Raw genomic sequence first — 230,686 nt, 5'->3', positions numbered from 1 at the left:
CACTTGTCGCCATTTTCGGAAAAATAGGCCTGCAAAATATCGATGCCAATTCAGCAACGGCCATTCGCTCTGTCATCATGGCACTGTTTCTGTTGGGGGTCGTGGGGGTCCAGGGCAAATTCTCAGAACTCGGTGACATTCTGGTTCAGAAGAAAGCATTAAGCTTCATTGTGCTCAGCGGCATTGCGGGGGCATTATCCTGGCTGTTTTATTTTCTCGCACTCAAATATGGCAAAGTATCGCAGGTCGGACCTATCGATAAATTAAGCGTTGTCATCGCGGTCATTCTGGCCTTTGTCTTTCTTGGAGAAAAGATATCCTGGATTAACGCAGCAGGCGTTGCACTCATTGCCGTTGGCGCTCTTCTTGTTGCCGTTAAATAATGTTCTACATAAAACCGCTGCTCAGCGGCTTTTTGTTCGCTCATTTATTGCTAAAACCTATCAGTATTATCGAGTTTATATATTTCTAATTATAAGCTAAACATGTCACAATGAAGATAATTCATGGGTGAAGGAGTGTTGTTATGTCAGAGCAAGTATGGAAAGCTTACGATTATGATCGACAGTTATCGTTTGTCTCGGCTTACGGAAAAGGAGTCGTAGAGCTTCTTGCGCCTCAACCCGGAGAACGGATTCTTGATCTCGGCTGCGGAACCGGTGATTTGGCTTATGAAATATCCGCTTCGGGTGCACATGTAACCGGCATGGATGATTCGGCCGAGATGATGGAGCGCGCCAAAAGCAAATATCCTGAACTGACGTTTATGACCGGAGACGGAGAGAACTTCGAAACCGAAACGCCGTATGATGCCGTCTTCTCGAATGCCGCCCTGCACTGGATGAAGGATGCTGCCGGTGTGGTACGCTCCGTCCATGGCGCACTCAAGCCCGGTGGTCGATTCGTCGCGGAGTTTGGAGGCAAGGGAAATATCGACGGAATTTACGAAGCCTTGAAAACGGTGTTCGCCGATGATTATGGAATTGATGCCGACAGCCGAAATCCGTGGTATTTTCCAAGTCTTGGCCAGTATACCGCCTTGCTTGAATCCCAAGGGTTCCGGGTGCATATCGCCCATCACTTCGACCGGCCCACAAAGCTGCCTGAAGGCAAGAACGGCGTGAAATATTGGCTGCTGCATTTTGGCGATCGTTTCTTCACTGGATTTTCGGCTGAAGAGAAGGACGAAGCAATTGCCCGCATCAGCCGAGCTGCCCAAGCGACACTCTGGCATGAGGATGCATTTTACGGAGATTATAGGCGCCTGCGTGTCTTTGCAGAGAAGGTTTTGTAATTTTAGGGTTGATTTTCTAAATAGAATGGTTAATAATATGAAAAAAACTTGAACATGTGATTTTCGTTGATTGGGAGAGTAACTGCACTTGACTTTAGTCCAAGCGAGCCGGGAGGGTGGAAACCGGTACAAAGTCGGCTGTGAAACGGACCCATGAGATGGTCTTCCGAAGTGAAATACTGTAGGAAGCCCCGGCTTACACCGTTATCGTATAAAGGTGGTTAAACCCTTCGGTTTAACAACAAGAGTGGTACCGCGAGCACAAGTCCTCGTCTCTTTAGGAGATGAGGGCTTTTTTGATTTTTCTGACGTGTTTTTTTCAAAAGGGGGATTTAATGTGTTGAGTCATTTGATTACTTCAAGCCTTCAACAGGCTGTAAACCAGGTGTGTGAAGCTCTGGGCGCCAAACTGCCGGATTCCACTCCAATCCGGATTGAGCAGCCTGCCAGCATGGAGCATGGGGATTATGCCACCAACATTGCGATGCAGCTTGCGAAGCTGCTTCGTAAGGCTCCGCTGCACATTGCTGAGCTGATTCAAGCCGAGCTTGAGCAGGACGCGTCGTATAAACAGCTGGTCTATTCCACGGAGATTGTTGCCCCAGGCTTTATGAATCTGCGTATCGATTGGGCATATTGGGCTGGACATCATTTTGAATTGCCTCCGGCAACTAACGAAAAGATTGTCATTGAGCACACTTCCATTAATCCGAACAAATCCGCCCATATCGGCCATCTAAGAAACTCCTGTATCGGGGATACGCTGGTCAGGCTGATGAGGAAGCTTGGTTACGAGGTAGAGGTTCATAATTATATCGACGACCTTGGCAATCAACTGGCAGATACGGTGGTTGGGATGCTCCATACGCCGCTATCGAAGGAACATGCCAGATTCGGCGATTACTGCTGGGACGTGTATTCAAGCACCAATAAGGCCTACGAAAGGGAGCCTGGGCTGGTTCAGCATCGGATCGAGGTTCTGCACGCACTGGAAGAGGGTAACCAGAATTTATCCTGGATCGGACTGCTCGTTGCGGAAAGAATCGTCAAAGAGCATCTTGAAGAAATGAAGCAGTTCGGCATTGACTATGATCTGCTTGTATGGGAGAGCAGCATTGTCAGAGAGGGGTTCTGGGCGTCCGCTTTCGAGTTGTTGAAGAATACGCCGCTCTTCCATCAGGAAACTGAGGGTAAACTTGCAGGCTGCTGGGTGCTCAAGCAAACAGGAATGGAAGCCGTGGACGATCCGGAGTCCGACCACAGTATGGATAAAGTGCTCGTGCGCTCCAATGGCATACTGACTTACACGGCTAAAGACATCGCCTACCACTTGTGGAAATACGGTGTGCTCTCCAACGATTTTGTATATAAAAAATTCACCGATGAGGTTTGGACGACGAGTACCCATGGCGAGCAGCTCTCTTTCGGCAAAGCAGACATGGTTATCAACGTCATCGATTACAGACAGCAGTACCCGCAGGCGATGGTAAAGCAGGCGCTGGAAAGCTTGGGATTCCATAAAGAGGCCGAGAAACTTCGTCATGTCAGCTACGGCGTAGTCTCGCTAAGCCCTTCCGCTGCAGCGGATCTCGGAATCGATACTTCCGACGGAAAGGCGTCCTATGCGATGTCCGGACGTCAGGGAATCGGCATCAAAATTACCGAACTTATCGAGCAAGTAGCCAAGGTCATAGAAGACACCCGTTCCGATAAAAGCGGTTTGTCCAGCCATACGATCGCAGCCGCCTCCATCCGTTACTATCTGCTTCGCTTTGCGCTGCAAACCGAGGTGGTGTTCGATCTGAAGCAGGCCACTGAAATATCAGGGAATACAGGGGTATATCTGCTCTATTCCTACGCGCGTGCACTCAGCGTTCTTAATAAAGCTCAAGATGCCGGTGTTTTGCCGTCTGTGCCCGCCCATTTCCCTGCCATGGAAAAAGCGGAGCATGCTCTGCTTAGGCATATCAGCACCTGGCATGATACCCTATATGCCGCCGGACGGGATCTATCCCCAAGCGCCATCTGCAACTTCACCTATGAGCTGTGCTCCTTGTTCAACAATTTTTACTCGGGATGTCCAATTCTGAAGGCAGCGGATGATGTGCTCCAGTTCCGTGTATGGCTCACTTCCTTATTCAAGAACACGCTTCGCGAAGCGTTGGAAGTGCTGGGACTGCCCACGCCAAGTCGCATGTAAACTAAAGAGATCAATGAATCACGCTATAAGAAATCCATAACGATGCCGGCCGTTTCTTCAATGGCTTTGTCCGTGACATCAATGACAGGGCAGCCCAACCGGTCGAATAGCGAACGGGCATGTTCCAATTCTTCCACAATGCGTTCCAAAGAAGCATATCTTGCCAGTACCGGAAGTCCCATCGTTTTTAGTCTTTCCGAGCGAATTTTTAACAGATGCTCTGCATTCATCGTCAACCCGATAATTTTACGAGGTGATATGCTGTATAAATGATCAGGCGGACTAATCTCAGGCACAACCGGATAATTGACCACCTTCTTCCCTTTATGGGCCAGAACGATGCTTAACGGCGTTTTAGAGGTCCGGGACACGCCTAGCAAAACGATATCCGCCTTCAGGATGGCGTTCAAATCCTTTCCGTCATCGCATTTCACGGCAAACTCCACTGCCTCCACCCGCTTAAAATAATCATCGTCCAGACGGTGAAGCAGCCCCGGCATTCGCTTCGGCTGGTCGGCAAATGTATCGATAAACGCCTGAATCATCGGTCCCATCACGTCCACTGCGCGAACATGCAAGCGTATAGCGTGCTCCCTGATTGCTTCTCTTAATTCGGGCTGGACAAGCGTATACGCAACAAAGCCTCCTGATTCGGAGGCTTCCTCCAACAGGAGTTGAAGCTCCTCCTCATTACGCACATTCATGTAACGTTTAATTTTGATTTGCGGGGTTTCGAACTGGCGAACTGCGGCTTTTACCACCGCTTCGGCCGTCTCCCCGACCGAGTCTGAACATACGGTTATCGTGTATGACGGTTTACCCATACGATTACAGTCCCCCTGATTAATCCTGCTCGATTTGATCGAGCAGCAGCTTAATGATCGTTGTCTTCGTGATTCGCCCGACGATACGGCATTCCGAATCAGAAGAAATATCAGAACACGAGACGACCGGAAGGCTGTCCACCTGATGATGGATCATTTTGCGCGCGGCCTCCAAGACCGATTCCTCCGGCGTGATCGTCACGATATTTGGCTGCCTCGTCATGACCATGCTGACAGGCATGGATGACGCATTCGGATTCCCCAACGTCACCTTAAGCAGATCTTTGCGCGATATGACTCCAGCCAGTTTCCCCTCTTCGTCGATCACGATCAAACTGCCGATGTTCTCCAGAAACAACGTAACAACCGCATCTTGTACCGTTGTTTTTACGTCTACCACTACTGGCATGCCTTGAACTTCTTCAACCTTTATGTCCCCAAGGATGTAAGAATTCGCCCCCTTCTTCTCCTTCTCCCCAAGAAAATAGCCCACTTTGGGCTTAGCGGCTATATAATCCAACATAACGAGCAAGGACAGGTCAGAACGGATCGTCGGTCTGCTGACGTTAAGCATCTCGGCTATTTGTTCTCCCGTTATGGGGGCATGCTTTTTCACGATATTTATAATCTCCAATTGCCTTGCTGTCAGTTCGATGGCACATCCCTCCGCTTCATCCGGTCTATATAAGGTTGTTCAAAAAGTCCGCTTTTGATAAGAAAACCTTTAATCGAGGTCACTACAAGGATGAGCGACCGCGATGCATAGGTAGGTTTTCTTGCGATATAGAATTTCATCAGCTCCTCTGATAACTTATAAATTCCATATCTAACACGAAGTGAATCAGGAAGCGGGCGCGGCATCGAATCTTGAATTCGGCCGGGCCAAAGCTTATGCTTACGACGTATGTTTCCTTCGGAAACATTTCAGGTGCTCACGTACCTAAACGTACGCTCCGCTCTGATATCCAACTTAAGCGTTTTGAAAAAAACGCACATCGGAAGCATAAGCCTCGGTGCTGAAAACCGACCTTTTTGAACACGCATTATATGGAGTAGATTATAGCATTTTCGGGCGGTATGCACGCCCCCCCCCCCTTCTAAGAGAGGGCTATGTACATTCCGCCCGGCTGTTTAACTGTTTCAGACAGCGGCCTCCTGAAGCTGGCGTTCCCATTGCATACGGATATGGGCCTGTGCCGCCGCAATCCGCGTCACCGGGAGTCTATATGGCGAGCAGCTGAGATAATCAAGACCGATACGCTGGCAGAACATAATGGACTCCAGATCCCCTCCGTGTTCGCCACAAATGCTCGTTGTCAGCATCGGATTTCTAGAACGTCCCTGGATCACGGCCATTTCGATCAGTTTGCCTACCCCGTCGGTGTCCAACACTTGGAACGGGTTGTTTGGCAGCAGTTTGTTCTCGATATAATGCGTTAAGAACTTGCCTTCGGCATCATCTCTGCTATATCCAAACGTCATTTGGGTTAAATCATTCGTACCAAAAGAGAAGAAATCAGCAGAGCGCGCAATATCTCCGGCCGTTAACGCGGCACGCGGCACCTCGATCATGGTCCCTACCTTGTAAGGACAATTCCTTCTTTCTTCACCCAGCACCTGCTCAGCCACCTCATCGACGAGTTTGCGAAGCAGATGCAGTTCATTCACATGACCAACCAGTGGAATCATCACATGAGGCAGCACGGTTACTCCTTTACGAATGCAGCAGAGAGCAGCCTTGAATATGGCCTCGATTTGCATTTCATATATTTCAGGGAACATAATCCCAAGCCTGCATCCCCGCTGACCCAGCATCGGGTTAGTCTCTTGCAGTTCCCGTACCCTTCGTATCATGCGTTCAAGTTCCTGACGATCCGTGTCCGCCGCTTCATCCGAATGCAGCGAATTCTGACGCTCCGCCAGTTCCTCCGCGTTGGGGAGAAATTCATGCAGTGGCGGATCAAGCAAACGGATCGTGACCGGACAGCCATCCATTTCTTCAAACATCTCTTCGAAATCGCAGCGCTGCATCGGAAGCAGCCGATCTAACGCTAACTGCCGGTCCGTCTCCTTATCGGCCAAAATCATTTGCTGCACGATGGGGACTCGCGTCGGTGACAGAAACATATGCTCCGTTCGGCACAGCCCGATGCCTTCTGCTCCGAATTCTCTGGCCTTGCGTGCGTCAAGAGGAGAATCCGCATTTGCCATGACCTTCATTGAACGAATCTCATCTGCCCATTGCAAAATGAGCAGGAGCTCAGGCGAGATATCCGCTTCTTTAAGCTCCATTTTACCGGGGTAAGCCTTTCCGCTGCCGCCGTCAATCGTCAACCAATCTCCTTCCTGGATAACGATATTTCCGGATATTAACTGCTCCTGTTCTTCATCCAGGTTCAAAACCTCACAGCCACATATACACGGTTTGCCCATCCCCCTGGCAACGACCGCGGCATGGCTTGTCATGCCACCCCTCAGCGTTAGTATTCCTTCCGCGGCAATAACGCCATGAATGTCTTCCGGAGTCGTCTCCATCCGTACCAGTATCACCTGTTTTCCGGCACGTTTCCATTCATCAGCTTTATCGGCTTCAAACACAACCTGACCGCAGGCTGCGCCCGGAGAAGCTGGAAGCCCGGCTGCCAAAACAACATGGTCGTCATCCACCTGAAGAGAACGGTGCAGGAGATGATTCAGATGCTGCACATCAATTCGCATCAAGGCTTCTTCCTTGGTAATCAAGCCTTCGTTTACGAAATCGGCGGCCACTTTCAAAGCGGCTTTTGCATTCCGCTTCGCATTGCGGGTCTGTAGCAGAAATAATTTGCCGTTTTCAATCGTAAATTCAATATCTTGCATGTCCTTATAATGCTGTTCAAGCTGTATGGCACTCAAAGAGAGCTCTTCATAGACATGCGGCATGGCTCTTTCCAACTCCGCGATCGGACTCGGCGTCCTGGTTCCGCCGACGACATCCTCTCCCTGCGCATTCATTAAATACTCGCCAAACATGACGCGCTCACCCGTGGAAGGATTACGGGTAAATAATACGCCGGTCCCGCTTGTCTCTCCCATATTGCCAAAGACCATGGCCTGCACATTCACCGCCGTGCCTTGATGATCCGGAATATGGTGGACCTGCCGGTATATTTTCGCTCTGGGACTCGACCAGGATAAGAATACCGCTTCGATAGCTCTTTGCAACTGCTCCCTCACATCCTGCGGAAACGGTTTCCCTGTTTTCTGTTCAAACATTCGTTTGAAATGCTGAACGATCGCTGCAAGCGACTCTTCGGACAATTGCCCGTCATCCGCGTATGCGGACTGATTTTTTTCCTTCTGCAATATGCGTTCAAAGTGAATGTTTTCGATATGGCATACTACAGATCCGTACATTTGAATAAAACGCCGATAACAATCGTAGGCAAACCGCCGGTTATTTGTCAGTTGTGCCAATCCTTCCACGGTCTCGTCATTCAACCCCAGATTCAGTACCGTATCCATCATTCCCGGCATTGATGTTACAGATCCAGATCTAACCGAGACAAGCAGCGGATGCTGTGGACTGCCGAATGTCCGTCTCTGTTCTTTTTCCAACTCTGTTAGCGCCTTCATTGCCTCATCCATCAGTCCTGCCGGCAACTGGCAGCCGGTGCTGTAAAAGCTCCTGCAAACATCCGTGGTGATGGTGAATCCTGGAGGAACAGGAAGTCCTGTCTTGGTCATTTCGGCAAGGTGCGCACCTTTGCCTCCCAGAAGTTCAAGATGTTCTTTCCCGCCATTCCGGAATAAATTCACTCTCTGCACTGTCAAACCGATGCACTCCCCTCTTGTTTGCGGCACGATTCCCGATCACAAACCATATACTTTATTTTCACGCCGTTCGTTGGCAATGTATCAATAATGCTGTTGCAATGACGGCATATAATCGTTCCGAGGTCATTCGGCTGTACTGACACATGAATTAATTCATGGACTTGGCTCCGCATAATAACTCCTCCTTTTCGGATTGGACTAACATCTGCCTTACGAAATCTCTCACCCGGCAGGCATATGCCCACTCATTGTCGTACCATGCCAACAGCTTGACCTGCTGGCCCATGGTTTGAATGGATAACCCGTCGATAATGGCTGATTTGCTGTTACCGATATAATCAGAAGATACTAAAGGTTCTTCGTTATACTCCATAAACGGTTCCAATCCTCGATCAACCGCGGTTTTAAATGCACGGCTAACATCCTCTTTAGTTGCTTGGGAACGCAATTGCACAGTTAAGTCGACTAAAGAAACATTTTGTACAGGTACGCGCAAGGAGATGCCCTGAACGCTTTCCGCCAAATGCGGAAGGATCTCTTTCAGTGCCTTTCCAACCCCGGTTGAGGTCGGTATGATGGAACTGCCGCACGCTCTGGCTCTGCGCCAATCGGAATGGGCGTTGTCCAGATGCTTTTGGTCATTCGTATAAGCGTGGACCGTCGTCATCCACCCGCAATTAACACCGAAAGCCTGATCCAGCACGTGCAGGATGGGAGCCAGACAGTTCGTCGTACAAGATGCGGTCGATACAAGGTCATGCCGCTTGGGATCATACATATGCTCATTGACGCCCATCACAATCGTGCAATCCAGTTCTTTGCCCGGTGCAGTGACGACAACCTTGCTCGCCCCCGCTTTGAGATGACGAGAAGCCTCTAATCGGCTTTTGAATTTCCCGGTCGCATCCACCACCACATCAATTCCATATTCTCCCCAGGGCAAAAACTCTGGATTTCGTTCATTCACAACAGGGATAAGGTGCCCACGGATAATGAGGCTTTTCTCTTCTGCCTGAATCTGCTCATCCCAGCGCCCATGAACCGTATCGTATTTAAGGAGATGTGCCAATTGATCCGGTGAACATGTGGAATTTATAAGACCAATAGAAGGACCCTCCCCGCTCATAAACATACTGCGAATAACCAACCTGCCGATTCTTCCCATACCGCTGATACCGAGTCGTTTATACATTTGTCACAAGCACCTCCTGTTCTCGCTTATATAATACGTCATATATAATCCAAAATCAATAATTAATACGCACAAATAACATATATTTTAGACATTATTTATTTATTAGTGTTATTTATAGGGTTTGTCGCTTTATATAGTACGTACTATATACCGTTAGAAATGAAAAACCGCTTCCGGCATTTAAGCCGAGAGCGGTTCTCTCATAAGTATGACGTAATTTTTCCTTGAGATATATTCATGTAAAAAGCCACCATCCTTATTCTTGTAGAATAAGGATGGTGGCTATCCCATGTTATTGCAGACCTCTGACGGTCAGTCTGACCCGGACGCCATCTGTTGCCGGTTCTTCTTGCAGGGTCCAATTGACGGCCAACGCTTCCTTCAAGCGTGCGACCTGCTCCTCCTGGAGCTTCAGCTCTTCAATAATGCCTTCACCTACACTAAAATCGGATTCCGAGCTGATGCGGAAGGCTTCCTCCAGCCAGATCTTCAACCCGTTGCGGGTGTTAAACGTAATTTTGTATCCCTCGCTAACGGCCTTCTCCAAATCTTCCCCATGCTCTCCGGCATAAGAAAACAATTCCTCGTAGTGAAAATGACCATTGTTCGCGACTTGGAATCTTTCTACCTCACCCGAGCGCACAGCCTCCAGCAGTTCGGAGGAAGTCAGCCCCGATTTTCTGGCATGCTCCAATAAAATGGCGGTATTTTGTGATATTTTAGTAAGCTGCATGCTCGATGCCTCCTCAATATGGTTCGTAAGAATACTTTTTTCTTCTATTATAAGACGAAACCGCTAGGATGTCAGACACTTCTCAAAACATAAACTATATTCGCTTACCAAACGGTTCGATCGGGGCAAACCCCAGCTCGACTGGGATGTAATCCTAACGAAGCTTATGCTCCGACGAACCCCACTTGGGGTTCATCACCCTCACGGGACGTTTTGTCCCAGTCGGGGTACGGCCCTTCGGGCCGACTGCGATGTAATCCTAACGAAGTTTACGCTCCGACGAACCCCACTTGGGGTTCATCACCCTCACGGGACGTTTTGTCCCAGTCGGGATACGGCCCTTCGGGCCGACTGCGATGTAATCCTAACGAAGTTTACGCTCCGACGAACCCCACTTGGGGTTCATCACCCTTCTGGAATACGCAAAGAAGCTGCCAGGATTGGCAGCTTCTTTCTTTTACGTCCCAGAAGGGATTCGAACCCCTGACCGACGGCTTAGAAGGCCGTTGCTCTATCCAGCTGAGCTACTGGGACATATATGTAGGGAAATCCTTTAAACAGTAACGAAGTATATTATATCGCATCTTTTGTATTTTTCAAAGAACTTTTTTTCGGATTGGTTCAGAGCCGAATCAGGAGTGGGCTTACTGGGTAATATGTATATCATGAAAATGACTTCAGGAGCGTGATATCATGAGACAGCTTTTATCCTCTTTATCGTATTTCAGTATCTTCTTTGCCCCCTTCCTCCTTCCTCTCCTCGTATGGATTTTCTCCCCGGACGCCTATGTTGCCAAGCACGCCCGTCGCGCCCTGTTCTCGCACGTATTCCCCGTCATAGCAGCGATACCGCTGATTTACATGGCTGTTACGTCAGGTTCCTTCGGTTCCATCATTGGATACCTTATCCTGTTCGGCATCCTCTACTTCGGGGCGTTTGTTTATAACGTGATCATGGGCATTCAAGTGCTGAGGGAGTATGCTTATTGAACATCTTATCCTAAAAGGACCATGCGCTTAACCGCATGGTCCTTCTTGTGTTATTTTGTTGTAATCCGTACCATTTTCTCATTGCCGTTCCACTTCACTTCACACCCAGCGCTCGGATGCCGTAAAAACGCGGCGGTGCCATCGCGGTTCCTTTCACCATCCGTGGCGCCGAATCCAGTGCTGCATTATGTTCGTTAACGACCACTTGCTTGGAGCCCATTTTCAGCGTGATCTGGGTAGACCCTTGCGGTCACTTGCAATCAGGGCAGTCAGGTATCCCCTATTCTCGAAGTGCTTCGAAGATTTTGCGAAAGCCATGAGGCACTATCGCCAAAATGGCACCTGCGCATACAAAAAGAGATCTGCCGATGGTGCCGGACAGATCTCTTCATTCATCAAGGCGCTAGAAATATCGGGGTCCTTCACTGAGCCTATGATTCAGCTGCTCATATAGCTGGCCTGTAGAAAGCAGCTGCTGCTTGAATGCATCTCGGTCTTCCTCCGCGGTGGATTGAACGTTGTTCTCGAAAGCTTCGTCCGTGGCGTCAACAAATGCATCATGCATGCTGTTGTCGAACCAATCCACCTCCGTGCTGGCATTGCTGCGGACGATTTTCACCAGCTCATAGCCTCCCAGCGGGGAAGATGGCGTCAGATAAGCCAGCAATGCACTTTCTCCTTCCACTGCTGGATAAACCTCAACCTCAGCACAAGGGGCGCCGTTCACTTCCGTAATGCGGCGGATTTTTGCATCTCTGATTGCATACATCATACATTCTCCTTCATCAAGATGTGCAGGGACTGCACAATCCTTATTATGTTCATGTCAAATCGGAGAGCAATCGCAGCTCTTCCATTTGCTGGCGCGTGGCCGGCGTACCCAATTGATAAATCGTTCGATACACCTTGTCCAGGGAGGATTGAAACAGGGCATTGGTGCTTTGTTGCGGCGTATCCGCCCAAGGAAACATGTATCCTATCGCTTCTTCGTCCTTCTCCTGCATCATGTCCAGCTCAATCCGAACTTGATCCGCCTCTTCCGGCGTTGCTTCGATCTCCCATTCATAAGCGCTCGCTCCCTGTTCAGTCAACACAGAGCGGCTCTGTACGGAAACATAGTAGGTCGACTTATTCATGGACGCATCTCTCCTTCTCTTTGAATATTCGTCCTCTTTCTTAGTTTTCGTAAAAGGACAGACATTTTATGCCTTCCTTCGGCATATATCTGTATCACTTTGGCGACGTAGGATTAAAAAGATGGGACAGCGTATGACAAAGACAAAGAGAGGATGAACCGTCATGTGCGGAATAACCGGTTTTATACAATGGAGCGGCGATTTGACGCAGGATTCGCAGCTGCTGGTAAAAATGACAGAAAGTTTGGCTCACCGCGGACCTGACGGATCCGGCACTTGGATTTCCAACCCGTGCGCATTCGGTCACCGAAGACTCAGCGTGATCGACCCCGAAAATGGCGCTCAGCCGATGATCATTCATCAGGAAGAGGAAGTCTATGCCATTGTATATAACGGGGAATTATATAACGCTGCGGAGCTTAAAGACGAATTGGTACGACGTGGTCATCGTTTCAATACCAAATGCGACACGGAAGTTTTGTTAGTATCCTATATCGAATGGGGCCCCGATTGTTTGGAACGCCTCAATGGAATATTTGCATTCGCCATTTGGGACAGCGTACGGGAACAGGTATTTCTGGCACGGGACCGGGTTGGGGTAAAACCCCTGTTCTACAGTTACATTGACGGAACGCTCGTATTCGGATCGGAACCGAAAGCATTGCTTCAGCATCCGAAAGTGGAGCCTGTGGTCGGGGCTGAGGGGCTTGCGGAAGTATTTATTATCGGTCCGGCACGAACCCCGGGACACGGTGTCTACAAGGATATCGCAGAGCTTCGTCCGGGTATGGCCATGATCTTTAACCGGGAAGGATTGCGCAAATATACTTACTGGAAGTTGGAAAGCAAGCCCCATGAAGATGATGTGGATCAGACGGCAAGTTTCTTGCACGATCTGCTGCGCGACACCGTTGAACGCCAGCTGGTATCCGATGTACCGGTCTGCTCGCTATTATCCGGCGGGCTCGATTCCAGCGCGCTTTCCTCGCTGGCCGTCGATTACTACAAGCGGACGGGCCAAGGACAAGTGCACACCTACTCCGTCGATTATGTAGACAACAACAAACATTTTAAATCCCATTCCTTCCAGCCGGGTGCGGATGCGCCATGGATCAAACGGATGCATGAGGAGCTCAGCACAAACCACCATTGGATCGAATTCGACACCCCCGAACTGGTCGAAGCGCTGGATGTCTCTACGCAGAAGCGGGACCTCCCGGGAATGGCTGACGTTGACGCCTCCTTGCTCCTCTTCTGCCGTGAGATTAAAAAAGGCGCAACCGTCGCCATATCCGGTGAAGCCGCTGATGAAATATTCGGCGGTTACCCTTGGTTTCACCGGGAAGAAATGCTGAATTCCGGTACTTTCCCATGGTCTGTTGCCCCAGATATGAGAGCCGGGCTGTTGTCTGCCGAGATCCGGGACTGGATCAAGCCGCTGGATTACCTTGGAGACCGCTATACCGATGCGGTAGCCGAAGTGCCGAAGCTGGCCGGGGAGACCGGGCAGCAGGCCAAAATGCGGGTCATGTCCTATCTCAATATTACCCGTTTCATGCCCACGCTCCTCGATCGCAAGGACCGAATGAGCATGGGCGTTGGACTCGAGGTCCGCGTACCTTATACTGATCATCGATTGATCGACTATGTGTGGAATATTCCTTGGAGCATCAAAACGACAGGCGACCGTGAAAAAGGCATTCTGCGCAAGGCGCTTGAAGGTGTGCTTCCGGACGATGTCCTGTACCGCAAAAAAAGCCCTTATCCCAAAACTCACAATCCGAACTATCTGACTGCCGTCAAAGCGCAGGTGCTGTCCATTCTGGACGATCCTTCTTCACCGCTGCTGCCGCTCATCGATACGGCGCGGATCCGGGAGCTGGCTTCTTCGCCGGATGCCTCCTCCAATCTCCCTTGGTTCGGTCAATTGATGTCCGGTCCGCAGCTGTTCGCCTACCTGGCCCAGGTGCATTTCTGGCTCAAAGAGTATAACGTATCCATACGTTAAGTCCTCATTGTTCTAAAAAAACAAAGAAACCATACCAGCAGTAGGCCGGTATGGTTTCTTTTTATAGCATCTTATTCGGTTATCGTGCCTGCAGGTCCGCTACAAGCTTACGCAGTGCTTTTCCCCGATGGCTGATCTCCTGCTTCTCTTCCAGGGAAAGCTCGGCCATCGTCTTCTCATGGCTTGGCAGGTAGAACAGCGGGTCATATCCAAATCCGCCCTTTCCGGACGGATCCGACGTGATCCAGCCTTCAACGCTCCCTTCAGCCTCGAGCTTTTCTCCCGAGACCGGATCATACAGCACCAGCACACAAACAAATCGGGCCGGACTTAGCAAGGGCTGCTCTGTATCCTCACCGAGCCTTAATTGTTCCAGCTCCCCAAGCAGCTTCTCGTTATTGTCCTCGTCCGCGCCGTGCTCGCCGGCATACCTGGCGGAATAAACGCCGGGCGCGCCATTCAGCGCATCCACGCATAATCCGGAATCATCAGCCAGGACAGGCAATCCCAGCGCGTCGCCTACCGCCTTGGCTTTTTTAAATGCATTGGCTGCGAACGTTGCTCCATCCTCAACGACATCCGGCAGATCAGGGTAATCGTACATGCTCTTGACCTCCGTACCGAAAGCAGCAAAAGCATGCGCAAATTCCTTGACTTTCCCCTGATTGCGGGTAGCTACAATTAGCGTGTCTCCAAGTGTCAATGTCATGGGACTATACTCCAGTACCCGCATTCACGGAACCGATTTTAGCTGCGATGGGGCCAAGTGCCTCCTGCTGACGCTCGATGAGCTCGCGGATTCCCTGTTCCCCAAGCTCCAGGATCTGATCCAGCTCCTCACGAGAAAACGGGCTCTCTTCGCCAGTCCCCTGAACCTCAACGAATTTGCCGCTTCCGGTCATGACCAGATTCATATCTACCTTCGCTTTGGAATCCTCTTCATAGTTCAGATCCAGCAGCGCCTGTCCGCCAGCAATGCCCACGCTAATGGAGGCCAGGTAGTCCGTTATCGGAAATACCGCTAGTTTATGTTGTTCTGCAATTTTATTTACCGCTATGGCTAAAGCTACAAATGCTCCTGTAATGGAGGTGGTCCGCGTTCCGCCATCCGCCTGGATTACATCGCAGTCCAGCGTAATTGTCCGCTCGCCAAGAGCATGCAGATTCACAACAGACCTAAGCGCTCTGCCGATCAGCCGCTGAATTTCCATCGTCCGGCCACTGAGTTTACCGCGATTGGCTTCCCGTTGGTTGCGGGATTGTGTTGCGCGCGGCAGCATGGAGTATTCAGCCGTCACCCAGCCCTTTCCTTGTCCTTTCAGAAACGGGGGAACCTTCTCATCCACGGTCGCCGTAATCAGCACCTTGGTGTCTCCCATCTCGATGTACACGGAGCCTTCCGCATATTTATTCACATGGGTCGATAAATTCATCGGTCGAAGCTCATCGCTCTTACGTCCGTTAGATCTCATGTTTTCTGCCTCCTACTTCTTATCGCAATCCTGATTAGCATTCCCTATTCTACCAAAGTGCAGGCACAAAAGCACCTTTTCCGGCGCATATTTCAAAGATAGCGGTGAAGCGTCAAATCGAAATTTCGTTAATGAACTCCGGACGGCCGACAGGTTCGCTATAATTGCGGCTATCCGTTCCAACCACCTCAGAGAGATCGTTCATCCGAATTTTCACCTTCGCATCATCCGAATTCTCGGCTACGGTTAGCACGACGGCCTGCAGCAATTCGGTTGGAACCTGCTCTCCCTGCTCAAACATGCTGTCCTGAAGCGATACGGTAACAGCGCCGTCCTCACCTTTTTCGACCGATGCAACGGTGGTATCGTCCGGAATGACCTCGACAAGCCCATCACCGTAATGCGGTCCCCGGATCAGTTCGTTCAAGGCAGCCTTAACGGCATCCTGTCCTGTCGGAACAAGTCTTGTAACAGGTACATAATACTGAATGCCCTCAGGCGTCACGGAAGAGAAATAGACGGTAACCGGCGAAGAGGAAGTGTACAATGCGTCATCCGCCTTTTGAAGGTTAATTCCCATCGCACGAGAAAGTGGACGGTCCAGCGGCGTGTGGTTGACTGGCATTTCCGTCAGTTTGACTCCGTCCACCCATACCTGCATCGACTCGATGCCTTCGTGTCCCGTCAGCGTCCACGTCAACGCCTCCAAGATTCTTCGTTCATCTGCCGCTTGATACTCTGTAAATGATTTATTGAATTCAACAACGGCCAATTTGCTCTCCGGATCGACCGTTACATTATGGATCTGCGTACCGGCAGGCAATACCGCCTGGAAGCCCTGCGGAACATAGCCAGCATAGCGGCCTCCGTTCACAAGCACTTCAAGAGATTCTTTCACGGCGCTTGCGCCTTCTACCTTCGGAATACCCAGGGTTACAGGTGCCAGCATTCCCCGCGCATCCGAAAGATAAACCGTTGTCTGCATGCCAATGTCTCCTTGTGCCGCTGTGGATCCGGCCGTGTTCAGCATCTGCTTCTCCACTTGCGCAGGCGGCGGGTCAATCCCCTCCGATTGCTTCCCGGAAAACACGCCGCAGCCGGACAACACGATCGGAACAGCAAGCAGCCCGGCGGCGGAAAGCCTGCGAAGATTACGATTACTACGTTTCATGTATTGTTCCTCCCTAACATTTTTTTGTACAGGTTGTACTCCTATGTATACGAGCCCTTTCCAAAAAAATAACTCGCAGTTTTGTCCTTTCTGGACAAAGGGGGGGTGGAAAAAGTACAATCGTCGTAAGCATCTTCATCAACCACGAAAATGAGGTGAGTTCCATCATGGCAGAAAACGATTCAAACATTCCATACAGTCTGAACAGCAAGAAGGTAGCGGAAGCGACACGGAGCCTGCTGCATAAGCGTGGAATCAAGTTGGAGGAAATCGCTGAACTGGTGATGATCCTTCAGAAAAAATACTACCCGAATTTGACCATGGAAGAATGCATGGAGAATGTGGATGCCGTACTTAGCAAACGCGAAGTCCAAAACGCGGTGTTAACCGGAATTCAATTAGATATTTTGGCGGAGGAAGGCAATCTCATATCCCCGCTTCAAGAAATGCTGGCCAATGACGAAGGGTTATACGGCGTGGATGAAATCCTGGCATTTTCCATCGTTAACGTATATGGAAGCATCGGCTTCACGAACTACGGGTATATTGACAAGCTCAAACCCGGCATTCTCGAGCAATTGAATGATAAATCAAGCGGCCGTGTACATACCTTCCTCGACGATATCGTCGGCGCGGTTGCCGCGGCCGCCAGCAGCCGGATCGCCCATCGCAAGCAAGCGGAGCGGGAGATCGAACTGTTCGGAACGACCGAAGAGCTTCCCAAAGAATAAACCACTCTCCAAAAAAGGAGATTCGCACAGTATGCGAATCTCCTTTTTTCCTGCCTATCAGAAGGAAGGAACTCACCGAACCCATTCCAATCCGAACTGGGTGATTTCCAAAAATGATAGACGATTGCAGTAGAAAGCATTTTAGCATTTCGGACCAGAACGATGAGTTTCTTCTATAAATAAGCAGGCTCTGCTAACCAATAAGAAGGCTCCTCTCACCTATGAAAAAACGGGCTGTCCATTCACGTAAATCGGTAAATCTATCTAGTCATTTTTGCAAGCATCCATCATATGCTATCATGAAGAACATTCCAATAGAGCACCTATGGAAACCCCGCCAAACCTATGGCGGGGTTCTTTTTTTTTGAGTTTGCGATAGAGATAGATTATCTATTCACACCGACCTTAACTGGAGAAACCTTCCAGATGTCGGATGCATAACGGTGAATCGTGTTATCACTGGAGAAATGTCCCGAGTGTGCGATATTAACAATGGACTTCTCGGTCCAGGATCCACTATTCAAATAAGCATCATCGATATCCGACTGGGTTGCCACATAACTGGCAAAGTCCGCCAATACAAAAAACTCATCGTTATGATCCAGCAGGGACTGAAGAATCTGACCAAACTCCAACTCGTGATAGCAGAACGGTCCTGAGGATATCAACTGATTCAGAACGCGGGCGATTCTCGGGTCCTGCTCATACCGTTCCCTGGATACATAAGCTCCCGTCCTGTAATACTCGAGCACTTCCTCCAGCTTCAAACCGAACAGGAACATATTCTCATTGCCGAGCAGCTCGAACATCTCCACGTTAGCCCCATCCAGCGTGCCGATGGTCAACGCACCGTTCATCATGAACTTCATGTTTCCCGTGCCGGATGCCTCCTTGCCAGCCGTGGAAATCTGCTCGCTCACATCGGCTGCGGGAATAATCTTCTCCGCCAGAGACACCGAATAATTTTCCAGAAACAGCACCTGGAGTTTGTTATTGACCTGCGGATCCTTATTCACGACTTCGGCAACGACATTAATGAGTTTGATGATGCTTTTGGCCAGATAGTAACCCGGTGCTGCCTTCGCCCCAAAAATGACGGTGCGGGGAACACGATCCGCGCTTGGTTGATCCTTAATCTCGTTATATACGTGCATGACGCGTAAAATATTCAGCAATTGCCGCTTATAACCATGCAGCCGCTTTACATGGACATCGAATATGGAATCGGGATTGATCACGATCCCTTGCTTATTCGCAATGTATTCGGCAAGCCGTTCTTTATTGCTCCGTTTGATCCGCTGAATCCCCTGCTGAAAGGCGGTGTCGGTCTTGAGTGACTTGAGCTCGATCAATTGATGAGGATCCGTGATCCATGAAGTGCCGATACCATCGCAGATCCATTGACTCAGGCCGGGGTTGCTGTGCATCAGCCAGCGCCGGTGGGTAATCCCGTTGGTTTTATTACTGAATCGCTCCGGATACAGCTCATAATGCGGCTTCATGACCTGTGTCTTCAGCAGTTCCGTGTGCAGCGCAGCTACGCCGTTCACATGATAGCTACCCACAATCGCCAGATTGGCCATGCGGATCTGGTCGCTTTCGATGATGGCGAGCTGCGATATGCGCTCATGGTCCCCTGGATAGCGTTCCAGCAGCATGCCGCAGAAGCGTTTATTGATCTCTTCAATCATCATGTAAATGCGCGGCAGCAGCTCACGAACCATGCCGACAGGCCATTTCTCCAACGCTTCGCTAAGCAGGGTGTGGTTCGTGTAGGATACGGTTCGGCTCACGATGTCCCAGGCCTCATCCCAGCCGAAGCCCTTGTCATCGATCAGAATCCGCATCAGCTCCGGAATCACCAGCGTCGGGTGGGTATCATTGATATGAATGGCAACGTGCTCGGGAAGCTCATGATAGGTCCGTCCCAGCTTGTCGAACGTTCTGAGAATGCTTTGAACGCCTGCGGAACAGAGGAAGTACTGCTGCTTCAGCCGAAGTAGCTTGCCTTCGTATGCCGAATCATCCGGGTACAAAAATTCCGATATCGATTCGACCGAACGGTTATATTCCAAAAATTTATAATAGCTGTTGTGCTGATGGGCCGAACGGATTCTAGATATATCCGAAGCGGACTCGGCGCTCCACAGCCGCAGCGTGTTCACCTGCCACTCGCCATACCCGATCACCGGCACATCGTATGGTACAGCCTGAACACGCTCATAATCCACCGTGTGAAATACGGTTCGCCCCTCCTGCACATCCACTTCCACGCGACCCCAGAAATGGACTTCCACCGCCTTGTCAGCCCGCCGCTCTTCCCAGACGTTACCCCGCTGGAGCCAGTTGTCCGGCAGCTCGACTTGATGGCCGTCAATAATCTTCTGTTCAAACAATCCGTACTTATAACGGATGCCGCATCCATGACCTGCATAGCTAAGCGATGCCAATGAATCGAGAAAACATGCCGCAAGGCGTCCAAGCCCCCCGTTGCCGAGCCCCGCGTCCGGTTCCTGCTCCTCAATCTCTTCCAAATTCCATCCCAGGTCCTGGAGGCCGCTGCGGACCATATCCAGTACACCCAGGTTTAGTAGATTGTTTCCCAGCAGTCGCCCGATCAAAAATTCAAGCGAGAAATAATACACCTGCCTCTGACCGGTATCCCGGTATATCCGATTGGCTGCCGCCCATTCCCGTCCGACATACTCTCGGATCATGCCACCGAGTATTTTGTATACATCCTCAGCCGTCGCTTCCTCAAGTCCCTTCCCCAACCGACTCACCAACTGCTCCGTAAAGACCTGCTTGAATGTTTCCTTGTTGTTAAACAAAAGAAAGTTCCTCCTGACGGATTCGTATTATTTTGCGATTAAATCGAGATGTCCTTGGCTATGACAAAAGGTTTGCGAAAATCGCCTTGGAGCTTATGATCCCTCGAGATCATCACATCTTTATCGAGTATGACGTTCTCCAGCCTCACGTTCTCGCCAATGATGCATTTTTGCATGATGATGGAGTTATGGATGCTTGCGCCTCGTTTTACCTGTACTCCGCGAAACAGAATACTGTTCTTTACTTCCCCGTCGATTTGGCAACCGTTGGCGACCAGCGCGTTGCTTACATCGGCAGAATTCAAATATTTGGCGGGAACCTCATACTTGATCTTGGTGTGGACCGCCTGCTTGCGGAACAAGCTGTTGTATGCCTTCGGATTCAGTAGATTCATGCTGGTACGGTAATAGCTTTCAAGCGAGTTGATCACCGCATGATACCCAACGTATTCGTATCCGGCAATGATCAGCTTGTGCCGGTTACGCATAATCGAATCCCGGAAGAAGTGATTGCCCCCATGGGCGATGCAATGATCGACCATCTCCAGAAACAACGCTTTCTCCATCACGAACATCTCCATGTAAACCGCATCTTGCTTATGATCGTAATGAATATCCGTGACCATGCCGTCCCCATCGACATCGAGCCGGGTGCAGGAACGATGCTCTTCCCTCGGCGCATTTACCCTTGTATAAACAAGTGTCACGTCGGCGCCCTGCTCCAGATGGTATTCGTACACCTCGTTCAAATCGACCGTGCTGATATGCTGGCTGCCGGAGTGCACGATATGCTTTGCAGCTCCCCGCTCAAAAAAATCGAGATTGTTATAAATATGCCGCAGCTCACCGGCGGACACATCCGCTTCATCATTCCAATCCGGCGGAAGTATGAATAGGCCGCCCCGCTTGCGGTGCATATCCCATGGCCTGCCTTCACCCAGATGATCCATCAGGGATCGGTATTTCCTGCGAACGAACAGCGCAATATCCTCAATGCCCGCATGCATCATATTGGACATTACAAAGTCGATCAGGCGATACCTTCCCGCGAATGGCACAGCAGCCCCGCACCGGTAATACGTCAATTCACTCAGCACATCCCGTTCATGCTCCAAATTAATGATACCCATGAGTTCTCTCATCTGCGAATCCCGTCCTAACCTTGATTATTATGGGACGAAGACGACGATTGAAGCTGCTTCAGGACGTCTTCATCTTGATAGCTTACAAGCACAATCCGGGATGGATCTTCCTCAGGCGGGCCGATAACGGCATGATCTTGAATAACCATGTCCTCGGTCACAATCGCCCGGTGTATGCGTACTTGACTGCCGATGCGCACCTTGGGCATGATGACGGAATCGGTAATGACGCTGCCTTCCCCTACCTCCACCCCATAAAAGAGGACCGAATGCTCTACCTCGCCGCACACGGTGCAGCCCTCGTTAATCATGCTGTTCCGGACGACGCCGGTTGGAGAAATATACTCTGCGGGCTGATTGGGGTTCCGGGTGTAAATGCGCCACAACGGATCGTTCAAGTCCAGCTTGGGGTGCTTGCTCAGCAGATCCATGTTAGCTTCCCATAGACTCTCGATGGTGCCGACGTCCTTCCAGTACCCTTCGAACGGATAAGCGTACAACGTTCTTCCGTCCTCCAGCATGCTCGGCAGAATGTCTTTGCCAAAATCATGGCTTGTATCCGGAAGCTCCGCATGCCGCATTAAATAGGATCGCAGCAGCTTCCAGCGAAACAGATAAACGCCCATGGATGCCGTCGTACTCCTCGGGTGCGCAGGCTTCTCCTCGAACTCGAAAATCCGGTAGTTCTCATCCGTATTCACCATGCCGAACCGCTTCGCTTCATCCAGGCTCACCTCAATGACGGAGATGGTGCAATCGGCATCCTTCTCCTTGTGATAAGTCAGCATCTGGTCGTAATCCATCTTATAGATGTGATCTCCTGACAAAATCAAAACGTGCTCGGGATCGTACTGATCAATAAACTTGAGATTCCGATAAATCGCATCCGCTGTCCCGCGGTACCAGGTCGTCCCGTCCTCGCGTTCATGGGGAGGGAGCACGAATACGCCCCCATTCAACCGGTCCATATCCCAATCGCTTCCTACGCCAATGTAAGAATGCAGGACCAGAGGTTCGTACTGGGTTAACACCCCGACCGTGTCGATTCCCGAATGGGAGCAGTTGCTCAGCGGAAAATCAATGATCCGGTATGTACCCCCAAAATAAACAGCCGGCTTGGCCAGCGTCTTCGTCAGACCTTTCAGCCGTTTGCCTTGACCTCCTGCGAGCAGCATGGCGACCACATCTTTTTTCTTCATGACAGATTCTCCTTTAAGGGGCTTTATAAGATACGAATCCTATAACATGAAAATTGCAGAACCAAGGGAACGCTTCGATGCGAATATGGTGGAGTGGATCATGGTGATGAGTGATTAAGAAAAAAAGCTTGAGGGAATGCCCTGCTTAAACAGCAAGATATATCAACTATATGCGGGGTAGAGAGAAACTCTGACTCTAATCAGGGGAACGCCCCTTCTCAGGTATGAAGGCGCCTTCTCTTCTCTAGAAAAAGGGCCGTGGTGACGCTTGCCAAGCATCCTGATTGCGGCGGTTATGCGGGTTACGATCTGGTCAGCATCAGATAACGGATGCTCCACATTGTAACCCTCTGAATCTATTAAACAAAAAACCGTCCTTTCTACGCATGATGGAAGTCAACGTACAAGCAGACGGTTTTATTCATGTCTTGATTATATCAGGAATGCGGCTGTTTCCGTACAGAAAAATAGCACATTCGATCCTCGTTTTCGATCATCTTGGCTTCCCCGCGGCGGGTCAGCTCAGCGAGGTGGGCCAGCGCTTCGCACATGGCGAAGCGCAGCTGGTGGATGCCGAGCTTCTCGCCGAAGAGGGCGGTGCAGACCTCGAAGGCGGTTAGCCGACCGGCAGCGCTCAGCATGCCGGCGATGGTGGCCAGGCGCTCCTCGTGATGGAGGAGGAGCGCATCGATCCGTTCACGGAAATGCGTGAACGGGTAGCGGTGTCCGGGATACGCCGTCCGGACATGCAGTTCGCGCAGGCGGCGCAGCCCTGCGAGGAAAAGCGCCAGCGGCTCAGCGTCGCTGCCGGGCAGCAGGCTCACGTTGGGCGAGATTTGCGGCAGCACGGCATCGCCGCATAACAGAACGCCGCTCTCCGCATGGAAGAACGACAGATGTCCCGGAGCATGGCCGGCCGTTTGCACCGGTACCCAAATCCGGTTGCCCATCCGGAACGGCAGGTCCTCCCCGATAAACGATACATCCGGCTGCGGCGTGACTTGGGGGAAGAAGCCATTCAGATGCTCCGGCAGCAGGGCAAGCTTGGTTTCCGGCATGCCATGCTGCCGGAAGAACGCCGGGAGCTCGTGATCCATCGTGGAATCCGTTCCCCACATGAGCATCGCTTCCCGATACGCCCGCTCTGACATCCACACCTTGGCGCCCGACCGCTCCTGAAACCACCCGGCAAGCCCATAGTGGTCCGGGTGATGATGAGTCAGCACGATCGAGGCGATGTCGCTGAAACCGAACCCGAGCTGCTCCATCGCCGCCAGCCATTCCCGCTCCGAGGCAGCCGTACGCGGCCCCGGATCGATGACGGTCATACCGTCATCTCCGCGCAGCACATAGCTGTTCACCCATCTTAAGGGATTGGACAATGTAATCTTCACCTGACTGAGCTGATGTTCTTCTATATAATGAATGTCCGGGCTTGGTCCCTTCTCTTCCTGATTCATTGTAGATGCAACCTCCATCCGCATTATGACTTCAAATCCGACTCTTTCATCATAAGCTTGTAATCGGGATAAGTATAGCAGGCTGGGATGGTTTGTTTCCTAGATTTGCCGGAGTGTTAAAGTTTTATAAGAGAGTAGATGCTCGATTTTATGAGTGTTGAAGTATTCAAATAAGTATCCAAAAGTGGGAGTACACTTTGTTCGCCTCGACGCTGCGCGTACGTATCGTTCCTTCAATCGCTGTTGCCCTCGGATTTTCCTTACTGTATTTATCCATTGTAAAAATCCGATGGCAAAGGCGACCGCTGCCGCTTTTCCGGAATCGATTCGTCCGCTCCGCTGCTTCGTGCTTGTCCACGATTAGTTGAAAACCTTTGAATTGGCTCCTCACACGCCTATCTTTCATTAAACAACTCTCGTTTCCCCAAAATGGAAGGCGCCCCTAAAGGCTGTATATCCAGGAATTTCCTTCCTAAGTCCCTTAAAGGGACTTGCACAGTTCCTACGTTCCGTTCCATATCACAAAGCCCTTCCCAGGAAAATGCTGCGCGTTCATTCCTAAAAACCTGCAGGGTGTAAACAAGTCGACCCATACAATGCTTTCTTCCTTCCGCAACTCAATGGATGCTCGACTTATACTGCGAAGGGGTAACGCCGGTCCATTTCTTGAACGTGGAGCTGAAATGCCGCTCCTCCTGATAGCCGACCAGACGGGCGACGGCGTAGATTTTGAGATCCTGCTGAAGCAGATTCTTGGACTTCTCGATTCGGTACTGATGTAAATAATCAAGGAAATTGACGCCGAGCTCCTGCTTGAACAAGGAGCTTAAATACGTGTTGGAAATGTAGGCCTCGCGGGCGACCGCCTCCAACGTCAGGTTGGTATTGTATTTCTCCTTGATCAGCTTCAGCACGGACTGCACCGTACGGTGCAAGGTTCGGTTGGAAGAACAGGCTTCCACGAGATGCTGCATGATTTTTTTCACGATGGTTGCCAGTTCCTCCAATGTCTCCACTTGCGGAAGCTGCTCCATGGAATTCACCAGCCGGTTCTTCCATTCAAACGCCCCGATCCGATGCTCCTTGGCGATTCTCTGCAGGCTGATCATAAACGTTGTCGCCCGCAGGTTCACCTCCTGCTTGCTGTAACCGGACTGCGTCTTGAACATATCGAGCCACACATCTAGATGATCCAGAGCCTGCTCAAAGCTTCCATGCCGCAAATCATCCAGCATCTCCCGTTCGCATGCCTCGAATCGCTCGTTATCCAATATGGATGAAGACGCTGGTCCGCTCTCTTGTCCGGTACTTTCTCTGCGCAGCTTGTCAGAGTAAAAGAACACGCCTCCTCTGCCTTGGAAGAAACGGGACTCCATCGCTTGAACCGCTTCCTGATACGAGTCATGGGCCTGATTGATGGATCCCTTCCAAGACCCGAGGGCAATGCTGACCGTCATCTTCAAATACTTCTCCAGATTCCCCTGCAATGCCCGGATATGCGGCTCAAGTCTTTCTTGTGATGGCGCCGAGCCGGACGTCAGTTTAGCTCCGCCTCGCCCGCCCTTCTCGGCCATACTGGCTACCCACAACAGGTCGTCCCCTTCCTGGAACGCTTCGATGCGGCCGCCGTAGACGCTGTCCAGCGTTTCCTTCACAATGTTGACAGCGGCATAACGCAGGAGTACTACATCCCGTTCATCCAGCGGAATTTGAGACGTATCCACACGAATCAACCCAACTTGTACGCCGATATTCCGAATATCCATCTGCAGCTCCAACATGAGACGCCGCCTGTCTTCAAGCGGGACGGCCGGATATCGCGTCCATTGTGATAGAACATGGCTCTTCATTAATGGAATGTTGCGGTTCCAGGACAGGTCAATCTCCTTCAGCCTGGATTCGCGAGCCTCCTGAAACTCCGCTGCCTTCTTGGCTTCCAGCACGGTCCTGAGAATCTCCTCCGGCCGGCAAGGCTTCAGGATGAAATCCGCCGCTCCAAGCCGGATCGCTTGCTTCGCATAATTGAACTCGTTATAACCGCTAAGAATGATGGGCTGGAACGTCATCCCGCGGGCCTTGGCAACTTCAATCAGCTCCAATCCATCCATATGGGGCATCCTAATATCCGTCAGCAAAATATCCGGACGGCAGCTTTCCATGATCGACAAGGCCTCGCTGCCGCTTCCCGCTTCGCCGCATATGACGATCCCGTGGGATTCCCAATCAATTAACTGGACCATTCCTTCTCTCACCGATATTTCATCTTCCGCTATAAGCAGTTTCATATTCAGGTTAATCCCCTTTCCTCTCTAGATGGATGACAGCCCGGGTGCCTTTGCCTTCCTTGCTGTCCAGTTCAAGATAAGCCCCGGTTTGAAACAATCGCAGGCGCTCTTGAATATTCAGCAGCGCAAAACCGGTCCGCAACTCGTCCTCCCTGGCCTCAAGGCTTCGATTCTCTACCCGCTGCAAGCCAGAGGTCAGCTTGTGCAGCTTCGCCTCAGGTATCCCGATCCCGTTATCCAGCACCTCCAGCACGACGGAATCCTCCAGCCCGTATGCCCGCAGGGTGATGAAGCCGCTCCCGTTCATCGGCTCGATTCCGTGGATGATGGCATTCTCAGCCAGAGGCTGCAGGATCAGCTTGGGGATCATAAAGGAAGCTACCTCCGCTTCAATCTCAATCGAGAAATCAAACCGGTCCATGAAGCGGCTTTTCTGCAAAAACAAATAGTTCCGTACCAGCTCCATCTCCTGGTGAATCGTAAAAAAGTCCTTGCCGTCATTCAGGCTGAGCCGGAATACCTGCGACAAGGAGTACACCATGTCCGCTATATCCTTCTCCCCCTTCTTCTCTGCCGTCCAACTGATCGTATTCAATGTGTTGTACAGAAAATGAGGGGATATCTGCGCCTGCAATGTTTTCAACTCCGCTTTCTTCTGCTTCAGCTGCGTAGCATACACATCATCGATCAGCACCTTGATGCGCTTGACCATCGCATTATAGCCGCTCCCGAGCTCTCCGATCTCATCCTCTCCGGTAAAATGCACCCGCTGCGTGAAGTCGCCCGTCTGGAGCTTGCGCATGGAGCGGGAAAGCTTCATGAGCGGCTTCGTAATCATGTTGGAGAGCAGCCAGGTGACGACAAGGCTGATGATGAAGCATACAACGGCTACAGCCACCGTCAATTGTCCGATCCGTCCCAGCTCTCTCACCAGCTTCTCCCTAGTATTGACCACGACAACATGCCAGCCCGTGCTAGGCGAAACCGTCTGGGTTATTATCCAATCCGGTGATTCCTTCCAGAGCCCAAGCCTCTCTTCCGTTGAGAATCCGGCATGGGCACCATTCGCTCCATTATAGGGAAGCTCCGTATCATATTTTCCGATCCAGTGCTGGTCCGTGGCCGTGATGATGAGCCCGTCTTCGCTAATGACAAACATCTCGGTCGCGAGCGAAGGCTGGCCCAGATACAATCGGCCGATCCGGGCCGCATCCACGCCGATCATGATCAAGCCTGCCGGCTTCAAGTCGTAGATATTGCCGATGACGCGCGACAGCACGATTTTATGGTAATGATCCCCGACAAAAATGCCGTCCGACGGCTTGACTAGACCATAGATGGGACTGCCCTTGGCCTTGAGCGCGGCATCGAAGTAAGGACCCTCCATGAAGCGGGATAAGGTCATCGCGCTCGTGATACCCGCCTGATTCGCTGCGAACGGTTCCAAATGCTCGTAGCCCGGCTTGAGTGTGTATAATATCATCGATTGGATGGAATCGCTGGCAACCATCATATTCGAGACGGTTTTGAAAGCCTTTTGCCTTTCCGCAGGCTGATACCCCGATTCCAGCAATCTCTGGATTTCATCGTCCAGAAAGAGGTTGTTGGAGAAAAACAGCATTTCTTTGGCAATGCTGTCAATCTGATCGGCCGTTTTTTGCGTGAGTTGATTCTGGGTCTGCTTCATCTTGTCCATCACTTCATTGGACGATATTTCATAGGCGATCCACCCCATGGCAACAATGGTTGCCATCAGCAGCGGAACAAACCAGAACAGAAGCTTGAATCGAATCGGCATGCCGGTGTACCACCGCTTATATCGTGGTGCTCCATTCATGAATGCATTCACCTGTTTTCAGAAGAAGATGTGAAGGTTTGAAATTACTGTTATTATAGCGGATTCTTTCTGCAAAAAGATCGGCTCCGTCCCAACACCTGAAAAATGCATACATCCATCTGAAATTTCCGGCATGTTGCCCGCTTCCCTGACCCGGTATGATGAATCTTGCAAACTGAAAAATATCAATAAAGGTGGGTTAACCAAATGAAACCTATGAGATTATGGCTGCTGACGGTGATCATGGCCGTCATTCTGGCAGGCTGCGGTGGTTCCGGCGGAACAACCGCAACGGACGGCGGATCGAACCCGAAGCCGGATGAATCCGGGACAGATCCAGGCACGAAAACGGAAGAAGCGGTAACATTGAAGATGTTCACGGCTTATGCCGACCGCGCGAACGGCCCAGGTAAAATAGAGCAGGAAATCATCGATGCCTACATGCAGGAGAACCCGAATGTCAAAATCGAGGTTGAAGCTCTGCAGGATGAGCCTTACAAAGCAAAAATCAAAGTGTATGCGTCCACCAACCAGCTGCCGGACATCATTCAGGCATGGGGACAGCCTTCTTTCCTCTCCCCGCTGCTGGACAACGACATGCTGCTCGAATTGAATCCGGATGACTTTAGCGGCAGCAATTTCGTGGCGGGCTCGGTTGACGGCTTCAGCAAGGACGGAAAAATGTACGGAATTCCCCGGAATACGGACTATGCCGTCCTATATTACAACAAGAAGATTTTTGACGATAACGGCTTGAAGGTGCCGGCGACGGTGGCGGAACTACTGGATGTCGTGAAACAGCTGCGCGCCAAGAATATTAATCCTGTTGCGATTAACGGAATGGAAGGCTGGACGCTGCCGATCATGTTCGATTATTACGCACAGCGTGCAAGCGGCGACTTTACGCTGATGGACAAAGCGTTTAACGGTGAAATCTCTTTCACGGACCCCGGTCTGGTTCAAGGCGCAGCGGATATGCTCGCTTTTGCCGATGCCAAGGGCTTTGCGGACGGCTGGTTGACAGCCGATTACGGCACGGCGCGAAACCTATTTGGACAAGGTCAGGCAGCGATGTTCTTCATGGGGAACTGGGAAGCCAGCCTGGCTACCGATGAGAACTTTTCCGAGGAATTCCGCCAGAGCGTCGGCGCGATCTCTTTCCCGGCATCCGAGAAGGGTGCGCAAACGGACATTGCGGCATGGTATGGCGGCGGTTACGCCATCTCCAAAAGCACCAAGCATGCAGACGCCGCCATTGCGTTCATGAAATACTTCTTCGCGCCGGACAACTGGCCGAAAAAAGTATGGCAATCGGGCGCAGGCACGCCGGCGCAAAAATTCGACCAGTACTTAACGGGTGAAGAAACGGAGCTGCAAAAGCAGCTGATCGATATTTTCACCAATATGACTTCGTCCTCTGGCACGCCGCTTCAGGACATATCCAGCGACGAGTTCAAGCAAAAATCGATGGAGATCCATCAGCAGCTGCTGTCTGGCAAAATCACACCGGAGCAATTCGCGAAGGAACTGGATGCCGCGGCTGCTAAGGCCAACGCCAAATAACATGGAAATTCAAGGAGCATCCCGATAGGGTCTACATGGACCGTGGGATGCTCTTTTTACATGCCGAAATCATCGAGATTTTACGGCACGTTTCCCTAACATGAATGAACAACCTCGAAAAAATGAATACGCTCATCGTAAATTTTCGGCATGTTCCTGTCATCAGCGCTCGGATACGATAGCTTTAGTCGGAGTTTCGGGACCAGCGCAGGCGCTTGGCCCCATCCAGTTTATGAAGGACGGAGATGTTGAACACCATGCACAAAGTACTTAGCGACAAAAAAGCCATTTTTCTGCTCATTGCTCCGGGCTTGATCTTGTTTGTATTCATGATCTGCGTCCCCATCATCATGAGCGCTTATTACGGCTCGACCGATTGGGGCGGCATCGGCAAATACAACTTTGTTGGCCTGAGTAATTATAAGGAGATTCTGTTCGAGGACCCCGTATTTTGGAATTCGCTCCGGAATGCGCTGCTGCTCACGGCCGCTACCCTAGTGATCCAGCATCCGATCGCCGTTCTGCTCGCCATCTTCCTTACCCATTGCGGGAGATATGAAAAAGTATTCCGTACCATCTTTTTCATTCCAGCTGTCATCTCCATCGTGGTGACCGCCAAACTGTGGAGCGGGATTTTCCATCCCAATTACGGGCTGCTCAACAAATTTCTGGAGGGCATCGGACTGAGCATGCTGAAGCATGACTGGCTAGGCGATCCCCACACCGCCATCTGGTGCATTATCGTGGTTGTCATGTGGCAAGGCTTCGGCTATGCGCTGCTGCTGTACTACTCGGGTCTTCAGGGGATTCCCAAGGATTTGGGCGAAGCGGCCAAAATCGACGGCGCCACCCATACACAGCTGTACACCCGGATCATGATTCCGCTGCTGGCTCCCATGATGCGGGTGGCTATCATCATTGCCGTCACCACCTGTCTGAAACAGATGGAAACCGTGTTTCTCATGACCAACGGCGGACCCGCCAACAGCACGCAGTTTCTGGGCAATTACATTTACAAGGTCGCGTTCTCCTCATCCCTCTACGGATACGGAAATGCCATTTCGGTGCTGTTCATTGTATTCTGTCTGATTTTAACGGTCGTGCTGAATAAAGCTTTGAAAAAAGACGTCGGAGAGTTTTAAGCATAAAAAGGAGGGTTTTACCTTTGTCATTACCGATATCGCCGCCAGGCCGCAATCCACAAGCCGTTCCCGCTTCAAGCCGGCTCGTCCGGCGAAGCTTCTGGCCTAAAATCGCGCTGTTTGCTTTTATGATCATCGTTGCCCTAATCCAGCTCTTCCCTTTGATCTGGCTGATGGATTACTCTTTGCTGAAAAGCGGGGATTTTTTTGGAAAAAACTTTCTGGTGTGGCCGGACCCGCCGCAGTGGGAAAATTACAAAAATGCGTTTACCTATGGCCGCGTGCCTCTGTTCTTCTTTAACAGCCTGCTAGTCACCGTCATCACGGTTGCGGCTTCTGCCGTGCTGTCACTGATGATGGGTTATGCCTTTACGCGCATGCGATGGAAGCTGAGCGGTTTCTTCCTGGCATTCGTCATGCTCGGCATGATCATTCCGATTCATGCCACGCTGCTGCCGAACTTCATCCTATTCCACAAGCTGGACATGCTGAACAACCTGTTCACCTTGATTCTTCCGTACACGGCCATCGTCATTCCGATCAGCATGTTCATTTTGACCGGGTTTCTGGAGACCATCCCGAGGGCGATCGAGGAATCTGCCGTTATAGACGGTGCCGGTATATTCGACGTCATCTTCAAAATTATTTTCCCGATCACTAAGCCGGCGATCGCCACGATCTGCGTGCTCAATTTTATCAGCACTTGGAATGAATTCATTATGGCCAACACCTTCCTCACCAGCGAGGACATCAAGACCATCCCCTTCTCCATCATGAAGTTTGCAGGGGAATATTCCTCCAATTACGGAGCGCAATTTGCTGTTATGACCATCATCGCCCTGCCCACCATCCTGATTTATCTCCTGTTCACCGAGCAGATGACCAAGGGCATAACGGCTGGAGCGGTAAAAGGATAGCCTCGCCGATGCTAAAAAACACCCCTGAATGATAGGAAAGAGCCGAACCTTTGGGATTCGCTTTCCTTCTATTACAGGGGTGTTCATTATTTACAGTTGTTCATTCGAACGTATCGTTTCCTCACAGAAATCGTTCATTTCAGAGATGTTTGGCAACAGTTCCCCGGGCTTCTCGGATTTCATCCATTCCACTGCCGGGCTGCCTCCTCGCGTGAGCGCTGGATAGCTTCCTCGGCAGGCAGGTTGATCTTGATTCCGTCCTCGCCCATCCATTCGACCTCTCCGGAAGCCGCTCCGCGGCCAACGATCAGACGCAGCGGAGCGCCGGCAAGGTCGGCATCCTTGAACTTGACGCCGGCCCGTTCGTCCCGGTCATCCAACAGCGGCTCCAGGCCAGCTTTGTTTAGCTCGCTGTAGATATGTTCAGCCAGTTTCATCTGGGCCTCATCCTTAACCGCAACCGGGAGAATGTGCACCTTGAACGGAGCGACGGACATCGGCCAGACCAATCGCTCATCCGAGATGCACTGCTCGGCGATGGCGGCCATGACGCGGGAGACGCCAATACCGTAGCAGCCCATGATCAGCGGTTTCTCCCGTCCATCGGAATCCAGGAACATACTGTTCATGGCGTCACTGTATTTCGTACCCAGCTTGAACACATGTCCAAGCTCAATCCCGCGATGAAATTCGAGCGGCGCTCCGCAGCGCGGGCAAGGTTCTCCTTTGATTACATTCCGGAAATCACCGGTATAGTCCAGCGGAAAATCATGTCCTGGACGGACTCCCTTCAGATGCATATCCCCCTGGTTGGCACCGGTGATCCCCTCTGCCATAGCCGCTACTTCGTAATCGACTAATACCTTTAGGGTTAGGCCTACCGGTCCCGCAAACCCGACTGGGGCTCCCGTCGCCTGCATCACCTCTTCGGCACTCGCTAATTCCGCGAGCTCTGCTTCTAGGTAAGACTTCACCTTTGCCTCGTTGGCTTCACGGTCTCCCCGGACAAGCACCGCAACCTGTTCTCCGTCCACTTGGTAAATCAGTGTCTTGATCAATTGCTCCGGGCCGACTTGGAGGAATTTAGTCAATTCCTGAATACTCTTCACATTCGGCGTCAATATCTGCTCTATGGCAGAATGACCGTCAGCCGCCGCAGACTTCCTATCAGCCTGCTCAGCCGGAACCGCAGACTCCGCACGCTCCAGATTTGCTGCATAACTGCAATCGCTGCACGAAACAACGGTATCCTCGCCTATATCCGCCAACGCCATAAACTCATGGGTCTCCCCTTGCCCACCAATGGCACCCGCATCAGCTTCCACCGCCCGGAACGTCAGACCGCAGCGCCTAAAGATTCGTTCATACGTTTCATACATGTTCCGGTAGGACGCATCCAGCCCCTCCCAGTCCCGGTCGAAGGAATACGCATCCTTCATCAGGAATTCACGACCCCGCAGCATACCGAAACGCGGACGCCGCTCATCCCGGTATTTGCTCTGAATTTGGTACAGGTTCACCGGCAGCTTTCGGTAGGAAGAAATCTCTTGGCGAACGATAGACGTAATCACTTCTTCATGGGTTGGCCCAAGCACGAACTCCCGGTTATGGCGGTCATGCAGCCTGATGAGTTCCGATCCGTAAACATCGTACCGGCCCGATTCCTTCCACAGCTCGGCGGGCTGGGCAGCGGGCATGAGCATCTCCTGCCCGCCAGAGGCATCCATTTCCTCCCGAATAATGGCCTCGATCTTCCGCAAGACCCGCCAGCCCAGCGGCAGATACGAATAGATTCCTGCCGCCGTTTGACGGATGTAGCCGCCACGGAGCATCCATTGATGGCTTAGTGCCTCCGCCTCGGAAGGCACATCACGCATCGTTGTCATCAATAATTGGCTTTGCCGCATCTTCCTCATACTCCTTCTTATATCCATGAATGAACCTGCCTGAGCGCAAAAAGAGCACATTCGCTCCTAGGGACGAATGTGCTCGTGGTACCACCCTGATTCCATCTTTGCGGGACGCAAAAGACGCTCCTTGCAAGATGCTTTATCAGGCGGTAACGGACCGAACCGGCTCCGCTTGTTCACAGCGGGCAACTACAAGGTAGGAAGGACGCAGCCTAGCGGGTTGAAGCCTTTCAGCCGGGGGCTTCTTTTCTGTCACGCCGAATCTTGCATCCTCATGTCCTTGATGATCGTTATTCACGGGAAATTCATTTTCCAATACATTACAGCCGGACGTTCAGAATGTCAAGCATGAAAAGAACAGGCATACTTAATGAGCGATATGATCCAGCACTTGCCGCAAGATCCCGATGACATGATCATCTTCATACGTATAAAAATAGGTATTCCCGTCCCTGCGGAATTTGACCAGTCTTAAACTTCGCAAATAGCCAAGCTGGTGGGATACCGCCGACTGACTCATGCCAAGCACCTCGGCAATATGGCCGACGGGGCATTCTTCTTGCGAGAGCAAATGAAGAATGCGGATCCGCGTCGGATCCGAAATGGCCTTCAGCAGTCGTGACGCTTCCATGGCCTGGTCTTCGTGCAGCAGCTCATGGTGCTCTTTTTCCATAAACTAATCCCCTCTTCTCCATAATGGCTTGAACGATTTCGCGGGCATCCCGTGAAACTCCTGCCAAGAGTGCGGAGCCCCGGTGCGTCTGCCAAGGCAAACCTACATAATAGAGCCCCTTCACCGGACTGATACCGCGTGTATGAATAACAGCCTTCTTATGATCCAGCGCTTGATCCACACAAAGCCAATCATAACTGGAAACAAAGCCGGTTGCCCAGATGATATTCCGAACCTTGAGCTCCGTTCCATCCTCGAATCGCATTCCGCAAGCGCTGGCATCAACGGCTCTCTTTTTCAACACCACTTTACCGCACTTGACCGCTTGTTTCAATTCATATCCAAAAATCGGGTCTCCCCGGCGCTTCAGTTTACGTCCCAGCCATGAGGAACCGCTGGCAGATAAAATGCCGAGTTTGTCCAACCACCAGAACATGCCCTTTCCCCCAAGTGTCATGGGTAAATACCGCGGCTGCTGTCCGAGGGCCAAATACGTTTCCCGGCCACCCGACAGTTCGACCGCGATCTGTGCCCCGCTGTTCCCGCCGCCAACGACAAGAACGCCGCCCTCCTGAAGCTGGGAAGGTCGCCTGTAATCGGATGAGTGCAGTTGGAGAATGTCCCCTGTAACCGATGCGGCAAACGCCGGAATTTGAGGCTCTCGGAACGGCCCTGTAGCGATGATTAGTGTCTTCGCATGATATTCTCCCTGAGGCGTATCGATTATAAAACGGTCTTCTTCCTTGCGGACACACTTCACATCCGTCTCAAACTGAATGGGCAGCTCAAACCGTGCTGCATAGGATTTCAGATAGGAAGCCATCTCATCTTTATCCGGGAAGCCGTCCGGATCCCCCTCTATCCTCAATCCATGCAATGCACTATGAGTCCTCGGCGTAAACAACTTCAAGGAATCATATCTAGTCTTCCATGCATCACCTGCCTCCGTCCCTCGGTCCAACATCAGAAATTTCATCCCCGCCTGCTGCAGCCAATAGCCGGCTGCCAATCCTGCTTGCCCCGCCCCGATAACGATTACATCCCACATCATATAGATATCACTCCAATTATATGAATAATTGCTCATATATACATATAACATGAATCTTGCTCTCACTTCAAGCCTAAAATGGTGATAGCATCGTCAAACGTTGCATGAAACTCGAATAAATATCTGATGATTCAGTTGACAACACACACATTCAGTCATACTATAGGCATAAAGTTGCTTCGAGGAAACATTATATGCTCGGCCCAATTTAGTAGGGAGAGGTTAAACTTTATGGATGAGACAAAGAATAGGCAGCATTTGCATCAGGCAGCGCTCGGCGAGCGGTTTCTGATTGAACAGGTGGATATCCGCGGAGAGCATAAACGGCGGCTTCTTGACCTCGGATTCGTTCCGGGCTCCGTTATCGAAGTGCTGAAAGCCAGCCCGCTCGGTGACCCCACCTCTTATAGAGTAGCAGGTACCGTCATTGCATTAAGAAAAGAAGAAAGTCAGTTAATCTGGGGTAAGGTGATGTCATCATGAGAACTTTTACGGTCGCACTGGCTGGCAACCCGAACACGGGCAAAAGCACGCTTTTTAATGCCCTCACCGGCCTAAAGCAGCACACCGGCAACTGGTCCGGCAAAACGGTCAGTCTCGCAAGCGGCAATTACGAATACAAAGACACCCGCTTCCAATTTATCGATCTGCCCGGGACGTACTCCTTGTTCTCCAACTCGGCCGATGAAGAAGTGGCGCGCGATTATATTATTTTTGAGAAACCGGACGTTACCCTGCTGGTTCTGGATTCTACGGCGCTGGAAAGAAGTCTTAACCTTGCGCTTCAAGTGCTGGAAATGACTGACCGGGTCATCGTCTGCCTCAATCTGATGGATGAAGCGAAGAAAAAAGGAATCAAGATTAACGCACGCAAGCTAACGGATCAACTCGGTGTTCCCGTCATTCCGATATCGGCCAGAAATAACGATGGGCTGGATACCCTGTCCGAGCAGCTGCTTCTGATGTGCACAGGGCAGACTTCGACTACGCCTTACCGGATGAAATATAACGAACAACTGGAATCGCAGATTTCCGGCCTGGAGTCCGAATTACGAGACATTTTCGGCGATGAATATCCAGCCAGATGGCTGGCCATCCGCTTTCTGGATGGAGACCGGAAGCTGATTGCGACGCTGAAAGACCGATTAAAGGCTTCGGATAAAGGGGGGATTTCAATTGGAACAGCTAAAACGCTTGGAAGCTCTAACAGCCATCATTCCTGCTGAGCAGGTAGAGGATGTTCGGGAAGACATCGTGGGCGAGTTATTCAAAAAATCCCGCGAGCTGTGCAGTGACGCCGTCACCGTGACCAACCGGGAGCTTCTGTACCGTTCCGAGCGTCTGGACCGCATCTTCACCTCCAAGCTGTGGGGATTTCCAATCATGCTGGCCATGCTCGGCGTTATTTTTTACTTAACGATCGCAGGGGCTAACGTGCCTTCTTCCATGCTGGCAAGTTTCTTTGGCTGGATCGAAGGATACCTGACAATGGCCTTTCAAGCCCTCCATGCTCCCGATTGGCTCTATGGCGTGCTGATACTCGGATTGTTCCGGGGTACCTCCTGGGTCGTCAGTGTCATGCTGCCTCCCATGGCCATCTTCTTTCCGGCCTTTGCGCTGCTTGAGAACTATGGCTACTTGCCTCGGGTAGCCTTTAACTTGGACCGCCTGTTCAAAAAAACGGGAGCGCACGGCAAGCAGTCCCTTACCATGGCGATGGGATTCGGCTGCAATGCGGCGGCCATTATGTCGACCCGGATTATCGAGTCGCCGCGGGAGCGAATGCTCGCCATTCTGACCAACAACTTCGTACCCTGCAACGGTCGCTGGCCGACCCTGATCCTGCTGGCCTCCTTGTTTATGGCTGCAGGTTTTTCGGGGGGAGCCCAGACGCTCGTGACGGCTTCCGTTGTTATGGGCATGGTGCTGATCGGTGTCGTTGTCACGCTCGCGGTATCATGGGGATTATCCAAAACCGCCTTGAAAGGCATTCCTTCCCACTACACACTGGAGCTGCCGCCATACCGTAAACCGAAGATTCTGAATACGATTCTCCGGTCAACCCTGGATAAAACCATCTATGTCCTGCGCAGAGCCATTATCGTAGCGGCGCCTGCAGGCGTGCTTACCTGGGTACTTGCCAACATCTATATTGGCGATGCCAGCATTCTGGTTCATTTCGTTGAATTCCTTGATCCGTTTGCGCGGGCGCTCGGACTCGACGGCTTCATTCTGATGGCCTTCATCATCGGACTTCCCGCAAATGAAATCGTGCTGCCAATCCTGCTGATGGGATATTTGGCTACTGGCTCCCTGACCGAGGTTACCGATATGTTTGCCCTCAAGCAAATCTTCCTGGATCAAGGCTGGACCTGGCTGACCGCGTTAAACATGATGCTGTTCTCGCTGCTCCACTATCCTTGCGGAACCACGCTCGTCAATATCTGGAAGGAAACCAAAAGTGCGAAGTGGACATTTCTGTCCTTTGCCATCCCGACGGCTATCGCAATTGGCGTTACCTTCCTTGTTACTCAGGTGGCCCGGGCATTGGGATGGGTTTAACCACCTCTTCTTTCTGATAGCCATGCTGCAGATAGAAATGTATATAAAACAAACGAGCCACTTTAAGAAGTCTCTTAAAGCGGCTCGATATTTTTTTATGCGGAAATGGATGAGTTCTACTTAACCTTTCACCGACCCTGCAGCGATGCCTTCCACGATACGATCGCTGAGGAAAAGGAACATCAACAGAATTGGCAAAATACTGATCATCAACGTTGCTCCAATAGCACCCCAATCGGTCGTATATTGTCCGATAAAGTTTTGCACGCCGACGGTAAGCGTCTTGAACATATCCGAGCTGATGAACGTATTCACGAAAATAAACTCGTTCCAGTTGTAGATCATGTTAATGATGGCTGTTGTCGCCAGCACCGAGCCTGTCATCGGAAGCACAATCCGGAAGAAAACCCGGTGAACCGAGCAGCCGTCCATCACCGCCGCTTCTTCCACTTCCTTCGGCAGCGTGTAATAAAACCCAAGCAGAATCATAATCGTAATCGGCATATTGAATGCCACGTACGACAATATCAAAGAAACCGGGTGATCCGTCAAACCGACCTTGTTAAACATGCTGAACAGCGGGATCAAGGTGGAATGAACCGGGATCATCATGGCAACCATGAACAAGCCGAGGACAAAGGAACTGCCCTTCCACTTCATTCTTGTAATCGCAAAGGTTACGAGACTCCCTAATATGACCGTTAGCGCTGTTGCTACGACGGTGATCCAGACGCTATTCAGAAAATAAACGCTGATGTTCCCGGCACTCCATACCTTCTCGTAATTCTCCCAGCGCGGATTCATCGGAAGGGACAGCGGAGGAAGATCGAATACCTCCTGATTGTTTTTTAATGAGAACAGCAGCAGCCATACGAGCGGAAACAGCTGGAATACGGCTACGCCGATCAGCACGATATACAGCAGCGTGTAACCCAACTTGCCTCCCACTCCGTTTCCGGACCGGGCGCGCCCGTCTTGGAGCTGTCCTGTGGCTCCGGATATCATGAAGTTTCCCTCCTTATGAATATTGGATCGTTTCTTTTGATGCCGTTAATTTCCGGATGACCCACGTTACAATCAGACAGATCACCAGCAGGAAGAACCCGATCGCGCTGCCGTAACCGAAATCATAAGCGCGGAAAGCCGTATGATACATGTAGGATGCCATCACTTCGCTCGCGCCGTTAGGCCCCCCGTCCGTCATAACAAAGATGAGGTCGAAATATTTCAAGGAACCTACCACCGCCAGCACGATCGTAACCTTAATCACTTCCATGATGAGTGGAAGCTTGATCCGGAACGCAATTTGCAGAGAGGTTGCCCCGTCAATCTTGGCAGCTTCAACCAGCGATGCCGGGATGTTCTTCAGAGCTGCATAATAGATCAAAATATAAAAACCGGCATACTGCCACAGAATCGGAATAAACAAAGCGAACAAGACAAGCGACGACTCAGCGAGCCATGCCGGCGGGTTCATGATCCCGATGGACTCCAGGAAGCTGTTCACAATCCCGTTTGTCGGGTGGTAAATGCGGAGCCACAGCTGTGCAATCGCAACGGAGGACAGCAGCATGGGTATGAGATAGATTTTGCGGAACAGGTTGGCGCCTTTGATCTTGGAGGCCAGCACCATCGCCACGGCCAGATAGATCACAAGGCTTGCAGCCGAGAATACGGCTAACAGCAGGGAGTGCCATGCACTATCCCAGAACTTGCCGTCCGAGAGCAGTGCCTGGTAATTATCGAATCCGATAAAGGTCATTGCACCGATGCCGTTCCATTCGTTCAGTCCGTAATAAGCGGTCAATAGAATTGGAATATAGACGACGGCCATAATCACAAGCAGTGCAGGCAGCACGTACAGCGCGATGATTTTTTTGTTGGACATCACTTTATCCAAAGTGTCCGACTCCTTTCTCCATGTGGTCTAGAGGAAAGATTTATCCGGCATCACTGCCGGATAAACCAGGGTCCCGTTTCTTTGTTGTCCTAAAGAGTCTTAGTTCCCTTTGGAGATCGCTGCATCATGCTCTTCGGAGAATTTGTCCGGTGTCACGGCTTTGCCGAAGAGCGCCTGGATCATGTTCAGATGCGTCTCGGCGGCATTCGCCTCCATCTGCACATCCGCGAACAAGGTGATACTGCTTGCCTGATTCATTTCATCAAACAGATCGATGTACAGCTGCGGAAGCTCAAGCGTTGAGGTATCCACCTTCGTTGCCGGGATGACACCGGCACCTGTAACGGACTGCTCGCCCCACTTGGTTACGAAATACTCAACAAACTTCTTGGATTCATCTTTCACCTTGGAATTCTCGCCGATGAACAAGCCAACACCAGGTCCGCCTACCCAGCTGTTAATATCGCCTTTGCCGCCTTCAACCGTCGGGAATTTGAAGAAACCGACGCTGTCGCGGAATTCTTGCGGAATCTCTTCATTGGTCGTAAAGTTAGGCAGTTCCCAGGTACCCATCATGTACATAGCCGCTTTGCCGTTCAGAAATTCGGATTTTGCTTCCTCGTTGGATAAGCCGTTGAACCCTTTGACAAACGCATTGCTATCCACCAGTGATTGAACCTCGGCGGCTGCCTTTACAAGCGACTCATCCTTGAAGGAACCCGAACCGCTAATTGCACTGGCAAGCGTTTCTTGTCCGCCGATTCGATCTGCCAAGTACATGTACCAGAGCGAACCGGTCCAGCGATCCTTGTTGCCAAGTGCGATCGGAGCAATCCCGTTCTCGGACAGCGTTTTCACAACATTCTTGAATTCTTCGTAAGTTTGCGGCACTTCCAAGTTAAGCTGTTCGAATATCGATTTGTTGTAATATACCGGCGCGATATTGAACTCGAGTGGAAGCGCATACGTTTTGCCGTCAATGGCATAAGCCTCGGTCGTGCCGGCTACGAATTTGCCATTAAGCTGACCACCCAGCAAATCATCTACCGGTGCAAACAAGCCGCCTTCTACATATGGCTTCAGGAATCCGGCTGCCCAGGTCACCCCTACGTCCGGAAGCTCGTTCGACGCGGAAAGCACTTTCAATTTATTTTTGTATTGCTCATTATCCAGCACTTCCTGTTTGATCGTCACGTTCGGATTCTCTTTTTGATATTCTTCGATGATCTGATTCACAATTTTGTTCTGTCCTGCAGAAACGCCTGCCGGCCATAAGTGCATGAAGTTCACCGTAACTTTCTCGCCTTCGCTGCCGCTGCTGCTTGAATCCCCCGTACTGTTGCTCGATCCACAACCAGCCGCAACCAGAGCGAGACACAATGTTAAAAGCAGAACCGTCCATTTTTTGTTGAACACGTTTACAACCCCTTTTCTAGTATGCTGTTCGCGTATTGAAACCGCTTTAATCAAATTTTATCAGTGAGGGGATGATTGTATAAGGTCATAATGATTGGGACTAATTCCACTTTTATTAGATTTCCGCTCCGCTATCGGATACGCTATGGCGGTATTGACTCGGGCTTACATCCTCAAGGTCACGGAACACCTTCACAAAATATTTTGCCGTTTGGTATCCTACCTTCTCTGCAATTTCCGCGACAGGCAGCGATGTGCCCGCCAGCAGCTCCTTGGCCCGCTGCACCCTGCGGCGCGTCAGATATTCGCTGAAGGTGACCCCCGTCTGCTCTTTGAATAATACGCTGAAATAACTGGAATTCAGATGAAGCACTTCTGCCACTTCCTTAAGCGATACCGACTCCTGAAGATGCTGATCCACGAACTTCAGCGCTTCCTGTACCTGGATGCTGTAGCGCCTATCCTGCTGCGACGCCTCCAGCAGTTTGGGATCCACCAGCTTCTCCATCCGCTCAATCCGATCTATTTTTTCCCGGCGTTCCAGGGCCGATTCGACCGCAGCTACCAGCTTCCGCTTATCCAGCGGCTTCAGGAGGTAATCCACGACGCCGTATTGCAGCGCTTTACGTGCATAGTCGAATTCCGAATAACCGGATATGACAATAATAACCGGCGGATGATCTAATTCATGCAATCTCTCCATGAGCTCGAGTCCCCCGATTTCCGGCATGCGGATGTCCGTCACCACCAGATGAGCCACCTGGCCCTGCAGCCACTCCAGCGCCTCTACGCCGCTTGAAGCCGTCACGATTCTGCATCGGCCCGACGACCATGCCTCCAGTGTCTTTCTTACTCCTTCCCTCGTTCTCGGTTCATCATCCACGATCAGTATCGTTTTCATGCTTCTCCCCCTCGGCATCGTTAGCCTGAACATTATTCGGAATTTGAAATGAGACCGTCGTTCCCTGACCCACCACACTGTGAATACGTAGGCCCGCTCGCCCCGAAGCGTAATACAACCGGATTCGTTGTTCTACATTGGCAATGCCGACACCGCTTTTTTTGGAAGATTCCGCGTATCCTTTTTCCATGGAGGAATAAAGAGAGGCCACCGTCTCCTCGTCCATACCGGGGCCGTCGTCGGTAACCGAGATGATCGTAAATCCAGAGCGATCGGAGGCATTCGCCCGTACAATGACGGTGCCTGGCCCCAATCGCTGCTCAACCCCGTGCAGGATCGCATTTTCCACGATCGGCTGAATCAGCAGCTTCGGAATCGGCACGCTTTTGCTGGCTTCATCCGCCTCGATTTTCCAAGATAACCGGTCCAGCATCCGCATTTTCATAATCATCAAATACCGTTCAGCATGATCCAGCTCGTCCCTGACCGTTACCCACTCATCCTCGTCTTTGCGGTTAATGACGTAACGGAATAAGCCGGACATCGCAACCACGATTTGGGCCAGCTCTTCTTCGCCCTGATCATCCAGCGCCCAGTAAAACGCTTCCAATGTGTTAAAAAGAAAGTGCGGATTGATCTGTGCCTGCAGCGCTTTAAGTTCTGTGCGGCTCTGAATAATCTCCTTCTGGTACACAACCTCGATTAATTCGTTCAGCGAATCTACCATCTGGTTATACGAGTTGTTAAGCTCGTTGATCTCCATCGTCTTCGAGGTGACAGCAATGGGTCTCAGCGTCCCCAGCCTCACGCCTCGCATGGCTTTGATCAGATTCAAAATCGGCCGGATGATCATCGTGGTCAGAATAAAGCTTAAAATCAGAAACAGCAGCGCACCAACGCCCCCAGATACGATAATCGCGGTTCGCAGCACCGATATCCCCTCAGTCGTATAATCGACAGGTGTCAAGATGACCAAGTTCCAGCCCGTGGCCTCAGACTGTTTCTGTACGGCAATGTAATTTTCATGACCGAGCGTAACCGTCTCCCCTTCGCGGTGCAAAACTTCCTTCGAATCCACCGGGGTAACAAAATCCGACGAGATTTCATTTCCCGCCTGATCGAACAGTCCCATCGTTTCACGCGAATCGCTGCCCATGCCGCCAGCCGAATCCGCCAGCGCAAAATAGTCCTTCTCCAGCTTCACGAGCAAGTACCCGCCGTGGGCAAAGGAATGATCAATCAGCCGGATTCTCCGTACCGCTACCACCACATCCGGATCCCGGGGATCCTGACCGAACCATACCAGCTTCCCCATGCCCTGGTCTGCCGCAGCAATCCAATCGCCCCTAACCCGGCTGGTCAGACTGCCTTCATCCAGCGGAAACAGCCGCCGATAGTCCTTCGTATATAATTCCAGCGACCGAATGCCCGTAGCATAGGCTTCATATTTACGAACCTCCTGTTGAAGGGACTGCCGTTCTCCGAATGTAATCGGCTTACCCGCGGTCTCCTGAGCCAGAAAGCGCTGAACCGTCGCGTTTGTCGAGACTTGAGCCGTCAATGTATCCACCTGCTTAAGCAGCGCATCCAGCTTACCGGTGGCCTGCACGGCCGTCTGCTGAATATGCTTCTCTGCACTGTTGCGCAGCAAGGCCGAAACCTGATCATATACAAACACCCCGACCAATGCCAATACGATAACCATCACCAGCATAAATCCAAGGAAAATTTGATTCCGCAGTGTATTCAGCCTGCCAAACCTGTTCAAGGCCTGCACTCCCTTTCGATTAGAACTATTATTCACTATAGGGGGTATAATTCCTGATGCCGTTCAAGCTCTCTTTTGCAATCGGAGCACAGCCCTCTTACAGCGCCTGCGTCATCCGCGTAAAAGATTAATTGACGCTTGCGGCGGCATTTACTGCACGCTTGTCCATCCTGTCCGCTGCGGGTTCGCGTTTTTGTTTTCAAATGAATGACATTACGCTCACTTCTGCTGCTGTTCTTGCGCCTGAACCCTACAAATACAAGAAAAACAAAAACCACTCCGGCCATCATCCCGATCATCCATCCCATGTTTATTTCACCTCCGACATGTAAAGGCTATTTGTACAAAATAGCTACTAAACGATTAGCAGATTCGCACCCCATGATCACGTATAAACGACGTCGCTACATCTAATACCAGCTGCGAACATTTTAACATATCTCTATTTGTAATGGCGGTGCGGGCACATTCCCAATCACAAAATACAACCGGGTTCCCGGAATGAAAACACAAAAAAGCCTTCTCACTCCCGTTGCTACGGGAAGGAAGGCTTTCGCTGTGCTTTCGTTCATGCAACCGGCATGGTGTCAGATCTTCAACTCACCGAGTTTTATCAACTCAACGACAGCTTGCGAACGGCCCTTGACGTTTAACTTCTGCATGACATTGGAGATGTGGTTACGCACCGTCTTTTCGCTAATAAACAACTGCCCGGCGATATCGCGAGTCGTTTTATCCTGTACTAGCAATTCAAATACTTCGCGTTCACGGTGGGTCAACAAGAACTTGCTGTTATGGTCGGTCCCCTTCAATGGTGTCACCCCTCCTTGCCCGGGTATGTGTGGTCTAACAAGGGTAAGGGATACAGTCAACTCATCTTATGTCAGACCAGGGGGGAAGGTGCGAAAGAGGCGAACAATTTGGGCGATTAGCCCGTATTGGCGATTTTTGTCCTTGCTTCCCACCGCATGTTGGTCTATGATGGGGGTGTAAAAATTATTTTCTTTATTTTTTCATTTTTTTAAAAATTATTTTCAAAACTGGAATCCCATTCGTTATGCCCAACAATAAGCTCACCCGGGAACCTTGAAGGAGGCTTTTGATGACACCAATCTTGCATATTATTTCTGTCGAAAAGGAAAGTCTGCCCCGTCAGGAACGACGACTCGCAGAGTTTATTTTGACAGCTCCATCCGAGATTGTGCATATGGGCATTAAAGATCTTGCAGAGCAGTGTGAGGTCAGCGCTGCCACTGTAACCCGTTTTTGTAAGAACTTTCAGTGTAAGGGGTATCCTGATTTTAAGCTCAAGCTCGCCGCCGAAATCGCTCATGCTGAAATGGCTTCGCGCACGGGAAATACGCGCTACCAGGATATCGTTGCCGGCAACCCGCTTGCCGGCATCGTCGAGGCGATTGAATCCAATCATCTGACTTCGATACGGGATACGACAGAACTGCTCGATTTGGGACAGCTGGAGCGTGCCGTGGATGCCCTATGCCGCGCGAAGCGCATTGATCTGTACGGAGTGGCTACCTCTTCCATTGTGGCACAGGACTTCTACCAGAAGCTGATCCGGATCGGAAAAAACTGCACGGCTTTTGCAGATTCGCATATGCAGATCACATCAGCCTCCACACTGACTTCAAGCGATGTTGCCGTGGCTGTTTCATACTCAGGCGAAACGCCGGAGACCATCGATGCGTTGAATTGTGCCAAAGACGCCGGCGCCTTCACGGTCAGCATCACGTCGTACCGAAGCAGTGCCATCTCCGCTCTGGCAGACATCACACTGTATTCCTCCTCATTAGAAGAAGGAATGCGCCGGGGAGACATGGCTTCGCGTATCGCCCAGCTTCACATTATTGACATCCTGTTCATGGGTATGGCCAGTCGGGACTTCTCTACGTATGTTCCCCGTCTGGAGCAATCATATCTTAATGTTCAAAACTATCGCAAAAGCCGAGGAGGACAATAACCAATGAATATTTACACATTCCGCGATGAAGAACAATTTGTGCAAACAGGCGCTAACCTGATCTCAAGCCTGCTCCATACGAATCCGCGCGCCACACTGGGACTGGCTACAGGAAGCACGCCGGTCGGACTCTATAACAAGCTGATTGAAATGAACCGTCAAGGCCTGGTCAGCTTCGCCCAAACCACAACCTATAATCTGGATGAATATGTAGGCCTTCCCGAGAATCATCCGGAGAGCTACCGCACCTTCATGAATGAGAAGTTCTTCAATCATGTGGACATCCAGATCGAACGGACCCATGTACCAAACGGCAATGCCGCCAATCCGGAAGAAGAATGCTTGAATTACGATAAAATGCTGGAAGAATTCGGCCCGGTTGATCTCCAGCTTCTAGGCCTTGGACATAACGGACATATCGGTTTCAACGAGCCTGGCGAGTCCTTAAGCGGGGGTACGCATGTGGTTGAGCTGCAGGAGAAAACACGTAACGCCAACGCCCGATTCTTCCCTACCCTGGATGATGTGCCAACCCATGCGATTACGATGGGTGTTGCTACGATCCTGAAAGCACGTCAAATCCTTCTCCTTGTCCGCGGTGAGGATAAAGCGGAAGCTGTTCACCGCGCATTGCAAGGACCGATTACCACAGAGTGTCCGGCATCGCTGCTTCAATGTCATCCGAACGTGGTTGTCCTTCTGGATCAAGGCGCAGGGAGACTTCTGGTATGAGTGGCGAACGAAAAGAATCTGTCCAACTGCTGTATGGTCAAGTCCTGACGCCAAACGGCATCTGCAAAGACGGCGTGCTGGCCATTCAAGGAGAGGTCATTTCATACGCCGGTGATGCTTCCGGACTCCCTGTCGATCTGAAGCAGGCAGCAGCGGAAGTGATCAATCAACCGGATGGCTACATTATTCCCGGTTTTATTGATATCCACGTACATGGGGGTAACGGTGAAGATTTCATGGATGCCACCAAGGATGTCCTGGATAAAATCACGTCGTTTCACAGCTCTCAGGGCACGACGGCCATGCTTGCTACCACGATGACGGCCCCTAAGGCAGCCATCGACCATGTATTGCAAGAAGTTAACGACTACCGTACACAAGACATGCCTTACACAAGACTGGTAGGCGTACATCTGGAGGGCCCTTTTATCAGTCCAAAATGGCCTGGCGCACAAAATCCGGAGCATATCGTTCATGCTAATATCGATTGGTTGGAAGAGTGGGTATCCACTTACCCTGACCTGGTTCGCCAGGTGACGCTGGCACCAGAGCGTGAGGGAGCGCTAGAGGCCATCTCTTGGCTGAACAACCACGGGATCATAGCCGCTCTGGGGCATACGGATGCCACCTACGAGGAAGTCGAGGCCGCCGTGGAAGCAGGTCTTAGCCATGGCGTGCATACGTTTAATGCGATGACAGGATTGCATCACCGCAAGCCTGGCGTGGTGGGCGCAATGCTGAGTGATGATCGCTTAAGCTGCGAGATTATTGCTGATGGTATCCATGTTCACCCCGCTGCCATTCGGATTCTAGCCCGCATGAAGCAAGACGGAAATCTGATTCTGATTACCGATGCGATGTCCGCTACCGGTATGGCTGACGGCGAATATACGCTGGGTGACCTGCCGGTCGTTGTGGAGAACGGCATCGCTACGCTCAAGAGCAACAGAGACAGTCTGGCTGGCAGTACGCTGACGATGATCAAAGGCTTTCAGCTGTTGGTCCGAGAGGTTGGATTGAGCATTGAACAGGCTTCCCGCGTCGGAAGCCTTAATCCCGCCACAAAAATCGGCATCGCTGATCTTACAGGTTCTCTTGAAGTCGGCAAACTTGCCGACGTGCTAATCCTTTCAAGTGATCTAGAGCTTCAAGGCGTTTGGATTCAAGGACGACGCAAACATTAATCTATTGATTATTGCCTATAACAAGCAAAGCAAAGGAGCTGCCTTTTTAGGATGATTTCATTCCTAAAGAGCAGCTCCTTTTGTATAGAGGTTTTACCGGCTGTTACGATTACCGCCAAACCAACCGTCATCCGTATCATTCTTTATCAGGTTGCCGCGGGTATCATTCATACCGTCACGACCGCTAACATGAAGTGGGAACACGCGGTTAATCCATGTGCCGAAATCGCGCGAAAGCGTTCCAACCGTGTTCGCCGCATGACCATCCGTTCCAAAACGACGGGCATGCTGATAAAATCCCTCATCTGTGGAAACATATACTTGACTGATATGTGGAGCGGTTTTGCGAATCTTGTTCGTAACTTCATGACGAACATGCTGAGGAACCTCTTCACGAGTGCTCATCGTACCCATGTTGTTGTAAGTTCCATAAGGAACGCCATTGATGCCTGTTCCCATATAAGTGTTATTAGTCGTTCCCCTAGTTCCTGTAAGGCTGTTGGTTCGTATACCGTCGGTACCCATAAGTCCATCCGTGCGTGTTCCCGTAAGTCCATCCGTGCGTGTTCCCGTAAGTCCATCAGTACGTGTTCCCATTAGTCCATCAGTGCGTGTGCCGTTAGTACCCATAAGTCCATTCGTGCGTGTTCCGTTTAACGTATTATAATTGCTGCCGCCAAATCCGCCATGGGTGGTCGTTCCGTTTACACCGAAGCCGCGGTTATCAGCAGTGCGACCAAGGCCTGTTGTGTTTTCTACAGCACGTGTGGTTTTTCCCACGACACGTTCTGTACCCCTAGCCATGTTGTTCAGAAGGCCAACGCTGCCCGTGCTTGAAGTTCCGAACGTACGGTTCCTAACATTTGTTCTGTTCATGCCTGTCGTCGTCCGGCCGTCTGTATAACGGTTTGGAGTGCTCATACCCGTCACATGACCGTCAATGTTATTGGTGTGCGCGCCATCCTTGGACAGTGAAACGTAGGCGTTGTGGTTGGTCACAAATACATGTGCTGTACCAACGCCAAGATCAGACACCTTTTTGGACAACGTTTTGCTGTACTTAAGGTTCGTCAGGTCATGCTGTTGCGTGCTTCGCACGTGCAGGTTATTATTCCGCACGGATTTCACACCGACACGGCCACCGTCCACACTTTGGGTACGCGTCGTTTTGCCGTCAGTAGTGTTACCGCACCCTGCTACCGCAGCCATACTAAGCAGCAATGCTGTGGAGACGGTCAGGTTGAGGGCTTTGGACTTAATCATGATTCATCCTCCATCTCTATAGTGAGTGTGTTAACATCGTATAGGATGACCTTGCAGCAGAGCCGGTATGCTGAAAGGTTTTAACATGGAAGATAAATGCTGACTAGACCTTTTATGCACCAAAAACGCCGATTAAAGCATTCAGCATCGGTGTTTCATTCCATTATAATGTCCTGGTTTATTCAGTTAAACGAAATCAGGGCAAGCCCTGTTAATCACCCTCTTCAAGCGGTGTTCGCACTTGTTCAAGCCAAGCTATGTTGTCCTGATACCATCGGATCGTCGCACGAATGCCGCTTTCATAATTATATTGGGGAGTCCAACCAAGCTCCTTCCTTATCTTATCAGCATTAATCGCATAACGACGATCATGTCCTAGGCGATCTTCAATGTGCTGAATCAATGATTCAGGTTTGTTCAGTTCAGTCAAGATCGTACGGATGACCTGCAAATTATTCCTTTCATTGTGTCCTCCAATATTATATATTTCTCCATCAACGCCGCGGCGCAAAACCAGATCGATTGCCCGGCAATGATCTTCTACGTACAGCCAATCGCGAACGTTCAAACCGTCGCCATATACCGGAAGGGGCTTGTTATGCAAAGCATTGTAAATGATAAGCGGTATTAGCTTTTCAGGATACTGATATGGGCCGTAATTATTTGAACAGCGCGTGATATTGATCGGTAATCCAAACGTCTCATAATAAGCTCGAACAAGCAAATCAGCGCCTGCTTTGCTTGCAGAATAAGGACTGTTGGGTTGAAGCGGTGATTCTTCGGTAAATAATCCATTGGCTCCAAGCGTTCCGTAAACTTCATCCGTAGAAACCTGAACAAACTTGCAGACACCATATTGCCTGGACAAATCGAGGAGCGTCTGAGTTCCAATCACATTCGTCATGAAAAATAATTCAGGCTGCACTATGCTTCGATCGACATGAGACTCAGCTGCAAAATTTACTACCGCATCGACCCCCTCCTTAAAGAGGGGGTCTAAAGCTGCTCGGTCTCTGATATCCGCTTTCACAAAACGATATTTAGGATTCGTCCGCACTTCGCTCAGATTTTCTGAATTGCCGGCATACGTTAGTTTATCCACATTAATAAATTCGTCATGCGGATGTTGAGACAGCATATATCGTATAAAGTTACTGCCTATAAATCCCGCACCGCCTGTAACAACGATCTTCATGCCACCTCACCCCTCGTATATATAGTTATTTTCTGCCATAGCCAATCGAGGATGCTTTGAATCTTTGTTTGAGAGAACAGGTTTGTTCACGGGCCAATCGATATTAAGATCCGGATCGTTCCAGGCTATACCTCGATCATGCTCTGGCGAATAGTAGGCATCGACCTTGTATATGACCTCCGTCTCGTGAACAAGGGTACAAAAACCATGGGCAAATCCTTTGGGAACGAGAAGTTGAAGGCAATTGGCTGCGGATAAGATAAAACCTTGCCATTGTCCATAGGTAGGAGAGCCCGACCGAATATCAACGACCACATCATAGATCGCCCCGCTTACAACGCGGATCAATTTCGTCTGTCCCTCGGGAGACAGTTGGTAATGCAGTCCTCTAATAACACCCGCCTCACGTGACATCGAGTGATTGTCCTGAATAAAATGGTCGTTAATGCCGCATCCTTTAAGAACTCGATCATTGAAACTTTCCATAAAAAATCCCCGATGGTCTTGGTGAACGGCCGGTTCAATCCGTTTCACGCCTTGGAGCTTTGTATCCGTGATTTTCATCTGCTGCCTCCGGTACATGGATTAGAGAGAGCTTCACCGAAAACGTCGGTTGCCGCTCTCTCAATTATTTATATGTCTAATCCCAAATTAGGATATAGGCAATGCGCTCCCCCATGCAAAAATCCCGATCGCCGCTGCAGATCGAGATTTCGATACGATATATATGAGATCTATCCTAAGTCGATTCTTATCTTCTCTTTAACTTCTTCCAGCAGGCTCAGCACTTCTTCCAAGCGGTCCCCTTTCACGATGATCTGGCCGATTCGGTCTGTGCCGACCCTGAATTTATTTACCTTCTCGCCTATATGATAATCAAATGATATTTGAATAATATTCTCATGCTGATCATTTCCGTTCTCAAGTCCAGTAATATCCCCATCTTTATCGGAGATCAGTAATTCACACGCACAAGGCTGTGAAGAATGAGAGGGAAAAGACGGATTCATACGAAGAGCAGCCTTGATGATCTGCTCATAGTAATCGAATCCATAGAAAGTGGATACCAGTTCGGGTAAGCATGTAGCTCCTGCTCTGCCTCCGATTTCAAGAACATACACATGCCCGTCTTTCAAAATAAAATCCGCATTGATTGCGCAATGATTTAATTCCAGCGCTTCGATACTTTGTTTCAACTGGAAAAACAGATCTTGCTGCACTTCTTCGGGCAATTCATATGGGACATAATGACCGATGGGAACACCGGTATCCCCATAAAAGACGAAATCCCCGTGCGGCATGATGAATTGAATTTGGTTATCGTAGACGAATGCCTGTGCGCCGAACTCGGTTCCTTCAATGAACTCTTCAACGATGAAAAAATCCAGTTTCGTATCCTTGCGCACGGTTTCAAATGCGTATTCCACATGGGCGATATCCGAAACCTTCACAATGCCCTTGCTTGCTCCCCCGTCCACTGCCTTAAAGATAAGCGGCGGCGACAATACTTCGAAAGCGCTGTAAGCTTCCTCTAAAGTTGTGACCTTTAGAAACCGGGCTGTTCTTACGCCATGTTTCATAAAGGCCTGTTTCATCTTCCATTTATTTGAGGAGAGTTGAGCGGACTCATAACTCAATCCGCTAACTCCCAATTCATCCACGACTTTGCCAACCGACTTGACGGCCACGTCCGTACCCGTTGTACAGATTCCATGAATTCCTTCATGCCGGGCGATTTCGACAATCTCATCCATATGGGTCGTATCCTCGTAGTAAACCTTGTCTGCCTTGGCAAACCCGGGATAGTTTCCTTGGCGGCTCACAACAATGACGTACAACCCCATTCTTTTCGCAGTTTCGATTAATGGAAGCTGAGAGATTCCTGCACCTAGAACCAACAGTTTTCTCATGGCTTAAACTCCCTTATACGGGTTATGATCCGATCCATATCCTCTTCTGTGATATTCGGATGAATGGGAAGAGTTAGAATTCTTTTCCAGATCTCTGAGGATAGCGGCACGATGGCTTTTAAATGCAGGTAGCTAGGATGCAGGTGACATGGATAGTAATGAACACCCGTCGCGATATTGTGTTCCTGCAAGTGGACAATCATGCGATCTCTCGAGTTTTCTTTGCTGAATTTAACTTGGAACAAATGCCAGGAGCTATGAGCATACATTTGTTCCTGAGGAAGTTCCAGCCATTCCAAGTCATTTAATTCGGATTGGTAGTGAGCCGCTATTTCCTTTCGTCTTCCGTTCAATTGGTGCAGCTTTTTTAACTGAACGAGCCCGATGGCAGCCTGCATATCATTCATATGATATTTATACCCTACGTTATCAACGAAATACTGCCATGCATACACCTTTTCATGCGACGATCGTATCCACGTATCCCGGGAGATACCAACCCACCGCTTCTCACGCAGCTTACGATTCATCCACTCTGTATTGCAGGTGATCGCCCCGCCTTCACCACTCGTCAAATTTTTGACGGCGTGAAAACTGAAGCAGGTGATATCGCTGATGGAGCCAATCTTTTTGCCTTTATATTCCGCGCCGCACGCATGCGCAGCATCTTCCACTACCTTGATGCCTCTGGAATTCGCCAACTCATGGATCGTATCCATGTCGCAGGGATGCCCGCCCATGTGAACAACGATAATTGCCTTTGTTTTATCCGTAATCTTCCGCTTGATATCTGCCGGAGATATGTTCATCGTATCGGGTTCAATATCCGCAAAAACCGGCGTTGCTCCCACATAACTAACGGCATGGACAGTGGATATGAACGTGATGGAAGGAACGATTACCTCGTCACCGGGCCCAATCCCTAAAATGTCCATGGCTAGATGGAGCGCAGCCGTACCGGAGTTAAGAGCAACCGCAAAACGACTGCCGACATACTTGGCAAATTCTTGCTCAAACTGTTCCGTTCTAGGGCCAAGACCAAGCCATCCGGACCGTAAAACATCCGACACAGCGTCAATTTCCTCTTGACCTATACTCGGTTGAAGAACAGGTATCAGCTTATGGTCCAAGTGAACCTCCCCTTTCGTTTATCCCTCGTTATTCCGACATTAGAATTTGTGAGCGCCATCGTTCGGCGCAAGCTTCCACTGAAAAATTTGCCCATGCTACTTGTTCGGCATGGTCTGCAATGCTCTGGCGCAGTTCCGGTTGCTCTATCAGTTGGACCATAGCTTCATACCAATCATCACCAGTACTGGAAACAATCAGACCATTTTCGTTTCCGGTCACCCATTCTTCGTAAGCTGGAGAGGAAGTATAAATGCCCGGAATCCTACAGGCGGAATACTCACGGAATTTATTGTTGCTTTTGCAATCATGCAGCAGCGTTCGTTCCAACGGCGCCAACCCGATATCCCAGTTGGACCGGTAGAGACGCTTTAGAAAGTTTTTATAGTTCTCGTCGTAGGATTCCGCAAAGACCTGTGGCTTCTCTCTGAGTTCATCAGGAACATACCCGCAGAACTCCATTTTGATTTTATCCCCATATTTCTCGATGATTTTAATCAATGCACTGGTAACCGGTTCAAAAGCCGCCTGTTTTTTTCCGCCTTCATACCCGATCACAACTTTACCTTCTTCCTTGCGTTTCTTTCTCAACCCGGAGATAGCAGCGAAATCAACGCTTCCCGGAAAATAGACTAATTTCTGGGGACTAAAATGCGTATCAAGATGTTTGGCAAAAAAACCGGAAGCTACCTTTACGATTTGGGCGTTTTTCAGAAATTTAACATACGTCTTTCTTCGTGAGGAATCATGATAGTATCTTCCCATATCCGACCCCGGAGACATCGCGATAAAATGGTCGTCGATAACATACACCGTTTTTTTTCCCATCTCCCGGGCCATCTCCAGAAACTTATATGCTTCAGGCTGAACCGTTCGGAAGAAGAGCACGATATCCGCATCAACCAGCCTTGATCTGTCCATCTCATTATCGGATCTGACGTCAAATTCGCAGACTCCCATCTTCTGCAGATGGCGAAGCGGCTGCTCAATGCCGATTTTATAGGAAGCGATTTTATCCGATCCGATGATGAGAACGTTTATATCCCCTCTTTTCCCCATGTTCCCGCTCTCTCCCCCGATTTTACGTTTTGAATATAAATTTCTTCCAGTTATCGATGCATGTCTGAAGTGCAAAATGCTGCCGGGCTGCCCTTTGCGCATTCTCCTTGATTCGCTGCCGCATCGCTGGATCTTCTATCATGGCCTTGATTCCCTCATACCAATGCTCCTCGTTATGCTCGACCAGGTAGCCTGTTTCGCCCTGCTCGACCCAATGCATATAAACAGGAGACTTCGAGTATATACCCGGAATACCGCAGGCGCCGTATTCACGGAATTTGGTATTCGTTTTCCCCTTGTTAAATGAATTGTTGGCAAGCGGCGCAATCCCGATGTTCCAGTTGCTTTGATTTAATTTCTTCATAAATTCCTTGTATTCCATCCCCCCACCTTCATACTTAACGCTTGGATGTTCCGCAAGTGAAGGCGGCAGGTAGCCGAAAAATTCCAGTCTCACAAATCCCCCGTAGTAATCCAGAATTTTGTTCAGTGCGGAAATGACGGGAACGAAATCTTCCTCTTTGTCCCCTCCTGCATAACCGATGACAACTTGCTCCTGACTCTTATCTCCCCTGTCGTGCTGATCCAGCCATTCAAAATCAATGCTGGCAGGAAAATAAATGACATGTCTATTGTATCGCTCATGAATATAGGTGCCGAGATCAGGCGCATCTACTTTAATGATTTGCGTGTTTTTCAAAAACTTAATAAACGTCTCTCTTCGGATCGGATCGTTATAATATTCCCCCACTGAAGTCGTCGGCTGAATCTCCAAGAAATTATCATCAATAACATATACCGTCCTTTTTTTCAGCTGATGGGCCATCTCCAGTAATGCATAAGCGGCTGGCTCAACATTACGAACAAATACGATCGTGTTTGCGGCAGCAACCATTTCATGGGTCACATCGGTTTCCAATTTCACGTCGAATTGCAGATTCTCTTGTTTTTTCAGTGCGCTAAGGGGCTGAATAACGCCGATTTCAAGCGAAGGTATCATGCCTGCCGCGATAACGAGAACATCCATCTTTGGCAGCTCCGACTCGATAACGGCCACAGCGTTATGAGACCTTTTCTGGGCTTCCGCACGCCCTTGTGCAAAACCTTCCTCTTTTCCTCGCTGAAAACCATCCATACTCCCTATTTGATATGCGCTAAGACGAACAGGTTGGCGTTTTCCTTTTCCAACTCGCTTTCGAGGCCTTGTTTTTTTTCTTAAAGCCATCTTATCCTTCTCCTTTATAAGCTTCTTGATGACCGGCCTCCATACCCTCCGCATAACCAACGTTAAATCCTTCGTTATACGCTTTATCAAACCCCGCATCATAAGATTGGTTATAGTCGACTGCATTTTGAACCGGAGCTATTCTTCCCAGCCCCCTCCTTCTCTTTCCTCCGGAAGTTCTATTTATCCCCTTGCCTCTTAAACCTCTTCCACGGATACCTTTTCTTTTCAATCTCAGCGATACACCGCCACTTTTTCTCCGTGCTTTCATTCATCTCATCCTTTGCTCTTTATTAAATGTTATCTGCCTTAATTACCGGAGGAGAAATGATCGGAGCTTCCTCCTCATAGTTCTGAACCTCTTGCTCGTTCACTAGCAATAGCTCGTAAGAATCAAGGTGCCAAGCGGCCACTGCGAGCCGATTCATGAATCGGTGCAGTCTCTTCCCCTTGTACTGATAAACACTGCCATTCTTAAGTTTGATCAGCCTGCCTTCTTGCTCCCATGAATCCGATGAGAAATATACAGTCTTCATACGTCCAATGGCGTCCTCCGCAGAAATACCATCCCCAAGCGGCCAGCAACGCAGATCAACCTGTGAAACTCGGACTGGCTGAATTCCGCTGGCACCATGAACCGGATACCTGAACCCATTCTCTATCCAATACGTTTTCGAATTGGCGCCTCTCACGAAGATACATGTCGGATACAAATCAATGGTACGCAGCTTCATACCGCTGTTCTTGTTTTGCTGCCACTTCAGGAACAACATTTCATGGGGATCTCCCCATTTACTGGAGTAGAACGTAAGATTATTTGCATACACTTGTTCGAATTTGGAATTTAACGTCTTCATACTGACGCTGCCGTAATGATGGATAAACGTATCCTTTGCTATAACTAGCTGCATGCCAAGAAGCCGGGCACGCAGCCCATAATCGTCGTCTTCACAGTTTCCAATCTCAAAACCTTCGTCAAAAAAACCCAACCGGTTAAAGTCATCTCGCCGCATCAACATGCAAAAACCCGTCAATCGTTCTGTCACGATCCAGCTGTTCGCATTAGATTGATTGTATGATTTGGAGAATTGCTGCATCTCAGCTATATCTTGGTAGCTTACATGGATCAGTTGATCTCCGCTGATATAATTTGTCACCGGTCCTACAATTCCGAACCGTGAGTCGCTTTGCAAACAGTTGAGCAAATTCGAGAGCCAGTTGGTCGTTACTACGGAATCATTATTTAAGATCATCAACGTTGTTCCTTTTGCCATCATAAGTCCCTGATTGACAGCACCTGCAAAGCCTAAATTTTCTTCATTAATTTGAAAGCGGAGTCCTTGGGAGGATTTGAGAAATTCTGCTGTACCGTCATCAGATGCATTATCAATAATAATGAGTTCATACGGCGCATCCGTATAGTGGAGGATACTTTCAATGCATTCTTTTAAATAGTCAAGCTGATTATAGGTCGGCACAATGATACTTGTACCTTCGAAGACATTTGTGAATTGGGTTATTCCCACATGCCGTCCACGGGTGTATCCAGCCTTGTAGCCGGAATTGAATCCTTTGTTAGCTCCGTCGTTGTAACCGTTTCTTTTATGTTTGCTAATGTGGCTCATAAGGTTGATTCTCCACTGGACAAGGAATCAGCCAAATGCCCGAAATCCATAGCGACTTTCCCGAGCTCGGAAGCTATGCGCTCTGTAATCACGACAGCCGGAATGCCGGCACCCACAAGTGCGATGTCGAATGGACGACCTCGAATTTCATCCATTGTTCTGGGAATATCGTTCATTCCTTCAACGGGAGCAACCGTGCCAGTCACCTTGATTCCATGATCTAACAACACCCGTGAAAGACCAGGGGCAGAATTGCCCACAACGAGAACTCGACGTCCTGCTAGGATCCCAGGCAACAAACCTTCCAAATGTAATGCATAGTTGACTGTCGATAACGTTAGCTGTAACTTTCGATAATCAATGCCGTGAGCTCTAAACACGGAAAAGCACAGAGGTTGAAAGTTTGACAATCTTAATTTGGGAATTCCGACAATATCTGCATTTCTCACAGAGGCTGCCAGCATATCCCTTGCTTTTAGATCAGGTAAACTAACACCGGCATAGCTTAAAAAATGGCCTTCTTTTCGCACCTCATCCTCGTTCAAAACCATTTCTTGCGCAAGCGTAAGCAGTTCTCCATCCCCTAATCGGATTACAGACAGCGGGGAACTTGAATCTAAGGCTTCTTTAATCCTTTCCGCAACTTCCGCCGCGCTCATCAGACGATAATACTGAGAACTCAGTTGCTTCATCCCTTCTTCAATAACCTGGCGAACCGAAATTTCGGGGAGAACCTCGAGCTCCGGGAGAATCGAGTCCACAATCCCTTCTCCTCCATCATAGTATCCCTTAGCGTACCCCTCTCCCGAGCTTGGTTTGACCTTTGTTTCGGGTACGGAATGCTGCGACCGCATCATGGCTTCGTCATAACCGGTATCAAAGCCTTCATTAAAAGAAGCTGCAGCTTGCTCCAGCAATTTTTGGGTGCACTCGTTTTGTGCATGGACTTTTGTTCTTTGAAGAGTTAACTTCCGCTTAGGTCGCCTCTTTACCAACCTTTTTCTTTTTTTTTCCAAGTGCTGTCGTATGATAATCACCCCGTCTTACGCACAATATATTCTTTAGAATTCATTAGGAAACGGGTATAACAATCCATTTTGACCCGACAACTAGGGGAAAATAGTATGAAGCATCAAACCCAAACGTTTATGATAGGTATGATCCTTTCTTGTTCTCATCAAGCCGTTCAACGCAATTCGCTGTCTCTCTTCCTCATGACGCAAATAATAGTCGATTTTATCCATCAATTCACCATAAGAACCATAGGTCTCTATCTCCGATCCAGGGGAATATAACTGGCTCATATCATGGCGGATATCCGATAACTGAAGTGTGCCACAGCCGGATATTTCAAAAGTGCGGGGATTAACGGAAAGCGCCTGTACTTTTCTACTGTTGGCATTGATCGTATCATCATCGGATGAACGGTGCTGGTTGATCACAATTTTGGCACCATTATAATAGGTGGCCGTATCCTCTGGCGTCATCCAATCTCCGAGTTTGATCTTGTCAGACAGCTGGGCGTAATGCTGCATCCGGTCCCACCACCATCCGGAGATAACCACTTTTTTATTTTTCAGAATCGGGGCGAGATGATCCATTAACTCCACTCTGTTCCAATACGCTGTTCCAATAAAACAGATATCGGTTTGATATGAGGTGGGTACATGCTTCGGGTAAAATACATTAGGATTAACTGCAAAAGGCAAATGATAGACGTGTTCACAACCTAAATCTCGATAAAAAGATACGCAGTTTGATTCAAGCGTAAAAATGTAATCGTAACGGGGAGCGATCGATACCGTCCAGTCCGTATAGTACGGGTCGTCAGTAAACCAAATGGCCGTTTTAAATCCGCTATCCCGCAGCTCCTTGAGCGTATCAGCTTCCAAAACAACTCCGTTTAACGCTAGTACTAGATCCGGCTGAAATTTCTTAGCCAAAAGAACGATATCATCTGAAGGATTTGCAACCGAAAGACTTCGAACCAGTACCTTTAAAGCATCAGCCACCGCTTGATCAAGCGCAGGATACGGAACGCCAATGCCTGTGGTGACATAGAGAATTCGGAGATCCCGGATCGGCTCCTCTTCCTTGGGTAAAGATCGTATAACTGCATCGGAAAAACCAATCCGGTACCCCTCTCTCCGCCCCTCTGTAAAACCGTTTCTGTATCCTTCCATGTGAGCCGATTGTTCCTCTCCCTGAAGGAACAAATGATCATTCATTATTCTCATGCAGTCATGCCTCCGGACTTATTCATTCCAAATATTGAGTTCTCTACAATCGGCCACTGGCTTGGTATAAGGACTGGAAGGTTCCTGCATCCGTCCACCATCCCTCTAAAATGTCATAGGCAAGTTTCCCCTTCGACGCGTACACATTGTTAACGTCTGTTATTTCCAATTCACCTCGTGCCGATGGTTTAATGGCTCGGATCGTTTCAAACACAGTCGAATCATACATATAAATACCGGTTACACAATAATCAGATTGGGGTTCCTCCGGTTTTTCTTCAATCATTACGATGTTGTCTTTCTCCAAGACTGGAACTCCGTATCGCTTTGGATCATGAACTTTCTTCAGAAGTACACGCGCTCCATCGGCTTGTTTTTCAAAATCTTGAACATAAGTGGTTAGATGATCTTCAAACAGATTATCCCCAAGAAGTACAACGAACTTTTCGCCTGGTATTACGAACGGTTCGGCAAGGTATAAAGCTTGGGCAATCCCCCCGGCTTCTTCCTGGATTTTAAACGTGGCATTTACTCCCCACTCTTTTCCACTGCCGATCAGGTCTATATATAAACCCGCAGATTGCTTGCCGATCACAATGAGAATATCTTCAATACCCGCTTTTTTGAATTTCTCTATTCCGTGACATATCATCGGTACTTTCCCGACAGGCAGCAGATGTTTATTTATGACTTTGGTCAATGGATAAAGACGGGTGCCCGTACCTCCTGCCAGAATGACGCCTTTCATATAACCCTTCCTTTCGCAAACTATATAATTATACATAGATCGTTGGATCGACGCCCCATTTATCAATAAACTTCTGTCTGTTTATATCAACAAGATGCTTCACTTTACTCATGTCCTGCTTGGCAAAGCTGGCACTCCCATGATGAAAAACAAAGACATCGCCAGCTATCCTGAACGTATATCCCGCATTCCTGGCCCGGTGACAATAATCATCGTCCTCAAAATGACCCGGGGAATAACGTTCGTCCAGCAGTCCGATGCGGTCCATTAACTCCCGTTTAAACAGGAAGCACATTCCGACGATTCGTTCCACCTGTAGCCACTTTTTCGCATCCGGCTCATTCAGCTGGCTCGACATCTCTTCTAAACTGGTATAAGGCATATCGATCTGTTGCTTGCCGCTCGCATAGTTGGTAAGCGGTCCGACGATGCCGATATTCGTTTCGCTGTTCAAACAATTCAACATATTCTGTAACCAGTTGCGGGTGACAATGACATCATTATTCAGCAGAAGTATCGTATCGCCGGTTGCGATTTTTAATCCCTTGTTGCATGCTGCCGGAAAGCCAACGTTACTTGCCAATGAAATGAAGGTAATCCCCTCCTGACGGCAAATATCAACGGTACCGTCGGAAGAACCATTATCGACAACAATGATCTCATAGGGCTCTTTCGTATGAAGTTTAATGGAATAAATACAATCTTTTAGCAGATCCTTTCCATTGAACGTTGGAATAATGATACTTGTTTTTTGCATAGCTTCCACCTTCTAAACCTTGGTTAGCTGCCTTTGTCTAATCTGATCCGAAAAAGATAGCCGTGATCCCTTTAAATCGAATGCTGTTTTTAGAGCTTCGATATGATCTCCAATGATCAAATCGGAAACGGCATTCTGTAGTCCGACATTTCGAGCCCGGAGTCGATTTTTTGTAATAACGTCTACACTGGCCGGTGCATTTATTTTTAAACCCTTTTCAAGGGCGATGACTTGCGCTTTCGGTGGGACGGATAAATTGGCGTACCCAATGATCTGCGCTGCTTCTTTCTTGATCGCGTGAGGCACCGCCGTAAGCGAATTCGCTTCGAGGTCCGCCCTGCCCATGGATCGGTTAATAAACTCCTTAACTATGGTTACGTAGTCCCTTTTGGAAAACATCCCGATCCATGGAGAAATATCATTTAAGGCAATATCGCTACCCTGTTCAATGGCATCGATGAACGGTACGAGATGCTCGGCTAATATCGGAACATCTCCATCAAGGAACAGCAGAATATCAGAATCGGCCAACTTCGCCCCAACAGCTCTGCCAACATCGTGTCCCAACGCTTGTTTATAGTGCACAATAATCGCTTTCGATTGGTTACGGATCATTTCAAAGCTTTCATCGGTTGATCCGTTCACCACAAAAATGATCTCATGTAGTGGCAGCCGATGAAGCTGTTCCAGCAATTGTAAAATCGTATCTTTCTCGTTCATCACCAAGACAATTGCCGCTACTCTTTTGTCCGTTGGCAGGAGTACTGCATTTCCTGGATAGATTCCAGAATGCTTACGGTGTCCTTCCACAAATTTAGAGGCCGCCGCGTGGTAAATCGCCCATGGTAGCGGCCTAACTGAATGGTACCAGCGGTTCCAACTCTCATTCAATTTGATATGGGGGTCAGTATCTTCACGCTCAATATCTTCATGGACTGCTTGTTGATAACCGACAGTGTATGCTTTCTCTTTCCAATAGTCGATAACTCCGTTTGAACTCAGACGATTCTTGAACATCCGAGCCCCTAATTTATGGCGGCTGCGTTTGTTCTTAGCACTTGTTCTTTTACTTATTGGCTTCATTGCTCTACGAAATGAATATGAGGCTGGCATCATAACTCGTCTCTGCTTTCTTCGCACCATCCCATCACCACACGCTTTCTCTTTTTCGTGTGAGATCCGACCGATTTCCCCGCATGCCGGATTTAGAGATTAACCAATCTATCGCCTCCAAATGATCCCCAACGATCAAGGTTTCAAGGGGATCATTTCCTCTGGTTCTACCCCTTCTGGGGTTTCTTCTTCCCACATCCACGTAATGGACCCCTCGTACCTTCAAACCATTATAAATGGCCATTGCTTGAGCTTTCGGGGGGACAGCCAAATTGTCGATGCCAATCAGATTTACGGCTTTACGGCTCATTGCATGTGGAATCGTTGTTAAAGAAGCTCCTTTCAATTCGGGATTGGAAACCAAAATGTTTAACGTATGCTTGGCGAGGATCACGCTGTGAACGTGATGCTTGTCGGTTGGACCCAAGTACTTGTTCAAAGCTACATCCACACCTTCTTCCACAGCTTTCGTCAAAGGCGTCAAATCACTTGCTTGAATAACAATGTCTGCATCGGTAAACAGCAAGATGTCTCCTCTAGCCGATGCAGCGCCGATACTTCGTCCCACATCATGACCGAGCGGAAAGGGCAGGTGAATCACCCTCGCTCCGATGCTTTGAGCAATTTCGGCTGTACCGTCCGTTGAACCATTGGCAACAACGATAACCTCCGTGTTGGGGTGCACTTGATAGGCTTGCCGAATGACTGCCGCAATGGTCTTCGATTCGTTCATAGCAGGAATGATGACGGATACCTTCGGAAGCTCCGCATTTTTGATCGAGGACAGGGATCTTCTCCTCTTTGTTCTGTTAACGGGACTCGAAGGACTTCGTTTCTTCATGTTTCTCACCTGCCAAGTTTGGATTAAGAAGACTTCCCCCTCATTTTATGTATAGGTTTTTTTACTGTAACGGCATTCGTACCTGAGGCGAAATAAATTGGGTTGAGCTATAGACCAATAAACATACCAACTCTATCTACATTGAATAAACTAGAACATTAAAAAGAAAGAAGGTGAAGACCTATCAGAACATTCCAGGCTTTATTATTAGGAAGAAACGAGGTACCGCCTGTTCACACGATCCAAAATCCGGATGAGGAAATTCGCGGCCAGGTTCACCGATAGAAGCACATCATCAAATGGAATAACAACTTCGTTCGAGAACGATCCACGTCTTGGCAGTAGGAACGTAGGCTTTAACCTATCTGTCCTTTCAACCTCTCAAAAATGTGCATTTTATCTCATTCATCTGCCTTAACATAACTTTCTTCCATTGCATTAACTGTTACTAGATTAAGAATACAAAACCTTAATCAATTCTATATAAGGAGGTAGACGTGATGGCCATTATTTCGGTCTTCCCTTCACCTACAGGGACGCCAATTGCAACTGCGGTAGCTTCAGCTGTCGCTGGTGATGTCGTATTGGTTAATGATGGAACGTATCCAGAGCCGGCGGTGACTGTAGCGACTTCCAACGTAAAAGTTATAGCTAAAAATGAAGGTTCGGCGATACGCCAAGGACTCAACGCTGCGGCAAGTGCGTTCATTGTCACGGCAGCTACGGGGGTTGAAATTAACGGATTTAAGATTCAAAACTACACGGCCGATGCGATTGATGTTACCGCTGGTACCAATCACCGCATTATTGGCAATACCATTAACAACACGCTTGGTATTGGCATTGATTTAGCTGCCGGTACCGGTCATGTAGCGTGGAGAAACAGTGTTCAAGACGCAGGCGGCGCTGCAGGAATCAACGTAGTAAGCACCGACAGCTGGATCGTGCAGAATGTATCCTTCAGCAATACAAGTGTGGGTATTTTGTTGGCCGGCGCCAATAATGCGGCTATCGGTAATACTGTCTCGCAAAACGGCACGATCGGCATCTCGAGCACCGCAGCGAACAATCTGTTATTCGGCAACACGGTCTCGCAAAACGGAACAAGCGGAATCACCGTTGCAGCAGCAAACAACGTACTGATACGCAACAACGTGGAAAATAATACAGGGATCGGCGTTTCGATCACAACCGGGGATAACGGATATCTTGGAGCCAACGATTCCGATGGTAACACTCAAACCGGTATCGCAATTGCCACGGATTTTAACAGTGTGGAATTCAACGAGATGGAGCTCAATAAGAATTTTGGACTCCTCATTTCTGGCGATGAAAACACCGCATTCGGAAATCGGTTCACCGGTAACACTCCAACTCAAATCTCCGTAACAGGTACAGATAATAACTTGTTCTAAATTCCTTGTTTCACGTATGGCTTTTACGCTTGCTCTCCTCGTGAGGGCAAGCACTATTTTTCAACTGAGTTACCCGCAAGGGCATCCAGTAATCATTGTTGATTGGGGGTCACTAAATGAGAAGAATTCTTGTGGTCGGCTCAGAGGGAACCGCATCGTACCAAATCATTCTTCTCCCACCTCTCCGTTATCTGGAAGGACAAGGATACTGCAGTTTTAAGATCCTTCCTCATAAACAGGTAACCCGATCTATCATTTCTTCATACGATATTATTTTGTTTCTAAGAAGCATTGAGCCAGCAGCGCTCCAATGTTTAGAATGGGCACACCGTGAGGGAAAGAAGACCGTATACGTCATTGACGACCACTTTCTCGCGATCCCTCAAACCACTCGTCTTGGCCAGATATACGCAAAACCCGCTTATAAAAAAACCTATACTTACTTTCTAAGAAATGTACACATGGTCAAAGTAGAATCACCCGTCTTTCGCGAAGTGATTAAGAAGCAATTCACTCCTAAAGTGATCTATTTTCCAGGGAGTATCGATCTTTCATTTACAAAATTGTCCAGAGGTCCGAGAAAGGAAGATCGACTCGTGATCGGATACGAAGGTGCAAAAAAAGAGAGTTCTTTCCGACCCGTTATTCCCGCGTTGAAGCGTATACTTAAGGAATACGGAGATTTTGTCAGACTGGAGTTCTATGGGTACTGTCCTGAAGAATTGAAGGGTCATCCTAATGTCTCGCATTGTAAACATAATGAAAATTACAGCCAGTTCATGCAGCGGCTGTATCGGGCCAATTGGGATATCGGTCTTGCACCCATGGATGATGATCTGTTCTACCACTGCAAAAGTAATGTGAAATTCCGCGACTACGCATCCTGCCGCATTCCCGGCATTTATTCATTATCCCCCATATACCGTGATTGGGTATTCCACAAAAAAACGGGTTATTTTGTTCCTCAAACAGAGCAAGGTTGGTACGTCGGGATTCGAGAAATGATCGAAAATCCCAAACTTCGGAAAAAAATTTCACAAAAGGCCGCAAAGGCCGTGACCAAGAACTTTACGGTCAAACAGAATGCGGAAAATTGGAGGGCTCTTTTTCAAGGCCTGCTCGACGTACCATAGAACCTCTAATAGATTAGATGATGATCTTGTCCTATGATCTCGATGGAGAGGTGATGGCATGCCTACAATTCAAGATGCAATGTTGGTTCTTAACCAGTATTATGATATCAAAAAGCCGAAAATCGAATGGATTCAGAACGAGCCGGATAAAGCGGTGTGGAAGGTAATCAATAACAACGAAACCTATATCCTTAAGTCGGACTATAGATCAAGTAAAACGTTCACCCCTTCAATCACTCTACAATACGCGCTATCCCAACAGGGGTTAAAGGTTCCTGAGGTAATCGCCACGAATCAACGGAAACTATGTACGAAACAAGGTGAGCATCGTTATTATTTGTCTAAATATATCTCCGGCGGTCCTGCATCGATAATTGACCGCGTAAGGGTAATCGGAGATTTTCATCAACACGCCAGGTTTCCAAGTTCACTCACACCCAAACAAAATCCGGACGACTTGAAGGTCGGAATAAACAGGTGGATATCTGAATATCAACTAAAATTAAAAGAATTGTTGAAATGGAAAGGTCAGTACTCCTTGAAGCATATTCAACCATGTATACAATTAGCTGAGAAATGTATAAGAGTTTCTTCCCGGAGAGCGCCCCTCCTCGCTGACCATCTCAAAGCCGTGAGCAAAAGAAGATGGGTCGTACATGGGGATCTAACCCATCTAAACGCAATAAAAACAACATCAGGAGATATATGGATTATTGACCTGGAGCATTCAAGAATTGACTCTCCCATCAAGGATATCCGTTATTTATTACCGAGGATTGTGTTGTCTTCATATAATAAAGAGTATTTTGCGAGATTTCCTGAAGGGAAGTCCTTTGAAGAACTCTACTATATAGACGCGATTTTTCCTTACAGCCTCTACTACTACCTCGGCGGATCGATCAGGCAAATGAAACTCCCCCTGAAGAGTTCCCGGGTACAGGAGATTGTATTAGACGAACTGAAGAAGGATGATATCGTAAGCAGGCATTTGGGTGGCGTTAAATAAAACATTTTTCCTTCCACCACACTAACCACCGCCATTTTTAAAGACATGACGAAGGGGCCGTTGTACGATAACAGCCCCTAAGATACATATTAGCGTTTCAATCTTTTCATAATCGGCTTATTGTGATGCTTGCTCCAATTAAAAAATTCATTATTACGGATATTACCATTGATCGCGGTAAATGGAACGTTATTCTTCCAGGCAACATAATTAAAGCTGATTTGGTCTCTTTTACTATAACTTATGATTTGTCTCCACCATGTGGTCATTGCCCCCGTAACGATAGGATCATTATGGCGTCTTAGGATCACGCCGGACTCAATTAGTCCGTTATCCCTCGGATATCCCGCATTCTTATACAAGGCTACTTGTTTTAATATGACTTCTTTGTTATCCTTCCCCAAGGCAATACAAGCTTCAGCTTCTTTATAAATACAATTCCGATGTGAATGTTTGTAGAACACGAGCGGTGAGGCGCTATATTTTTCAATAAACCGATCGATATCTCCGACAATTCGGATATTCCCGTCAACCCAAACACTGTGTTTGTAGGTCGGGAATAATAAATGTGGCATAACTTTTACCCATCTAGCTTGACGCGCCGTATCAGCGAATATTTTATCTAACTTAATCATTTTCCAGGTTCCGGACTTTAATTTCGGATTATCCGTGAAACAATAGTAATCACAATGCTTGCTCGTTTGTAAAGGATCCTGTAGCTTATCGTAATTACCGGTTATCGCTGTGTATATTACGTTTTTTCGTTGATTACTTGTGATGATTTGTCGTCTGCAAGCTAATAGCCATTTTAATTTTGCCCTTGTTTCTTTGAGCAATCGATGATCGACCATTTTTTGTATCGATTGCTTAATCCTTTCCACGCCGTGTTTGCGAATGAGGGCAGCTTTCCCATTCTGTGCTAATCGCTTCCTTCTATTCTTTCCAAAGCTTGCCGACTTTTGATGATAAATATAACAATGAGTGGCAACCTTTAATTTAAAGTTGGCCGCACGGGCACGAAGACAATAATCATCTTCTTCCCCGTAACCTATCGGAAAGTTCTTTTCATCGAAATACCCGATTTTGTCTATGACTTCCTTCTTGATCATTAAACAGAAGCCGTTCAAAAACATGACTCTCGGAAAATTCTTATCGGAGGATTGATAGACAAGCTCGGCCATTTGTTCGATCGTCAAGTTGGGCTCCAATCCATTACGGTTCCAGTCCCGATGGGGAATGGATTGCCAACTGGCTGCATTAGACAGCGGACCGACGATACCGATCCTGTGATCGGATTCCATGGTTTCCGTCAGCCTTTCCAACCACTGACTGGTTACGATCGTGTCGCTGTTGAGAAGGATGCAGTATCGCGATGTTGACTGCTTTAACCCTTCATTCGCAGAAGCCGTATAGCCTTGCGGTTTATCGTGTCTAATTAATTTATAGTGAAATCTCCGTGTATGCTGCTCCAAATATTGCTTTGTGGTTTGATCGCTTCCATCATCTATGATAATTACATTCATTTTTTGTGTCGTATTATTTTGAATGGAGTTCAAACATTGTTTTACCGCATTCAAACCGTTATGCACACAAATGACAACATCAATCAATCCCTTCCCTCCCTTCCCCGTTATCTTTGATCGACACAACCGGGGATAAACTTTTCTCCAATCGCTTATGTCCGCCGAGCAATACGATGTTTCCTTTAATCGACCGAGTCACATTTTTCGTGTCATACAGCAAAGCGGCATGCTCAGCAATAAACTGGTAATCGATCGTACTATGATCGGTCGTAATAACGACCAGGTCGGCGGAGGCAATCAGATCCGGCAAAAGTTCTATGGAGGATATCCTGTGGCCATTGTCTATAAACCATGGAATGAGCGGGTCATAATAGGTTACAGCAGCCCCCTTCTGCTGTAGAAGCCTGAACACTTCGAGTGCAGGCGATTCCCGCATATCGTTGACATCCTTTTTATAAGCCATCCCAATGCATATAATATTTGAGTTTTTTAGCGGCTTTTCATTGTCATTGAGTATGTCCGTAATCTGCGATATGACATATCGGGGCATATTGCTGTTGATATCGCTGGTCAATTCAATAAATTTGTTATAGAAGCCGAACTTTTTAGCTCTCCATGACAGATAGGTCGGATCGATCGGGATGCAGTGGCCGCCGATCCCCGGCCCTGGAAAAAAGGGGATGTAACCAAACGGCTTGGTCGAAGCAGCGTCGATCACTTCCCAGATGTTAATCCCCATTCGATCACACATGAGCGTCAGCTCGTTCACAAGCGCAATGTTAACACTTCGAAACGTGTTCTCGAGCAACTTAACCATTTCGGCCGCGGCCGTTGAGCTTACTGGTATCACGTTATCCAAAAAAGAACGGTAAAATTGAAGGCCGAGATGGGTACATTCCTCCGTGATTCCACCTAAGATTTTAGGTGTGTTTTTTACATTGAATTTACGGTTTCCAGGGTCCACTCTTTCCGGAGAATAACATACAAAAACATCCTTACCCGCTTCCCATTCCGTATTGGCTTCAATCACATTCTTAATTAATTCTTCGGTCGTTCCGGGATAGGTGGTGCTTTCCAAAATAATGAGCGTATCTCTCGAAGCATACCGGATGATGGAATCAACCGCTGACCGAATCATGGAAACGTCAGGGTCTTTGTTGATGTTAAGCGGAGTGGGCAAGCAAATAACGATGATATCTGCCTCAGCCAGCACTGAAAACTCATGAATGGCATACAGGCGCTGATGGATCAAAGAATCGATATCTTCATCCTTTATATCCGTAACATACGATTTTCCGCGTTGTAGCTGTTCCGTTTTATTCTTATCGATGTCAATTCCGTACACCCTGTAATTGGCTCTTGCCGCCTCCACTGCCACAGATAGTCCGACGTAACCAAGACCGATCACGGCCACCGTTGCCGTCTTGGTTTCTATTTTATGCAAGATTTCGCTCATCCTGGTTGTCCATCCTTTCTTGAAGAGTAAGTCATTGTTCAACAAACACCCATGATGAAATTACCGGGCCATCATAAATTTCCTTCTCCTGATAAAATATGAAATACGCCTGAGAGAAGCAACGGCGAATTCACCAGACATATTACCCATGTCATTCTTTTCGTTTGATATATACAGAAAAGACAGCGAGTTGTTTCGCTGTCGTCAGTAAACAAGTCATATTTTCTTTCATTCCGTAAAGTATGTTAATTATTCTTCCGGATTCTCCCTCAGCAGACGCTCCGCCAATATGGCAGGCTTCTCTAATCTTTGTTGAATCATGGGCCAGTTCTCCTTCGTAGCCGTATGAATAACCATGTCATAGGAAACGCCTCTAATGGTAAGGCCATTACGTTCAATGCCGGTCCGGGGCAAACCGCAGTTATCATGAAAAGAAACGACACTCGCATTATCAATAACCGTATTGGAGAACACACTGGACAAACCCAGAATATCAAACGCAACGTGAAAAATAAGCCATACGCTGGCAGGAGCGGCAGGGATCGAATCGGAAATAATCCATCTTCCCCAATTCCCGGCTTGACCATCAATATCATAGATCGCTATGGTTCCGATAGGTACGCCCGAGAGAAGCTCAATGCAGAAGTAATAGTCGCCTTCTCTGTGAAAATATTGTTTCAACCATGATTCATGAGTAGAATAACGAGAGTCGATTTCTCCAATATACCTGGATAAATCAGGGGATCTTCTTAGTTTAAAAATAAAATCAGCGTCGTCCATCGTAATGGGTCTTAATCGAATCCCGAAGCGTTCAACTTTGATGTTGTGCTTCACGACTTCACCTCAATGATCTTGGCGATGTCATCCAAGCTTTGAATTCCCGCTACTTCCCTAATGGAGAAGCGAACATCAAATTGTTCTTCAAGACGAAGAATGAGTTCCATATGTTTTAAAGAATCCCAATTCGCCAGCTCTTCCCGCTTTGGATTATCATGAGGCGGTAATGCAGTGTTTAATACCTCGGATAAGATCGACCCGATTTGTTTGCGTAATTCTGTAGTCATCGATTTACCTCCACTCTAGCAGGATGACTTCCGCAAGCAGCTTTTACACGTGCATAGAGATCTTTAAGCGCCAGTTGTTCAGGCGAGCCCGTAACAAAACGCTTTATCCAGTCCAAGGCGGGAGCATTTCGCGGCCCCTGAGCCATTTCGATATGGATACGCTGCACCCCTCGATCCATTAATTTCTCCAAGATCCAGGCAAAGGCTACCGTTTCAATCTCACGGCCAAGCGCCCTGCAGCTAAAAAGCGTTTCGATTAAATGCGCTTGCTCACCATCCAACCGGCATATAAAAGCGCCGATAATTCCACTGTCTGACAGTATATCCGATAGGCCAACCGTAATCGTAACGTATTTCGAGGCGTCCATAACGTCATTCGCCTCCACTTCTGTCATCCGCCTTAATGCCAGGTTAAACTGATTCGTTTTATGACTTAATTCATGCAGCCGCGTGACATGGGAAGCTTCGTTTTCATAGATGGTTACAACCATGTTCAAGCTGTCTAAATAGGAACGATAGTCCGATGCTGATTGTCTAATCTTCTCCCTTGTCTGATTGGCCTGAATATCGGTTGTTCTGGATACGGCCATGTTATCCTGGTGAAGTTGATATAATCCGGGAAAATGACATAATCCAAACATCGTTTCTTCACCGTTTTGCTTTGCTCGAAGAAGACGAACCTCTGGCAGAACAGCTGCCATCTTCACCAACTCTGCCGGATTGTCATCCACAAACACGAAAGCAGACGGGTCGATATTCAGTATTCGAGCCAAGCGATTCAGATTTTCTGCTTTTGTCTGCCAATTCGCGCAGACAGCGGCAAAATCGTCCCATCTCAGCGGGAAATCGCTCCGGGTATCAAACAGAGCCTTAACATCTTCTTCTTCATTACGGCTGCATAACGTGAGCAGCACTCCTGATTGTTTCAGTTTGAGTAGAAGCTTTTGCAACCGATGATGACCTTCCGTTAACGTTACCCCTTCAGCCCCTTCCTCTCCCAATACCCCGTTATAAAGCGTATCATCAAGATCAAGAGCAATCGCTTTAAGTCTCGGAACACAGGAAGCAGGTAGGAGATGTACACCAAGGTGACGGGAGATAATTATCGTTGCCTGATTGGAAAATGGATAGTTGCTGATTTCCTCGTTCCGATAATCATAGAAGGACCCGGTACCCTCATGGGCCAATTCGGCTAAATCGATCAGAACACATCCGGTGTTGTTCTCAACGGACTCCAACAAATACGAATTTAACTTTCGGAACCATCCACGGTCACTGGCCCGGAAGCTAAGCACCCTATTTGCGTCTTCCAGGGATTCCGGCCAGTTATTTATCCAGATCGGTTTATCCGTTACCATACGCAGTTTAACGATCCGTTCATTCAGCCAATGTGCAGCTTCCTGTGCGCTCATGGAGCTGGCGTAGATCCGCCAATCTAACCAGATGATATATACATCCGCTTGAGTTCCCCCTCCAATACCCGACAGAGCGCTATCATAATCAGAGTAATCAAAACAGACATCAGCCTCCCATAATCCGCAAAATGGAGGCATCAAATTGGCAACAAACTCAAAGGGCATCGTTCTGTCGACTCGTATTCGGAAGGTTCGATTGCACGGGAGCTTAGGGCTTCCTACAATCCGAGCTCTGGAGGGAAGGGAGCACAGCAGAGAATCCGCTAAATCTAGATAGGTTAACACATGATTCATTCCTATACCTCCCTCCTGTTGTTAGAGCATTGACCTGCCCATTCTTCCAATGATTCTGATACTCCTAGATCCTATCCTGCTAAAATCATTGGCATTAATATAACCCGAGCTCCTTGCCCCACACATTGATTCTCTCTAAATAATGATCCAATAAATAAACCGACTTCAGGTCTTCCACTCCCCAAATAAGCTGCTGGAGCAAGCTGCGTTCCAAAACGCGCTGCAAATAAGCCATTTTGTATAACGTAACCGGGTCCGTATCGAACCGGATTCCATATTTGAGCATTTCTGCGGCATACAAAGGCGCACAGCGCTCAATCACGGCATTTTCGTCACCTCTCCAGTCCTTTCGGTATGCAAAAAACACACCCATTAAATTAAACATATCGAACCAGCATGGTGAGAAACGTGCTCCTTCCCAATCGATAAATTTAATATTCCAGGTCTCTTCAGCTACATTGTGGCAGCCGATATTCGGAGTTTGAAGATCATTGTGAATGATACTTTTACCGGCCTGGAGAAGTTCGGGAAAATAAATAGGTCCCTTTTGTAACATGGTACGGACATTAGCGTAGCTAGACTCCAGTCTCTGCTTTAATTCAGGACGTTCCATTGCCTTATCCAGATATTCCATCGTTTTTTGATGGTTCTTCCGGCGTTCTTGCGTTGTGGTTTCGGAGTCGTAAAGCGGAAGCCATTCCTCGAATGTTTCCCAATGATTATAAAAATTGTCGTTATAGGTTAGTGCATGAAGCTTCGCCAACGAAGGGATAATCCGGTCGAAATAATCGGGTGTAAAGATAACCTGACCCTTTACTTGAGGGACGAACTCCATGAATACCCATACGTCCTCACCATTCATACCTTCCACGATCAAATATATGGTAGGTATCAAATCCGGTAGAATACTGGTTGCTTTCCGGTACATGTTTAACTCGATTAATTTCTGTTCGTTCACAGGTGCTTTGAATATCTTTAAAATCATCGGATAATTTTGTCCGTTTGCCGTAATTTCGAGTTTCCAGATTGCACTCTTGAATGTTTCTTTCAAACATTCCATATTTCTGTCGTTTAAAACAACAGAAGATCCGAAATGGCTTGCCATCTGGTCAGCACATCGAAGCTCTCGCCATTTCAGACTGATATCATTAAGAGGTGGGTTTACCAATAAGGCTTGTGCATCCTCAAGCCCTTTATTATATCCATCTTCTTTTCCCTTTCTAAATCCATCCGTACGACCTTGCTCGAATCCTTCCGAACTACCCATTTTTGTCATATCCGCGTTCCTCCACTCCGTATTCCTTTTATATCCTATGTGGAGGACCTCCGACATGACATTAAAAAAATGCGATTTAACATTCCACACACATGATTTAACATTCCTCGAATAATTGGATAACGATTAGCCAAGAATTTCTGCTGCGATTGTGAGATAGATTCATCAAAAACAACGCAGAACAACCCGCTGAACACGCGGGTTATCCGAGTAGTACTCAACTTAATATCCATTGAATCGAATAAGTACTACTAAAGTTCCAATTTTTTTCCTAAAACTTTGATTTTTTCTAAATACACCGGCAGTAGCTTCGCCTCTTTTTTACCGGTAACAGCCCAATTCAGCTGCAGATACAGCCCCTTCTCAAGTATTCGTTTTAGGAATGCCATCTGATACAGTTTGAATGGATCGGTTTTAAAGATAACTCCATGCCTTCTCATCTCATTCGAATATAACTGAACACAACGGCGGGTTATAACCTCCTCCTGATCTTCCCACTCTCGGCGGTATGCCAAGAAAACCCCGATCAAATTGACGAGATCAAACCAGCACGGAGCATATTTTGCGCCTTCCCAATCAATAAACTTGATTTTCCACGATTTCTCCTTAACATTGTAGGCCGCTATGTTTGCAGTGTGAAGATCTCCGTGGATAATGCTGCAGCCTTCATCAACTACCTCCGGGAAATAATCTGGCCCTCTCTGCAGCAGTTCCTTCACGAGTGAGTAATATGGATTTATCATTTCTTTTAAATGGTTCTTTTTCATCGCTTCATCTAAATAATACAAGGTTAACTTATTTATGCATTTTCTTTCTTCTCTCATAACATTAGAGCTAAATTGAGGCAGCCAATCACCGAATAATCGCTCATGTTGTTTAAAGCGTTCATTCATCGTAGAGGAGTGAAGCTTCGCTAACGTGGGAATGATTTTGTCAAAGTGATCCGGATTATACTGCACCCGTCCTCTAAGAGGTTCGATGTATTCCATGAATACCCACAAATCGCGTCCGTTTACATTTCTTTTGGTTTTATAAACTAGTGGCATGAACGGCTGAAGTACTTTTTTTCCTTTACGGTATATATTTTTCTCAACCGTGCTTTCCGGCCGGTCTTTTTCGAGCGGTTTCGAAATTTTAAGAATGATGGGAATACACTTTTTTTCATGTTTGATTTCAAGTTTCCATATACTGCTTTTGTATGAGTCTTTTAAACATTCCATGGTTTGATCATCTAATCTCACTTCGGTGCTAAAGAACTTGAATGATTTGGAAAACTCCATCTTACGCCATGTTTTTCGAATGAATCGCTTGTCTATTCTGCTGGTTGGACTCATTAGTCCTCACTCCATTTTTCGCTTTTAAAGCATTGTATGTCGAACATAGAGATGCGCATCCATTCATTTGCCTAACAAACGGAGGTGTGCTGTGCTCGTTCTCCAATTAGCCACGGTAGATTCTTCAATAATTTTGATTCTATATAAGATAGAGCGTTCTTCAGCTCAAGTTACATAGAATGCCACCAGAGTCGTTATGGAGAGGCATCCGCCTGTCTGCCATCCTCATAACCTTTCGCAAATCCAGCTTTAAAGTCTTCCATGTAGGAATGATCATACCCATGGTCATGGACTTGAGATAAAGGCCGGGATCTGCCGACCCCAGGCCTGGAGCTGTAACGGCCATCGGCTCGATGGCGCTTGCCTTTCTTGCCATGACGGCGTTTACTGCCTGATGACTTCAGGCTACGCAGCCCCTTTGCGAATGATTTCTTCCGTGCCATTTCTGAAGTCTTTCGATGATTCCTAACGGATAATGCCATGTTCATGCCGAATCCTCCTACAAGGTTCAGTTCGTAGCTTCTAACCCGGCCTCGTTGTAAGATAGCTGGCACTCGGATGTTATCCAGGGCGATGCCGGACTGCCTAATTTGTACCGATTTAACGGAATGCCTGTCAACATTTCAGCCATCACGGATTGATAGCCGACAAGCAGCCGAATATTCTCCGCGAGAGTGCGCGTGGTTATTTCAGAATGTGCCGTAACCTCTGCGATACTTTCCAAAATACTTGCCAGCGCTTGCTGACTTCTAGCAATGGATGATACCATAGCAATCTTGGCTTCATGTTCCCGCTGTATGCGCGCGATCATGAGTCCGTGTCTCCGAAATCGAATGCATCAAATCCCATGGCGTCATCTTGTTCAGCTTCCGTTCCGAGGATAATTCGCAGATTCCGGCACAGACCGGAGCCTATTTTCGTCAAGCCCTCGATTTGCTCAACAATTTGCTCGTGAATGGATAACGAATCCTTCAACTCTCCCTTGGAACGAGGATATTGAGTCAGGACCCATTGACAAACCTTTTCGGCTTCTACCGCTTTCCCTTGAAGAATGAGATAGGTATTATATTGAATAGTAACGGATGCTTCGAGAATCCGCATGAACGATTCCTCTTTACTCACATACATTCCCCCTTAGCCAACGAAGTCGGATCCCATTATTCTTCACCTTGCTCGGTCGCTTTAAGCTCTTTCATTACGATTTCCAAACTGTCTGCCGATGTTTGTTGTAGGTCGGCCATGGCGTTCAAATAAGCAGTAATGCTGCTATTGACTTGTTCCACCTGGGATCCTGACGATCGGCTTCCTAATAATTGTCCCCCTAACGATGGTCCTTCTCGTGAATTTGGTTCTTCGGAGGTTTGGATTTCATGATTGGGTAATGAATGTATAATTTGAGCCATGCGGACTGCTGCATGACGCTGAGCTTCTAGAATGCGCGCTAACTGCCGCTGGGAGTGCGAAAGGTGTTCGACCATATCATCAATTTTTTTCTCCACGACATAACTCTCCTTCGCTCATCATATTTTTCAACATATGCTTCGACAAGCTTTCTGGTGCCATGAATAATGCCGTCTTTCGAATCAGGTGAATAGATCCTTAGCCTGCAGCATCGTTCTATATTGCTGTGGAACACGTCCTAACCATTCGCTTATGCTTTCCTGTAATGATGGACTCCCTTCATCTAGTCCTCCAACATCCGATAACAGCTCCGGGCGGAACAGAGCACAGCACGCATTTAACCGATTATGAGTATCCACTTCATCCCTAGGCAGTATGGGGGTTCCTGACTGTGCAAAACTCACACAAACCGTTTTGATAGCGGGGGCATGTTCCAACTCATCCGTCAGACCGCCAATCCAGTTATCCATAACAGGTGTACAGCCATATAGAATAACTAACTTCTTCCCGTGTGCAGCACGAAGAGCCTTATTAAGAACAACCCCTATGCCTTGATCACTTCTCCCGACAATGTGTCGTACCGCTCCGATACGGCCGCGTACATATTGCCTTGTTCCTTCCGAGGATCCGGCATCAGCGATGAGCAGCTCATATGGATGCGGCGTTAAGGCTTCGATTCTTCTGATCTTGCCAATGGCATCTTCATTTTGATCATGAATGGGGATAATGATGCTGATTCCGTCAAATGAGCAATCTCCGTTATTTTGTCCGTGTTGAACGCCATAAGAATAGCCAACGATAAATCCATCCTTCCGTCCTTCAACCGGATCAGCTTTGGGAAGAGTCGCCGATAAAGATGTCCGTAAGCGAGCGCCTCGTCTCCTCATCGTAAAAAGTCCTTCATATAAATTCCGCCTCCCGTTTCTCATCACTGCGTGAGGACCGAATAATCTTTTGGCAATTCATTTCTATTGTATGTTGACATTCTCGCTCCGTGACGGCATCCGCAGGGACCATTCTATCCTCTAGACACATCATAATCTGTAATTATGTATACAACTTGATTGGAGCAGCATTACGCGAATACTGAGAGTAATGCGGGGAACTCCTTAAAAATCACTTCCGCGGATGATTGGCACTTGAATCTCCGGGATGGCATCTTCAGCATGTTTACGATTTTGATCCTCCCTGCTTACTAAAAAGGATGGGTGGAATCTCGCTTCCCCCATCCTTCTACTCCCTTATGTTTCCATCCGGCCTATTGAAATCCAGTACAACCAGCCTTCTGAGATCAATGTACCTGCTGGTCGTGTAATTCCGATGGCCACCTCCTTATGCTGCCGTTTTCGAATGCCAGCTTGAAACACTGGATCACTGCACGATGCCACCACTACGTAATGTTCATCTTGATAAGAGGTCTGAAGTGGTACTGTAATTTCGATCGCTTCATGTTCATCGGGAAAGGTAAAGGGGATATATCCAAACTGCTGAAGTAAAGGTGTGTCAGGTATCCCTTGGACCGGATTAAATGAGAGATGACTCGGTTGAACCGACTCAAGTGCTAGTTTGGAAGAAATGATGGATTCGGATGACAAATGAATACTGTGTATGGCATAATCCTCAATTGCCTCACTTCTTACACTACGATGCTGCAGATGGGAAGCACTGATTACATCATCAGTCAAGGCGTGATCCATCACATCCTTCTCTAAATCTGACCAGTTGGCGGAAGTTCCTCTGATGGCCATCTTCTTATAATAGCCATCGTACCGCCGAAAGGGCCTTCCCCTTCTTATCCTGGTGATCCTTCTGGCTTTGTTCACTGTCGGCTCTCTCCTCTGCTTCTAATCGTTACATTCATCCTATTCAAGAGATAGGGCTACTGCCACTGTCGGTTAGATGGTTTGCATCAGGTTAGCCCATCGTTCTGCTGTATGATCCCACCTGAAACGTTGACGTACCGTTTCACGACCGGCCATTCCGATTTGTGTACGCAGATTCTCGTCTTGAAGCAATCCGTTAATCCGTTCAGCGAGTCCGCCAGGAAAATCATCTCTTTGAACCAGATAACCCGTCACACCGTTCTCCACGATCTCCGGGATACCGCCTGCGTTCGCAGCGATGACAGGAACCCCAGCTGCCATTGCTTCAACATTTACGAGTCCAAAGGCCTCCCTCGGCGCTGAGGGGACAGCCACAATATCAGCAAGCGAGTACCAGTCTGCAATCGCTGGATAAGGGATAAAGGGTCGAAAGTATATCCAATGCAAATAAGGTCCGGCAGCTTTTTTCAGTTCCCGGACATAGGCGGTTTCCCGATCGGATCCGTAACCTGCACTTCCGATAATAAGCAATAAAACCTCTGGGTGCTTGTCAATAATATGTGGCATTACGTCAATCAGATGGTGAACCCCTTTGTCAGGGATAAGCCGTCCCGCAAACAGGATGATACGGCGTCCACTCCATCCGTAATGAGCAAGCTTTGCCTCTTTTAGTGCCTTGGCAGCAGGGCTGAATGCCGGAGTAAAATGATCAAGACTAACACCAAGATGATTAATCGTGATCTTCTCCAAAAGCCAAGCATGTCTTGAAGTAATATCCTCCAGTAGAAAACGGCTGTTTACTACAATGCCGTCCATCCAGCGGGCAATGTTCCCAAAGCGCTTCTCGCTCATATATGGAGGCATAATAAATGTATTGGAATGGAGATTAAGTACGACTTTCACATGCGGCAGATGCATTTTGAGGCGCTGGGCCAGCAGCGGCCGATTGTGAACTTCAATAATATCCGGTCTCCATTTCTGGAGTCTCCGCAGCAAGGAAGGATAATAATTCGTACCAGATGGCAGGCGGTAGCACGGAACGCCGTTAATCGCGTCTTTTGAAGGGAGCCCTTTTCCCAGCACTCCGAATATGCGCACATCCATGGTATCCTGTGCCAATGGAATGGTCTGCTCCACTACCCGCTCGACGGAGCTGCTCCTCCCCGATGGAATAACAAATGATCCCGGCGTCACAACCGCCACCTTCCGCAAACCCATAACTCCACATCCTTCTCACATCATATCTATATGAAAAACACCTGCTGATATATCAAAGGTATCAATCCCCTTGTACCAGTAGCGTTTCGTTGCCTTATTCAAAATAAACGCATACCTGTCATTTGTATGGTCTGATACCTTAACATATACCGGATCAGGGTCTATTGGTGACTATTATCTAGTAAAGAATAGGCCAACCACGGGCGACACCCGTCCATCCGGGACAATCTCCTGCATGCATACGATGTGGTACAAAGACTACATGATCTGTGGTAACAAGGAGGATGACCATGCATCTGGAATATGTCGGCATTCTACTCAACAACAATACGTATCGCAGAATTTCCAGCGGGGAAACCGGCACTGAATCACTGACCAATTATGAAGAAGCTGCTGCCGTGAACGGGTTGATTCCTTGTTTTTTTACCATTCATCATATTTCACTAGAGACTGGAAAGGTGACTGGTTATATTCCGGCTCCAGTTGGATATTCACGAGTGCATATCCCCCTCCCGCGTGTTGTTCATATGCGAGCTATTTATCATAAAAAACAGGAGCTGGCGCTGATTGATCAACTAATCAATCGCGGGATGTTTATTTATAACGGGCGTACACGCTACGGTAAAAACGTCATTCATCATATGCTGGAGCAGGACCAGGGGATATCACCATCCCTGCCTCATACGGTTAAAGCTACCCCCGCCTCGATTCACTCCATGCTTAGTCAGCACGGGGATCTCGTTCTAAAGCCATGCAATGGAAGCATCGGGGTTGGTATTATGCGATTGAAAGGTAACTCCCTACGCAGTCAATTCACTTACTCCCGCTCATTACCATCGGCTAAGGGGTGGAGAACGGTTACCCTGCCGCCCGGAAAGCTCCATCCCCTGATCTATCAGCGGATCAGGAAAGCTCCATTCCTTGTACAGCAGCGCATTCCGCTTGCCGAATATGATGACCGCCCCTTTGATATCAGAGTTACCGTTCAGCGCGGGGGAAGCGGGCGCTGGGAGGTCGCCGGCATGTTTGCAAAAACATCGGCCCCACGAACGTTCGTCTCCAACATTGCTCAAGGCGGCTCAGCTTATCGGGTACCGGACATATTATCCAGCTGTTTGCCTGGTGTGCCTGTCGGGCCAACCATAGAAAGAATCGCTGAGTTTTCCCTCCACATCGCCAAAACGCTATCCTTGTTTATTCCGTTTGCCGCTGATTTTGGAATGGATATTGGCATTACTGAGGATGGAAAGCTCTATTTCATTGAATGCAATGGCTGCGATCAACGTTATGGTTTTTTGGAGGCTGGGATGGCAGATGCATGGAAATGCTCATACCACAATCCAATGGCCTTTGCCCGTTATCTCTATGATAACGGTGTCTGGCCGCATTATTGAATTGCAAAAACCAGCTTCTCCCTAAAGATCAGGGAGAAGCTGGTTTTTCACGATTTTAATGAGGCACCTGGGATTTAAAATCTCCTTTACTGGATTTATCGGCATGATAAAATACGACGTCCCCGTCCATAAGAGAAAACCGCTTACCATACGGATCGTTATACGTGCGGCTGTACCCTTCAAGCTGCCATTGATTCATGAGCGGACCATGAATGTATTGCAGATGGGGTTTGGCCGTATTGCCCTCCCGGATCGTCTCGATGTTGAAATTGACCACGATATACCCTTTTTTGAGAAGAATCGAGGATTTCTCGTCCAGTCGGTTCGTCCGTCCATAAGCGGCCAGGTCGGTCCCTTTCTTCACCACATACACATCGGCAGGAAGACTGTATTCACCATACCAGCGCTGTACAGCCGCGTTGGCCCGCTCCGTATCAACGGAGGCAGGCAATCCTGACTTCGGGCCGATCAGTGTGCGTATTTCGAATGGCAGCAGCATCCAGTCGAGCCGCCCTACCCAGGTCTTGCCCTTGCTGATCTTCTCCAAGTACTGCTTCATGTAGGCTGGTGCGGACATCCCCGCCGGGGCTCCGCCGCGGTTGTACAAATACGATGCGGTATCCAGCAGCTCGCCTTGCGGAACATTGCGCAGCCTGTCATTCAGAATGACATATCGCTTCTCCGTGTCCTGCGGGGAACCGATCCGAATGAACTTCCGGTTTCCGCTGTGGTAATACAGATCAACGGGCTGCCGTCCGCTGCCGTCTGGATTAACGAAATAAAAACTCGGTGTAATTGAAATGCCGTCTTGTACACCAAACATATTGCCCTTCGTCTTCAAATCGAATTTGAAGTGGTAGCCTGTCTTTACGGCCGCATTCTTATATCCCTGTGCCGGATGTTTACCCGGTGCGATGGGAAGTGTGTACGGCAGCGAGTTCCCGCGTGCTCCACCGTCAATATCCCGAAGTCCTGTCCAATAGGACGCACCGCTTGGTGTCGCATTCCCTTTTTGTTTGCGGAAGACCGTCTCCCAGTTATAATCGGCAATATCTGTGATATGGAAATCATATACGCGCCCGATCACTTCAACCGGTTCTATATCCGTAGCCACATGGTTAGCCAAATCCAGATTCGCGCCTGGCTGTGTCGTAAAGTCGGATGGAGCGTTCTCCGCAATCGTACGGAAGTATACCTGATAATCGCCCTCATCCACCCATACCGGCAGGAAAAACTCCGTGTCCAGCTGAGCCGTCGGGATTGTGATCCAGGTGTCTTTGGGATAAAAGGTGCTCCTGTCGCTGCTGTAGACATCAAATGGAAAATAGACCTGCTTCGATCTTACATATTTTGCATAGTCTCGATCTCCGTATCCCTGGATATTCCGATGCTGACCCGAGGTAGGAATACGTACCGTAAACGGCCGATCCAAGATGAATGCAGACCGGTTCGGGTTCGGGGTCGTCTTCTGATTGTGGGCCTGATCATCCGTTACCGAGGAATAATTGACTACCGGCGTATGGACGGTGACGGTGTTAATGGCATTGACCGGAAATGATTGATTAGACCCGCCATTAATGTTGCCGGGTATGAGATCATAATCAATCGTCCCTGTGCTCGTCGTATTCGCTTTATTCAATAACGTATTGCTAATGAGATAGTTTCTGCCGTATAGGACGTCTCTTTGAATCGTCGCTGCCGGAGGAATGATCCCTGGTGTGGGTGCCGTCCCTTGCGCCCAGCTGTCACTCATTACGGTAGATCCGTTAAACAGGACTCTATCGTTTTTCACTTGGTTTTGACCTACAGCCGACTCTGCTACGGATGTAAAATCCGTTGTCGGTACTGCTGGCCTACTCGAGCCGCCTGAAACGGTTTCTGTCCCTAAATCCACTTCTTCGCATGATGCAGGCTCCACATGATCGTCAACGTTCGCGCTATGATCGGATGTAAGGACAGGAGGGGTGTAACCGGTTGGAGTAAGGCTCACTGAACCGCCAGGTAATGCATAATTGCTAACGGTTGTTTTGGCTAACTTATAAACCTCCAGGTTATCGATTTGCCAGTAGGAATACGGCCTCGTTATCGTAACTTGTTCTTCTACCTGAACCTCTTCTTCCATGGGTTCATCAGGCGTGCCGGGATCATCCGGACCCGAGCTTGGTTCACCCGGTATCGTCCAAGTGAGAATGTACGTCTTTTTGACGGGAACGGTGTAGGTAACGTCCCCCAACATGTTCGCCCATTGGTTCTTGTACAGATAATTGAGTCCGAACACATTGACGTACAGGGATTCCGAAGTCGGTATCCCGTCCAGAACATCAAACTTTTCAGAGTCTCGATTGTCCGCCTTAATTACGCCCGTTGCTACGGGGTCCATAACCGTATGCGATGTGACAGTTCCCTTTCTCGCCGCACCGATTTGGATTCCGCATGTGTTGGGTAAGCCACCCGGATCCCCTCCACCGGTATTCCCGCAAGACGAGCCGGTCCCAACCTGAATTGAGGTATCGTCGGTTTCATCCAGTGCCTGGGCTGTATCTTTAAAATGAGCCGTAATCGTCGCTTGCCCCGTCGTTGCTACGGCTGTCACTACTCCTGAAGCATTGATAGTCATGACACTGCTATCCGAGCTTCGCCAGGTCAACTTGTCGTGTCTTTGCAGATTGTATGTACTTCCGTCCACCTTCGTTAATTTCGCTGTGAGCTGAATGGTACCCGACGGTGGCACGCACGTCGCGCCTGTGATTTCTAAGCCTGATGTTCCATCTGCAAAGGTGGCTCGAAGGAGTTTGTCTTTGTACATATAAGTGTAAGAATCAAAATCGACGAAAAACTTCGAGAAGTACCAAACTTGCTTCGCACCAGGATTTGCCCAGTATCGATTGTAGGTGTCGTTATTGAATGTCTGGGAGAAATTAATAATTATCACATCTAGGTCGCTATTATTATTTTCTACTTTTGCAACTTCTCCACCAACAGTACTTGGATCTGTTCTTCCAGTTGTACCATGAACGTCAGGAATCTCAGTTGTAAAGTCAATTCGCGTATTGGAAGCCGATACTTCATTGGATATAGCTCCACTACGAATCCAGGTCCTATGCAAAGAGTTTCCTGGTTCCTCTATTAGAAATGCTTCTGTACGATTAATTTTTGCTTCCAATTTTGGATCAGTACATCCTGGATATTTCGGCAATTGACGCCCCTGAATGGTTTCTTTTTCAACGACGACATTACATCTCGGGTCATTATTATCCATAATTAATCCTGTTGTACTTGATGCTTTCCAAATCTGCCCATAGCCATTCCCCGCATCGTTTACAGACCATCTATCCCAATAATATACTCCTCCATAATTTGAGTTATCTCTTGAGCGTACCTTTAATTTTGTCCCACTTAACTTATCCTTCCCAGTCCATGTTGTTGAGCCCGGCGTAAAACCTTTTATAGATCTAATAGGCGTATTTGTTGATTTGTTGACCCATTCAATTTTCTTAATAACTTTTCCTGCAGGTGCATTCACAGTAATATTTTTGGTTTCTAATTCCTTCTTAGCAGAAAATATGTAACCGCTGTACTCATAATCTTTAGAATCAGTATTGAAATCATAGATTATTTCCTGTGTAATATCATTAGCTGCATTGACTACTACTAATTCAATAGGAATATACCATGATAACAGAGATATCAATATTAATACGATTAGCATCTTTATTTTCTTCATAGTTGTGGTCCTTAGCGGATAAGAATTGAACTAGAAAGAGTACTTTGATATAAGGGAGCACCAGCTGAAATGGTTGATACTAATAAATTTAATGATCCCGCTGTACTGAACCCTGACTTAGGAATTACAAGACCATAAATTTGTTTCCTATGGTCCTTTGATTCTATTGGATAAGCCATATTAAGTTCTGTAAAATTGGGTTTACCGTTATAACCGGTTATTGATAGACTTAATCGGTCAAACGGATATAATTTAGGTTTCTTATTAACAACATAATGTGATTTTAAAAGGATAACATAGGCTTGGAGATCACTGCTGAATACATTTTCTTTCGCTCCAAATACCCAAACCAGCTTCTCTTTACTAGGAAGAAGATTACGATTTGGATCTTTCGGGTCGTTCCAATCAATAGCTATTAGTTCATCTACTTGCGCTACAACGGACCCATCCGGTGCACCGAATTGCAGCTTCGAAAGCTTCCAAGAATCGATACCTACATTTTTGTTATTGTTATCCGGCCCATTAAAAATCTCTGGTGCCACCGAGAAAATATTCGTCTTATGCCAATACACTTCAGCCGCAGCTACGGCATATTTATCAACGGGGAGCTCCTTGCCGCTTTTTACCTGAAGCAAGCGCTCTATAACCGCAATGGCCTGAGCCCTTGTCGTAGTGCCCGTAGGCGATATTACGCCAGGCGCGGTCCCCGATATGATGCCATCCTTGGATGCAAGATACATCCACTGCTTGTCCTCCACATTCTTATATCCCAGCGCTTTTACCGCTAGCTTAGCCATCTCTTCACGCGTCATTCGTTCCGTCAAGTTACTGTTTCCGAAATCGCCGGCCTTATAGATTCCTGCCGATTCTGCGGCAGCCACGTAAGGAGCATACCAGGAACCTGAACTTAAGGAAGCCACCTCAATATCCATGGCCGAAACCGCCATTTTCATAAATTCCGCTCGAGTTACCTGTTTGTTAGGCAGGAATCTTTTATCCGGATAACCATCGACATAACCTCGTTGTATTGCATCTTGAATAGCCGTCTGGGCCCAGTGGCCTTGAATATCCGTAAAATGGCTCATCTTCGTCTCAGGAGACTCCGCGATTTTGTCTGCTTTGCTCTCTTGCGCTGCCTCCACCGTGTTCAGATAGAAGCTTCCGACAAATAGGGACAATACCGTTAATACACTGATCGAGATCTTCTTCATGAATATCCTCCTATACAAGTTGTGGAATAAAACCTATGCCATTGCTCCATATCTCCTTCCTACGCCCTTGCTTAGGGACATCTACCGCCGTCTCTCATAATTGCACATCAATTACATTTTTGGATGGATGAGAGAAATTATAGTTATATTATCATATAATCATCTATTTTGGTATAATATTCCTATCCTGATTCTAATTCACTATTACATTTGCATCTCCACATGACAGTGGTTATTTCCTCTTAGACTGATAAAAACCTCGACGATAGTCACATGAAAATGTGCCCCTTCGTTCGAGGTTTAATTGTTACATGTAGTGGAACCGTTATAAACCAGTGGAGGATTCATCCCGGTCCCCGGCCTGAATTTCAGCTTTTTCAGCGCTTTGCTTATATACAGCAGCCAATACCTTCTCATAAGCGCTTTCAAATTCATCGGGCAGCATCGGCTTAATTTGTTCCAATATGGTCAACAGTTTAAATAACGCCTGTACCTCCTCTTCCGTTAAACCAAGCGGGTACATTGCAAAATGACCGATAAAAGTGTAGCCTCGGCCTCGGCCTTGGTGAGTGATGGGAATATGCATGGCACTGAGGGCATCCATATCCCGATAAATGGTTCTTTCGCTGGTTCCACAACGTTCGGCTAGCTCGCGAGCCAGTATGCCTGGTCTTGCTTGTACAAGGGTAATGATTCTCATTAGTCGGATCAGTCGGTCTGTCATATGGCATTCTCCCTATCTTTCTAGTAAATTAGACATATTTTTCTTGACTGCTAAATAGTACATTCGACCCTGAAATCATTTTTCCTTTTTTATATACAGATTCTTCATTCCTAGTTAATTTTTAAGTCTAAAGTCCCTCTTCCTATTCGCATTTCCAGAAGATAATTGCTGATATGTATCCAGATACAAACCAATTAGTTGATAAAGGGTCTCTGCCTCCTCCAAATATTCCGCGTCTCGAAATCGGATTGCGTATAAAAGCATCTCATCTGCCTGTCTACGAATCATTTCTTCCCCTCGAGCCAGCTTTCCCCGTTCCATCTCTCCTCTAGCCTGCTCCAGAATGGAAGCATTCTGGTATAATTTCAGCACCTTCTCCACACGATGATCTGCCCTTCGGTATTTCAATGCCGTATGATTGCTGAATTGGAGCGGAATCGTTCGGGACGGCTGCAAAACCACCTTCCGCTTCTGGACATCCATATATGTCCATAGAGCGGTAATAATGGGATACACCCCCGATTGCCTAGCTCCGACACTTAGCTCAAGAACCAACTGTTTGGATCTTCCTTCCGACAAAGAGCCTAAAGACAACGAAATGTTACGATCATTCAATATCTCACCATGGCATCCATACATATGCTCCACTTGAACGCGTTCCCCTAATTGAAGGTGTAGCTGGACATCTTCAGCCATGCACTGATTAAAGCCATGGAACTGCGTTTTTTGCTTTAACACACCAGCCCTCCACTCGATCAGCAGAAAGACCTGACTAGTGCCCCCAGCAAATACATGGCTGTGACTCCATGTAAAATCCGAAAACAAGCCAGACTGCAATACATCCACCTCTTTCCTCTTCTTCTAATAATGTACCAATACAGATGGACACCTTACTGTCACGGAACATATGTTCCCGTTATGAATTCGACAAAAAAAGACCACAGCCCTAGCAGCTGTGGTCTTTTAGATATGCAGATTATGGTCAGATGTCGGATAAGGAAGCCATTTACTACCTCGAAATTGACTTATTCCTACAATAAAACGGTCTGTACAATGGCAAGGATTAAAACATAAATGCCTAAAGAAATCCCTATAAATTTAATCAATTGGCTTGATCCAATGCGGTACAATTCGATAACGGCTGCGCAGTTCGCTGCCAAGCCCGTCATTAAAGCAAATACAAGGATGAGAGATGCCAGCTTTAACGACATGAAACTGATCAATCCGCTTAGGATAAGCGCCGCTCCAAACGGCAGCTGAAAAGAGCCGATCTTCGCTATGAATTCCTTTATGTCAAGCTTCTGCTTCGTAACCATATTGCCCGTAAACCAGAAGGAACCCAATAAAATAACGGTTGAGAATAACCCCATTAAAAGTGCACGGTTTCCCATGCCGAAATTACTTAACACAGCCGACATCATGCCCAAGCCGGAATAGATAAGCTGCTTAAATCCAAGGCCGAACAACCAAAAGCCGATGATGCTGGAAGCCATCCCGATGAGACCGTAGATTAAACCAGCCTGATCTCCCCGCATGTTCAAAGCACTCATCGGATTTTTCAATAAGTTCTTCAGGACCTGGCCATCGACTTGAATGGTTGAGGCAGTCTTGGCATCTGAAGCTCCAAATGATGAGGACGCTGTACGCTCTTGTCCCGGCTCCGCCGCTGACGCCGTGTATTTCATAGAATTCGCTGCGATGTCGTCAATGCATTGATGTGCGACGCCTTCCGTTAATTTCTTGCCGCAATGTGTACAAAATACCATTTCTTCAAAACCCCTTCTCACATATTATGGTTTATGTATATTGGTTCATGTTACAACCTAGTATAAAGGAAAATTGTATGAATTTGTAATGAAATCTTCCATAAACCGTCATATTCAGACGAATTCTCTGTTTTTTAACGCAAAAAAACCGGAGGCGTTCTCCGGATTTTAAAGGCTTTGTTTTCATACAAAGGGTCTATTAACCTATTTCTGCTGCCGAAACGGGCTTCGTATTCCCCATATGTCTTGGTGTACATTGAATGGGAGCGTACGTTACTTTATCAATTAATAATCCGTTACCCACGGGTTTTCCATTCACTGTAACCATAATTTTCTTCACGTTATTATCTTTCATCATGATCGAAATCTCCTTTTATCTACTAGTTCATTTATGATCATTTGTAGGGGATGGCTTTATGGGCGCTTACTTACATACATTACCCTTTACATGAGCAAGTTAAACAACTTGCCCTGCTAATAGATTCACTTCCACCGCAAATGTGGGTAATATATATTAATAGGAACCTGTCGGAATCTAATTCGTATTTACTATAAATAATCGAATGGTGGTGATCCCTCTTGCATAAGCCGACAAAATCCAAGCTAATTCAACTTTCTCTCATATTGCTAGTGGCGGGGATCGCGCTGCCGGCCGGTGGACGGACCGCTAGCGCCAATTACTTTAACAATATGTATGATGATATCCAGCAGTTCTCCGGACTGCCCGATGAAATAAACCAACTCAAGAACAACTATAACCAAGCCCTGCAGGAACTTGATAAAGCCATGATCGCTTCCGAACGGCTGCAGCAGCAAAATCTAACCCTGGCGGAACAGAACTCCAATCTCGCGGAACAGAACCAGCAATTAACCCAAATGGTAAGCCAGCTTCAAGAGGCTGAAGCCGCACGAAATCGCGGGGCGGAACGTTTAAAGACCGTGGCGATCACCGCCGTGGCATTGGCTGCCGGATACTTTGTCATCATTCGCGCCCTGCGATTCGGCATGCGCCGAACGAACCGATCTAAATAGGACAAGCTCTGATCCAGATCCCCACCATTCAACCCAGGCAAAAGGAGGCGCGGCCATGATTATTCGAATGGAAGATGCAGCCGGCAGCGGAGCGGGACAAGCGGTCACGTTCTCCCTGACTGAAGGGGACACAGCCCACGTCCTTCATCCTGAGCAAATCGTTGCCTATCGGGGTCCCTCCTCCGGACGCAGCGACCGTCTCATGAACGTAAAAGGCATATACCGCAAGAAAAAACTAATTCGTGCCGATATTACGGGGCCCAGTCAATTTACGACTGCGCTCCCCCCAGGCTTCAATATGCATGAAATTCAGCTGGAAGGCGAACAGGACATGCTCTATGATTTTCGGCATGTTTTCTTTTATACTAAACATGTTACGATGCAGACACGAATCCTTAAGATCAAAAACATGCTGGTCACGCGAGACGCCATTAAGATGAAGTTTTCGGGAAACGGCAGTATCGGCATTTTGACCCAGGGTCCCGTATGTAAAGCCAAGCTGCATCCTACCGAGCCATTGTATGTGGACGCCGGGAGTATCGTCGCCTATCCCGAAGCGGCCAAGCTGGACCTGACCGTATATGGCAATCATCTCGCCAGCCAGCATATGAACTATCACTGGAAGCTGACCGGTGACGGTTATGTGTTGTTTCAAGCAGGACGCCAAAATCAGCGGCTCGTGGACGAATTAAATGACGAGGGCATCATCAAGCGTTTTCTGCGGGAAGCAATTCCCTTTGGCGGAGTGTTTATCAAATAATCGGGCCGTGTTATAATGGAGGGCGTGATCAGACTGTATGCTGGGTCTAACACCCACAACGGTCATAAGGACAAACAGAAGACAATCCATACGCCTATCGCGGTGTGTGGGAGAGGTTCGTGAACTCCCTCTATAAAAAACTATCGTGTCTTATTTGGTGTTACACCTAAGAATAAGGCTTGTTTTTTTACGGATTCAGTTCAATGAACTTCTCTTTCTTCTACAGGTTCAGCCCTTTCGGCTGTTCTTAATTTATGAAGGATGAGAGGTTTTTTTATGCTTAAAAATGAAAAAGCGGTCGTTGTTTTCAGCGGTGGTCAAGACAGCACCACCTGCCTGTTCTGGGCGAAGGAACGCTTCGCCGAAGTCGAAACCGTAACCTTCGATTATGGCCAACGCCATAAGCTTGAAATAGAATGCGCGGCACAGATCGCCAAGGAACAGGGCGTGAAGCAAACCGTGCTCGATATGAGCCTGCTTAATCAGCTGGCGCCGAATGCGTTAACGCGCAGCGATATCGACATTGCCGAAGGCGACGGTTTGCCTACTACGTTTGTGGAGGGACGGAACCTGCTGTTCCTCAGCTTTGCTGCTGTACTGGCCAAGGGCATCGGCGCAAAACATCTGATCACGGGCGTATGCGAAACGGATTTCAGCGGTTATCCCGATTGCCGGGACAGCTTCATCAAATCGCTCAACGTTACGCTGAATCTGGCCATGGATTATCCGTTCGTCATTCACACGCCGCTCATGTGGCTCGACAAGTCGGAAACCTGGGAGCTCGCCGACCAGATGAATGCACTCGAATACATTCGCGACCATACGCTAACCTGCTACAACGGCATCAAGGGAGACGGCTGCGGGGAATGTCCTGCATGCAAGCTGAGAAAAGCGGGGCTCGACAACTATATGCAGCGCCGTAACCGTGTATCTGAAGGGGGGCGCCTGGTATGAGCCGCGAGCCCGGAGCTTTCCGCATTGTAGAGCAGTTGCAGAAGCTTGGCGAAGACATCGATGCCGGAAGCCTGCGTTACCACCGGAAACGGGTACTTGTCTCCAAAGAGTTTACCTTTGATGCTGCCCATCATCTGCATTGCTATGAGGGAAAATGCAAGAACCTGCACGGCCATACGTACAAAGTGGTCTTTGGTATCAGCGGTTTTCCCAATGAAGTCGGCATTACCGTGGATTTTGGCGACATTAAAGATTGCTGGAAAACAGATATCGAACCTTATCTGGATCACCGTTACTTAAACGAGACCCTACCGCCAATGAACACAACAGCGGAAAACATGGTGGTCTGGCTGTATGAAAAAATGGAGGAAGCCCTCCGCAGCAAAGAGTCGCACGAGCAACAAGGCACACGAACCGAATTCGTTCGCCTGTTCGAGACGCCGACCAGCTACGCTGAGGTCAGACGGGAGTGGATGATCGATGAATAATGTGCATGTAAAGCCTGGGAACGATTTAAATGCCTCCTCCCCTGTCATCGCGGTGGACCGTCCGATTCCCGTGATGGAGATTTTCGGTCCTACCGTTCAAGGTGAAGGCATGGTCGTTGGCCGCAAGACGATGTTCGTTCGTACGGCGGGCTGCGACTATCGCTGCTCCTGGTGCGATTCCGCATTTACGTGGGACGGGTCCGCCAAGGACACCATTTCGCTCATGAGTGCAGACGAGATTTGGCAAGAGCTGTACCGGCTGGGCGGAGAACGCTTCGATCATGTCACGCTGTCCGGCGGGAATCCCGCTCTTCTCTCCCAGCTCGGCACGCTGGTGGATGAGCTGCACCGGCACGGAATTACCGTTGCCGTGGAGACCCAAGGCTCACGCTGGCAGGATTGGCTGAATGATATCGATGAAGTCACCATCTCCCCCAAGCCGCCAAGCTCAGGTATGGATACGGACTGGGGCAAGCTCGATGATATCGTCTCCCGGCTGTCCGCTCGGGCGCCCGGAAGATCCTTCAGCCTCAAGGTTGTCGTGTTTGACGATAAGGACTTGAGCTATGCGGAAACGGTTCATGAGCGATACCCGAATGTGCCGTTTTACTTGCAGACCGGTAATCCCGATGTAGGTACTGGTGATACTACTTCGCTGGTCTCCCATCTACTGGATCGGTATGAGTTGCTTGTCGATGCCGTCATGCAATCCGACCGGTTGAACGATGTGCGTGTCTTGCCGCAATTGCACACGCTCGTCTGGGGCAATAAACGCGGAGTGTGACGGTTGTCCTAAAAAATGCGCTACACCTGATTGAGCATTTATTAATATATTAAAGGAGCTATCCTATTATGGCTGGAAGACAAAAAGAAGAAATGGAAGACGTTACCCTGCTCGGCAACCAAGGCACGAAATACACGTTTGAATATGATCCCGGCATTCTGGAGAGCTTTGACAACAAGCATCCCTACCGGGATTACTTCGTTAAATTCAATTGTCCCGAATTTACAAGCTTGTGTCCGATTACAGGCCAGCCGGACTTTGCGACCATCTATATCAGCTACATTCCGGATATTAAGATGGTGGAGAGCAAATCCTTGAAGCTGTACCTGTTCAGCTTCCGCAATCACGGGGATTTTCATGAGGACTGCGTCAATATCATCATGAATGACCTTATCAAACTGATGGATCCAAGATATATCGAGGTATGGGGCAAATTCACCCCGCGGGGTGGCATTTCCATCGATCCGTATTGCAATTACGGTCGTCCGGGAACCAAATACGAGGAGATCGCCGCGAACCGTCTGATGAACCATGACCTGTATCCGGAAAAGGTGGACAACCGATAGGAAGCTGAAGCCTATTTCCAGAATACGTCAGTTCCATTTTCCGAAATGATTATAAAAAGGGTTGCCCGTCTATGGTGGGCAACCCTTTTTTCGCCATTTCAACAGGAGGAATAAACGATTACATAGGGTATTCCGTATTCCGAAGTCGGTAATTTAGACGCCGCTTCTTGTACAGCATTTTCCCCGCTTCGGCCACATCGCTGATCGTCCCTTTATTGCTGATTGAACCGAATACAATCCCGGCAATCGGAATCAGTTGAAACAACTTCTTCATCCCGAAGTTATCGGTATACGACTGAACGACTTCACGCCAGCCCTGCAGCTGTGAGAATACCTGCTCCGTCATTTGTTCATCATCAAAACTGGCGAGCTCCTCAAGCACCGCTTTTTTTCCCACAATATCGGCTGATGCAAACTGCAAGCACTTCACGATAAATACCCGCTCCCGGGGATCGTTCGGATCATACCCGTAACAGAGCGCCATCTCCTGCAGCACCTTGAGCGATTGACCAAGCACCATCGGCAGATCGGCCGCAATCGTAAATATACCCCCGATTCCCGTTGCGGCTCCTTGCGCTGCAGCGAATTTAACGCGTTTTACCGTCAGCGTATCCGCTGCGGTATCCATGACTTGGAGCGGCAACTTCGCGGCAGATGCCAATGTAAGCCCGGAAGCCGTCGCCTCCTCTCCGTTCTCATCTTCCATGTATTCCTCCTGAGCGGACTTGACGGAAGGGCCGGAAACCGCATTCGGACCGTCCAATCCCGCTGTCTGTGCCAGAACGTTCATAACCGACTTCTCGCGAACCAGGTGCTTCCCGCCGCTCTGAATAAATCCGCCTACCTCATTCAAGGCGCTTCCGATTTTCTCTTGAACAGCCTTCGGCGTGAGGCGATCCAGCAGCATGAAGGGAATTCTTCCAAGCTTCTCCCAGAACATGACGTCCTTCTGCTCTTTCTCCCATGTCAAAATCTCTTGAAGCTGCGACTCCAGTTGTTGTCGTGATTCCATCTCGGTCATCCTCACTACTCCTATCTGCAAATAAAAATAACTATAAACTGTATACGCAGGGCCTGGAAGAAAGACGCAATAAATTTCAAATTCAATCTTATAACATCACTCATAAGGTTAACAAAAAAAGAGACCAACCCCCTTTGAGGTCGATCTCTCTCTTCTATTTTCACAATCCGTCATGAGACGGCAAGCATACCGATGTGAAATTTATTTTCCCAAGAAGGCATTAAGCATCCAGGTATGCTTCTGTACATTGCTGACCATCCCGGTCAACAGATCGGATGTAGCGTCGTCCCCTTCTTGATCCGCGGCTTCGATGCCCGCCTTCAGTTCGCTGGCAAGCTGCTCGAAATCCGCAGCCAGCTGTCCGACCATCTGTTCAGCCGTGTTCTCATTGGAAACCTCTTGCAGCGAAGCCAGCTTCAGATATTCAGCCATGCTGGCTGCCGGTTTACCGCCAATGGCCAGCATCCGCTCTGCTAGTTCATCCACATAACCTGCTGCTGTGTTGTACAGTTCCTCGAATTTCTCGTGCAGCACGTAGAACTGAGGACCTTTTACATACCAGTGATAGTGGTGAAGCTTCACGCCAAGCAAACTCCAGTTAGCTACCTGCGTGTTCAAAATTTCTTGAAGCTCATCGGCTGACGTTCCGTGTGCTTGTTGGGTTAAGTTACTCATTTATATCGTCTCCTTCATTATTATATTTAGACTTATTCTAAATCCTTGTATTAATCATAACAGATTCTTGTCTCTTTTGCAAAGGAAATCGAAACTTATCAGATGAAGATAGGATGAAGAAATTACCTCTCATTTATACCTATGCTAATTTATTTTTAAGATCCACTGCAATGACAGGCATCATATCTCTGCAGCCGCGAGGAACTCTAAGACAACCCCAAGATCGTTTTCATTTCCTTCCGCTTTTGCTTTGAATTCATTACATATAAAGTATCCCCTGCTTCAATGACCGTACTCCCCTTAGGCGTAATGATCCGCTTCTCCCGTATAATAGCCGTAAAGAGGATATCATCTGGCAGATTCAGCTGCTGAATCTCCTTGCCGACGATGGGCAAATCCCCATCCACCAGAATGTGGTTGATTTCGGAATCCACTTGTCCAAGAGCCATTAACTCTAATAAAGTCGGCGCTTTGGCTCTATCCTTCTCTAGCAGCGAAAGCTTTTGCGTGAGGGGAGAGATCGTGGTACCTTGGATCACCGCTGAGGTCAACACAACAAAGAATACGACATTAAAAAATAATTCTCCATGCCTAATGCCGGCCAGAACGGGATATGTAGCCAGGACGATCGGTACGGCCCCGCGAAGGCCCGCCCATGAAATTAATATTTTCTCCCGCATGGCAAATTTGGTGAACAACAGGCTGCTGAACACGCCGATCGGCCTGGCAATTAATATGAGAATCAAAGACAATAACAGTCCTTGCCATACGACCTCCGACAGCTCGTTCGGGAAAACTAGAAGCCCGAGCAGCACAAACATGACGATCTGCATCATCCATGCAAAACCTTGGTTAAATGCTTGAATTGTCTTGCGATACGTCAGCTCGGTGTTGCCGAGCAGCAAAGCCATGACGTATACGGCCAGTAAACCGCTGGCACCAAGCCATGCGGCAGCGGCATAAGTCAGCACGGCGAATCCCAATGCCGTCACGGGATATAAACCCGAGGAATCGAAATTGATGCGATTGATCACATATACAGCCAGCATTCCAATAAGAACACCGACAACCAAGCCCAATCCCATCTCCTTCACGAAGGAAAAAATAAGACCGATCAAATGTAGTTCCGGGTGTTCGATCCATTCGATTAAGGACACGGTTAGAAACACCGCCATCGGATCATTGCTTCCGGATTCAGCCTCCAGCGTCATTCGAATCCGTTTCTTCAGATTCGTTCCGCCGAGAACCGAAAAAACGGCCGCCGCGTCCGTCGAACCAACAATCGCACCAATTAACAGCCCCTCTTGTAACGAAATATCCAGAATGAATGCGGCGCATATTCCGACGACAACCGTTGTCAACAAGACACCCAGCGTGGCAAGTGAAATGGCCGTCCCCAGAACCGGCTTAATTTCTTTGAAATCGGTCTGCATCCCGCCTTGAAACAATATAACAATCAGCGCAAATATCCCGACCAGTTGGGTGAGCTCCGCGTTATCGTAATAAATGAAGCGGCTGAGAATCATCCCGATGGCAATAAACAGCACCAGGGCGGGCATGCCGAAGCGAGAAGAAAACTTGGTTGTCAGTACGCCTGTGAGCAGCAAAGCGCCGCATAATAAAATCATGGAATCAACAAAACTTGGCAAGCTCATCCCTCCGGAGTCAGATTCGTACATTATATTACCCGAAAATCATCCCTTCCTCGCACAAACCAAGTGACTCATCGAGCACATGGTAACGAGGCAGCCGGACAGACAAAGAAGTTGCAAACGTTTACTGGAAATTCTACACCCAATGACTTTATACTGGTAACAAGCGACATACATAGGGGAGGCGTCAATCGAGTGAACATTTCTATTATGAAAAGCGATCAACTACATCAAGCTGTCGAGCTGTCCGACCGTATTTTTCTGAAGCAGCCGGAACAGCCTTCTATGGGGATATCTTTTCCTCCGATATTCTCGCCGGGAATCAGCCATTCTTACGGCGCCTGGGATCAAGACAAACTCGTCTCATTCATGGGATTCGTACCATTTACCATTCAAACTCGCGGTGCAAGGTTAAATGTCTATTCCATCGGCTCCGTCTGCACGGATCCGGATTACCGGGGTCAGCGACTCGCAGGCAGTCTCCTGGAACAGTGTATCCGTCATGGGGAAGCGTCCGGGGCATCCTTAATCCTCATTTCCGGCGGCAGATCCCTGTACACCCGGGCAGGAAGCCGTTTGTTCGGCCGTGCATTCCGGTTCCGACTTGACCAGGGCGCCATTGAACCCTTACGGACGGTGACGGGAAAACAAGTGCGCATTCGGGCGATGCAGCCGCAGGATCTATTCCACCTCCAAAGACTAATGGAGCAGCGGGAAGCCGGTTATGTTACCACGGCTTCGGAGCTTAACAAGCTGCTGGATGCAAGCGCCTACTCCAACGTGATCCGCCTTGAGCAGCAGGTGCTTGTCGCCGAAGAAGACGGCGTGCTGACCGCATTTGCCATCATCGCCGTACCCGGAGCCGTGATGACTCCTTCGAGAGAGTCTACCCTTGTAGAATGGGGGGGCAGCCCTGAAGCGGCGGCACTGGTCATAGCCGAGGCGATCTCGTCCTTCAACCTTTCAGAGCTAACGGTTCCGCTGCCTTGGCAGGATAAAGAGCTGGCAGCATTAATCCAATCTACCGGCGTCACGCCTGAATATATTCAGAATGAGGGGACCGTTTATTTGGTTAGCGGCCCGGAACTGCTCCGTCAGCTGGCTCCTGTGCTGCCTGAGGGGGTCATTCAGGCAGATAGCGAACATGGTCCTTACCGTATAACCCTGAACAATGAAGTATTGGAACTGGATGATGAGGGGTTGCTCTCGCTCCTGTTTGATCCGGAATCATCTTATCGGGCAAACGGCAGCGTAACCTTTGATCCTATTCCTCTCCCATACACAGCAGGTCTTCAGTATATTTGACTTTAGGTGGACACTGAAGGTGCATTTGATCCTTCCCCTTAGCGGGGAGGTCATTTGCACCTTTTTATTTGCTAGGTTTTAATCTGAATCGTTCTACCAGGCTGCACAGCGCTGATATTCATAACCAACGATGGCCGTCCGCCTATTTTTGACAGGATATGTGCCCTCCATCTCCGCTTTCACATAGGATGAAATAACCTATCTGATAGAAAGAGGTGCATGGCTTGAGTCATCATCCTAAAAGAGGCCTTCAATCCCTAACAAGCCTTGGTATTCCAGGTTTCTTCCCTGGATACCCGTTCTATCCTTATCCATACTATCCACCTTATTATCCGGTCTAGCCGTACCCTCCGTTTTATCCGGGATATCCCGGTGGCCACGGATTTCCTGGACACGGGCACGGACATAGCGATCCCGGTTACGGGCCGAGGGGAACGCAGAGACAGCGCAGTAAGCGGTACACACTCGAAAACTGCGCGACCCGGATGCTCGCGCACAAACAAACCGCCCGGAACCGGGCGGTTTGTTCGCGCTGCATACATTTGTAGAATAACCTTTACCGTCTCTTCGAAATCTCATCCCGATCCGGACTTATGGCACCGCCATTACCATCACCATAACCATGATACAGGTTAGGGTCTGGAACTGCATCCTCGGTAGCAGCCGCGGCTTCAGAGCGTGAGTCTACCGGCGCACCGGTATCGCTATAAGTGCCTTCCTCACGGTAATGATGTTCATTAATGGCGCTATTGCTGCGGAATATATCATACACCCGGCCACCATTCGTTTCATCTGCATCCACCATGACCAGAATATGGCCTTCATCCACATAGCCCCCATATTCCTCTGCTTGCTCTTCCGGAATTCCGAGGCCGATCAAACCACCTACCAATCCGCCCGCCCCAGCGCCTACAGCTGCTCCTGTAAGTGTTGCCGCAATCGGACCTGCCGCGATGATCGGACCAATGCCCGGAATGGCCAATGCACCTAAGCCGGCCAGCAATCCGGTTACACCGCCTAACACACCGCCTGTGGCCGCTCCGGATGCCAAGCCCTCAGGTGCCTTGGTGCCGGTCTCGTCCTGAATATGAGAAGATTCACCGCGATCCTTGGCAATAACCGAGATTTCATCAGCTCTGAAACCTTGCCGCTTTAGTTCCTCAATGGCCCGGGTTGCTTCCTGCTCCGTCCGAAAAGCTCCTACAATTTTCTGAGTCATATGAATTCCTCCTCATGGTCATTTTCGAATTATCGCTGTACATCCCTAACTTAAACGTCAGTCGCCATAATCAAACAAGAAAACCGATGTACCGTCTGCAAAAGAACCCACCACAACATCAAAAATTCCCATAATTACCCATTGAATTTAGCTGGTAATATTTAACTCTATGATGATTCATGTTAATATAGCAAGTAAGCACTTGGTTCCTTAAAAATAGAATAGGTTGGTGATTCCATGAACTGGTTCAAGCCATTCGAGGTCGATCTTGCTGCCGCATTCTCAGCCTGCGAAGCAAGGCTATCCGAGCTCCCTGCTCCCTTGAATGAAATCGGTCTTTCATACTTGAGAAAGTTTGACGTGTTCGAGCAGGACAGTTCCAAAAATTACATATGTTATCTGCTTCCCTTCTGGATGAAAGAACTGACCTCACTCCCCGCCGATGTATACCGTCACCTCTCAGCAGCCAACATTATCGGCATGTTGTACTACTTCATTCAAGATGACATCATGGACTCGCCCTATGACAGTCAGTCTCCCATAGATCCGAAACACCATCTCGCACTTGCCAACCTGCTGTATTACGAATTTCTCACATCCTATCAGCCCTACTTTCCAGCGAATTCCGACTTCTGGTCTTATTTCAAAAACTACACGCATGAATGGTCTGAAGGCGTCCTCCACGAAACCCGGGACGATTACTTCAAGCACAACAGAGCCATGATTGCCAAAAAAGCAGCTCCCGTAAAGCTGGGTAGCACTGCCGCACTACTGTTATCTGATCAAGCTGGCCTCATTCCACGAACGAATGATGTGATGAACCATGTTCTGCTCACGTTGCAGATGATGGACGATTGGACCGATTGGAGGCAGGATCTTGCGGATGGCAGCTACAACTGCCTGCTGTCTCTCATAAAATCGGAATTGGGGCGACCACATGGCGCGAATCTGACGCTGCCCGAAATTCAAGAAGCCATCTATATCAACAATATGATGAAGCCCTATGCCGACATTGCTGCAGCGACCCACACCCATCTCTTATCGATAGATATAGATGCCCCCCATCTCATCTCCTTTCATCAAACGATGGTGGATGAGCTTCAAACCGAAGCGAATCATATCGAAAACAGCAAAAAAACCCTTTCTTATGGCGGGTTAAACTATTATTTGTCTATTCTAAGCAAAAAATAATAGATTTTATATTTGTTCCATGGTATTCTTTAAGAGTAAAAAATAACCAATTTATTTGAAAGGGTGATTCTTATGACGACAGAAGCCATCTTTCAAACACAATTGATTCAGAAAGCTTGGGAGGATCCTAGCTTTAAGGCAAAATTGCTCAGCGATCCGAAATCCGCCATCAAGGAAGTTCTTGGGGTACGGATTCCCGACCACATCGAGATACGAACGCTTGAAGAGAACCCTAACGAGCTGTATCTGGTCATTCCTCCGAATCCATCAGGCGTGATCAAGTCAGAAGCCAAAGAAAGAGCCATCTGGTAAAGACTACATAACAGCGTGGACATTTCATAAATAGAAGTACTCGGTACAAAGAGTGGGGACGATAACCGTCATCGCTGCCGCAGCTTAGCGAATTATTCGCCAGCTGCGGGAAGCGTAATGACGGCATCCGTCCCCACTCCTTTTTTACTCGTAAAATAAATGTCTCCATCCATCGCCTCGATAATGCGGAAGGTCACCATCAGGCCAAGCCCCGTCCCCTTTGTTTTGTTGGAGAAATAAGGCTCTCCCAGCCGTGCCAACGCATCCGGCCCCATCCCTTCTCCATTATCCACAACATGAATATATACCTGGTCTTGCTGGCGATAGCAGCGGATATGGACCAATCCCTCTTCGCCCAGCGCCTCGATGCTATTCTTAACAATGTTGATGAAAGCCTGCTTGAATTTCGAGGAATTCCCCCGAATCGTAATATCCTCCGGAATATCTACGGTGATCTTGCCTCCTTGGAGGTGGGCAAGCGGGCCAAGTATGCCCTCGATATGCTTAAACTCCTCCGAAACCCGAAGCACGGTGTCTTTGCCGAATTCCGGTTTGGCAAAGGTTAAGAAATCCGTAATAATGCCGGAAGCACGGTCCAGCTCCACCAGAGCCAAATCCAAATATTCGCGTTCCGTGGCTTGGGCTTTTCCGGTGAGAAGCTGTAGGAAACCCCGCGTTACTTGCAGCGGGTTACGAACCTCGTGCGCAACCGATGCTGCAAGCTCACTGATGATCTCCATTTTCTCCGAACGCTGCAGTTCATTGTTGAACATCTCAAGCTCCTTGGAGTATTGAAGGATCCGTTCGTGGTTTTTGGCAAAATGCCGCCCGAGAATGACAATCAGGGCAATAATGAAGCTGACAATCCCCCATTTCCAAAGGAAGAGATTGTAGCTGCCCCGGGTGAGGAAAAATTGCAGCAGCTCACTTAAGCCCACAACGGCGAATACCGCAAAGCCTGCATTAAAAATAACAGCGTCCTTATTTCCCTTAACGGCATAATACATGGAGCTTCCGACCAGCAATACAAATTGAACGATCATCACAACACCCATGACATGCACGGAGAAGAAATAATACAGGTCGAACCATTGATTCGAACCCCACTGATTAGCAATCAGAAACAGCCCGCAAAAGAGCGAGTAGACGATCTGGAACTTGCGGAGTTTACGCAGCGAACCCTTCCAGCCGGGCCCGAAGATTTTTTCAAAAAAGAGACTGAACGAAGGAAGTAAGATAAATAATGAGATATCATATAATTGAGTGTACATATTGCCATATTGATTAAAAATCGTATAAAGAAACGGGGAGTATGTAAACACCAGGATGCCTACAGATAAAATTATTAAAGATAGGGATAATACAGCGACCAAATATTTCCTGTTCAGAAAAACAGCGCAGATCAACATCACCAATGCGATAAATATAAAGGCGCTCCCGAGAATGATGTCCATCAAATTCGACTGAACAAACCGATTAAACATGTCCTGATAATCGCCGACAAGGATTTTCCCTTCAATCGTCACATGATCCCTAGCGGTCTCCAGCCAGATGTGAAGATCCTTGCCGAGCATATCCTGATGCAGAGGAAGCAAAATGTAATTAAGCTCATAATTGTACGTTCGGGTAGATTCGTAAATCTTCTCATGGTCCGCATAAACCGCAACCTTCTGCCCGTGGAGCTTATCAATCAAGATACCAGGGGATGTGGAGGCGATCTCGGGAATCCTCATATGAATCCACGCGGATGTCTTGGTATGCGGCTTAAAAGGCTTCGAATCACCGGCCGAAGTTTCCATCCAGTCATTGATGTGGACGGGCACACTCTCCGGAATCCCTCGGGATTCCGACCAGAGGATTCTCCACTCCTTAATCGCTGCACGAGCTGCCGTTTCTTCGGTGGCAAAGACAAACCTGGGAAACCCCTGGCTTAAAGTAAAAACGATGATCAGGAACACAGCGATTCTCCATCCAGACCTCATTGACGCACCTCAAACATTATAATGAGTGAAACTCTTACTGTGTTATTCGATGCAACAAAACCTTCCACCTTCTAATATTCGGAAAAATGATAAAATTTTCTATTAAAAATATAACAAAGAGAGATACCGTTATGGCATCCCTCTTAAATTTGTACTTCCCCCTCCTGCAAAGCAGGTACGGCCGGAAAGCGGATAATAGCCTCGGTCCCGCTCCCTTTTTCACTAACAAAATGAATGGTGCCATGCATCGCTTCGATGATTCGAAAGGTAACCATCAAGCCGAGCCCCGTCCCTTTGGATTTATTGGAGAAGTATGCCTCACCCAGTCTCTCAAGATCCGCAGCATCCATTCCGATGCCGTTATCTTTGATGTGAATGAACACATCTTCGTTCTTGGCATAGGCCCATATGCGAATAACACCTTCTCCATCCAGTGCCTCTATACTGTTCTTGACGATATTTATCATCGCTTGTTTGAGTTTGGAAGAATTACCGGTCATGTATAATTCCTTCGCGACATCCAGCTCGATCGTGCCCCCGCTAAGATTGGCCAGTGGCAGCAGGATGCCTTTCACATGCTTCAGCTCTTCATACACATTCAGCTTGACCTCATTCTCCAATTCAGGCTTAGCAAACGTGAGGAAATCCGTGATGATGCCCGAAGCCCGGTCCAGCTCCTTCAGCGCCAGTCCAAAATACTCCTTCTCCGCCTGCTTGGAGTTCTGTGCCAGAAGCTGCATGAAGCCGCGTGTCACTTGCAGCGGATTGCGAACCTCGTGTGCAACCGAGGCGGCCAGCTCGCTGATAATCTCCATTTTCTCCGATCGCTGAAGTTCATTATTAAACATCTCCAGCTTCCTGGAATACTGCAGCACTTGCTCATGGCTGCGGACGAATTTACGGCCCAGCATGACGATCAGGGAGACAATCAGTCCGATGATGCCCCATTTCCATAGAAAGAAATGATACTGCCCGTCATGGTAATAAAAGGCCAGCAGGTCTCCGAGCGCCGCTAACGCCATCATCCCGAAACCAACAGAAAAGATATAAGCGTCTTTATTTCGCTTGGAAGCATACAGAATCGTGGTACCGACCAGCAGCAGCATCTGCAGGATAATGAGAATACCTAGGATCTTCACCGAAACCAGATAGTAAATCTCGTAAAATGAATGATGGCTGACCACGTGCACAACTAGAAATATCAAGCACATTATGGAGTAGGCTATTTGAAATCTTCGGCAGTAGCGAATGACTCGATAGGGCCCGGGACCATATATTTTCTCAAAATAGTAATACAGCGCCGGCAGCACGGCAAAGAGTGAAATATCAAACACCGCGACCCACACCTCGCCTAGGTCTCCATAGAAGGTGTATAGGAACGGCGAATACGTAATAAGCATAGCCCCGCTTGCCAGAATAATCACGCTAAGCGACAGCCAGCTGGATACCGTATGTTTCGGAAGGAACAAGCAACAGAAGAACATGACCACCGCAATAAACAGAAACGAGCTGCCCAATATGAAATCTTCCAGGTCATTCTTAATAAAGCTTCCACGCAGATGCTCATATTCGCCAAGTATAATATCGCCATCGATGCCTAACGTCATATCCCTGACGCCGTTTGTCCATATATAAACAGTCTTGCCAGCATCATCCGAATGGATCGGAAGCAGAAGAGAATGACTCGTATACATATAGTCTCGCTTGGCTTCATACACCTGTTCATCATCCAAAAAAGCCAAAACATCCTGACCCTTAATGCGGTCAATCATGATGGCCGAATGCTTCCAAGGGAGAGCGGGCAAAGTAAAACGATTCCATGCTGAATACACCCCATCTGACTTTGGGGGTCCCTTCTTGTCTGGTATTCCCGCCAACCAACTTCTTCCCTGCAGGTTGATCGGCGAAACAACATCCTGTTGTTCGTCATCCCACATAAACTGCCAATCGGGTATCACGGTTTGAGCATTCTTTGCGTCCGATTTTCCCGGTGATAGGATCGATATAAGCAGCAGCAGCGGCACTACCAGCAGAAGCAGGAATATGTATTTGGGCATATCCTTCATCTAGTCAGCACCTCTAACCGTCTATAGTCAATAAAAGTCCGCATCTTCACCGTCCGGCTGATTCGACAAACTTCGTGTTCATTTACAATCAATATAACATGAAACGTCTGTTCCGTTTGTAAAATTTTTATTACATAAAGGCAAAATAAAAAGGGATAGCCCTTAACCCTAAGGCTAAAAAGCAATCCCTTTTCGTTTCTAGTGTGTGGAGCTTGAAGCAAGGCCAACTTTATCAACCATCCGCTGACTTTCGTCGTTCAACCCCACGAGCGTAATGGCTTTACCCGCTTCCTTGTACTTATTCAATACCTTGGAAATGGCATTCGTGGCTGACTGATCCCATACATGGGATTTGGAAAAATCAATCACGACATGCTCAGGGTCTTCATTCACGTCAAACAGGTGTGTAAAATACATCATTGTTCCGAAAAATAACGGCCCCCGGATTTCATATACCTTCGTACCGTTTGGCTGCACATGCGGTACGGCCTGGATTTTTGCCATTTTCCAGCCGAAATTCAGCGCGCTTAACATAATACCGGTCATGACCCCGATGGCCAGATTATGCGTTGCCACCACGATGATCACCGTTGCCAGCATGACAATGGCATCACCTAGCGGAACACGGTGAAGTGTGCGAAGCGATCCCCATTCAAACGTACCGATGGAAACCATAAACATCACCCCGACAAGCGCTGCCATCGGAATTTGTTTCACGACGTCGCCGAGCACAATGATGAGAAACAGCAGGAACACACCGGACACCAGCGTTGATAACCGGGTGCGACCGCCCGACTTCACATTAATCACCGTCTGTCCGATCATAGCGCAACCGGCCATGCCGCCGAAGAATCCAGTGATCACGTTGGAAACACCCTGACCGCGGATTTCGCGGTTCTTGTCGCTGCCGGTATCCGTCAGCTCATCCACTAGCGACGCCGTCAGCAGCGATTCCGTCATCCCGACGACAGCAAGAGCTAGAGAAATAGGCAATATCGTCATGATCATATCCAAACTGATGGCTACATTCGGAATGTGGAAGAACGGAAGAGCCTGCGTAATGTTGCCCATGTCTCCCACCGTGTGCACAGGGGCCCCGAACCACACCGCTATGATCGTCATCACGATGATGGCAACAAGCGCCGAGGGAATCGCCTTGGTAACCAGCGGCAGCAAATAGATAATAAGCAGCGTTCCGACGACCATCAAGTACATCGGCCACGATTCACCCTTGAAATTCGGAAGCTGGGCCAGAAAAATAATGATGGCCAGCGAGTTCACAAATCCGGTGATGACCGGCTGGGGAACAAACGTAATAAACCGCCCGAATTTGAGCGCCCCCATCGACCATTGCAATATTCCTGTAAGAATGGTTGCCGCATACAAATACTCAATCCCGTGCATCGCCACAAGCGGTCCCATTAATGATGCCATGGCCCCTGTCGCTGCGGAGATCATCCCGGGACGGCCACCGAAGAATGAAATACTGACAGCAATCACAAAAGAAGCATAGAGTCCTACCATGGGATCGACACCCGCCATGATGGAGAATGCGATCGCTTCCGGTATGAGAGCGAACGCTACCGTCAATCCTGACAAAATATCTCTGCGTGAGTTGCCAAAGAAGCCTTGTTTAATCCGTTGAAACAAAGTTCTAATCACTTCCTGTCCTATTGTAGTAGATTGACAATCCACTCTCAGGATTGTCCCGGTCCGATAGTCACTTTTTCGATTATAACGGGATCATTTCAAAATTTCATTATTTATTTAGCGGACTATTCCACGAAATCATTTCCTTTTCTCCCGTTTGTTTTGGATTTCGTCCGTTTTTCTTATTTTAGAATTTTCATAATGCGGCAAGTGACAGGGAAAGATAGAACTTGTTTGGTTCATCCTAGCCTGAAGGTACCCGGGATTCATTCTTGATTCAGCGGGTAAAGTCGAAGTATAGAAACCTGTTGTATTTTGAAATGTATTTGAAATCATAGAAGGAGATGGGCAATATGCGAGACGAAAACAATCGGAATACGCTGGCGGACTTGACATATTTGGAATTCGAAGCCAAACGGAGAGTTGAGGATACCGAGCTGATTCCGCAAGATGATCTAAGAGACGTCAACACCTACACGGAGCAAAGCTTAAGCAGCGAAGATGCGGACCATATCGCGTACGATCAGAATGAATCAGCGCCTGCGGATGCAAAACCGGAAGAACGTATGAACCCGGATCACAGCGCCATTGAGGCATGGGAAGCTACCGGTGCCGATCCCGAACAGCTGACCATTGCTGACGAGAGAACCTTTTCTTCCTCACCCTCAGGGCAGGCAGAAGCAGACCGGATAGAGCGGGATCGACCAGTCGATGAAACCTTCATTGGCGATGTCGCAGATGATGTAACGGATCGGGAATGGCGAGCCGTCGAAGGTGAACCCCCTTCTCGCCCCGGAGACGAAATTATCGGTCAATACGCCGGCGATACGGAGCGGCGGCTTGCAGCTGATGCTTCATTAACCGGCAGCGGGACTGCATTTTTAAACCAGGATATTTTTAAAGATTACCCGTCCGGAGAAGATGAGTACCAGCCGCTGGAAGATGTACCGGATGCGGACGCTATTGCGGCCAATAGCCCGGTGGACCCCGCTGCCCCGCCGACGGAACAGATGCACGGTATCGATCTACTAAACGGCAGCCATGGTGGAGACGACTAAACCTGCAAAACCCGCCTCTCCAATAGGAAGGCGGGTCTTATACTTATATAGGTTCGATCCTCTATTTTCCGAATATGATATCCAGCCAGCCGAGAAATGACATCCACAGCAGGATGCCGATCAAGGTACCCCATATGAGTGCTGTTAATATGTTTCCCTTTCTTTCCATGCCTATGCCTCCCATACAACATCTTTATAGTAAAACAGTATGGGTCGAGCTATCAGTTCTTATACTAGCCAACCATTTCAAAGACTAGATTCACTAGGAGGAACCGCCGATGAAGAAGCATTCTGACGAGAATCAACGTTTAGTGAGCGAACGCGATATTGACGAGGATTTTGGGCTCTTTGTCGAGGATTCATATCCTGACAGTATCCCGATACCAAGGCAGCATTAAACACGAGAAACCGGATGGCAGTGAAACGAGCAACCGTGGAAACTCTTCATCTTCTTTAATCCTTCACGCCGGAAATGTGAACCTCTACGTTCACCCATGTCATACCTTCCAACATACACTACACTATACGACCCTGGAAGGATGATGTTGGATATGAAAGGATTGCCGCTCCATCCCTGCGGACATAAAATCACGCTGCAGCAGCGACTGGCCTCTTTAACGGGTCATCTGGTTGAAGTCAACGCACCGAACACCGGTTTAGAACCCGGACGTTTACAGCGGGTATTTCCGAAAAATTTCATCAAGGTACATGGCGAGCTCTTTGTATCGTCCAGTCTCAACTCGGTTCGGGTATTTGATGTCAAGCCGCCGGGCAAAACGGTGCTGGTAGGTGTGCGTACCACCTTCCCTACCCGTGGTGCCTTTAAGCGGATCCGTCTGGTCAGAATCGGAGCCGATTTTATTGAATTGCTTGCCAAGGATAAGAACCGTTCCCGGATTCTGCTCCCTCTAAACAAAGTGGAGGGCATATTTCCGGCGAAGTAGAATCAGTTCAAAGTTTTCTTTCCCTTAAGCTTCCAGACTTGCGACAAGTCCGGAAGCTTATTTTTTGATATAGTGCAGGAAGCTGAACCGACTCGATCATCGCAAGGAAAACATCCTCTATATGTGGTCTGGTTTCTGTGACATTTCATCGATGAAAGCTTTAGTTATGTATACTCCGCTATTTCAATTTTCAGTACTTGTCCAACCTGTGATAAAATATGATACAGATTAAATACTTAAGGCTTGATAAGGAATAACACAGGAGGAATCGATGATGTTGAAACGCAGAACACGCTGGATGCCCGCCCTATTTGTCATTCTTGGGCTGCTGCTCGTCATGACGGCATGCGGTCAGAATGACAAGGGAGCCGAAAGCGGCTCAGGCGGCGGAACGGGCTCGACAAACGGGGCAACAGCACCCGAAGCGGAACCCCCGAAGGAGCCCGAGGTTAAGCAGAACGTACCGGACCCGAACGCCAGCCACCCTATTGTCACGATTGAGATGGAAAACGGCAAAACGATAAAGCTGGAGCTTTACCCGGAGGTTGCGCCGAATACGGTGAACAATTTCATCTCCCTCGTGGAACAAGGATTCTACGATGGGACAGGCTTTCACCGCGTCATCCCCGGCTTCATGATTCAGGGAGGCGACCCTGACGGTAACGGAACGGGGGGACCCGGCTACGCTATTCCCGGCGAATTTACGTCCAACGGCTTTCAGAATGACCTAAAGCATACGACAGGCGTATTATCGATGGCCCGGGCACAGGATCCAAACTCCGCCGGATCGCAATTCTTCATCATGGTTGCGGATGCGCCTTCCCTGGATGCCCAGTACGCATCCTTCGGAAAGGTGATCGAGGGGATGGAAACGGCTGAGGAGATCGTGGGCTTGGAGCGGGACCAGATGGACAAACCGCTTGAGGTGCCCGTCATGAAGAAAGTGACGGTTGATACACTCGGCAAGGATTATCCGGACCCCAAGAAGCAGGAATAGCATCTTTTGGGACTAGGACGGCGTCGCAAATTCTAGCAACGAAACACATGCCGGACCACTTGTGTACACAGTGACCATGGCAGATTAAACAAACACCAACGAACAAGGACCGGCACGCTATAACGAGCGTGCCGGTCCTCTTTTTTTACGTACAGCCTGTTATTGTCTCTTCTGGGTATGGGCCGGCTTCTCGATGACGTACAAGCAAGTGCTGTCAGGCAGCGTCACCGGCTTCCCATCATCATCCATGAATTCGATGCGATCAGCCAATGCCTCGGCGTATCCTTCCTGCAGATAATGCCGCTGCACGCCGATGATCGCTTCAGGACCTAACGTCCTGCGTATACATTCCGCATACTGCGTAGGCGTAAAGTAGCCAAACTGCTCCTGCACCTCATGAACAAAAGCCTCGGCCCCCCAAGTATAGGTATACAGGAACTCCATTGCATCGTTTATAGGCATGCGCACTTCCGTTTCGGACAGCTGCTCGTATGTTATGACCCGGCCCTTGAAATCGGAGGCATACCGGGTCAGCCATTCCAGCCCATCCGCCTCCAGAAAGCGAATCCTTCTCCAGATGTCCCCGGGCTCGGTCATAATCCCGTCACGGATAATGATGCGGCCGCCGGGTGCGAGTACTTCGTAGGCACTGGTCAGCGCGGCCTCCACAGTGGCCCTATTGAAGCGGGATCCGTCCATCTCGATATAAGAATACAACTCATGCAAGATCGAGGAGAAGATGACCGTATCGACACTTCCCGGCTTCACGTAGTCCCTGAGATTCAGCGCATCCCCCTTCATCACTTCCCATGCTTTGTGCTCTAAACGTTTGCGTTTCTCCAGCGCTTCAATCACGTTCGAGGAGATATCGATCCCGACCGGACGCACATGCGGCAGCCGTTCCTCGATCAGGTCAAGCAGCACGCCGCCCCCGGGACCGATATCCAGCACCGCCGTTCCCGTAATATAATCCAGAATCACTTTTTTGTAATCCCCCGTGCTGTTCATATCACTCAAATAACTCTCTTCATTATGAAACCTGTCGTAGGCGTCCCGGCGGAGACCGAACAGGTCAAACAAGAGCAGGACCGCTTTCTCATAGAGCGGCGACTTCTCCGCTTCGATGCAAAATTCAATTAATTTCTCCGCAGCTTGCGAGAATTCGAAGGTAAAGAATACCGTATCCGGCAGCTCCGGCTTCCGTTCGATCCGATGGCTCAGATGCGGGTTGGCCATCACCGGCCCGTGAAGGCAAGCCGTCCAATCCGTTTGGCGCAAATATTGCTCAATCATTCTCTTCTTATATACGTTCAGCTTCTTGACACCTTTATAATCGTAATACATATCATTCATCAGCGGCTCAAAGCTTAAGTGACTCACCGAATCCGGTAGCAGCTGATCTCGCTGCCCCTCCGCAACTTGCTGATCCGGGCTCTGCTTCTCCGAATGGAGAGCAAGCAGAAGAACCTTCACGAACTCCTCCAACGAGAAATCCTGCAGGGCAGCTTCCACATACCAGAGCGTCATATCCTGAAATCCATGCAGGGCAGCTGACAGATCACTCTGCTCACGAATCCCTTGAAGCTGCTTATCGAAGTCTTCTCCCCGGGCAATCGAAACGGACCGAAGACGGCGCAGCCTCTCCTCGTAAGTCCAATGATCCGGTACGGTCCCTTCAGCAAGATTGCGAATAAGCTGGGTTATTTCTTCCTGAACGGAATGCCAAAGCTCCTCCGATACGCCACCGATGATGCAGTGATTCAAAGGGATCAGCAGCCGGATCAACTCATCTGCGGTCAGCCGTCCTTCCTCCGTAAGCTTATGCAGCGGCAAATTTTCCTCGAAAGCGACTTCCCCTCGAATGTGTTGCCCAAGCAGTCCATGGGTAAGTATGAGTGTGTGTACCATCTCTTCATGCGGAGACAGGGTTTCATTACCGTCCCGAATATGTCTCTCGTATAGCTGGGCGGACCCGATATTATGAAGGAACAAGTTGATACCCGACTGCTGCCAGTGGAGACGCTCCCGCATCGTTCCGCCCTTGGCCGTTTCTGCCCATACCAGTACTTCCTCCAGCAGTTCTTTGATCCAATAGGAGACAGGGAGCGAATCCAGTATTTTCAACGTGCGTTCTACATAATCCAACACGGGGTTGGCATGGGCCAATTGGCCGATGGACGTAATCCGTTCCAGATTCACGATTCGTTCTTCGGCCGATACCAGTTTCATTAACCATGGATGTCTCTTGGCAGCCGCTTCATCCCCCTGCCGAAAAGCGGTTATGATGTCCAGCGCGTGCAGCATAGATTGTTCCTCCACTTCTCGAAATAATAATGAACACGCTTATGTTTTTTTCGCTGCTACGATTATAACAAATTCCTGTCGATGGATCGCAAGCATTTGGTAATAGCCGATGCTACAGGGTATACTGGTCAACGAAACCATATTTTTTTATTGATGTGAAGGAGTGAGTGTACATGAGCCTGAAAAATAAAACAGCCCTCATCACGGGTGCAGGTAAAGGGATTGGACGTGCCCTGGCGATCGCGCTTGCCAAGGAAGGTGTGCACGTCGGGCTTGTCGCCCGTACGGCTGCTGATCTAGAGCCGCTGAGCGCCCTGGTCGCTGAACAATATGGTGTCAGAGCCGTGGCCGCAGTTGCCGATGTTTCCGTACAGAGCGAGGCAGAGGCTGCTTTTGCAGCGGTAAACATGGAGCTGGGCTCGGTGGACATTCTGATTAACAATGCGGGCATTGCCCAATTCGGCAATCTGCTGGAGATGGAACCTGAAGCCTGGAAACGTATCGTCGACGTGAACCTGATGGGGACGTACTACATGACGCGCGCGGCACTGCCGGGCATGATCGAGCATAACAAGGGCGATATCATCAACATCTCTTCTACGGCCGGAGAGCGCGGATTCGCCACAGGCTCTGCCTATAACGCTTCTAAATTTGCCGTTATGGGACTGACCGAAGCCGTGCTGCAGGAGGTTCGCAAACACAACATTCGCGTGACCGCTCTGACCCCAAGCACCGTGAATACGGATCTTGCCGTCAATGCCGGCCTGAAGATCGGGGACGAGGACCGGATGCTGCAGCCGGAAGACGTAGCTGAACTTGTGCTCGCTGCACTGAAGCTGCCGCAGCGTGTATTTGTCAAAACGGCCGGAATTTGGACAACCAACCCGCAATAATGACTCGTTGACAGACGCTCCTATTGCTATAACCATTCAAGGGTGTTCCCTGGGCGTCGGCCAAGGGAACACCCTTTTTGCGTGCAGCCCGGGTGTAAAGCGATTGATTGTGGCCAGCGACAATTGTTCTTTTTTCCATACGGAATCAAGTGTCAACTATCCTTTGTCATGATATAATGACATGACGTCATACGACAGCCAGATATTTACCTTAAGCTACACTCATGGAAAGAAGATGACAACAGCATGATCGCCGACATTTTACTCGAAGTGGTACTTCCCATCTTTGTCCTGATAGGCTTTGGCATTATTATGCAATATGCCTTTAAACTCGATTTGTACACACTCGCCAAAATTAACTTTTACTACATTACGCCTGCAGCCGTATTTATGAGTATGTACGAGTCCAAAATGTCACCGCAGCTGCTGGGCATGGTGGCCTTATTCTATGCGCTCTATATCGGCGTCCTCTACCTGATCAGCATGCTGGTTGCCAAGCAGCGCAAGTTCAATCGGGGGATGAAAGCAGCTTTTACCAACAGCCTTCTGCTCGATAATTCGGGAAACTACGGCCTTCCGATCAATGATCTGGCCTTCAAGGGTGATCCGATGGCCGGCTCGGTACAAGCGCTCATCATGTCTTTTCAGAGCCTCCTTACGTTCACGTACGGAGTTATTTCCATTCAGGGAGCCAAGACCGAAGGATTATACAAACAGGCCATCATCGGATTCCTGAAAATGCCCGTTCCCTATGCCCTCGTCATCGGCATTGTGCTGCATGCCCTGGCGCTGCCGCTTCCGGTCTTTATCTCGCAGCCGCTGATGTATGCGGACCAGTCCATGGTGGCGATCGCCCTGCTGACGCTCGGCGCACAGATCATTAAATATCCGCTCCGCCTGCGCCGGCTTGATGTTTACCTCAGCGTGCTGCTGCGTCTCCTGGTCGCGCCGGCCATCGGCATTCTGATCGTGCTGCTGCTCGGCTTAAAAGGCATCCCGGCTCAAGCGCTCATCATTGCTTCAGGCATGCCGGTTGGCGTAAATTCATCCATCCTGGCGGAAGAATATCAGAATGAGCCTGATTTTGCTGCACAAACTGTCCTTATATCGACCATACTAAACGTAATTACGATTACCGGCTTAATCACATTAGCTAAATTTGTAGCTTAGCGCTAACTCATCTCTACAAGGAGGAATTTACATATGAATTTTGATCTTGCGATAGACCGAAGCTGTACCGACTGTCAGAAGTGGGACAATGTTCCCACCATCTTCGGCGTGCCCGACGCGCTTCCGATGTGGGTGGCTGACATGGATTTTGCCGCGCCGCCCGCCGTGGTAAAGGCGCTCCATCAACGGGTGGAGCATGGTGTATTCGGATATACGTTCCCGTCCGACGCTTACCGTGAAGCGATTTGCGACTGGATGAACAAACGCCACAGCTGGAGTATTCAGCAGGAGTGGATTCAATTCTGTCCGGGTGTCGTTCCGGCACTCAGCCTGATCGTGGATGCATTCACAGAGCCAGGAGATCAAGTTGTCATCCAGACACCGGTCTATCCGCCGTTCTATAGCGTCGTTCAGGACCATGGCCGTGAGCTGGTGCATAATCCGCTGCTTCGAAGTGAGGATGGCGATTACTCGATGGATTTCGAGGACTTGGAGAAGAGTTTTTCTACCGGTAAAGTCAAAATGATTATTCTGTGCAGTCCGCACAACCCGGTAGGCCGGGTGTGGACCAGAACGGAATTGGATCGTCTGGCTTCCCTCTGCCAGCAATACGATGTGCTTGTTGTATCCGATGAAATCCATGCAGATCTGGTGTTTGAATCCGGTACGCATACGCCATTCGCCGCTCTGTCCGAGGATGCTGCCGAGCGTTCCATCATCTGCACCGCCCCAAGCAAGACCTTTAATATCGCCGGTCTGAACACGGCGAACATCATCATCTCGAATGCGCAGCTGCGCAGCAAGTTCCGCAAAATACTGAACCGTTACGCCATCGGCTCCATTACACCGATGGGCGCCGCCGCTACCGAGGCCGCTTACCGTGAGGGCGGACCATGGCTGGATGAACTTCTGATTTACATCCGCGAGAACATGGAGCTGGTTTCGAATTACGCCCAGGAGCATCTGCCCGAGCTGAAGGTGGTTATACCGGAAGCGACTTACCTGCTGTGGATTGATTTCCGCGGAATGGGCATGTCCCACGAAGAGTTGAACCGCTTCCTCGTTCATGAAGCGAAGCTGGGATTAAACAGCGGTGCCGCCTTTGGCAAGGAAGGCGAAGGTTTCATGCGCATGAACCTGGCCTGCACGCGCGCCACTGTTCAGGAGGCGTTGTCTCGCCTGCATAAAGCTGTCGAGAAATTGCGGAAAGCATAAAAATTCACAAGATCGGGAATGAAATGATAAATGGAGTCACGCCTTAGGCTGACTCCATTTATTTATTTTTGATAACGGCCGCCTTTTGTTAGATTCACATCTAATATTATTACTACCGAGCATTCGTTACCGGGATTTATTGTCCGAAACAGAGAAGTGGTTAACCAGATCATATCCGACGAGTGAATTTTATAATTTATTATATTTATAATTGATGGAGGAATAATCCTCTTAAATTACATGCTGCGTAGAAGTTATCTCACCGTAACGCCACACTTGGGCAGCTGCGCCGATGACACCTGCATCACTGCCAAAGTTAGCAGGCATAATCCGGCAGCAGCTTCTCATATACGAAGAAGTCCTGACATCGACCTCCTGGTCAAGCGCCTGCAAAAAACGAGGACCCGATTCCGCCACGCCGCCGCCGATCACGACAACCTCCGGATTAAATGCATGAATATAACCGGCGACAGCCGCTCCCAGTGCTCGGATGACAACCCGCATCACCTCCGTGGCCGACGGATCATCCCGGTGCCAGGCCTCAATAATATCCCGGGCATTAGGTTTCCATTCATATGAAACGCTTTCATTCTTCTGCATCTCAAGCCCTAATCTGGCAATGCCGCTGCCTGAAGCATACAGCTCAATGCAGCCGTTATTTCCGCAGCTGCAGCGAGGACCGTTAATGTCAATACTGACATGGCCAAGCTCCGCTGCCCCGCCAAAAACGCCTCGAAGAAGACGTCCTGATTCGATAACGGCACCACCAATCCCCGTGCCAAGCGCAAGACATACAAAGTTATCGCAATCCTTGCCAACACCGTACATTTTCTCGGCAATCGCTATAACATTAACATCATTGTCAACATGCACCCGGGTATCGTAACGATCGGATACCTGTCGTCTAATCTCCATCCCCGTCCAACCCGGCAACGTATCTCCCGCGTATAGAACGGTCCCTTCCCGAAAATCAATTTGGCCTGCGCTGCCGATGCCGATCCCCTGCACCTCTTCCTCTGAACCGACGGATTCCATCATCATGTCGATGCCAAGCAGGACTTTGTTCATAAGCTGCTCCGGCCCTTTGCCGGCCTCGGTAGGCATCAAATGCCGGTTTATGATCTTTCCTTCTCTATCAATGACTGCAAACTGGACTTTCGTTCCCCCAATATCAACGCCGATCGCGTAACTCATGGTATGAAAACACTCCCTTCAGTGATCAATAAAACGGATGATAGATTCATCCCGTGCTCCGCCCGAAGATGAAATCGATTCCCAAGGATCGATTCCCTAATACAGCTTATCCACAACGGACCTCGCGGTTTTCTCCAACGACTTCGAGGCATCCTCTTTTTTCATCGTTAAGAGCGTTGTAAGAATGTTCAACATATATGTCTGCATGAACTTTGTTGCCAGTGCTCCGCCCTCTGTCGGCATTTCCCTGGAAGATACAAGAAGAACCGTATCCGCGTATGTAGCAATCGGGGAACGGAGATGTCCGGTCAAACAGATGACGTCCGCTCCATTCTGCTTCGCTTCCTTCACCGGATCCACCAGGTCACGCGTGCTGCCGGAAGTGGAAATGGCGAATACGAGATCGCCCTTCTTGACCAAGGAAGCGGACATGGCAATAATATGCGAATCCCGGTGCGCCTCCACATTAAGCCCCAGTCTCATCAGCTGGTAATGCAAATCCAGTGCCGTTATGCCTGAAGAACCCACGCCATAGACATACACTTTGTTTGCGGCCAGCAGCTTATCCACCGCCATCTTTAGATTGTCGGTGTTAACCAGATCCAGCGTATTCTTAAGTAAAATTTCATGCTGCATGGTCAGCTTGCGCGCCACCGTCATCATGTCATCCTGCTCATCGATGGCAGTATCCACTACAGATGGAGGACGGTCCACCAAATCCTGTGCAACGGACAGCTTGAATTCATGAAATCCCCGAAACCCCAGCTTGCGGCAGAATCGAATGACGGATGTCTCGCCGACCCCTGCCTTCTCAGACAAATCCGTTACGGTGGCGAGCACGGTTTCCTCAGGGTAACTTTTCACGTAATCAGCCACTTTTTTCTCCGTCTTGGTCAGGGAAGAATAAATGCTTGATATCATTAGCAGCGAGTTGGATTGATTCAGTCTTGGGCCAACTCTTCCCATTCCACATCCCTCATTTCTCTCTAACTGGCAAAAAAAGAATATTTTCTCCTTAATTATATATTAAAAAGGAGTTTTCTTTCAATCACGAAAAACCGGCTTTTGACGCACTTTCTCTAAAGACAGACACATATAGCAGAAGGTTTCCTTACGAGATAAGGAAGGTAAGCTCTTGGAATTTATACGTTCTTATCTCTTAAAAAAGAAGCTGTCAGCATCCTGTGAATCGGATCTGCAGCTTCGATCATCGTTGTTAACTGTTATCCTCTTCCGATCCTCCGATCGAGCAGTCTTACATCATGCTTCCAGTGTCGTCTGTACCTGAAGTCAGCCCTTCAATCGTTACCGCTCCATTCAGACTGTCGCCGGTCACCTGTCCCCGCTCCATCTGATAACCTGCATCCAGCATCGAACCATCCAACTGATGAAGCTGCTGGCTGACTTGGTCCATCTGCTGGAACAGCTGACGATGTTGATAAGCTTCGGCGTACTCGCTCTGCTGCGCAGTCTCGTCCATTTGCTCGAATGCCGTTTTGTTCTCGCCCAGCACTTGGCGGTACTGCTCCGCCGTAGCGGTTCGGATATCCTGCACCGCGTTCATCATCCCATGCAAAACCATCCGGCAATTCACCAGTTCCTGGCGGACGGCAGCAGAAGTTTCAGGCGTAACCGCAGCCTGGGCGCTTTGAAGCTCGGCTTGGATCTGGCTGAGCTGGCTTACGATCATCCCAACTTCGTTCATTCCCCCGCTTTGCGCTGCCGTAGTCAATTGGCCCGATAGCTGGTTGAGTCTCATCGACATATTTTGAATATCGCTCATTGCAATCCCCCCTTTTTTCGGATAGCGACCATTTTAATGATTAGGATGCGATAAACCATGGATTGCTATTCATGTCGATATCTGGTCAGGAGGCCCCCGTCTGTTGGAATACAGGGCGGGATGCCGATATAATAGAGTAAGCCATTATATGAAAGTAGGTAGATTAAAGAATTCGCATGATCAAACGCAAAAAAACGACACTTTTCCTAATTGCTGCCTTATTACTCGCCATATTTTATATGCAGCTGCAAACCTCCATACCGGGATTCATCAACGATCTTGATTTTAATAGCAAAGAAACCCCTGAAGTCTCCCAACTCCACCCGTATGTATTGCAGCAAAAGAACGAGCTTGTCCGTCTCACCAAGAAAAAAGGAATACCGATCATCATAACGGATGGTTACCGCAGCCATGAAGAGCAGACCCGCATCTACAATCAGGGCCGCAGCACCGAGGGAGATATCGTGACGAATGCCAAGGCAGGAGAATCCCTCCACAACTATGGACTTGCGATTGATTTTGCGCTAAGACTAAAGGATGGAAGCATCATCTGGGATATGGAATATGACGGGAACGGAAACGGCAAGGCCGACTGGATGGAGGTTGTGGAGATTGCCAAAGATTTAGGCTTCCAGTGGGGCGGGGATTGGGCCAACTTCCCGGATTATCCGCATCTACAGATCGATTTTGGACTGACGATCCGTGATTTGAAACGGGGAAAGCTCCCTCCCATGGACGCTTCCGAGACTTTGGAAGCAAAGTGAACGGCTATAGCAATTTGAAGAACTCGATAGGTACGGTATGTCCAGATAAGCACAGCCGGATCCTATATCTAGAATATTAACGGACACCATCGACGTTATTTACGTTTTTATGCCGTATTCTCAGAATAGAACGGACACCAAAGTCGCTATTCTACTAAAAATATAGTTTATCTCCGCCTTTAATCGTAAATAAGAGCTCCCATGTCCGTTACGGTGAGAACAGAGTCTGTTTCTAACGAAATAACGTATTCTGAGTCCGTAAGAATTAGTGGAATTTTGGTATTAGGCATCATCTTTTATTGAGCATCAAGGTTCGCATTCTTTAGTTATACGCAAGATAATGACTTACGCATCAGCGTTTAGATCAAGGTCGACCAGATCCTCTGGTCGGCCTTTTTGACGTTGTTCTCTGGAAAAGCGTCTTAATGGATTTGTGACATCCAACCAAATGCTTGACATTCGATTCACCTTTTGGTTATATAGTTATATATATGAGTATATAACCTTAACAGGACATGAAGATAAGGCGGTGATTCTTATTGAGCGGTACCGTGCATCCAGATAATAAGCCCCTGTTCATCCAGATCAAGGAGAAGATCGAGGACCAGATCGTAAATGATCTACTGCTTGAAGGTGAGCAGGTTCCCTCCACGACGCAGCTCTCCCAATTTTACAAAATCAATCACATCACGGTGTTAAAGGGCATCAACCTGCTGGTTGATTCCGGACTTATCTATAAAAAGCGAGGTGTCGGCATGTTTGTTGCAGAGGGGGCCAAGGAAATGCTGCTCCAGACCCGAAAGAGTGCATTTGCGGAACATTATGTGATGCCTATGGTACAGGAAGCAGACAAACTCGGCTTGTCCACGGATGAGCTTTTTCAAATCATAACCCAGTTAAAAGGAAGTGACCTCCATGAATCTTGATGTTCAGTTTGACCGTCTTTCGGTGGTATACGGTGACCTCGAAGCCGTCCGCAATGTTTCGCTTCATCTCCCGGCCGGCAAAATTTATGGTCTCCTGGGGCGTAACGGAGCAGGCAAAACCTCACTACTGTCTGTTCTTGCTTCATTTCGTGAACCCTCATCGGGATCGGTTACGATTGGCGGCGAGCAGCCGTTCGAAAATGCCAAAATCATGAGAGAAGTCTCCTTCATCTACGATGTCGACTATAAAGACGAGACGGATAAGATCAAGGTAGCGATTGAATCCGTAGCCCGGCACCGGCCCCATTTTGATACCGGGTACGCCCTTGAGCTCGCACGCAAATTCAATTTACCCTTGGGTAAACAGCTGAAGCAGCTTTCCAAAGGGATGCAATCCGCTTTTAACGTATGCATCGGACTTGCCAGCCGCTCGCCAGTTACCATATTGGATGAAGTTTATCTCGGCATGGATGCGCCGTCACGCGAAATTTTTTACCGGGAACTGCTGGAAGACCAGGAGCGCCATCCCCGTACGTTCATTCTCTCCACCCACCTGGTTTCGGAGATGGATTATCTGTTTGAAGAAGTCATTATCATTCACAAAGGCCAGTTCGTGCTGCAAGACGATTATGAAAGCCTCACATCCCGAGGCGTTTCCGTTACGGGCCCGGCGGCAAAGGTAGATGAATTCATCCAGGGGATGAAGGTGCTCAACGTGCAGCAGCTCGGTTCTACCAAAGCCGTCATGGTCTATGGGGAATTAAACGAGGCATCCCAGCTAGCCGCACATCGGGCAGGCCTTGAGATCGGGCCGATCTCGCTCCAGGACTTGTTTATCCATCTGACGGGGGAGGAATATTCCGCATGAAAAAGACGTCATCGGCCGTAACCAGAGTATCGACGGACATGTTTATTCAGCAAGGCAGCTGGGCCTTGGGATTTCTAGCGATTGTGCTGCTGATCTATTTTGGAGTCGGCATCGGCAACAGCATTGGTGTCAATGTTCGCGAAGGAATCGCAGAGAAGGACTTCTTCTCCATCGCTTACCGCTCAACCAAAGGATTTATGCTTGTCATCGGCATCATTTCGGCCTACGGCTTTCTAAGCTATTATGTAAGACACGGGATTACGCGCAAAGATTTCTTCAATGGAGCCGCTGTGGCTGCCGTCTATCTGTCATTGGCCTTTCCCGTCGTGGTGGGTCTAATCAATTGGATCATCGGGATGGTTACCTCCCATGATGCCGGCAACACCTCGCTGCTGCAGGAGTTTGATAACAACTGGCTGCTGACACTTGTCTCCTATGGCGTCCAAATCTTTACCTATTATCTGATGGGATGGATGATTGGCTCCGGATTTTACCGGTTTGGCTGGATTCCGGGCTTGGGGTGGATCGCCGTAGCCCTCGTGTTGATCGGCTTCATGGATGCATTGTGGCAATTCGAGCTGGCTTCCATATGGGAACAGTGGCTACCGGTCACAACAGCCTTTTCCGTCACGCTGCCGGTTTCTCTTGCAGGCTCCGTGGCCATCATCCTGATTGCACTGATTCTGATTCGACTGATCACCCGAAGAGTTACAATTAAAATTAGATAAGCAACAAAGAAAAATGGCTGATCCAAGGGGAGCAACAGATCTACCCCGGAGTCAGCCATTTATCATGTACATTGTTTTAAATTAAGCAGCACTGCTCTTCTTTTTATTGTAAATATCGAAGGCTACCGCTGCGAGGAGAACCAGGCCCTTGATTCCTTGCTGCCAGTCGATGCCAAGACCTACAAGCGACATCCCGTTATTGAGCACACCCATGACGAGACCGCCGATGATGGCGCCAAAGACCGTACCGATCCCACCGGTAGCCGAAGCGCCGCCGATGAAGCTCGCCGCGATGGCATCCAGCTCAAAGTTCGTGCCGGCTCTTGGCGTCGCCGCGTTCAAGCGGGCGGCAAAGATCAACCCGGAGATCGCTGCCATCACGCCCATGTTGACGAATACCCAGAACGTGACCTTCTTGGTTTTCACGCCGGACAGCGCCGCCGCTTTCTCGTTGCCGCCAAGCGCATAAATATGACGGCCCATCACGGTTTTGTTCATCACGAAGGAATAGATGATGATCAACACCAATAGCAGAATCAGAATGTTCGGCAGGCCGGCATAACTGGCCAGCATGAACGTAAAGGCATTGATCACCGCCGCAATAAGTACAAGCTTCAAGAGGAACAAGCCATTTGGCAATACTTCGAAGTTGTATTTTTTATGCGATTTTCGCTCGCGAAGCTCATTGATCAGGAAAATAACCGTAAAGACGATCCCAGCCAGAATCGCGATCAGATTGGTGCCGGTGTTACCGAAATCCGGAATAAAGCCGGAGCTCAGTTTCTGGAAACCTGAAGGAAAGGGCGCAATCGATTGACCTTCCAGCACAATCATGGTTAGACCACGGAACAGCAGCATTCCCGCAAGAGTTACGATAAAGGCCGGTATCCTTACATAAGCCACCCAGAACCCCTGCCAAGCACCGATCAGGCCCCCGACGATCAGAGACACGATCACCGCAATGACCGGATGCAGCTGCATATCCACCATCATAATCGCGGCCACTGCACCGACGAAAGCAGCTACCGAACCGACCGACAAATCAATATGCCCCGTAATAATGACAAGCACCATGCCGATGGCAAGTACGAGGATATAGCTGTTCTGGAGAATCAGGTTTGTGATGTTGATCGGCTCCAGCAGCAGCCCGCCCGTAATGATCTGGAAAAATATCATAATAACAACAAGGGCGATGATCATCCCGTATTGGCGGATGTTGTTTTTGAACATTTTTTTGAGTGTTTCCATGCTTAAGCCCCTCCGTTCTTGGTCATGTATCTCATCAGGGTTTCCTGCGAAGCCTGCTCTCTGCTAACCTCACCGGTTATCCGTCCCGCGCTCATGACATAAATCCGGTCGCAGATCCCTATAATCTCCGGCAGCTCCGAGGATATGACAAGCACGCCCTTCCCCTCATCCGCCAGCTGGTTAATGATCGCGTATATCTCGTATTTGGCCCCAACGTCAATCCCCCGTGTCGGCTCATCCAGGATCAGAATGTCCGGCTCGGCATAAATCCATTTACTTAGGACGACCTTCTGCTGATTCCCCCCGCTGAGGTTTCCCGCCTTCTGGAGAATGTTCGGCGTTTTGATCTTGAGCTTCTTCCGCATGTCCTCCGCCACGAGTATTTCTTCCTTATCATCAATGACCATGTTCCTCGCAAGCTTGGACAGTCCGGTAAGCGAGATGTTGCGCTTGATATCGTCCATGAGGATCAACCCGTATTCCTTACGGTCCTCGGTCACGTAAGCTAAGCCGTTATCAATGGCTTCGGTAATGGATTGATTCCGGATTTCCTTCCCGTCTTTGCGCAGCGTTCCGGTAATATTCCGGCCGTAAGCCTTACCGAAAATACTCATCGCAAGCTCGGTCCGGCCCGAACCCATCAGCCCGGCAATGCCCACGACTTCCCCACGGCGTATATTCATGCTCACGTTGTCAATCACTTTGCGGCCTGCTTGCAGCTCGTGATATACCGTCCAATCCTTAATCTCCAGAATGACTTCCCCGATCTTCGGTGTCCGCTCCGGATAGCGGTTCGTCAAATCCCGGCCGACCATGCCGCGGATGATCCGTTCCTCGCTCACCTCGCCGCCCCTCATATCCAGCGTTTCGATGGTTTGACCGTCACGCAGAATCGTAATGGAATCCGATACCTTCGACACCTCGTTCAATTTATGGGAAATCAGGATGCAGGAGATTCCCTGTTTCTTGAATTCCAGCATCAGCTCCAGCAAATTCTCGCTGTCGTCCTCATTGAGCGCCGCCGTCGGTTCGTCCAAAATAAGCAGCTTCACCTTCTTGGATAAGGCCTTCGCAATTTCGACCAGCTGCTGCTTGCCGACGCCGATACTGCCGACCTGTGTGTTCGGATTCTCGCTGAGCCCCACCTTATCCAGCAGCGCTTTGGCTCCCATCATCGTCTCATTCCAGTTCATGATGCCCTTCTCGGCACGCTCGTTCCCCAAGTAAATGTTCTCGGCAATCGACAGATAAGGAATCAACGCAAGCTCCTGATGGATGATGACGATGCCCAGGTCTTCGCTTTGCTTGATATTTTTAAATTCGCAGACGCTACCTTTGAACAAAATATCTCCCTCATAGGAGCCGTGTGGATACACGCCGCTCAGCACTTTCATCAACGTGGATTTGCCCGCTCCGTTCTCCCCGCACAGGGAATGGATTTCACCTTCGCGAACTTTCAAATTCACGTTATCCAGCGCCTTCACCCCGGGAAACGCTTTCGTAATGTTCCGCATTTCAAGAATGTACTCTGACATCTGGCTTCACCTTCCTATCGTTTCGTGTTCGCTGTCTTAAGACTATTTCAAACCGATTTCTTCCTTGGAATAATAGCCCGTCTCGACAACCTCTTTCTCCACGTTGGAAACATCTACGGATACAGGAGGGAGCAAATAGGCAGGCACGACCTTGATGCCGTTGTCGTACGATTCGGTATCGTTGACCTCGGCTTCTTCTCCCTTCAGCACGCTCTCCGCCATCTTGACTGCCTGTTCGGCGAGCTGGCGTGTATCCTTGAACACCGTCTGGGTTTGCTCACCGGCTACGATCGATTTAATGGAGGCAAGCTCCGCATCCTGACCAGTAATGATCGGCAGGGGCCTACCTGCCGTCCCATAGCCCACACCCTTGAGCGAGGAGATAATGCCGATACTGATCCCGTCGTAGGGAGACAGCACTGCATCCAGATTTTCGCTGGAATAGTTGGCGCTGATCAGGTTATCCATCCGCGACTGGGCCAAGGCCCCGTCCCAGCGCAGGGTTGCGATCTGGGCCATCGTGATCTGCTTGCTCCGAACCACAAGCTTGCCCGAATCCATGTAAGGCTTCAGAACGGACATCGCGCCATCATAGAAAAAGTAAGCATTGTTATCGTCCGGCGATCCGCCGAACAGCTCGATATTGAACGGCCCCTTCCCTTCCTTCAAGCCGAGCTTCTCTTCAATATAAGAGGCTTGTTGAACACCGACCTGAAAGTTGTCGAACGTAGCATAATAACTCAAATGCTCGGTATTGCGGATCAACCGATCGTAGGCAATAACCTTAATTCCCTGATCATGAGCCTTCTTGATCACGTCGGTCAGCGTATTGCCGTCAATCGAAGCGATGACGATGACGTCGACCCCTTTCGTAATCATGTTCTCGATTTGCGAAATCTGGTTTTCAATCACGTCCTCGGCAAATTGAAGGTCGGTTTTATATCCTTTTTCCTGAAACAGCCGCTCCATGTTCTTCCCGTCAGCCACCCAGCGCTCGGATGATTTGGTTGGCATCGCAAGGCCGACGTAGCCCTTATCAGCATCGCCGGTTTTACTTTCGGCGAGGTTGCAAGCTGTCAGAGCCAGGAGCAGCACCGCGATCAGCAACCCTAGCAATCCTCTCTTCATCGGTAGTTCCCCTTTCCGAAAAATGGAATCGAGAGCGCTTACAACCGAAGGTTCGAAAAGCCTCTCTGTACTTAAAAGGATACATCCCATCGGGTGTAGGGGTCTTTCCACGAAAACAACCTTTTTTATAATTTTCATACTTTTGTTGTTGGGGATTCGCGTGGAGTGTGCATGGCTGTTTAATGCTCCGGCTTCGTTCACAGCATGTCTCAAACGGTTGCCTGCATAAAAAAAGGGGGAGTCCCAAAGATCTTAGATCTTGCGGGAGGCCCTTGGTTGCTGTTAGAAGACGCTCCATGTACGAATCGTTCCTACCATCGCTGTTGCCCCCACATTTCTTGGAATGGTTCTGAGCAAGGGCGAAATGTGGGGGCAAAGGCGAGCGCTGACGCTTGTCCGGAATCGATTCGTCCTCTCCGCTACGCCGTGCAGATGGCTTACTTTTTTAGACACAAAGAAACCGTTCCTTGGTAATGGAGGTGTTACCCAAACCATTTACGGAAGGAACGGTTTCTTTTGTACATTCAATAAGCCATGGACCAACTCTATCTGCCAGACGACCGAATCTTTGCGAGTGCTTTCCCGGAGGCGGTCGAGACAGCTACCGTCCCAAGATGCTCACCAAAGTCATCGTCTACGCTTACACACAATTGTTTTCGACCATCGCCGAGACCGAGAAACAGGAAGAACATGAACGAAGGAGACAAGACCTCGTCGAATTCGGCGGGTCGTCAGCGCTAACCACTGAAAAAAGCGATACGATCGCTCCGCAAAGATCTGCTCCCGCGTTTGCAAAAATATGAGACTCAGCAGGAAATGGTATAGGTTCGGGATGCCCACTTCATGATCCTCGCCCAACCGTCTACTCTTCCTGAACCGTCGCCCCTTTGCGGTACCGGTTCGGTGATACCCCCATGACCTTCTTAAAAGACGTGCTGAAATAATGCTGGCTGTCATACCCCACCCGCTCCGCAATGTCCAGGATGCTTAGATCGGTGGAGTTAAGCAGATGGATCGCCTTTTGAATCCGCGTCTGGGTCATGAGCGTAATAAAGGACGTGCCCAGTTCTTTCTTTAGCGTCCGGCTCAGATAGACCGGCGAAACCTGCAAAGCTTGGGCAAAGGACTCCAGCGTCAGCTCCCGAACGGCATACCGTTCCTGAATGAGCTGCCTGGCCCGCCGTACTAACGGAGACAACTGCGCCTCCTGGAACACCCCGTCCCGGCAGGCCTCATAGGCAGCCGCAACCGCCCCCGTTCCTTCCGATACAAACTCCATATGAACGTTGACAGTCAGTTTCAAGTACTTCTGAATGGACTGCTCGGCATCGGCACCGATTTTCAAATCCGTCTCTCCCCATATACAGATGCCGATCCATCCCGTATGATCGCGGAACAAAACACAAGGAGCGGAATGGATCAGCTCGGAAATGATATTCTCCATCGCGAACAGATACAACTGCCGGTCGCTTTCCTTCATCAAAGGCTGCGGAGCCGTTATCTCCGGCCATCTTGCGATGCCGACCCGGGTCGGCTTACTAGGAGGAAGCCCGAGAAATTCCAGCTGCTCCAGCGCCTCCTCCTCATCCAGCAGACCATGCATCCATTCCAGGCAGAACCGTTCACGCAGCAGCGGAATATTCTTCTCGATTTGCTCGGAGGCCTTCTTCAGATAATTCTCCTGGATATGCCGGTCATTCAGCTCATCCCTTACGCTTCCAAGCACTCGGATCAGGTGATCCGCATTCACCGGCTTTAATATATAATCCTTAACCCCGAGCCGGATCGCTTCCTGCGCGTAAGCGAACTCGTCATGGCCGGTAATAATGACGAACCGGCATTCGGGGCGTTCTTCCTTCATACGCTTCATAAGCCCGATGCCGTCCATGAACGGCATATTCATATCGACCAGCATAATGTCGATCGGCCGGCCGAGCGCAAGCTCCAGCGCTTCCTCACCATCCTCCGCTTCAGCAGCTACCTCCATGCCAAGAGCCTCCCAATCCACCGCATCCCGAATGCCTTCACGAATAATCGGCTCATCGTCAGCGATCAGGACTTGATACGCTTTATTCATAGCCTGTCTCTCCCATCATGATTGGAGGACGAAGGGGCGGTATGCAGCAGCGGATGCGTAATCATTACCGTGGTTCCCTCGTTCTCTATACTGTCAATTGCGATTCCGTACTCATCACCGAACGTTAGCTTGATACGGGCCTGCACATTCAGCATGCCGTAGCTGCGGCTTCCGCCCAGGCCTTCTCCCGGAGTTGTCTCCATCGCCGTTACCGGATCGGCAAGCTGTCTGCGAAGCGCCTCCAGTTGCTCCTTCGGCATACCTGCCCCGTCGTCCTGTACGGCAAGCACCAGCACATTCCCTTCGACATCAGCTTTGATCCAGATTCGCCCCGGGCCTCTCCGGGCCTTAATGCCGTGGTATATCGCGTTTTCCACCATCGGCTGGAGAATAAGCTTCAGGACGTACATTCTCTCTGCCTCAGGCGAAAGCTCCATCTCAACCTGCAGCCTGTCGCGGTAACGCGTTTTCTGTATCTGCAAGTAACTGCTGATATGCATCCATTCGTCGGACATGGGGATGATATCATCCCCTTTGCTGAGCCCGATCCGAAACAACCGCGACAAGGATTCCACCAGGTCCGATACATCGTCCGCCCCTTTCTTGCGGGCCATCCAATGGATCGTATCCAGCGTGTTGTACAGAAAATGCGGCTTAATATGCGCCTGCAGGCTGCGCAGCTCCGCTTCGCGCTTCTGCTTCTCCCGCAACTCGCTCAGCTTCATCAACTTGCGAATCTGCAGAAGCATGCGGTTAAAGCTGCGTCCAAGCATGCCTACCTCATCCTGCCGGTTTCCCCAGTAACGGGTCGTCAAATCCCCGGATTCGGCTTTTTGCATGAAGGACATGAGCTGCCAGATCGGTCTGGATATCGACTGTGAAAGCGTGTAGGATGCAGCTACGCCAAACAAGCACACCACAAACAAGAAACAAATCATATAAAATTGAATCTCCCGGACCTCATACACCGATTCGCTGGTTGGAAATACGCCGATCGTCCGCCAGCCGGTAAAGGAGGAGGTGCCGTATATCAATTGCAGCCGCTCTCCGTTCACCTCACGGATGAAAGCACCGCTGTCCTCTTCCGGAAACCACGAAGGCGGTATGGACGGAATGATCGAATCCTCCGGCTTATAGATGCTGGAGCCGCCGGATTCGGCCACCATCAAATATCCGCTTTTTCCAAGCGTGACATCCCGGACCGCTCTCGCAACCGCCCGCAGCTTCAAATCGATCAATACCGCTCCGGTTACTTCCCTCGTATCCGGATTCACAAACGAGCGAACGACCGACACCAGCTCCTCGTTGCCATAATGAACATGGGTGGTGACATTACGATCTGCCGGATGCCCGAGCACTGTAAAGATTCCTTCATTTGAAGCAGCCTCAAGGTACCAAGCTTCCTCCGTCAAGCTGGCGGGACCGCGCGCATACATTTCGTTACTGATGTATTCCCCGTCGCGATTGACCAGAAGAATGGAGGCGATTTCCGGGTACAGCGTCGTGAAGCCTTGAAGATACCGCTTAATCTCGTAGTTTTCCTCATTGTCCTGCTTCACCGAGAACGCCTGCAGGCTGGAATTCCCCGTATCTTCGGTTCCTGCGGCCGGCTTATCCCCTTGGATTTCCCCTTGCAGAAACCGCTCCGTGCGCGGGTCAAATCCGATCAAATACGTAATGTTCTGGAGATTCTCCATATCATTGCCCAAGGTCTGATTGACCTTTCCGATCAATTGAATGGTGTTCGAGGTTACCTGCTGATCCACAATGCGGTTAACCGTCCAATTGACGAGGACGCCCAGCGCAATTGAGGGCAGGATGCCAACCATAAGGAACAAGATGACCAGCTTGTATCTCAGCGGTAAATCCCCGAACCGCAGCCACCGCGAGATGCCTTCGCGCCAGGATTCCGCTCTGATTCTATTTTGCATAATAATCATTCACATTCTCTCGGGTCACAATCGAGATCCCGGTGTCCACCCTTGTCGGAAGTGGAGACACGTCATTGCCGAGCGTCGGGGCCGGTACGGTAAGACCATGATGCAGATGAAATAAATACTGCAGCGACCAATAGCCCATGTTCCACGTCCCCTGAGCGATCGTTGCCGCGATGGTTCCATCGGAAATCCGGTCCAGCGTCCCTTTATTTGTATCGAATCCGATGATGGTAATCCGGTTCGTTTTATTCGCGCCGATAACAGCATCCGCCACGCCCATTCCGCCGCTGGCCTCCGTTACGAAGATCCCTTTGAGATCCGGGTGCTTGTCCAGCATGTCTGCAGCAGCCTCTTTGGCAACGAGGGTATCCCCTTTACCTTCCCTGATCTCCACCACGGACATGCCCGGATATCGCTGTGCTAAAGTGTCCCTGAAGCCTTCGGAACGGTCATCATGATTCTGCTGCCCGGGCTGGGTAACAATCCCGATCTCCCCTTCCCGGCCGAGAAGCTGCGCCATTTTGTCCGCGGCCGCAACGCCAGCGTTGTAATTATTGGTCGCCAGGAAAGAATAGGCCTTACTGTCAGGTGCATCCGCATCGAACAGCACGACGGGTATTCCAGCTTCCACGGCTTTATTAATCGTCGACGTCAGCGCTTTGGAATCGATGGCCGACAAGGCGATACCGGCAGGCTTTTTGGCAATCACTTGTTCCAGAACGGTGATCTGTTCCTCCACGTCATATTGTGTAGAGCCTCGGTAATCGACAGTTACGCCCAGAGCATCCCCTCCATCCTCGAAGCCCTTTAAAATATTTTTCCAATATTCCATGCCGGATTGAAAAGTCACCATGACATAATTCTCCCCAATGCTGCCGTGCAGGCCGCCTTCCTCCCAAGCGGAAGAACGCTTGTCCTCCAGCCTGTACATGAACACATAGGTAAGAAAAGCCAATAGAAGCGCACCGTACACCAGCATCATCTTCTTCATGATTAAATCCCCCGATCCTTGATCCCGCGTTTGCCATTTCCAGTTGCAATCGGTTACATAACGTATAATGAATATACTGCAATTCTTTGAAAAAGATCAAACCCTTGCTGGAATTTGGCTCTGGTCAACAGCAAAAAAACAGGCCGTCCACGGTTAACCCTAACCCTGTCACACAGCCTGTTTCTGATATTTTAATTATCTTATTTTTGTACATTACATTTCATTGCCCTTATGTAGCCCGCTTAGCCGGATAAATGCTGATACCGTGCATAAATAAACTCACCACGTGACGCGCAAGATCCTCAGGAGTCCGCTTGCCTGTCAGAAGCTGCTGTGAGGTCAGTCTTTCAATGACGCCGACCAAGCACTCCGCAACGATGTGCATATCGGAATCTCCGTCAAAGTACCCGTCCCGCTGCTCAGCTTTCAGATTTTGCTCAATCATGGCTACCATTTCAGACTTTACGATGACAGCGTCATCCCCAATGAAAAAACCAATTTGTGTAAGATCCGGATCTTTGCCAAGAAACGCGAACAACCCCGTCAGCACGCTCTGCAAACGACCGGTCACATGCTCCTCATCAATTCCGCCTTCCAATCTGCTTCCCTCGAGCAGGATCTTGAGCTCAGAGCGAAATTTCTCCACCAACTCCTTGAAAACGGCTTCTTTGCTCTCAAAATACAAATAGAATGACGGCTGCGTCAATCCAACCCGGGAAACGATGGTGCTGATCTTAGTCTGATGGTATCCTGACTTTGCAAATTCATTGGCAGCGACAATCAGTAGTCTAGCTCGGCTTTCTTGTCCGTTCGCACCCTTCTTACGCAAAGCTATCCAACCTCCGAATCTAATCATGGTGTATGTAAGTTACCGTCCATTATACTCTATATCGGAAAGTTACTGCTACACATAAAGTCCAGTCTTAACATGCACGAGACTTTACATCACCTCAAGAACGTTATAACGTAAAAGGATAACGATGTTTATCGTTACAGCCAATAAGGAGATTAATAACATGCAGAAACATACCCAACCCAACTCGGTGGATATGACCGAGTCACATAACTTGCCAGACCCCTCTTCCAAGCGCGTGCTTATTGTTACGGCAGTCGATGCCGAAAAAGAAGCCGTGCAACGCGGGCTTAAGCGCGCACATGGATTTGATGTCATCGCCGGTGGAGTCGGTCCCGCGGCTACCGCTGCTGCGACTGCCCGCCAGCTGATTCAAGGCACCTATGATTTCGTGGTCAGCGCAGGTATCGCCGGAGGATTTGCCGGCCAGGCTGAGGTTAGCTCCATCGTCATTGCGGACACCATCATTGCCGCTGATCTCGGTTCTGAAACCGAAGACGGCTTCAGCAGCGTCCAGGAGCTTGGCTTCGGAATGGATCGGGTGCAGGCAGATCCAGCCTTTGCCCGCAAACTTGCGGAGGCCTTAAAGATTGCTGGCGCCGCCGTAACCCTCGGGCCTGTCCTGACGGTCTCCACCACGACGGGAACAGCAGCTACGGCCGCACGCCTCCTCCATCGGGTGCCAGACGCCGCAGCCGAGGCGATGGAGGGATTCGGCGTGGCAACAGCTGCCGCTGCAGCCGGTGTGCCCGTGCTCGAAATCCGTTCCATATCCAATCAGGTCGGTCCGCGGGACCGCAGTGCATGGAAGATCAAGGAGGCGCTGCAAGCGCTTGAGACCGCAAGTTCATTACTACCGGAGGTGCTACGATGAAAATCGCTTTTTCCCCTTGCCCCAACGACACATTTGTATTTCATGCCTGGGTTCACGGGCGGATTCCAGGCGCTCCCAAGCTTGATGTATCCTACGCGGATATCGATATCACCAATCACTGGGCGGCCGAAGATCGAGAACATGATATCTTAAAAATATCCTATGCCGCGCTGCCCTGGGTGCTGGATGAATATGCTCTCCTGCCCTGCGGGGGAGCACTTGGCCGCGGATGCGGACCGCTCGTTCTGACAGCGGACAAGCTCACGGACGGAAAAACACCAGCCAGCCCTGCGGATTTGTCCGGCCGGCGGGTAGCCGTTCCAAGTGAACGCTCCACCGCTTATCTGTTGTTCCGTCTGTGGGCCGCACAGAATGTACCTGGAGGACTCGGTGAAATCGTGGTGATGCCGTTCGATCAGATTATGCCGGCTGTCCGGGATGGAAAGATCGATGCCGGGCTTGTCATTCACGAAGCACGATTTACCTATTCGTCCTATGGATTGAAGCTGATGACGGATCTGGGCAGCTGGTGGGAATCCGATACAAACCTGCCTATTCCTCTAGGGGCGATTGTGGCCCGGAGGTCGCTGGATCTGGCAAGCATTTCGAACTGGATCCGTTCTTCTGTCGAATATGCCTGGGAACATCCCGAGGACTCTCGGGCCTATATCCTCCAACACGCTCAGGAAATGGACCCGGATGTCGCCGATGCCCACATCGACTTGTATGTCAATCCATTTACCGCAGAGCTGGGCGAAGACGGCTATGCCGCGATTTCAGCCCTGCTGAACCGTGCAGCCGATGAAGGGCTTGTGCCGCGGATCGATCCCGCGCTGCTGAAGCGTCCATAATATGGCGACCTAACCGCTAATTATATTCTCAATGGATGTACTTTCAATAGAAGACAAATCACAGATAGAGTTTTCTTGCGGTAATCGGAAGATTTAGCTTCCGCTGAAAGCTTATGTATTCTATGTTCAAAGAGGAGCACCAGGAGTCCGACAAATCGGGTCTCCCGGACGCTCCTCTTTTTCATTATCCTCATGAATGGTTCTTGTCCAACTCCTCTGTTCAGAACTCATGCCTCGATATAAAATCATGTAATCGCCGATAAATGTCGATAATCTCATCTATGGGCATTCGTACCAGTCCACTGGAAGAAGGAGCAACAAACTCATGAACGCCCTCCACGACAGGGTCCGGCTGAATTCCCCAATCCGCTTTTGCTTTACCGCTGAATTCGGTATACACGCCCTTGCCGACAAAACAAGCAACCTCCGGTCTGTACTCCGCCAGCTTCTCCCGCAGCGTCTCTCTTCCGAGTTTGTACTCTTCGCGGGTAATATCTTCGGCCCCCCGTGTGGGTCTGGCTACAATATTGGTAAATCCATACCCCAGTTTAAGCAATTCCCCATCCTCCGAGGCTTCATATAAGCGAGGGGTCAACCCGGATTTATGCAGAATCCTCCAAAAATTGTTGCGGGGGTTGGCATAATGATGTCCGACCTCCCCCGATCGCAAACTAGGATTAAATCCGATAAAAACAACAGTCAATCCATAATCGAGATGATCGCTGACTTCGTTCATTCTGACTCCTCCTATCATCGTCTTATTCTGGGTTAACCCTGAACTTAATGAGAGCTCGACGCGGCAGCGCTGTTGTTGCGTTTGCGTATTTGGTGAATGCCCATCACCACGGTCACGAGCTCCCAGTCTCCAAGTACGTCGCTCTCATTCTCCAGCAGATAAGCTCCGGCCTGAAGCCAGCCGCTAATGCGGGAAAAATGGACGATTCCTCTTCCGGCATCATCCGTTATTTCATATTCATTGGAAAAAGCAGGCGAAGTGATCTCATATACGCCACGCGATCCGGCGTTGTATTCGAATTTTTTCGTGAAAAAGCTCATACGCATACGCAGCACGCCCAGCTCTTCCCCGCTACCGCTCACGATATGCCACTTGTTGGAGAAGAAACGGAACGAACCGCTGCATACCGGATCTCCCGAAGCGTTATACACATCCAGCGAGGAGCCGAAAGCGCTCTTCAAATCCAGACTTCCTATTACACTGCCTTCCCTATCCATAATATCTGTTATACCCGAGCTAAAAAAGTTATCCTTGAAATATAAATGCATACGCCTTCTCCCCTTCCTCGATTCCCTGTATACCTGTTACTCATTACAACGATTTGAACGTAAAATTGTTTCGAATTTTTTGAGGGATTCTGGGAACCAATCCTATGTTCAATTGTCTAATATTTGAGGTGATGCGATTGGAGTATCTAAAACAAATGGTGGCCGTAAATGAAGCAAGCACGGTGCTGAGCGATTTGATGGAGTCCTTCGGCCAGGACGTGTGGAACTATGCGTTCTTCCTAACCAAACGCAAAGATGCGGCTGATGATATCAGTCAGGACGTATTCTTGAGCGCATTTAAGCACTGGAATGAGTTTCAGGGCCGAAGCTCTGTCAAAACATGGCTGTTAACCATCACCCGCAACCTTTCGCTGAACTATCTCAAATCTTCCTTTATGACAAGGGTGTCTTTAACCGGCTGGGTAATCTCCAAGCAGACTGAACCCTCCGCGGAAAAGGAGTTTATGGATGCTGCTGCCGTCTCGCAGATTTGGAAGTACGTGATGGAGCTGCCGCCCAAATACCGCGAGGTGCTTATCCTTGAATCCCACTACCAGCTGCCGCGAAAAGAAATGGCGGAACTGCTCGGCATATCCGAAGGAACGATCAAATCCAGACTGCACCGAGCTCGCACCCGAATGGAAAAGATGTTGAAAGGAGAGGATGGCCAGTGAAGACCGAACAAGAGCTGCAGCCCGATTGGATACAGGAACTCGCTTCTTCTCCATTCAACGAGCCGATGTTCACCGAGAAGATGAAATCCAGTGTATTGAACAATGCGGCTAACGGATCTGTAAAGAAGGGTCGCAAAAAACGGAGGTCTCCAACACGTCTGCTTATAACAACCGCAAGTGCATTCATCATTCTTCTAATAGCGGCGATATGGGGATGGCGCGAGTCCCCTGCGCTTCAACGCATGATCCCGATCCAAGGCTGGGGAAACAGTGCCGATTGGGCTCCCCGCAACGTATACATGGAGAATGGCGTGGATAAACTTCAGGGGGTACAAGGTGGTGATTTTGCCGCCGGTTCTCCGGCTGGTGCCTGGTGGAATCTGTTAACCCCGGTTCAAGAGCTTGAAGGGAAAACGATCCGCATATCCGCCCTACACCGGGATACGGGAACTACCCTTGAAGAACTCGCTGAGACGAAGATTACCTCCGATATGGCATACAATGACTTTACGCGAGTATCTTCCCGCTTCGCCCTGCCGCTCTCCGGGTTATGGCGTTTCGATGTGATGGTGGATCAAGAGAAATACGGCGATATCGTGGTCGATGTGCCGGACAGCGGTTGGGAGCTAAGCCCGAGCTTTAGATCCGGTAATTATGCCATGACCGGCGTGGAAGGTCGTTTGGGATTTATCCATCCTCCTTTAGTTGCAAATAAACCCAACAAATACATGTGGCATTTCTGGGGGCGTGACGAGGAATTGAAGGGGGATCTGCTGATCACCGCCGTGAAAAAAGGTACTACCGAGCTCGTTGATGTATTTAAAACTCGTATCAGTCCTTATCCTCATAACGGTGCCGATGCAGCAATACCAACCTCCATGTCGCTGCCTTCGCCAGGACTATGGCGCATTATGGTCTCCATTAACGGTCAACTGTTCGGCAGCGTCATTGTTGAAGTCGATAAACCTCAAGACTAAGCTTTCACCACCCTAACCTATCAGAACTTCTATCCGAGACTGAAGTTCATCAAATAAGGATGCCCCGGTCTGTAGGCATCTACAGAACCGGGGCAGCCTTTTCATGAGGAATATATCGTTATTTCAGATTCCTCTTATATCATATGCTAAAGAGCATTACTTCGCGTCCAATGCTTCCTTCGGCACTTTGATCTTGCTGATTTCGTTATGCTTGGAGTAAGTGCTCTTCATTTTCATATCCAAGGATACCTTCTGACCTTCGGCTTCCATTGCCATTACCATGTCCAAATCGGTTGTTACAGGCAGGTAAGATTCCTTCTGTACGCCATAAACAATATGGATGCTCTTGATATCCATTTGATCCATCATGGCTTCCATCTGCGGATCGTTGCCCGCTTGGCTCATCATAGACTTGGCAAGCTCCTTCAGATTGTCGCCGGAGACATCCGCCGTCAGAACGTATGAGTCTCCGTCCTCCGTTACTTTGAAGTCCTTAGCGAGGGTCTTGAACTGCTCTACCTGCTGCTCCGGACTTGCACTGCTCGGATCCAGGCTGTCGCGGATCTCCTGCTCCGATTCCTTCGGAACCTGCATCCATTGACCATCCATAAGCATGTAGATACCGTCTTCCGTTATATACTGCTTCATCTCGATCTTGCCTTCCGGAGAATCCATCACGATGTTCTGCATCATCTCCACCGGCTCGAGCGTAAGTTCCGAATCAAGCGCCATATTAACATCTTGCTCCTGCTTCTCTTCGCCTTCAACAACGATATGCTGTTTAACATCGGCTTTCATCGCAAAACTCTTCAAATTCTTGGAAGCTTCAGCCGACTTCTGAAGAAGCTCGTCAGCAGTTGGAAGAGCATCCTTCTTCGGTTCTTCTTTAGCAGGCGGCGTCTCGCTCGTCCCTTGTTCCGTTGCTGGCGGTGTTGCGGCATCGTCTGCTGCTTTGTTGTCCTTTCCGCATGCTGTCATGCTCATTACCAAAATTGCCCCTAGTAAGACTGCTGTCCACTTCTTCAATCGAATTTCCTCCTAAAATATGTATTCCAAGATTACTCATCCCATTCTATACGATTTGCTACAAATATTGATCAATTTTTCAGAAAACGGTACACTAGACCTATTCTTTGTCAGGGAGTGTGCACAATTGGAAAACATTCTTGTTACCGGATATCGAGCTCATGAACTCGGTATTTACAACAACAAACACCAAGGCATTCCTTATATACGTCAAGCGATTGCCAACCGCTTGATTCCGCTGCTCGAGGAAGGTCTTCAGTGGGTTATCACGCCCGGTCAGTATGGCGTGGACCTGTGGGCCATTGAAACATCTATAGAACTAAAGTCCCAATACCCCGACCTGAAATGCTCCATTCTGACGGCCTATCAGAATCCCGAGGAACAATGGAACGACGATAAAAAAGCTTATTTTCAGGAATTGATGAAGGGGGTAGACTTCTATGCGCCTGTCAGCAAGAGCCCCTATCAGGGGCCGTGGCAATTTACGGCCAGAGACGATCTGTTACTCCGCAAGACCGATGGCATTCTGCTCGTGTATGACGAAGATGGCGGCGAAGCCAGCCCCAAGTTCATCAAAGAACGTGCGCTGAAGAAGCAGGCAGCGGACGGTTACCGCTTCATCAGCATCGGTTCGGAGGAGATACAGGCTGTTGCAGACGAAGAGAACATGTCGCAGGATTTTTACTAGGCTTGTGCTCCCCGGACGTAGCTTAAAATTAAATATTTTCGACATAAGTCCGCCTCTCGGATGGATGATCGAAATGAATCATTTTATGCCACATTTCGCAAAAATGAAGAAAAAAAATTTCAACTATATAGAATGGACTAAAGAAAGAAGAACTTCAACGGAGAAGGCGGAATTATTCTGGAGAAACGAAGAGGTCGCCCGAAAGCTTTCCAAAGGAAAGCTCGCATCGGAAGCATATACTGCCCCCGGATTTCAACCATGATACGGATGAATAGAAAAAATCTGGGGGCAACAGCGATCGTAAGAATAATCCGCATTCGTAGTGATGCTCAGACTAAGAATCTTTAGTTCACCTTATATAAGAAATGAACCTGTGGCAATATTACACATGAGAAGCGGTGGAGCATGCGAATTAACAAATATATAAGCGAAACGGGATTTTGCTCGCGCAGAGAAACCAACCGATTGATTGCAGCCGGACGCATCACGATCAATGGCAAGGTGTGTGAAAAAGGGGCGGACGTTGAACTGCACGATATTGTGTTAATAGATGGGAAGGAAATTCCTCATCAGGATAGGGAAGCGGTTTACCTGGCTCTCAATAAACCTATCGGTATTGTCTGTACGGCAGCAGAACATGTCGCGGGAAACATTATTCAGTTTGTTAACTATCCATCGCGCATTTTTGCCATTGGAAGGCTGGATAAAGCCTCTGAAGGTTTGATTTTACTTACGAACGACGGAGATATTGTGAACAAAATGATGCGTTCAGAACATCATCATGAGAAAGAATATGTGGTGACTGTGGACAAACCCGTTACGGACGAATTTATGCAAGCGATGTCTCAAGGTGTTGAAATCCTGGACGTCATAACCAAACCATGCAAGGTCTATAGGCAAAGCGAAGATGTATTTCGTATTATTTTGACACAGGGCCTTAATCTGCAAATCCGCAGAATGTGTAAAGCCTTGGGGTACAGAGTGCTGAAACTGGAGCGTATTCGGATTATGAATATTACACTGGATCAACTGGAACGGGGGAAGTGGAGGCATTTGCAGGAAGCCGAACTACATAAACTCCTAATCATGTTGAACTAGGCGAAGGTGAACTCGCGGTAGGAACAGCAAAAGCCATTTTTCAACTTTGTCCACGCCGGCCAACGAAAGCCACTCCTAAGGTTTACGTCATAAACCCCGATATCGTGTCAAATTTGAAAAATGGCTCTACATGCTTAAACCATATTATTTCTATGCCAGCAAATAATCGTCAATGCGGGTATACGCATACCCATGAGCCGCCGCGACCGCTTCATAGGTTACCTTGCCGTCGATGACATTAATGCCCTTGGCCAGTGCTTGATCATGACGTGCGGCAGACCGGAGTCCTTTACTTGCTATTCTCAGCCCATAGGGTGCCGTTACATTGGTCAGTGCCATGGTGGAGGTTCTGGCTACGGCGCCCGGCATGTTGGCTACAGCATAATGAATAACACCATGCTTTTCGTAGGTCGGGTTGTCATGCGTGGTGATCCGGTCAATCGTCTCGATGGAGCCCCCTTGATCAATCGCCACATCCACGATGACGGATCCCGGACTCATCTCCTTTACCATCTCTTCCGTTACGAGGCGCGGGGCCCGTGCACCGGGGATCAATACTGCGCCCACGACAAGGTCGGCGGCCTTCACCGTCTCCGCAATGTGATACGGATCGGACATAATCGTTTTGACCCGCCCTTGAAACAGATCATCCAGTTGACGAAGCCGACCGGGATTAATATCGAGGATGCTGACGTCCGCACCAAGACCCAGCGCAATTCTTGCCGCATTGGTGCCGACGATGCCGCCGCCGATAACGGCAACCTTGCCCGGTGCCACCCCGGGTACGCCGCTTAGAAGAACGCCCTTGCCGCCATGCGCTTTTTCCAGGAAATGCGCCCCGATTTGAATGGACATTCTTCCTGCCACTTCACTCATCGGTGTCAGCAGCGGCAAGCTGCCATCCGTCAATTGTATCGTTTCATAAGCAACGGCACTCACCTTACGGTCAACCAGTGCTTTGGTCAGTTCCGGCTCAGGGGCCAAGTGCAGATAAGTGTATAGGATCATATCCTCTTGAAAGTATTCGTATTCCTCCTGCAGGGGTTCCTTCACCTTCACAACCATCTCGGCTTTCCACGCTTCAGCAGCCGATGCAACCACTTTGGCTCCAGCCGCTCTGTAAGCTTCATCCGTAAAACCGATCCCAAGGCCTGCCCCGGATTGTACAAGCACTTCGTGCCCGGCATTTCTAAAACTGACGACCGTACCCGGCGTCATGCCTACACGACTTTCGTTATTTTTGATTTCTTTGGGAACCCCAATGATCATCCCCATGCCTCCTTAATGGTCAACTTTGCCTATCTAATTGAATTGTAACCATTTTTACCCAAACTGTGTACCTGTCTAAGGTCAGGGATTGTCCATCCGAATTTATCTCTATGTATCCATAGTATATGCAGATAAAAGATGAACTGCATGCAGAAAAAAACACTTCTGGCAGAGGGATTATAACGGATTTTTGTCCGTTATACCGTCCTCGCCAAAGTGTTTGTATCATGCGTATTCATGAAAACTCTAAGTACTTCTGTTGTTTGATACCTTCGTTATTGTGCAACCAGCTTAAACTTTTTCGCGATCCTTCCCTTTGTCGGATTCACCTGCGTTTTTGTTCGCCTTCTCCCGATCGAGCTGCATCTCCTCCACCGTCTTCACCTTGAGTCTGGCTGCTCCTTCATACGGACGGGTGGGGATCAGATTGCCGGATATTAGACGTGCCTTCGCTTCGGTGATCGAAACCGCATATTGAGGAAGCCATGCTTCACCGGCTACCAGCATTTCATCGACCATCTGCCAGATTTCCTTCGGATTACATACCGCTCCAACCAGCGGATCCATCATAAATGCCTGTCGAAGCAGCTTGTCATCTCCATGAACCGCCGCTTCAACCGCCAACCGTTGAACGGATATGCTTACGCCACACACCGCAGCCGGCCCTAAAGGCAAATTCCCTACATGCGGCATGGAAATGCCGTTGCGGTCTACGTAACCCGGCGCCTCAATGATTGCATCATTCGGCAGATTAGCGATAATGCCCTCATTCACCACATTAAAATGTCCCCGGTATAGCCGGCCGGTTTCCAAGCCTTCAATAATATAGGAGCCATGCTCTTCTCCCCGGTGCTCCGGCGTGTACTCCATAGCCGGATCTTGCATCCAATTCGGGAAATCCGTCTCGAACCAGTTGCGTCCCTCGGTACAGACTCGCAAATATCCACCTGTCTCTCCGTTTATCCAGCTGCTGAGGTCAATCCACTCCGTAATTTCCTCCGCCCGTTTACGGTACCAAGGAACATATTCGCTTAGATGGCCGTTGGATTCGGTGCTGTAATATCCGAAACGTCGCAGCATATCGATGCGAACCTTCTCTGTCCTGCTGTACTCCGGATGTCGTTCAAACGCCTCCAGCAGTCCAGCAGTCAAGTCCTTGCCTTGATGTGAGGCTTGAATATACCAAGTCTGATGATTAATGCCGGCACAGACAATATCGACTTCCTGTTTCTTCAAGCCATAAACCTCGGCGATTTGGTGATGCCCATGCTGTACGCCATGGCATAATCCAATCGTCCGCACGCCGCCATACTGATTGCATGCCCATGTCAGCATAGCCATGGGATTCGAATAGTTCAGCAGCAGGACATCTGGTGCGCACACCTCGCGAATATCCTGGCAAATGTTCAGCATCTCAGGGATTCCCCGCTGGCCATACATAATGCCGCCTGCACAGAGCGTGTCGCCCACGCATTGATCGATGCCGTATTTCAGCGGAATATCCACATCCGTACGGAATGCCTCCAGTCCGCCCACGCGAATGGTGCAGATGACATATTGGGCATCCTGCAGGGCTTGTCTTCGATCCGTGGTGGACTGAATCGTAATCGACAGTCCGTTCTCGGTAATGTCCCGCTGACACAATTCCGTGACCATATCCAGGTTATGCTGGCTGATGTCGGTGAATGCGACCTCGATATCCCTAAACTCCGGTACAGTCAACAGGTCACGCAGAATTCCCCGGGTAAAGCCGATGCTGCCCGCGCCGATAAAAGCAACCTTAAACGACATTCTATCCACTCCCTAGCTGCAAATTAGATTGTAGTTATTGTAGCAATCGAATGGTAGAAAGCGTTATCAAAATCATGACCTTTTGGACTCTTCTGAGTCAAAAATCCTCACTTCTTATCTGATCTGGCATTCTGATCACCGTATTTCCAGGCATTCCGATCCTTCCGCAGCCGATATTCCACCGGCGTGGTTCCCGTATTCTTTTTGAACAACATATGAAAATATTGCCTGCTGCCAACACCCACATAGTCCGATATTTCATCTATGGGGATATCCGTCTGCTCCAGCAGCATTTTGGCCTTTTCCATTCGAATCATGGTCAGATACTCCGTTATTGTCCTGCCCGTCCCTCTGCGGAATACCCGATGCAAGTAGCCGGGATGCAGATTCACCTCGGCGGCAACGTCCTTTACCTGAATATGGCGATCATAGTTCTGATGCAAGAAATCGACGCTTCGTTTAATATAGAACTCGCTCTGCTGCACTTCGCTGCGTTCCCTTTCTTCATACAGACGGGCGATACAGACAAGCAGCTGAATAAACAGCATATGCGTCATCATTCTACCCTCCGTCCCTCTCTGATCGAGTTCAAGCACGAGGCTCCGCAGCACCGGATATACCTCCTCCTGATCCGCTAGCACCAAGTAGGGGAACGGCCGATTCAGGAAATAAGACACCTCTTGCTCCTCACCTGCAATCTGCCTGAGAGAAAGCGTCCTCCCTTCACTTTCCATAAACCCGAATTCCACATTCAGCATTCGGCAGGAGACCGCCTGCTCAACGATTAACCGATGCGGAACATCGGCATCCAGTACCATAAACTCCCCTTTTTTCAGCGTGACGCTCTTTTCCGTATCGCCTACCTTCACGTCAATCCGGCACACCCCTTGGATCATATACATAATCTCGGTTGAATCATGCTGATGGTAAGGCATTTCATAATCCATCCACTGCTTATAGTAATAGGCGTAAAAGCGCGGGACATAATCCCCCTCTTCTAACATCTGCTGAAACAAGCTGCCATTCACTACACATGTTCCTCCCTTCGTCCGAGCCGTGCAGCATCTAATTTAAAGCAAAAACATCTATCGCCGTAATTTCACAGAGGGAAATATAATCTCACCGAACATAAAACACCAATGCCATGCATGAAAAAAAGCCTGGCCCTTAGGCCAAGCTTATCATCAATATGCCAGTGGTGCTACGAGATTTTGAAGGCCGATACGGTATGGTTTAACTCTTCAGCAAGCTCGGCAAGCGATTGTGCCGTTGCAGCCGATTCTTCGCTTGTAGCCGCCGTTTCTTCCGTCGACGAAGATATGGTTTCAATTGCGGTCGCCACCTCGGCAGCCTGAGCAGCCTGCTCCTCGCTGGCAGCTGCAATATCCATTACTTTACCGGCAGACTCATTCACCATGCTTGTAATGTAGGCAAAGGCTTCACCGGCTTTTTCCGTGTGGATGACGCCTAGATTCACCGCCTCTACACTATCGGCCGTATTCTTCTGCATGCCTTTGATGATATCGGCGATCTGCTTCGTAGCTCCTCCGCTGCGTTCGGCTAGCTTACGCACTTCATCCGCCACCACAGCGAAACCTCTTCCTTGATCGCCGGCACGAGCAGCCTCGATTGTGGCATTAAGGGCAAGCAGATTGGTCTGCTTGGCGATATCGTCGATCACCTCAATAATCTCGCCAATCCGCTGGGAATCCGCTTCGAGTTTGGCAACCTGCTCTCGTACCCGATTCATGCCTTCCACCGACTTCTGAACGATGTCGCTGCCTTCCGTTGCAATGCCTGAGGTCTGGTTTACAAGTTCGGATGCTGCTGATGCATCGCTCGCAACGGAATTGATGGCGTTGGACCATTCATGAAACAATTCACTGACCGTTTGCACGGATTCAGCCTGACTGCTGCTTCCAACCGCCAGTTCCTCGGCACCAGCCGACAGCTGCTGTGAAGCGGCGGCTACCGATGATGCGTTCAGGGTCACTTTGCCGATCATCTCCCGCATGCTCTCCAGCAGCTGCGCGAATACCCTGGACAACGTGCCGATCTCGTCCGCTCTTCGGAGATAGGCTGCAGGAACCTCCTGCGTGAAGTCCCCCTTCGACATGTACTCTCCGATGGAAACGGAAATGCCCAATGGTTTCACGATGGATCTCGTTAACAGGACCACGACAGCCGCCATGGCCGCCAGAGTGATCAGTCCGACAACGATGATGGAGATCATTAACGCAGTCGAATTTGCCGTAATCTCATCCATCGGGATAATGATAGCGGCAGACCATGGCGTTTCGGTCAATCCGGTCTTAATCGGGGTATATAGCTTGTACAGCTCGGAATCTTCCTCGGTATAGACATCCCCTTCCCGAATCGCATCCAGGATAAGGGGAACCGTCTTGCCAGGATAGGTCTCCTCCAACGTCTGCCCCATCACCCCGTCCTCCGGCGACGTTACGATCACGCCGGTATTCGAAAAAATATGCGCATACCCCGTGTCGAACAATCGGAATTGCTCCATTACGCTTTGCAAATGAGCCAGGGAAATATCGACGCCAACCACGCCGACGGTCTTTCCGTTATCGATAATCGGAACAACGAGCGATGTCATCATGACATCTTCATTGCCTACTTTGAAGACGTACGGATCCATAATGATTTCTTTCCCGCTGTTCTTCGCCAAGAGATAGAAGTCGCCTTCCCCTTCGTGCTCGTAATCCTCGATTACGGAGCGTTTGAGGCCGGATTCCGTTCTTGCCCAGTAGGACATCAATCGCCCCGTTTGGTCACTGCCCTGCTTGTTTCTGTATTCGTTGTCCCGGCCATCAAAGGCATCCGGCTCCCATAAGGTCCAGATCCCTTTCCAGGACGGATTGTCTTCCAGATTTCTTCTCAGTATTTCATTAACGGCTGCGCGATTCGTGGTATCGGTCCCTTTCATTCCAACAAAGCTTACAGCTAATGTACGTGCGGAGTTCATGACATCGTCGAGCTCTGCTTGTACCAGCGCGCCAATCTTCTCACTCGTTGTCACCGCAAGCGTCTTGGCCGAATCCAGAGCTTCCTCCGTTGTAGTCATACTGATATAAGTCATCATGCCAGCTAGAAAAATCGTAATCGACCCCAAAATAATAAACAGCATACGACTCTGGAGTTTCATTGCAAACAGAGATTTCAAAGACTTCAATCGTTTCATTATGAGTCACCCTCGCTTCTTCCGGCTGTTAAATTCGTTCCACTCTTCTTCAAGCTGCGCCAAAACTTCCTCAATCTCTTCCGGTGACAAGAGGTCATCGACACCATATTCAAATAGGTCCTTTGTCATGCCGCAGGTTACCACCCTTCCTACTTACAGACTATATCCATCCAGTAACATAAGCATATACACTTACTTACCGTTCGTAACCGAAATTCTCTTGCGTGCTCACGCAAGAATTTTGCGGATTACCTTGCGGATATTGTCGAATGATAGCGAATTTATCTCGTGTCATGTCGAGGTGAACCTACTTTTTGATCTGAAACGTTAAAGAGAGCTAGCCGGTCAGCCCAGCTGGACAAAATCCGAATCCGAAAGGATTCCCATCTGCTTTGCCTTCAGTGCAGCTTCTATGCGTGACTTCACATTCAACTTTTGAAACAGATTGGTTATGCAGTACTCCAGTGAACGCTGGCTCATGATCACCATTCCTGCAATCTCCTTGTTACTCTTTCCGCGAGCGATTTCCTTGAGAATACTATATTCTTTATCGGTTATAGACTGGGCCGCCGGCGCCCCTGCTGTCCGTTCCGGACCATTTGCGGTAACACGGCGGAGCTGCTTCACAAGTGTCAGCGGCAGAACAACTTCCCCTCGCAGTGCACACCGAACAGCCGTTACCAACTGCTCTTTGCCCGACGTTTTCGAGATAAAACCGGCCAGTCCGGCCTCCATAATCAAATTAAAATGATTGCTGACTTCAAAGCCCGTATAAATCAGCATCACTGCGTTCGGAGCAATCCCGAGGATCTGCTTGGCCAAATCAATTCCGTTCATGCCCGGCATATGCATATCAATCAGCATCACGTCAAAATGCAGCGTTTCCACCAGCTCCAGTGCACGTTCCGGCGTATTGGCAAGCTTCACGAACATATCCTTTTCCTGCTCAAGCAGCACCTTGGTCCCCTCCATCACCGAGGGATGGTCATCCACCAATAAAATTTCGATCATCGTCACTCATGACTCCTTCAATCTGGTATCTTGCATGTTTCACTACTGGCGAATTTACCTTGCCGTTATGGATATATAGACAGCCAACCCTCCGCTATCCGATGAGTCGAACTGGATTTTGCCGTTCATGCTTCTCACCCGCTCCTTCATGCCGCCGATCCCCATGCTGCTGAATTGATCCGATTGCTGGCTGGGGTCAATCCCAATCCCGTTATCTTCATAGCTAAGATTGACCTCATCACACTGAGTGGACAAACGGAGCTTTACCTCCGTCGCGTTGGAATGCTTCGTGGCATTGGCCAGCAGCTCCTGGACAATTCTGTACAGTCCGATCAAATGATCGTCACTGATATCATTGTCGAAGTTTGAGCAGTCGAACTGTATGGAATAATTGGTGCGGAGCTGGGTAAATTCAAACAATGCTTCAAGCGATCGCTCCAGCCCCTCTTCCTTCAGCAGCGGGGGGCGAAGCTCGTTGCACGTAATCCGAATCTGATATATGACATCCAGAAGCCCCTGCTCGATTTCCTCCAGCTGCAGACGCAGATGCTCTGGCAGCTCACAATCCGATGTAATCTGATTTAATTTCCTGTACCATATGATCTGTTCCTGGAGGGCGGCATCATGAAGATCCTGGGACAATCGCTTCCGCTCATTTTCGGATAAATGCAGCATGAGTCGCAGCAGCCACAGCGGCATGATTTGCTGGGATGAACCCAGCTTCTCCAGCTCCCTCGTCAAATCCTCAATGACGCGGAAGTTATCATACAGAACACTTGCATAGCGCGTAATGGTCTCCAGCCATATTTTTTTGGCTTGAATCTTGAGCAAGGGAACCTCCCCGCCAATGCAGACAATGCTGCTATCTCCGTTCATTTCTCCAATCTTGACAAAATATCCGTCAGACATCTCAAACAGTTTACAGAACGGAATATGCTCGGGACCGCATGTATGGATCGCCTGAAGCACCCCTTGTGGCGGCTCTTTATGGCCCCCTTGGATTTTGATATGCAGGCTGTGGTGGTTGATCTGGATGAGGCTCACTCGATCCGTCCCCAGTACCTTCTTGATTTCCCGCACGATACGGGCATTCAACTCGCTGATCTTCACTATCCCAAAAAGGTCAGAAGAGAATTGATCCAGACTCATTTGCAGCCTGAAATACCGGTCCTCGCTCTCCCGAACCAGCCTTTCTGCCGCAATTCGCTCCCGTTCTGCCCGCTTCTGCTCTGTGACATTCCGAATAATGGTAAGCGCCGTATTGCGCCCTATATATGGGATCGGCGTGGTAATTGCCTCAATATCGATGATCGTTCCATCCATCCGAACCAGTTTGTTCCCGGCGAGCTCCGAGGTATTCCCGGTTTCATAAACATGCTCAACCTCCGAAATCACGAACTCGACTTGATCCGAGGGAACGATGTCCTGGAGCGAAGTTCCCGCTAATTGTGCGATATCCGATATTCCCAATAAGGAAAAACCCGCGGGGTTCGCATAAATATAAGAAAAATCGGAGTGCAGGAACATCGCAACAGGAGCGATATCTAGGATATGACGGTTAATACGGTCGCTTTCCATAAGGGCTCGTTCCGCTGATTTGCGGGCGGTAATATTCTCGAAAAAAATCTCAATGGCGTCAGATTCCGCATCATAGAGGGCCGTTGCCATGACATCGACCCGCTCTCCGTCCACTCGTTTTATGGATAATTCCTCGCGAACGACCTCGCCTTCATAAATAAGGCGCATGATCCGTTTGCGTGCCCGCTCCTCATAGGGATCAAGCACCCAGTCCCACGGGTCGGTACCCAGGATGTTTTCGGGCCCATCCGCTCCCAAGATCCGAAGTCCGGCGGGATTCACGTACGCCAGCTTGCGTTCCTTGCACACCGCGATGGCAATAGGAGATAGCTCCACCAGCCTGCGATACCGGTTCATGCTTTCCTTAAGCGCTTGCTCCATCTTCTTGCATTCCGTAATATCATACAGCACCTCCTCCATGCGGAAACGGGTGCTAATATCAACGGCAATACCATCTGTACGGATCATTTGCCCGGATTCATTCATCATCGGAATCATCTTCACTTGGACCCAGCGAATATCGCCCTCTGCATGAATAATCCGGAATTCAGTATGAACGGTCTCACCTTGTCGAGTTCTGTCGACCAATGATCGAAACAACGTCATATCCTCTGGATGGATCAGCTCTTCCCAGGAAAGACCGTCCGCGAAATCACGATGTGAATAACCTGTGATTTTATGAAAAGCCAAAGAAGTATTTTGGATACTCCTTGTGGCGAGATCGTATGACCAAATGCCCACATCAAGCGTAAGCAGCATTTCATCAAGCAGTCGGAATCTGCCTTCGGCCATGTCCAAGGCCTGATGGCTTAACTTCCGCTGATATGCCCTTTTGAACAAGAAAATCCAGAATGTGATGGTGAGGGCGACTAATACCAAGATGGTTGCCCCCAAGAAGTAAATACACATGTTGTTTGATGGTCTCCTTATGAAGCATACACGCAGTCACGTCAGATGCTTTGCGGTATACCGAATGCGAGCTGCGGGATCGAAGCAAATGGCAGCCATATCATTTATCGGCAGATCCTTCACAAATGCGAAGATCAAGTACAGAGAAATTTTGCGCAGCGATTCGGAGTGTCATATCCACGAAAATAAACGAAGCAAAAGGGGTTCTAAAAAAAGTAAAGCCCGAAGCGGCGTTTCGCTTCGGGCATTTCCATCATGAGATTTCCATCGTACACATCGCTCATGCCAAATCCCACTCGGAGTGGATCTTGGGCACATCTGAAATTAACTGCTGGGTATAAGGATGCTGCGGATTCAAGATCACCTCTTCTGCCGGTCCCCGCTCCACGACTTTCCCCTGTTCCATAATATACAGCGTATCGCTTACATAATAAGCAAGCCCTACGTCATGGGTAATGAAAATAATTGTCATGTTGTTCTCATCCCGCAGCTTCAAGAGCATATCCAGTATCGTGGATCGCGAGCACGCATCGACCATAGAGGTCGGTTCATCCGCAATCAGCAGCTTCGGATGAAGCATGAAGATCCGGGCGATCATCAGGCGCTGCATTTGGCCGCCGGACAGTTCGAACGGGTATTTATTGTGCAGCTCTTCGAATTTCAGATTGACGAAGGAGCACGCTTCCTTCATTTTGCGGAATTGCTCCTCCTTCGTCAGTTTATCCCCCTGCAGCTTGATGCAATCGAGCAGCAGTTTCTCAACTTTGTAGAACAGATTGAACGAAGAGAACGGGTCCTGGAAGATCGCCTGGATGTTTTTCCAATAACGCTTGCGGTCTCTGTGCCGCTTCAGTTGTCTTGGCTTGCCCATATACTCAATGGTACCGCTGCTCTCCTTCAGCAGGCCCATGATCATTTTGGCCAGTGTCGTTTTGCCGCTTCCGCTCTCGCCGACAATCGATATGATTTCGCCTTCATGGAAGTTAAAGCTGACATCCTCCACGGCGGTTGTCTTCTGCTTCCCGTAACCGAATACCTTGGTGAGATGCTCTCCCCGAATCAGGACATCATTCTTCTTCATTCGCATACCACTCCTTAAGCACACCCGGTTCTACGATGCAGCGATACATTCGATCCTCCACGGTCTGGCTCGCAATCTTTTCCTTCCGGCAGGCGTCTTGCACATAGGAGCAGCGATCCGCGAATCGGCAGCCCTCCGGCACGTTCTTCAAATTAGGCGGGGTCCCCGGGATGGCGGCCAGCTTATGGCCTTTCATACCTTCCTCGGGCACAATGATGGAACCCATCAGCTTTTTCGTATACGGGTGTATCGGGTCAAAAATCATTTGCTCTGCGGTACCGCGCTCCACGATCTCCCCTGCATACATGACGATGATGTCATCTGTTACGTGATAAAGCAGCGGCAGCTCGTGCGTGATGAATACCAGAGACTGAATATAGCCCCGATCCAGCAGACTCTTCAGCAGTTTAATCACCGCTTTCTGCGAGGTTACGTCCAGCGCCGAGGTCGGTTCGTCCGCAATCAGCACTTTGGGATTCAGAATGGTGGATATCGCGATCACCGTCCGCTGCTTCATGCCGCCTGACAACTCGTTCGGATAAGAGTTCAACACCTTGGTTGACAAATTCAAAGTTTCGAACCGGTCCGCCGCCATCTCCCACACCTGCTTTTTGTTCAGCTCAGGGCGATGCTCCTTCATAATATCCTCGACGAAATGAATGATTTTGAGCGTAGGATTCAGGGCATTCATAGCAGCTTGCGGGATATATGATATCTCTCTTCCGGACACCTGGGAACGGAGCTGTTCCTTGCCAAGCCTCATGATGTCCGTACCGTTGATGACAATCGAGCCGCTGCCATAATGCAGCGGTGGAAAATAAAATCCCATCAAACTGAGCGCAAGGGTCGATTTGCCGCAGCCGGATTCACCGGCAATACCAAGCGTCTTCCCCTTCTCGAGTGAGAAGCTCACGCCGTCTACGGCATAGACATGCTCCTTCAACCGGGTACGGTAATAGGTTTTCAATTCGTTCACTTCCAGTATATTTGTGCTCACAACACCCATCAGCTCCTAATCTTCGGATTGAATATTTCATCCATGCCGGTGTTCATCATGTACAAGGAGAAGGTGATGATGGCGATGGAGATCGCCGCGGGGATGAAGGCCCACCAAGCGCCAGCAACCGGTGCTTCAAATACGAGCGCCCAGTTCATGATGATGCCAAGGGAGATCGTGTTATACGGTCCCAGCCCCAGCATCGAGATGGAAGCCTCGGACAGAATGCCCGATGCCGTCTGCAGCACGAAGGCCATGACAACATAGGAAGCGATGTATGGCAAAATCTCCGAGATGATAGTGCGCGGCGTGCTGTACCCGGATATTTTCGCGATATTCACGTGATCCCGGTTGCGCAGCGAGGATGTCTGCGCACGCACGGCCCTGGCTGTCCAGGGCCAGCTGGTAATGCCGATAATGACCGCCGTGACAAACGAGCTGCGCGAATCGATGCTAACCGAGATCAGAATGAGGATGACAAAGGAAGGAATCACGATGAAGATATTGGTGATCGCGGTCAACAGATTATCGATCAAGCCTCCGATGTAGCCTGAGGCTAAACCAATCACAAGACCGATCACGGTAGCAAATACGCCGGCAATGAGGCCCACCTGCAAGGAAGTCCGAATGCCATAGATCAATTCCAGGAATAAATCCCTGCCGAAGTTATCCGATCCCAGCAGCAGCTTCGAATCCGGCGGCTGGTACGCCAGGGCGATCATCTCCAGCGGGTCATTGCGGTTAAAGAGCGGGTAGATCAGTACCATGCCGACCATAGCCAGCAGCATGCAGGCTCCGAGCATAAACTTTGGCGATTTGATCAATATGCGAAAGGAACTATTCATATTACTGATCCTCCATCTGAGCGGCCTTAATTCTTGGATCAATCCAGCCGTAGATTAGGTCAATCGTAAAGTTGGCCAGCAGCACAGCCAGGGCGATCAAGAGGGTACAGCCCGAAATTAACGGATAATCCAGCTGACGGATCGCCGTGAACATCCAGGTTCCGATTCCCGGATAACTGAATACGATCTCACAGATCAGCGAACCGCCCACCATCGTGCCGATGGATAACGCCAAACCCGTGATCTGGGGCAGCATCGCATTCCGGAATACATACCTCGCGATTTTGGAATCCCGAATCCCAAGAAGCTTGCTGTACAGCACATAATCCGAATTCAGCTCATAGATGGACATCTCCCGCATGCCAATGGCTTGGCCGCCAATCGTAACCAGCACGATTGATAGAAATGGAAGCGTGTGATGCCGAAGCACGGAAGCGAAGAATTCAAAGCTGAGTGACGGCACCATTTGATAATCGTAGCCCCCGTGCAGCGGAAACCAGTTCAGGGACAGGGCGAACACATACAGCATAATAATGGCTAGGGTAAAGAACGGAATGGAATTCACGAACAAGGCCACCGGGAATATCACTTTATCGAACACGCCTTTGCGGTAGGCCGCCACGGCGCCCAGCACGTTGCCGATGATCCAGCCAACCAGAATGGCTGGAAGCTGGAGCCCGATCGTCCAGGGAACTGCTGAGGCCAGAATCTCCGTTACCGGTTTCGGATAAAGTCCGAATGAAGTGCCCAGGTTACCGGTCGCTAAATTCTTCAGATAGATGATGAACTGTTCCCACAAAGGCTTGTCGATTCCGAACTCAACGAGAAACGTCTCATAGACCCGTTTGATCGTATCGCTGTCGGTCATCCCCTGCGTCATCTCAGATACAATCATGCTAACCGGATTTCCCTCAATCATCCGGGGCAACAGGAAATTCAGCGTGACCGCAATCACCAGCGTCAGAAAGTACCAGAAAAACTTCTTGACGATATATTTTCCGTAAACGCTCAAGCAGCTCACCCCCAAGGATCACACCCTGAATTTGGTGGAAAAGAGACCTATATCAGGGGTGCAAATCCGCCAATATAGGTCTTGGTTCATTGAGTTATATCCATCAGTTATGAATCTGATACAGCGACTTGATGCCGGCCCCATCCATCGAAATTTGAGGCGGGATATTGCTGCCGTCCCCTTCGGTCGGGAACCCCTTCCATACAGATTCATTGACCGTATCGAATACCCATGGACGATACATAAGCGGAATCGACGGGATCTCCTTCAACCAGATTTGGGTCAATTCGGTGTAGAGTACTTTCAATTCAGCCTCGTCTGTGATGGTTGGAATCTGCTCGATGATGGCATCTGCTTGATCGTTCTTATACCGGCCCCAGTTGTAAAATGCCATTTCGCCCATTGGCGCAACACCCTTGGAGTACATGATGGTCATGGCGCGGTTCCACGGCTGGCTTGGGCTGACCCCGCCAGCAGGCGTGTTCATGATGATATCGAACTTGCCGGTCTGGAGATCATTGGTCCATACCGGCGCTTCCGGAAATTTGGTTCGAATCTCGATACCGATAGCCTTCGCGTTCTGGGCTACAATCTCAAGCGCCGCATTCCAGTCCGACCAGCCGTATGGACATTCGATTTCAAACGGGCCGAGGCGGGTTCCGTTCAGGACGCGGATGCCGTCTTTGCCCTTCGCGGCACCGATGGAATCGAGGAGTGCATTAGCCGCATCTACGTCCGTTGTCCATTGGAGCGGTTTGATGGCGGCCTGGTCTACATACTTCGCTTCGGCCTCTGTATTCAGCGTTAACGATGGCTCCATCGGTGCGGAGTAGCCGCTGATAGCCAGCTCCGAAATTTTGCCGTAATCAATCGCCATGGCGATTGCTCTTCGGACATCCGCATTGTTGAGTCCTTCTTTCGACAAGTTGAAGAAGATCGATGGCATGGAGCCTGGCACATAATACGGAGCGTCTTTGATGTAGGTTTTAACCGGAGCCCCGCCCTCCCACATTTTCCACACCTGCGGAATAAACTGCTGCGATACGTCTACCTGACCGCTCTTGAATGCCAGATCGCCCGCTGCATTGTCTTTATAGATAACATGGGTGATATATTTGGGAGCCGGCAGCTTGCCAAATAGTGCCTGACCCCAGTAGTTGTCGTCCCGTACAATCGTGATCTTCTGATCATTGTAAAAATACATTTTGTAAGGCCCTGTTCCGATCGGGTCCTCGTTGACTTCTTTACGAATGGTGGCAAGGTCGTTATTGGCTTTCTTCTCGACCTCTTCCCATACATGTTTAGGCAGCATCGGCATGACCTCGATGCTGTCGAGAACCGTCAATTTGTTCGGATTGTCTTTATTCAGCTTAATGTTCACCGTTTGCGGACCATCTGCCGTTACGTCCTCGATGTACGTCCAGAAGCTGCTCCAGTTGATGTCATACTGTTTGCCGAGCTGGTAGGTATAGACGACATCATCGGAAGTGAACGGCTTGCCGTCGCTCCATTTGGCATCCTTGTTCAATTCGATCTTCAAGGTCAGATCGTCAGTCCACTCATACTTGGTACCCAGCAGCGGCTCTAACTCGCCTGTCAGCTGATTGACCATAAACAAGGTTTCATAGACGAGTTCCCTGGAGTTTCCGTAATTAATCGGAAACGCCGGGTTTCCGCTAAGCAGGTTAAAATTCGTAGGTGCCCCCCATTGCAAACCATTCACGTAAAGCGTTTCATTTCTCGGCGTCGCTTTCGCATCGCCCTGCGGTGCTGGCTCATCACTGCCTCCGGGTGTCTTTACATCTTCTTTAGGCGGCGGCGGATCTGATGCTGTCGGCGGCGGCGTTACGCTTTGGCATCCGGCAACAAAAAAAGACGCGGCCAACAATAGAATGAACATGGGTCTCAAAACTGTTTTCAGCTTCACTTGTGAACCCTCCATTCATGGAAATGTGTTCTCACTTAAGTGCTGAATATCCGAGTCAAACATCGGTTGTCTGCAAGCGCTTTCTTGATGGATTTATATGTTCTTCCCTACAATCTGAGTACGAATAAATTTTGTTATTTTTATTCGAGCTTCAAGGATTTTTCCGAATGGACGTCGAACTTGAATGGACAAGGTTAATCTAGCGGACGATTCGATATCCTTCAAAGGGGTGGGCCTACTGCCTGTGATTAAAGATGTTTTGCTGCAGCTATTGTTTGCGTTGATGCCTTTTGTCGCATACAACATCTATTACAGAAAACTGACAGTCAACTATTCCCGTAATTTCATCATTGTCATTTGTTCGCTGTGCATGCTGCTGTCCATGACCTTTGCTTCGTCCGTCCAAAGCGGGCTGATCTTTGACGTGCGGTATGTCATTCTGTTCTTCGGTATGCTGTTCGGAGGGTTCGTGACGGGGGCAATCCTGCTTGTGGAATTTCTAATCTATCGGCTCTACATCGGCGGATCCGGCATGACCGACGCCATTATTATCCTGATCTTCACGTACCCGTTGTCCGTTTTGCTGTCATTTCTGTACCATCGGAGCAAACACAAGCTTTGGATCATTTTCGTAGCCGGCATCAGCTTCTCATTCATCCCGCTCACGGTGCTCTATATTACAAAACCAGACTACATCATGAATAACCTTCTTTTTAATATATTAGCTATTCCCGTTACTAACTCGCTCGGCATATGGCTACTTGTTACCCTGTTTAACAAATCCGTATCCGACAAGGAGCTTTACCTGCGATATATCCAAAATGAAAAAGCCGAAGCCGTGAATCATGTCGCCGCATCCCTTGCCCATGAGGTCCGCAATCCGCTGACCACCGTGCTTGGATTCCTGCAATTGATTAAGAGCGGTACGTTTCCTCAGGAAAAAACCGAACGTTTTCTGGAGATCAGCATGGAGGAAATTCGCCGGACCGAACAGATATTGTCCGAATACCTCTCGATCAGCAAGCCTCACTTGCCGTTTCAGCAGCGAATCGAGCTTACCGTCCAAATCAACTCAGTCGTTGAGCTCATGACTTCATATGCCAATATGAGTAACGTCGCCCTCAGCACGGACTCCCCTCAGTCCCATCTCTATATTACGGGGAGTCCCGCAGAGCTCAAGCAGCTGCTGGTCAACTTTATTAAGAATGCGATAGAGGCCTGTAAAGACGTCGACAACGGCATGGTCAACATTACCGTCTATGAAGATGCTGAGCAGGTGGCCGTCGAAATCAAGGACAATGGGGTCGGCATGACCCCTGAGCAGTTAAGCCGTCTCGGTTCGATCTACTATTCCACTAAAATGAGTGGCACCGGACTTGGACTCACCTTCTCCTATCAAGCCATCCGCGCTATGAACGGAAGCGTCTCGGTACGAAGCTCGCCAAGATCGGGAACCGTGTTTCTCATCACGCTCCCGCGTGCGAATCTGAACCCGTAGGCGATGACGCACGAAGTCCGTTAACGAAAAAGAGAGACGTCTTTCGCAGTGAAAGAGCGTCTCTCTTTTATTGGATTTGCAGCAGCATAATTTCTTCAGCCTCAAAACTTCTGTTGTTTTTACTTAAGGTGTATCAGCCTTATTGGTATTTAGGGAGCCAGTCTCCATGCGCTTCGATCAGGTCGTCGCACAGGTTCTTGATGTCATCGATGGACAACTCGGCGGCCGTATGCGGGTCGAGCATCGCTGCATGATAGATATGCTCCTTCTTCCCGGTTGCCGCCGCTTCCAGCGTCAGCAGTTGGGTATTGATATTGGTGCGGTTCAGTGCGGCACACTGCGGGGGCAGATCGCCGACATAGGTTGGGGTTACGCCGCTGGCATCGACCAGACACGGAACCTCAACGCAGGCTTCCTTCGGAAGGTTCGTAATCAGCCCTGTATTCATCACGTTGCCGCCGATTTTGAACGGAACATTGGTCTCGATCGCTTCCAAAATGTAGGAGGCGTATTCATGCGAGCGGTTGTGCTTCAGATCTTGGTTGTTTACCAGATCCTCGCGCATTGCCTTCCATCCCTCGATTTGGTTCACGCAGCGACGTGGATATTCATCCAGCGGGATGTTAAAGCGCTCGATCAGCTCCGGATAGTTACGCTTGATGAAATACGGATGGTATTCGGCGTTATGCTCGGATGACTCCGTGATGTAGTAACCGAAGTTCAGCATCATCTCGAGACGGACCATGTCGTGATGCTTCTCCTTCTGCTTCTCGGCCGCGCGCTTCTTAATTTCCGGATACAGGTCTACGCCATCCTTCGTTACCTCAAGCAGCCATGCCATATGGTTGATGCCAGCGATTTTGGCCTGCACGCCTTCCTTATCCATCCCCAGATTATCGAACAGATGCGGAATGCAAGCCTGTACGCTGTGGCACAGACCTACCGTTTGCACGCCGCCCAGCGTGTTCATGGCATTGGTCAGCACCGCCATCGGGTTCGTATAGTTCAAGAACAGCGCCTGTGGGCAAACTTCCCGCATATCGGCCGCAAAATCCAGCATGACCGGGATGGTGCGAAGATTACGGAAAATCCCGCCAATCCCCACGGTGTCGGCAATCGTCTGTCTGAGTCCGTACTTCTTCGGGATTTCAAAGTCCGTAATCGTACACGGATCGTATCCTCCGACCTGGATGGCATTGATGACATATTTTGCTCCGCGAAGGGCCTCCTTGCGATCACTGTATGATTTGACGACACAGGTGCTGCCGCTGGTTTTCTTAATATTATTCAGCATGTTCTCCGAGTCTTTCAATCGGATCGGGTCAATATCATACAAAGCAAGTTCAAATCCCTGCAAAGCCGGTGTCTGCATGCAATCCCCCAGAACGTTCTTGGCAAATACGGTACTTCCTGCTCCGATAAATGTAATCTTAGACATCAATAAATTCCCTCCCTAAACTCCATGAATTAATACGCTTTCACAAGACTAACTATATGATAATCGGTCTTTTTTGAATATGGAGCAAAACAAGTGCGATATGGACATTTGTTGTTTCATTAGGTAAGCTAACCCTAACACAGCATCCACTTCATCGATTGATATCGCACCCGTTTAAGGAGGTCTAACGCATGTCCATTTTGCCGGACCATACACTGTACACGATTGGTATGAATCCTTCGCCGGGCGGTCATGACCTGAACATCCTCTTCAGCGGTGAGGGGACTCCCGTACCGCGCCACAAAATCGGTCCGATCATTCATGATTACTGCCTCATTCATACCGTCTTGACAGGCCAAGGCATATTTGAATGTGCCGGCATCGTACATCATTGCCAGGCAGGCGATACCTTCGTGATCCTTCCCGGTGTTCTTTTCAGCTATGAAGCCGATGATCGGAATCCCTGGCACTATAACTGGGTAGCTTTACAAGAAAAAGGCACCAAGATGCTGCTGGCCGATATGGGTGTTACGCCGGCTAAGCCGATTATCCACTGTACGGATGAAGCTGAGTTAAGCTCCCTGGTCGAGATGTACCGTCACCTCCGTCAGGGCTTTAACCAATCGGATCACCCTTGGCTTGAGGATCTTCAGGCTGCCGGATGGCTCCGATTGCTGCTCTATAAGCTGGCGATGTTAAACCGTGAGCATCTTCCGTCGAACTCCAATGACGTGCCTGATATCGAGCGGGGCGTAAGGCAGACCGAAAGATGGATCTCGACCCAGTATCACCAACAGCTATCCATTGATCAGATGGCCAAGACACTTGGCTATCACCGGGCACATCTGTCCAAAATATTCAAACAGCATACTGGCCTGTCCCCCATGCAGTATCTCATGAAAGTACGTATCGAAAAAGCCAAATCGCTCATGAAATCGTCCTTCTCCATTCATGAGATTGCCTCCTCTGTCGGTTTCAATGATGCGCTCTATTTCTCCAAGCAGTTCCGCAAATGGACAGGCATGACCCCAAGCGAGTTTAAATGCAGTCTGGAGAAAGGGGAGCGACAGAGTTGACATTAGAAGGTGTGAAGATCCGCTGAATCCCCAGTGATTGATTATCCTTTACATCTGTACACTTGCAAATCGAGATGGGGAAAACATCTCGCGTATCTCGGAAGGCACGCTGCGATTCTCGATGAAATCCGCGACAAGCTTAGCCGTCACCGGACTCAGCAAAATCCCGTTGCGGTAATGCCCTGCGGCCATCACGACCCGCTCTGTGCCTTCCAACGGACCTATGAGCGGATAACCATCCTGGGTGGCAGGCCGAAGCCCTGCCCAGCCGTGAAAAGGCAGTTGGCCTTCCAGAAACGGAAACACTTTTTTGTTCCAGTTTCTAAGCCGTGCAATTCCCCTTTCCGTGACCGATGTATCGTATCCGGCAACATCCTCGGAGGCACCGCACACAATCGTGCCATTCGCTTTTGCGACCAAATAACCTTGGTTAAAAAAGACCATATGATTCACCGGCAACTGCGCTTCCGACCTGTAGGCACAAATTTGGCCCCTGATTGGATAAACCGGAAACGGGGTGCCGAGCTGCTCCGACAGTTCCTGCGCCCAAGCACCCGTGCTTGCGACCAACCGATCCCCGTAAAAGACACTACCGTCCGCAACGGACACCGCGACATGGCGATCCCATTCCACAAGCTGCGCGCTTCCGAGCTCTTCCTTAATAAGGACTCCGGATATTCGGCAGGCCTGCTCAAGCGCTCGGATGAAATCGGGAGCGTAAATATGGCTTTCCTCCGGCGTATATAATGCGGCAATGACGTCACGCGACAATGTCGGCTCCATACGGAACAGCTCAGCTCCGCTTACGATCTCTCCGGATGACCCATATTGACGTTGCCACAACTGACGACCCTCGAGAGACAGCAGATCAGCGGCATGATAGGCAATGTACAAACTGCCCGTGTTTGCATATTCGAAATGCACGCCGGATCTAGCTCTGACCTGTTCTTGCCACTCCGGATACAGCAGCAAACTTTTCTGACATAATCTAAAAAATGCGTCAGGTCCTTCTGTATTTTCTGAAAATGGCGCAAGCATGCCTGCCGCCGCTCCCGAAGCTTGTCCACCGCAGCGCCTCGCCTCCAATACAGTAACATCAAAACCCCGCATTCGAAGCTCGTATGCACAGGATAAACCGACGATTCCGCCGCCCATAATGATAATGTTCTGACTCATCTCTACCTCAGTTCTCTTCAAATTAACGTTTACTTTAGTATAAATTCGTCAAAGCCGCTGCTTGCGGAAGCATATCGCTTCTTCGTGATTCTGCCGGCCAAATAAGACTGCCTTCCCGCTTGAATGGCCAACTTCATCGCTGATGCCATCATAACGGGGTCCTTTGCTTTTGCAACAGGGGTATTCATTAGCACGCCACTGACACCCAGCTCCATCGCTTGTGCCACGTCACTCGCTGAACCGAGGCCGGCATCAACGATGATCGGCACATTGGCCTCTTCAACAATAAGCCCGAGGTTATAGGCATTCAGGATGCCAAGACCAGTACCGATCGGAGCAGCACCGGGCATAACCGCCGCCGCACCTGCTTCCTCAAGCCGCTTGCAGATCACCGGATCATCCGATATGTAAGGGAGGACAGTGAAACCTTCTTTGACCAAAATTTCCGTTGCTTTGAGCGTTTCGATCGGGTCCGGCATAAGCGTACGTTCATTGGCGCTGATTTCGACCTTGATCCAGTCGCTAAGACCGGATGCGCGTGCCAAGCGCGCAATTCGAACGGCTTCGTCGGCCGTGCTTGCCCCCGAGGTATTAGGCAAAAATATATGTTTGCCCTCTTCTACATGCTGCAGAATGGAATCGTCCGCCGAAGACTCCAGATTAATTCGCCGAATGGCAAACGTGAGCACCTCGGCTTCCGAAGCCTTAATGGCCTCCATCTGCACGTAGGGATTCGGAAACAGACCCGTGCCGATCAAAAATCGGGATCGCAGCTCGTAACCACCAATACGCAGTAAATCCGGCTTCATCATGCCTCATCCTCCTCCAACGAAATGAACAAGCTCAATCGACATATTCGCGGTTACCGGGGTATCGGCCCACTGTTCGGCCGTCAGCACCTTACCATCAGCTTCCGCAACAACCGGTTTGCCCAATAAATCAAAAAACTCAATAACGTCCAGAATCGTTCTTACATCGTGAAGCTCATGCTCCACGCCATTGATCCTAAGCAGCATCGCCCTATTCCCACCTCTTCCTGTATCTTGCCTCCAGCTTTGAAATGAACGCCTCGCAGGTTTCCTTCACATTGTCGCTGCCAACAATTTCACTTACTGCACAAATACGCGACGCCCCGGCAACCAGTACTTGGTCCACATTGTGCAGCTTAATGCCGCCGATAGCCACAAAAGGAATTGTGATCGCATTGGCTACTTCTCTCACGTATGCTTCCGTAACCGGGTCGACCACATCCTCCTTTGTCGCCGTACGGTACACGGGGCCGACGCCAATGTAATCTGCGCCCTGCGACTCAGCCAACAGCGCTTCCTCCATAGCATGTGTGGAAATACCGATGATTTTGGAACCGACTACCTTACGAGCTTCCGTAAGCGGCATATCCCCCTGCCCCAGATGAATCCCGTCAGCGTCCGCTTCCATTGCGATATCTACGTAATCATTGACGATAAAAGTGACATCATGCCGAGAGGTCAGCTTACGAAGCGCTTTGGCTTTGGCCAGCACTTCTGCTTTTGGGCTTTTTTTGTCGCGAAGTTGTACGATATCCACACCGCCGAGAATCGCTTGCTCCATCACGTCCAGCATATCGCGGCCGGGATGAAATTGTTCTCCGGTAATGGCATACAATCGAAAATCTTTCAATGCCTTCCCCTCCTATACAACATCAACATGGACGAAAAGTGCCCCAGGTCCTTTTTTATTCAGGATACTCATTCATTCATGCTCCGACATACCGGTCATAGAGCGTTCTGGCCCTGGCGAAATCATCCGTGCCCTGCACCAACGCACGTCCATCAGCAAATAAAACAAGCCGTTCCCCGCCGGGCAGCTCCGCGCGCAGCAAATATGGATTAGCCTTTACTTTCAGTAAGGCCCCCTCCAGTCTGCCTTGCCATAGGTTCAGGTCAAGAGGTCCGTCCCCGGAAAATTGCACCGAATCCCTTCCACACATCGTGAGTATGTCTTCTTCATGGCTATGGAGCGCAGGATAAACCTTAAGCTGGCAGCAGGGACAATTTCTATTAGGGTCACCGAACTTCATCTCATAGTAGCGATTTTGCCACAAATCGAACGACACCAGAGCGTTTCGACGGCTCATGCCGACATCCGCTAACAGTTTGAGCGCTTCAACCGCCTGGTAGGAAGCAGCCATATCAACAACCGGAGCGATAACACCAATCATATCGCAGGTCTCTCCGGCCGTATCTGCAGATTGGATAAAACAGCGGAGGCAGGGGGTGACGCCAGGTACAAATACCGCGCTCATTCCCCGAGAACCCACCGCGCCTCCATAAATGAAGGGAATTCCGCTTCGGAAGCAGGCGTCATTCAGCAAATAACGGGTCCGAAAATTGTCCGTACCGTCCAATACAAGATCCATCCCCTCTAACATCGCATCAATATTGCAGCCCGTGACGTCGGACACAACCGCTTCGATGACAATGGAGGAGTTGATTTTTCGCAGCTTTTTTTCAGCAGCAACCACTTTCGGATAAACGTTTCTTGCATCCTCCTCATCGTACAGCAACTGCCGCTGCAAATTGCTCATTTCCACAAAATCACGGTCAACAATTCTGACTCGCCCCACACCTGCCCGCACCATATGATTGGCAAGCACTGTGCCCAGTGCTCCCATTCCTACAATCAGTACAGCACTGTTCATAATGTTCCGTTGACCCCGTTCCCCAATCGGTTCAAACAACATTTGCCTGGAGTAACGCTCCTGCACCGTTCTTCACCTCCCCTATGGCCCAGCTTATTTCCCAAGGGGCCATCTTCATGATTCATGCATGAGTTTTGAATCTCCCTTGTTATCCGCAATCATTAGCTAGAGATTGAGAACTCAATCTCTAGCTAACAAACGAGGCGTTAAAACAAAAGAATGGGGCAACTCTTGACACGAAAAGAAAGAAATTCCCCAGTATCTCCTTAAGCCTGAGCCTCATACAGCTGCACGATTTCAATAATCGTTTGAACAGCCAATACCATATTGTCCGCGGATACATACTCATACCGCCCGTGATAGTTCTCCCCGCCCGTGAAAATATTCGGTGTCGGCAGGCCCATGTACGACAGTTGAGAACCATCGGTGCCACCGCGAATAGGTTCGATAATCGGCTTGATTCCCAGCTTCTCCATTGCTGTCTGGGCGATGTCAACCACTTCTTTGACCGGCTCGATTTTTTCTCGCATATTGTAATATTGATCTTTCATCTGAAGCATGATCCGCTCGGCTCCATACTTGTCTTGAAGCTCTTCTACGATCGAGGCCAGCTTGGCCTTTCTTCCTTCGAACAGCTCCTGATCATGATCGCGGATAATATAACGGAGCTCGGTCAGCTCCACATCGCCCTCAATGGAGGAGAGATGGTAGAAGCCTTCATACCCTTCCGTATGCTCAGGCGCTTCTTCCGCAGGGAGCAAACTGTTCAGCTCCATAGCAATTTTCGCCGCGTTGACCATTTTACCTTTGGCCGTTCCGGGATGGACATTCTTCCCTTTGCAGGTTACAAGCGCCGCTGCTGCATTAAAGCTTTCGTATTGAAGCTCCCCGAGCGGTCCCCCATCCATCGTATATGCGTACTTGGCCCCAAAAGCCTCCACGTCGAATTTGTGCGGTCCTCTCCCGATCTCCTCGTCTGGGGTAAAAGCAACCCGGATTTTACCGTGCTTCAGTTCCGGATGTTGGATCAAATACGCCATCGCCGTCATAATCTCGGCAATTCCAGCTTTATCGTCAGCTCCAAGCAAGGTGGTGCCATCCGTTGTTACGAGTGTATGTCCCTTGTAGCCGTTCAGCTCCGGAAAATCCCGCGGAGAGAGCACCACGTTCTGCGCCCTGTTCAGAATGATGTCTTGTCCGTCATATTGTTCGACAATCTGCGGCTTGACACCGGCACCCGTAAAATCGGTAGCCGTATCGATATGTGCCAAAAAGCCGATGGTCGGGATCTGTTTATCCGAGTTTGCCGGAAGTGTAGCCATCACATAACCATTCTCATCCATCGTTACGTCCTGCATACCGATTTCCTTCAGCTCGTCCACCAGCAGTTGGCCCAGCGTCAGCTGGCCCGGCGTCGAAGGGCAGGTATTACTGTTCTCGTCTGACTGCGTATCCACTTGTGCATAGGTAATGAGTCTGTCGATTACTTCTTTTTTCATAATTTCTCAACTCCAATACGTATGGGTATGTAAGATGTACCTCTCAAATCATCAAGAGTATACCATATTTGGCCGCGCTCAAAAAAACAACCGTTCCCCCAAACCTCGGAGAACGGTTACTGCGAACCATACAGTTCGCGCTTTATTCAAAAGCTGGCAGTGCAATCTCCGAATAGTTATCCTCGAAGAACTTCTTCACTTCCGGGCTGGTCATCGCCTTCGCAAGCTTCTGAATCGGCTCGGAATCCACATTATCTTTACGCGCCACCAGCGTGATGGTGAACTCGGAGTCGTTGCCTTCGGTTACAAGAGCATCTTTCTTAGGGGTAAGCCCCAGCGGTTTCGCGTATGCTGGCGTCATGGCAACCATATCGACGTCGTCGAGCGTACGGGCCAGCATGAGCAGATCCACCTCGGTGAACTTGTATTGATGCGGATTCTCCACGATATCCGCCTGCGTCGCTTTAATGCCAACGCCTTCCTTCAGCTTAAGCAGGCCGTTCTTCTCGAACATCACCAAGGATCGGCCGATGTTGGAAGGGTCATTAGGAATCGCGATCGTCGCACTGTCCGGGAGCTCTTCAATGGTCTTATATTTTTTGGAGTAAGCTCCAAAAACGGCATTATAGATCGGCGTGACCGGAACCAATTCCGAGCCGTTGTTCGCATTGTATTCTTCCATGTACGGTACATGCTGGAAGAAGTTTGCATCCACCTCTTTATGGGTCAGCGCATTGTTCGGCTGCACGTTATCGGACAAGATCCGGATATCCAGATTGATGCCTTCTTCCTTCAGCATCGGCTTCACCAGGTCAAGCACCTCCGTCATCGGCGGAATGAGCGTTGCGACTTTTAGCGTCACTTCTTCTTTCGCTTCGGGCGCCGTGTTCTCCGGGGTTTCGTCCTTGGCAGACTGCTGTCCGCAGCCTGCCAGCACCAGCAAGAGGGTCAGCATCAGCAGTATTAATTTCTTATTCATCGTAGGTTACCTCCAGGTAAAATATAATCTGTGTACATGTGTTCAAAAACATAATTAAACTTTTCTCTTATCTAGCAATCTGGATGCCAGGTTCCCGCCGAACTGGATCGACTGTACCAGAATGATCATAATGATGATCGTAAATGACATAAGCTCTCCTTCAAATCGCTGGTACCCGTAGCGAATTGCGAAATCCCCGACGCCGCCCCCGCCCACGATTCCCATCACCGTGGAGTACGAGATAAAGCTGATCGTGGATGTTGTCAGCCCGAGGACAAGGCCCGATCGGGCCTCCACATACAGGAATTTGTATATCATCTGGAGTGTGGATGCCCCCATAGAAGCGGCAGCCTCCATCACTTCCTTCGGCACCTCTAGCAAGGATTGCTCTACCAGTCTTGAATAGTAAGCCACCGCAACGACGGATAAAGGCACCGCAGCGGCCAGCGTCCCGAGGGATGTGCCGACAATCCACCTCGTGACCGGAATCATAATGACAACCAGAAGCAGGAACGGGAATGACCGTATGACGTTAACCAAGGCATTCAGAATGGAGAATAACAGGCGATTCTCATACTGCTGGCCTTTTCGGCACAAAAATAGCAGTGTTCCGACCGGAAGACCCAGTATTATAGCGGCAGCAATCGATATGCCCACCATGATGAACGTCTCGCCAATCGCCCGCCATATTTCATTCTGATACTGCAGGACATAGGCGAAATAATCGATCAAATATGAAATGATGTCATTCATGGAACCAAAAATCCCCCCACTTCCCCTGCACTGTCAGTTGAAGATCCAGAACCTCGAGAAGCCTCTCTATCGCTTCGCTGATTACGGTACGTGCTACTCAGACGTCCGTTCTCCATCACGGACACCTGGTCGCAAATGCCGTTCACCACGTCCATCTCGTGGGAAACGATCACGATGGTTACCCCCAGCGTCTGGTTGATATGCCGGAGCACCTCCAGAATGTCCGCAGTTGTCTGCGGATCCAAGGAGGAGGTCGGCTCATCGCACAACAAGACGGTCGGCGAATTGGCTAACGCCCTCGCAATCGCTACCCGCTGCTTCTGCCCGCCGCTTAGCTGAGCAGGATATGACTTCGCTTTATCCTCCAGCCCAACAAAACGCAGGACTTCCTGGACACGATTCGCCCGCTGGGCCTTCGGTACCTTCGCTAGCTCAAGCGGCATGGATACATTGCCCCATACCGTCCGGTTGCTGACGAGTTGGAATAGCTGGAAGATCATGCCAATCGATCTTCTTGCCTCCCGAAGCTCCCTGCCGCCAAGGGAAGTCAGCTCCTGACCATTCACCACAACTCGGCCGGAATCCGGTCGCTCCAGTACATTCATGATGCGCAGCAGCGTCGATTTCCCGGCTCCGCTCGTGCCGATGATTCCGTGTATGCTCCCCTCCTCAATATGGAGAGAGACAGCGTCTATCGCCTGATAACGGTCACTGCCGCTGCCAAAGCTTTTACTGACCTCTTGCAGTGAGATCATCAATATCGCCCTCCTTGCACATGAAGAAAGCCCGCTTGGCTATACCGCCTGCGAGCATGTTATGCTGCAACAACTATTGAATCATACCACAATTTCGGACAAAATGTGACACACTTATTCGCTGCCAGAAAGTGCAAGTTCTCAGGACAAATAAAGCTGATGCCCATACATGCCCGTTAACCGTTCCACCGCCTTATTCAGCAAACTCTCCTCAAAACCCTCCAAGCCTTCGATGGCTTGGATTTTATCCGCTGGCGACATCTCCTTCTGAAGATGCAAGCTCCAGTTCACGATTGCCTGTACGGCATCCTCATGCTCGAACTGGCCGTAATAGATATGTGCTTTGTACAAATAACTGTCGGCATGCTCGGGAACCAGCTTCAATACCTCGTCAAAAGCAGCCAATGCCGCATCCTCGTCCTGATCCTTGTAATAAATCTGTCCCAGTCTGAAATAAGCACCCGGATGACCCGGCGAAAGCTCCAGCACTTGCAGCGTATCTTCCTTCGCCTGTGCGTAATCCGCCATCGTATAATAGATTCCACTTCGCAGGCTGTACAGGCTGCCTTGTCCCGGGTTCAAGCTGAGCCCTTGAGCGCAGTCCGCTAATCCCCGTTCCAACTGGCCGGTCTCCACAAAGCAAACGGCACGAAACTCGTAAAATCTCGGATTCGACGGATGCGCCTGAATTGCCTGGGAATAAGCGTCGATGGCGAGGTCCCACATGCCCATCTCCTTATATATATGACCGCTGGCCGCCAGATACGTCGGATGCTCGGAGAAGGACTCCTCCTGCTTAACAGCTTCCTGGAGCTCAAGCAGCGCTTCCTCATTGCGTCCTTGAAGATAGAGCACATAACTCAGCTTGTTGCGGATTTCGGTCCCGTCCTGAAGCGCGGCTGCTTCCTTCAGAGCCTGCTCTGCGGATGGCAGATCATTCATCTCCATATAAATATCGGCGCGCTGCACATAGTTGGGGGCATCATCATTCTCAAGCTTAAGCAGCTTGTCATTGATCGCGAGCGCCTCCTCCTGACGACCCAGCCGGTAGTAACAATCGGCCATCCAATAACAGGCCAGCGGGGAGTCCGGCTGTCTTGCATACAGTTTCGAAATCAGCTCGTAGGCTTGCTCTTCCAGACCATCCTCGCGATAGATCCGAGCCAAGTCGAAATACGCACGGTAATCGTCCGGCTCCGCTTCAATGGCCCACTCCAAATCCGCTTTGGCTGCATTTTTGTTATCGGACCGGTTGAAGACCTCCGCTCTCTTTAAGTAAAGCTCGTATGAATCCGGATACCGCTCAATGGCCTCCGATAAATAGTGCTCGGCCTGTCCCATGTCCCCAAGCTGCACGTACAGGTCCGCCATGGGCTTCCGAAAGGAATACGCCTCCCGAACTTGCCGCTGAAACGTCTGAAATGCGCCATAGCTGTAATTGGTGCTATCTGCGAACAGCGCATATCCGCCATCCGCTTCCGCCTCATACCGATCGGCCAGCTGGATACCCTCCTGCAGCACACCCACGGCTTCCTGCACATGATCCATCAGGTCCAGGGATACGGACAGCATGTAATAATACATCGGGATGGCGCGTCCCGGCTGTTGGATGCTTAGGCGAAAATAGTGCGCCGCCTCCGCCGGGTTGCCGCTCTCATAAAAGGTCATGCCCAGCTCATAGTAAGTCGAAATAACTGTGCTGTCGTCCTCTCTCTTAATACTTTCCTTCAGATCCCGGATCGCCTCATCATATTGGTTCAAATCCTTGTGGGCAATCCCCCGGGTATACCAATTCATATAATTGTCGGCATTCAACCGAATCGCTTCATTCAGATCCTCAATAGCCTCGCGCTCCCGGTTCAGCTCACGCAAAATATGAGCGCGCCGCTCATAAGCGCGATGGCTTCCGCTCGTATCGATCACGCGCCCCAAATAAGCTACGGCCTCTTCCGAATGGCCGCTGTTGTGCAGCAGTTCCGCATAGTGCAGCTTATCATTGAAACTGGTAATGGCACTTTCGCCTTTTCGCATATATTTAAGGGCTTGTTCAAAGTCCCGCTTCTTCCGGTAATGGTTACCGATACGGAACCAAATCCGCTTCATCAATTTCATGGTGGCTCATCCTTTATATGTAGATGTTATTCTTGGGCTCGTATGATTAGAGCAAAGGCTTCCTTCCCCTCATCTCTATATTATACTTCCTCTATGTCCATTTGCACCCAAATTAAAGAGGAACCCTGCAGGCTCCTCTTAGGTGTGTATCCTATTATATTGTACGAGGTTCCCAAAAATGTCCAATCAAAAGGAATACAAACGTTATTTAGTGAAATGATTTGTTTTATGTTTTATGCTGCTTACGGACTCTTACTGCATAGTATGCTGCTGCACCCAGTGAAATTCCCCAGACCAGAAAGAGTGCGTACCAGAAGTATCCCCACACCGCCATGGGGCTTGCATCTTGAGTGGCATACATTGGGGCCGACTGAACGCGGCCAACCGCTAACAAATACTGCAGGACGAAGTAAGTAAATCCCCATAATGACAACAAAACAGAACCAATGGCAGCTGGTATAATTAGCAACCATTTCGGTATGCGTAACCCCCACGGTCTGGCAAAAGCAAGCGCGAATACGGCTGCCAATAAGGCGAGGGTACCCATTCCCCAGTAACCGATCACGTGCGTCCAAAATTCATCAGGCGCTTCCTGGAAATCCCCCGGGAATGCCAATCCGATGCCAAGTCCCCACCAATAATGGGGAAGGCCATACAGAACTGCGGCAAAGCAAGCCGTATACCCGGCTTTTTTCATTCTTGAATGATTCATATCAATCACCTCAAGCTCATCATACTTAACGAAAAGAGCATTCAGATGACTTGAAGTTTAAGTTTAGTTTAAATATGCGGTGAAGCCTGCAACTCTGTTCAATACACCTTATGAATCACATCTTCGAAATCGGGATCTTCCATATCGATATCATCCAGCTCGCCCCAGCGGCCCAGCTCTTTAAAAATATCAAGCGTGTTCATCTCGCGGCGGTTCACCTCAATGGTGACGGTGTTATCCAGTGTGCTTGTCACCCGAATCGGGATGGAAAGATCGCCTTCGCGTAAAGATGGATCGGGAATGACAAAAGGACCGCGGAAAGTGACGGTGATCACGGTAGGCAGCCCGATGGTGTCGCGTAAAGACTTTACCGTTCCATCATAAGACAGCTCGCCGTTGTTAATGACCATCACGCGATTGCACAGCTGTTCGATATCATCCATGTCATGTGTCGTGAGCAGTATGGTTTTGCCGAATTGCTGGTTGATCAGCTTGAGAAAATGGCGGATGTTCCGCTTGGCGTTCACGTCCAGGCCGATCGTCGGCTCATCCAGGAACAGCACGTCCGGATCATGCAGCATCGCGGCGGCGAGGTCGGCGCGCATGCGCTGCCCGAGCGACAGCTTGCGCACAGGCGTTTCCCAAAACGCCTGTAAATCCAGCAGTTCAGCAAACTGACCGAGCCTGCGCTCCTTGTTCGCCTGATCCACGCTGTACATTTTGGTCAAAATATCGTAGGAATCCTTCACCGGCAAATCCCACCACAGCTGGCTCCGTTGACCGAAAACGACGCCCAGGTTGTTCACGACGCTGCGCCGTTCCTTGTGCGGATTCATGCCTCCGATCGATACGTGACCCGAGGTCGGGTGGAGAATGCCGGTCAGCATTTTGATGGTTGTGGATTTCCCGGCCCCGTTCGGTCCGATGTAACCGACGAATTCCCCCTGCTCCACTTGAAAGCTGATTCCCTTTACGGCTTCCTTCGTCCGGTATTCTCTCGTAAACAGGGTTCGCAGCCCGGAGAAGCGCCCCTCCTTCACAATCGGCGTTTTGAACTCCTTGCGTATGTTGTGGACTTCAATCATTGATGCGTTCCTCCTTTTAGCTCCCTGTACTTTGATATTTGGTCAAACCAAACTGCCAGAATTTCAGACTTAAAGCGAGACATACCAGAGCCGCTCCAGCCAATGCAGGCAGCACCCAGGCTCCGAGCTCACCCCGCAGTATGTATAATGACGGGATGTAATTGACTAAACCGACCGGGACCAAGATCAGTAAGAGCGACGACATCCATTTGGGATACAGCGTGAGCGGATACTGAGCTGCCGTCCGGGCCGCGTCCTCCGTAATATTTTGAAGCTCGGTGATCCGGGTCGTCCAAAATCCGAACGTTGCGGTTGCGAGGCCGATCGAGAACAGAATGACCGCTCCCGTGACGATAATATAAAGCGATTGCGGCACCGCGCTCCATCCGACCTGACCTGCTGCCATCATGCCATGCAGCGACCACCAGAGCAGAAAACCGCCCTGCAGCACTTCGCCCAGCATAATCCGGAACTTCTGCGGCATGAGCGCCAGCAGCACCGGCATGGGACGGGTCAGCAGCTGGTCAAGCTCCCCGTTAACCAGGTAGTGTTCAAGATGATGCACTTCATCCGCAAACGTCCGGTAGAGGGTCTTCGATAAGGTCATCACGGCAAACAAATACCCGATTTCATGCATGGACCATCCCTGGATAGCCCCAAACTTGTAGAGCACGATAGCGACCATAAGAAATTCGGAAATTTGGATCAGAGCAGCGAGAAACGAAGCCAATATGAAATTAAATTTGTACTGCATGCGGCTTTTGATGCTGGTGCGGATCAGCAGCGCGTACAGAGATAGCCAGGATCTTGTGGTCATCCTCCTTGCACCTCCACTTTCCGTCTTAGGAAGCCTGTTGCGAGCAGGCTAGCCAGCGTGAGCAACACACACCATAGGAGCGTACCCCATAGATAGGAAACGTCATCAAACCCCAGATAGATTCGGGTCGGCACATAGAGCAGATAAGGATACGGCGACCACCAGGCCATCGTCTGAAGCCAGCCCGGCAGCCATTCAATCGGAATGAAGAAGCCTGCAAGAAGATTGATCATCGCATGGTTGCCCCAATACAACCAAGACGATTCCGTTGTCCATAATGCGGATGCGCCGATGAGATAGTTGATGCAGATCGATAAGTAGGCGGCACCTGCAAGCGCAATGGCAACATAGAGGAAGGTTGAAGCTTTTCCGGGTAAATGGAGCGAGAAAGCAAAGTAATACACCAAGTAGATCGGGATCGATTTATAAACGAATTGGTAGGCGATTTGCCCCCATTCCTTGGCCATCAAATGACTGAACAAGTGAACGGGGCGCATCAAATCCAGAGAGATATGGCCGGTTCGCACGGCTTGGGGAATGCCGAGGCCATTCGTGACGAAACTGGAAACCCAGAGCGCAGCTTGCGTAAAGGCGATATAACCGACCATTCCCTGCGTTCCGTAATCTCCTAGCGCGTAGTCTGCACCGAGACCGATCCAGATACAGGCATACATGAAGCCGAACATCGCGCTGGCGATATTGTGCACCATGTGAGCGCCGCGGTACTGCAAATTGCGGGCATAGGCTTTGGAAGCCAATGTGAAATAAAGCATGAAGCACCTCCGATAAGCATTTTAGATGGCAGACCCATCCACTTCAGACAAGGCGAAAATGAGAGAAGGACAATAGCATACCAGAACGTTCCATTTCAGGCAAGACTTTTTTCGGGAGGTAAATCGTGAAGGGATTCGGCATACAAAAAGGCCAACCAGAAGGATTCTGGCTAACCTGATAATACAAAAGAAGCCTTCTCCTCCCGGCGTCGGTTCCGAAACAAACCTGGCGTAGAGTTTGAAGACTTCGTTGTTGGAATATGAAATTGCTCCGGCATCATCATATATACGCTGGTACACGTTGTCAGATCACGTCCCTATGTTTCATCGGCTCTTGAAACTCGCCGAAATACTCTATCAGGAAGGACTGGAACTCCCTGGCGGCCTTAGACAGATATCGCCGCTCCAGCCAAGCTACGGTGAAGGTGCGGTAGCAGGAAGGCTTCTCGATGCGCACCATCGCGAAGGACGGCTTTTCATCCCCTTTGCACCCGGGTACAAATGCCGCTCCAAGTCCGGCGGATACGAGGCTGGCCAAAGCTGCAGGTTCATCCACTTCACAGACGACATCCCGGCTGATCCCAGCCAAACGGCAGAACTCCTCGTTCATTTTTCGAAACGGGTGGCCTGCTTTATATTCGATGAATGCTTCCCCCGCTACCTCCTGAAGGGTTATGCTGGTCCGTCCCGCCAATCGATGACCGTGAGGCACCGCCAAGAACACCTCGGCATGGAGGACCGGGATCTCCCGAATGTGGTCTTCATCCAATGCCGCTGCGGTAAAGCATAGATCGACCTCTCCGTTCTCCAACATCTGAACCATCTCCATCATCGAGTCGGGCGCAATCTGGACAATGCGGAAATTTACTTCAGGATACCGTGTGCGGAAAGCACCAAGGGCTTTGGACAGCCGGGGTAATGCCGTCGTTGCAATGCGAATGCTCCCACGCTCCATGCCAGCTAAATCGGACACCTCTCTCTTGCCTTCCTCTATGGCCGAAAGTGCCGTATCTACGCTTTTCAAAAAAGCCTTCCCGAATGAATTGAGCTTAATTTGCCGATTCTGCCGATCAAACAGTTGTACTCCCAAATCTTCCTCCAACCGGGCAATCGTCTTGCTGAGCGCAGGCTGGGCAATTCGAAGTTCCTTTGCAGCTTTAGTCATATGCTCCATTCTGGCCACCGTCTGAAAATAATGCAGCTGAAGCAGTTCCACGGTAACTTCCTCCTTTATCGATAACCCAAAGTATATGAATGCATGTCATAATATATATTTTTATTTATTAACTATCGATTGTAGAATAAATCGTAACCAAAGGAAAGGGGGAATAACATGAACGAACATCAGCAACAACCACCATCGGCTGAAAAATTAATACGCATTCTGGCTTTTACAATGATTCTCTCATCGATGAGCGCAACCATGTTTAATATCGTACTTCCGGAAATCAGCAAGCAATTCCAGCTTTCCTTTGCCCAGGTCAGTTGGGTATCTTCGATTTACATGCTGATATATGCCATAGGCTCTGTCATATACGGAAAATTGGCTGACACCTATAAACTCAAAAATCTGCTCACCTTCGGTTTGCTCCTCTTCTTTGTCGGTTCCATTACAGGGTTATCGGCACAAGCCTACTGGATGGTCCTGCTGGGCCGGATCCTCCAGGCTGCGGGGGCAGCCGTCATTCCGGCAACAGCCATGATCATACCCGTCCGTTACTTCCCGGCAGAAAGCCGGGGCCGCGCGCTTGGCATAACCGCTACCGGACTCGCGATCGGAAGCGCAATTGGGCCGATAGTCTCGGCTTTGATCGTCAGTATGTTCCACTGGAGATGGCTCTTCTGCATCCCGGTGTTGATCCTCGTCACCTTGCCCTTGTACCGCAAATATTTGGGCAATGAACAAGGCCAGGGCGGACGGATTGATTGGCTCGGCGGCGGTCTTTTGGCAGGGACGGTTGCGCTGCTGCTCCTTGCGGTGACACAGGGAAGCTGGATATATGGTTTAGGCAGCTTCATGCTGTTCCTGTTATTCCTCCTGCGCATTCGATCAGCTAGAGAGCCTTTTGTTCAGCCCCGTTTATTCAGCAACAAAAGCTACTCAGTCGGACTAGTGCTCGCCATATTCATCGTGAGTGTCGGTTACGCCCTGCCCTTTCTAACTCCACAGCTGTTGGCGAATATTAACGGTTTGGCTCCGGGTTGGATCGGATTTGTCATGGTGCCGGGAGCCATCGTCACGGCCATGCTTGGCGGAAGAGGCGGCAAGCTCGCGGATACCAAGGGAACACGTTATCTATTCTATATTGCGTCCACCCTGCTTCTGGTCTGTTTCGCCCTCTTGTCCACCTTCGCGGGCGTATCGCCATTCCTCATTGCGCTGTTTCTGGTCTTCGGCAATGTGGGGCAAATGTTTATGCAAATCTCGCTCTCCAAGACGATTTCCTTGTCGCTGCCGAAAGAACAAACCGGCGTCGGTATGGGATTGTTCTCTCTGCTCAACTTCCTGTCAGGTGCGATCGCCACTGGGGTATACGGCAAAGCCGTCGATCTTGGCGCCGGAAGTTCCTGGAATCCGCTAAATCTGTTCCAGGGAGCCTCCACCTACAGCAACATCTATATCGTCCTGTTAGCCTTGCAAGCTGCAGTTCTCCTGCTGTTTATGCTGCAATTTGGCAGAGTGGGGCAGCGTGAGCTGCAGGTTCAAACAACAGGCTATAAATAAGGAGAAAACAACAGATATGATTAGTGTAAAAGTTACGCTTTCCTGTATATTGTTTACACGGCACAGCACGACATGACATGAGGCCCGGCTAAAGGTAATACAGCATCGAAATTCAACCAGGTCAATAAAAAAACCACCGGAGCAGCGCTTGGTTTCAAACCTCTCCGGTGGTTTTGATTCTATTTTAATGCATATTCCAATCTGAGGTAATACGCCCTCAACAGACAACCATAGTCTATGCCTGCCGAGGAACCTCATTGCGGCAACCGCCGCAGCAAATGATGCCGGACGTTGGAGGTGCACTCCTCCACCTTGGCACGGGTGCAAGTTTACATAGCCGCTCGTTTCAGCTGGCCGTAATACAGGTCGCTGTAGAATCCTCCCTGCTTCAGCAGTTCATCATGAGAGCCTTGCTCCAGCAGGCGCCCATCCTTCAGCACCAGGATGCGGTCCGCCGAGCGGATTGTGTTTAGACGGTGGGCAATCACGAAGCTCGTCCGCCCTTTCATCAATCGCTGCAATCCTTCCTGGATTTTGATTTCCGTTACGGTATCGATGCTGCTTGTTGCTTCATCCAGCACCAGCATGGAAGGGTTGGCCAGAATCGCCCTCGCGATCGCAAGCAGTTGCTTCTGGCCTTGGCTGATGCCGCTGCCGTCAGGCTTGAGTTTCTTGTCGTAACCGTCCTTCATCCGCACGATAAACGAGTGGGCATTGGCCAGCTTCGCGGCTTCTTCCACTTCCTCATCGGTGGCATTCAGCCGTCCGAAGCGGATATTCTCACGGATCGTGCCCTGGAAGAGGAAGGAATCCTGCAGCACAAAAGCCATCTGCGAGCGCAGGCTCTCCCTGCGAATCGAGGAAATATCCCGCCCGTCGAGGGTAATGCTTCCACTGTCCGGATCGTAGAACCGGGAGAGAAGCTGAATTAAGGTAGTCTTCCCCGCGCCCGTCGGACCGACCAGCGCAATCATCTCGCCAGGCTTCGCTTCAAAGGTGATTCCTTCCAGGGTATCTCCGTCTTTTTCATAAGAAAACGATACGTTGTCGAACTTCACCGCACCCTCCACGCTTTTCAACGTGACCGCAGCTCCTTCATCCTTCGCCTCAACCTCTTCATCCAACACTTCGAATACACGTTCCGCACCCGCGATGGCTGACAGTAGCGTATTCCATTGGTTCGCCAGATCGTTCAGCGGTCTCGTAAACTGCCTTGCATAACTCTCAAATATAATGATGACGCCGATCGTAATATGTCCCTGGATCGCCATGATGCCGCCAATTCCCGCTACGATCGCAAAGCTCAGGTTGTTAAGCCCGTTCATCAGCTTCGGTATAAAGCCTGATATGCTCTGCGCCCAGAAGCCCGATAGACGAATCCGTTGATTGCGCTCATCAAATTCGCGGACCACCCGTTCTTCCTGCGAAAATGCCTTAATAATCCGCTGCCCCGACAGCGTTTCTTCAATATAACCGTTCAGATCCCCCAGGTTGCGTTGACGCTCTTTGAACAAGGGGCCGGTCCGTCGGGTGATCCAGCGCATCCCCATCATCATCAGCGGCACAACCAGGAAGGTTAGCAGCGTAAGGAGCGGGCTAAGCCATAACATGACGGATAATGTGCCGATTAAGGTCAGCACGCTCGAGAAGATTTGAATGGCCGAGCTGTTCAGCGTTGAGCTCACGTTCTCGATATCGTTTGTCAGACGGCTCATGATCTCACCCTGTTGGCGCTTGCCATAGAACGGAATTGGGAGCCGGTGCAGATGAGTGAACAGATCCATCCGCATCCGGTACACCGTTTCTTGGGCGATGCCGATCATCCAGACGTTGTGCAGCCAGGTGGTTAAAGCCTGAAGGATATAGACGGCGGCCAGGCCTACGAGAAAATACAACCAGGCCGAGTCGATAGAGCTGTCCGGATTACGTACATCATCCAGAAATTTGTCCACCCCGACGCCGAGCAGATAGGGACCGAGCAGCGCCAGCCCCGAACTGATCATCACCATCAGCAGCACAAGTGTGAGCTTCCCTTTGCGGCGGGCGAGATAAGCCCATATTCTCGAAAGGGTGCCCGACCAGTTCTTGGCTTTTGCCTTGGGCTTGCGGCCCGAGCCGCTATCCTTGCTTTTGTCAAGATCGATCTTCGGCTTTGGATGACGAAATGGTTCAGTGAATGCCTTAAGCATGCTGCTGGGCCTCCTCTCCGTATTGGGATTCATAGATACGTCGATACAGAGCGGAACTTTCCATCAAAGCGTCGTGGTTCCCTTTTCCAATCAAACGACCATCGTCCAGAAGCAGGATCAAATCGGCCGAAGTGGTGGAGCTGATCTTCTGCGTGATCAAAAACGTCGTGCAGGACAAATCCTTCAGGGCATCCAGCAGAGCGCCTTCCGTTCGGACGTCAAGGGCGCTGGTGCTGTCGTCCAGAATAAGGATGGCAGGCTTTCGCACGAGCGCCCGTGCAATGGACAAGCGCTGCTTCTGTCCGCCGGACAAGTTAACTCCCCGCTGGCCCAGCATCGTGTCATAGCCCTTAGGCAAATGCTTGATGGTATCATGGATTTGGGCCCTGCGCGCCGCTTCTTTAATTTCCTCCATGGAAGCATCCTCGCGTCCCCAGGCAATGTTATCCCGGACCGTACCGGAGAAGAGCAGCACTTCCTGCGGCACATAACCGATGCTGCTGCGCAGATTCACCTCATCAATCGATCCGGCATCCATTCCGTCTACGAGTACAGTCCCCTTCTCTTCCTCGTAAAGCCGTGGAATTAGCTGTACTAACGAAGATTTGCCGGAACCTGTTGCTCCCATGATCGCGATCCGCTCTCCGGGCCTCGCTTCAAAGGAAATATCCGTCAGCACGTCGATGTCGCTGCCCGGGTAACTGAAGCTCACTTGCTCGAACTTCACGCGCCCTTGAATTTCAACCTTTTTATTTTTTTCCTTACCCGCGCTTGCTGCATCCTCTTCGGTCTTTAACACTTCCTGCGTCCGCTGGGCGGAAGCGCGCCCCCGGGAGAAGGCAACGACAACCCATGACAGGGCGGACATGGCACCAATACAACGTAGAGAATAATTGACGACGGCAACCACTTCGCCGACGCTGGCACTGCCAGACGCGATGTCTTTGCGGCCAAACCACAGGACCGCCATAATCCCGGCATTCATAATGAGAAGAATAAACGGCATCGTTGTCTCCGTTAACCGCAAGGTCGAGACGGTGGTGCTCATCAGCTTGCCCGAGGTACGGCCAAAGCGTTCAATTTCGTGACCCATGCGCACGAATACGCGAATCAACCGGATCCCGGTCAAATTCTCCTGAATGACGCCGTTCACCGCATCCAGTCGCTGCTGTACATTGCGGAACGCATCAGCTGCCCGCTTCATAATCCATGCGATAAAAATAAACAACAATGGCACGGTAAGGACAAGCAGCAAGCCCAGCTTCACATTCACGACCAATGCCATGATAATGCTTCCTAACACAACAAGCGGAACGCGCGTCATAAACCGTAAGCCCATGAACACCGTATCCTGAATCTGGGTGACATCACCCGTAAGTCTAGTAATCAATGATGAGGTAGCAAACCGGTTAAATATCGAATAGGAGAAGGATTGCACCTTTTCATACAGCTGATCACGCAGATCATAACCGAGTCCCTGACTTGTATGCGCCGCAAAAAAAGAGCTGGATATTCCGGCTATAAAGGCAATAATAGCGCTTCCAGTTAAAACGGCTCCCCACATCCATACAATGGACAAATCCTGTTTCTGAATCCCGTCGTCAATGATTTTAGAGATGAGCAGCGGCTGAATCAGCTCAACGGTGAGCTCAATCAGCATCATGACCAGTGCCGCAATCGCCGCTACGCGGTACTTTTTCAAGATCGAGAAGACCATTCCCATATGCATTCCTCCGAGGCTGAAGACCTTTATCCTGTTCTAACATCAATTACCCACTGGTCTTCATGTAGTAGCAATATTAGTTCGTACAAGAGCTGGATATGTCTATTATAATATATTTTCTCCTAGAACTTACCGGCTGATTAAAAATATCGCGGGAATTCACATTCCAAAATGCAGCTGCTGGCATGTGTACGGAGCTGTACACCGGAGAAGAAAAAAAGAGCCTATTCTTCAGGATTGTCTCCTCTCGAATAGGGCTCTCTTGTTGAAACCTATATCTATTCCACCGATTTCAGCGCTTCAATCATATCAATCCGCTTCAGTTTGTAATGCATGGAGGCCATGACAATGGCCGAGAACAGCAGTGTCAGCAGTGCCGCATAGCCGTAACTGATTCCATGGATGGCGGGACTGAACATCATCGCGTCCACTTCCGCGGTCAGGAGCACGAACCGGTGCAGGAACACGCCTCCCAGACTGCCCGCTATGATACCCAGCACGGTCAGAATCATATTTTCGCGATAAATGTACATGGTGACTTCCTTATCATAGAAGCCAAGCACCTTGATCGTTGACAGCTCCCGTATCCGCTCGGATACGTTAATATTCGTCAGATTGTACAGAACGACAAACGCGAGCGCCGCTGCAGATACAATCAGGACAACCACCACGACGTTCATGCTGTCCATCGTGTCACTAAAGGCATTGCTTACTCCGCTCGTGAAGCTGATCATCGCCACCCGTTCGCTTGCGGTTAACGTTTCTCCAAGCTGGTCTTCCCACTCCGGATCGTGATTGTTGTTGTCATACGTCAGCAATTGACTGTTCACTTCCGGCGCTGCATCAAAAATCTCTTCATAATACAGCGGCGTCATATAGATGTAGTGCATGGCATAGTTCTCCGTTATCCCGGCTACACGTATCTCAAAGGGAACGTTATCGCTGTTCTGGACGGTGAAAGTACTGCCGATCTTGAGATCAAACAGCTTGGCGAGCTTCTCGGTAATGATCGCGCCCTCATCCGTCAGTGACAGTGTCTGCTCCTGCCCACGAGATTTCAGGACGATAAACGAATCGATCTCCTCCGACGATTGCGGCACGAAAAGACTCACATCCTGGGCGTTCACCCCGGGGGCGGTCGCGGTCATCGCTTCTTGGGTCACATTCAAAATCCCCGTAATCTCCGGCGTATCCGCAATGCGCCTGTTATAATCCTCCAGCATGCCGCTATCGCCGTTATCGTCTTGAAAAACAACGGTCGCTTGGTGCTGCATGATCTTTCCGTATTGAAGCGGTGCGATATCTCCGATGGAATCCTTGAGACCGAAACCAGTCAGAATCAGAGCCGTGCAACCGGCAACGCCGCAGACGGTCATGAACATCCGCTGCTTGTAGCGGAACAGATTGCGGGCGGTGACTTTTCCAATAAACCCGAGTCGGTTCCACACCCAAGGCACTCGCTCCAGCCATATGCGCGATCCGTTCTTGGGCGCCCTGGGGCGCATCAGGACCGAAGCGTTGCTTCGAAGTTCCACCCGGGTTGCCACATAAGCTGTCATGGTCGTACAGAGCACAGCCACGACAATCGAAATGATGCTGTAGCTGAGATAAAAACGGGTTCGTACATCCGGCAGATTATATAAAGCGCCGTAAGCATCATAGATAATGGCGGGAAACAAGGTGAAGCCGATAGCCAGCCCGGCTGCTGAAGCCGCAACACTGGCCAGCGTCGAATAGACCAGAAATTTTTTCATCACATCCCGGTTGCTGTATCCGAGTGCTTTCAAGGTTCCGATCTGCAGCCGCTGCTCCTCAACCATCCGGGTCATCGTTGTCAGGCTGACGAGGGCGGCGATCAGGAAAAAGAACACCGGAAATGCCGTTGCAATGGAAGATAAACGGTCCGCATTATCGCTGTACTCGGTATACCCCGGGTTGACGCTGCGGTCCATGACGTAGACTTTGGGCAGCTCGAGCTGATCCAGCTCCTTCTGTCCCTCAGCCACTTCCTTCTCGCCATCGGCGATTTCCCGTTCAGCCTTTACTTTTTCTTCATTAAATTTCTTTAGACCTTCCTGGTAATCCGCCTGCCCTTGGCTAAGTTCCGCTTTCGCATCCGTAAGCTTGGCTTCCCCTGCCTCTCTGGCAGCAGCAAGCTCCTTCTGCCCTTGCTTCAACGAAGCTTCACCCTGCACGAGCTGACGCTCGGCTTCCCGAAGCTTGGCCTGTCCTTCTTTCAGCTCTGCTCGGCTTGCATGCAGCTTCTGCTGAGCGTTATCCAGCTGCAGGGAAGCTTCGTTTAAACCGCTCTGGAACGAAGAAGCAGCCTTTTGCAAAGCAGCGCCATCCAATGCGCCTTCCATGAAACCCGCAGCAGCTGCTCCTAGTTTCGGATCGGCCGCCTGAGCCGCCGAGAGTAGTTCTTGCTTCTGCTCTTCCGGTATGCCCTCCGGATCTAAACCGGAGATTTGCTGCAGCTCCTTCGCTAATTGCTGTCCTTGTGCCAGCTTTGGCGCCAGCTCCGACTTTTGTTGATCCAGTTGACTTTGACCCATCTTAAGCTGGGATTGTCCTTGCTCCAACTGCTGCCGATTCTGCTTCAGCTCCGCTCTGCCTTGGGCAAGTTTTTTGGCCGCGGAATCCAGCTTGGCTTGCCCCTGGTCCAGCTCGGTTTGAAGTTTGTTGACGCCATCTCGATAGGATTGCTCGCCTTCATTCAGCTTGACCTTAGCATCATTTAACTTCTGCTCCGCATCGGTCAGCTGTTTCTTGGCATCCTCGATTTTGTCCATGGCCTCATCCAGCTTCTTCTGACCGTTGACACGAATCTCTGTCAGCCGCTCCTGCGGCATGGTCTCCAGTTCCAGTTCTACCGCTTCTTTATGCCGTTGGATCTTCTCGTCATATTCAGTCGTATAGGGAGCTGATTCAGCGGTGTCTTGAAAGGTCAGGTAGGCTTCCGTATATACAGATAGTTTAAAGTCCTTCTCCGGTATAACGGCGAACACATCCGCCGTCCCCTTGCCGATGCCACTCGTTCCCCGGCTCATGCTGCTGATGAACAGCGGACTCTTCGCCCTTCCCACGACCGTGTAAGTTAGGTGGTCAAACGTTTTCTTGAGGTTGACTTCCTGATCCGTATTGGTAAAGGTAATCTGATCCCCCAGTTTAAATTCGTTTCCTCGATCTCCCGCATCGATGACGATTTCCCCTGCGGACTCCGGCATTCGGCCTTCTGTAAGCACGTATTGATTCAGATTATTTCCTGGGTCATAGGAGAACACCTTCGCGATCCGCCCGCTGTCACCGAGGAATACGTCTGCGCTGTAGCCAGGTTGAACCTCGTCCACTTCTGGAACCAACTTTAGCTTCTCTATATCGGTTTGTTCGAGACCTAAGGTGGACTGAACCTTAAGATCCATTAGCTTAAAATCGTTATAGTAGTGATCTGCTGTATCCAGCATGTCAGGACCCGTCGCTTTGATCCCCGCAAAAAAACCGACGCCGAGCATAATAATGGCAAAAATGGACAGAAACCGAGCTTTTGTCCGCGATATTTCCCGGAAAATATCAGTCCACAGCGCTCTTTTCTTCATGATATGTATCTCCCTACCACTCGATGTTGTCTACAGAAACGGGGGCCGGATTCAAAACCATGTTCCGAACCTTGGCATTGTTGATCTCGATGACCCGATCCGCCATCGGCGTCAGGGCAGAATTATGTGTAATGACGATAACCGTCGTTCCGGTATGGCGGCAGGTGTCTTGGAGCAGCTTCAGCACCTGCTTTCCTGTATGGTAATCAAGCGCACCCGTGGGTTCATCGCAGAGAAGCAGCTTCGGCTGCTTGGCAAGTGCCCTGGCAATCGCTACCCGCTGCTGTTCCCCGCCGGACAACTGTGCCGGAAAATTGTTCATACGATTACCCAGGCCGACATCCCGCAGTACTTGTTCGGCATCCAAAGCCCGGGGAGAAATCTGCGAAGCCAGTTCCACATTTTCTTTGGTCGTCAGATTGGGAACCAGGTTGTAAAATTGAAACACAAATCCGACGTCATTGCGCCGATAGCCGGTCAACTCCTTGCTGTTAAACCTGGCAATATCCGTTCCATCCACGAGTACTTGTCCCTCATCCGCCGTATCCATGCCGCCCAATATATTCAGCACCGTGGATTTGCCTGCACCGCTGGGACCGACAATGATCGCAAACTCGCCTTTTTCGATCTCCAAGTTGATTCCATCATTGGCTACAATGGTGGTCTCTCCCATCCGGTAGCGCTTATATTCATCCTTCATGCTCACAAAAGCCATGTGTACTCCACTCCCAACTCATGGTTGCAATATCGGCTTGAATCGTTATGTATTGTAATCCAAGGCAGCTTGTCCGGTGCTCTAGCTGTAGGGCTGATCACCGCTTGTACGAGTATGTCCATTGGCATCGTACGGATACGTCCTGCGGCATGTGCCGCGGCCATTGTGCTATGCCTCGTATTTGTGCATTCTCTGTTGTTAGACTCCTTGTTTACTTGCGTTCATTCAATGAAATCGTTCTTTAAACCAGTGTAGCATAAACAAATCGGCCAAAGATAATGCAGCATCCCCCGCCATGGCAATGTCACAGAATGTTCCAAATTGGAAAATGCCCGAGCAACACAAAAAAAACACTTCTTCACCTAGGAGGAAGCGCTTCTCTACAGGATTTATTGTCAATTGATATGCCCGGTCAACGTCGCTTCCTGGAGATCCTTGCCCTGGGCCCACTCCCTGAACGAAAAATCGAGCACGCCGCCCTGAGCAAGCGAAGTCATGACCCTCTCTTCTTCGAAGGAGTACGAAAAAGTATGCAGCGTTCCAAACAAATCGTCGTAATCCGTAAAAAACAACGGGGACTCACGCTCCTTAAACAAACCGAATGCTTCGGCATGGGTCAACTGTGTGGCATCCAAGCTATCGATGTAACGTTTACGCCGAAGGGAATGCTCGATGGAAGGCCTGTTCTTGCCCGTCAACGCTTCATAATGGTTAACGCAGGCGATTGCCGCCCCCCCGCCCGCACGGGTAATGACTTGATCCGGACTTGCTTCCACAACGGCCATGTTCCCTCGTGCATCCCCTATTGAAAAGTTATAGCAAGCCGCATGGGGAATATGGCGCAGCATATAAGACGCTTCTTCTACGGTACCGCATGATTCCAATATCATCCGAACGCCGACCCATGGCGACAGGCCCGCCTCGTATCCGTCAAAGCTAACAAAATGCAGCCCGGCGGCAAGTCCCTTTTCATTAACCCCGTCATGCCGACCTATGGCCTGCAAATTATAACCTACGGTCGCCAAGCCTTTGTCGGCTTGGGCCGCGGTAAAATAACCATCGTAAAACGCAGGCGTAAAATCGTAATTTCTTACGTAATACGAAGGGGTAATCATCGCCGAACAGCCCATGGCCGTGATCTTTGGAACATCGTATCCCCCTAGGAGAGCGGCGGCTTTGGGAAACGGCATTTCCAAACCTTCCGCCAGTCCTTCAAGCTCCGATAGCAGCTGCGGGGCAAACTCGTTATAGATGCTCTTCAACTGTTCCGTATCGATCTCCGGTTTGGTGGCCGCTTCAAAAGCTTTTAATATCGGTTGATTTCGCAGGCTGCGACCCAGCTTCAGCCCATTGTAATAGTTATCTTCTCTAAGCTGCAAGATGTTTACCGTGTAATTCGGCATTTTTAACCCCTCCACCCCGGCGGTATTTCATATGGGAATATATCCCTTACCCGATTATAAATGCAATTCATCCATCTTCCAATAAAAAAGCTCCATCCCGGCATGTTTACATGCTTGGAAGGAGCAGATTTTTAGGCGCGGGGCAATGTCTCAAACATTCGAACGTATTGCTCATATTTTTCAGACCAGGCATCTTTGCGTGATTCCAGCGTCCTGCCCTCAAGCAGTGCTTTAATAACGTCCAGACATACATCCCAACCGGCAATATCCTTCGGTGTATGATCTGTAATTTTCGTTATCGTCTCGATCAGCACCAGACGACAGCCTTCGGCCTCGGGATACAGCTCAAAACGCACCCGGTCCTCTCCCCATGTATACTCCAATACCGATAACTCCCGATAGTCCGTAATTTCAAACTCTTCAAACGTTCCATCCTGCATGTCAAAAGTAATTCTGCCGCCTTGGCGTAAATCTTCCACCTTCAGCTCCGAGAACCATTGCGTCAGCTTGTCATTATCTGTCAGATAAGACCACACCTTCTCAACCGAATGCTTAAAGCGGCGTTCAAATCGGACGGTCGTTCCGAACTCGTCTTGCTGCACAACAGCCAGCATTTTTCTCCCTCCTCATGCATGTTTTATTCAAGAATCATTATTCAAATCAAACCACATTACGATGTTAAGGAGATTCATCCTCATCCAGTAGTCTCTCCAGATCATCCAGCTTGTTCATCCAGAACTGACGATAAGGCTCCAACCAGTCGTGGATTTCCTCCAGAGGCTTGGCATTCAGGCTGTACACATGCCTTTGGGCCTCTTTCCGCAGAGAGACAAGACCAGCCTCCCTCAAGATGCGCAAATGCTTTGATACGCCTGGTTGGCTGAGCTGCATGAGATCTACCATCTCGCCCACCGTGCACTCTTTCACACGCAAATAATCCAGTATCGTCCTGCGGTTCGGTTCTGCCAATACTTCAAAAAGGTTATCGTTCAACATGTTTATTATATTACTATTAAGTTATATTCCTGTAAAGTTATATATAGAAACGGACGCGATCTTTGAACAAACATCGCATCGCCGGGTACCCGCCGAATATATATGATGCCGTTACCCGATCGACCCTAGGCGGAACTGGAATCATTAAACAATATTGATCAACATCAGCTAGGGAAGAAACGGCGAATACTCCCTGTTTCTTCCCTTATTATGATTAGGTACTAAAAAATATTTTTGCATTGCCGATGTTATAGTTGAAACTTTATTCTACGCCAATGCGTCATATTGTAGAGGAAAATAATAACAAAGCTAAATTTCAGGAGGTTGAGTGTGTGAAAAGAATATGGACTGCCTTGCTAGCAGCTATACTGTTAATCCCCATGACATTCCAATCGCAGGCACAGGCGGCAGTGAACATCAGCGTCTTGATTGACGGTGTCAAGCTGTATACGCCTCAAGCACCTATCATGATCCAAGGACGCGTCATGCTTCCGATGAGATCCATCTTCGAAGCCTTGGATGCATCGGTCAAGTGGAATCAAAAAACGCAAACCGTCACAGCGACCAAAAATGGCACAACCGTCATTCTAAAAATCAACTCCAAGACGGCCACCATCAATAACAAGACGGTAGCGCTGGATGTTCCGGCGAAAAACTTAAAAGGAAATACCATGGTGCCAGTACGCTTCGTAAGTGAAGCCCTCGGCCAAAAAATCGGCTGGAATTCCAAAACGAAAACGGTCACCGTCAAAACAACGAACAATTCAGGCGGCGGCGGAAATAATACCGGTATCGTGCCGGTGAATTATGTGACCCTTCGGGACATCGGCAACGCCGGCGACGGCCGCGATCTGCAGGTCAGCTTCTCCAAATCGTCGACCGAATCATTAATTTCGCATTACCGCGTGATGATTGTGAAGCAGTCCAAGACGTTAAACCAATCAGAGGCACTGCGCGTGTCCTCCGCAGCTTATACAACGGTGTACCCGTCCGGCTCGGATCAGACTCTGACTCTCACGTCGGGTTCAAGGGATGTGGATAATGAGCTTATCCGCGATAACCAGTCTTATAAAGCTTACGTATTGGCAGTTAGCAACACCGGCGGCACATATGCCCTTTCCTCGGCTTCGCCGTCGTTGACGCTGACCAACACCAATTCGGTGAACGGAGCAACCAACGTGAAGGCAAGCGATGTGAGCGACTACGGCGATGGCCGTGATCTGCAGGTCAGCTTCACGCGTGCCCAGAACGAGAGCAATGTAACCAACTATCGCGTATTTGCGGTAAAAACCAAGGATGTTGCCAACTTTAATCTGGCGGCAGCCAAATCCGTCCCAAGCCAGAATTATACGACGGTGAGCAAAACCAGTACGACGAATACAACGCTGTCCACGACGCTGAGTTCTTCTGCTCGTGATACTTCAAACGAGCTCATCCGTAGCGGTGTCGCTTACACCGTGTTCGTCCAGTCTGTCAGCAGCAATGAGAACGTGCTTGCAAGCAACCTGTCATCAGGTTCGTCTTCCATCACCCTCAGCACAGGCAATGCAACGGTTCCATCCATTACGCAGGTGACGGATATCAGTGATTATGGTGATGGCCGCGATCTTCGCGTAAGCTTTAACAAGGTATCCAACGAATCCAACATTCACTCTTATCGCGTGTTTGTCGTGAAGGACAGCAATTACAGCAGCTTCAACTTAAGCAAAGCCAATACGGCCTCCAACTACAACTACTATACTCATGTCAATAAAACCGGCAATAACATCAACAACTTGACGCTGTCATCGAGTGCTAAAGATGTAGATGGAGCAACGATTCGCAACGGTGTGTACTATCGCGTATTCGTCATGGCCGTGGACAACAGTAACTCCAATAACAACGTGCTGTCTGCTCCATCGAGCTCCATCATCTTGAGTTCCAGCTACAATGTCGGTGCTGTTACCAGTCTGTCCGTTACCGATGTGAACAACTACAATGATGGACGCGACTTGCAGGTGTCATTCACCCAGCCGTCTGATCGTTCTAACATCAGCTATTACCAGGTATTCGTTGTAAAATCATCTGATAGTTATTTTGATCTGAATAGAGCCAATAACTTAAACAACAGCTATTATTACACTCAAATCAATAAGAACAACAGCAGCAACTACATTACTCAAACCCTGAATTCCAACAGCCGTGATATCGATGGAGAGCTGATTCGCAATGGCATCGGCTATCGCGTATATGTCCTGTCTGTAGGATCGGGCAATAACAATGCATTATCCAATTACTCATCGATTACGCTTGGAAACAACAATCAGGGCAATGTAAACCCAGTTTCCACGCCAACATTGTCCATTATCGGCAATAATGGTAACGGAAGCGACCTTAGAGTCGCCTTCAATCCTGCTAATGGTGAAAACTTCATCGACCATTATCGGATTCTCGTTGTGAAGTCCTCCAAGAGCCTGACTGTGTCCCAAGCTTATGATAACGGGAATTATACCACGGTTAACAAAACCGGCAGAACTATCACTCGAGATTTGACCAACACGACCAAGGATTCTGATGGGGATCTCATTCAAAGAGGTTCAAGCTACCGGGTGTATGTCTTGTCGGTAGGCTACTCGAATTACGGCAAAGCACTTTCATCCGTCTCTCGTGACGTAACGATTCAAGGCGTGACGGAAGTTGGTAAGGCTGCGAACGTTACGGCAGCGGATGTGGGCGACAATAATAACGCAAGCGACTTGAAAGTATCGTTTACCAAGGCTGCAAATGAAACCAATATTAGCGAGTACAGGATCATGGTCGTGAAACAAGCCAACGCTGGTAACTTTAAAGTAGATCAAGCTATCAATGTACGTTCTGGCAACTACGACAGAGTACCGATCGGCTCCAATTTTGAGGATGTTCTGAGACCTAGAACAAACGACGTTGACGGTCAACCGATTCAAAATTTGGTGGATTATCAAGTATTCGTATTGTCCGTAAGCAACAATGGTTCAATAAGCAATGCCCTGTCGGCACCATCTGCGCCGATTAAGCTTACGGGTACCGCTGTAACGGTTCCTTCGGATGTATATGCCGGGATTGAAAGCACCAACGGGAATAGCAGTGACATTGTGGTCAAATTCAATCCTTCATCAGGAAGTGTTAAAGAATATCGAATCATGGTTGTACCTGCTAACCAAAGTTTTGGATTAGACGATGCCAACAAAATCACTAAAGAACAATTGTATACGAAGGTAGCTCCATCTCCTAACAGAATCGAGCATAAATTGTCCGCAGGTTTAGCGGACGTCAACGGTGCAGCTATCGTAACTGGTACTAAATATAGGGTTTACATCCTTGCTGTTGCTGATGGAACCATTTCTACCAACAACAGCATCTCCAATTCTTCTGCGGAGTTTGAAATTCTGAACCGTATCCAAACAACAGCCGTTACAGCCAAGCTGGATGCAAGCGGGAAGCTTCAAGTCGATTTCAAGAAGGCGATCGATGAGCGCAGCATTACGGCATACCGCCTGTTGTTTGTAGAGAAAGACAACATCAAGAACTTCGATCTTAAAGCTGCAACAGCAGCCGCTGCCAAAGAGGATAAGAACGCAACAATAAATCCCGATGGCAAAGATATCTCGACTCTGATTGATATCCCTGCCAAAGATGCCTACGGAAAAGACATTAAAGACAATGCGGAATACGCCGTTTATGTCCTGTCCGTACTGGGGAAAGATAAGAAAATCGCTTCGAGTGCTCAATCCGTAACACCTTTATCCGAAGCATCCAAAACGCTTGTTTTAATTAAAAAACCTTAGTCAAAGGTAGAATATTAACATTCTCTAACGTAAAGAGCTGTCCCTCGGTCAATTTGACCATGAGGGACAGCTCTTTTGATTCCTAATTATTCAGCAGTGGAATGAAAAAAAAGCTCAAGCGACATCACTTGAGCTTTCATCCTGTTTAGGCTTGAGGCATATCGCGCTCAGCCAGAAACTTATCAATAATCGTCGATATAACGTTCATGCTGACAGGTTTGCTTACATACTCGTCCATGCCCATCCCTAAATATTTCTCGCGATCGCCCTTGATCGCATGGGCCGTGACGGCCACGATATAAGGCTCTTTTTCGGATGATGCCGATTCTTTTATGATGCGGACCGCTTCCGTTCCATCCATGAAGGGCATCTGAATGTCCATGAATACGATCTCATACGCATGACGCTCGAAGGCTTCAACCGCCTCAAGTCCATTCTGGACGGTGGTCGAATTGTATCCCAATTTCTCAATCATTTTTTTGAGGACTAACTGATTCACCTCATTGTCCTCGGCAATCAAAATTTTCAGATCGTTTCCTATGGAGTGATTCTTGAGAACGGCCCCATTCTCCTGATTATTTCCAGCATTCGACTTAAACGAAAAATCAACCGTAAACGTAAAGACAGACCCCGGCTTGTTCTGATTCTTCTCGTACCAGATATCTCCGCCCATCAACTGAACGAGTTTTTTGCAGATCGCCAGCCCCAACCCCGTCCCTTCCACCTGACGGGTCATATAATGATCCACTTGGTAAAAGGGTTCAAATAGCTGCGCAACCTTCTCACTCGGCACGCCAATGCCCGTATCCATAACGGAGAATTGGATAAGGGCCGAGTTCCCCTGGTTCTCGACACACTGCACAGAGATGGAGACGGCACCATTAGGCGTAAATTTAATGGCATTACTAAGCAGGTTCATTAAGACCTGCCTCAGCTTCGTCACATCCCCGTAAACCTGATTCGGAACGTCCGAAGCTACGGATGTGGTTACCTCAATATTCTTCTCCAGCGCCTTCGGAAGAATCAGGTTCAACGTCTCGGACAAAGCCGTTCTCAGGTTAAATGTTTCCTCCACCAGTTCCGTTCTGCCCGATTCGATTTTGGAGAAGTCTAAAATATCATTGATGATGTTCAGAAGGGTTGTCCCGCTTTTCTTAATGATTTGTACATAATCCCGCTGCTCTTCATCAAGCTCCGTCTCAAGTATCAGGTCCGTCATCCCGATAACACCATTCATTGGCGTACGGATCTCATGGCTCATCATCGCCAGAAACTCGCTCTTGGCTTTATTTGTCTTCTCGGCTGCTTCCTTCTCAATGATGAGCCTCTTCTGATCCGTCATGTCCTTAGCAATAATGTAAAAACCCACATTCTTGTTATGAATAACAATGGGTGCCAGTGTAGCGAGCACTTCAACCGTATGTCGGTTTTTGTGATGGATGACGTTAATGCCCTTCTCGACAGCAACATAATCGGCTGAAGCAGAGAGTACGCGGGCAAGATTACGTTCACCAATCAAATTCGAGATCTTGGTTCCAATTAATTCCGGAATTGTATAACCAGTCAGCTGCTCTGCCATCTGATTCCCGTTAATGATCCGCCCCTCCAGATTGAAGGAGATGATCGCATCATGGTTATACTTCTTCAGCGAAGTGTAGCGTTCAATACTCTCTTGGAGCTTTCGCTCGGCTATCTTGCTCTTGGTAATATCAACAATTTGCGAAATGAAAAATAAAGGGGTTTGATCCTTTTCGTCACGAACCAGAGAAACATGCATCGATGCCCAGATGCCATGACCGTCTCTATGTACGAATTGTTTTTCCACCGCAATGGTTGAGGACGACTCGTCCAAAGACTGAAACAATTTATCTTTATTGTTAATGCAATCAGAATAAATATAATCGGTTGCCGGCTGTGACATCAATTCTTCTTCCGTGAAGCCAAACATTTTGCAAGCCGCAGGATTTACGCTGATCCAATTTCCTTCTATCGTAACCAGGGCAATGCCTATGGGAGCACTTTTGTAGACATGTTCAAACAAAGCCTGATGGCCAAAAATGTTGATATCACTCATACTCTGCACCTCCTGATACCGATTATTATACATCAGCATTTTCGAAATGGGGCTTTTTCAGAGTATTTTTATACAGTTAATCATTAGCAGCGTCATCATCGGTAAACCAAACAATAGACGTCTTCCCCTGCATACCGAAAATCCCACCACATTACCAAGCAATGACCTGCCGCTCACGGAAATACTCCCCGCTCGGTCCATCATCCTCCAACGTCGCCAGCCATACAGCTGTATCAGCCCCTTCGGCAACGGTTAACGGAGCATCTGCACCACCCATATCGGTCTGAACTCGGCCCGGGCAAACCGCGTTTACCTTTATACCGGTACCCGCTACATCCTGAGAAACGAGGCAGGTTAACGCATTCAGCATCGTTTTGGAGATACGATAAGCCGAGGATGACCCTTTTAAACCGTATCCTCCCTGCATCACTTCGAAGGCTCCAAGACCGGAAGAGATGTTTACGATACGCCCGTAATGATGCAGCTTCATCAAAGGAATCGCCGCTTGCGTCATACGCAAAACACCAAAAAAATTCGTTTCCAGCGTTGCGCGCATCACCGACTCCTCTACATCCAGCACAGAAACCCCCCGGTCTAAAATCACCCCGGCATTGTTCACCAGCACGTCAAGGCGGCCGTAGTCTGACTGTATTTGCTCCATCATCCGTGCCACATCGTTGATTTCATGGACATCCACTATATGCAACTTCACATGGAGCCCGTCCGCAAACAATTCTTGAACAGCCAGCCTCCCCTTCTCTTCGTCCCGGGAAGTAATCAGCACCTGAAGCCCTTTGGCAGCGAGCTGTCTCGCAATCTCTTTTCCAATTCCGCGGTTGCCCCCCGTCACGACAGCCACTCGCTTCACATCCTGTCCGTCAACCTTATTCATGAAGCTGATCCCCCTTGTCTAAAATAGCTTCCCATGCCGTAATGTTCTCCTGCAAATGGGCTTCCGCCTGCTTCAGCAGCTCGATCTGCAGCTGAATTTCATCCAACTTCCGCTTACCCACCTCAACCGCATTCGGGAGACATTCGATTTTGAGCTGCTCATCAAACGCACATTGGAAAAAGCTCATAATCTCCTTCACCGTCAATCCCAGGTTAAAATACATCTGGATCAGCCGAACCCGCTCAATATCCGTCTCCTTATATTCACGATAGCCATTATCCTGACGGTCCGGAGACAATAGTTCCTTCTCCTCGTAATAACGCAAGGAACGCAAACTTACGCCCGTTTTACGTGACAATTCACGAATATACACACGCAGCAGCTCCTTTCTCATTCGGTTAACCGCATTGTAAACCATCACATCATGTGAAGGTCAATCCGAAATTCCAGAATCATATAAGAAAAGCGTCTATCGACGTACTCTCAAAGAAGAGAGACCGCGTTTAGATGTTGTTTTCTTGCGATATCAGGTAGGCCATGCTTCGAAGTTTATACTTTCTGATATCTAAAAAAGGACGGAGCGTAAGTCTGTAATGACTGCTCTGTCCTTTTATCCGGGACCTGACAATTCGTTCAGGTTATTCTACTCAGCACATGATGCACTCCATTATTTCAAGTCGTCCATGGCATAAACATAATCTTTTGCCCATTCTGAAAAGGCAAGCTGCGGATCCCAAGTGACTGCACCAATCGCTTTGGCACATCCCCAATCCAATAAACGCTGATGGAGCATATGCACCCTAAATCGATCAACAAAGCCTTCCTTATTTGCAGAGCCCTGTAAGTACATCTGTATAAAATGCCTCGCTACTTCCTGTTCCTCGAAATCCCAATACATAATCACCATCTTAGGCAAATCCGCAACTCCATCCCCAAAATATCCGGTCGTGAAATCAAAAATGCCGCTGATTCGCCACTCCTGACAAACCGTATCATACGCTACCAGCATATTTTCCGCCTTAAAATCCCCCATAACAAAAATAGGTGAGCCATGCTTATCGAATTCATCCGCAGAGTCACGCAGCACCTCTTCCACCCACTCCGTATCGGTTGGCGTGATCTGGGAATATTGCTTGGCATCCTGCAACCAAAACCGAATCCGATGGTAGAGCCACTCTTTATAAGATCCCTCAAACGGGCGAATTCTTCGCGTTCTCGGATCAAGCTCGCCATACTGATCCACTTTCCAGCGGTGCATTTCATTTAAAATGTTAGCTGCTGAAGAGGCAATATCGATTCGATCGGCTGCACCAAGCCTTGCTCTAAATTGCGGATCATTCATATGTACGCCATGAAGACGGGGCATGATCGCGTAGCTCCAGCCGAAAATATCGCCGGACTCATCCAGCAGATATGGGGCCGATAAAGGCAGTGATGTATATTCTTGCAAATAGTCCGTATAAAATTTCTCTTCAGCGAACTGTCCTGCATAAAGGGGATTTCCCTTCAATACATAGCTTCCTTTGCTTGAGTTAATGAACAACGTCTGATTTCCTACTCCCTTAGACGTTTTCTCAGCTGATATGAGGTTCCCTAGATGGTGCCTGTTCAGCACAGCTTGAAGCTGCTCATCCGTTACATGGCCGATGGGGTTGGTTGAGAGAAAGATCTCTGTTGTCAAATAAAACACCTCCCTTAAGATTATGGAACCCCCATTACGTTGTTGAAATCAAATAAAGGACGCAACAAAAAGTATCCGCCGAGTATGAAAGTGAATACGCCGAATCCCAGCAGCAAGGACATCAGGATGTGTTTTCTCTGGAAGGTGAACAGCCATAATCCGGACGGATCACGCGTCTACCATGCTCATGGCAAGACAGCTTAGTACGATAATGATCAGAAGTGATGCGATTTTCCTTCTTGATCTCATGAAAGAATCTCCTTCTGCAGCCTATTACGGTTGCTATATAAGAATTCGATACACGGCGAATAATGCCCTCTACATCAATAAAAAACGCCTCTGTGTCATCAAACATCAGAGGCGTTTTCGCTCATTCATCGATTATTCAATTCTATGATACATAACGGCCTAGCGCCGCTTGATACACACTCTTAGGCCGAAGTCCAATCAGTTTGTCTGCCGGTTCTCCGTTATGAAACACAATCACCGTCGGCATGGACATAATGCCGAATTGAGCGGCAAGCTCCGGAGATTCATCACAATCCACCTGATAGACATCCAGGCGACCCGTTTCTTCTTGACTCAGCTCCTCCAGAATGGGAAGCAGCACTTTGCACGGCGGGCACCATGTGGCTCCAAATTCAACAAGCGTGACTCCATTCTGTTTAATCGCGCCTTGAAAGCTGGCTGCATCTATTCGTGGTAAACTCATTTGCATTCCTCCGCTTCTTCCGATTCTCGTTCATCCAGAATCGATTGCATGCGTTCCTCCAGATTCATCTTAATATGATTCAGCTGGTGAATTTGCGCATCGATCTCGGCAATTTTTTGACGGAAAATCGGGAACACCTCCGCGCAAAACGCCTCTTTATTTTTCAAGACGCAATGCAGGAAACCGGCGATCTGCTCGGTGGACAACCCCAGATTCAAATACAACTGGATAGTACGCACCTGTTCTTCTGCGAGACTCGAATACTCCCGGTATCCGTTCTCGTTGCGAACCGGCATAAGCAATCCCTGCTGTTCGTAGTATCGAAGCGAACGGATGCTGACTCCGGTACGGGCTGCAAGTTCTCCGATTTTCATGCTTCTATGCCTCCTTGATGAACGATTCGATATCATTGTAAACCCTGACACTAGTGTCAGGGTCAAGCGAATTCTGCGAATATTTTAAAAGTGAACATATTAGAAACGACGGAGATCTCCATCGAATGTTATTTTCTTTTCTTGGATTTGCCTTTGGAGCTTGTAGAAAGTTTGGGCCAACGATCGGGCGGCACATGCTGGAGCATCGTATGAAATACAGTTCCCCACTGCTCTTCGTTCAGCCTACCGATGGGGAGCTCTCGATCCACCCCCAGCACTCGGACCAGCTTCGTAATCTGGGGAGGCGTGAACACGCCCGCCAGAGACGCGAATAACGGCAGCCGCGAGTCCTGCAATCCGTAGGCTGCCAGCGCAGTAAACTTCGGCTGATGCTGTGCGGCAATGAGCGGCCTTTTCCTCCGGTTGATAGCTAGAATAGCGGACACCACTTTGGGAGGCGGCGCAAAATGCTGAGGCGATACGGTTCGCACAAGCCGAATGTCATAATACATCCTCCAGCTTAAGATACGCGGATCTTGAACAGGAACTGCCGTAAAACGTTTGGCTGCACCCTTTTCCACAAGCAGCACGGCTCGCTGCAGCGGCACGCCGGGATGATCCAGCAGCCTCGCCATGATCGGCGTGGTGATCGAATACGGAATATTCGCCACGACGGCAAACGGACGTTTCGGAAGAGGAACCTCCAGGAAATCGGACTGCTTGACGCGAATGTTGCTTCCATCTTTTATCTTGCTGAACAGTTTATCCACAAACGCCGGATCTGTCTCGATCGCAAGCACATGTGCCGCCTTCTCTGCCAGCGGAAAGGTTAATGCCCCTGTCCCTGCTCCGATATCGAGAACGGTATCGGTGGATCGGATCTGGGCCAAATCGATCATATCATGAATCAGCCGTTTACTGATTAATAAATGCTGCGCGGAAAAGTTAGACGGTTTCTTCAACTTTTCCCGATGATTTTTATTATTTTTGGACACAAAAAAGCACCTCATTCATTCGTATAGTAATGAAAAAGGCACAGCACAAATAATCCTTCGCATTTTTACATGAAAATGGATGGATTTAGTTGTTCTGTACCTTCATTAACGAATACGTATGAATGCGATGCAACACATGTTAGGACAATCCTCCCTTAGATGAAACGGATAAAATAACAACCACAGTATAGCATAGGCATTCCCCTGCCTCACGGGTACATTCTTTTAAAAATATTTTTTACCGTCAATCCATGCGCTGGGTATGGTATGTTGAGGAAGATAGGGTTCTATGATTCCGAATCCTAATGAATATCAGTGTACCGGCATACTAGAAGGAGCAAACCGATATGGAAATCTATTTTACGAATGAAGTCACAGCGTCAAATAGCGAGGATAGCCATTACGTAAGAAATCAATTGATCGAGTTTAACTTAATGCACTTCCCGGACGACTTAAAAGACCGGTACCAGGAAGTAAACCTGTTGTTGAGGAATGCGGACGGTCAGATTTTGGGCGGAATTGTGGGGGAAATATGCTGGAACTGGCTGGAGATCCACTACTTATTCGTGGATGAACCATACCGTAAATCGGGGTACGGAGCCAGGCTGTTAAACGAGGTGGAAAAAATAGCGATAGAGAATCAATGCGAGTTCGCAAAGTTGGATACACTTAGCTTTCAAGCCTTGGATTTTTACATCAAGCAGGGTTATGAGGTATATGGCAAGATCGAGAATGCCGGACGGCATACGCATTACTATATGAAGAAGGAACTTTAAAAGAAGGCAGTAAAACCGCCTTCTCTGGTCTTCCATCTCAGCTCTCCACCGACTTCTTCCCTTTTGATTTGCTGTTTGCCTTATGCAGGTTTTGCTCGACCCGATATTGAACGACTCGGCGTATCAGGTCATAGGGCAAGGGCTTATCGATGGGAAATTGCAAGGTACCTTTGGACTTATGATATTCCTTTAACTCATCTTGGAACGCCTCAATGCCGCTAGGGGCCGGGTAAAAACCGATATGCTTCTTAAATGCCGCAAAATGCACCAAATTTCCGTGATAGTCGAAGGTTGGTATCTGATAGCTGATTTTTTCCTTCGCTTCCGGGGCCATTTCCTTGATCACTTGTCTTAATGTCTGGAGAATGCTTTGAACCTCGGGAGGGAAGCTTGAAATATATTCATCGATCGACCCGTAAACGATTTTATCCTCTTTCATGAGATAACGTCCTTTCACAGGTTAATAGGTTTCATAAACGAGATCAGCGTTCATTCCCAGCCGTTTATCGCCTGTATCGCACACCAATCGAAACGTTCCGTCAGAATCCCGCTTGCTTTGCCGATTAAAACGAACGAATGGTTTAACATCTCACATACTTGCGTTTGAAACCAAGCTTCCCTCTCTCGACTTCTTTTCTAATATTTTCGGAAGCGTTCAGGAACTTGCTCTTGTCACCCCGCTTCATTTCTACCGGTCCTACGGCCTTTGCGGTCTCAACCGTCTTATCATGGAGCGGCAAATAAGATACGGCTGCAGTGTACATGAAATTATTCATCGCGGATTTCGTTCGGTCCGGAGACTCATGAATGGTCTTTTCCACCAGTTCGAGCATGGCCGAGATTTTACTTTCCGGGAACTCACGATCGTGTCTGCTCCCGAGCAGCCAGCAGTAACAGCTCCACCCCGCCGACATTCTAAGCTCCTCACCGCTTGCGATCCATTGATCGGCAACGTCTTGCGCGATATCCGCCTCTGCCAACGTTACGGCAACCACATAATCAGACAGCATATAAAAATAGGCCGCATCCATCCAGCGATCATAATCCGCTGCCGTCATCGCTTTTGGGTCTGCAATGATGCCGGCAAAGTACATGGCGTCATAGTTTCCGGTGGCGTAAAGCTGCTCAGCCAAAGGCTGATTGATTTTGATTTTCTTGGCAATCGGCTTCATGGCGCCTGTCGCCACGCCAAAGAGCGGTTCACGCGCTCCATTGGACAGGTATATTTTCTTGAGCCGTTCCTTGCCGAGTGCTTCAAGCTCCAACATAACGGATTCTGCATTCATGGTTTGACACTTCCTTCATTGGCTTAGTATGCAGCTGCCGAATAAGCCGCACCCCACATGACTTGAGTGTACAATAATAATGCCGGCCAAGCCTAGTCCTCCCTGATGGAAAATATAACATTACGCTCAAGGTTTTCAGCAAAAAAAACGGCGATTGCTTCCCGATGGAATATCGGGAAGCAATCGCCGGCAGCAGAAGTTACATAGCCTCCGGTTCTTCCAACTGGACTTTCGGTGTCACCACCGACACGAGCAGTTCGTTTGCCGAAGAGATCAGCACGACGCCGTCAGGCAGTTTAAGGTCCCCGACATGTAAAGAATGCCCAATCTCCAGTTCGCTGATTTCAACAGGAATGGTGGCAGGAATACGGTCCGGGAAGGACTCAATCTCGATGAACGTGCTTTGTATTTGGACGACTCCTCCAAGTTTGGCTCCCTTGGCGGTACCGATGTAATCGAGATTCACTCTCGTGCGCACAACTTCATTTATATTAATACGTAAAAAGTCGACATGGATGTATTCACGAGTGATTGGATCACGCTGAACCGACTCCAGCAAAACCGGAAGCGGCTCCCGATCGTCAAAACGAAGCTCAAGGATTCCTCCTTTGCCGTTCCTTGCCCATTTGCCGAATTCTTTGGCGGACAGTTGAATCATCATATTCTCTTCCCCTGTGCCAAATACAATTGCCGGAATTCGCCCCGAAAGACGAAGCTGCTTAAGTCCGGTTTTGTTCATCGCGGCGCGCGTTTCTGCTCGTAAATTTACTCTCATCTCAACAACACTCCTCAGATTATCGTTATTTTGGGTGTACTCACCATCAATCATCCATAATGAACTACGGATTTCTCCCCCCGTAGCGGGGAAAGTAGGAGCACCATTGCATCACCTCCAGATAGACATTTAATGTAAAACGCTTTTATATATGCGAGAAGGCACCTCGTCCCATGGGAACGAAATGCCTAATTACTTGCTACCATATCATAGAAAAGGGGGGTTGTCGACCGCGGTGGTATGGGGGGTCCATTACAGGAAGGAATTCCGAGTGGTTATGATTATACGAAAAAGAGGAGCTTTCCGCCCCTCTGTGTAGTTCCATCAAAACATCTCATCTATTTGTCCTACCGTACATTTATCGAAAACCCCTTCAAAATTCAAACCCTTAGCGAGCCACGGAATCCCCTGGCAGCATAGTATGATTCCGCTCCATTGTGGTACACAAAGACAGTGTCGTAGCGGCGATCACAAAAAATGGCTCCGCCGAGTTTTCTAATACTGGCAGGTGTTACCACCCAGCTCGATGTTTTTAAATCGAAATTTCCAAGCTTTTGCAATTCCCGGTATTGTTCTTCCGATAGCAATTCTATGCCCATAGCGGTTGCCATTTCAACGGCACTATTCTTCGGTTTGTGTTCTTTTCTTGATTCCAGCGCTTCACGGTCGTAGCAAAGGCTTCGGCGGCCTTTTGGACTCTCAGCTGAACAATCATAAAAAATGTATTCGCCCGTCTTGTTGTCATGACCTACAACATCCGGCTCTCCGCCGGTTATTTCCATCTCATGGAGCGACCATAGTTTTTCAGGATTTGCTACGAGCTTGGCTTGTACGTCAGCCCATTCAAGGCCTTTATGGCGATTCATGTTCTTCTCAAAACGAGCTTTCAATGTTGTGAGTAGTTCTTCACGTTGTTCTGTTGACAATTCCTTTGCCAATTTAGATTCCTCCTCATACAGTTATGTGCGATACCCACCACGCCGTATAACTTTGAGCAACACTATCACATCTCATCTATTCTTTCCTCACCAACAACGTTACCGCCTCCACATGACTCGTCTGCGGGAACATATCAACCGGCTGCACCCATTCGAGCTCATAACCGCCGTCAAGAAGCACCTTGCAATCTTTCGCCAAAGTCGAAGGGTTGCAGGATACGTACACAAACCGCTTCGGCTTGGTACGAAGCACCGTCTCCAGGAAGCGCGGGTCCAGGCCGGTGCGCGGCGGGTCGGCAATGATGACGTCCGGCTTCATGCCCTCCTTAACCCAGCGCGGCAGCAGCTCCTCTGCCTGGCCGACGTGAAAGCTCGCGTTAGCACGTCCGTTTCGCTGCGCGTTGGCCTTGGCATCCTCGACGGCTTCCGGGATCGTCTCGATCCCGCGCACTTCCTGGGCATAAGGCGCAAGCCACAGCCCGATCGTGCCGGTTCCGCAGTAGGCGTCGATGACGGTTTCCTTTCCCGTCAGGCCGGCTGCCCCCCGGACCGACTCGTACAGCTTGACCGTCTGCTGCGGATTCAGCTGGAAGAACGCTCTGGGCGATAGCGAGAATTGCAGGTCGCTCAGCGATTCCTGCATGCTCTCGGCTCCCCACAGCGAGATCGTTCGGTCTCCGAAGATGAGCGAGGTTTTCTTCGGATTGATATTGAGTGAAATCCCGCTCAGCTCCGGAATGGTAAGGCGCAGCATGCGAACAAGATCGTCCTGCCTTGGCAGCTTGCTTCCGGCCGTGACCAGCGTCACCTGAATCTCCCCGGATTGGAAGCCGTGGCGAACCACAATCGTCCGTACGCCATCCTTGCTTCCATTCTCTTTGTACAGCGGAATCCGCAATTCTTCGAGGACGGATTTGACCTTTTCCACCGCTTCATTCACCTTCGGATGCTGAATCGGGCAGCCGCTAATGTCCACAATCGTATGGCTGTCCGCTTCATAGAGCCCTGCAATCACTTCATGGCCCTTCCGTTTCAGCTGCAGCTGCGCTTTATTCCGGTAATCCCATGGGTGCTCCATGCCGAGGATCGGCTTAAACTTCACATCGTCCCGTCCAGCATACCGACTGAACGCCTCACGTACTATATCCGTCTTGGCCTGCAGTTGTCCCTCATAAGAGATATGCTGAATTTGGCATCCGCCGCAGATGCCGAATACCGGGCAAGGGGGTTCAATCCGGTAAGGGGAACGCTTCTCCACTTCTACCAGCTGTGCCTTAATAAATTTAGGCTGGACCTCTTTCACCTCGGCTTTGACCACTTCGTTCGTGATCGCTCCGTCAATAAACACCGCCTTGCGGCGGTAATAACCGACTCCTTCGCCGTTAATCCCAAGCCGTTTGATCGTAACGACTATAACGTCCCCGGCTTGCAGCTCATCCGCGTGCTCACGTCCAGATGAAAGCCTTGGCCCGCGTACTTCTTGCTTATATTTATCGGACGGTTTCGCCTTCGAATACGATGAAGCCGATAACGAATCCTTGTTCTTCCTATGTTCATGCTTAAAAGCCGGCTTGGCCCCAGCTTGGTTCGCTGCAGTCCGCTCACCCGGCTTCTTCCCGTATGCGGTTGATTTGTTGTTTTTGGTTCCATGTCCAGAACGTCGTTGTTCACTCATGCCTTGATTTCTCCATCCTTAATGGTATCGTGTCCAATATACCACGCCGAACCTGCGAATGCTAACGGGCCGTGTTCTTTTTCCCGATTTCATCGGTGTTCTTCTGCTTCCTTGACGTCAACATCTTCACTGCGTAAAACCGCAAAAAAATATTTTTGCAATTCGGAAACCAGAGGTGAACCCCCAGCGTATAATTCCATTATCATACATTCTCTTATGGAGGTATCTTTTATGTCGTTTTTTAACAAAATGCTAGCCAGTGTAGGAATTGGAGCAGCCCAGATCGATACGCATCTCGAGAAATCCTCCTATTATCCGGGTGAAGAAGTACGCGGCATCATTCACATTAAGGGAGGCAACGTAGAGCAGACAGTCGACCGCATTTACTTGAAAGTGATGACGGAATATACCAAGGAAAGCGACGACAAGAAATACATAGAATCCTATACCCTTGCCAAAATCAATGTCTCCAGCCGCCTCACGTTGAAGCCTGGCGATCAACAGGAAATACCATTCTCTTTTCCCCTGCCGCTGGAAACGCCGCTCACCATTTCACGGCAGCCGGTATGGATCCATACCGGACTCGATATTGATAATGCCATCGATCCGAAGGATCGTGATTTCATCGACGTTGAACCGAACGCGGACGCATCCGTTGTGTTTGACGCCGTGGAAGCGCTTGGCTTCAGCTTCAAAATAGCAACATGCGAATATCATCCGAGATTAGGCCGGGGTGTTCCATTTGTGCAAGAAATTGAATTTTATCCTGGCTCCTCCTATGCCGGCCATATCACAGAGCTTGAATTGATCCTCTATCCGGAGCAGGACGGGATTTCCATTCTGGTCGAAGTCGACCGCAGAGGCAGAGGCGTTTCAGGCTGGCTCCAGCGATCACTCGATATGGATGAACAGCATTCCTGGGTAACCCTGGATCAACAGGATCTGGATCAAGGTCCATCCCACGTGGCCCAAATGCTTGACCGTGTCATCCGCAGATCGATCTAATGAACAATGACCCGCAAGGCAGCTCACTTGATCCCAAGTGACTCTCCTGCGGGTCATTGATTTTTAATGAATGATATCGCTTGTTAAATAAAATATTGCGGATACTTCTCGCGTAAAATATCCTGCTCCACAACGACAAGGCGCAGATGACGCTCCATCACGTTCATGGCCTGCTCCGCTTGTTTATGGACGATCAGCTGATATATTTCTTTATGCTGCGAGATAATATGATCCCAGTTGGAGTCCTTGGACAGACGAAGCAGCCGCAGACGGTTGAAATGAATATTCAATTGCTGCAGCATCTTCCAGGTCCGTTCTTTGCCCGTACCCTCAAACAGAATTTGATGGAACTCCTCGTCCAGCTCAAACAGCTTATAGAAATTGTGGTTGCCTGCGCATACGTCCTGAAGCGCAATATTGGTTTCCAGTCGGAAACGGAACTCTTCAGGGAAAAACTCACAGGCGAGCGCCACGATTTCCTTCTCGATCTTCTCCCTGATAAATCGGCCTTCCTCAACATGCCTGAGATTAATACGGGATACGATTGTCCCGCTTTGCGGAATGATGTCGAGCAGTTCCTCCTCGGCAAGCTTCATAAACGCTTCCCGGACCGGCGTTCGACTGACGTTCAATTCATCCGCAATTTCTTTTTCCGAGATTTTCGTACCCGGTTCCAGCTCCAGATGGAATATCCGGTCCTTCAGCAGCTGATATGAATATTCCCTGGTAGAGCCTTTAATCTTTTGCTCTGTTGACATATATCGTTACCTCTTTCTCCTATGCTCTATGTTCTCTTTGCTTACGTTATCCTCCCTCTATATTACCTGAATCAAGGGGACGGACGGTATATCATGTACGGGAATCTTCGGAAAAAGCTCTCGCAGCCGCTCGGCCACGCAGACCATGCCGGGTTCCTCGCTGGCGGCATGGCCAAGCAGGAGCATGGACGGGTTCCGGCCTTGGGCCGCTGCATCGCCGATATATTCGGGCGTCTCCCATTCCGGGCCTTCGCCGGCGATAAGAAGATCCAGCCGCTCATTCACGCAGAGGGGAATGGCGTGCGTTCCGCCGCCCCGGTAGCCAACGGTTATGCCGATTCTGGAGCATGTTCCGCTTGGGTTCCCGATATAACGAAGATAAGGAAGATTCAGTTTTCTTTTTATATCTACGGCAACATCCTGAACCGTCATTTCTCCGGGCATTGTGACGATGGCTGCTGTCGGAAGGTACTTATCGATATAGTGTTCCCAGTCCAGCGCCTGAACTAATCCCTGCGTAATCATGTCGGGTACGTACCTGTGAGGCGTATCATGAAACCGGTAAATCGTCAGATTGGCGGATTGGATCAGATCTTTTTTATCCTGGTGGACAGGACTCCTCTGCATCCCTTCCACTCCATCCTCATGGTGCCTGTAAAAGACCCCCTCATGGGTAATCACAAGGTTTGCTCCCGCTTGTATGGCTCTCTGCAAAACCGAATGCGAGGCGGCGAACGTGACGGCAATGCCGTGAACGACGGTATCCGCGCTTCCAGCTACAATCCTGTCCACCGTGGATTCAAGGTTTCCCGCCGGTTCTGTTAATCGGTTGATTACGTCTTGAACGGTCACACTCAAATTAGATCAACCTCCTTGTCGCCAACCTTGCAGGCGCATCGCGACCATCCGAATCGAAAACAGGCTGCCTTTCCTTAAGGAAACGGCAGTCTGTCGATCCGTTGGTTATTGTTGCTCTTTATAATTTTTATAAGTCTTATTCGCAATCTCCAGGTATTGTCCCACGCCCTGGCTATCCAGCTCCTTCACGAACTTGTCGTACTCGGCGAGATCGCGGTCGCCCAGAATGAACTTCAGCGTGTTCTGATCCGTGTAGTCCTTAAGCGGCGTGCTCAAAAGCGTCACTCGCTCGCGTTCTTCGACCGAGTACGGAATCGGCGGCTCCGGCTTCACGACGGTTTTCGTTTCGCTCATACTCTTCTGGAACCGCTGCTCTTCCTCGCTGAACATGGATTGAAGCAGCTCGGTCGTACCGCCGTATGCGAATACCCCGCCCGAGAAGCCATGTTCGATCCGCAAATCCTTTGTGCCCTTCGGATTCAGTCCGTTGTAGTTAATATCGTCCATCAGCTTGCGCACGCCGCCTTCCTTCGTATACGTCACGCCTTCGATGCCCCACTTCGTAAATTCCTGTCCCTTATCGCTGTAATAGAGCCAGTCGATAAACTGCAGGATGGCTTTAAAGTGCTCGCTCTCTTTCGCTTTGGAGGAGATCATCACCCCGTTCTCGAGTCGGCTGCCGGACATCAGCTGGCCTGCCGGGCCGCCGGGAACCGTGATTTTGCTGATCGCATACTTGCCTTCGCCCAGCGTTTTGTCCATATCATTGCGGTGCTGGACCACGGTCTGGGAGTTGCCGTTAATGATGAAGGATTTGCCGGTCACGAACTTTTGCACAGCCTGATCGTCATCCTGGGTAAAGCTCTCTTTGTCCAGCAGTCCTTCATCCACCAGCTTGTGGAAGTAGGCCAGCATATCCTTATATTCATCTGTTGCTGCCGTATACACAAATTCATCCGTGTCTTCCTTATACGTAAGTCCGCTGCCGTAGCCCCATCCGCCTTTGGTGCCAAAACCCGTAGCTGCGATGTTCAGCGTACTGTTGAATTTGAAGCGGTCGGAGAACGGCGTAACGTCCGGGTACTCCTGCTTCAGCTGCTTCATGGCCGTATACAGCTCATCCCAGGTGGTCGGAATCGCGATATTATGCTTTTCGAAAATATCCGTGCGCACGATCAGCGTATAGTCCGGCCACACCGCTTCATGCAGGCCCGGAAGCACATAATATTTCTTGTCCTCCTGGCGAAGTCCCTCCAGTTCGCTCTCCATGTCCCATTTCTCGATCTTGTCCTTGAAATTCGGCATCAGATCAATATAATCGCTAATCGGCAGAATCGCACCGGAAGCCACAAACGCGGATTCCTCCCCGGGGTAAGTCTTCGGAATGACCAGCGGAGCGTCACCGGAGCTGATCAGCAGACTGCGTTTTTGACTGTAATCGCTCATCGGCACGATCGTCGGCTTTAAGGTCACGTTTGTCATTTCTTTTAGTTTAGCAAAAAGCATCCAGTCCTGCTTGTAAGGATAAGCCGGTTGGTCACTGTAAAGAATGGACAGATCGAACGGCTCCGCCGCCTTGAACATATCGCCTACCGCGTAAGTTTCCATGGCGCCCTTATCTTGAATCTCGGCCTCTTTGCCGCCTGTTTTATCGGTACACGCCGCCAATACCGCAACAATCATCGATATCAATAAAGCTTTGCCAGCAAACGAACGAGGACTTTTTTTCATTTTCCTATTCCCCCCAAAATATCAATAATGGCCAATCGATGGATGATCCTATTGCTTTACGGAGCCCAGCATAATACCGGTAACGAAATATCGCTGCACGAACGGGTAAATCGTCAATATCGGCAATATGGTCAGCACCATGGTCACCGATTTGATATTGGCGGATATCTGCGTCAGGTTATCGGCAGAGGTGGCGCCTGCGGAAGTTACGCCCGTCGCGCCCGCTATCATGTTCCGCAAATAGATCGTAACCGGGAAAAGCTCCTTCTGATCCAGGTACAGAAAGGCTGGAAACCATGAGTTCCAGTGCCCGACTGCATAGAAGAGAACCATGGTAGCGATCACCGCTTTGCTTAAGGGCAGCACGATCCGGAGCAGCATGCCGTAGGTGTTCAGGCCGTCAATGGCCGCGGCTTCCTCCAGCTCTTCCGGCATATTTTCAAAAAAGGATTTCATGATGAGCATGTTATAGATGCTGATGGCTCCCGGGATTACAATGGCCCAGATCGAGTTGCTGAAGCCCAAGCTGTTAATGAGCACATAGTTCGGGATCAACCCACCATTGAAGAACATCGTGAACACGGCAAACATCGTCAGAAACTTTCGGCCTACTAACCTTTTCTTGGATAAGGCGTAAGCAAAAATCGTTGTTAAGAACATGGATATCGCGGTGCCGACCACGCTGTAAACGACGGTGTTTTTGTAATTCGTCCAAAACATGGCGTCTTTGGTCACGGTTTTGTAGGTATCGAGATTGAAGCCCCTCGGAATCAGGTTCACCTTCCCTGAATTGATGTACGACTCGCTGCTGAAGGATTGAGCGACCACGTTCAGGAAGGGGTACAGCGTGATGAAGACAACGAACAGCAGGATGATGGCATTGCATACTTTGAATGCCTTATAAGATCTTGACTCCTTCATATAGGCTCCCTCCTTACCATAAGCTTCGATCCGTCAGTCTTCGCGAGATCGCGTTCACGGAGAAGACCAATATAAGTCCGATCACGGACTCGAACAGTCCGATGGCTGTGGCATAACTGAAGTTGTTTGATACGAGACCCACCCGGTACAAGTAAGTCGAGATGACGTCAGCCGTCTCATAGATGACCGGATTGTACAGCAGCAATATTTTCTCGAACCCTACCGCCAGGAACGCTCCCATATTCAGGATCAGCAGCGTCACAATCGTCGGGAGGATGCCCGGAATCGTGACAAACAGCGTTTGCTTCCAGCGGTTGGCCCCGTCGATCCTTGCCGCCTCGTACAGGGATTCATCAATCGTCGTTAATGCCGCCAGATACAGAATCGCGCCCCAGCCCATGCCCTGCCAGATTTCCGAAGAGATATAGATCGTCCGGAACCACTCGGCGCGCTGCATGAAATTGATTCGTTCTCCATTAAAGAACTCAACAAGCGAGTTAATAGAGCCATTAACCGATGTCAATTGCAGGATCATCCCGGCAACGATGACGATGGACAGAAAGTGCGGGAGATAAGAAGCCGTCTGGACGAATTTCTTGAATCGCTTGCTCTTCACCTCATTCAGCAGCAGCGCGAAGATGATGGGAACCGGGAACGTAAAGAGCAGGGACAACGCACCGAGAAGCAGGGTGTTCTTGAACACGTTCCAGAACGCAGGGTCATGGACAAACATGTTGAAATAATGCAGTCCCACCCATTTCTCCCCATAGATGCTGCCTCCGGGCATAAATCGCCTGAACGCGATCACGTTGCCAATCATCGGTCCGTATTTAAAAATAAGCAGGTACATAACCGGCAAAATCAACAGGGAATACAGCTGCCAATCCTTCCGGACCAGGGCAGCGACGGTTTTAAGTTTGGGTGGTTTCTTGGCCGCTTTCACGGCTGGCAAGGAATGATTTGCAACTTTTGGCTCCATCGACGTTATTCACTCCAATCCGTATGGCCTCTTCGCATACCTCTTCCTTCACGGAATACGGCCGTATTTCATTATTCATCTCAATACATACAATGAAATCGTTTACAACTATTACGGCTATAAGCAGGCTGCAACTGTTGCGCCAGGATAATCGGTAATATCCGGCCTCTATTGATCCCCCCTCTAATGTTAAGCGCTTACAATAATGTTCAAAAAATAGACTCCCGTATCATGAACGTTAGACTGACAAAGTGAACCAGCTGCTTCTCCCACCTATGTAGAGAGTCATATTTCACCATACTAGTATAACTAGTATGGTAGTTGGTTACATTTTAATGGACGTTTTCACCAATTTCAATACATTTTTTTCTTATTTATAAAATTTCGAGCCGAAGTCTCAGAAAAACCGTGAGCGCATTCAGGCTGTGGCCCTGCTGCGTTCACGGCTATTGGATATCTATATTTACTTCAACTCCGTCACATTGCCGTCAATGCTGATACTCTTGATATCCATATCCCCCAGAAAAACAAGGTTATGCTTGCTGTCCAGATTATACAGCCATTGAAACCCTCTCATTGTCGTACTTGTCGAGCTAGCATGAAGGATCAGTTCTGATCCGTCCGCGGCGATGACCTTAACCTCCGGCGTATAATCCGGCAGTTCATCCAACTCACCGTCGGTACGCTTGCCTTCGATGGCCACGCCGATGGATGAAACACTAATGGTGCTGAGAGACAGTGCTTCCTCACCCTCATCAATCGCCAGATTCAGACTCTGTTCTCTTTGCTTGCCGGGAGAAATGGTGAAATGCACATTCCAAGGACCTTCAACGGCTTGGGTGTTGTCCGCTGACGTGATTCGATCGGCTGTGATCCGTGCCTTCAGCCCCTCGAGGTCATTCATCGCATCCATCTCAAATACGCCGACAAGCTTTTTGTTATCGTCAAGAAGCTGCTGCCCCACCATATAATTCACATTCTGCTCCGTTTTCAGTTCGAGTAGGGGGATCGAAGCACCCTCGGGGAATGGCATGCCATCCTCTTTCATGAAACTGACCACCAAATAACCGCTGTTGCCGACGTATATGCCTTCTTCAACATTCATGGTTACCCCGGACGCTGTATCCGTCCCTTGTATAGGTGACCGTTCGTCTTCCGCAATGGACGCGGATTGACCGAAGAACTGCTTCAAGCTATCCATGTATTGGCTCGCAAAAGCGGTCGTGCTAAGTATCATAATCATCGCGGCAGCGATAACGATACTGGCTTTGTATTTTTTCACTTTCCTGTTTTTAAACACCATCGTTTCCTCCTCTTGAATACGGTTCATCGCTCGGGTCTTGATCCGTTCCATACTGATCTGCTGCGTCAACTCGCGTTCCTCTTCCTCCGTAAGGAGGAGGTTGTCCAGCTCCTGATTGTCGATATTGGCCATGATATCTACAATTCGCCGCTTCACTTGCATCCATCCCCTTTCGCTATCGATTTGAAGCTTCACTCCTATAGACACGGTCTTTATAGAAATCCTACGGATTCTCCGTTTCATAATGTATGCGCAGTTTGTCCCTTGCCCGGCGGATCCGGGCGGTGACGGCTTTCTCCTCCATATTCAGCCGGCTTGCAATATCGCGGACTTTCTCTAAATAGAAGTACCTGCGGATGAATATTTCGCGATCCGGTTCGCCCATCCCCTGTACCATGCCGCTTATCGTTTCCTTTTCCTGCCGTAGAATAGCCAGTGCCTCCGCAGAGGGACAAGAAACGGCGTCATCTTCCAATTCGGATTCAATGACCCGCTGCCTCTTTCGCAATGCATTCAAGGTATGATTACGGGCGGCTATGGCCAAATAAGGCTTGAGACTATCTCCGCGCAGTATGATTTTTGTCCCGTCTTTCCACAACTTGACCAGCACGTCCCCGGTGATTTCCTCCACATCGTAGGAATTAAACCGTCCACCAGCCACCTTAGCGACCACCGCGGCTATGTAGCGTGAATAGCGGTCAACCAATATTTCAAAACATCGCGGATCTTTCCTCGCAAGCCCATCCAGCAATGTCTGATCCTCCATGGATCCTCCCCCCTTTATAACCATCTCTTTTGGTTGAACCAAGTCATAGATCCCGTGCTACTATATAAGACACCTTTAATTCCGGAAACCCTACACATCTTTTGAAAAAATGATCCCTTTGCAAGGGCGACAGACCCATTGGAACAGCTTTGTAACGACAAAAAAGCCGATCCCATTCGGATCGACTTTTCTGCAAGCATTAATGAAATTATGTTAATTGTGGAGAAGCTTCGGATTGCTGTCTCGATATGATAAACAGCACGATCCAGATCAGTAGGAATCCAAGGAGTTGAGGCCCTGTCACGATTTGCTGGAACACAATCCAGTTGATCAGCACGCCCACCATAGGAAAACTCAATTCCGCAAGTGTTGCCACGGAGGCTTTGGTCGTGGTTAATCCTTTATAATAAACCAGCAAGCTCAGAAGACCCGGCAGCAGTGCCTGGCCGATCAGGTTCAGCGATACCAGGGCAAATGCTCCGGTATTCCATGCCGGCATATTCCATGCTGCCCCCTCACTCCACGTAATGACGGTCAGAAGCGGCAATGCAAGCACAAAACGCAGCGAGGTTACCGTCTCGTATTTCAGTTTGCCTACCATCAGGCGTCCCATCACGGTTGAACCGCCCCACAGCGCTGCTGCGCCTAAGGACAAGAGACTGCCAACTTGAATAAACTCATTCCAATGGCCAATCGGCAGGGTTAAGCCGAAGGTCAATAAATATGTGCCCGCCAAAGCGATGATCAGCAGAATCCCAAAATGACGCGGAAGCTTCTCTTTCAGAAGCAAACTAGCTAGTATGATGGCAAACAGCGGCTGCAGCTTCTGAAGCAGCAGGACGGCATTCAGATTGCCGCTCGACAGCCCCATCGTAAACAAGACGGTTGCTAATGCCGAGCCGCCCCAGGATATAAACAACAGCGCGCCGACATGATTCCAGCCAAGGCTTTTTAATTCCTCGCGGTTCTTCCACAATACAGGGATTGCGATTAGAGAAATAATGATGTGTTCAAGCAAAACGATCTGAGCTGACGTCAGATTCTTGAGCAGAATGACCCGGAATAACGGGTCTACGCCCCACAGGGCGGCTCCCAAAACGACGAGCCAGAACCCTCCCTTAAAGCGTCGACTTGCCTGTGCGTCGGAATCATAGGGTTTCACCTTGACTCCAGTATTCATATTACTCATCTTGCCCTCTCCTGTCTTGAATACGGAGGTCTTACTAGCAGAAAGCCCCCGTTGTCGACATGTGTCGACTTATACGGGGGCTGATCAAATAAGCCTGCGTCGAATGCAAAATTTCGCATCCACGGCAAACTCATCTTTGATCTTCTCCCATCCGGACTTTACCGTCGGCCTTGGAATTGCACCAAGTCAGTCGCTGCATTCAGATTCATACCAGAACGCAGCGAGTCGCGGGCTGAGTTTCGTTCACGAAGGAACGAACCATCACCGCCGGTCAGGAATTTCACCTTACCCCGAAGATCCATATTCATGTTTTATTTTTGTGATGCATCCATACTAATTAACCGATAATTCCTATAAGCTTAGTTAATGTATTGAATTATAACATGAATTCTTTCATGTAAATACATCTATTTTCAAGATAAATGAAATTAGACTTGAATACAATGAAAAATCTCACGTTCAACCAAGACTTACTGAGAATTATACAGCAAGTATCGATTTGTTACCAGTATGATTTTTTGCCATTTTCCTTTTAATTTATATCGAATACCTTATAGATGGAACGGGTACCGACCGCCCCAGCCTGAAGGCATAACAGATCGAGAGCTTCCTTGGTATTGAGGCTCATTCCCCCTGCTCGAGGAAACGACATTGATAGATCTGTTGAACTGGCGGCGGATTCACTCTCGAACTGCTTCGTCTCACTTAATAGCATTTTGCTTCCATCCGGCCGAACCATATACTGACGCAAATAACCGCCTTCTCTAACGGTTACCATCTTTCCCTTGCCCTCTTCTTCCTTCTTGTTCTTCTGGAGCAGCTGTTCAAATCCTTCTTGGGCTGGTTCTGCTTTCTTCGATTTCACAGGACTCCAGTATGTATATGCAGACTCAATGCGCATGAACTCACATCCTTATCCAATTGTTATTTTAACCTTTACTTCAAATATCGGATGCCTGGACACTTCTCTTTAATCGCTCACAAATGTCTTAGATATAAAAAACCGCCCGAAAGGTTTCTGATCAACCTTAAGGACGGTCTTATAATTTCTAATGTATTCTCGCTTCGCTTAGTTCATAAACTTCAATGCTGCCAAAGTCCGCTTCAGAACAAGTGCTGCTTGTGCGCGGGTAACCGAATCGAGTGCTCCGAAATTACCCTGATTGTCACCCTGCACGATGCCTTGCTCATTAAGACTGGCTACATGGGCAGCCGCCCAGACAGGGATGGATGCCTGATCTTTGAATTCATTACCGGCATTCGCACCCTGGTTTGGTAGGCTTGTCGGACTTACCGCTTCCATAGCCCGGGTAATCATCACAGCCATTTCTGCCCGGGTCATGCCGGCATTTGGTGAGAAAACACCACCTGTGCCGCCTTCGATCAGGCCATAACGCAACGCTGCACCGATCTCACCTGCATACGCGGAGGCATCCTGGACATCCTTGAATGCTCCGCTCCTGGCGACTGGACTCAGTCCCATCGCACGGACCAGCATAGCCGTAAACTCTGCTCGCGTGATTACCTTGCCCGGTGCGTACGAGTTAGTGTTAACTCCGTTCACGAGCAGCTTGGAAGCCATAGATTCGATTTCCGCTTTCGCCCAGTGGCCGTTTAGGTCCGTAAAGGTTTTCTTGTACTGCAGCAGTGCATAAATGCCGTTTCCGGCATGCTTCACTTCGATGGCTGGGTTGCCGTTCCATGTCGTCGCTGCAGCCGGTACAAATCGGAAGGTTCCTGCTTCTGCGTCATAGATTACAGCAGTGACCGAATTCGGTGCTATTCCTGCCGGCAGCGGCAGGATGCGACTGACATGTTTCCCGAAATCCTTCAGTTCTTGCTCTGCGCCCGGTGCTCCAACCGCTACACCAAACTGAATTGCTCCGTTCGCAGCCATCGTGGCGCCCATGGAAGCTGCCTTGCTTGTCATTGCATCCCCCACGCTGCTACCAACCGGGGTCATCGATATTTTCACTTGGATGCTGCCGGTGCCTTGTGCCGGCTTCAAAGCCTCATCCAAATGTAGAGCCGTTACCGGAAGACGGAACGCACCAAGTGCGGTCTCCAGCACCAGAGTCGTATTCGAATTCCGTTCCATCGCCTGCTTCAGACCTGCTGCCGAAAGGGATAGCTCAGCGGCACGGTTCAACTCCGGAGCCCGAATAATGAGTTCCTGCTGCCCGTTCGCAGACAATCCGGCAACGGCCTTCTTCCACGCCTCTTCCTTCACCGTAATGCGGTCCACTGCTCCACCTGCAGCGCTTATATTCAGATCCTTGCCTGTCATTACGTTGGACGATGATGCATTTCCACCAGTGGAAGGAGGGTTAGGCTGCGTTGTCGGCGGTGTTACAGAACCGCCTCCCGAACCACCTGATCCTGAGCCTGATCCCGGAGAGGAGCCGTCGCCAGGATTCACCGGTTTCTTCTGTTCCGTAATTCGTCCCTCGACCTTGGGCGAAACCTTTCCGCCAAGCTTGGTCACGTATTCCATGAAGATCTCATAATCCGGGTAACCCAGATCCTCGTTATATTTCCCTTCGGCAATCGCTTCGGCAAATGATTTATATCCGTCCCCGCCTTTGGCCACAAAGCTGTTGGTTGCCATCCGGTACGTTTCGGTCAATACCAGAGGTTTATAGCTTCCTCCCTTCATAATCTGTACATCGTACACTTTATTTCCTGCCGGAGCGCTAGGATCCCATTTGAATTTCATCCCGGCAATTTGCGGGAATTTCCCTGGCAGATCTGCCAATTTGGCACCGCTAATTCCGTTTTCCAATCCGTCCTTCAGCTGCTGTCCTGTGACATCCATGACAAACAGCGTGTTTCCAAAAGGCATCACCGTGCGCAACTCGCCCATCGTGATTTCACCCTCATCAATAGCGGCGCGAATACCTCCTCCATTGGTGAGGGCAATATCGGCATTCTTAAGCTCCTTGGCTTTTGCCAGCATGCCATCCGCAATCAGATTGCCGAGATTCGTTTCCTTGGAGCGGACATTCTCCCGCTTACCGTCCAGCAGAACATCTGCTATACCGACAACCTGCTTCATGAGCTCTTCCAATTCGGCATTATAAGGGGCTAGCATATTCTTGGCCTGCTTGTCTTCCGCCACATTGCTATCCACCGGAATCAGCTTGCCGCCGAGCTCGCCTTCCCCGACGAGGACCTTGCCTTCCTTGTCAAATTGCAAGTCGACCCGGCCGAGGTATTTCCCCCATTCATTCGCTTGCACGATGACGGTTGGTGTACCGTGTTCGTTGTCCGTCACCACTTCCGGTGCATTGAGCGTTGTGTGCGTATGGCCTCCAACAATGAGGTCGATGCCTTCGACCGCTTCGGCAAGCGCCTGATCTTTGGCGTAGCCCAGATGCGACAGACCGATAATGATGTTAAGTCCGTCCTGCTCCATCGCCTCCACCGTTGCACGAGCTGAGGTTACCGCCTCATTGAATACCACATCTTTACCCGGGCTGGACGTCTCGGCTGTATCTTCAGTGGTTAAGCCGAATACGCCGACCTTCTGGCCGTCAACTAACAATGTCACGTATGGATATACCCCGCTATTTGCCGTTGTCTTAGGCTGATCGGTATCGATCACCGCCGGCTTACGGATCAGGTGCGAAATGTTAGCATCCTGACTAAGATCCACATTCGCGCTGACGAGTGGGAATTGTGCCTTGCTCACGAAATCTGCGAGCGTCTTGGTGCCTTGATCGAATTCATGGTTACCGAACGTCATCGCGTCATAACCCATATAGTTCATGAAGGCCAGATCGGCCAATCCAAACCATTTGGTAAAATACAGATCGCCGGAGAATACATCCCCTGCATCCAGCAGCAGGCTGTTTCCGCCCTCGCTGCGGACCTGCTTAACCAGTGCAGCCCTTCTGGCCACTTCGGACAGATGCGCATGCGTATCGTTCGTATGCATCACCGTTAATTTCCATGGCTCTCCTTCTGGCGAACCATCCGTTACCATAACCGGTACTTCCGCTGATCCATAGCCATCCTTGCTCAGAACGGTGATCACGGCTTCACCTACGGATACCGGTGCAACCAGACCGTTCGGATCTACGGTAACTACCGATTCATCAGAGGAACTCCAGGCCAGCTCGTTGGATCCGCCCTGAGCGGGCTCAACGCTCGCTTGCAATTGTACCGGGGAAGCGCCTGGATTCAGCGTGAGCGAAGAGTGATCCAGCGTAATTTTGGTCACCTGAAGTTCCAGCAGTGCCACCGTTCCGCTGACCTCATTCGCAACCAGCAGCAGCGGGCGTCCTGTCTTGCTGTCTGCGGCCGGAATAAAGTCCAGTCCCTCCGGGCCGGAATCCGACGCAATTCCGCCGTTAAAATCCCGTGTATTGATATAGTTCAGAAACGCCGGATCGGATGGATTCGTTACATCATACGTCATCACCCCGCCAATGCGTTCCAGGCCGACAAAAGCCAGCGTCTTCTGTCCGACCTTGCCTACCGTTACATATTCGGGCTCTGGACCTTTCTTGGAGCTGCGGCTGTCCAGATCAGTTTTATCATTGCTGGCATTGAAATGATTCGGCAAGCGCTCGGCCGTAATCTTCTCAAAATCACTGCCGCTGTCGTATACCTGGGACATGTCAGCTGCATTCCATATGGAGAATGAACGACCGCCGTACAGGTACAGTCCCTCATTGCCCATATCGCTGGCAACTTCAACCTTGTCGTAGGTGGTGCCTTTGTCTGCCAAAAATTGTGCGGCCGGAGACAACGGATCCAGATTCGGTTTCATTTTGCCAATGTTGCTTTCATTACTTCGGTCATCCCAGCCGGTAGCATCCCCTTCGTTCGCGGACAGGATATATTGCTGTCCGTTCACGCTGTAGGTCGCGATTCCGTCAGGCATATACATTCCGTAAAAAGGAACGTTCTCAAACTTGATTTGTCCATCCTTCAGGAGGTCCAGCTGGTTCTCTGGTTGATTGAAGTCTTTATACCCGAGTCCCTTGACCGATTGAATACGCTTCGAAGCGATATCCACCACGGCGATCGCATTATTCTCCTGCAAGGCGACATATGCCGTCCGCTCATCCTCGGACAAGGAGATGTATTCGGGTTCCAGATCACGAATCGCTTCGCCTTTGGTGCCGGTGCTGCGAATTTGGCCGTCCGCTTCCACAGGTCCGCGAATATGTACCTGATCGTCAATAATCGACGGGTCATCAAACTTCAGATGACTTACTTCGCCTGATAAGGTGTCGATAATCGTAATGCTTCCTTCCGGATCAGGAGCCGTCTCCGTACGAGGCTCGCCTTCGTCCGCTGTCAGGATATAACGGCCATCGGAAGTATACTTGACCATGTCCGGTTGGATGCCGGTTTCATAAGATCCGATCAAACCGCCGTCATAATCGAGTACCAGAACCTTGCCGGCTTTTGCGTGATCCTGCTCCTGTACAGCGACCACCACCTGCTTCGTCTTGGTGTTGATATCCACGCTGGTCAGGTCCCCATACAGAAAACCGCCCGTGCCTGCCAAGTCTTCCACATTGATCTGCTTGTCCTTCAGCAAGCTGCCGTCAGCGCCAAGCGACACGATTTCGAGACTTGCCGGATGGGTTGAACCATTGACCAAATAGAGCTTCCCGTTATCTTTGTTGTATTTTACAATTTCCGCAACGCCGCCATCCTTATTGGAGGTACCTACGGAATAATGCCCGATCATCCTCATGGCCAGCTTGTCAGTCACAGGCTCAGGACGTTTCCCCAATACTTGCAATTTCACAATCGATTGAGCCGTAGCAGGTATGCTTGCACTATCTTGTACCGTTACCTCAACCGTATGTTCGCCCTCTTGCCCAGCAGCAGGCGTACCCGTAATGAATCCTGTATCGGACTTAATGTCCAAGCCTGCCGGTAGACCTGTCGCCGAGAAGGTATACGGTGCTTGTCCACCATACACTTCAACGGTTACCGTATATGCTTCTTCTATATGTGCATCCGGAAAGATCTTATCGGTAATGCCGAAATCAACGGCAGCGATAGCTGCATCTTGTGATGCTGTCTCCATGCTGGCCGTCTGGAGTATCTCCTGTCCCTCTTCAGCCATCACGGTGCCTGCCGAAAATAAAGAGGCCATCGTGATTTCCGCCGCCATTAACAGCGAGACTACTTTCATGCTTTTATGCTTCAACTCCATATCCCCTCTTCTATCCTTATTTAATTTCAAGTGTAAGGAAGAAGTGTTAACGCATCCTCAATAAAGGTCACGGTTTGTGTAAAATGGATGCTAAACAGCAAAAAAGCCGCGACAGCCATGTCGGGCTTCTGTACCAAAATGCCTCATCGCGAACCCCTTGGGAATATCTCTGAATGTCGTCTTCGGCTCATTCCACATGTTTCTTTGTCACATTTCCGACAATATTGTAGTCAAATCGACGTGATGTCTGATAAACTAACATAAAGAATTGCTATTTGTAACAAACACTTCACAAGAATAACAGCCGAAGATCTATTCATGACTATTCGAGGCCATAACGTGTGAATATCATTTATGTTTGCCTAAGAAAGAGGAACTAACATGAATCGTAACTGGTTTACGCGGATGCTCATGCTGTATATCCCTGTCTTTCTGATCGTCCCCGCCTTTTTATTTTTTGTCTTTTCCCAGTCATTGAGCGAAAGCAACCGAAAAGATGCCGAGCGCTCCAATGCTTTCGTAACCCAACAAGCGATGCTGATGATTGATACGTCGTTGTCTTCGCTGGATCAGAAAATTTCGCTCGAGATGCTGCGCAATCGAAAGGTCATATCCTTTTTCTCCAAAAGTACGGAAAGGGATCTGCCTCTTCAGGTGGACGTGATGAATCTTTTGCGTGATCTAAAAATGACCAACCCTCTGATTCATTCCATCTATATGGTTCAAGCCGATCATAATCAAGTCCTCAATGAAAGCACGAGCTATCCCTTGGATCAATATGCCGATAACGCCTTCATTCGCTCTAAGCTGGAGGCGCCCAACAGCCATTGGTCGGATATTAGATCGTACAAGGAGCTGCCGTCCGACAAAGGGGTACCCGTCGTTTCGTTGACGCGCAGCGTTTCCATCTTCTCGAAGCACCATGGGTTCATCGTCGTTAATGTAAGCGCTGACGCTCTGCAGGGAATGCTTCTTCAAATGCATGATCCGTCATCTCGCATACTAAGCCTGTATGATACCCAAGGGAATAGCGTATTGGATATGGCAAAATCGGAAACAGCCGCAAGCAGGCCTGAAACCAGCAACGGTGCCCTTCTGTCGGAAGCGAATTCCGAGTATACGGGCTGGCGCATCGTTAGCAGAGTTCAAGGGGCGGATACCTTCAATTTCATTATTAGCCTATCGAATATATGGTTTATTGCCGGGTTGCTTCTGTGTGCTGTTTCGGTTGCCTGGATCGTCTACGTGACGCTGCAAAATTACAGACCCATTCAGCGCCTGGTCAACCAGCTGCAACAACTATCCTCCAAGGATGACGCCGTGGAGGAAATCCATAAAAATGAATTCAAGTTCATCAACTCCAAATTGCAAAATATGATTGATCAGAACAAAAAGTTCCAGCTTCAGTTCGAGGAGGATTTGAAAGCTCAGCAAAATTTTTTCATGTACGAGCTGTTGGAAGGGACGCGCTCTTTCGATTTGAAAGAATGGGAGAAGGAAGCGGCCAAGCACGGCCTGCCTGTGTTGTTTGGCAAGCAGTTGGTTTTTGTCCTGGAAGTGGATCACCGTTCAGAGTGGAGTGCGCACTACGGTCAGAAACAACATGGCTCTCAGCAAAAAGCCATTGAAACGGTCATCCTGGAAGCGGCGTCGGATCACGCCTGCGAGGTGAAGCTTCTCTGGGTCTCCTTGCACCAGCTTGCTTGCATTTTGGTCATATCGTCACGTGCGGAGAAACAGGGATTCAAGGCACTCTCCTTCACCGAAGAATGCCAGCGTCGATTTGCCGATAAGCTATCGTTCACCGTATCTATGGGCCTCGGGGAGCCGGTTGAGCATCCGGATAATCTGCGTGATTCCTATCATGAGGCATTGGATGCGCTGCAAACGAAGCCCGTAAACCGAAGTGCCATGATCATTCCTTATTCGTCCGATACCTTGTCGAAGGACCATAGCTTTCATTATTTTCAAAAGGTTGACCGGATCGTTGACGCCTTCCGACTGCAAGAAGCCAAGTGGAAGACGGAGATGCAGGCGCTCTTTCAGAACATGCTGGAAGAAGGCATATCCCGCCGGGGCGCAAGCAGCGTATTGCATTACCTAACGTACCATCTGAACAAGACGGCTTCCGGAATGAACGACGAATACTATCTGCTCTGGAAAACAGAAACGATGCCGGCTCTCGACCGGGTTCAAAAAGAAATCGACCTGCCGGAAGATTGGACGCAGATGGTGCTTCAGCTTCTGGAGCAATTTGCCGAACGGCTGGATACGCAGCGGAATCTGCGAAGCCAGGGAAACCTCATCCAAGAGGTTAAGGCCTATATTGAAAAGCATTATACGAAGGCGGAACTATCCCTTGATTACCTGCAAGACAATTTCGGGATCAGCGGTAAATATTTGAGCAGATTATTCAAGGAAGAGTATGGCTTGAAATTCGTGGACTTTTTGATCGATTTACGAATTCAGGAAGCGAAACGGCTCCTTACGGAAAGCGCATTGTCTGTACAAGAAATTACGGAGAGGGTCGGTTACAGCAGCCCGATCTCATTTGCAAGGACTTTCAAAAAAATTACTGGCGTACCTCCCATGGATTATCGTAAAGGCAAATAAAACGGGGCAAACCCTGATATCAAATGAAGGCCGAGGAAGACATAAAAGTCTCCCTCGGCCTTCTCCCGTCTATGCCTTGGTTGCTCCTACCCGCACAGTGATGCCCTTCACCGCAAAGTAGAAAATAGTTTCTCGTAGAGAAAAGTTTTTTGTGATTAATATTACATACAATTTCCAGTGTTATTTAAATTGCCACCGCGGTAACGTTTACACTAACACTGTATTCACCTTTCGGTTTGTTTCGCGAAAAGTGTTTGTTGTCCTGGCCTGGCAGCAGGTGTTTTTATAAGGGCATAGGAACCGCGCCTCACCGCGCTTTCCACAATACTAAAAAGCCAGAAGGGGATGAACTAGCATGGTAGACAAGAACAGAAAGAAAAAGGGATGGACGGCTCTGATCGCTGCAGCCCTTACGTTATCAACCGTATTAAGCGCATGCTCGGGTGGCAAAGATCCGGCATCGGCAAGCAACGACCGGTCAGACGGTGATCAAATTACGATCTCGTTCGAGACGTCGGTGTATGCGGAAGAACCACATAAGAAGGCAATCGATGCACTCATTGCCAAATACAATGAAACCCACCCCAACGTCACCATTAAAGTTCACGGCACAGACTACGAGAATTACTGGGATAAACTGACCACGGAGATTCTGGCAGGCACGCAGGGCGACATCGTTCAGGTATATCCAGAGAACATCGCCACCTATAATGCGCTGCAGAGCGGGGGCACCTTCGTCAATCTGGACGAAAAGATTCAAGCGAGCGGTCTCGAGGACAAGCTTGTCGGACAGGAACTAAGCAAGGTTGACGGCTCTTATTATGCGCTGTCCAATTACGCATGGGGATCAACTGGCATTTTCTACAGCAAATCGATGTTCGAAGCGGCCGGAATTGATCCTGCCTCTATTCAAACCATGGACGACTTCAAAGAAGCCGCCATTCAACTTGGTGGTGTTAAAGACGGGCAATACGGGTTCTCCAGCGTCATCGGCACGCATCCCTTTATCGCCTCGGAATGGTACAGGCTGTTCGCTCGTCCGGTATCAGGAGGAATTTACTTCCCGGACGGAGAGGCAGGCCCTTATGAAGCCGACCGGATTAACGTCAATTCTGCACCCAATGTTTGGGCAGCGGAGTGGTGGCAGGATCTAATCAAGAACCCGCAGGCCACGCCCCCAGGAACCCGTGACAAGAAGGTCAGTCGCGAGATGTTCTGGAATGGGCAAGCCGGCATGATGATGGATGGCCCCTGGTTTATCGGCATGACCAAAGAACGCGATGAAGCTTTAATGGACGACCTGGGGCTCATTCCGCAGCCTTCCGTCATATACGAAGGCCAAACCTATAAACCGAACCCGCACAATTATCCGATCGTGTCGATGATTTCCAAAGACAGCAAGCATCCCGATGAAGCTTGGGAGTTCCTTGAATGGATGACGTCCAAGGAGGCGCAGCAGATTATCGCCGGCTCCGGCATGATTCCGAGCAGCAAGGAATATGCCGAATCCGAAGAATACAAGACGGATAATCCGCTGGCTGCCCAATTCTTCGATTTCCAGGAGAATGTATACGCCCCGGCCGTTATGGACCCGCCCATCCCTGAACTTGGCTCCCTGTCCCAAATCCTGATCAATGCCGCGCAAGAGATGTTCGTTGGCATGAAAGACGCCAAGACGGCGCTGGACAGTGCGGCTGAGCAGATGAAAGACACGATGCATTAAGAGACATTCGGAACATCAAACGATCGAAGCCGCCTGGCTTCATGGCCAGGCGGCACTTACATCATAAGGAGGTAGGGGAATGAATCCAACGCGAACGGATGTGACAAGCAGGCAATCTCCCTTGCCATTGAAAAGACCATCGAGGGCAAAGCGTTTATGGCTAGAGGAAAAACGACATTTCAAAAAAAATATAGCCGCATATTTGTTTATTGCACCGCTGGTCATTACCGTTGCTCTTGTACTCCTCTACCCGATTTTGAAATCGGGACTCATGAGCGTCCAATACTGGAAGGTTGCCAAACCGATTGCCGAAGGTAATCCCTTTGTAGGCTTAGACAACTATACAGCAGCGATCCAGTCGGGTTATTTCCTGAAATCGTTAGGCATTACCTCTCTATACATTATCGTAACGGTGGCTCTGCGCTTCCTGCTCGGAATCGGTACGGCCGTCCTGCTGAATATTCCCTTCAAGGGCCGCGGGCTTGTAAGAGCTCTGGTTATTATCCCGTGGGCCGTTCCTGAAGTCGTTGCATGTCTCGTATTTATTCTGATGTATGACTATCAATTCGGTGTGATCAATGATCTGCTGCTGAAGCTCAACCTGTTGTCCAATCCGGTCGCTTTCCTCGGCGAAGCCGACACCGCGCTGTGGGCAGCCATGTTCGTCAATGTATGGAAGGGCTTCCCGTTTGCCGCCATCATGCTGCTCGCCGGTCTGCAGAGCATCTCCAAAAGCTTGTACGAAGCGGCGGAAATCGACGGTGCCTCGAAATGGCGCCAGTTTCTCAGCATCACCTTCCCGATGCTGAAGCCCGTATCGGTCATCGTGTTCCTGCTGCTTATCATCTGGACCATTAAGGATTTCGGCATCGTATACGTCCTCACCGGAGGCGGGCCGAGCCGGGTAACCGAAATTCTGACCATCTTCATATACCGAGCAGGCTTCAAATCGTTTGACTTCGGACTGGCCTCCGCTGCAGGGATGATCCTGCTGGCGATCTCCATTGTGTTCACCGTCATGTACATGAAAGCGACGAAGGCAGGTGAAATGTCATGAGCAAAGGCCCTAACAAGATTCTAGTATATGTATGCGCCGTTCTTATTTCGTTGTTTGCCGTGTCTCCTTTTCTATGGATGATCCTGACTTCGTTGAAGCCTCAGGCCGAAATCTATAGCACGCCGCTGACGTACCTGCCCCATGAACTTAATTGGAATGGTTACAAGGGAATGCTGAATCCCCATGCGGATGACAGCGCCAACTTTATGAAATGGTTCGGCAATACGGCTGTTGTCTCGCTGCTAACAACGATATTCTCCCTTATCATCTCCGCCTTTGGCGGTTATGCGATGTCCCGGTTCGGCTTCCGGGGACGGATGTCGCTCGGATATATCATCTTGTTGACGCAGATGCTTCCCGGCTCACTGCTCATTATTCCGCTGTACCTGATCATGAAGGATTACAATCTGCTGAATTCCCATCTGGGTCTCGTAATCGCATATACCACGTTTGCAGTACCGTTCTGTACATGGATGCTAAAAGGCTACTTTGACAGCGTATCCCAGTCCATCGACGAAGCTGCGAGCGTAGACGGGGCCAACCGGTGGACAACCTTTATTCGGATCCTGCTACCGCTCACGCTTCCCGGGCTCGTGGTAACCGGCGTCTTCTCCTTCTTAACCAGCTGGAACGAGTTTATGTTCGCCCAGACGTTCATCAGCGATTACGACAAATGGACGCTGTCGGTCGGCATCGCCAGCTTTCAGGGGCAATATGTCGTCAACTGGGATTACCTCATGGCGGGCTCCGTCATAACCACGCTTCCGATCGTGATTGCGTTCTGGCTGCTGCAGAAGCATCTGGTCAGCGGAATGACAGCCGGAGCAGTTAAATAATTTAACCATTCAAGGAGGGTTCACAATGATAAAATTCGGAATTGTAGGCATGGGGATTCGCGGTAATATGTTTGCCGATACCCTTAGCCAAAATCCCTATGCGGAGTTGGCTGCGATCAGCGATGCTTATGAAACAACACGAAACGCCAGCATGGATAAATACGGGGTTCCCGGTTATCTGCAGGTTGAAGATATGCTCGCAAGCGAGGCTTTGGACGCCATCGTGATTGCCACGCCGGATTTCCTGCATAAAGAGCCCGTTATGCTTGCGGCACGGCAAGGCATTCATATCATGGTTGAAAAGCCCTTCTCCACCTCCGTCGAGGAAGCCGAGGACATGTACGCTGCGGTAGAGAAGGCGGGCATTAAGTGCCTTGTCGCATTCGAGAATCGCTGGAATTCTCCATTCGTTGCGGTTAAGGAAGCGGTCCAAAATGGTGACATAGGCAACATTCTGACCATCAACACCCGCTTGAATGACACGATCTACGTGCCCACCAAAATGCTGAAATGGGCCGGAGAATCAACGCCGGGCTGGTTCCTTTTCCCTCATGCCACGGATATTGCCTTATGGCTGAAAAGCGGGGTTCTGCCGGTCAGCGTGTACGCAGTAGGCACGAAGAAGAAATTAGCCGGCATGGGGATCGACACCTACGATTCCATGCAAACGATCGTGTCCTTCGATGATGGCACGCACGCTACATTTACGAGCAGTTGGGTGCTGCCTGAATCGATGCCGCTTATCTACGACTTCAAGGTCGAGATCATCGGCGAGGACGGGGCATTGTATGTCGATTTATCCGATCAAATGGTCCGTAAAGGCGGCAGCGTGTACAGCCATGTCCATACCCTCGGTACACCGATCAACGGCCAATATACCGCAGCACCCCATTATATGCTCCATTCCTTCGTTGATCATATCCGCCTGGATACGATGCCGGAATCCGGCGCAGCTGCCGGTTTGTTGAATACCAAGCTGGTACATGCCATCCATCGTTCCGTCTTAAGCGGACAGATTGAGCAGGTGTGACATGGAGGCGTGTCCAGCGGTTGAACGATGTACATTTCTTGACATGCCTGCAGTTAGGGCTGAGAATGATCGCTTATCCATGACGGTGGTTCCGGGCTGGGGGAGCAGAGTCATCTCGCTGCGGTGGAAACCATCCAACACCGAATTGCTGCGTATGCCCCTTTCCATGACGGAATATGAGCGGACGCCCTTGTTATATGGCATTCCTGTTTTATTTCCGCCCAACCGGATCGAAAACGGGAGTTTCACTTTTGAAGGCCAACCCTATCAATTCCGGATCAACGAGCCGCAGCATCATAATCATGCGCACGGACTTGTTCATGACGAGGCATGGGAAGTCGGACGCTGCTGGACAAAAGGGAATCGGGCCGTGATCGAAACCGTGTTCTCTTCAAGAGGCCGTCCATCGGTCATGTCTCAATTTCCGCATGAGTTCACGATCCTTTTGCGCATGAGCATCGATGGAGCCTCGTTCAGGCAGACCGCGGAAATTCGCAATAAAAGCACAAGCTCTTTTCCATGGGGGCTTGGATATCATACCACCTTCCGCTTTCCCTTCGGGAATGTAGACGGTCAGGAGCGCTGCACGCTGCAGGCCCCTGTCGGGAAACGATGGGTTCTAAATGACCGCATGCTGCCGACCGGCGAGCTCGCCCATGATTTCCGCAGCAGAGGCTTACGGGATGGCATCTCCGTCAGTCAGTTTCCGCTCGATGATCTGTTCCTTGCCATGCCGGAAGACCGTAACGAAACCGTGCTAACTGATTCGGCGGCAGGCCTCCGGATTACATACCGTGCGGATGACGCATTCAAGCAATGGGTACTGCACAATGGCGATGGAGCAAGCGATTATCTATGCCCCGAGCCTTACACATGTGCTACCAATGCCTTCAACCTGGAACTGGATCCGGAAATCACCGGCATGCAGGTGCTGGAGCCCGGCAGAACCGCCTTGCTGTTCTGTACCATCCATGTAGAAGAACTCTGATCCCCATCTGATTAAACCATAACAAAAGCGGCCCGTAAGGAAGGAGGTTTCCTTGAACGGGCCGCTTCATCATATAACCTGTATACAACCGCTGGATTTTTTCAGCACTCATCCGTTGATCTGGAGTTAATCCTTTGAAGGCACCTAATACGATAAACGCGATACGGGAACCTCCCGCACCGCGTCTTTCGATTTTCATATGTTCCGTTTACTCCGCCTGGTAGCGCTCATATGCAGCCTGGTAAACCTCCATGTATCGGTCGAGTCCCATCTTGTTGAGTGTATTTACATACTCTTCCCATTGGCTGAACGAGGCCGAGCCATTCACGAATTTCGCTTCCATTTCCTTCACGTAATCCTCGATATCTTTACCGATCGAGGTCATGACGTCCGTTTCCTCCAGTGTAAAGTTAAAGTTGTATAGGATCTCCTTCACGGCATACGGCTCTGCTTTTTTAGCTGCGGCCATTGCGTTAGGGCGTGTCTCCGAAGCTTTGAACCATTTCTCCCGCACAAAGCCCGGATAGCTGCCCCCAAGCCAAGTGAAATTTTTGGCCAACGCCTGATCCTGCGTTAATCCGTTTGGATTCTCCGTAATCTCTTTCACATATTCCAGCTGACCGTCAGCGTTCTCCGTGTAAGTCTCGCCTTCTTTACCCATGAAATAGAACTGGGCTCCCTCATCCCCGTAGAAATAATCCATCCAGCGGATTGTAGCTTCCGGATTCGGGTTCTTATCCGTAATCGCAAATGCGCCCACGTGAACCATCGGCACTTTGACGTGGGAATAGAGCTGATCTCCGTGCGGTCCCTTAAGCGCCCCGAGCCCGATGTATTCTTTGCGTCCCATCACCATCTCCGGATTCGGCACAATCGTGGCACCGAGCAGACCCTCCTGCCCTTTCGCATTCAATGCGCCGCCTTCAATCGTGAAGATCTCTTTATCGAGCAGTCCTTCCTGGTGCAGCTTGTTCACGAACTGAAGCATTTCCTTGTACTCCGGCAAAGCTTTGGTGAAGCGCAGTTTCCCTGTGTCCGGATCTACATCCACCAGTTTATGGCCAAGTCCGCTTGTGCCAAGTCCCCAAGAGCCCTTCAATTGATCGATGATCCCAGTAATGCCTGTTGAAGAGAATGGAATCTCATCATGCTTTCCGTTACCATTCAGATCGGTTTCCTGGACCGCCTTCAAATACGCATAGAATTCTTCGATCGTCTGCGGCTCTTTCATCCCGAGCTGATCCAACCATTCCTGATTAATCCATATCGGTGTACCAATCAACATGGAGAGCAGCGCAGGATCGTAGAAAGAAGGCAGGGAATAAATATTGCCGTCAGGCATGGTCAGTCCTTTTCGAATATCCGGGTACTGCTCCATAAGCTTTTTGAAATTCGGTGCATATTGATCGATCAGATCATTCAGTGGTATAAATACCCCTTGTTCTCCATAACGGGTCAATTCTGCTGAGCTAACCCTTGCGGAATAGAATACATCCGGATAATCTCCGCCTGCAAGCGCCAGGTTCCGTTTCTCGGTCAGCGTATCGAATGGAATGAGGTTCCAGGTCACATTCACATTCGACATTTCTTGGTAGGTTTTCCATACAAGGGTTTCCTCGAATTTGCTTCCGTTTGTTGGCGACTTCCCTGTGAAGAACGTAAGGTCGAGGGGCTCGTTCACAATCGGCATTCCAGTCTCGTTAAAATTAGCCTGCGGCGTTTCGCCCTTATCGGCTGCGCCTTCCCCGCTCTTGCTTCCACAACCAGCCAGCAATCCGGCGGCCAGCACGGCAGCCAATGTAAGCGAAGTCCATTTTTTCATCACCATAAATTTCATATCCCCCTCATCGATTGTCCGTAATCAACCTTTAATTGCGCCAATCATAACACCCTTCACAAAATACTTTTGCAGGAACGGATACAGCAGCAGCATCGGCAGATTCGTCACGATGACCGCCGCATATTTGATCGCTTCCGCATCCATCAGGCTGCGTGCCAGTGAATCGTCGCTGATATCCACCATCTCCTGCATTTGTCCCTGAACCAGAATTTCACGCAGGAACAGCTGCATCGGATAATTCGCACGGTCTGACAAGTAGATCAGCGCGCTGAAATACGAATTCCAGTGGCCCACGGCATAGAACAGCACCATCACGGCCAGAATCGGACCGGATAACGGCAGGACAATGCGCCATAGCACCCGCATGTTAGAAGCCCCATCGATAAACGCCGCCTCCTGCATCTCCTTCGGAATGGAGCTTTGGAAGAAGGTACGCATGATAATAATGTTCCACACCGATACGGCCGAAGGGATAATGATGGCCCAAATCGTATCCAGCATCTCCAGTTCCTTCACCAGCAAATAATTGGGGATCATTCCCCCGCTGAAGAACATGGTGAATACGATAATCGCCGTAAAAATGCCGCGGCCGTTAAAATCGGCTCGGGATAACGGATAAGCCGCTGCGATCGTCATCAGTACATTCAGTGCGGTGCCCGTCGTGGTATAGAGCAGCGTGTTCAGGAATCCCCGCATGAGCTCCGAATTGGCAAATAACCGTTCGTAGCCGACAAACGACAGTTCCTTCGGCCATAACCATACTTCCCCCCGCATCACCGTTTCCGGAGCACTAATGGAAGCAATCAGAACAAAAAATAAAGGATACAGTACAAGGAGCGTAATAAAAGATAGTATAATGTAAATAAATACTCCGGCTATTCGTTCACTGCGGCTTTGCGGCATATGCCATCATTCCTCCTTACCATAGGCTGTTCTCGCTGACTTTTCGGGCAATCCGGTTTACGGTAATCAGCATGATAAAGTTGACGATGGAGTTAAACAGGCCGACCGCAGCCGAAAAGCTGTACTGGGCACCCAGTATACCGCTCCGATATACGTTCGTGGCGATGACGTCAGACGCTTCCATATTGAGTGAATTTTGCATCAGGAAGATCTTCTCAAAGCCGACGCCAAGAACGGAACCGATGTTCAAAATGAGCAGAATTGTCATTGTGGGCGCGATCCCCGGCAGATTAATATGCCAGATTCGCCGGAGCCAGCCCGCACCATCCACCTTGGCCGCCTCATGCAGCTGCGGATCAATCCCGGCGAGTGCCGCCAAATAAATAATGGAGCTCCAGCCCATGCCCTGCCACACGCCAGACCACACATAAATGCTCTTGAACCAGGAGGGCTCTGTCATGAAAGCGATCGGCTCTCCGCCGAAGGAGGTGATAATCAAATTGACGAGGCCGCTTACCGGCGATAGGAACATCATGATCATTCCGACAACAACGACCGTGGACAAGAAATGAGGTGCATAAGTTACCGTTTGTACGAATCGGCGGAACCGGCCCGATCTGGCTTCGTTGATCATCAAGGCCAGAATAATCGGAATCGGAAATCCGACCGCCAACTCATATAACCCGATACCCATCGTATTTTTAATAATGCGCCAAAAATAAAAGCTGTCAAAAAAGCGTTCAAAATGCTTGAAGCCCACCCATGGACTATCCACGATCCCTTTGTTAGCCATAAAATCCTTGAATGCAATCTGGACGCCATACATGGGTACATAATGAAATACAATGAAGTATAGCAGAACCGGTGCAAATAAAGCGTATAGCTGCCAGTTTCTGCGCATCTGCATCATGGATCTCCGCCAGACACTTTTCTTCTGAATTTTTGAATGCGCTTCCACGTTGCTTAACTGACGTTGCACAATCGGCAATCCCCTCTCTTTCGTCTCTGCATCTTCGTGTGTCCCAAGGTCCACGTCTGCATCATAAACGACCCGAACGCATCAGGGGTATTGACCATTTTAATGATGTCTCGCCTTTCATTGGATGACTGGGCAGAAGCGCCATTTACCTAAAGCATTGCTTAAAATCTAAAATATTGACTATCCATTTTTTACGAACGATTAACACGAATCGGGCACAATCCTTAACACTTGTCCTATATAATGTTGTGAAACCTTGGACGTCAGAAAAATATAAAGGGGGGAAGACTGTGAATTGGATCAGACATAAAAGCCGCAGTGTATTCTTTAAGATTTTTCTGAGCTTTCTAGCCATCATCGTGTTATTCGGATTGTTCTATATGGTCATATTCCAGCTTTTTAAGACCAGCCTGCAAAAAGAAATCATCGACACAAGCCAGCAGGCGGTTCACGATACGGCGGAACGGTTCACCAATCAATTCAGCAGGCTTCAGGTGCTGATGTTCGATATCTACAATCAGTCCGATTTAATCGGCTTCAATAATCAGCTTCGCCATCAGGCCGGAAGCGAAGTGAATTACTTAAAGGCCCGTGAAGTGATGATGCAGATGCGGAGCGATATCTATAACCCGCTATTCTTTCTGGAAGACACCCTGATTTATCTTCGGGAGTTTGATTTTGTACTGAGTAAATCCGGAAGCGGCGATGCTTCCTATATGTTCAATCGTTCCTATACAAGCCCAATGTATCCTTATTCGTTCTGGAGCAGCTATACGAACAATCCGGAGTCCTTCAAGCTGCTCCCGGCGTCAACCTATCGAATCAACAACGATTTGTCCGAGAAAACACTGATGCCTTTTGTTTACAAGCAGCCGGACAGTTCTTATAAGGTCATTGCCCTCATCGATATCGACAAGGCCGCCCAGTCCTTCTTCGGCGAGTCGGTTGAGCGTGCTCTCGCCATTCTGAATGCCGAAGGTCAAGTGCTGTATACGCTAGGCACCATGAACCAAGATCAGCTTCCGCCGTTCGAAACCGGACAGAAAGCCGTGCTGAAGGATGGAACCTACTATTTTGCCGAAGCCGGATCCGACGGACTGACCTATGTCTCGGCCGTACCTTACAGTCATGTCACTTCTCAGCTGAGCCGGTTAACCGGCGGTTTGCTGCTCATCTTCTGCCTGTCGCTTGGCGTGGCCCTTGCCGCTTCCTATTTCCTCAGCCGCAGATTGCACAAGCCGGTGAAGCAGATTCTAACCACTGTTCTGAACAGAGCCAACAATTCATCCATGCCGGAATCCGGTAGCATCACGGAATACGATCTGATCCAGAACCGTATTCAAGAGCTGTTCCGGGAGAAGGAAGAAATACGGGAGCGCATGAACAAGCATAAATCGGTTTTAACCAGTTACTCTTATATCAGTCAGCTAAAGAGCATCAATACCGATATCAGTGAGTGGGAGGATTTCCTGTCGGATGACGGAAGCTTTATCGTGGTTCTGTATCACATCCGTTTCCGGATGAATCCGGTCTATGAGCTTCCCCTCCAGACCGATCAGGCTGTCCGCCATATGCTGGAGCATATTCATCTGATCACGGCTGAGCGATATCCGGGGTCTCATACGTTCCAGATCGAGAAGAACGAGATTGTATCTATCTTTAAACGGGAGGAAGCCGCCCGCCTGGAGGATCTTCTACAGGAAATCAAGATCATGTTAAACGAGGAAAAGGAATTGTTCCTGGTCACCATCGCCGTCAGTTCCCAGGTGAGCCATTCGTCCGAATTCAATCAAGCCTACCATCAGGTCAAAGGACTGGCCGCGCAGGCACAACTCCTGGAGGAATCACAGATGGTAACCAAGCAGCGGGTGCTTCCAACCACCGTCAATCTGAGCCCGTCACAGGAAAAAGGACTGCTCGACACCCTGCAATCCGGCAGCGACAGCCGCTCCTTGCAGATCATCGACCAGGCGCTCGAAGCTATGCAGCGTAAGGAGGCGGGCATCGCGCAATTTCGTTTCTTCGCCGATTCGGTCGCTTCCAAGATTCTAAGTTATATGGAGATGGCCCAGATAGACAAAACTTCTGTCCAATCCTTGAAACAGTGGAGCGCAAGGCTGGCAGAGTGCCATTGTTTATCTGATTACCAGGGAGTATTCCGTCAGCTCGTCGAAGCCTCCTGCGCCCTCATTCGCAAGAAAAAGGATACCGGGGAAGAGCCGCTCATCGCCATGTTCATGAACATTATCCATAACCAGTATGCCGATGATCTGTCTCTCGACTATTTGTCAGCCAAGCTGAACCTGTCGAGCGCCTACCTCTCCGTCTATATCAAGGAGAAGACCGGTCTTAACTTCAGCGATCATCTGCTTGGCATCCGCATGAACAAAGCGAAGGAACTGCTGGCGTGCACAGACTTGACCGTCAATGAGATCAGCCAGCGTGTCGGCTATCTCAACATTACCTCCTTCAACCGGACGTTCAAGAAGGCAACGGGCATGACGCCGGGCGCTTACCGCCGGCAGCATGTGGTGCAGACCCATGCGAGCGGTTAAAGATCTATCTTAACAACAGGGCCCTTTGTTCCGCTGTACAGCGGAACAAAGGGCCCTGTATTTCTCATATGGATCGCTATTCTTTCTCCAACCCGATGCCTTTCCCAAGTCATTTTGTTTCGCGGTGATA

203 protein-coding genes, 1 tRNA gene, 1 riboswitch and 1 other annotated feature (1 of these 206 cut by a window edge) are annotated in these 230,686 nt (G+C 49.4%); of the genes, 57 read left to right on the top strand and 147 right to left on the bottom strand.

The window, feature by feature from the left end:
- From ABEW73_RS16360 to ABEW73_RS16350, 3 genes are all read left to right on the top strand, one after another.
- Window positions 1-383, top strand: the 3' portion of a protein-coding gene (locus ABEW73_RS16360; RefSeq protein ID WP_054401265.1) for an EamA family transporter. The gene continues 46 nt to the left of window position 1, outside the view; only the last 383 of its 429 coding nucleotides appear in the window; its start codon lies beyond the left edge, outside the window; its stop codon occupies window positions 381-383.
- A 143-nt stretch (window positions 384-526) separates the two neighbouring features.
- Window positions 527-1,294, top strand: coding sequence for a class I SAM-dependent methyltransferase (locus tag ABEW73_RS16355; RefSeq protein ID WP_430169710.1), 768 nt, complete (start codon window positions 527-529; stop codon window positions 1,292-1,294).
- 57 nt (window positions 1,295-1,351) lie between these two features.
- Window positions 1,352-1,574: a binding site (T-box leader), on the top strand.
- Window positions 1,575-1,631: 57 nt separating this feature from the next.
- Window positions 1,632-3,494 (top strand): arginine--tRNA ligase, encoded by a 1,863-nt coding sequence (locus tag ABEW73_RS16350; RefSeq protein WP_430169711.1) that lies wholly within the window; start codon window positions 1,632-1,634, stop codon window positions 3,492-3,494.
- Window positions 3,495-3,517: 23 nt separating this feature from the next.
- Here ABEW73_RS16350 and ABEW73_RS16345 read toward each other — a convergent pair whose 3' ends face one another.
- From ABEW73_RS16345 to ABEW73_RS16315, 7 genes are all read right to left on the bottom strand, one after another.
- Window positions 3,518-4,318: a pyruvate, water dikinase regulatory protein gene (locus ABEW73_RS16345; protein ID WP_430169712.1), complete on the bottom strand. Its 801-nt coding sequence runs from the start codon at window positions 4,316-4,318 to the stop codon at window positions 3,518-3,520.
- 19 nt (window positions 4,319-4,337) lie between these two features.
- Complete coding sequence (locus ABEW73_RS16340; RefSeq protein WP_430169714.1) at window positions 4,338-4,952, bottom strand: helix-turn-helix transcriptional regulator; 615 nt, start codon at window positions 4,950-4,952, stop codon at window positions 4,338-4,340.
- Window positions 4,953-5,458: 506 nt separating this feature from the next.
- Window positions 5,459-8,131, bottom strand: a complete 2,673-nt coding sequence (gene ppdK, locus ABEW73_RS16335) for a pyruvate, phosphate dikinase (RefSeq protein WP_430169716.1) — start codon at window positions 8,129-8,131, stop codon at window positions 5,459-5,461.
- Window positions 8,128-8,307, bottom strand: a complete 180-nt coding sequence (locus tag ABEW73_RS16330; RefSeq protein WP_430169717.1) for a GapA-binding peptide SR1P — start codon at window positions 8,305-8,307, stop codon at window positions 8,128-8,130. The genes ppdK and ABEW73_RS16330 overlap by 4 nt, the downstream gene beginning before the upstream one ends.
- On the bottom strand, window positions 8,283-9,326 hold the full coding sequence (gap, locus tag ABEW73_RS16325) for a type I glyceraldehyde-3-phosphate dehydrogenase (RefSeq protein WP_430169719.1): 1,044 nt from the start codon (window positions 9,324-9,326) through the stop codon (window positions 8,283-8,285). The genes ABEW73_RS16330 and gap overlap by 25 nt, the downstream gene beginning before the upstream one ends.
- A 295-nt stretch (window positions 9,327-9,621) precedes the next feature.
- On the bottom strand, window positions 9,622-10,062 hold the full coding sequence (locus ABEW73_RS16320; protein ID WP_430169720.1) for a hypothetical protein: 441 nt from the start codon (window positions 10,060-10,062) through the stop codon (window positions 9,622-9,624).
- Between the two features lie 460 nt (window positions 10,063-10,522).
- Window positions 10,523-10,596 (bottom strand) — tRNA-Arg (locus ABEW73_RS16315).
- Window positions 10,597-10,755: 159 nt separating this feature from the next.
- Here ABEW73_RS16315 and ABEW73_RS16310 point away from each other — a divergent pair.
- Window positions 10,756-11,052, top strand: a complete 297-nt coding sequence (locus tag ABEW73_RS16310) for a DUF4870 domain-containing protein (RefSeq protein WP_213648004.1) — start codon at window positions 10,756-10,758, stop codon at window positions 11,050-11,052.
- 94 nt (window positions 11,053-11,146) lie between these two features.
- Here ABEW73_RS16310 and ABEW73_RS16305 read toward each other — a convergent pair whose 3' ends face one another.
- The 3 genes from ABEW73_RS16305 to ABEW73_RS16295 form a co-directional block, all read right to left on the bottom strand.
- Window positions 11,147-11,272, bottom strand: a complete 126-nt coding sequence (locus tag ABEW73_RS16305) for a hypothetical protein (protein ID WP_430169721.1) — start codon at window positions 11,270-11,272, stop codon at window positions 11,147-11,149.
- Between the two features lie 183 nt (window positions 11,273-11,455).
- Window positions 11,456-11,821, bottom strand: coding sequence for a hypothetical protein (locus tag ABEW73_RS16300; protein WP_430169722.1), 366 nt, complete (start codon window positions 11,819-11,821; stop codon window positions 11,456-11,458).
- A gap of 52 nt (window positions 11,822-11,873) precedes the next feature.
- Complete coding sequence (locus tag ABEW73_RS16295) at window positions 11,874-12,188, bottom strand: hypothetical protein (protein ID WP_430169723.1); 315 nt, start codon at window positions 12,186-12,188, stop codon at window positions 11,874-11,876.
- 163 nt (window positions 12,189-12,351) lie between these two features.
- On the opposite strand from ABEW73_RS16295, the gene asnB reads away from it, so the two are divergent.
- On the top strand, window positions 12,352-14,196 hold the full coding sequence (gene asnB / locus ABEW73_RS16290; protein ID WP_430169725.1) for an asparagine synthase (glutamine-hydrolyzing): 1,845 nt from the start codon (window positions 12,352-12,354) through the stop codon (window positions 14,194-14,196).
- A 79-nt stretch (window positions 14,197-14,275) separates the two neighbouring features.
- On the opposite strand, the gene ABEW73_RS16285 is transcribed toward asnB, so the two are convergent.
- The 3 genes from ABEW73_RS16285 to ABEW73_RS16275 all read right to left on the bottom strand — a co-directional run bounded on the left by ABEW73_RS16285 (window position 14,276) and on the right by ABEW73_RS16275 (window position 16,839).
- Window positions 14,276-14,905 (bottom strand): XTP/dITP diphosphatase, encoded by a 630-nt coding sequence (locus tag ABEW73_RS16285; protein WP_098742516.1) that lies wholly within the window; start codon window positions 14,903-14,905, stop codon window positions 14,276-14,278.
- A gap of 4 nt (window positions 14,906-14,909) precedes the next feature.
- On the bottom strand, window positions 14,910-15,668 hold the full coding sequence (rph, locus tag ABEW73_RS16280; protein WP_076323095.1) for a ribonuclease PH: 759 nt from the start codon (window positions 15,666-15,668) through the stop codon (window positions 14,910-14,912).
- A gap of 112 nt (window positions 15,669-15,780) precedes the next feature.
- Window positions 15,781-16,839, bottom strand: coding sequence for a GerMN domain-containing protein (locus ABEW73_RS16275; RefSeq protein ID WP_430169727.1), 1,059 nt, complete (start codon window positions 16,837-16,839; stop codon window positions 15,781-15,783).
- Window positions 16,840-17,006: 167 nt separating this feature from the next.
- On the opposite strand from ABEW73_RS16275, the gene ABEW73_RS16270 reads away from it, so the two are divergent.
- Window positions 17,007-17,570, top strand: coding sequence for a phosphatidylglycerophosphatase A family protein (locus ABEW73_RS16270; protein WP_076323093.1), 564 nt, complete (start codon window positions 17,007-17,009; stop codon window positions 17,568-17,570).
- Between the two features lie 386 nt (window positions 17,571-17,956).
- On the opposite strand, the gene ABEW73_RS16265 is transcribed toward ABEW73_RS16270, so the two are convergent.
- From ABEW73_RS16265 to ABEW73_RS16235, 7 genes are all read right to left on the bottom strand, one after another.
- Complete coding sequence (locus tag ABEW73_RS16265; RefSeq protein ID WP_430169729.1) at window positions 17,957-20,401, bottom strand: glycogen/starch/alpha-glucan phosphorylase; 2,445 nt, start codon at window positions 20,399-20,401, stop codon at window positions 17,957-17,959.
- 38 nt (window positions 20,402-20,439) lie between these two features.
- The gene (gene glgD, locus ABEW73_RS16260) at window positions 20,440-21,543 is read right to left on the bottom strand and encodes a glucose-1-phosphate adenylyltransferase subunit GlgD (RefSeq protein WP_430169731.1); all 1,104 of its coding nucleotides are present in this window, start codon (window positions 21,541-21,543) and stop codon (window positions 20,440-20,442) included.
- Window positions 21,544-21,557: 14 nt separating this feature from the next.
- Window positions 21,558-22,742 (bottom strand): glucose-1-phosphate adenylyltransferase, encoded by a 1,185-nt coding sequence (locus ABEW73_RS16255; RefSeq protein WP_430169733.1) that lies wholly within the window; start codon window positions 22,740-22,742, stop codon window positions 21,558-21,560.
- 437 nt (window positions 22,743-23,179) lie between these two features.
- Window positions 23,180-24,202: an MBL fold metallo-hydrolase gene (locus tag ABEW73_RS16250; RefSeq protein ID WP_430169734.1), complete on the bottom strand. Its 1,023-nt coding sequence runs from the start codon at window positions 24,200-24,202 to the stop codon at window positions 23,180-23,182.
- 166 nt (window positions 24,203-24,368) lie between these two features.
- Window positions 24,369-24,608 carry a hypothetical protein gene (locus ABEW73_RS16245; protein WP_430169736.1) on the bottom strand — a complete coding sequence of 80 codons (240 nt, stop codon included), beginning with the start codon at window positions 24,606-24,608 and terminating at the stop codon, window positions 24,369-24,371.
- Window positions 24,609-24,819: 211 nt separating this feature from the next.
- Complete coding sequence (locus tag ABEW73_RS16240) at window positions 24,820-26,487, bottom strand: response regulator (RefSeq protein WP_430169738.1); 1,668 nt, start codon at window positions 26,485-26,487, stop codon at window positions 24,820-24,822.
- Between the two features lie 7 nt (window positions 26,488-26,494).
- Window positions 26,495-28,324 (bottom strand): cache domain-containing sensor histidine kinase, encoded by a 1,830-nt coding sequence (locus tag ABEW73_RS16235; RefSeq protein WP_430169740.1) that lies wholly within the window; start codon window positions 28,322-28,324, stop codon window positions 26,495-26,497.
- A gap of 207 nt (window positions 28,325-28,531) precedes the next feature.
- Here ABEW73_RS16235 and ABEW73_RS16230 point away from each other — a divergent pair, with 207 nt between their 5' ends.
- The 3 genes from ABEW73_RS16230 to ABEW73_RS16220 all read left to right on the top strand — a co-directional run bounded on the left by ABEW73_RS16230 (window position 28,532) and on the right by ABEW73_RS16220 (window position 31,946).
- The gene (locus ABEW73_RS16230; RefSeq protein ID WP_430169742.1) at window positions 28,532-29,887 is read left to right on the top strand and encodes an ABC transporter substrate-binding protein; all 1,356 of its coding nucleotides are present in this window, start codon (window positions 28,532-28,534) and stop codon (window positions 29,885-29,887) included.
- Window positions 29,888-30,144: 257 nt separating this feature from the next.
- On the top strand, window positions 30,145-31,029 hold the full coding sequence (locus tag ABEW73_RS16225) for a carbohydrate ABC transporter permease (RefSeq protein WP_430169744.1): 885 nt from the start codon (window positions 30,145-30,147) through the stop codon (window positions 31,027-31,029).
- A gap of 23 nt (window positions 31,030-31,052) precedes the next feature.
- Window positions 31,053-31,946, top strand: coding sequence for a carbohydrate ABC transporter permease (locus ABEW73_RS16220; RefSeq protein ID WP_430169746.1), 894 nt, complete (start codon window positions 31,053-31,055; stop codon window positions 31,944-31,946).
- 179 nt (window positions 31,947-32,125) lie between these two features.
- On the opposite strand, the gene ABEW73_RS16215 is transcribed toward ABEW73_RS16220, so the two are convergent.
- From ABEW73_RS16215 to ABEW73_RS16205, 3 genes are all read right to left on the bottom strand, one after another.
- The gene (locus ABEW73_RS16215) at window positions 32,126-33,853 is read right to left on the bottom strand and encodes a proline--tRNA ligase (RefSeq protein WP_430169748.1); all 1,728 of its coding nucleotides are present in this window, start codon (window positions 33,851-33,853) and stop codon (window positions 32,126-32,128) included.
- Between the two features lie 370 nt (window positions 33,854-34,223).
- Window positions 34,224-34,529, bottom strand: a complete 306-nt coding sequence (locus ABEW73_RS16210; RefSeq protein WP_098742508.1) for an ArsR/SmtB family transcription factor — start codon at window positions 34,527-34,529, stop codon at window positions 34,224-34,226.
- The gene (locus ABEW73_RS16205) at window positions 34,510-35,577 is read right to left on the bottom strand and encodes a flavin-containing monooxygenase (protein ID WP_430170019.1); all 1,068 of its coding nucleotides are present in this window, start codon (window positions 35,575-35,577) and stop codon (window positions 34,510-34,512) included. The genes ABEW73_RS16210 and ABEW73_RS16205 overlap by 20 nt, the downstream gene beginning before the upstream one ends.
- A 234-nt stretch (window positions 35,578-35,811) precedes the next feature.
- On the opposite strand from ABEW73_RS16205, the gene ABEW73_RS16200 reads away from it, so the two are divergent.
- The 3 genes from ABEW73_RS16200 to ABEW73_RS16190 are packed head-to-tail and all read left to right on the top strand — an operon-like array spanning window position 35,812 to window position 38,142.
- Complete coding sequence (locus tag ABEW73_RS16200; protein WP_098742506.1) at window positions 35,812-36,063, top strand: FeoA family protein; 252 nt, start codon at window positions 35,812-35,814, stop codon at window positions 36,061-36,063.
- Window positions 36,060-36,806, top strand: coding sequence for a FeoB small GTPase domain-containing protein (locus ABEW73_RS16195; protein WP_430169750.1), 747 nt, complete (start codon window positions 36,060-36,062; stop codon window positions 36,804-36,806). The genes ABEW73_RS16200 and ABEW73_RS16195 overlap by 4 nt, the downstream gene beginning before the upstream one ends.
- The gene (locus tag ABEW73_RS16190; protein ID WP_430169752.1) at window positions 36,757-38,142 is read left to right on the top strand and encodes a nucleoside recognition domain-containing protein; all 1,386 of its coding nucleotides are present in this window, start codon (window positions 36,757-36,759) and stop codon (window positions 38,140-38,142) included. The genes ABEW73_RS16195 and ABEW73_RS16190 overlap by 50 nt, the downstream gene beginning before the upstream one ends.
- Window positions 38,143-38,262: 120 nt before the next feature.
- Here the strand turns inward: ABEW73_RS16190 and ABEW73_RS16185 are convergent, their stop codons facing one another.
- The 7 genes from ABEW73_RS16185 to ABEW73_RS16155 form a co-directional block, all read right to left on the bottom strand.
- The gene (locus ABEW73_RS16185; protein WP_076323079.1) at window positions 38,263-39,147 is read right to left on the bottom strand and encodes a carbohydrate ABC transporter permease; all 885 of its coding nucleotides are present in this window, start codon (window positions 39,145-39,147) and stop codon (window positions 38,263-38,265) included.
- A 13-nt stretch (window positions 39,148-39,160) separates the two neighbouring features.
- Window positions 39,161-40,042: a carbohydrate ABC transporter permease gene (locus ABEW73_RS16180; protein WP_430169755.1), complete on the bottom strand. Its 882-nt coding sequence runs from the start codon at window positions 40,040-40,042 to the stop codon at window positions 39,161-39,163.
- Between the two features lie 99 nt (window positions 40,043-40,141).
- Window positions 40,142-41,458, bottom strand: coding sequence for an extracellular solute-binding protein (locus ABEW73_RS16175; RefSeq protein WP_430169757.1), 1,317 nt, complete (start codon window positions 41,456-41,458; stop codon window positions 40,142-40,144).
- 115 nt (window positions 41,459-41,573) lie between these two features.
- On the bottom strand, window positions 41,574-42,359 hold the full coding sequence (locus ABEW73_RS16170; RefSeq protein WP_430169758.1) for a response regulator transcription factor: 786 nt from the start codon (window positions 42,357-42,359) through the stop codon (window positions 41,574-41,576).
- Window positions 42,334-44,127, bottom strand: coding sequence for a cache domain-containing sensor histidine kinase (locus ABEW73_RS16165; protein ID WP_430169760.1), 1,794 nt, complete (start codon window positions 44,125-44,127; stop codon window positions 42,334-42,336). The genes ABEW73_RS16170 and ABEW73_RS16165 overlap by 26 nt, the downstream gene beginning before the upstream one ends.
- 35 nt (window positions 44,128-44,162) lie before the next feature.
- Window positions 44,163-44,435 (bottom strand): hypothetical protein, encoded by a 273-nt coding sequence (locus tag ABEW73_RS16160; RefSeq protein WP_430169762.1) that lies wholly within the window; start codon window positions 44,433-44,435, stop codon window positions 44,163-44,165.
- A gap of 279 nt (window positions 44,436-44,714) precedes the next feature.
- On the bottom strand, window positions 44,715-44,939 hold the full coding sequence (locus tag ABEW73_RS16155; RefSeq protein ID WP_006208732.1) for a helix-turn-helix domain-containing protein: 225 nt from the start codon (window positions 44,937-44,939) through the stop codon (window positions 44,715-44,717).
- 290 nt (window positions 44,940-45,229) lie between these two features.
- Between ABEW73_RS16155 and ABEW73_RS16150 the strand changes: the two genes are divergently transcribed.
- Genes ABEW73_RS16150 through nagA form a run of 3 tightly spaced genes read left to right on the top strand, consistent with a single transcriptional unit; the run spans window position 45,230 to window position 48,021 of the window.
- On the top strand, window positions 45,230-46,105 hold the full coding sequence (locus ABEW73_RS16150) for a MurR/RpiR family transcriptional regulator (protein ID WP_076323073.1): 876 nt from the start codon (window positions 45,230-45,232) through the stop codon (window positions 46,103-46,105).
- A 3-nt stretch (window positions 46,106-46,108) separates the two neighbouring features.
- On the top strand, window positions 46,109-46,837 hold the full coding sequence (gene nagB, locus ABEW73_RS16145; protein ID WP_430169764.1) for a glucosamine-6-phosphate deaminase: 729 nt from the start codon (window positions 46,109-46,111) through the stop codon (window positions 46,835-46,837).
- Window positions 46,834-48,021 carry an N-acetylglucosamine-6-phosphate deacetylase gene (gene nagA, locus ABEW73_RS16140; protein ID WP_430169766.1) on the top strand — a complete coding sequence of 396 codons (1,188 nt, stop codon included), beginning with the start codon at window positions 46,834-46,836 and terminating at the stop codon, window positions 48,019-48,021. Before nagB ends, nagA begins: the two co-directional genes overlap by 4 nt.
- Window positions 48,022-48,114: 93 nt before the next feature.
- On the opposite strand, the gene ABEW73_RS16135 is transcribed toward nagA, so the two are convergent.
- The 15 genes from ABEW73_RS16135 to ABEW73_RS16065 all read right to left on the bottom strand — a co-directional run bounded on the left by ABEW73_RS16135 (window position 48,115) and on the right by ABEW73_RS16065 (window position 63,122).
- Window positions 48,115-49,284: a YhcN/YlaJ family sporulation lipoprotein gene (locus ABEW73_RS16135; protein ID WP_430169768.1), complete on the bottom strand. Its 1,170-nt coding sequence runs from the start codon at window positions 49,282-49,284 to the stop codon at window positions 48,115-48,117.
- A gap of 211 nt (window positions 49,285-49,495) precedes the next feature.
- Window positions 49,496-50,479, bottom strand: a complete 984-nt coding sequence (gene rfbB / locus ABEW73_RS16130) for a dTDP-glucose 4,6-dehydratase (protein ID WP_430169770.1) — start codon at window positions 50,477-50,479, stop codon at window positions 49,496-49,498.
- A gap of 6 nt (window positions 50,480-50,485) precedes the next feature.
- Window positions 50,486-51,043: a dTDP-4-dehydrorhamnose 3,5-epimerase gene (rfbC, locus tag ABEW73_RS16125; protein WP_430169772.1), complete on the bottom strand. Its 558-nt coding sequence runs from the start codon at window positions 51,041-51,043 to the stop codon at window positions 50,486-50,488.
- Window positions 51,044-51,213: 170 nt separating this feature from the next.
- Window positions 51,214-52,389 (bottom strand): ATP-grasp domain-containing protein, encoded by a 1,176-nt coding sequence (locus ABEW73_RS16120; protein WP_430169774.1) that lies wholly within the window; start codon window positions 52,387-52,389, stop codon window positions 51,214-51,216.
- Window positions 52,386-53,519 carry a DegT/DnrJ/EryC1/StrS family aminotransferase gene (locus tag ABEW73_RS16115; protein ID WP_430169776.1) on the bottom strand — a complete coding sequence of 378 codons (1,134 nt, stop codon included), beginning with the start codon at window positions 53,517-53,519 and terminating at the stop codon, window positions 52,386-52,388. The genes ABEW73_RS16120 and ABEW73_RS16115 overlap by 4 nt, the downstream gene beginning before the upstream one ends.
- Before the next feature lie 28 nt (window positions 53,520-53,547).
- Window positions 53,548-54,576 carry a glycosyltransferase family 1 protein gene (locus ABEW73_RS16110; protein WP_430169777.1) on the bottom strand — a complete coding sequence of 343 codons (1,029 nt, stop codon included), beginning with the start codon at window positions 54,574-54,576 and terminating at the stop codon, window positions 53,548-53,550.
- Window positions 54,577-54,598: 22 nt separating this feature from the next.
- Window positions 54,599-55,801, bottom strand: a complete 1,203-nt coding sequence (locus ABEW73_RS16105) for a glycosyltransferase (protein ID WP_430169779.1) — start codon at window positions 55,799-55,801, stop codon at window positions 54,599-54,601.
- Window position 55,802: 1 nt separating this feature from the next.
- Window positions 55,803-56,072, bottom strand: a complete 270-nt coding sequence (locus ABEW73_RS16100) for a hypothetical protein (RefSeq protein ID WP_430169780.1) — start codon at window positions 56,070-56,072, stop codon at window positions 55,803-55,805.
- 22 nt (window positions 56,073-56,094) lie between these two features.
- Window positions 56,095-57,426 (bottom strand): glycosyltransferase family 2 protein, encoded by a 1,332-nt coding sequence (locus tag ABEW73_RS16095; protein WP_430169782.1) that lies wholly within the window; start codon window positions 57,424-57,426, stop codon window positions 56,095-56,097.
- Window positions 57,423-58,343, bottom strand: coding sequence for a GT-D fold domain-containing glycosyltransferase (locus tag ABEW73_RS16090; RefSeq protein WP_430169784.1), 921 nt, complete (start codon window positions 58,341-58,343; stop codon window positions 57,423-57,425). The genes ABEW73_RS16095 and ABEW73_RS16090 overlap by 4 nt, the downstream gene beginning before the upstream one ends.
- 192 nt (window positions 58,344-58,535) lie before the next feature.
- Complete coding sequence (locus ABEW73_RS16085) at window positions 58,536-59,663, bottom strand: CgeB family protein (protein WP_430169786.1); 1,128 nt, start codon at window positions 59,661-59,663, stop codon at window positions 58,536-58,538.
- Window positions 59,664-59,706: 43 nt separating this feature from the next.
- Window positions 59,707-60,411, bottom strand: coding sequence for a sugar phosphate nucleotidyltransferase (locus ABEW73_RS16080; protein WP_430111369.1), 705 nt, complete (start codon window positions 60,409-60,411; stop codon window positions 59,707-59,709).
- A gap of 28 nt (window positions 60,412-60,439) precedes the next feature.
- On the bottom strand, window positions 60,440-61,168 hold the full coding sequence (locus tag ABEW73_RS16075) for a glycosyltransferase family 2 protein (protein ID WP_076323059.1): 729 nt from the start codon (window positions 61,166-61,168) through the stop codon (window positions 60,440-60,442).
- Between the two features lie 12 nt (window positions 61,169-61,180).
- Window positions 61,181-62,284 carry a glycosyltransferase family A protein gene (locus ABEW73_RS16070; RefSeq protein WP_430169788.1) on the bottom strand — a complete coding sequence of 368 codons (1,104 nt, stop codon included), beginning with the start codon at window positions 62,282-62,284 and terminating at the stop codon, window positions 61,181-61,183.
- A gap of 31 nt (window positions 62,285-62,315) precedes the next feature.
- Entirely contained in the window at window positions 62,316-63,122 is an 807-nt protein-coding gene (locus ABEW73_RS16065) for a glycosyltransferase family 2 protein (protein WP_430169790.1), read from the bottom strand.
- A gap of 500 nt (window positions 63,123-63,622) precedes the next feature.
- Between ABEW73_RS16065 and ABEW73_RS16060 the strand changes: the two genes are divergently transcribed.
- The 3 genes from ABEW73_RS16060 (at window position 63,623) to ABEW73_RS16050 (ending at window position 66,676) form a co-directional block, all read left to right on the top strand.
- Window positions 63,623-64,537 (top strand): right-handed parallel beta-helix repeat-containing protein, encoded by a 915-nt coding sequence (locus ABEW73_RS16060; protein WP_339271352.1) that lies wholly within the window; start codon window positions 63,623-63,625, stop codon window positions 64,535-64,537.
- Window positions 64,538-64,653: 116 nt separating this feature from the next.
- The gene (locus ABEW73_RS16055; RefSeq protein ID WP_430169792.1) at window positions 64,654-65,670 is read left to right on the top strand and encodes a hypothetical protein; all 1,017 of its coding nucleotides are present in this window, start codon (window positions 64,654-64,656) and stop codon (window positions 65,668-65,670) included.
- A 58-nt stretch (window positions 65,671-65,728) separates the two neighbouring features.
- Window positions 65,729-66,676: a phosphotransferase gene (locus ABEW73_RS16050; RefSeq protein WP_430169794.1), complete on the top strand. Its 948-nt coding sequence runs from the start codon at window positions 65,729-65,731 to the stop codon at window positions 66,674-66,676.
- 89 nt (window positions 66,677-66,765) lie between these two features.
- On the opposite strand, the gene ABEW73_RS16045 is transcribed toward ABEW73_RS16050, so the two are convergent.
- The 14 genes from ABEW73_RS16045 to ABEW73_RS15980 form a co-directional block, all read right to left on the bottom strand.
- A complete protein-coding gene (locus ABEW73_RS16045; RefSeq protein ID WP_430169796.1) occupies window positions 66,766-68,286 on the bottom strand; it encodes a glycosyltransferase in 1,521 nt (506 codons plus the stop codon).
- On the bottom strand, window positions 68,279-69,655 hold the full coding sequence (locus ABEW73_RS16040; protein ID WP_430169798.1) for a nucleotide sugar dehydrogenase: 1,377 nt from the start codon (window positions 69,653-69,655) through the stop codon (window positions 68,279-68,281). The genes ABEW73_RS16045 and ABEW73_RS16040 overlap by 8 nt, the downstream gene beginning before the upstream one ends.
- Window positions 69,656-69,904: 249 nt before the next feature.
- Window positions 69,905-70,489 (bottom strand): GNAT family N-acetyltransferase, encoded by a 585-nt coding sequence (locus ABEW73_RS16035; RefSeq protein ID WP_076323052.1) that lies wholly within the window; start codon window positions 70,487-70,489, stop codon window positions 69,905-69,907.
- Window positions 70,486-70,719 (bottom strand): acyl carrier protein, encoded by a 234-nt coding sequence (locus ABEW73_RS16030; protein ID WP_076323051.1) that lies wholly within the window; start codon window positions 70,717-70,719, stop codon window positions 70,486-70,488. The genes ABEW73_RS16035 and ABEW73_RS16030 overlap by 4 nt, the downstream gene beginning before the upstream one ends.
- On the bottom strand, window positions 70,716-72,428 hold the full coding sequence (locus tag ABEW73_RS16025) for an HAD-IIIC family phosphatase (protein WP_430169800.1): 1,713 nt from the start codon (window positions 72,426-72,428) through the stop codon (window positions 70,716-70,718). Before ABEW73_RS16025 ends, ABEW73_RS16030 begins: the two co-directional genes overlap by 4 nt.
- Window positions 72,429-72,522: 94 nt before the next feature.
- A complete protein-coding gene (locus ABEW73_RS16020; protein WP_430169802.1) occupies window positions 72,523-73,704 on the bottom strand; it encodes a phosphotransferase in 1,182 nt (393 codons plus the stop codon).
- 251 nt (window positions 73,705-73,955) lie between these two features.
- Window positions 73,956-75,038, bottom strand: coding sequence for a phosphotransferase (locus tag ABEW73_RS16015; protein WP_430169803.1), 1,083 nt, complete (start codon window positions 75,036-75,038; stop codon window positions 73,956-73,958).
- A 194-nt stretch (window positions 75,039-75,232) separates the two neighbouring features.
- On the bottom strand, window positions 75,233-75,526 hold the full coding sequence (locus ABEW73_RS16010) for a hypothetical protein (RefSeq protein WP_430169805.1): 294 nt from the start codon (window positions 75,524-75,526) through the stop codon (window positions 75,233-75,235).
- A gap of 20 nt (window positions 75,527-75,546) precedes the next feature.
- Window positions 75,547-75,849: a hypothetical protein gene (locus ABEW73_RS16005; protein WP_430169807.1), complete on the bottom strand. Its 303-nt coding sequence runs from the start codon at window positions 75,847-75,849 to the stop codon at window positions 75,547-75,549.
- Window positions 75,846-76,166 carry a hypothetical protein gene (locus ABEW73_RS16000; protein ID WP_430206388.1) on the bottom strand — a complete coding sequence of 107 codons (321 nt, stop codon included), beginning with the start codon at window positions 76,164-76,166 and terminating at the stop codon, window positions 75,846-75,848. The genes ABEW73_RS16005 and ABEW73_RS16000 overlap by 4 nt, the downstream gene beginning before the upstream one ends.
- Before the next feature lie 29 nt (window positions 76,167-76,195).
- The gene (locus tag ABEW73_RS15995) at window positions 76,196-76,537 is read right to left on the bottom strand and encodes a nucleoside-diphosphate sugar epimerase (RefSeq protein WP_083659676.1); all 342 of its coding nucleotides are present in this window, start codon (window positions 76,535-76,537) and stop codon (window positions 76,196-76,198) included.
- Between the two features lie 84 nt (window positions 76,538-76,621).
- Complete coding sequence (locus ABEW73_RS15990; protein ID WP_430169809.1) at window positions 76,622-77,326, bottom strand: glycosyltransferase family 2 protein; 705 nt, start codon at window positions 77,324-77,326, stop codon at window positions 76,622-76,624.
- A gap of 354 nt (window positions 77,327-77,680) precedes the next feature.
- A complete protein-coding gene (locus ABEW73_RS15985; protein ID WP_430169811.1) occupies window positions 77,681-78,262 on the bottom strand; it encodes a WIAG-tail domain in 582 nt (193 codons plus the stop codon).
- Window positions 78,263-78,334: 72 nt separating this feature from the next.
- Window positions 78,335-79,480 carry a glycosyltransferase family 4 protein gene (locus tag ABEW73_RS15980; RefSeq protein ID WP_430169813.1) on the bottom strand — a complete coding sequence of 382 codons (1,146 nt, stop codon included), beginning with the start codon at window positions 79,478-79,480 and terminating at the stop codon, window positions 78,335-78,337.
- A 290-nt stretch (window positions 79,481-79,770) separates the two neighbouring features.
- Between ABEW73_RS15980 and ABEW73_RS15975 the strand changes: the two genes are divergently transcribed.
- Window positions 79,771-80,874 (top strand): YheC/YheD family protein, encoded by a 1,104-nt coding sequence (locus ABEW73_RS15975; protein WP_430169815.1) that lies wholly within the window; start codon window positions 79,771-79,773, stop codon window positions 80,872-80,874.
- 55 nt (window positions 80,875-80,929) lie between these two features.
- Here ABEW73_RS15975 and ABEW73_RS15970 read toward each other — a convergent pair whose 3' ends face one another.
- The 6 genes from ABEW73_RS15970 to ABEW73_RS15945 all read right to left on the bottom strand — a co-directional run bounded on the left by ABEW73_RS15970 (window position 80,930) and on the right by ABEW73_RS15945 (window position 88,657).
- Window positions 80,930-83,605: a DUF5704 domain-containing protein gene (locus ABEW73_RS15970; protein ID WP_430169817.1), complete on the bottom strand. Its 2,676-nt coding sequence runs from the start codon at window positions 83,603-83,605 to the stop codon at window positions 80,930-80,932.
- Window positions 83,606-84,609: 1,004 nt separating this feature from the next.
- Entirely contained in the window at window positions 84,610-85,809 is a 1,200-nt protein-coding gene (locus ABEW73_RS15965; protein ID WP_430169819.1) for an S-layer homology domain-containing protein, read from the bottom strand.
- Between the two features lie 325 nt (window positions 85,810-86,134).
- Window positions 86,135-86,533 (bottom strand): helix-turn-helix transcriptional regulator, encoded by a 399-nt coding sequence (locus ABEW73_RS15960; protein WP_076323038.1) that lies wholly within the window; start codon window positions 86,531-86,533, stop codon window positions 86,135-86,137.
- Between the two features lie 114 nt (window positions 86,534-86,647).
- Window positions 86,648-87,271, bottom strand: a complete 624-nt coding sequence (locus tag ABEW73_RS15955) for a hypothetical protein (protein ID WP_430169821.1) — start codon at window positions 87,269-87,271, stop codon at window positions 86,648-86,650.
- Between the two features lie 293 nt (window positions 87,272-87,564).
- A complete protein-coding gene (locus ABEW73_RS15950) occupies window positions 87,565-88,299 on the bottom strand; it encodes a hypothetical protein (RefSeq protein ID WP_430169823.1) in 735 nt (244 codons plus the stop codon).
- Between the two features lie 199 nt (window positions 88,300-88,498).
- The gene (locus ABEW73_RS15945) at window positions 88,499-88,657 is read right to left on the bottom strand and encodes a hypothetical protein (RefSeq protein ID WP_430169825.1); all 159 of its coding nucleotides are present in this window, start codon (window positions 88,655-88,657) and stop codon (window positions 88,499-88,501) included.
- A gap of 221 nt (window positions 88,658-88,878) precedes the next feature.
- On the opposite strand from ABEW73_RS15945, the gene ABEW73_RS15940 reads away from it, so the two are divergent.
- The 6 genes from ABEW73_RS15940 (at window position 88,879) to queF (ending at window position 92,883) form a co-directional block, all read left to right on the top strand.
- Window positions 88,879-89,331, top strand: coding sequence for a hypothetical protein (locus ABEW73_RS15940; RefSeq protein WP_430169827.1), 453 nt, complete (start codon window positions 88,879-88,881; stop codon window positions 89,329-89,331).
- Between the two features lie 55 nt (window positions 89,332-89,386).
- On the top strand, window positions 89,387-90,091 hold the full coding sequence (locus ABEW73_RS15935; RefSeq protein WP_430169829.1) for an AIM24 family protein: 705 nt from the start codon (window positions 89,387-89,389) through the stop codon (window positions 90,089-90,091).
- 276 nt (window positions 90,092-90,367) lie between these two features.
- The gene (gene queC, locus ABEW73_RS15930; RefSeq protein ID WP_430169831.1) at window positions 90,368-91,045 is read left to right on the top strand and encodes a 7-cyano-7-deazaguanine synthase QueC; all 678 of its coding nucleotides are present in this window, start codon (window positions 90,368-90,370) and stop codon (window positions 91,043-91,045) included.
- On the top strand, window positions 91,042-91,533 hold the full coding sequence (gene queD, locus ABEW73_RS15925) for a 6-carboxytetrahydropterin synthase QueD (RefSeq protein ID WP_430169833.1): 492 nt from the start codon (window positions 91,042-91,044) through the stop codon (window positions 91,531-91,533). Before queC ends, queD begins: the two co-directional genes overlap by 4 nt.
- Window positions 91,526-92,317 carry a 7-carboxy-7-deazaguanine synthase QueE gene (queE, locus tag ABEW73_RS15920; protein ID WP_430169834.1) on the top strand — a complete coding sequence of 264 codons (792 nt, stop codon included), beginning with the start codon at window positions 91,526-91,528 and terminating at the stop codon, window positions 92,315-92,317. The genes queD and queE overlap by 8 nt, the downstream gene beginning before the upstream one ends.
- Window positions 92,318-92,385: 68 nt before the next feature.
- A complete protein-coding gene (gene queF / locus ABEW73_RS15915; protein ID WP_009591586.1) occupies window positions 92,386-92,883 on the top strand; it encodes a preQ(1) synthase in 498 nt (165 codons plus the stop codon).
- Between the two features lie 118 nt (window positions 92,884-93,001).
- Here the strand turns inward: queF and ABEW73_RS15910 are convergent, their stop codons facing one another.
- From ABEW73_RS15910 to ABEW73_RS15900, 3 genes are all read right to left on the bottom strand, one after another.
- Entirely contained in the window at window positions 93,002-93,904 is a 903-nt protein-coding gene (locus tag ABEW73_RS15910) for an EcsC family protein (RefSeq protein WP_430169836.1), read from the bottom strand.
- Window positions 93,905-94,105: 201 nt separating this feature from the next.
- Window positions 94,106-94,579: a Dps family protein gene (locus tag ABEW73_RS15905; protein WP_430169838.1), complete on the bottom strand. Its 474-nt coding sequence runs from the start codon at window positions 94,577-94,579 to the stop codon at window positions 94,106-94,108.
- A 206-nt stretch (window positions 94,580-94,785) separates the two neighbouring features.
- Window positions 94,786-96,234: a potassium/proton antiporter gene (locus ABEW73_RS15900; protein WP_430169840.1), complete on the bottom strand. Its 1,449-nt coding sequence runs from the start codon at window positions 96,232-96,234 to the stop codon at window positions 94,786-94,788.
- A gap of 192 nt (window positions 96,235-96,426) precedes the next feature.
- Between ABEW73_RS15900 and ABEW73_RS15895 the strand changes: the two genes are divergently transcribed.
- Window positions 96,427-97,536, top strand: a complete 1,110-nt coding sequence (locus ABEW73_RS15895) for a GNAT family N-acetyltransferase (RefSeq protein ID WP_430169841.1) — start codon at window positions 96,427-96,429, stop codon at window positions 97,534-97,536.
- Window positions 97,537-98,092: 556 nt separating this feature from the next.
- On the opposite strand, the gene ABEW73_RS15890 is transcribed toward ABEW73_RS15895, so the two are convergent.
- Window positions 98,093-98,755 carry a general stress protein gene (locus ABEW73_RS15890; protein WP_430169843.1) on the bottom strand — a complete coding sequence of 221 codons (663 nt, stop codon included), beginning with the start codon at window positions 98,753-98,755 and terminating at the stop codon, window positions 98,093-98,095.
- Between the two features lie 237 nt (window positions 98,756-98,992).
- On the opposite strand from ABEW73_RS15890, the gene ABEW73_RS15885 reads away from it, so the two are divergent.
- Window positions 98,993-99,946, top strand: coding sequence for a hypothetical protein (locus ABEW73_RS15885; RefSeq protein WP_430169845.1), 954 nt, complete (start codon window positions 98,993-98,995; stop codon window positions 99,944-99,946).
- A gap of 72 nt (window positions 99,947-100,018) precedes the next feature.
- Window positions 100,019-100,258, top strand: coding sequence for an NHLP leader peptide family RiPP precursor (locus ABEW73_RS15880; RefSeq protein WP_098742453.1), 240 nt, complete (start codon window positions 100,019-100,021; stop codon window positions 100,256-100,258).
- A 92-nt stretch (window positions 100,259-100,350) separates the two neighbouring features.
- Here ABEW73_RS15880 and ABEW73_RS15875 read toward each other — a convergent pair whose 3' ends face one another.
- The 3 genes from ABEW73_RS15875 to ABEW73_RS15865 form a co-directional block, all read right to left on the bottom strand.
- A complete protein-coding gene (locus tag ABEW73_RS15875) occupies window positions 100,351-102,240 on the bottom strand; it encodes an ATP-binding protein (RefSeq protein WP_430169847.1) in 1,890 nt (629 codons plus the stop codon).
- A 143-nt stretch (window positions 102,241-102,383) separates the two neighbouring features.
- Complete coding sequence (locus ABEW73_RS15870) at window positions 102,384-104,306, bottom strand: ATP-binding protein (protein WP_430169849.1); 1,923 nt, start codon at window positions 104,304-104,306, stop codon at window positions 102,384-102,386.
- Between the two features lie 198 nt (window positions 104,307-104,504).
- A complete protein-coding gene (locus ABEW73_RS15865) occupies window positions 104,505-105,956 on the bottom strand; it encodes a SulP family inorganic anion transporter (protein WP_430169850.1) in 1,452 nt (483 codons plus the stop codon).
- Between the two features lie 353 nt (window positions 105,957-106,309).
- Here ABEW73_RS15865 and ABEW73_RS15860 point away from each other — a divergent pair, with 353 nt between their 5' ends.
- The 3 genes from ABEW73_RS15860 to ABEW73_RS15850 all read left to right on the top strand — a co-directional run bounded on the left by ABEW73_RS15860 (window position 106,310) and on the right by ABEW73_RS15850 (window position 108,955).
- Entirely contained in the window at window positions 106,310-107,014 is a 705-nt protein-coding gene (locus tag ABEW73_RS15860) for a hypothetical protein (RefSeq protein WP_430169852.1), read from the top strand.
- 551 nt (window positions 107,015-107,565) lie between these two features.
- Window positions 107,566-107,958 (top strand): hypothetical protein, encoded by a 393-nt coding sequence (locus tag ABEW73_RS15855; protein ID WP_430169854.1) that lies wholly within the window; start codon window positions 107,566-107,568, stop codon window positions 107,956-107,958.
- Window positions 107,959-108,232: 274 nt separating this feature from the next.
- A complete protein-coding gene (locus tag ABEW73_RS15850; protein WP_215159677.1) occupies window positions 108,233-108,955 on the top strand; it encodes a peptidylprolyl isomerase in 723 nt (240 codons plus the stop codon).
- A 159-nt stretch (window positions 108,956-109,114) separates the two neighbouring features.
- Here ABEW73_RS15850 and ABEW73_RS15845 read toward each other — a convergent pair whose 3' ends face one another.
- Window positions 109,115-111,259, bottom strand: coding sequence for a class I SAM-dependent methyltransferase (locus ABEW73_RS15845; protein ID WP_430169856.1), 2,145 nt, complete (start codon window positions 111,257-111,259; stop codon window positions 109,115-109,117).
- 173 nt (window positions 111,260-111,432) lie between these two features.
- Between ABEW73_RS15845 and ABEW73_RS15840 the strand changes: the two genes are divergently transcribed.
- The 3 genes from ABEW73_RS15840 to ABEW73_RS15830 all read left to right on the top strand — a co-directional run bounded on the left by ABEW73_RS15840 (window position 111,433) and on the right by ABEW73_RS15830 (window position 114,537).
- Complete coding sequence (locus tag ABEW73_RS15840; protein ID WP_098742445.1) at window positions 111,433-112,152, top strand: 3-ketoacyl-ACP reductase; 720 nt, start codon at window positions 111,433-111,435, stop codon at window positions 112,150-112,152.
- 246 nt (window positions 112,153-112,398) lie between these two features.
- Entirely contained in the window at window positions 112,399-113,322 is a 924-nt protein-coding gene (locus ABEW73_RS15835) for an AEC family transporter (RefSeq protein ID WP_430169858.1), read from the top strand.
- 33 nt (window positions 113,323-113,355) lie between these two features.
- Window positions 113,356-114,537, top strand: a complete 1,182-nt coding sequence (locus ABEW73_RS15830) for a MalY/PatB family protein (protein WP_430169860.1) — start codon at window positions 113,356-113,358, stop codon at window positions 114,535-114,537.
- A gap of 231 nt (window positions 114,538-114,768) precedes the next feature.
- Here ABEW73_RS15830 and ABEW73_RS15825 read toward each other — a convergent pair whose 3' ends face one another.
- The 3 genes from ABEW73_RS15825 to ABEW73_RS15815 form a co-directional block, all read right to left on the bottom strand.
- Window positions 114,769-115,731, bottom strand: coding sequence for an ROK family protein (locus ABEW73_RS15825; RefSeq protein ID WP_430169862.1), 963 nt, complete (start codon window positions 115,729-115,731; stop codon window positions 114,769-114,771).
- Between the two features lie 96 nt (window positions 115,732-115,827).
- Window positions 115,828-116,697 (bottom strand): MurR/RpiR family transcriptional regulator, encoded by an 870-nt coding sequence (locus tag ABEW73_RS15820; protein ID WP_430169864.1) that lies wholly within the window; start codon window positions 116,695-116,697, stop codon window positions 115,828-115,830.
- Between the two features lie 289 nt (window positions 116,698-116,986).
- Entirely contained in the window at window positions 116,987-117,514 is a 528-nt protein-coding gene (locus tag ABEW73_RS15815; RefSeq protein ID WP_430169866.1) for a hypothetical protein, read from the bottom strand.
- A gap of 176 nt (window positions 117,515-117,690) precedes the next feature.
- Between ABEW73_RS15815 and ABEW73_RS15810 the strand changes: the two genes are divergently transcribed.
- The 4 genes from ABEW73_RS15810 to ABEW73_RS15795 all read left to right on the top strand — a co-directional run bounded on the left by ABEW73_RS15810 (window position 117,691) and on the right by ABEW73_RS15795 (window position 120,800).
- Window positions 117,691-118,278 (top strand): M15 family metallopeptidase, encoded by a 588-nt coding sequence (locus ABEW73_RS15810; protein ID WP_430169868.1) that lies wholly within the window; start codon window positions 117,691-117,693, stop codon window positions 118,276-118,278.
- A gap of 539 nt (window positions 118,279-118,817) precedes the next feature.
- Window positions 118,818-119,204, top strand: a complete 387-nt coding sequence (locus ABEW73_RS15805) for a GntR family transcriptional regulator (RefSeq protein WP_430169870.1) — start codon at window positions 118,818-118,820, stop codon at window positions 119,202-119,204.
- Window positions 119,194-120,072, top strand: coding sequence for an ATP-binding cassette domain-containing protein (locus ABEW73_RS15800; protein ID WP_430169872.1), 879 nt, complete (start codon window positions 119,194-119,196; stop codon window positions 120,070-120,072). The genes ABEW73_RS15805 and ABEW73_RS15800 overlap by 11 nt, the downstream gene beginning before the upstream one ends.
- A complete protein-coding gene (locus ABEW73_RS15795; protein WP_430169874.1) occupies window positions 120,069-120,800 on the top strand; it encodes a Tat pathway signal protein in 732 nt (243 codons plus the stop codon). Before ABEW73_RS15800 ends, ABEW73_RS15795 begins: the two co-directional genes overlap by 4 nt.
- Window positions 120,801-120,881: 81 nt before the next feature.
- Here ABEW73_RS15795 and mmsB read toward each other — a convergent pair whose 3' ends face one another.
- From mmsB to ABEW73_RS15760, 7 genes are all read right to left on the bottom strand, one after another.
- A complete protein-coding gene (mmsB, locus tag ABEW73_RS15790; protein WP_215159694.1) occupies window positions 120,882-122,048 on the bottom strand; it encodes a multiple monosaccharide ABC transporter permease in 1,167 nt (388 codons plus the stop codon).
- Window positions 122,049-122,050: 2 nt separating this feature from the next.
- Window positions 122,051-123,583 (bottom strand): multiple monosaccharide ABC transporter ATP-binding protein, encoded by a 1,533-nt coding sequence (mmsA, locus tag ABEW73_RS15785; protein WP_430169876.1) that lies wholly within the window; start codon window positions 123,581-123,583, stop codon window positions 122,051-122,053.
- 42 nt (window positions 123,584-123,625) lie between these two features.
- Complete coding sequence (chvE, locus tag ABEW73_RS15780) at window positions 123,626-124,711, bottom strand: multiple monosaccharide ABC transporter substrate-binding protein (RefSeq protein ID WP_430169878.1); 1,086 nt, start codon at window positions 124,709-124,711, stop codon at window positions 123,626-123,628.
- 862 nt (window positions 124,712-125,573) lie between these two features.
- On the bottom strand, window positions 125,574-126,788 hold the full coding sequence (locus ABEW73_RS15775) for a response regulator transcription factor (protein ID WP_430169880.1): 1,215 nt from the start codon (window positions 126,786-126,788) through the stop codon (window positions 125,574-125,576).
- Window positions 126,785-128,728: a cache domain-containing sensor histidine kinase gene (locus ABEW73_RS15770; RefSeq protein ID WP_430169882.1), complete on the bottom strand. Its 1,944-nt coding sequence runs from the start codon at window positions 128,726-128,728 to the stop codon at window positions 126,785-126,787. The genes ABEW73_RS15775 and ABEW73_RS15770 overlap by 4 nt, the downstream gene beginning before the upstream one ends.
- The gene (locus tag ABEW73_RS15765; protein ID WP_430169884.1) at window positions 128,709-129,716 is read right to left on the bottom strand and encodes a substrate-binding domain-containing protein; all 1,008 of its coding nucleotides are present in this window, start codon (window positions 129,714-129,716) and stop codon (window positions 128,709-128,711) included. Before ABEW73_RS15765 ends, ABEW73_RS15770 begins: the two co-directional genes overlap by 20 nt.
- A 229-nt stretch (window positions 129,717-129,945) precedes the next feature.
- Window positions 129,946-130,545, bottom strand: coding sequence for a TetR/AcrR family transcriptional regulator (locus tag ABEW73_RS15760; RefSeq protein ID WP_430169886.1), 600 nt, complete (start codon window positions 130,543-130,545; stop codon window positions 129,946-129,948).
- Between the two features lie 187 nt (window positions 130,546-130,732).
- Here ABEW73_RS15760 and ABEW73_RS15755 point away from each other — a divergent pair, with 187 nt between their 5' ends.
- Together ABEW73_RS15755 and ABEW73_RS15750 are read left to right on the top strand one after the other, a co-directional pair.
- Entirely contained in the window at window positions 130,733-131,443 is a 711-nt protein-coding gene (locus tag ABEW73_RS15755) for a futalosine hydrolase (RefSeq protein WP_430169888.1), read from the top strand.
- On the top strand, window positions 131,440-132,294 hold the full coding sequence (locus ABEW73_RS15750) for a 1,4-dihydroxy-6-naphthoate synthase (protein ID WP_430169890.1): 855 nt from the start codon (window positions 131,440-131,442) through the stop codon (window positions 132,292-132,294). The genes ABEW73_RS15755 and ABEW73_RS15750 overlap by 4 nt, the downstream gene beginning before the upstream one ends.
- 220 nt (window positions 132,295-132,514) lie before the next feature.
- On the opposite strand, the gene ABEW73_RS15745 is transcribed toward ABEW73_RS15750, so the two are convergent.
- Together ABEW73_RS15745 and ABEW73_RS15740 are read right to left on the bottom strand one after the other, a co-directional pair.
- Window positions 132,515-133,030: a mismatch-specific DNA-glycosylase gene (locus ABEW73_RS15745; protein WP_430169892.1), complete on the bottom strand. Its 516-nt coding sequence runs from the start codon at window positions 133,028-133,030 to the stop codon at window positions 132,515-132,517.
- Window positions 133,031-133,074: 44 nt separating this feature from the next.
- Window positions 133,075-133,578 (bottom strand): hypothetical protein, encoded by a 504-nt coding sequence (locus ABEW73_RS15740; protein WP_430169894.1) that lies wholly within the window; start codon window positions 133,576-133,578, stop codon window positions 133,075-133,077.
- Window positions 133,579-133,733: 155 nt separating this feature from the next.
- Here ABEW73_RS15740 and ABEW73_RS15735 point away from each other — a divergent pair, with 155 nt between their 5' ends.
- Window positions 133,734-134,252, top strand: coding sequence for an RNA polymerase sigma factor (locus ABEW73_RS15735; protein ID WP_430170021.1), 519 nt, complete (start codon window positions 133,734-133,736; stop codon window positions 134,250-134,252).
- On the top strand, window positions 134,249-135,229 hold the full coding sequence (locus ABEW73_RS15730; protein ID WP_430169896.1) for a DUF4871 domain-containing protein: 981 nt from the start codon (window positions 134,249-134,251) through the stop codon (window positions 135,227-135,229). Before ABEW73_RS15735 ends, ABEW73_RS15730 begins: the two co-directional genes overlap by 4 nt.
- A 156-nt stretch (window positions 135,230-135,385) precedes the next feature.
- Here ABEW73_RS15730 and ABEW73_RS15725 read toward each other — a convergent pair whose 3' ends face one another.
- Window positions 135,386-136,255 carry a DUF6612 family protein gene (locus tag ABEW73_RS15725; RefSeq protein WP_430169898.1) on the bottom strand — a complete coding sequence of 290 codons (870 nt, stop codon included), beginning with the start codon at window positions 136,253-136,255 and terminating at the stop codon, window positions 135,386-135,388.
- A 127-nt stretch (window positions 136,256-136,382) separates the two neighbouring features.
- Between ABEW73_RS15725 and ABEW73_RS15720 the strand changes: the two genes are divergently transcribed.
- On the top strand, window positions 136,383-136,943 hold the full coding sequence (locus ABEW73_RS15720) for a DUF1273 domain-containing protein (RefSeq protein ID WP_430169900.1): 561 nt from the start codon (window positions 136,383-136,385) through the stop codon (window positions 136,941-136,943).
- Window positions 136,944-137,348: 405 nt separating this feature from the next.
- Window positions 137,349-138,041: a pseudouridine synthase gene (locus ABEW73_RS15715; protein ID WP_430169902.1), complete on the top strand. Its 693-nt coding sequence runs from the start codon at window positions 137,349-137,351 to the stop codon at window positions 138,039-138,041.
- Window positions 138,042-138,191: 150 nt separating this feature from the next.
- Here ABEW73_RS15715 and ald read toward each other — a convergent pair whose 3' ends face one another.
- The 12 genes from ald to ABEW73_RS15655 all read right to left on the bottom strand — a co-directional run bounded on the left by ald (window position 138,192) and on the right by ABEW73_RS15655 (window position 153,660).
- Window positions 138,192-139,310, bottom strand: a complete 1,119-nt coding sequence (gene ald, locus ABEW73_RS15710; RefSeq protein WP_430169904.1) for an alanine dehydrogenase — start codon at window positions 139,308-139,310, stop codon at window positions 138,192-138,194.
- Between the two features lie 291 nt (window positions 139,311-139,601).
- Complete coding sequence (locus tag ABEW73_RS15705) at window positions 139,602-141,101, bottom strand: alpha-glucosidase/alpha-galactosidase (RefSeq protein WP_430169905.1); 1,500 nt, start codon at window positions 141,099-141,101, stop codon at window positions 139,602-139,604.
- A gap of 107 nt (window positions 141,102-141,208) precedes the next feature.
- The gene (locus ABEW73_RS15700; protein WP_430169907.1) at window positions 141,209-142,129 is read right to left on the bottom strand and encodes an AraC family transcriptional regulator; all 921 of its coding nucleotides are present in this window, start codon (window positions 142,127-142,129) and stop codon (window positions 141,209-141,211) included.
- 173 nt (window positions 142,130-142,302) lie between these two features.
- The gene (locus ABEW73_RS15695; protein ID WP_430169909.1) at window positions 142,303-144,300 is read right to left on the bottom strand and encodes a methyl-accepting chemotaxis protein; all 1,998 of its coding nucleotides are present in this window, start codon (window positions 144,298-144,300) and stop codon (window positions 142,303-142,305) included.
- A 6-nt stretch (window positions 144,301-144,306) separates the two neighbouring features.
- Window positions 144,307-144,429: a hypothetical protein gene (locus tag ABEW73_RS15690; protein ID WP_256720554.1), complete on the bottom strand. Its 123-nt coding sequence runs from the start codon at window positions 144,427-144,429 to the stop codon at window positions 144,307-144,309.
- A 216-nt stretch (window positions 144,430-144,645) separates the two neighbouring features.
- Window positions 144,646-145,311: a response regulator gene (locus tag ABEW73_RS15685; RefSeq protein WP_430169911.1), complete on the bottom strand. Its 666-nt coding sequence runs from the start codon at window positions 145,309-145,311 to the stop codon at window positions 144,646-144,648.
- 54 nt (window positions 145,312-145,365) lie between these two features.
- Window positions 145,366-147,768, bottom strand: coding sequence for a PAS domain S-box protein (locus ABEW73_RS15680; RefSeq protein ID WP_430169912.1), 2,403 nt, complete (start codon window positions 147,766-147,768; stop codon window positions 145,366-145,368).
- 310 nt (window positions 147,769-148,078) lie between these two features.
- Window positions 148,079-148,879 (bottom strand): ABC transporter ATP-binding protein, encoded by an 801-nt coding sequence (locus ABEW73_RS15675; RefSeq protein WP_430169914.1) that lies wholly within the window; start codon window positions 148,877-148,879, stop codon window positions 148,079-148,081.
- Window positions 148,866-149,876 carry an ABC transporter ATP-binding protein gene (locus tag ABEW73_RS15670; RefSeq protein WP_430169916.1) on the bottom strand — a complete coding sequence of 337 codons (1,011 nt, stop codon included), beginning with the start codon at window positions 149,874-149,876 and terminating at the stop codon, window positions 148,866-148,868. Before ABEW73_RS15670 ends, ABEW73_RS15675 begins: the two co-directional genes overlap by 14 nt.
- Before the next feature lie 8 nt (window positions 149,877-149,884).
- Window positions 149,885-150,721 (bottom strand): ABC transporter permease, encoded by an 837-nt coding sequence (locus ABEW73_RS15665; RefSeq protein ID WP_430169917.1) that lies wholly within the window; start codon window positions 150,719-150,721, stop codon window positions 149,885-149,887.
- Between the two features lies 1 nt (window position 150,722).
- On the bottom strand, window positions 150,723-151,733 hold the full coding sequence (locus tag ABEW73_RS15660; RefSeq protein WP_076322984.1) for an ABC transporter permease: 1,011 nt from the start codon (window positions 151,731-151,733) through the stop codon (window positions 150,723-150,725).
- 103 nt (window positions 151,734-151,836) lie between these two features.
- Window positions 151,837-153,660, bottom strand: coding sequence for an ABC transporter substrate-binding protein (locus ABEW73_RS15655; RefSeq protein ID WP_430169919.1), 1,824 nt, complete (start codon window positions 153,658-153,660; stop codon window positions 151,837-151,839).
- A 184-nt stretch (window positions 153,661-153,844) separates the two neighbouring features.
- On the opposite strand from ABEW73_RS15655, the gene ABEW73_RS15650 reads away from it, so the two are divergent.
- Window positions 153,845-155,158 (top strand): ATP-binding protein, encoded by a 1,314-nt coding sequence (locus ABEW73_RS15650; protein WP_430169920.1) that lies wholly within the window; start codon window positions 153,845-153,847, stop codon window positions 155,156-155,158.
- Between the two features lie 139 nt (window positions 155,159-155,297).
- Here ABEW73_RS15650 and ABEW73_RS15645 read toward each other — a convergent pair whose 3' ends face one another.
- On the bottom strand, window positions 155,298-156,596 hold the full coding sequence (locus ABEW73_RS15645) for an alpha-glucosidase/alpha-galactosidase (protein WP_430169921.1): 1,299 nt from the start codon (window positions 156,594-156,596) through the stop codon (window positions 155,298-155,300).
- A 191-nt stretch (window positions 156,597-156,787) separates the two neighbouring features.
- On the opposite strand from ABEW73_RS15645, the gene ABEW73_RS15640 reads away from it, so the two are divergent.
- Window positions 156,788-157,672, top strand: coding sequence for an AraC family transcriptional regulator (locus tag ABEW73_RS15640; protein ID WP_430169923.1), 885 nt, complete (start codon window positions 156,788-156,790; stop codon window positions 157,670-157,672).
- A gap of 48 nt (window positions 157,673-157,720) precedes the next feature.
- Here ABEW73_RS15640 and thiO read toward each other — a convergent pair whose 3' ends face one another.
- The 15 genes from thiO to ABEW73_RS15565 form a co-directional block, all read right to left on the bottom strand.
- Complete coding sequence (gene thiO, locus ABEW73_RS15635; RefSeq protein ID WP_430169924.1) at window positions 157,721-158,848, bottom strand: glycine oxidase ThiO; 1,128 nt, start codon at window positions 158,846-158,848, stop codon at window positions 157,721-157,723.
- A 29-nt stretch (window positions 158,849-158,877) separates the two neighbouring features.
- Window positions 158,878-159,657: a thiazole synthase gene (locus ABEW73_RS15630; protein WP_430170023.1), complete on the bottom strand. Its 780-nt coding sequence runs from the start codon at window positions 159,655-159,657 to the stop codon at window positions 158,878-158,880.
- A 6-nt stretch (window positions 159,658-159,663) separates the two neighbouring features.
- On the bottom strand, window positions 159,664-159,864 hold the full coding sequence (thiS, locus tag ABEW73_RS15625; RefSeq protein WP_430169925.1) for a sulfur carrier protein ThiS: 201 nt from the start codon (window positions 159,862-159,864) through the stop codon (window positions 159,664-159,666).
- Window positions 159,865-159,868: 4 nt separating this feature from the next.
- Window positions 159,869-160,507 carry a thiamine phosphate synthase gene (thiE, locus tag ABEW73_RS15620; RefSeq protein ID WP_430169926.1) on the bottom strand — a complete coding sequence of 213 codons (639 nt, stop codon included), beginning with the start codon at window positions 160,505-160,507 and terminating at the stop codon, window positions 159,869-159,871.
- Window positions 160,508-160,583: 76 nt separating this feature from the next.
- Window positions 160,584-161,594 (bottom strand): ThiF family adenylyltransferase, encoded by a 1,011-nt coding sequence (locus tag ABEW73_RS15615; RefSeq protein ID WP_430169927.1) that lies wholly within the window; start codon window positions 161,592-161,594, stop codon window positions 160,584-160,586.
- Window positions 161,595-161,794: 200 nt separating this feature from the next.
- Window positions 161,795-163,027 carry a peptidase T gene (gene pepT, locus ABEW73_RS15610; RefSeq protein ID WP_430169928.1) on the bottom strand — a complete coding sequence of 411 codons (1,233 nt, stop codon included), beginning with the start codon at window positions 163,025-163,027 and terminating at the stop codon, window positions 161,795-161,797.
- Window positions 163,028-163,169: 142 nt separating this feature from the next.
- Window positions 163,170-164,006, bottom strand: coding sequence for a MetQ/NlpA family ABC transporter substrate-binding protein (locus ABEW73_RS15605; protein ID WP_430169930.1), 837 nt, complete (start codon window positions 164,004-164,006; stop codon window positions 163,170-163,172).
- 54 nt (window positions 164,007-164,060) lie between these two features.
- Window positions 164,061-164,759, bottom strand: a complete 699-nt coding sequence (locus ABEW73_RS15600) for a methionine ABC transporter permease (RefSeq protein ID WP_430169932.1) — start codon at window positions 164,757-164,759, stop codon at window positions 164,061-164,063.
- A complete protein-coding gene (locus ABEW73_RS15595; RefSeq protein WP_430169935.1) occupies window positions 164,756-165,514 on the bottom strand; it encodes a methionine ABC transporter ATP-binding protein in 759 nt (252 codons plus the stop codon). The genes ABEW73_RS15600 and ABEW73_RS15595 overlap by 4 nt, the downstream gene beginning before the upstream one ends.
- A 141-nt stretch (window positions 165,515-165,655) precedes the next feature.
- Complete coding sequence (locus ABEW73_RS15590) at window positions 165,656-167,626, bottom strand: tetratricopeptide repeat protein (RefSeq protein WP_430169937.1); 1,971 nt, start codon at window positions 167,624-167,626, stop codon at window positions 165,656-165,658.
- A 226-nt stretch (window positions 167,627-167,852) separates the two neighbouring features.
- Entirely contained in the window at window positions 167,853-168,338 is a 486-nt protein-coding gene (locus ABEW73_RS15585; protein ID WP_430169939.1) for a DUF3995 domain-containing protein, read from the bottom strand.
- 98 nt (window positions 168,339-168,436) lie between these two features.
- Entirely contained in the window at window positions 168,437-169,423 is a 987-nt protein-coding gene (locus ABEW73_RS15580; protein ID WP_430169941.1) for an ABC transporter ATP-binding protein, read from the bottom strand.
- Window positions 169,424-169,439: 16 nt separating this feature from the next.
- Window positions 169,440-170,240, bottom strand: coding sequence for an ABC transporter permease (locus ABEW73_RS15575; RefSeq protein WP_430169942.1), 801 nt, complete (start codon window positions 170,238-170,240; stop codon window positions 169,440-169,442).
- Window positions 170,237-171,013 carry an ABC transporter permease gene (locus tag ABEW73_RS15570; protein WP_098742412.1) on the bottom strand — a complete coding sequence of 259 codons (777 nt, stop codon included), beginning with the start codon at window positions 171,011-171,013 and terminating at the stop codon, window positions 170,237-170,239. Before ABEW73_RS15570 ends, ABEW73_RS15575 begins: the two co-directional genes overlap by 4 nt.
- A 304-nt stretch (window positions 171,014-171,317) precedes the next feature.
- The gene (locus tag ABEW73_RS15565) at window positions 171,318-172,229 is read right to left on the bottom strand and encodes a LysR family transcriptional regulator (protein WP_430169945.1); all 912 of its coding nucleotides are present in this window, start codon (window positions 172,227-172,229) and stop codon (window positions 171,318-171,320) included.
- A gap of 117 nt (window positions 172,230-172,346) precedes the next feature.
- Here ABEW73_RS15565 and ABEW73_RS15560 point away from each other — a divergent pair, with 117 nt between their 5' ends.
- Window positions 172,347-173,738 (top strand): MFS transporter, encoded by a 1,392-nt coding sequence (locus ABEW73_RS15560; RefSeq protein ID WP_430169947.1) that lies wholly within the window; start codon window positions 172,347-172,349, stop codon window positions 173,736-173,738.
- 329 nt (window positions 173,739-174,067) lie between these two features.
- Here the strand turns inward: ABEW73_RS15560 and ABEW73_RS15555 are convergent, their stop codons facing one another.
- From ABEW73_RS15555 to ABEW73_RS15520, 8 genes are all read right to left on the bottom strand, one after another.
- Window positions 174,068-175,927 (bottom strand): ABC transporter ATP-binding protein, encoded by a 1,860-nt coding sequence (locus ABEW73_RS15555; RefSeq protein ID WP_430169949.1) that lies wholly within the window; start codon window positions 175,925-175,927, stop codon window positions 174,068-174,070.
- Window positions 175,920-177,650: an ABC transporter ATP-binding protein gene (locus tag ABEW73_RS15550; RefSeq protein WP_430169951.1), complete on the bottom strand. Its 1,731-nt coding sequence runs from the start codon at window positions 177,648-177,650 to the stop codon at window positions 175,920-175,922. The genes ABEW73_RS15555 and ABEW73_RS15550 overlap by 8 nt, the downstream gene beginning before the upstream one ends.
- Before the next feature lie 278 nt (window positions 177,651-177,928).
- Window positions 177,929-181,246 (bottom strand): FtsX-like permease family protein, encoded by a 3,318-nt coding sequence (locus tag ABEW73_RS15545; RefSeq protein WP_430169953.1) that lies wholly within the window; start codon window positions 181,244-181,246, stop codon window positions 177,929-177,931.
- Between the two features lie 13 nt (window positions 181,247-181,259).
- Window positions 181,260-181,961, bottom strand: coding sequence for an ABC transporter ATP-binding protein (locus ABEW73_RS15540; RefSeq protein WP_430169955.1), 702 nt, complete (start codon window positions 181,959-181,961; stop codon window positions 181,260-181,262).
- Window positions 181,949-182,125: a hypothetical protein gene (locus ABEW73_RS15535; protein ID WP_430169957.1), complete on the bottom strand. Its 177-nt coding sequence runs from the start codon at window positions 182,123-182,125 to the stop codon at window positions 181,949-181,951. Before ABEW73_RS15535 ends, ABEW73_RS15540 begins: the two co-directional genes overlap by 13 nt.
- 231 nt (window positions 182,126-182,356) lie before the next feature.
- Entirely contained in the window at window positions 182,357-183,364 is a 1,008-nt protein-coding gene (locus ABEW73_RS15530) for a C45 family autoproteolytic acyltransferase/hydolase (RefSeq protein WP_430169958.1), read from the bottom strand.
- Window positions 183,365-183,495: 131 nt separating this feature from the next.
- Window positions 183,496-183,978: an SRPBCC family protein gene (locus ABEW73_RS15525; protein ID WP_430169960.1), complete on the bottom strand. Its 483-nt coding sequence runs from the start codon at window positions 183,976-183,978 to the stop codon at window positions 183,496-183,498.
- A gap of 64 nt (window positions 183,979-184,042) precedes the next feature.
- Window positions 184,043-184,360, bottom strand: a complete 318-nt coding sequence (locus tag ABEW73_RS15520; protein WP_430169962.1) for an ArsR/SmtB family transcription factor — start codon at window positions 184,358-184,360, stop codon at window positions 184,043-184,045.
- A 332-nt stretch (window positions 184,361-184,692) separates the two neighbouring features.
- Between ABEW73_RS15520 and ABEW73_RS15515 the strand changes: the two genes are divergently transcribed.
- The gene (locus tag ABEW73_RS15515; RefSeq protein WP_430169964.1) at window positions 184,693-188,163 is read left to right on the top strand and encodes a stalk domain-containing protein; all 3,471 of its coding nucleotides are present in this window, start codon (window positions 184,693-184,695) and stop codon (window positions 188,161-188,163) included.
- Window positions 188,164-188,308: 145 nt separating this feature from the next.
- Here the strand turns inward: ABEW73_RS15515 and ABEW73_RS15510 are convergent, their stop codons facing one another.
- The 7 genes from ABEW73_RS15510 to erm form a co-directional block, all read right to left on the bottom strand.
- Window positions 188,309-190,237, bottom strand: coding sequence for a PAS domain S-box protein (locus ABEW73_RS15510; protein ID WP_430169966.1), 1,929 nt, complete (start codon window positions 190,235-190,237; stop codon window positions 188,309-188,311).
- A gap of 151 nt (window positions 190,238-190,388) precedes the next feature.
- Window positions 190,389-191,129 carry an SDR family oxidoreductase gene (locus ABEW73_RS15505; RefSeq protein WP_430169968.1) on the bottom strand — a complete coding sequence of 247 codons (741 nt, stop codon included), beginning with the start codon at window positions 191,127-191,129 and terminating at the stop codon, window positions 190,389-190,391.
- On the bottom strand, window positions 191,122-191,502 hold the full coding sequence (locus ABEW73_RS15500) for a MerR family transcriptional regulator (protein WP_430169969.1): 381 nt from the start codon (window positions 191,500-191,502) through the stop codon (window positions 191,122-191,124). The genes ABEW73_RS15505 and ABEW73_RS15500 overlap by 8 nt, the downstream gene beginning before the upstream one ends.
- Before the next feature lie 294 nt (window positions 191,503-191,796).
- The gene (locus ABEW73_RS15495; protein ID WP_430169971.1) at window positions 191,797-192,810 is read right to left on the bottom strand and encodes a phosphotransferase family protein; all 1,014 of its coding nucleotides are present in this window, start codon (window positions 192,808-192,810) and stop codon (window positions 191,797-191,799) included.
- Between the two features lie 391 nt (window positions 192,811-193,201).
- Window positions 193,202-193,522 (bottom strand): thioredoxin family protein, encoded by a 321-nt coding sequence (locus tag ABEW73_RS15490; RefSeq protein ID WP_430169972.1) that lies wholly within the window; start codon window positions 193,520-193,522, stop codon window positions 193,202-193,204.
- Entirely contained in the window at window positions 193,519-193,896 is a 378-nt protein-coding gene (locus ABEW73_RS15485) for a MerR family transcriptional regulator (protein WP_430169974.1), read from the bottom strand. Before ABEW73_RS15485 ends, ABEW73_RS15490 begins: the two co-directional genes overlap by 4 nt.
- Before the next feature lie 128 nt (window positions 193,897-194,024).
- A complete protein-coding gene (gene erm, locus ABEW73_RS15480; protein ID WP_430169975.1) occupies window positions 194,025-194,891 on the bottom strand; it encodes a 23S ribosomal RNA methyltransferase Erm in 867 nt (288 codons plus the stop codon).
- A gap of 347 nt (window positions 194,892-195,238) precedes the next feature.
- Here erm and ABEW73_RS15475 point away from each other — a divergent pair, with 347 nt between their 5' ends.
- Window positions 195,239-195,667, top strand: a complete 429-nt coding sequence (locus ABEW73_RS15475; RefSeq protein WP_430169977.1) for a GNAT family N-acetyltransferase — start codon at window positions 195,239-195,241, stop codon at window positions 195,665-195,667.
- A gap of 37 nt (window positions 195,668-195,704) precedes the next feature.
- Here ABEW73_RS15475 and ABEW73_RS15470 read toward each other — a convergent pair whose 3' ends face one another.
- From ABEW73_RS15470 to rlmD, 5 genes are all read right to left on the bottom strand, one after another.
- The gene (locus ABEW73_RS15470; protein ID WP_430169978.1) at window positions 195,705-196,106 is read right to left on the bottom strand and encodes an iron chaperone; all 402 of its coding nucleotides are present in this window, start codon (window positions 196,104-196,106) and stop codon (window positions 195,705-195,707) included.
- Between the two features lie 142 nt (window positions 196,107-196,248).
- Window positions 196,249-196,953, bottom strand: a complete 705-nt coding sequence (locus ABEW73_RS15465; RefSeq protein ID WP_430169979.1) for a DNA alkylation repair protein — start codon at window positions 196,951-196,953, stop codon at window positions 196,249-196,251.
- A 199-nt stretch (window positions 196,954-197,152) separates the two neighbouring features.
- Window positions 197,153-197,728, bottom strand: a complete 576-nt coding sequence (locus ABEW73_RS15460) for a 50S ribosomal protein L25 (RefSeq protein WP_339292598.1) — start codon at window positions 197,726-197,728, stop codon at window positions 197,153-197,155.
- A 380-nt stretch (window positions 197,729-198,108) separates the two neighbouring features.
- A complete protein-coding gene (locus tag ABEW73_RS15455; protein WP_430169981.1) occupies window positions 198,109-198,666 on the bottom strand; it encodes a DUF4256 domain-containing protein in 558 nt (185 codons plus the stop codon).
- 76 nt (window positions 198,667-198,742) lie between these two features.
- Window positions 198,743-200,341, bottom strand: coding sequence for a 23S rRNA (uracil(1939)-C(5))-methyltransferase RlmD (gene rlmD, locus ABEW73_RS15450; protein ID WP_430169982.1), 1,599 nt, complete (start codon window positions 200,339-200,341; stop codon window positions 198,743-198,745).
- A gap of 231 nt (window positions 200,342-200,572) precedes the next feature.
- On the opposite strand from rlmD, the gene ABEW73_RS15445 reads away from it, so the two are divergent.
- Entirely contained in the window at window positions 200,573-201,346 is a 774-nt protein-coding gene (locus ABEW73_RS15445; protein WP_076322948.1) for a sporulation protein, read from the top strand.
- Window positions 201,347-201,429: 83 nt separating this feature from the next.
- Here the strand turns inward: ABEW73_RS15445 and ABEW73_RS15440 are convergent, their stop codons facing one another.
- From ABEW73_RS15440 to ABEW73_RS15395, 10 genes are all read right to left on the bottom strand, one after another.
- Window positions 201,430-202,104, bottom strand: coding sequence for a GntR family transcriptional regulator (locus ABEW73_RS15440; protein ID WP_430169984.1), 675 nt, complete (start codon window positions 202,102-202,104; stop codon window positions 201,430-201,432).
- Window positions 202,105-202,161: 57 nt separating this feature from the next.
- Window positions 202,162-202,962 carry a Nif3-like dinuclear metal center hexameric protein gene (locus ABEW73_RS15435; protein WP_430169986.1) on the bottom strand — a complete coding sequence of 267 codons (801 nt, stop codon included), beginning with the start codon at window positions 202,960-202,962 and terminating at the stop codon, window positions 202,162-202,164.
- 105 nt (window positions 202,963-203,067) lie between these two features.
- Window positions 203,068-204,693 (bottom strand): extracellular solute-binding protein, encoded by a 1,626-nt coding sequence (locus tag ABEW73_RS15430; RefSeq protein ID WP_430169987.1) that lies wholly within the window; start codon window positions 204,691-204,693, stop codon window positions 203,068-203,070.
- A gap of 48 nt (window positions 204,694-204,741) precedes the next feature.
- On the bottom strand, window positions 204,742-205,614 hold the full coding sequence (locus ABEW73_RS15425) for a carbohydrate ABC transporter permease (RefSeq protein WP_430169989.1): 873 nt from the start codon (window positions 205,612-205,614) through the stop codon (window positions 204,742-204,744).
- Window positions 205,615-205,627: 13 nt separating this feature from the next.
- A complete protein-coding gene (locus ABEW73_RS15420; RefSeq protein ID WP_430169991.1) occupies window positions 205,628-206,593 on the bottom strand; it encodes an ABC transporter permease in 966 nt (321 codons plus the stop codon).
- A gap of 463 nt (window positions 206,594-207,056) precedes the next feature.
- Window positions 207,057-208,058: a hypothetical protein gene (locus tag ABEW73_RS15415; RefSeq protein ID WP_430170025.1), complete on the bottom strand. Its 1,002-nt coding sequence runs from the start codon at window positions 208,056-208,058 to the stop codon at window positions 207,057-207,059.
- A 61-nt stretch (window positions 208,059-208,119) separates the two neighbouring features.
- Window positions 208,120-208,662, bottom strand: a complete 543-nt coding sequence (locus ABEW73_RS15410; RefSeq protein WP_430169993.1) for an RNA polymerase sigma factor — start codon at window positions 208,660-208,662, stop codon at window positions 208,120-208,122.
- 208 nt (window positions 208,663-208,870) lie between these two features.
- Complete coding sequence (locus ABEW73_RS15405) at window positions 208,871-209,851, bottom strand: DMT family transporter (protein WP_430169995.1); 981 nt, start codon at window positions 209,849-209,851, stop codon at window positions 208,871-208,873.
- 135 nt (window positions 209,852-209,986) lie between these two features.
- Window positions 209,987-210,153: riboswitch (FMN riboswitch) on the bottom strand.
- Window positions 210,154-210,383: 230 nt separating this feature from the next.
- A complete protein-coding gene (locus ABEW73_RS15400; protein ID WP_430169997.1) occupies window positions 210,384-210,752 on the bottom strand; it encodes a hypothetical protein in 369 nt (122 codons plus the stop codon).
- A 168-nt stretch (window positions 210,753-210,920) separates the two neighbouring features.
- Window positions 210,921-216,032, bottom strand: a complete 5,112-nt coding sequence (locus ABEW73_RS15395) for a choice-of-anchor I family protein (protein WP_430169998.1) — start codon at window positions 216,030-216,032, stop codon at window positions 210,921-210,923.
- Between the two features lie 381 nt (window positions 216,033-216,413).
- Between ABEW73_RS15395 and ABEW73_RS15390 the strand changes: the two genes are divergently transcribed.
- The 6 genes from ABEW73_RS15390 to ABEW73_RS15365 all read left to right on the top strand — a co-directional run bounded on the left by ABEW73_RS15390 (window position 216,414) and on the right by ABEW73_RS15365 (window position 224,279).
- Window positions 216,414-218,645 carry a helix-turn-helix domain-containing protein gene (locus ABEW73_RS15390; protein WP_430170000.1) on the top strand — a complete coding sequence of 744 codons (2,232 nt, stop codon included), beginning with the start codon at window positions 216,414-216,416 and terminating at the stop codon, window positions 218,643-218,645.
- A gap of 355 nt (window positions 218,646-219,000) precedes the next feature.
- Window positions 219,001-220,368, top strand: coding sequence for an ABC transporter substrate-binding protein (locus ABEW73_RS15385; RefSeq protein ID WP_430170002.1), 1,368 nt, complete (start codon window positions 219,001-219,003; stop codon window positions 220,366-220,368).
- 79 nt (window positions 220,369-220,447) lie between these two features.
- On the top strand, window positions 220,448-221,425 hold the full coding sequence (locus tag ABEW73_RS15380) for a carbohydrate ABC transporter permease (protein WP_430170004.1): 978 nt from the start codon (window positions 220,448-220,450) through the stop codon (window positions 221,423-221,425).
- Entirely contained in the window at window positions 221,422-222,261 is an 840-nt protein-coding gene (locus ABEW73_RS15375) for a carbohydrate ABC transporter permease (RefSeq protein ID WP_430170005.1), read from the top strand. The genes ABEW73_RS15380 and ABEW73_RS15375 overlap by 4 nt, the downstream gene beginning before the upstream one ends.
- A gap of 25 nt (window positions 222,262-222,286) precedes the next feature.
- A complete protein-coding gene (locus tag ABEW73_RS15370) occupies window positions 222,287-223,291 on the top strand; it encodes a Gfo/Idh/MocA family protein (RefSeq protein WP_430170007.1) in 1,005 nt (334 codons plus the stop codon).
- Window position 223,292: 1 nt separating this feature from the next.
- Window positions 223,293-224,279 (top strand): aldose 1-epimerase, encoded by a 987-nt coding sequence (locus ABEW73_RS15365; RefSeq protein ID WP_430170008.1) that lies wholly within the window; start codon window positions 223,293-223,295, stop codon window positions 224,277-224,279.
- A 208-nt stretch (window positions 224,280-224,487) separates the two neighbouring features.
- On the opposite strand, the gene ABEW73_RS15360 is transcribed toward ABEW73_RS15365, so the two are convergent.
- Genes ABEW73_RS15360 through ABEW73_RS15350 form a run of 3 tightly spaced genes read right to left on the bottom strand, consistent with a single transcriptional unit; the run spans window position 224,488 to window position 227,929 of the window.
- Complete coding sequence (locus ABEW73_RS15360) at window positions 224,488-226,107, bottom strand: extracellular solute-binding protein (protein WP_430170010.1); 1,620 nt, start codon at window positions 226,105-226,107, stop codon at window positions 224,488-224,490.
- 33 nt (window positions 226,108-226,140) lie between these two features.
- Window positions 226,141-227,022, bottom strand: a complete 882-nt coding sequence (locus ABEW73_RS15355; protein ID WP_430170012.1) for a carbohydrate ABC transporter permease — start codon at window positions 227,020-227,022, stop codon at window positions 226,141-226,143.
- Window positions 227,023-227,038: 16 nt separating this feature from the next.
- A complete protein-coding gene (locus ABEW73_RS15350; RefSeq protein WP_430170027.1) occupies window positions 227,039-227,929 on the bottom strand; it encodes an ABC transporter permease in 891 nt (296 codons plus the stop codon).
- A 362-nt stretch (window positions 227,930-228,291) separates the two neighbouring features.
- On the opposite strand from ABEW73_RS15350, the gene ABEW73_RS15345 reads away from it, so the two are divergent.
- Window positions 228,292-230,556, top strand: a complete 2,265-nt coding sequence (locus tag ABEW73_RS15345; protein ID WP_430170014.1) for a helix-turn-helix domain-containing protein — start codon at window positions 228,292-228,294, stop codon at window positions 230,554-230,556.
- Window positions 230,557-230,686: the final 130 nt, after the last annotated feature.

The sequence above is a fragment of the Paenibacillus lautus genome (assembly GCF_050482385.1).
In the GTDB taxonomy this organism is placed as follows: Bacteria; Bacillota; Bacilli; order Paenibacillales; family Paenibacillaceae; genus Paenibacillus_AQ; species Paenibacillus_AQ lautus_B.
Note: the sequence above shows the minus strand (reverse complement) of the source record. Positions and strands in the feature narration are given on the sequence as shown.

Coding starts and splice junctions, on each gene's coding strand:
- ABEW73_RS16355 (WP_430169710.1), top strand. CDS start 527: ATGTCAGAGCAAGTATGGAAAGCTTACGATTATGATCGACAGTTATCG.
- ABEW73_RS16345 (WP_430169712.1), bottom strand. CDS start 4,318: ATGGGTAAACCGTCATACACGATAACCGTATGTTCAGACTCGGTCGGG.
- ABEW73_RS16330 (WP_430169717.1), bottom strand. CDS start 8,307: ATGCGGAGCCAAGTCCATGAATTAATTCATGTGTCAGTACAGCCGAAT.
- gap (WP_430169719.1), bottom strand. CDS start 9,326: ATGTATAAACGACTCGGTATCAGCGGTATGGGAAGAATCGGCAGGTTG.
- ABEW73_RS16320 (WP_430169720.1), bottom strand. CDS start 10,062: ATGCAGCTTACTAAAATATCACAAAATACCGCCATTTTATTGGAGCAT.
- ABEW73_RS16310 (WP_213648004.1), top strand. CDS start 10,756: ATGAGACAGCTTTTATCCTCTTTATCGTATTTCAGTATCTTCTTTGCC.
- ABEW73_RS16305 (WP_430169721.1), bottom strand. CDS start 11,272: ATGGGCTCCAAGCAAGTGGTCGTTAACGAACATAATGCAGCACTGGAT.
- ABEW73_RS16300 (WP_430169722.1), bottom strand. CDS start 11,821: ATGTATGCAATCAGAGATGCAAAAATCCGCCGCATTACGGAAGTGAAC.
- ABEW73_RS16295 (WP_430169723.1), bottom strand. CDS start 12,188: ATGAATAAGTCGACCTACTATGTTTCCGTACAGAGCCGCTCTGTGTTG.
- asnB (WP_430169725.1), top strand. CDS start 12,352: ATGTGCGGAATAACCGGTTTTATACAATGGAGCGGCGATTTGACGCAG.
- ABEW73_RS16285 (WP_098742516.1), bottom strand. CDS start 14,905: ATGACATTGACACTTGGAGACACGCTAATTGTAGCTACCCGCAATCAG.
- rph (WP_076323095.1), bottom strand. CDS start 15,668: ATGAGATCTAACGGACGTAAGAGCGATGAGCTTCGACCGATGAATTTA.
- ABEW73_RS16275 (WP_430169727.1), bottom strand. CDS start 16,839: ATGAAACGTAGTAATCGTAATCTTCGCAGGCTTTCCGCCGCCGGGCTG.
- ABEW73_RS16270 (WP_076323093.1), top strand. CDS start 17,007: ATGGCAGAAAACGATTCAAACATTCCATACAGTCTGAACAGCAAGAAG.
- glgD (WP_430169731.1), bottom strand. CDS start 21,543: ATGAGAGAACTCATGGGTATCATTAATTTGGAGCATGAACGGGATGTG.
- ABEW73_RS16255 (WP_430169733.1), bottom strand. CDS start 22,742: ATGAAGAAAAAAGATGTGGTCGCCATGCTGCTCGCAGGAGGTCAAGGC.
- ABEW73_RS16250 (WP_430169734.1), bottom strand. CDS start 24,202: ATGAATCAGGAAGAGAAGGGACCAAGCCCGGACATTCATTATATAGAA.
- ABEW73_RS16245 (WP_430169736.1), bottom strand. CDS start 24,608: ATGAAAGATAGGCGTGTGAGGAGCCAATTCAAAGGTTTTCAACTAATC.
- ABEW73_RS16240 (WP_430169738.1), bottom strand. CDS start 26,487: ATGAAACTGCTTATAGCGGAAGATGAAATATCGGTGAGAGAAGGAATG.
- ABEW73_RS16235 (WP_430169740.1), bottom strand. CDS start 28,324: ATGAATGGAGCACCACGATATAAGCGGTGGTACACCGGCATGCCGATT.
- ABEW73_RS16230 (WP_430169742.1), top strand. CDS start 28,532: ATGAAACCTATGAGATTATGGCTGCTGACGGTGATCATGGCCGTCATT.
- ABEW73_RS16225 (WP_430169744.1), top strand. CDS start 30,145: ATGCACAAAGTACTTAGCGACAAAAAAGCCATTTTTCTGCTCATTGCT.
- ABEW73_RS16215 (WP_430169748.1), bottom strand. CDS start 33,853: ATGCGGCAAAGCCAATTATTGATGACAACGATGCGTGATGTGCCTTCC.
- ABEW73_RS16210 (WP_098742508.1), bottom strand. CDS start 34,529: ATGGAAAAAGAGCACCATGAGCTGCTGCACGAAGACCAGGCCATGGAA.
- ABEW73_RS16205 (WP_430170019.1), bottom strand. CDS start 35,577: ATGTGGGATGTAATCGTTATCGGGGCGGGGCAAGCAGGATTGGCAGCC.
- ABEW73_RS16200 (WP_098742506.1), top strand. CDS start 35,812: ATGGATGAGACAAAGAATAGGCAGCATTTGCATCAGGCAGCGCTCGGC.
- ABEW73_RS16195 (WP_430169750.1), top strand. CDS start 36,060: ATGAGAACTTTTACGGTCGCACTGGCTGGCAACCCGAACACGGGCAAA.
- ABEW73_RS16185 (WP_076323079.1), bottom strand. CDS start 39,147: ATGATATCCGGAGCCACAGGACAGCTCCAAGACGGGCGCGCCCGGTCC.
- ABEW73_RS16170 (WP_430169758.1), bottom strand. CDS start 42,359: ATGAAAACGATACTGATCGTGGATGATGAACCGAGAACGAGGGAAGGA.
- ABEW73_RS16160 (WP_430169762.1), bottom strand. CDS start 44,435: ATGGGATGGATGATCGGGATGATGGCCGGAGTGGTTTTTGTTTTTCTT.
- ABEW73_RS16150 (WP_076323073.1), top strand. CDS start 45,230: ATGACACCAATCTTGCATATTATTTCTGTCGAAAAGGAAAGTCTGCCC.
- nagB (WP_430169764.1), top strand. CDS start 46,109: ATGAATATTTACACATTCCGCGATGAAGAACAATTTGTGCAAACAGGC.
- nagA (WP_430169766.1), top strand. CDS start 46,834: ATGAGTGGCGAACGAAAAGAATCTGTCCAACTGCTGTATGGTCAAGTC.
- ABEW73_RS16135 (WP_430169768.1), bottom strand. CDS start 49,284: ATGATTAAGTCCAAAGCCCTCAACCTGACCGTCTCCACAGCATTGCTG.
- rfbB (WP_430169770.1), bottom strand. CDS start 50,479: ATGAAGATCGTTGTTACAGGCGGTGCGGGATTTATAGGCAGTAACTTT.
- rfbC (WP_430169772.1), bottom strand. CDS start 51,043: ATGAAAATCACGGATACAAAGCTCCAAGGCGTGAAACGGATTGAACCG.
- ABEW73_RS16120 (WP_430169774.1), bottom strand. CDS start 52,389: ATGAGAAAACTGTTGGTTCTAGGTGCAGGAATCTCTCAGCTTCCATTA.
- ABEW73_RS16110 (WP_430169777.1), bottom strand. CDS start 54,576: ATGGGGAAAAGAGGGGATATAAACGTTCTCATCATCGGATCGGATAAA.
- ABEW73_RS16105 (WP_430169779.1), bottom strand. CDS start 55,801: ATGGCTTTAAGAAAAAAAACAAGGCCTCGAAAGCGAGTTGGAAAAGGA.
- ABEW73_RS16100 (WP_430169780.1), bottom strand. CDS start 56,072: ATGAAAGCACGGAGAAAAAGTGGCGGTGTATCGCTGAGATTGAAAAGA.
- ABEW73_RS16095 (WP_430169782.1), bottom strand. CDS start 57,426: ATGAGCCACATTAGCAAACATAAAAGAAACGGTTACAACGACGGAGCT.
- ABEW73_RS16085 (WP_430169786.1), bottom strand. CDS start 59,663: ATGAGAATAATGAATGATCATTTGTTCCTTCAGGGAGAGGAACAATCG.
- ABEW73_RS16080 (WP_430111369.1), bottom strand. CDS start 60,411: ATGAAAGGCGTCATTCTGGCAGGAGGTACGGGCACCCGTCTTTATCCA.
- ABEW73_RS16075 (WP_076323059.1), bottom strand. CDS start 61,168: ATGCAAAAAACAAGTATCATTATTCCAACGTTCAATGGAAAGGATCTG.
- ABEW73_RS16070 (WP_430169788.1), bottom strand. CDS start 62,284: ATGATGCCAGCCTCATATTCATTTCGTAGAGCAATGAAGCCAATAAGT.
- ABEW73_RS16065 (WP_430169790.1), bottom strand. CDS start 63,122: ATGAAGAAACGAAGTCCTTCGAGTCCCGTTAACAGAACAAAGAGGAGA.
- ABEW73_RS16060 (WP_339271352.1), top strand. CDS start 63,623: ATGGCCATTATTTCGGTCTTCCCTTCACCTACAGGGACGCCAATTGCA.
- ABEW73_RS16055 (WP_430169792.1), top strand. CDS start 64,654: ATGAGAAGAATTCTTGTGGTCGGCTCAGAGGGAACCGCATCGTACCAA.
- ABEW73_RS16050 (WP_430169794.1), top strand. CDS start 65,729: ATGCCTACAATTCAAGATGCAATGTTGGTTCTTAACCAGTATTATGAT.
- ABEW73_RS16040 (WP_430169798.1), bottom strand. CDS start 69,655: ATGAGCGAAATCTTGCATAAAATAGAAACCAAGACGGCAACGGTGGCC.
- ABEW73_RS16030 (WP_076323051.1), bottom strand. CDS start 70,719: ATGACTACAGAATTACGCAAACAAATCGGGTCGATCTTATCCGAGGTA.
- ABEW73_RS16025 (WP_430169800.1), bottom strand. CDS start 72,428: ATGAATCATGTGTTAACCTATCTAGATTTAGCGGATTCTCTGCTGTGC.
- ABEW73_RS16020 (WP_430169802.1), bottom strand. CDS start 73,704: ATGACAAAAATGGGTAGTTCGGAAGGATTCGAGCAAGGTCGTACGGAT.
- ABEW73_RS16015 (WP_430169803.1), bottom strand. CDS start 75,038: ATGAGTCCAACCAGCAGAATAGACAAGCGATTCATTCGAAAAACATGG.
- ABEW73_RS16010 (WP_430169805.1), bottom strand. CDS start 75,526: ATGAACATGGCATTATCCGTTAGGAATCATCGAAAGACTTCAGAAATG.
- ABEW73_RS16005 (WP_430169807.1), bottom strand. CDS start 75,849: ATGATCGCGCGCATACAGCGGGAACATGAAGCCAAGATTGCTATGGTA.
- ABEW73_RS16000 (WP_430206388.1), bottom strand. CDS start 76,166: ATGTATGTGAGTAAAGAGGAATCGTTCATGCGGATTCTCGAAGCATCC.
- ABEW73_RS15990 (WP_430169809.1), bottom strand. CDS start 77,326: ATGAGGAGACGAGGCGCTCGCTTACGGACATCTTTATCGGCGACTCTT.
- ABEW73_RS15980 (WP_430169813.1), bottom strand. CDS start 79,480: ATGGGTTTGCGGAAGGTGGCGGTTGTGACGCCGGGATCATTTGTTATT.
- ABEW73_RS15975 (WP_430169815.1), top strand. CDS start 79,771: ATGCATCTGGAATATGTCGGCATTCTACTCAACAACAATACGTATCGC.
- ABEW73_RS15965 (WP_430169819.1), bottom strand. CDS start 85,809: ATGAAGAAGATCTCGATCAGTGTATTAACGGTATTGTCCCTATTTGTC.
- ABEW73_RS15960 (WP_076323038.1), bottom strand. CDS start 86,533: ATGACAGACCGACTGATCCGACTAATGAGAATCATTACCCTTGTACAA.
- ABEW73_RS15950 (WP_430169823.1), bottom strand. CDS start 88,299: ATGGTATTTTGTACACATTGCGGCAAGAAATTAACGGAAGGCGTCGCA.
- ABEW73_RS15945 (WP_430169825.1), bottom strand. CDS start 88,657: ATGATGAAAGATAATAACGTGAAGAAAATTATGGTTACAGTGAATGGA.
- ABEW73_RS15935 (WP_430169829.1), top strand. CDS start 89,387: ATGATTATTCGAATGGAAGATGCAGCCGGCAGCGGAGCGGGACAAGCG.
- queC (WP_430169831.1), top strand. CDS start 90,368: ATGCTTAAAAATGAAAAAGCGGTCGTTGTTTTCAGCGGTGGTCAAGAC.
- queD (WP_430169833.1), top strand. CDS start 91,042: ATGAGCCGCGAGCCCGGAGCTTTCCGCATTGTAGAGCAGTTGCAGAAG.
- queE (WP_430169834.1), top strand. CDS start 91,526: ATGAATAATGTGCATGTAAAGCCTGGGAACGATTTAAATGCCTCCTCC.
- queF (WP_009591586.1), top strand. CDS start 92,386: ATGGCTGGAAGACAAAAAGAAGAAATGGAAGACGTTACCCTGCTCGGC.
- ABEW73_RS15910 (WP_430169836.1), bottom strand. CDS start 93,904: ATGACCGAGATGGAATCACGACAACAACTGGAGTCGCAGCTTCAAGAG.
- ABEW73_RS15905 (WP_430169838.1), bottom strand. CDS start 94,579: ATGAGTAACTTAACCCAACAAGCACACGGAACGTCAGCCGATGAGCTT.
- ABEW73_RS15900 (WP_430169840.1), bottom strand. CDS start 96,234: ATGAGCTTGCCAAGTTTTGTTGATTCCATGATTTTATTATGCGGCGCT.
- ABEW73_RS15890 (WP_430169843.1), bottom strand. CDS start 98,755: ATGACTCAGAAAATTGTAGGAGCTTTTCGGACGGAGCAGGAAGCAACC.
- ABEW73_RS15885 (WP_430169845.1), top strand. CDS start 98,993: ATGAACTGGTTCAAGCCATTCGAGGTCGATCTTGCTGCCGCATTCTCA.
- ABEW73_RS15880 (WP_098742453.1), top strand. CDS start 100,019: ATGACGACAGAAGCCATCTTTCAAACACAATTGATTCAGAAAGCTTGG.
- ABEW73_RS15875 (WP_430169847.1), bottom strand. CDS start 102,240: ATGAGGTCTGGATGGAGAATCGCTGTGTTCCTGATCATCGTTTTTACT.
- ABEW73_RS15870 (WP_430169849.1), bottom strand. CDS start 104,306: ATGAAGGATATGCCCAAATACATATTCCTGCTTCTGCTGGTAGTGCCG.
- ABEW73_RS15860 (WP_430169852.1), top strand. CDS start 106,310: ATGCGAGACGAAAACAATCGGAATACGCTGGCGGACTTGACATATTTG.
- ABEW73_RS15855 (WP_430169854.1), top strand. CDS start 107,566: ATGAAAGGATTGCCGCTCCATCCCTGCGGACATAAAATCACGCTGCAG.
- ABEW73_RS15850 (WP_215159677.1), top strand. CDS start 108,233: ATGTTGAAACGCAGAACACGCTGGATGCCCGCCCTATTTGTCATTCTT.
- ABEW73_RS15845 (WP_430169856.1), bottom strand. CDS start 111,259: ATGCTGCACGCGCTGGACATCATAACCGCTTTTCGGCAGGGGGATGAA.
- ABEW73_RS15840 (WP_098742445.1), top strand. CDS start 111,433: ATGAGCCTGAAAAATAAAACAGCCCTCATCACGGGTGCAGGTAAAGGG.
- ABEW73_RS15835 (WP_430169858.1), top strand. CDS start 112,399: ATGATCGCCGACATTTTACTCGAAGTGGTACTTCCCATCTTTGTCCTG.
- ABEW73_RS15830 (WP_430169860.1), top strand. CDS start 113,356: ATGAATTTTGATCTTGCGATAGACCGAAGCTGTACCGACTGTCAGAAG.
- ABEW73_RS15825 (WP_430169862.1), bottom strand. CDS start 115,731: ATGAGTTACGCGATCGGCGTTGATATTGGGGGAACGAAAGTCCAGTTT.
- ABEW73_RS15820 (WP_430169864.1), bottom strand. CDS start 116,697: ATGGGAAGAGTTGGCCCAAGACTGAATCAATCCAACTCGCTGCTAATG.
- ABEW73_RS15815 (WP_430169866.1), bottom strand. CDS start 117,514: ATGAGCGATATTCAAAATATGTCGATGAGACTCAACCAGCTATCGGGC.
- ABEW73_RS15810 (WP_430169868.1), top strand. CDS start 117,691: ATGATCAAACGCAAAAAAACGACACTTTTCCTAATTGCTGCCTTATTA.
- ABEW73_RS15800 (WP_430169872.1), top strand. CDS start 119,194: ATGAATCTTGATGTTCAGTTTGACCGTCTTTCGGTGGTATACGGTGAC.
- ABEW73_RS15795 (WP_430169874.1), top strand. CDS start 120,069: ATGAAAAAGACGTCATCGGCCGTAACCAGAGTATCGACGGACATGTTT.
- mmsB (WP_215159694.1), bottom strand. CDS start 122,048: ATGGAAACACTCAAAAAAATGTTCAAAAACAACATCCGCCAATACGGG.
- mmsA (WP_430169876.1), bottom strand. CDS start 123,583: ATGTCAGAGTACATTCTTGAAATGCGGAACATTACGAAAGCGTTTCCC.
- chvE (WP_430169878.1), bottom strand. CDS start 124,711: ATGAAGAGAGGATTGCTAGGGTTGCTGATCGCGGTGCTGCTCCTGGCT.
- ABEW73_RS15775 (WP_430169880.1), bottom strand. CDS start 126,788: ATGAATAAAGCGTATCAAGTCCTGATCGCTGACGATGAGCCGATTATT.
- ABEW73_RS15770 (WP_430169882.1), bottom strand. CDS start 128,728: ATGATTATTATGCAAAATAGAATCAGAGCGGAATCCTGGCGCGAAGGC.
- ABEW73_RS15765 (WP_430169884.1), bottom strand. CDS start 129,716: ATGAAGAAGATGATGCTGGTGTACGGTGCGCTTCTATTGGCTTTTCTT.
- ABEW73_RS15755 (WP_430169888.1), top strand. CDS start 130,733: ATGCAGAAACATACCCAACCCAACTCGGTGGATATGACCGAGTCACAT.
- ABEW73_RS15750 (WP_430169890.1), top strand. CDS start 131,440: ATGAAAATCGCTTTTTCCCCTTGCCCCAACGACACATTTGTATTTCAT.
- ABEW73_RS15745 (WP_430169892.1), bottom strand. CDS start 133,030: ATGAACGAAGTCAGCGATCATCTCGATTATGGATTGACTGTTGTTTTT.
- ABEW73_RS15740 (WP_430169894.1), bottom strand. CDS start 133,578: ATGCATTTATATTTCAAGGATAACTTTTTTAGCTCGGGTATAACAGAT.
- ABEW73_RS15735 (WP_430170021.1), top strand. CDS start 133,734: ATGGTGGCCGTAAATGAAGCAAGCACGGTGCTGAGCGATTTGATGGAG.
- ABEW73_RS15715 (WP_430169902.1), top strand. CDS start 137,349: ATGCGAATTAACAAATATATAAGCGAAACGGGATTTTGCTCGCGCAGA.
- ald (WP_430169904.1), bottom strand. CDS start 139,310: ATGATCATTGGGGTTCCCAAAGAAATCAAAAATAACGAAAGTCGTGTA.
- ABEW73_RS15705 (WP_430169905.1), bottom strand. CDS start 141,101: ATGTCGTTTAAGGTTGCTTTTATCGGCGCGGGCAGCATCGGCTTTACC.
- ABEW73_RS15695 (WP_430169909.1), bottom strand. CDS start 144,300: ATGAAACGATTGAAGTCTTTGAAATCTCTGTTTGCAATGAAACTCCAG.
- ABEW73_RS15690 (WP_256720554.1), bottom strand. CDS start 144,429: ATGACAAAGGACCTATTTGAATATGGTGTCGATGACCTCTTGTCACCG.
- ABEW73_RS15685 (WP_430169911.1), bottom strand. CDS start 145,311: ATGATCGAAATTTTATTGGTGGATGACCATCCCTCGGTGATGGAGGGG.
- ABEW73_RS15675 (WP_430169914.1), bottom strand. CDS start 148,879: ATGAAGAAGAATGATGTCCTGATTCGGGGAGAGCATCTCACCAAGGTA.
- ABEW73_RS15665 (WP_430169917.1), bottom strand. CDS start 150,721: ATGAATAGTTCCTTTCGCATATTGATCAAATCGCCAAAGTTTATGCTC.
- ABEW73_RS15650 (WP_430169920.1), top strand. CDS start 153,845: ATGGACAAGGTTAATCTAGCGGACGATTCGATATCCTTCAAAGGGGTG.
- ABEW73_RS15645 (WP_430169921.1), bottom strand. CDS start 156,596: ATGTCTAAGATTACATTTATCGGAGCAGGAAGTACCGTATTTGCCAAG.
- ABEW73_RS15640 (WP_430169923.1), top strand. CDS start 156,788: ATGTCCATTTTGCCGGACCATACACTGTACACGATTGGTATGAATCCT.
- thiO (WP_430169924.1), bottom strand. CDS start 158,848: ATGAGTCAGAACATTATCATTATGGGCGGCGGAATCGTCGGTTTATCC.
- ABEW73_RS15630 (WP_430170023.1), bottom strand. CDS start 159,657: ATGAAGCCGGATTTACTGCGTATTGGTGGTTACGAGCTGCGATCCCGA.
- thiS (WP_430169925.1), bottom strand. CDS start 159,864: ATGCTGCTTAGGATCAATGGCGTGGAGCATGAGCTTCACGATGTAAGA.
- pepT (WP_430169928.1), bottom strand. CDS start 163,027: ATGAAAAAAGAAGTAATCGACAGACTCATTACCTATGCACAAGTGGAT.
- ABEW73_RS15605 (WP_430169930.1), bottom strand. CDS start 164,006: ATGAATAAGAAATTAATACTGCTGATGCTGACCCTCTTGCTGGTGCTG.
- ABEW73_RS15600 (WP_430169932.1), bottom strand. CDS start 164,759: ATGAATGACATCATTTCATATTTGATCGATTATTTCGCCTATGTCCTG.
- ABEW73_RS15595 (WP_430169935.1), bottom strand. CDS start 165,514: ATGATCTCACTGCAAGAGGTCAGTAAAAGCTTTGGCAGCGGCAGTGAC.
- ABEW73_RS15590 (WP_430169937.1), bottom strand. CDS start 167,626: ATGAAATTGATGAAGCGGATTTGGTTCCGTATCGGTAACCATTACCGG.
- ABEW73_RS15585 (WP_430169939.1), bottom strand. CDS start 168,338: ATGAATCATTCAAGAATGAAAAAAGCCGGGTATACGGCTTGCTTTGCC.
- ABEW73_RS15580 (WP_430169941.1), bottom strand. CDS start 169,423: ATGATTGAAGTCCACAACATACGCAAGGAGTTCAAAACGCCGATTGTG.
- ABEW73_RS15575 (WP_430169942.1), bottom strand. CDS start 170,240: ATGACCACAAGATCCTGGCTATCTCTGTACGCGCTGCTGATCCGCACC.
- ABEW73_RS15570 (WP_098742412.1), bottom strand. CDS start 171,013: ATGCTTTATTTCACATTGGCTTCCAAAGCCTATGCCCGCAATTTGCAG.
- ABEW73_RS15560 (WP_430169947.1), top strand. CDS start 172,347: ATGAACGAACATCAGCAACAACCACCATCGGCTGAAAAATTAATACGC.
- ABEW73_RS15555 (WP_430169949.1), bottom strand. CDS start 175,927: ATGCTTAAGGCATTCACTGAACCATTTCGTCATCCAAAGCCGAAGATC.
- ABEW73_RS15550 (WP_430169951.1), bottom strand. CDS start 177,650: ATGGGAATGGTCTTCTCGATCTTGAAAAAGTACCGCGTAGCGGCGATT.
- ABEW73_RS15545 (WP_430169953.1), bottom strand. CDS start 181,246: ATGAAGAAAAGAGCGCTGTGGACTGATATTTTCCGGGAAATATCGCGG.
- ABEW73_RS15540 (WP_430169955.1), bottom strand. CDS start 181,961: ATGGCTTTTGTGAGCATGAAGGATGAATATAAGCGCTACCGGATGGGA.
- ABEW73_RS15535 (WP_430169957.1), bottom strand. CDS start 182,125: ATGGCCGCGGCACATGCCGCAGGACGTATCCGTACGATGCCAATGGAC.
- ABEW73_RS15530 (WP_430169958.1), bottom strand. CDS start 183,364: ATGCCGAATTACACGGTAAACATCTTGCAGCTTAGAGAAGATAACTAT.
- ABEW73_RS15525 (WP_430169960.1), bottom strand. CDS start 183,978: ATGCTGGCTGTTGTGCAGCAAGACGAGTTCGGAACGACCGTCCGATTT.
- ABEW73_RS15520 (WP_430169962.1), bottom strand. CDS start 184,360: ATGTTGAACGATAACCTTTTTGAAGTATTGGCAGAACCGAACCGCAGG.
- ABEW73_RS15510 (WP_430169966.1), bottom strand. CDS start 190,237: ATGAGTGATATCAACATTTTTGGCCATCAGGCTTTGTTTGAACATGTC.
- ABEW73_RS15505 (WP_430169968.1), bottom strand. CDS start 191,129: ATGAATAAGGTTGACGGACAGGATGTGAAGCGAGTGGCTGTCGTGACG.
- ABEW73_RS15490 (WP_430169972.1), bottom strand. CDS start 193,522: ATGAGTTTACCACGAATAGATGCAGCCAGCTTTCAAGGCGCGATTAAA.
- ABEW73_RS15485 (WP_430169974.1), bottom strand. CDS start 193,896: ATGAAAATCGGAGAACTTGCAGCCCGTACCGGAGTCAGCATCCGTTCG.
- ABEW73_RS15475 (WP_430169977.1), top strand. CDS start 195,239: ATGGAAATCTATTTTACGAATGAAGTCACAGCGTCAAATAGCGAGGAT.
- ABEW73_RS15470 (WP_430169978.1), bottom strand. CDS start 196,106: ATGAAAGAGGATAAAATCGTTTACGGGTCGATCGATGAATATATTTCA.
- ABEW73_RS15465 (WP_430169979.1), bottom strand. CDS start 196,953: ATGAATGCAGAATCCGTTATGTTGGAGCTTGAAGCACTCGGCAAGGAA.
- ABEW73_RS15460 (WP_339292598.1), bottom strand. CDS start 197,728: ATGAGAGTAAATTTACGAGCAGAAACGCGCGCCGCGATGAACAAAACC.
- rlmD (WP_430169982.1), bottom strand. CDS start 200,341: ATGAGTGAACAACGACGTTCTGGACATGGAACCAAAAACAACAAATCA.
- ABEW73_RS15445 (WP_076322948.1), top strand. CDS start 200,573: ATGTCGTTTTTTAACAAAATGCTAGCCAGTGTAGGAATTGGAGCAGCC.
- ABEW73_RS15440 (WP_430169984.1), bottom strand. CDS start 202,104: ATGTCAACAGAGCAAAAGATTAAAGGCTCTACCAGGGAATATTCATAT.
- ABEW73_RS15430 (WP_430169987.1), bottom strand. CDS start 204,693: ATGAAAAAAAGTCCTCGTTCGTTTGCTGGCAAAGCTTTATTGATATCG.
- ABEW73_RS15425 (WP_430169989.1), bottom strand. CDS start 205,614: ATGAAGGAGTCAAGATCTTATAAGGCATTCAAAGTATGCAATGCCATC.
- ABEW73_RS15420 (WP_430169991.1), bottom strand. CDS start 206,593: ATGGAGCCAAAAGTTGCAAATCATTCCTTGCCAGCCGTGAAAGCGGCC.
- ABEW73_RS15415 (WP_430170025.1), bottom strand. CDS start 208,058: ATGCAAGTGAAGCGGCGAATTGTAGATATCATGGCCAATATCGACAAT.
- ABEW73_RS15410 (WP_430169993.1), bottom strand. CDS start 208,662: ATGGAGGATCAGACATTGCTGGATGGGCTTGCGAGGAAAGATCCGCGA.
- ABEW73_RS15405 (WP_430169995.1), bottom strand. CDS start 209,851: ATGAGTAATATGAATACTGGAGTCAAGGTGAAACCCTATGATTCCGAC.
- ABEW73_RS15400 (WP_430169997.1), bottom strand. CDS start 210,752: ATGCGCATTGAGTCTGCATATACATACTGGAGTCCTGTGAAATCGAAG.
- ABEW73_RS15395 (WP_430169998.1), bottom strand. CDS start 216,032: ATGGAGTTGAAGCATAAAAGCATGAAAGTAGTCTCGCTGTTAATGGCG.
- ABEW73_RS15390 (WP_430170000.1), top strand. CDS start 216,414: ATGAATCGTAACTGGTTTACGCGGATGCTCATGCTGTATATCCCTGTC.
- ABEW73_RS15385 (WP_430170002.1), top strand. CDS start 219,001: ATGGTAGACAAGAACAGAAAGAAAAAGGGATGGACGGCTCTGATCGCT.
- ABEW73_RS15380 (WP_430170004.1), top strand. CDS start 220,448: ATGAATCCAACGCGAACGGATGTGACAAGCAGGCAATCTCCCTTGCCA.
- ABEW73_RS15375 (WP_430170005.1), top strand. CDS start 221,422: ATGAGCAAAGGCCCTAACAAGATTCTAGTATATGTATGCGCCGTTCTT.
- ABEW73_RS15370 (WP_430170007.1), top strand. CDS start 222,287: ATGATAAAATTCGGAATTGTAGGCATGGGGATTCGCGGTAATATGTTT.
- ABEW73_RS15365 (WP_430170008.1), top strand. CDS start 223,293: ATGGAGGCGTGTCCAGCGGTTGAACGATGTACATTTCTTGACATGCCT.
- ABEW73_RS15360 (WP_430170010.1), bottom strand. CDS start 226,107: ATGGTGATGAAAAAATGGACTTCGCTTACATTGGCTGCCGTGCTGGCC.
- ABEW73_RS15355 (WP_430170012.1), bottom strand. CDS start 227,022: ATGCCGCAAAGCCGCAGTGAACGAATAGCCGGAGTATTTATTTACATT.
- ABEW73_RS15350 (WP_430170027.1), bottom strand. CDS start 227,929: ATGCAGATGCGCAGAAACTGGCAGCTATACGCTTTATTTGCACCGGTT.